The sequence below is a fragment of the Marinoscillum sp. genome (assembly GCF_040222955.1).
Taxonomy (GTDB): Bacteria; Bacteroidota; Bacteroidia; order Cytophagales; family Cyclobacteriaceae; genus Marinoscillum.
This window is the reverse complement of sequence record NZ_JAVKCA010000017.1, coordinates 1-214360: the sequence shown is the minus strand read 5'-3', so window position 1 is coordinate 214360 and position 214360 is coordinate 1. Positions and strand designations below refer to the sequence as shown.

Annotated in this window: 197 protein-coding genes and 3 tRNA genes; 113 read left to right on the top strand and 87 right to left on the bottom strand. The window is 46.0% G+C overall.

The features are described from left to right. Positions 1-180: 180 nt before the first annotated feature. On the bottom strand, positions 181-1326 hold the full coding sequence (xerA, locus tag RIH33_RS15385) for a site-specific tyrosine recombinase/integron integrase (RefSeq protein ID WP_406652529.1): 1146 nt from the start codon (positions 1324-1326) through the stop codon (positions 181-183). Positions 1327-1420: 94 nt separating this feature from the next. Here xerA and RIH33_RS15380 point away from each other — a divergent pair, with 94 nt between their 5' ends. Further along, the gene (locus RIH33_RS15380) at positions 1421-1834 is read left to right on the top strand and encodes a hypothetical protein (RefSeq protein WP_406652528.1); all 414 of its coding nucleotides are present in this window, start codon (positions 1421-1423) and stop codon (positions 1832-1834) included. Positions 1835-1939: 105 nt separating this feature from the next. Here the strand turns inward: RIH33_RS15380 and glmS are convergent, their stop codons facing one another. The 3 genes from glmS to RIH33_RS15365 are packed head-to-tail and all read right to left on the bottom strand — an operon-like array spanning position 1940 to position 5925. Continuing rightward, a complete protein-coding gene (glmS, locus tag RIH33_RS15375; protein WP_406652527.1) occupies positions 1940-3778 on the bottom strand; it encodes a glutamine--fructose-6-phosphate transaminase (isomerizing) in 1839 nt (612 codons plus the stop codon). A gap of 7 nt (positions 3779-3785) precedes the next feature. Then, positions 3786-5123, bottom strand: coding sequence for a hypothetical protein (locus tag RIH33_RS15370; RefSeq protein ID WP_406658471.1), 1338 nt, complete (start codon positions 5121-5123; stop codon positions 3786-3788). Continuing rightward, positions 5116-5925 (bottom strand): glycogen/starch synthase, encoded by an 810-nt coding sequence (locus RIH33_RS15365; protein ID WP_406652524.1) that lies wholly within the window; start codon positions 5923-5925, stop codon positions 5116-5118. Before RIH33_RS15365 ends, RIH33_RS15370 begins: the two co-directional genes overlap by 8 nt. A gap of 108 nt (positions 5926-6033) precedes the next feature. Here RIH33_RS15365 and panC point away from each other — a divergent pair, with 108 nt between their 5' ends. The 7 genes from panC (at position 6034) to RIH33_RS15330 (ending at position 11732) form a co-directional block, all read left to right on the top strand. Continuing rightward, on the top strand, positions 6034-6882 hold the full coding sequence (gene panC / locus RIH33_RS15360; protein WP_406652522.1) for a pantoate--beta-alanine ligase: 849 nt from the start codon (positions 6034-6036) through the stop codon (positions 6880-6882). Between the two features lie 7 nt (positions 6883-6889). Continuing rightward, a complete protein-coding gene (gene panD / locus RIH33_RS15355) occupies positions 6890-7240 on the top strand; it encodes an aspartate 1-decarboxylase (RefSeq protein WP_406652520.1) in 351 nt (116 codons plus the stop codon). Between the two features lie 11 nt (positions 7241-7251). After that, the gene (locus RIH33_RS15350) at positions 7252-8256 is read left to right on the top strand and encodes a lysylphosphatidylglycerol synthase transmembrane domain-containing protein (RefSeq protein WP_406652518.1); all 1005 of its coding nucleotides are present in this window, start codon (positions 7252-7254) and stop codon (positions 8254-8256) included. Continuing rightward, positions 8219-8707, top strand: coding sequence for a D-glycero-beta-D-manno-heptose 1-phosphate adenylyltransferase (gene rfaE2 / locus RIH33_RS15345; protein ID WP_406652517.1), 489 nt, complete (start codon positions 8219-8221; stop codon positions 8705-8707). Before RIH33_RS15350 ends, rfaE2 begins: the two co-directional genes overlap by 38 nt. Positions 8708-8713: 6 nt before the next feature. Next, positions 8714-9409 carry a zinc metallopeptidase gene (locus RIH33_RS15340; protein ID WP_406652516.1) on the top strand — a complete coding sequence of 232 codons (696 nt, stop codon included), beginning with the start codon at positions 8714-8716 and terminating at the stop codon, positions 9407-9409. A 142-nt stretch (positions 9410-9551) separates the two neighbouring features. Next, positions 9552-10691: an acyl-CoA dehydrogenase gene (locus tag RIH33_RS15335; protein ID WP_406652515.1), complete on the top strand. Its 1140-nt coding sequence runs from the start codon at positions 9552-9554 to the stop codon at positions 10689-10691. Positions 10692-10817: 126 nt separating this feature from the next. Then, complete coding sequence (locus tag RIH33_RS15330; RefSeq protein WP_406652514.1) at positions 10818-11732, top strand: helix-turn-helix domain-containing protein; 915 nt, start codon at positions 10818-10820, stop codon at positions 11730-11732. On the opposite strand, the gene RIH33_RS15325 is transcribed toward RIH33_RS15330, so the two are convergent. From RIH33_RS15325 to RIH33_RS15310, 4 genes are all read right to left on the bottom strand, one after another. Then, complete coding sequence (locus RIH33_RS15325) at positions 11722-12117, bottom strand: hypothetical protein (protein WP_406652513.1); 396 nt, start codon at positions 12115-12117, stop codon at positions 11722-11724. The two genes, RIH33_RS15330 and RIH33_RS15325, sit on opposite strands and share 11 nt — an antisense overlap. Then, positions 12107-12460, bottom strand: a complete 354-nt coding sequence (locus RIH33_RS15320; RefSeq protein WP_406652512.1) for a phage holin family protein — start codon at positions 12458-12460, stop codon at positions 12107-12109. Before RIH33_RS15320 ends, RIH33_RS15325 begins: the two co-directional genes overlap by 11 nt. A 68-nt stretch (positions 12461-12528) precedes the next feature. Next, the gene (locus RIH33_RS15315) at positions 12529-13677 is read right to left on the bottom strand and encodes a Na/Pi symporter (RefSeq protein ID WP_406652511.1); all 1149 of its coding nucleotides are present in this window, start codon (positions 13675-13677) and stop codon (positions 12529-12531) included. Positions 13678-13720: 43 nt separating this feature from the next. Beyond that, entirely contained in the window at positions 13721-15445 is a 1725-nt protein-coding gene (locus RIH33_RS15310) for a Na/Pi cotransporter family protein (protein WP_406652510.1), read from the bottom strand. A gap of 190 nt (positions 15446-15635) precedes the next feature. On the opposite strand from RIH33_RS15310, the gene RIH33_RS15305 reads away from it, so the two are divergent. Beyond that, positions 15636-16760 carry a porin gene (locus RIH33_RS15305; protein WP_406652508.1) on the top strand — a complete coding sequence of 375 codons (1125 nt, stop codon included), beginning with the start codon at positions 15636-15638 and terminating at the stop codon, positions 16758-16760. Positions 16761-16770: 10 nt separating this feature from the next. Here the strand turns inward: RIH33_RS15305 and RIH33_RS15300 are convergent, their stop codons facing one another. From RIH33_RS15300 to RIH33_RS15245, 12 genes are all read right to left on the bottom strand, one after another. Continuing rightward, entirely contained in the window at positions 16771-17964 is a 1194-nt protein-coding gene (locus RIH33_RS15300; RefSeq protein ID WP_406652506.1) for a M20 family metallopeptidase, read from the bottom strand. Then, positions 17957-18460: an SPOR domain-containing protein gene (locus tag RIH33_RS15295; protein ID WP_406652504.1), complete on the bottom strand. Its 504-nt coding sequence runs from the start codon at positions 18458-18460 to the stop codon at positions 17957-17959. Before RIH33_RS15295 ends, RIH33_RS15300 begins: the two co-directional genes overlap by 8 nt. Further along, positions 18439-21789 (bottom strand): preprotein translocase subunit SecA, encoded by a 3351-nt coding sequence (gene secA, locus RIH33_RS15290; protein ID WP_406652502.1) that lies wholly within the window; start codon positions 21787-21789, stop codon positions 18439-18441. The genes RIH33_RS15295 and secA overlap by 22 nt, the downstream gene beginning before the upstream one ends. A gap of 45 nt (positions 21790-21834) precedes the next feature. Further along, positions 21835-22611, bottom strand: a complete 777-nt coding sequence (gene dapF, locus RIH33_RS15285; protein WP_406652501.1) for a diaminopimelate epimerase — start codon at positions 22609-22611, stop codon at positions 21835-21837. 166 nt (positions 22612-22777) lie between these two features. Continuing rightward, a complete protein-coding gene (gene rplS, locus RIH33_RS15280; RefSeq protein WP_159583186.1) occupies positions 22778-23131 on the bottom strand; it encodes a 50S ribosomal protein L19 in 354 nt (117 codons plus the stop codon). A gap of 111 nt (positions 23132-23242) precedes the next feature. Further along, the gene (locus tag RIH33_RS15275; protein ID WP_406652500.1) at positions 23243-23860 is read right to left on the bottom strand and encodes a response regulator; all 618 of its coding nucleotides are present in this window, start codon (positions 23858-23860) and stop codon (positions 23243-23245) included. Further along, on the bottom strand, positions 23857-24654 hold the full coding sequence (locus tag RIH33_RS15270) for a sensor histidine kinase (RefSeq protein ID WP_406652499.1): 798 nt from the start codon (positions 24652-24654) through the stop codon (positions 23857-23859). The genes RIH33_RS15275 and RIH33_RS15270 overlap by 4 nt, the downstream gene beginning before the upstream one ends. A gap of 614 nt (positions 24655-25268) precedes the next feature. Beyond that, complete coding sequence (locus RIH33_RS15265) at positions 25269-25904, bottom strand: hypothetical protein (RefSeq protein WP_406652498.1); 636 nt, start codon at positions 25902-25904, stop codon at positions 25269-25271. Between the two features lie 217 nt (positions 25905-26121). Beyond that, entirely contained in the window at positions 26122-26655 is a 534-nt protein-coding gene (locus RIH33_RS15260; protein WP_406652496.1) for a hypothetical protein, read from the bottom strand. Positions 26656-26787: 132 nt separating this feature from the next. Next, the gene (gene trmD / locus RIH33_RS15255) at positions 26788-27462 is read right to left on the bottom strand and encodes a tRNA (guanosine(37)-N1)-methyltransferase TrmD (RefSeq protein ID WP_406652495.1); all 675 of its coding nucleotides are present in this window, start codon (positions 27460-27462) and stop codon (positions 26788-26790) included. Continuing rightward, positions 27459-27989 carry a ribosome maturation factor RimM gene (rimM, locus tag RIH33_RS15250; RefSeq protein WP_406652493.1) on the bottom strand — a complete coding sequence of 177 codons (531 nt, stop codon included), beginning with the start codon at positions 27987-27989 and terminating at the stop codon, positions 27459-27461. The genes trmD and rimM overlap by 4 nt, the downstream gene beginning before the upstream one ends. 9 nt (positions 27990-27998) lie before the next feature. Further along, positions 27999-28706 carry a 30S ribosomal protein S16 gene (locus tag RIH33_RS15245; protein WP_406652492.1) on the bottom strand — a complete coding sequence of 236 codons (708 nt, stop codon included), beginning with the start codon at positions 28704-28706 and terminating at the stop codon, positions 27999-28001. Positions 28707-28907: 201 nt separating this feature from the next. On the opposite strand from RIH33_RS15245, the gene RIH33_RS15240 reads away from it, so the two are divergent. From RIH33_RS15240 to RIH33_RS15220, 5 genes are all read left to right on the top strand, one after another. Then, positions 28908-31622, top strand: a complete 2715-nt coding sequence (locus RIH33_RS15240; protein WP_406652491.1) for a 2-oxoglutarate dehydrogenase E1 component — start codon at positions 28908-28910, stop codon at positions 31620-31622. Between the two features lie 10 nt (positions 31623-31632). Next, positions 31633-33192: a 2-oxoglutarate dehydrogenase complex dihydrolipoyllysine-residue succinyltransferase gene (odhB, locus tag RIH33_RS15235; RefSeq protein ID WP_406652490.1), complete on the top strand. Its 1560-nt coding sequence runs from the start codon at positions 31633-31635 to the stop codon at positions 33190-33192. A gap of 107 nt (positions 33193-33299) precedes the next feature. Then, positions 33300-34697, top strand: a complete 1398-nt coding sequence (gene lpdA, locus RIH33_RS15230; protein WP_406652489.1) for a dihydrolipoyl dehydrogenase — start codon at positions 33300-33302, stop codon at positions 34695-34697. A gap of 180 nt (positions 34698-34877) precedes the next feature. Then, positions 34878-36626: an ATP-binding protein gene (locus RIH33_RS15225; protein ID WP_406652488.1), complete on the top strand. Its 1749-nt coding sequence runs from the start codon at positions 34878-34880 to the stop codon at positions 36624-36626. Between the two features lie 6 nt (positions 36627-36632). Continuing rightward, a complete protein-coding gene (locus RIH33_RS15220; protein ID WP_406652487.1) occupies positions 36633-38363 on the top strand; it encodes an OmpL47-type beta-barrel domain-containing protein in 1731 nt (576 codons plus the stop codon). A 38-nt stretch (positions 38364-38401) separates the two neighbouring features. Here RIH33_RS15220 and RIH33_RS15215 read toward each other — a convergent pair whose 3' ends face one another. From RIH33_RS15215 to RIH33_RS15195, 5 genes are all read right to left on the bottom strand, one after another. Continuing rightward, positions 38402-38620 (bottom strand): hypothetical protein, encoded by a 219-nt coding sequence (locus tag RIH33_RS15215; RefSeq protein WP_406652485.1) that lies wholly within the window; start codon positions 38618-38620, stop codon positions 38402-38404. A 78-nt stretch (positions 38621-38698) separates the two neighbouring features. Beyond that, positions 38699-39076 (bottom strand): VOC family protein, encoded by a 378-nt coding sequence (locus RIH33_RS15210; RefSeq protein ID WP_406652484.1) that lies wholly within the window; start codon positions 39074-39076, stop codon positions 38699-38701. A gap of 27 nt (positions 39077-39103) precedes the next feature. Continuing rightward, positions 39104-39745, bottom strand: coding sequence for a GyrI-like domain-containing protein (locus RIH33_RS15205; RefSeq protein WP_406652482.1), 642 nt, complete (start codon positions 39743-39745; stop codon positions 39104-39106). 5 nt (positions 39746-39750) lie between these two features. Further along, positions 39751-40050, bottom strand: coding sequence for a hypothetical protein (locus RIH33_RS15200; protein WP_406652480.1), 300 nt, complete (start codon positions 40048-40050; stop codon positions 39751-39753). A gap of 67 nt (positions 40051-40117) precedes the next feature. After that, complete coding sequence (locus RIH33_RS15195) at positions 40118-41083, bottom strand: helix-turn-helix transcriptional regulator (protein WP_406652479.1); 966 nt, start codon at positions 41081-41083, stop codon at positions 40118-40120. A 184-nt stretch (positions 41084-41267) separates the two neighbouring features. Here RIH33_RS15195 and carB point away from each other — a divergent pair, with 184 nt between their 5' ends. From carB to RIH33_RS15170, 5 genes are all read left to right on the top strand, one after another. Next, a complete protein-coding gene (carB, locus tag RIH33_RS15190; RefSeq protein ID WP_406652477.1) occupies positions 41268-44081 on the top strand; it encodes a carbamoyl-phosphate synthase large subunit in 2814 nt (937 codons plus the stop codon). Between the two features lie 14 nt (positions 44082-44095). Continuing rightward, positions 44096-44353, top strand: coding sequence for a DUF4834 family protein (locus RIH33_RS15185; RefSeq protein WP_406652476.1), 258 nt, complete (start codon positions 44096-44098; stop codon positions 44351-44353). 112 nt (positions 44354-44465) lie between these two features. Continuing rightward, a complete protein-coding gene (gene accD / locus RIH33_RS15180; protein WP_406652474.1) occupies positions 44466-45305 on the top strand; it encodes an acetyl-CoA carboxylase, carboxyltransferase subunit beta in 840 nt (279 codons plus the stop codon). 129 nt (positions 45306-45434) lie between these two features. Continuing rightward, complete coding sequence (gene nqrF / locus RIH33_RS15175; RefSeq protein WP_406652473.1) at positions 45435-46733, top strand: NADH:ubiquinone reductase (Na(+)-transporting) subunit F; 1299 nt, start codon at positions 45435-45437, stop codon at positions 46731-46733. A 128-nt stretch (positions 46734-46861) separates the two neighbouring features. After that, positions 46862-48028, top strand: coding sequence for a formimidoylglutamase (locus tag RIH33_RS15170; RefSeq protein ID WP_406652471.1), 1167 nt, complete (start codon positions 46862-46864; stop codon positions 48026-48028). Here the strand turns inward: RIH33_RS15170 and RIH33_RS15165 are convergent. Together RIH33_RS15165 and RIH33_RS15160 are read right to left on the bottom strand one after the other, a co-directional pair. After that, positions 48025-48222 carry a PspC domain-containing protein gene (locus tag RIH33_RS15165; protein WP_159583230.1) on the bottom strand — a complete coding sequence of 66 codons (198 nt, stop codon included), beginning with the start codon at positions 48220-48222 and terminating at the stop codon, positions 48025-48027. The two genes, RIH33_RS15170 and RIH33_RS15165, sit on opposite strands and share 4 nt — an antisense overlap. Before the next feature lies 1 nt (position 48223). Beyond that, positions 48224-48505, bottom strand: coding sequence for a hypothetical protein (locus RIH33_RS15160; RefSeq protein WP_406652469.1), 282 nt, complete (start codon positions 48503-48505; stop codon positions 48224-48226). A 305-nt stretch (positions 48506-48810) separates the two neighbouring features. On the opposite strand from RIH33_RS15160, the gene RIH33_RS15155 reads away from it, so the two are divergent. The 23 genes from RIH33_RS15155 (at position 48811) to RIH33_RS15045 (ending at position 80899) form a co-directional block, all read left to right on the top strand. Further along, complete coding sequence (locus RIH33_RS15155) at positions 48811-49257, top strand: hypothetical protein (protein ID WP_406652468.1); 447 nt, start codon at positions 48811-48813, stop codon at positions 49255-49257. Between the two features lie 195 nt (positions 49258-49452). Further along, a complete protein-coding gene (locus tag RIH33_RS15150) occupies positions 49453-50586 on the top strand; it encodes an amidohydrolase family protein (protein WP_406652466.1) in 1134 nt (377 codons plus the stop codon). A gap of 154 nt (positions 50587-50740) precedes the next feature. After that, complete coding sequence (locus tag RIH33_RS15145; RefSeq protein WP_406652465.1) at positions 50741-52495, top strand: ATP-binding protein; 1755 nt, start codon at positions 50741-50743, stop codon at positions 52493-52495. A gap of 179 nt (positions 52496-52674) precedes the next feature. Next, entirely contained in the window at positions 52675-53268 is a 594-nt protein-coding gene (locus tag RIH33_RS15140; RefSeq protein ID WP_406652463.1) for an RNA polymerase sigma factor, read from the top strand. Between the two features lie 153 nt (positions 53269-53421). Next, entirely contained in the window at positions 53422-54477 is a 1056-nt protein-coding gene (locus RIH33_RS15135) for a FecR family protein (protein ID WP_406652462.1), read from the top strand. A 123-nt stretch (positions 54478-54600) separates the two neighbouring features. After that, complete coding sequence (locus tag RIH33_RS15130; protein ID WP_406652460.1) at positions 54601-57984, top strand: SusC/RagA family TonB-linked outer membrane protein; 3384 nt, start codon at positions 54601-54603, stop codon at positions 57982-57984. A gap of 12 nt (positions 57985-57996) precedes the next feature. After that, positions 57997-59526 carry a RagB/SusD family nutrient uptake outer membrane protein gene (locus RIH33_RS15125; RefSeq protein WP_406652458.1) on the top strand — a complete coding sequence of 510 codons (1530 nt, stop codon included), beginning with the start codon at positions 57997-57999 and terminating at the stop codon, positions 59524-59526. Between the two features lie 62 nt (positions 59527-59588). Continuing rightward, on the top strand, positions 59589-60665 hold the full coding sequence (locus RIH33_RS15120; RefSeq protein WP_406652456.1) for a family 43 glycosylhydrolase: 1077 nt from the start codon (positions 59589-59591) through the stop codon (positions 60663-60665). Positions 60666-60691: 26 nt separating this feature from the next. Continuing rightward, on the top strand, positions 60692-62485 hold the full coding sequence (locus RIH33_RS15115) for a T9SS type A sorting domain-containing protein (RefSeq protein WP_406652454.1): 1794 nt from the start codon (positions 60692-60694) through the stop codon (positions 62483-62485). A gap of 47 nt (positions 62486-62532) precedes the next feature. Beyond that, positions 62533-63720, top strand: coding sequence for a sialidase family protein (locus RIH33_RS15110; RefSeq protein WP_406652452.1), 1188 nt, complete (start codon positions 62533-62535; stop codon positions 63718-63720). A 130-nt stretch (positions 63721-63850) separates the two neighbouring features. Next, on the top strand, positions 63851-65491 hold the full coding sequence (locus RIH33_RS15105; protein WP_406652450.1) for an AbfB domain-containing protein: 1641 nt from the start codon (positions 63851-63853) through the stop codon (positions 65489-65491). An 83-nt stretch (positions 65492-65574) separates the two neighbouring features. Further along, positions 65575-67383 (top strand): glycoside hydrolase family 2 protein, encoded by a 1809-nt coding sequence (locus tag RIH33_RS15100; protein ID WP_406652448.1) that lies wholly within the window; start codon positions 65575-65577, stop codon positions 67381-67383. A 6-nt stretch (positions 67384-67389) separates the two neighbouring features. Continuing rightward, complete coding sequence (locus RIH33_RS15095; protein ID WP_406652446.1) at positions 67390-68517, top strand: glycoside hydrolase family 43 protein; 1128 nt, start codon at positions 67390-67392, stop codon at positions 68515-68517. A gap of 263 nt (positions 68518-68780) precedes the next feature. Then, entirely contained in the window at positions 68781-70277 is a 1497-nt protein-coding gene (locus tag RIH33_RS15090; RefSeq protein ID WP_406652445.1) for an N-6 DNA methylase, read from the top strand. 5 nt (positions 70278-70282) lie between these two features. Continuing rightward, on the top strand, positions 70283-70657 hold the full coding sequence (locus RIH33_RS15085; protein WP_406652444.1) for a GxxExxY protein: 375 nt from the start codon (positions 70283-70285) through the stop codon (positions 70655-70657). A gap of 71 nt (positions 70658-70728) precedes the next feature. Then, complete coding sequence (locus RIH33_RS15080; protein ID WP_406652442.1) at positions 70729-72183, top strand: N-6 DNA methylase; 1455 nt, start codon at positions 70729-70731, stop codon at positions 72181-72183. Continuing rightward, positions 72180-73373, top strand: coding sequence for a restriction endonuclease subunit S (locus tag RIH33_RS15075; protein ID WP_406652440.1), 1194 nt, complete (start codon positions 72180-72182; stop codon positions 73371-73373). Before RIH33_RS15080 ends, RIH33_RS15075 begins: the two co-directional genes overlap by 4 nt. A 4-nt stretch (positions 73374-73377) precedes the next feature. Then, positions 73378-75168 carry an AAA family ATPase gene (locus tag RIH33_RS15070; RefSeq protein ID WP_406652439.1) on the top strand — a complete coding sequence of 597 codons (1791 nt, stop codon included), beginning with the start codon at positions 73378-73380 and terminating at the stop codon, positions 75166-75168. Then, positions 75165-76076: a hypothetical protein gene (locus RIH33_RS15065; RefSeq protein WP_406652437.1), complete on the top strand. Its 912-nt coding sequence runs from the start codon at positions 75165-75167 to the stop codon at positions 76074-76076. The genes RIH33_RS15070 and RIH33_RS15065 overlap by 4 nt, the downstream gene beginning before the upstream one ends. Positions 76077-76155: 79 nt before the next feature. Further along, positions 76156-76668, top strand: a complete 513-nt coding sequence (locus RIH33_RS15060; RefSeq protein WP_406652436.1) for a hypothetical protein — start codon at positions 76156-76158, stop codon at positions 76666-76668. Continuing rightward, positions 76662-77357 carry a nucleotidyl transferase AbiEii/AbiGii toxin family protein gene (locus RIH33_RS15055; RefSeq protein WP_406652434.1) on the top strand — a complete coding sequence of 232 codons (696 nt, stop codon included), beginning with the start codon at positions 76662-76664 and terminating at the stop codon, positions 77355-77357. The genes RIH33_RS15060 and RIH33_RS15055 overlap by 7 nt, the downstream gene beginning before the upstream one ends. After that, positions 77347-80313: a type I restriction endonuclease subunit R gene (locus RIH33_RS15050; protein WP_406652432.1), complete on the top strand. Its 2967-nt coding sequence runs from the start codon at positions 77347-77349 to the stop codon at positions 80311-80313. Before RIH33_RS15055 ends, RIH33_RS15050 begins: the two co-directional genes overlap by 11 nt. Positions 80314-80449: 136 nt before the next feature. Then, a complete protein-coding gene (locus RIH33_RS15045; RefSeq protein WP_406652430.1) occupies positions 80450-80899 on the top strand; it encodes a hypothetical protein in 450 nt (149 codons plus the stop codon). A 704-nt stretch (positions 80900-81603) separates the two neighbouring features. Here RIH33_RS15045 and RIH33_RS15040 read toward each other — a convergent pair. Together RIH33_RS15040 and RIH33_RS15035 are read right to left on the bottom strand one after the other, a co-directional pair. Next, positions 81604-81677, bottom strand: a tRNA-Arg gene (locus tag RIH33_RS15040). 52 nt (positions 81678-81729) lie between these two features. Then, positions 81730-82002 (bottom strand): GIY-YIG nuclease family protein, encoded by a 273-nt coding sequence (locus tag RIH33_RS15035; RefSeq protein WP_406652429.1) that lies wholly within the window; start codon positions 82000-82002, stop codon positions 81730-81732. Positions 82003-82308: 306 nt separating this feature from the next. Here RIH33_RS15035 and RIH33_RS15030 point away from each other — a divergent pair, with 306 nt between their 5' ends. Beyond that, the gene (locus RIH33_RS15030; protein WP_406652427.1) at positions 82309-83001 is read left to right on the top strand and encodes an outer membrane beta-barrel protein; all 693 of its coding nucleotides are present in this window, start codon (positions 82309-82311) and stop codon (positions 82999-83001) included. Here the strand turns inward: RIH33_RS15030 and RIH33_RS15025 are convergent. Both RIH33_RS15025 and rpoN read right to left on the bottom strand, forming a co-directional pair. Then, entirely contained in the window at positions 82998-83603 is a 606-nt protein-coding gene (locus RIH33_RS15025; protein WP_406652425.1) for a hypothetical protein, read from the bottom strand. The two genes, RIH33_RS15030 and RIH33_RS15025, sit on opposite strands and share 4 nt — an antisense overlap. Positions 83604-83618: 15 nt before the next feature. Further along, a complete protein-coding gene (rpoN, locus tag RIH33_RS15020; protein WP_406652424.1) occupies positions 83619-85052 on the bottom strand; it encodes an RNA polymerase factor sigma-54 in 1434 nt (477 codons plus the stop codon). A 111-nt stretch (positions 85053-85163) separates the two neighbouring features. Between rpoN and asnS the strand changes: the two genes are divergently transcribed. Further along, on the top strand, positions 85164-86612 hold the full coding sequence (gene asnS / locus RIH33_RS15015) for an asparagine--tRNA ligase (RefSeq protein WP_406652422.1): 1449 nt from the start codon (positions 85164-85166) through the stop codon (positions 86610-86612). Here the strand turns inward: asnS and RIH33_RS15010 are convergent. Next, positions 86609-87301, bottom strand: a complete 693-nt coding sequence (locus RIH33_RS15010) for a LytR/AlgR family response regulator transcription factor (RefSeq protein ID WP_406652421.1) — start codon at positions 87299-87301, stop codon at positions 86609-86611. The two genes, asnS and RIH33_RS15010, sit on opposite strands and share 4 nt — an antisense overlap. Beyond that, positions 87298-88350: a sensor histidine kinase gene (locus RIH33_RS15005; RefSeq protein WP_406652419.1), complete on the bottom strand. Its 1053-nt coding sequence runs from the start codon at positions 88348-88350 to the stop codon at positions 87298-87300. The genes RIH33_RS15010 and RIH33_RS15005 overlap by 4 nt, the downstream gene beginning before the upstream one ends. A 237-nt stretch (positions 88351-88587) precedes the next feature. Between RIH33_RS15005 and RIH33_RS15000 the strand changes: the two genes are divergently transcribed. The 6 genes from RIH33_RS15000 to RIH33_RS14975 are packed head-to-tail and all read left to right on the top strand — an operon-like array spanning position 88588 to position 95915. Next, a complete protein-coding gene (locus RIH33_RS15000; protein WP_406652417.1) occupies positions 88588-88950 on the top strand; it encodes a hypothetical protein in 363 nt (120 codons plus the stop codon). Then, complete coding sequence (locus tag RIH33_RS14995) at positions 88947-91721, top strand: outer membrane beta-barrel protein (RefSeq protein WP_406652415.1); 2775 nt, start codon at positions 88947-88949, stop codon at positions 91719-91721. Before RIH33_RS15000 ends, RIH33_RS14995 begins: the two co-directional genes overlap by 4 nt. Before the next feature lie 3 nt (positions 91722-91724). Then, a complete protein-coding gene (locus RIH33_RS14990) occupies positions 91725-92384 on the top strand; it encodes a hypothetical protein (protein WP_406652413.1) in 660 nt (219 codons plus the stop codon). After that, the gene (locus tag RIH33_RS14985) at positions 92381-93682 is read left to right on the top strand and encodes a DUF4270 family protein (protein WP_406652411.1); all 1302 of its coding nucleotides are present in this window, start codon (positions 92381-92383) and stop codon (positions 93680-93682) included. Before RIH33_RS14990 ends, RIH33_RS14985 begins: the two co-directional genes overlap by 4 nt. Positions 93683-93685: 3 nt before the next feature. Beyond that, entirely contained in the window at positions 93686-94693 is a 1008-nt protein-coding gene (locus RIH33_RS14980) for a Kelch repeat-containing protein (RefSeq protein ID WP_406652410.1), read from the top strand. Further along, positions 94686-95915 carry a hypothetical protein gene (locus RIH33_RS14975; RefSeq protein WP_406652408.1) on the top strand — a complete coding sequence of 410 codons (1230 nt, stop codon included), beginning with the start codon at positions 94686-94688 and terminating at the stop codon, positions 95913-95915. Before RIH33_RS14980 ends, RIH33_RS14975 begins: the two co-directional genes overlap by 8 nt. Position 95916: 1 nt before the next feature. Here the strand turns inward: RIH33_RS14975 and RIH33_RS14970 are convergent, their stop codons facing one another. After that, on the bottom strand, positions 95917-96684 hold the full coding sequence (locus RIH33_RS14970) for a M23 family metallopeptidase (protein WP_406652406.1): 768 nt from the start codon (positions 96682-96684) through the stop codon (positions 95917-95919). 44 nt (positions 96685-96728) lie between these two features. After that, positions 96729-97589, bottom strand: a complete 861-nt coding sequence (locus tag RIH33_RS14965) for a sterol desaturase family protein (RefSeq protein ID WP_406652404.1) — start codon at positions 97587-97589, stop codon at positions 96729-96731. Between the two features lie 537 nt (positions 97590-98126). Here RIH33_RS14965 and RIH33_RS14960 point away from each other — a divergent pair. The 3 genes from RIH33_RS14960 (at position 98127) to RIH33_RS14950 (ending at position 99355) form a co-directional block, all read left to right on the top strand. Beyond that, positions 98127-98372, top strand: coding sequence for a hypothetical protein (locus RIH33_RS14960; RefSeq protein ID WP_406652403.1), 246 nt, complete (start codon positions 98127-98129; stop codon positions 98370-98372). 18 nt (positions 98373-98390) lie between these two features. After that, a complete protein-coding gene (locus tag RIH33_RS14955; RefSeq protein ID WP_406652401.1) occupies positions 98391-98771 on the top strand; it encodes a VOC family protein in 381 nt (126 codons plus the stop codon). 92 nt (positions 98772-98863) lie between these two features. Then, positions 98864-99355, top strand: a complete 492-nt coding sequence (locus RIH33_RS14950; RefSeq protein ID WP_406652399.1) for an FISUMP domain-containing protein — start codon at positions 98864-98866, stop codon at positions 99353-99355. A gap of 56 nt (positions 99356-99411) precedes the next feature. Here the strand turns inward: RIH33_RS14950 and RIH33_RS14945 are convergent. Continuing rightward, positions 99412-99483: transfer RNA gene (locus RIH33_RS14945), tRNA-Arg, on the bottom strand. Positions 99484-99640: 157 nt separating this feature from the next. Here RIH33_RS14945 and RIH33_RS14940 point away from each other — a divergent pair. From RIH33_RS14940 to RIH33_RS14930, 3 genes are all read left to right on the top strand, one after another. Continuing rightward, positions 99641-100009: an arsenate reductase family protein gene (locus tag RIH33_RS14940; protein ID WP_406652397.1), complete on the top strand. Its 369-nt coding sequence runs from the start codon at positions 99641-99643 to the stop codon at positions 100007-100009. Positions 100010-100078: 69 nt separating this feature from the next. Continuing rightward, entirely contained in the window at positions 100079-100876 is a 798-nt protein-coding gene (locus RIH33_RS14935) for a hypothetical protein (RefSeq protein ID WP_406652395.1), read from the top strand. Beyond that, a complete protein-coding gene (locus RIH33_RS14930; RefSeq protein WP_406652394.1) occupies positions 100866-101387 on the top strand; it encodes a DUF350 domain-containing protein in 522 nt (173 codons plus the stop codon). The genes RIH33_RS14935 and RIH33_RS14930 overlap by 11 nt, the downstream gene beginning before the upstream one ends. Here RIH33_RS14930 and RIH33_RS14925 read toward each other — a convergent pair. The 3 genes from RIH33_RS14925 to hflX all read right to left on the bottom strand — a co-directional run bounded on the left by RIH33_RS14925 (position 101384) and on the right by hflX (position 104898). Further along, positions 101384-101938 carry a gluconate 2-dehydrogenase subunit 3 family protein gene (locus RIH33_RS14925; RefSeq protein ID WP_406652392.1) on the bottom strand — a complete coding sequence of 185 codons (555 nt, stop codon included), beginning with the start codon at positions 101936-101938 and terminating at the stop codon, positions 101384-101386. The two genes, RIH33_RS14930 and RIH33_RS14925, sit on opposite strands and share 4 nt — an antisense overlap. A 2-nt stretch (positions 101939-101940) precedes the next feature. Beyond that, positions 101941-103659, bottom strand: a complete 1719-nt coding sequence (locus RIH33_RS14920; protein ID WP_406652390.1) for a GMC oxidoreductase — start codon at positions 103657-103659, stop codon at positions 101941-101943. A 99-nt stretch (positions 103660-103758) separates the two neighbouring features. After that, positions 103759-104898 (bottom strand): GTPase HflX, encoded by a 1140-nt coding sequence (gene hflX / locus RIH33_RS14915; RefSeq protein WP_406652388.1) that lies wholly within the window; start codon positions 104896-104898, stop codon positions 103759-103761. A gap of 89 nt (positions 104899-104987) precedes the next feature. Here hflX and RIH33_RS14910 point away from each other — a divergent pair, with 89 nt between their 5' ends. From RIH33_RS14910 to RIH33_RS14865, 10 genes are all read left to right on the top strand, one after another. After that, positions 104988-106100 (top strand): glycosyltransferase family 4 protein, encoded by a 1113-nt coding sequence (locus tag RIH33_RS14910; RefSeq protein WP_406652387.1) that lies wholly within the window; start codon positions 104988-104990, stop codon positions 106098-106100. Positions 106101-106251: 151 nt separating this feature from the next. Next, a complete protein-coding gene (locus RIH33_RS14905) occupies positions 106252-106959 on the top strand; it encodes a polysaccharide biosynthesis/export family protein (RefSeq protein WP_406652386.1) in 708 nt (235 codons plus the stop codon). Next, positions 106956-109298: a GumC family protein gene (locus RIH33_RS14900; RefSeq protein ID WP_406652384.1), complete on the top strand. Its 2343-nt coding sequence runs from the start codon at positions 106956-106958 to the stop codon at positions 109296-109298. The genes RIH33_RS14905 and RIH33_RS14900 overlap by 4 nt, the downstream gene beginning before the upstream one ends. A gap of 33 nt (positions 109299-109331) precedes the next feature. Beyond that, a complete protein-coding gene (locus RIH33_RS14895) occupies positions 109332-110045 on the top strand; it encodes a tyrosine-protein phosphatase (RefSeq protein WP_406652383.1) in 714 nt (237 codons plus the stop codon). Between the two features lie 100 nt (positions 110046-110145). Further along, the gene (locus RIH33_RS14890; RefSeq protein WP_406652381.1) at positions 110146-111546 is read left to right on the top strand and encodes a tetratricopeptide repeat protein; all 1401 of its coding nucleotides are present in this window, start codon (positions 110146-110148) and stop codon (positions 111544-111546) included. Between the two features lie 74 nt (positions 111547-111620). Further along, complete coding sequence (locus tag RIH33_RS14885; RefSeq protein ID WP_406652380.1) at positions 111621-112388, top strand: phosphosulfolactate synthase; 768 nt, start codon at positions 111621-111623, stop codon at positions 112386-112388. Between the two features lie 36 nt (positions 112389-112424). Further along, complete coding sequence (locus RIH33_RS14880) at positions 112425-113303, top strand: DUF368 domain-containing protein (protein ID WP_406652378.1); 879 nt, start codon at positions 112425-112427, stop codon at positions 113301-113303. 2 nt (positions 113304-113305) lie between these two features. Then, entirely contained in the window at positions 113306-114052 is a 747-nt protein-coding gene (locus tag RIH33_RS14875) for a shikimate dehydrogenase family protein (protein WP_406652377.1), read from the top strand. Between the two features lie 6 nt (positions 114053-114058). Further along, the gene (uvrB, locus tag RIH33_RS14870; RefSeq protein WP_406652376.1) at positions 114059-116080 is read left to right on the top strand and encodes an excinuclease ABC subunit UvrB; all 2022 of its coding nucleotides are present in this window, start codon (positions 114059-114061) and stop codon (positions 116078-116080) included. A gap of 75 nt (positions 116081-116155) precedes the next feature. Then, entirely contained in the window at positions 116156-117217 is a 1062-nt protein-coding gene (locus RIH33_RS14865; protein WP_406652375.1) for a VOC family protein, read from the top strand. 6 nt (positions 117218-117223) lie between these two features. Here the strand turns inward: RIH33_RS14865 and RIH33_RS14860 are convergent, their stop codons facing one another. Beyond that, complete coding sequence (locus RIH33_RS14860; protein ID WP_406652374.1) at positions 117224-118771, bottom strand: hypothetical protein; 1548 nt, start codon at positions 118769-118771, stop codon at positions 117224-117226. A gap of 201 nt (positions 118772-118972) precedes the next feature. Here RIH33_RS14860 and RIH33_RS14855 point away from each other — a divergent pair, with 201 nt between their 5' ends. The 4 genes from RIH33_RS14855 to RIH33_RS14840 all read left to right on the top strand — a co-directional run bounded on the left by RIH33_RS14855 (position 118973) and on the right by RIH33_RS14840 (position 124961). Beyond that, positions 118973-120493 carry a 2-isopropylmalate synthase gene (locus RIH33_RS14855; RefSeq protein ID WP_159583346.1) on the top strand — a complete coding sequence of 507 codons (1521 nt, stop codon included), beginning with the start codon at positions 118973-118975 and terminating at the stop codon, positions 120491-120493. Positions 120494-120903: 410 nt separating this feature from the next. Continuing rightward, entirely contained in the window at positions 120904-123525 is a 2622-nt protein-coding gene (locus tag RIH33_RS14850) for a fibronectin type III domain-containing protein (protein ID WP_406652372.1), read from the top strand. A 117-nt stretch (positions 123526-123642) separates the two neighbouring features. Continuing rightward, on the top strand, positions 123643-124311 hold the full coding sequence (locus RIH33_RS14845; protein ID WP_406652371.1) for a DUF2461 domain-containing protein: 669 nt from the start codon (positions 123643-123645) through the stop codon (positions 124309-124311). Between the two features lie 65 nt (positions 124312-124376). Continuing rightward, on the top strand, positions 124377-124961 hold the full coding sequence (locus RIH33_RS14840) for a hypothetical protein (protein ID WP_406652369.1): 585 nt from the start codon (positions 124377-124379) through the stop codon (positions 124959-124961). Here the strand turns inward: RIH33_RS14840 and RIH33_RS14835 are convergent, their stop codons facing one another. Beyond that, entirely contained in the window at positions 124962-125834 is an 873-nt protein-coding gene (locus RIH33_RS14835) for a DMT family transporter (protein WP_406652367.1), read from the bottom strand. 109 nt (positions 125835-125943) lie between these two features. Here RIH33_RS14835 and RIH33_RS14830 point away from each other — a divergent pair, with 109 nt between their 5' ends. The 3 genes from RIH33_RS14830 to RIH33_RS14820 all read left to right on the top strand — a co-directional run bounded on the left by RIH33_RS14830 (position 125944) and on the right by RIH33_RS14820 (position 128983). After that, complete coding sequence (locus RIH33_RS14830; RefSeq protein WP_406652366.1) at positions 125944-126624, top strand: response regulator transcription factor; 681 nt, start codon at positions 125944-125946, stop codon at positions 126622-126624. After that, positions 126611-128011 (top strand): ATP-binding protein, encoded by a 1401-nt coding sequence (locus RIH33_RS14825; protein WP_406652365.1) that lies wholly within the window; start codon positions 126611-126613, stop codon positions 128009-128011. Before RIH33_RS14830 ends, RIH33_RS14825 begins: the two co-directional genes overlap by 14 nt. A 78-nt stretch (positions 128012-128089) precedes the next feature. After that, complete coding sequence (locus RIH33_RS14820) at positions 128090-128983, top strand: hypothetical protein (protein WP_406652364.1); 894 nt, start codon at positions 128090-128092, stop codon at positions 128981-128983. Positions 128984-129065: 82 nt separating this feature from the next. On the opposite strand, the gene RIH33_RS14815 is transcribed toward RIH33_RS14820, so the two are convergent. From RIH33_RS14815 to rpsT, 11 genes are all read right to left on the bottom strand, one after another. Beyond that, positions 129066-129212 carry a lmo0937 family membrane protein gene (locus RIH33_RS14815; RefSeq protein WP_406652363.1) on the bottom strand — a complete coding sequence of 49 codons (147 nt, stop codon included), beginning with the start codon at positions 129210-129212 and terminating at the stop codon, positions 129066-129068. Positions 129213-129359: 147 nt separating this feature from the next. Further along, positions 129360-131717, bottom strand: coding sequence for a GH116 family glycosyl hydrolase (locus RIH33_RS14810; protein WP_406652362.1), 2358 nt, complete (start codon positions 131715-131717; stop codon positions 129360-129362). A 50-nt stretch (positions 131718-131767) separates the two neighbouring features. Next, complete coding sequence (locus RIH33_RS14805; RefSeq protein ID WP_406652360.1) at positions 131768-132331, bottom strand: hypothetical protein; 564 nt, start codon at positions 132329-132331, stop codon at positions 131768-131770. A gap of 129 nt (positions 132332-132460) precedes the next feature. Then, on the bottom strand, positions 132461-133213 hold the full coding sequence (locus tag RIH33_RS14800) for an MBL fold metallo-hydrolase (protein WP_406652359.1): 753 nt from the start codon (positions 133211-133213) through the stop codon (positions 132461-132463). 144 nt (positions 133214-133357) lie between these two features. Further along, positions 133358-134917: a ribonuclease Y gene (gene rny, locus RIH33_RS14795; RefSeq protein WP_406652357.1), complete on the bottom strand. Its 1560-nt coding sequence runs from the start codon at positions 134915-134917 to the stop codon at positions 133358-133360. Positions 134918-134999: 82 nt separating this feature from the next. Further along, the gene (locus RIH33_RS14790) at positions 135000-135284 is read right to left on the bottom strand and encodes a cell division protein ZapA (protein WP_159583376.1); all 285 of its coding nucleotides are present in this window, start codon (positions 135282-135284) and stop codon (positions 135000-135002) included. 7 nt (positions 135285-135291) lie between these two features. Beyond that, entirely contained in the window at positions 135292-135591 is a 300-nt protein-coding gene (locus RIH33_RS14785) for a hypothetical protein (RefSeq protein ID WP_406652356.1), read from the bottom strand. After that, positions 135592-137997 carry a phenylalanine--tRNA ligase subunit beta gene (gene pheT, locus RIH33_RS14780; RefSeq protein ID WP_406652355.1) on the bottom strand — a complete coding sequence of 802 codons (2406 nt, stop codon included), beginning with the start codon at positions 137995-137997 and terminating at the stop codon, positions 135592-135594. A 135-nt stretch (positions 137998-138132) separates the two neighbouring features. Continuing rightward, positions 138133-138741 (bottom strand): DUF1684 domain-containing protein, encoded by a 609-nt coding sequence (locus RIH33_RS14775; RefSeq protein ID WP_406652353.1) that lies wholly within the window; start codon positions 138739-138741, stop codon positions 138133-138135. Between the two features lie 12 nt (positions 138742-138753). Beyond that, on the bottom strand, positions 138754-139458 hold the full coding sequence (radC, locus tag RIH33_RS14770; protein ID WP_406652352.1) for a DNA repair protein RadC: 705 nt from the start codon (positions 139456-139458) through the stop codon (positions 138754-138756). Between the two features lie 93 nt (positions 139459-139551). Next, positions 139552-139803: a 30S ribosomal protein S20 gene (rpsT, locus tag RIH33_RS14765; RefSeq protein ID WP_406652350.1), complete on the bottom strand. Its 252-nt coding sequence runs from the start codon at positions 139801-139803 to the stop codon at positions 139552-139554. A 126-nt stretch (positions 139804-139929) separates the two neighbouring features. Between rpsT and RIH33_RS14760 the strand changes: the two genes are divergently transcribed. Both RIH33_RS14760 and RIH33_RS14755 read left to right on the top strand, forming a co-directional pair. Further along, entirely contained in the window at positions 139930-140892 is a 963-nt protein-coding gene (locus RIH33_RS14760) for a zinc dependent phospholipase C family protein (RefSeq protein ID WP_406652349.1), read from the top strand. A gap of 118 nt (positions 140893-141010) precedes the next feature. Beyond that, positions 141011-141493 (top strand): hypothetical protein, encoded by a 483-nt coding sequence (locus RIH33_RS14755; RefSeq protein ID WP_406652347.1) that lies wholly within the window; start codon positions 141011-141013, stop codon positions 141491-141493. An 81-nt stretch (positions 141494-141574) separates the two neighbouring features. On the opposite strand, the gene tsf is transcribed toward RIH33_RS14755, so the two are convergent. The 8 genes from tsf to RIH33_RS14715 form a co-directional block, all read right to left on the bottom strand. Further along, positions 141575-142405 carry a translation elongation factor Ts gene (gene tsf / locus RIH33_RS14750; RefSeq protein WP_406652346.1) on the bottom strand — a complete coding sequence of 277 codons (831 nt, stop codon included), beginning with the start codon at positions 142403-142405 and terminating at the stop codon, positions 141575-141577. A 108-nt stretch (positions 142406-142513) separates the two neighbouring features. After that, complete coding sequence (gene rpsB, locus RIH33_RS14745) at positions 142514-143269, bottom strand: 30S ribosomal protein S2 (RefSeq protein WP_159583394.1); 756 nt, start codon at positions 143267-143269, stop codon at positions 142514-142516. 9 nt (positions 143270-143278) lie between these two features. Continuing rightward, entirely contained in the window at positions 143279-143665 is a 387-nt protein-coding gene (rpsI, locus tag RIH33_RS14740; RefSeq protein WP_159583396.1) for a 30S ribosomal protein S9, read from the bottom strand. Between the two features lie 8 nt (positions 143666-143673). Continuing rightward, the gene (gene rplM, locus RIH33_RS14735; protein WP_406652345.1) at positions 143674-144117 is read right to left on the bottom strand and encodes a 50S ribosomal protein L13; all 444 of its coding nucleotides are present in this window, start codon (positions 144115-144117) and stop codon (positions 143674-143676) included. Positions 144118-144217: 100 nt separating this feature from the next. Continuing rightward, positions 144218-144940, bottom strand: coding sequence for an RluA family pseudouridine synthase (locus RIH33_RS14730; RefSeq protein ID WP_406652531.1), 723 nt, complete (start codon positions 144938-144940; stop codon positions 144218-144220). A gap of 4 nt (positions 144941-144944) precedes the next feature. Next, complete coding sequence (locus RIH33_RS14725; RefSeq protein ID WP_406652344.1) at positions 144945-146033, bottom strand: sensor histidine kinase; 1089 nt, start codon at positions 146031-146033, stop codon at positions 144945-144947. A gap of 21 nt (positions 146034-146054) precedes the next feature. Beyond that, positions 146055-146741 (bottom strand): response regulator transcription factor, encoded by a 687-nt coding sequence (locus RIH33_RS14720; RefSeq protein WP_406652343.1) that lies wholly within the window; start codon positions 146739-146741, stop codon positions 146055-146057. Between the two features lie 169 nt (positions 146742-146910). Beyond that, on the bottom strand, positions 146911-147930 hold the full coding sequence (locus RIH33_RS14715) for an aminopeptidase (RefSeq protein WP_406652341.1): 1020 nt from the start codon (positions 147928-147930) through the stop codon (positions 146911-146913). A 107-nt stretch (positions 147931-148037) separates the two neighbouring features. On the opposite strand from RIH33_RS14715, the gene recA reads away from it, so the two are divergent. Then, the gene (gene recA / locus RIH33_RS14710) at positions 148038-149063 is read left to right on the top strand and encodes a recombinase RecA (RefSeq protein ID WP_406652340.1); all 1026 of its coding nucleotides are present in this window, start codon (positions 148038-148040) and stop codon (positions 149061-149063) included. 49 nt (positions 149064-149112) lie between these two features. Here the strand turns inward: recA and RIH33_RS14705 are convergent, their stop codons facing one another. Next, entirely contained in the window at positions 149113-150366 is a 1254-nt protein-coding gene (locus RIH33_RS14705) for an ABC transporter permease (RefSeq protein ID WP_406652338.1), read from the bottom strand. 121 nt (positions 150367-150487) lie between these two features. Between RIH33_RS14705 and queA the strand changes: the two genes are divergently transcribed. Together queA and RIH33_RS14695 are read left to right on the top strand one after the other, a co-directional pair. After that, positions 150488-151534: a tRNA preQ1(34) S-adenosylmethionine ribosyltransferase-isomerase QueA gene (gene queA, locus RIH33_RS14700; RefSeq protein ID WP_159583410.1), complete on the top strand. Its 1047-nt coding sequence runs from the start codon at positions 150488-150490 to the stop codon at positions 151532-151534. Positions 151535-151536: 2 nt separating this feature from the next. Continuing rightward, positions 151537-152208, top strand: a complete 672-nt coding sequence (locus RIH33_RS14695) for a 2-C-methyl-D-erythritol 4-phosphate cytidylyltransferase (protein WP_406652336.1) — start codon at positions 151537-151539, stop codon at positions 152206-152208. Positions 152209-152267: 59 nt separating this feature from the next. Here RIH33_RS14695 and RIH33_RS14690 read toward each other — a convergent pair whose 3' ends face one another. Then, positions 152268-152489, bottom strand: a complete 222-nt coding sequence (locus tag RIH33_RS14690; RefSeq protein WP_159583414.1) for a DUF2795 domain-containing protein — start codon at positions 152487-152489, stop codon at positions 152268-152270. A gap of 132 nt (positions 152490-152621) precedes the next feature. Then, positions 152622-153836 (bottom strand): DUF349 domain-containing protein, encoded by a 1215-nt coding sequence (locus RIH33_RS14685; protein WP_406652334.1) that lies wholly within the window; start codon positions 153834-153836, stop codon positions 152622-152624. Between the two features lie 78 nt (positions 153837-153914). Here RIH33_RS14685 and ettA point away from each other — a divergent pair, with 78 nt between their 5' ends. Then, on the top strand, positions 153915-155594 hold the full coding sequence (ettA, locus tag RIH33_RS14680) for an energy-dependent translational throttle protein EttA (RefSeq protein ID WP_406652333.1): 1680 nt from the start codon (positions 153915-153917) through the stop codon (positions 155592-155594). Next, on the top strand, positions 155595-155750 hold the full coding sequence (locus RIH33_RS14675; protein ID WP_406652332.1) for a zinc ribbon domain-containing protein: 156 nt from the start codon (positions 155595-155597) through the stop codon (positions 155748-155750). It begins immediately after the preceding gene. Here the strand turns inward: RIH33_RS14675 and RIH33_RS14670 are convergent. Further along, positions 155707-156381, bottom strand: a complete 675-nt coding sequence (locus tag RIH33_RS14670; protein WP_406652331.1) for an HAD family hydrolase — start codon at positions 156379-156381, stop codon at positions 155707-155709. The genes RIH33_RS14675 and RIH33_RS14670 overlap by 44 nt on opposite strands. A gap of 51 nt (positions 156382-156432) precedes the next feature. Here RIH33_RS14670 and RIH33_RS14665 point away from each other — a divergent pair, with 51 nt between their 5' ends. Continuing rightward, a complete protein-coding gene (locus RIH33_RS14665) occupies positions 156433-157326 on the top strand; it encodes a DUF72 domain-containing protein (protein WP_406652329.1) in 894 nt (297 codons plus the stop codon). Here RIH33_RS14665 and RIH33_RS14660 read toward each other — a convergent pair. The 8 genes from RIH33_RS14660 to aroB form a co-directional block, all read right to left on the bottom strand. Beyond that, on the bottom strand, positions 157318-158682 hold the full coding sequence (locus tag RIH33_RS14660; protein WP_406652328.1) for a M28 family peptidase: 1365 nt from the start codon (positions 158680-158682) through the stop codon (positions 157318-157320). The two genes, RIH33_RS14665 and RIH33_RS14660, sit on opposite strands and share 9 nt — an antisense overlap. A 40-nt stretch (positions 158683-158722) precedes the next feature. Further along, positions 158723-159352 carry a hypothetical protein gene (locus RIH33_RS14655; protein WP_406652327.1) on the bottom strand — a complete coding sequence of 210 codons (630 nt, stop codon included), beginning with the start codon at positions 159350-159352 and terminating at the stop codon, positions 158723-158725. Between the two features lie 68 nt (positions 159353-159420). After that, positions 159421-160389 (bottom strand): arsenosugar biosynthesis arsenite methyltransferase ArsM, encoded by a 969-nt coding sequence (gene arsM, locus RIH33_RS14650; protein WP_406652325.1) that lies wholly within the window; start codon positions 160387-160389, stop codon positions 159421-159423. 33 nt (positions 160390-160422) lie between these two features. After that, positions 160423-161469 carry an arsenosugar biosynthesis radical SAM (seleno)protein ArsS gene (gene arsS / locus RIH33_RS14645; RefSeq protein WP_406652323.1) on the bottom strand — a complete coding sequence of 349 codons (1047 nt, stop codon included), beginning with the start codon at positions 161467-161469 and terminating at the stop codon, positions 160423-160425. Between the two features lie 43 nt (positions 161470-161512). After that, the gene (locus RIH33_RS14640; protein WP_406652322.1) at positions 161513-161848 is read right to left on the bottom strand and encodes an arsenosugar biosynthesis-associated peroxidase-like protein; all 336 of its coding nucleotides are present in this window, start codon (positions 161846-161848) and stop codon (positions 161513-161515) included. Between the two features lie 67 nt (positions 161849-161915). Further along, positions 161916-162572: a DUF2064 domain-containing protein gene (locus RIH33_RS14635; RefSeq protein ID WP_406652321.1), complete on the bottom strand. Its 657-nt coding sequence runs from the start codon at positions 162570-162572 to the stop codon at positions 161916-161918. A 96-nt stretch (positions 162573-162668) separates the two neighbouring features. Next, positions 162669-163889: a 3-phosphoshikimate 1-carboxyvinyltransferase gene (locus tag RIH33_RS14630; protein WP_406652319.1), complete on the bottom strand. Its 1221-nt coding sequence runs from the start codon at positions 163887-163889 to the stop codon at positions 162669-162671. Positions 163890-164118: 229 nt separating this feature from the next. Then, complete coding sequence (aroB, locus tag RIH33_RS14625; RefSeq protein ID WP_406652317.1) at positions 164119-165153, bottom strand: 3-dehydroquinate synthase; 1035 nt, start codon at positions 165151-165153, stop codon at positions 164119-164121. An 86-nt stretch (positions 165154-165239) separates the two neighbouring features. On the opposite strand from aroB, the gene RIH33_RS14620 reads away from it, so the two are divergent. After that, entirely contained in the window at positions 165240-166424 is a 1185-nt protein-coding gene (locus RIH33_RS14620) for a proline dehydrogenase family protein (RefSeq protein ID WP_406652316.1), read from the top strand. A 3-nt stretch (positions 166425-166427) separates the two neighbouring features. Next, positions 166428-168158 (top strand): lysine--tRNA ligase, encoded by a 1731-nt coding sequence (lysS, locus tag RIH33_RS14615; protein WP_406652314.1) that lies wholly within the window; start codon positions 166428-166430, stop codon positions 168156-168158. Positions 168159-168215: 57 nt separating this feature from the next. Here lysS and RIH33_RS14610 read toward each other — a convergent pair whose 3' ends face one another. From RIH33_RS14610 to RIH33_RS14590, 5 genes are all read right to left on the bottom strand, one after another. Then, positions 168216-168674, bottom strand: a complete 459-nt coding sequence (locus RIH33_RS14610; RefSeq protein ID WP_406652312.1) for a GNAT family N-acetyltransferase — start codon at positions 168672-168674, stop codon at positions 168216-168218. 2 nt (positions 168675-168676) lie between these two features. After that, on the bottom strand, positions 168677-169009 hold the full coding sequence (locus RIH33_RS14605) for a TfoX/Sxy family protein (protein WP_406652310.1): 333 nt from the start codon (positions 169007-169009) through the stop codon (positions 168677-168679). Positions 169010-169026: 17 nt separating this feature from the next. Then, entirely contained in the window at positions 169027-169848 is an 822-nt protein-coding gene (murI, locus tag RIH33_RS14600) for a glutamate racemase (RefSeq protein ID WP_406652309.1), read from the bottom strand. Between the two features lie 13 nt (positions 169849-169861). Further along, the gene (locus tag RIH33_RS14595) at positions 169862-170401 is read right to left on the bottom strand and encodes a hypothetical protein (RefSeq protein ID WP_406652307.1); all 540 of its coding nucleotides are present in this window, start codon (positions 170399-170401) and stop codon (positions 169862-169864) included. An 85-nt stretch (positions 170402-170486) separates the two neighbouring features. Next, a complete protein-coding gene (locus RIH33_RS14590; RefSeq protein WP_406652306.1) occupies positions 170487-171038 on the bottom strand; it encodes a hypothetical protein in 552 nt (183 codons plus the stop codon). A 210-nt stretch (positions 171039-171248) separates the two neighbouring features. Here RIH33_RS14590 and RIH33_RS14585 point away from each other — a divergent pair, with 210 nt between their 5' ends. Further along, positions 171249-172190, top strand: a complete 942-nt coding sequence (locus RIH33_RS14585) for a LysR substrate-binding domain-containing protein (RefSeq protein WP_406652304.1) — start codon at positions 171249-171251, stop codon at positions 172188-172190. Positions 172191-172298: 108 nt separating this feature from the next. Beyond that, entirely contained in the window at positions 172299-172751 is a 453-nt protein-coding gene (locus RIH33_RS14580) for a hypothetical protein (RefSeq protein ID WP_406652303.1), read from the top strand. Positions 172752-172776: 25 nt separating this feature from the next. Here RIH33_RS14580 and RIH33_RS14575 read toward each other — a convergent pair whose 3' ends face one another. The 3 genes from RIH33_RS14575 to RIH33_RS14565 all read right to left on the bottom strand — a co-directional run bounded on the left by RIH33_RS14575 (position 172777) and on the right by RIH33_RS14565 (position 176724). After that, positions 172777-173487, bottom strand: coding sequence for a YebC/PmpR family DNA-binding transcriptional regulator (locus RIH33_RS14575; protein ID WP_406652301.1), 711 nt, complete (start codon positions 173485-173487; stop codon positions 172777-172779). Between the two features lie 108 nt (positions 173488-173595). Next, entirely contained in the window at positions 173596-173961 is a 366-nt protein-coding gene (locus tag RIH33_RS14570; protein WP_406652300.1) for a LytR/AlgR family response regulator transcription factor, read from the bottom strand. A 72-nt stretch (positions 173962-174033) separates the two neighbouring features. Beyond that, complete coding sequence (locus RIH33_RS14565; RefSeq protein ID WP_406658522.1) at positions 174034-176724, bottom strand: putative LPS assembly protein LptD; 2691 nt, start codon at positions 176722-176724, stop codon at positions 174034-174036. Positions 176725-176899: 175 nt separating this feature from the next. On the opposite strand from RIH33_RS14565, the gene RIH33_RS14560 reads away from it, so the two are divergent. The 4 genes from RIH33_RS14560 (at position 176900) to RIH33_RS14545 (ending at position 181239) form a co-directional block, all read left to right on the top strand. Then, positions 176900-177682 (top strand): N-acetylmuramoyl-L-alanine amidase, encoded by a 783-nt coding sequence (locus RIH33_RS14560; protein ID WP_406652296.1) that lies wholly within the window; start codon positions 176900-176902, stop codon positions 177680-177682. Between the two features lie 17 nt (positions 177683-177699). Further along, positions 177700-178632: an MlaD family protein gene (locus tag RIH33_RS14555; RefSeq protein WP_406652295.1), complete on the top strand. Its 933-nt coding sequence runs from the start codon at positions 177700-177702 to the stop codon at positions 178630-178632. 50 nt (positions 178633-178682) lie between these two features. After that, positions 178683-180311, top strand: coding sequence for an acyl-CoA carboxylase subunit beta (locus tag RIH33_RS14550; RefSeq protein WP_406652294.1), 1629 nt, complete (start codon positions 178683-178685; stop codon positions 180309-180311). Between the two features lie 73 nt (positions 180312-180384). After that, positions 180385-181239 carry a transglutaminase-like domain-containing protein gene (locus tag RIH33_RS14545; protein WP_406652292.1) on the top strand — a complete coding sequence of 285 codons (855 nt, stop codon included), beginning with the start codon at positions 180385-180387 and terminating at the stop codon, positions 181237-181239. An 8-nt stretch (positions 181240-181247) separates the two neighbouring features. Here RIH33_RS14545 and RIH33_RS14540 read toward each other — a convergent pair whose 3' ends face one another. Beyond that, positions 181248-181853 carry a 4'-phosphopantetheinyl transferase family protein gene (locus tag RIH33_RS14540; RefSeq protein ID WP_406652291.1) on the bottom strand — a complete coding sequence of 202 codons (606 nt, stop codon included), beginning with the start codon at positions 181851-181853 and terminating at the stop codon, positions 181248-181250. A 47-nt stretch (positions 181854-181900) separates the two neighbouring features. Here RIH33_RS14540 and RIH33_RS14535 point away from each other — a divergent pair, with 47 nt between their 5' ends. The 3 genes from RIH33_RS14535 to folB are packed head-to-tail and all read left to right on the top strand — an operon-like array spanning position 181901 to position 183947. Further along, positions 181901-182812: a WD40 repeat domain-containing protein gene (locus RIH33_RS14535; protein ID WP_406652290.1), complete on the top strand. Its 912-nt coding sequence runs from the start codon at positions 181901-181903 to the stop codon at positions 182810-182812. An 11-nt stretch (positions 182813-182823) separates the two neighbouring features. Then, on the top strand, positions 182824-183594 hold the full coding sequence (locus RIH33_RS14530; protein ID WP_406652289.1) for a DivIVA domain-containing protein: 771 nt from the start codon (positions 182824-182826) through the stop codon (positions 183592-183594). 2 nt (positions 183595-183596) lie between these two features. Next, entirely contained in the window at positions 183597-183947 is a 351-nt protein-coding gene (folB, locus tag RIH33_RS14525) for a dihydroneopterin aldolase (protein WP_406652288.1), read from the top strand. A 2-nt stretch (positions 183948-183949) separates the two neighbouring features. Here folB and RIH33_RS14520 read toward each other — a convergent pair whose 3' ends face one another. Further along, positions 183950-184246, bottom strand: a complete 297-nt coding sequence (locus RIH33_RS14520) for a HesB/IscA family protein (protein ID WP_406652287.1) — start codon at positions 184244-184246, stop codon at positions 183950-183952. 55 nt (positions 184247-184301) lie between these two features. Here RIH33_RS14520 and RIH33_RS14515 point away from each other — a divergent pair, with 55 nt between their 5' ends. The 15 genes from RIH33_RS14515 (at position 184302) to RIH33_RS14445 (ending at position 203634) form a co-directional block, all read left to right on the top strand. Then, positions 184302-184823, top strand: coding sequence for a hypothetical protein (locus RIH33_RS14515; RefSeq protein ID WP_406652285.1), 522 nt, complete (start codon positions 184302-184304; stop codon positions 184821-184823). 7 nt (positions 184824-184830) lie between these two features. Next, positions 184831-185220, top strand: a complete 390-nt coding sequence (locus RIH33_RS14510) for a YkvA family protein (protein ID WP_406652283.1) — start codon at positions 184831-184833, stop codon at positions 185218-185220. Positions 185221-185245: 25 nt separating this feature from the next. After that, on the top strand, positions 185246-185926 hold the full coding sequence (locus RIH33_RS14505; protein ID WP_406652282.1) for an oxidoreductase: 681 nt from the start codon (positions 185246-185248) through the stop codon (positions 185924-185926). Further along, a complete protein-coding gene (gene dtd, locus RIH33_RS14500; protein ID WP_406652281.1) occupies positions 185923-186372 on the top strand; it encodes a D-aminoacyl-tRNA deacylase in 450 nt (149 codons plus the stop codon). The genes RIH33_RS14505 and dtd overlap by 4 nt, the downstream gene beginning before the upstream one ends. Positions 186373-186446: 74 nt before the next feature. Then, complete coding sequence (gene lepA, locus RIH33_RS14495) at positions 186447-188237, top strand: translation elongation factor 4 (protein WP_406652280.1); 1791 nt, start codon at positions 186447-186449, stop codon at positions 188235-188237. A gap of 16 nt (positions 188238-188253) precedes the next feature. Then, positions 188254-189126, top strand: coding sequence for a bifunctional 5,10-methylenetetrahydrofolate dehydrogenase/5,10-methenyltetrahydrofolate cyclohydrolase (locus tag RIH33_RS14490; RefSeq protein WP_406652278.1), 873 nt, complete (start codon positions 188254-188256; stop codon positions 189124-189126). Next, positions 189107-189730, top strand: a complete 624-nt coding sequence (locus tag RIH33_RS14485; RefSeq protein ID WP_406652277.1) for a 7-carboxy-7-deazaguanine synthase QueE — start codon at positions 189107-189109, stop codon at positions 189728-189730. Before RIH33_RS14490 ends, RIH33_RS14485 begins: the two co-directional genes overlap by 20 nt. After that, entirely contained in the window at positions 189730-191613 is a 1884-nt protein-coding gene (locus tag RIH33_RS14480; RefSeq protein WP_406652276.1) for an OmpA family protein, read from the top strand. Before RIH33_RS14485 ends, RIH33_RS14480 begins: the two co-directional genes overlap by 1 nt. Positions 191614-191877: 264 nt before the next feature. Then, positions 191878-195051 (top strand): SusC/RagA family TonB-linked outer membrane protein, encoded by a 3174-nt coding sequence (locus RIH33_RS14475; protein WP_406658521.1) that lies wholly within the window; start codon positions 191878-191880, stop codon positions 195049-195051. Positions 195052-195054: 3 nt separating this feature from the next. Next, positions 195055-196482, top strand: a complete 1428-nt coding sequence (locus tag RIH33_RS14470; protein ID WP_406652273.1) for a SusD/RagB family nutrient-binding outer membrane lipoprotein — start codon at positions 195055-195057, stop codon at positions 196480-196482. A gap of 32 nt (positions 196483-196514) precedes the next feature. Next, positions 196515-197348, top strand: coding sequence for a hypothetical protein (locus RIH33_RS14465; RefSeq protein ID WP_406652272.1), 834 nt, complete (start codon positions 196515-196517; stop codon positions 197346-197348). 26 nt (positions 197349-197374) lie between these two features. Beyond that, on the top strand, positions 197375-198316 hold the full coding sequence (locus RIH33_RS14460; protein ID WP_406652271.1) for a hypothetical protein: 942 nt from the start codon (positions 197375-197377) through the stop codon (positions 198314-198316). Positions 198317-198469: 153 nt separating this feature from the next. Next, positions 198470-199192: a hypothetical protein gene (locus RIH33_RS14455; RefSeq protein WP_406652270.1), complete on the top strand. Its 723-nt coding sequence runs from the start codon at positions 198470-198472 to the stop codon at positions 199190-199192. A 67-nt stretch (positions 199193-199259) separates the two neighbouring features. Then, positions 199260-199694 (top strand): hypothetical protein, encoded by a 435-nt coding sequence (locus RIH33_RS14450; RefSeq protein ID WP_406652269.1) that lies wholly within the window; start codon positions 199260-199262, stop codon positions 199692-199694. Next, positions 199678-203634 (top strand): T9SS type A sorting domain-containing protein, encoded by a 3957-nt coding sequence (locus tag RIH33_RS14445; protein ID WP_406652267.1) that lies wholly within the window; start codon positions 199678-199680, stop codon positions 203632-203634. Before RIH33_RS14450 ends, RIH33_RS14445 begins: the two co-directional genes overlap by 17 nt. Before the next feature lie 47 nt (positions 203635-203681). Here the strand turns inward: RIH33_RS14445 and rfaD are convergent, their stop codons facing one another. After that, positions 203682-204647: an ADP-glyceromanno-heptose 6-epimerase gene (gene rfaD / locus RIH33_RS14440; RefSeq protein ID WP_406652265.1), complete on the bottom strand. Its 966-nt coding sequence runs from the start codon at positions 204645-204647 to the stop codon at positions 203682-203684. Positions 204648-204740: 93 nt separating this feature from the next. Between rfaD and RIH33_RS14435 the strand changes: the two genes are divergently transcribed. Both RIH33_RS14435 and lpxB read left to right on the top strand, forming a co-directional pair. Continuing rightward, positions 204741-205169, top strand: a complete 429-nt coding sequence (locus RIH33_RS14435) for a 6-pyruvoyl trahydropterin synthase family protein (RefSeq protein WP_406652264.1) — start codon at positions 204741-204743, stop codon at positions 205167-205169. Continuing rightward, positions 205166-206269: a lipid-A-disaccharide synthase gene (gene lpxB, locus RIH33_RS14430; RefSeq protein WP_406652262.1), complete on the top strand. Its 1104-nt coding sequence runs from the start codon at positions 205166-205168 to the stop codon at positions 206267-206269. The genes RIH33_RS14435 and lpxB overlap by 4 nt, the downstream gene beginning before the upstream one ends. On the opposite strand, the gene clpX is transcribed toward lpxB, so the two are convergent. The 4 genes from clpX to RIH33_RS14410 all read right to left on the bottom strand — a co-directional run bounded on the left by clpX (position 206255) and on the right by RIH33_RS14410 (position 209726). Further along, positions 206255-207484 (bottom strand): ATP-dependent Clp protease ATP-binding subunit ClpX, encoded by a 1230-nt coding sequence (gene clpX / locus RIH33_RS14425; protein ID WP_406652261.1) that lies wholly within the window; start codon positions 207482-207484, stop codon positions 206255-206257. The genes lpxB and clpX overlap by 15 nt on opposite strands. Continuing rightward, positions 207484-208161 (bottom strand): ClpP family protease, encoded by a 678-nt coding sequence (locus RIH33_RS14420; protein ID WP_406652260.1) that lies wholly within the window; start codon positions 208159-208161, stop codon positions 207484-207486. Before RIH33_RS14420 ends, clpX begins: the two co-directional genes overlap by 1 nt. An 89-nt stretch (positions 208162-208250) precedes the next feature. Further along, complete coding sequence (gene tig / locus RIH33_RS14415; protein WP_406652258.1) at positions 208251-209570, bottom strand: trigger factor; 1320 nt, start codon at positions 209568-209570, stop codon at positions 208251-208253. Positions 209571-209641: 71 nt separating this feature from the next. After that, positions 209642-209726: transfer RNA gene (locus RIH33_RS14410), tRNA-Leu, on the bottom strand. 69 nt (positions 209727-209795) lie between these two features. Here RIH33_RS14410 and RIH33_RS14405 point away from each other — a divergent pair. Genes RIH33_RS14405 through RIH33_RS14390 form a run of 4 tightly spaced genes read left to right on the top strand, consistent with a single transcriptional unit; the run spans position 209796 to position 214120 of the window. Beyond that, positions 209796-211997, top strand: a complete 2202-nt coding sequence (locus tag RIH33_RS14405) for a RelA/SpoT family protein (RefSeq protein ID WP_406652256.1) — start codon at positions 209796-209798, stop codon at positions 211995-211997. Between the two features lie 47 nt (positions 211998-212044). Next, positions 212045-212506, top strand: a complete 462-nt coding sequence (locus RIH33_RS14400) for a Fur family transcriptional regulator (RefSeq protein WP_406652254.1) — start codon at positions 212045-212047, stop codon at positions 212504-212506. After that, positions 212503-212841 carry an STAS domain-containing protein gene (locus tag RIH33_RS14395; protein WP_406652253.1) on the top strand — a complete coding sequence of 113 codons (339 nt, stop codon included), beginning with the start codon at positions 212503-212505 and terminating at the stop codon, positions 212839-212841. Before RIH33_RS14400 ends, RIH33_RS14395 begins: the two co-directional genes overlap by 4 nt. Positions 212842-212845: 4 nt before the next feature. Beyond that, a complete protein-coding gene (locus RIH33_RS14390) occupies positions 212846-214120 on the top strand; it encodes an adenylosuccinate synthase (protein WP_406652252.1) in 1275 nt (424 codons plus the stop codon). The last annotated feature ends 240 nt before the right edge of the window (positions 214121-214360 follow it).

The window sequence follows — 214360 nt, the reverse complement described above, 5'->3', positions numbered from 1 at the left end:
TTGATAAATTTCGCCAGATTCAAGCATGTTCAGATACCAGTCGTAGAATTTTGAGACTTGTTCCTTGGGTTCGGGGGCGTTCAGGGATAAAAGTAAGATCAGGAGTTTCATTCTGCGTTCCGTATAGTGGCATCTAACGCCGGGTAACAACACCTGTGTGGTTGTTACTCGCCTTGTATATTAATCCAAATCTAATGGATTTTGAATCCTGGACAAACCATTAACGGCTATGTGGGTGTATACTTCTGTCGTGCGCGTGGAGCTGTGACCAAGCAAGGCCTGAATATACCTCAGATCAGTACCAGCTTCCAATAGATGGGTGGCAAACGAATGCCTGAGCATATGCGGAGTGACGCGCTGGCTGATTTTGGCCCTTTTGGCCGCCCTAGCTATGATTTTCACCACACTGGTCGCACTGTACTGTCCTCCATCAGGGCCTTCAAATAGGTAGGTCACCGGCTTCCAGATTCGGTAATATTGCCTGAGATCCTCCAGCAGTCGCTTGCTGAGCAGTGACACCCGGTCTTTCTTACCTTTTCCCTGGCTCACCCTGATCGTCATCCGCTCACTGTCTATGTCGCTGATTTTGAGATTGAGCAGCTCAGCTCTGCGTAAGCCACTGGAGTAGAGCAAAGCGATGATGCATCGGTGCTTGATGTTGGGACACAGGGCAATCATTCGGAGGACACTTTCTTTGCTGATTACCTTCGGGAGAGACTCTTTTTTGAATGGCCGTTCCACACGGTAAAAGCGGTTCGGCATCTCCAGTACCACCTCATAGTAAAATTTGATGGCATTGATCGATTGGTTGATATAAGAATCCGATTTTCCCTCCAGGACAAGGGATTGGAGGTAGTTGATGATTTCCTGCTCACCCAACTCCAGCAGATTTTCTACAGTTCGGTAGTGGTTAATAAACCTCTCAAACATGCCGATGTAAACACGGGCGGTGTTCAAGCTATATTTTCTGATCTCCAGCTTTTGGTAAAATGCCTCCGGACACTGCCGAAAACCAGCTTTGATTGGCCTTTTGCGATACTCATCCACACTCAGCAGGCTGTTCCCGGCAAAAACAGGCCGGTTGGTGAAAAAGTGCTGAACGTTGATCCAGGCCACACCTTTAAATTTCTCAAAGATGTCTTGAAGGTTTTTTGGCGTGTTTTTAATCAGAATAAGCCCGTATTGCTCACTCCAGCGTGGATGATCAAGTGTTTTGATCAGCGCGTCAAGCACCTTGTCAGGGTAAAACTTAATCCCGATCATTCGCTGCGAATCAATCAAAATATGCTTAAGCGTGATGTGTCTTTCTCTGGATGTAGGCTTCATGGCCTTAAACCACGCTAAAAGACAAAACTTAAGTTGGTTTATAAGCGAATAGTTACGTTAATAAACGTATATTAATACGGATAAATTTTTAGAGATGGACCATCAAAAATGTCAGACCTGTGATAAGCCATTGGCAGGCCGCATCGATAAACGCTTCTGCGACAGTCAGTGCCGGGCCAATTTTCACAATAGACACAAGCGCAAGACAGAGCGGGTCATAGCCGCAGTGAACAGGCAGATCAGAAAAAACCGAAGCATCCTTTTTAAATTATGTCCCGACGGGAAGGCCACCGTACGAAAAGAGCGACTGGTGGATCTGGGCTTTTCCTTTCAGTATTTTTCATCGGTCTACCAGGAGGGTTCACTCACCTATTACTTCTCTTATGAGTATGGCTTTGCGCCAATCCTCCAGCAATCACGCACAGAAAAAGTACCGGTCCAAAAGGTGCTGATCATCCAGTATCAGGAACACATGAAAGGGAAATTTGATCCCTGGAAAATGACTTAAATAGTAGCAAAGTGTCACAGGAGAATTTGAACCCCAGACAAAGAGTCAACGACTAGCAAGCGCAGACTTCTCCAACTGTGGCAATCACTTTTTTTGCAAAAAGCACTACTCCACTGTCACACTCTTGGCCAGGTTTCTGGGTTGGTCCACGTTGCTGCCGCGCATCACAGCGATGTGATAGGACAAAAGCTGAAGCGGGATCACAGACACCAGCGGCATCAGGGCTTCGTGCGTGGCGGGCACTTCTATGGTGAAGTCCGCCATCTTGGGGATCAGCACATCCCCTTCTGTCACTATGGCAATTACCTTTCCCTTCCTTGATTTCACCTCCTGAATATTGGACACGATTTTGTCATAAGAGCTGTCTCTGGTGGCAATGAATACCACCGGCATGTTCTCATCAATTAGGGCAATAGGGCCGTGCTTCATTTCGGCTGCAGGATAACCTTCCGCATGGATGTAGGAGATTTCCTTGAGCTTCAGGGCGCCTTCCAGTGCCACAGGGAAATTGTACCCCCGGCCCAGATACAGGAAGTTGTGCACGTCTTTGAAAAGTGCAGAGATCTCTTTGATTTTGTCATCGCTTTTCAGCGCTTTTGACACCTTTTTGGGGATGCTTTCCAGTTCCACCAGGAGCTCGCGAAACTTCACGTCCGAGATGGTGCCCTTCTGCTGTGCCACACTCAGCGCGATCATGGTTAAGACCGTGAGCTGTGCGGTGAAAGCCTTGGTAGAGGCCACACCTATTTCCGGTCCGGCATGCAGGTAGGCCCCTTCGTGGGTAGCTCTGGAAATAGAGGACCCCACAGTATTTACGACCCCAAATACAATGGCCCCTTTTGACTTGGCCAGCTCAATGGCCGCCAGGGTATCAGCCGTTTCGCCCGACTGGGAAATGGCGATCACTATGTCACCTTCTCTGATTACGGGATTTCGATACCGAAACTCTGAAGCGTATTCCACCTCTATCGGGATGCGGCAAATGTCCTCAAAAAGATACTCGGCTACCAGCCCGGCATGCCATGAAGTACCACAGGCGATGATGACTATGCGCTGCGCATTCGTCAGCGCACTGCTGTAGTTTCTGATGCCTCCAAGCATCAACCTGCCCTCCGCGGCGTTGATTCTGCCACGCATACAGTCAGCGATGGATCTGGGTTGCTCAAAGATTTCTTTGAGCATGAAGTGCTCATATCCACCTTTCTCTATGGCCTCCAGCTTGAGGTCCAGGGTGTGGATGTAGGGCTTCTGTGGGATGTCTTTGGTGTTGACAATCTCAAAACCCTCTCTGGTAATAATGGCAATTTCTTCATCATTGAGGTAAACCACCTCGTTGGTAAATTCTATAATGGGCGTGGCATCCGAGGCCACATAGTATTCACCTTTGCCCAGGCCGATCACCAATGGGCTGCCTTTTCGGGCAGCAATGAGCTTACCCGGATCGTCCTGAGACATAATCACGATGGCATAGGCACCTACCACTTTGGTCAGGGCCACACGTACAGCCTCTTCCAGGCTTACACCCAGTGTTTTTTGAATATCCTCGATGAAGGTGATAAATACCTCCGTATCAGTGTCACTCTCAAAAGTATACCCCTCTTCCTGAAGTTCTGTTTTCAGGGCACCATAATTCTCAATGATCCCATTGTGTATGATGGCTAACCGGCGGTTGCTGGAGAAGTGGGGATGCGCATTCCGGTCGCTGGGTTCACCATGAGTGGCCCATCTGGTGTGTCCTATGCCCACGGTACTGTCAAAGGTGTGCCCGTTGGTCAGGTTTTCCAGCTGCTGTACCTTGCCCTGTTTCTTATAGATCGTGAGGTTTCCATCCTCCAGCAATGCCACTCCGGCACTGTCATACCCCCTGTATTCTAATCTCTTCAGTCCATTGATCAGTATGGGGAAAGCCGGTTTGTTTCCAAGGTAAGCAACGATTCCGCACATGGATAATCTAGTCTTTTAGTGTGGTGTAGAAAATGGTCAGTTTCATGCCCGATTTATTGAATGAGGTCTGACCCAGGCTGATGGTTTCAGGGCTGGTGATGACCAGGTGCTCAGTTAAGAACTTGTCGCTCAGGACATAGTCATCGGCCAGTATCTGAGTGAACAGGGTCACGTTGGCGGCATATTGGGAGTCATCCTTATTGTATGCCATCGTCAGGATGTTTGTGGAGTTGGATGAGGTATAGTCAGCTTCCGTCAGGATGGCATTGTTAAAGCCATCGCCCCGGCTCACACCCGAGCCATTGATCTTGCCATTGCTTTTGATGAAGTAGTTTCTGATGAAAGGCACAGTCTCTATATAGGAGAATTCATCATGCGGAACCACCTCCATGGAAATGGTGGCTCTGTTGATGATAAAGTTCTCATGACTCTTCACAAAATCCGTGTAGGGACTCAGGTCAAGTTTGGTATAGAGGCCACTCACCATGTCCAGATGCGTTCTGCCGGTGATGACGTTGCTCTCTTCATATTCAGCCACAATATCACTGAACTTACCCGAGCTCCGGTCTCTGTCTATCTGCGAATAGTGTGCGTCTGAGAAGTCAAAGGAAAACTGATAGATCTTACCTGAGGCACTTTTCATGTTCACATAAATCCTCGTAGTATCGTCTCTCAGGTCAAATGCAAACAGGCCTTTGTTACCTGCCCCAGGGATCAGCGCCAAAGGAGGGTAGTGATACATCCCCAAAAGCAGCGAATCCTGATTGACACCTCCCAGGGTGGCTTTTTCAAGACGCTTATATAAAAACTGTCCAAAAGCGTCAGAGAGCGGAATCTGAATAATAGAATCCGTCAGGGGGTTAAAGTCAAACGTGTAATCTGCAATGGCGTTAGGTTTGTGATCCAGTTTACGGTCGGCCAGGTACACCGGCTGGTTGTAGAGGGTGTCATTCACCTCATGAATGATGACCTGCTCCCCTGCAAGTCCACGCTGTGCCCGCTGTCCGGCCACTTTTAAGGAGAGCACGGTGGAGCTATACTCCAAAGAATCTCCACCTGGCAGAACACCCCCAAAGATGTTGTATTGGTTGTAAGAAACCACTGTGGCCTTGCCGGCAATAGAGTCTTCAAACTGCCCAAAAATACTGTGGGTAAACTGATCGGTGCGAAGACTGTCTATGTAAATGGTAGAGGCAGGCAGGACAAATTCCATTTTTTGAGTGACAATAGGGTTGTCCTCAGATTCTAACTCCAATCCCAGCCTACTGGGGTCATCACAGGCAAAAAAAAACGGGACCAGCGCAATGGCCAGTCCCGATGTAATCCCGTATGTTAGTTTATCCAACAAGTTCATTGTATAAGTTAAAGTAAGAATCTTCGAAATTTTCATCCTTCTCAATGGTATCAATTCTTTTGTCCGCCAGTTCGTTCATCAACTTCTTGAAACTTTCAGTAGTTTCCTGATTCGCTATGTTCACAGCATCTGCATACTCCACACCCATTTTCACAAAACCTTCATAATCGGCAGTTTTGAGTGGTCCGAGCATACTGTCATCTATGTCGATCATCTTCACCTTCTCCAGAAGATCAGCCCCAAATTTATGGCTGAAATTGTTATCATATATGGTAAAGACAGTTTTTGATTCTTTAAAAATCGGATCGTTTTTGTAGGTCGTTTTTACGTACAGTGGGATCAAACTTGTCATCCAGTCGTTACAGTGGATAATGTCCGGTGACCAGCCCAGTTTTTTCACCGTCTCTAAAACGCCTTTACAGAAAAATATTGCGCGCTCATCATTGTCTTCATAGAAATTATCTTCTTTATCGAAGAAGACTGACTTTCTGTGAAAGTAATCTTCATTATCAATGAAGTAAACCTGTAACTTGGCATTTGGAATGGAGGCTACCTTGATGATCAAAGGCTTTTCTTCGTCCCCAACAGAGATGTTGATGCCGGAGAGCCTTACCACTTCATGAAGCCTGTTTTTCCGCTCATTGATTAATCCGAATCTTGGAACTAAAATCCTGATCTCCATACCCCTTTCCTGCATAGCCTGCGGAAGTCTTCTGACAAAATCAGCAACTTCTGTAGTTTTCAGGAAAGGATTAATTTCACTTGCCACATAAAGGATTCTTAAATTCGACATACGATGTGCTATTTTATTGAGGATTATCTAAAATGACCTCAAAATTACCATAAATTTGCCATATTATCAACGTTTTCAATAAGTTAGGCAACATTAATTCTTGGTTTGATGGAGGTCATTAAGCACCCCAATGACATTTTTAGATACACGGAAGATTTAAAATCCAACGGTAAAAAAATTGGTTTGGTTCCCACGATGGGAGCCCTCCATCAGGGGCATTTTTCACTGGTCAGGCAGGCCAGAGCCGCCAATGATTTATTGGTAGTCAGCATATTTGTGAACCCCCTTCAATTTAACAATACTCAGGACCTCACCAATTATCCAAGAACCCTGGAGGACGACCTGGGGCAGTTGGAAAAGCTGGGGGTTGACCTGGTTTACACACCGGATGTGGAGCACATGTATCCCACTTCCCCGGAGGTGCAGGTGGATTTTGGCAGAATGGCCAATGTCATGGAAGGAGCTTTTCGCCCGGGGCATTTTTCGGGCGTAGGGGTGGTCGTGTCCAAGCTCTTCCATCATACCAATGCGCACCGTGCCTACTTTGGGCTGAAGGACTTGCAGCAGTATTTACTGATCAGGAGAATGGTGGCAGACCTGTCTTTTCCGGTGGAGGTCATTGGACTTCCCATCGTTCGGGAGCCATCGGGTCTGGCCATGTCTTCCCGAAATAAACGTCTGACATCCGGGGGGCTGGAAATAGCCAGTAAGCTCCACCAGGGGCTGGCGATGGGAAAGGCCCTTTGGGAGGAAGGAAAATCCCCAAATGAAACTAAAACGGCCATAATTGATTTCTATAAGGGACAAACGGGATTGGAAGCCGAATATGTGGAGTTGGTAGATCCTGATGACCTTTCGGTGATCACTGAAAACCATTCTCAGCCGGTGGCGTTATGTGTTGCTGGCTACGTAGAGGGCATAAGATTAATTGATAACCTATATTTGCGGCAAGATTGAAGCTGAGATGACAATAGAAGTATTAAAATCCAAGATACACAGGGTGAAAATCACCCAGGCTGAGCTCCATTATGTAGGCTCTATCACCATAGATGAGGACCTGATGGATGCCGCCGATCTGGTGGAAAACGAGAAAGTCCAAATCGTCAACATCAACAATGGAGAGCGCCTGGAGACTTATGTAATCAAAGGAGAACGCGGTAGCGGGCAGATTTGTCTGAATGGCCCGGCGGCCCGCAAAGCTCAGGTGGGAGACATTGTCATCATCATTTCTTATTGCTCTGTAGAAAAGGAAAAAGCCAAAGCACACACACCAGTCATCATTTTCCCTGACGAAAAAAACAGACTCACTAGCTGAAAAGCGCTTTGATGATTAAAAAAGCCACTTCCGTCTTAAAATATACATTTTCATTGGGGTTGGCGCTGGCACTGCTTTACCTGGCGTTCAGAAATGTGGATTTCTCCGAGTTCATCGAGAAATCCAGGCAGGTCAATTACACCTGGGTCATCGTCTCTATTCTACTCTCTCTGGTGGCTTATTATGCCAGGGCCTACAGGTGGAATATTCTCCTTAAGCCACTGGGGTACCCAAATCTGAACGTTCACAAAACAAATCTGGCCGTGCTGGTGGGGTACCTTGCCAATCTGGCTTTTCCGAGGCTGGGTGAAGTGACCCGCTGCGGAATGATGAAGCGGAGCGATGATGTACCCGTGTCCACCTCTTTGGGAACAGTCATTACCGAGCGGATCATTGACCTGTTCACCCTCATTGCTTTGATTTTGCTGGCACTGGTGCTGGAGTACGATCGGCTGATCGAGTTTCTTACGAACATTTTTTCGGGGCTCCAGGATGTAGAAGGACTGATGTGGAAGGCGGGGATGCTGATAGTGATCGGCGGTGCCGCGGTGTTGATACTGGGCTATGTCCTGTATGTAAAAAATGACAAGATTCGTTCATTCATCAAGGACCTGATCCGGGGCATCCTTTCTCTGAAAGATGTAAAAAACCGATGGGGTTTTGTACTATCTACTATCGTGCTTTGGGTCACGTATTACTTCATGTCCTACATCATCGTGTTTTCCATTCCGGAAACTGCCCACCTCTCCTGGGTGGCCGGGATCATGCTTTTGGTGACTGGAGGCATCGCCCTGGCAGTGCCGGTGCAGGGTGGTATAGGCACCTATCATGCCTTCATCAGTGCCATGCTGGTGCTGTATTCTGTGGAAAAGACTACGGGTGTTTTTCTGGCTACCCTACTGCATACCTCGCAGATCGTAGCGATCGCTATCTTTGGGGGTATAGCCCTCCTGGCATCGGTTTTTATCAAAAAGAACAATGAACCCGACCGCACAGAAGATCGTCCGCAGAAGTGAGCTCCCTGTCATGGTGGCGCAGTGGCGACGTGATGGGCAGCAGATAGTCTTTACCAACGGGTGTTTTGACCTGCTGCACCTGGGGCATATCGATGGTCTGGAGAAAGCCCGCCGCTTAGGTGACCGGCTGATTGTAGGCCTGAATTCGGATGCCTCCGTGCAAAGACTCAAGGGAGAAGACCGGCCATTGAATAATGAAAATATTCGGTCCAGAATGTTGGCGGCATTGGAATTTGTAGATGTGGTGGTGATCTTTGACGAAGATACTCCAGCGTCTCTGATTGCGGAGGTCCTGCCGGACGTTCTGGTGAAGGGCAGTGACTATCAGACAGGCAACATCGCAGGGTCAGATATCGTATTGAGAACAGGAGGTAGAGTGGAGCTGATCGAATTAACGAAAGGCTTTTCTACCACGAGCATAATTGAACAAATAAAGCGTTTAAACGAATAGAAGAAGATGTTATTTATTATCATTATCGGATTTATGATTGCCAGCCTGGTGGTAAGTACCCGGCTGAAGAATAAGTTTAAGAAATATTCCAAAATCCCACTGTCCACAGGCCTCACAGGTCGCGAAATTGCCGAGCTGATGCTGGCTGATCATGGGATCCACGATGTGAAGGTGATGTCTGTACAGGGACAGCTCACGGATCATTATAACCCGGCGAATAAAACCGTGAACCTCAGCCCGGATGTTTACAATGGCAGATCCGCAGCGGCAGCAGCCGTGGCTTCTCACGAGTGCGGACACGCCGTACAGCACGCCACAGCTTATAGCTTCCTGGAGTTTAGGTCGGCGATGGTACCCATTCAAAATATCAGTGGGCAGATCATCAATGTGGTCTTCATGATGATGTTCTTTGGTGCCTTCCTTTTGCCATCCATCATTCCATTCAATCTGGCCATTCTGGTGATCATAGCCTGTTACGGGGTGTTCACCCTTTTTGCCTTCATCACCCTGCCAGTGGAATTTGATGCCAGCAAACGAGCGCTGGCCTGGATTCAGGATCGGAACATCGTGAACACTGGCGAGCACAAAATGGCGAAAGATGCGCTGGACACCGCTGCAAAAACCTACGTGATCGCGGCACTTTCTGCACTGGCCACTTTGCTCTACTGGGTAATGATCTACTTAGGTGGCAGTAGGGATTAACTGAAAACAGAATAAAATTTGCAAAAAAGCCTCATTTCCAGAGGCTTTTTTTGATTCCAAATGTTATGCATGCATAACAAAATTCCTTATTTTTGCTTCACCTAAAAACAACTTTAACCTCTAAGACTTAAAACAACATACCATGAATTTTAACCTAACTGAAGAGCAGCAGGCAGTTCGGGCAGCGGCCAGAGATTTTGCAGAGAAGGAACTTTTGCCAGGAGTAATAGAACGGGACAATGCGCAGGAATTTCCGGCTGAGCAGATCAAGATGATGGGGGAGCTGGGATTTATGGGAATGATGGTGGACCCGAAATATGGCGGTGGCGGCATGGATACGGTATCCTACGTGCTGGCCATGGAGGAAATCTCGAAGGTAGATGCTTCTGCATCCGTGGTGATGTCGGTGAATAACAGCCTGGTGTGTTGGGGGCTGGAGCATTTTGGATCTGAAGAGCAAAAGCAAAAGTATCTGCCCAAATTGGCTACAGGAGAGCAGATCGGAGCGTTTTGTCTGTCGGAGCCGGAGGCCGGATCAGATGCCACCTCACAGCGTACAACTGCCGAAGATAAGGGTGACCACTACCTGTTGAATGGAACAAAAAACTGGATTACCAATGGCAACTCGGCTTCTGTGTACCTGGTCATGGCCCAAACGCACCCCGAAAAACGACATAAAGGAATCAACTGCCTGATTGTGGAGCGGGATTGGGAAGGATTCGTAGTAGGCAAGAAGGAAGATAAGCTGGGCATCCGGGGCTCTGATACGCACTCTCTCATGTTTACGGATGTGAAGGTGCCTAAGGAGAATAGGATCGGTGAAGACGGCTTTGGCTTTACTCTGGCCATGAAATCACTCAATGGAGGTCGGATTGGGATAGCTTCTCAGGCCCTGGGCATAGCAGCGGGCTCTCTGGAGCGATCCATAGCCTATGCAAAGGAGCGTAAGGCGTTTGGGAAGGAAATCGCCCAGCATCAGGCCATCCAGTTTAAAATAGCCGATATGGCCACCAAAGTAGAGGCGGCGCGTCTGCTCTGTCTGAAGGCTGCCATGCTGAAGGACAGAAAAGAAGATTATTCACAGGCCAGTGCCATGGCCAAGCTGTATGCCTCCCAGGTAGCCATGGAGAATGCCGTGGAAGCGGTGCAAATACATGGTGGATATGGCTTTGTGAAGGAGTATCATGTGGAGCGTTTCATGCGGGATGCCAAAATCACACAGATATATGAAGGCACCTCAGAAATTCAAAAAATTGTCATTTCCAGAAACGTATTGAAATAATATAATTTGATTCCCGGTGGTTCCTCACCGGGAATTTGGCTTATTCCAATTTTTAATATTAGATTTATACAATTATTTGAGATAATAATCGTCTATTATCCGCATTTAATTATATTATAAAGATTGGTGGAAGACTACAATAAGATTATAGAATCACTGGGGGTTCGCTTTATTAAAGCTAAGAATATTAATATTTTGAAGCCAGTGACCATTGAGAACAACTATGACATAGAGAACTCATTGGTATTGGTAAACACTGGTCACCTCAGGTTCGGGAAGGAAAAAGAGGTTTGTGGAGAGGGCGAAGTGTTTTTTGTGCCGGGTGGCCGGCAGGTGACCGTATCTTATGGCATCAACAACCCGATTAGCCTTTCAAAGGACGATTTTCTGAACAATAAGGAGCTTTATTTCCAAAGCTATATAGAAAAAGCCCAGGCGCCTGATAGTTATAGCTATGTGTCGTTTGAGGCCAAAGCATTCGATTCGGTGAACTTCTTTGCCTCGCTGGATATACCCCCTTTCAAAATTGTGGACTCTGGAAAGATCAGGTCGCTCATCAAAGGGATCAACGCGGAGGTAACTTCCAGTTCTCCGGGCAAGGGCCGGATCGTGAAGGTGATGACTGAACAGTTGGTGGTGGAGCTGATCCGATACATCCTGAAGCAGGGGCTCTTTGTGGAGCAGTTTGCCACCAATAGCACGTACTTCAAAGACCCCAGGCTCATCGATATTTTCACCTTCATCAAAGAAAACCTTGGCGAGGACCTTTCTAATAAGGTACTGGCCAATGTGGCCAATGTTTCTGAGGATTATGTGGGTCAGTACTTCAAAATGCTAACAGGCATCAACCCACAGGACTACATAGAGTACCAGCGCATGGAAGAGGCCGTCAACCTGCTCCGCACTTCCAAAATGAGCATCCGGGAGATCGGCAAGGAAGTGGGTTATAAGGACACTGCGTATTTTTGCCGCCGCTTCAAAATGATGTTTGGCATACCGGCGGGCAAGATGAGAAGAAGAGAATCGTTGATTAACGTGTAGTCTTTTTCTTTCCCACACTCTCTGTTCCCATTTTTTTGGAAAGGATCAGGGCCAGCTGAGTGCCCACAAACTGAATGGCAGCCAATGTGGCCTTTTCGAGCAGAAGTTTTTTCACACTAAAGCCTTCCTTCACCTTGATTTGCTGAGCTTTTTCGGCCGTTTTTTTGGGCGGCTGAGCCGGAGGCTTCTCTTCTTTGGTCAGGGCCTTAAACAAGGTGTAGCCGGCAAGGACCACTCCGCCAGAGATCAGTGAGATGATCACCACCTTTTTCACCTGGGACTCAAAATTTTCAGAAGCTTCTTCCAATTCATCCTTTACCCGTGATTCCCGGGCTTCCAGTGATGATTTCTTCTTCATCCAGATTCCGGATCTTTTATTCTTCATTTTGCTCGGCGATGGTTTCACTTAGGTTAACAAACAGGGCTTCCAGCCATTTTTGGATATTATTGGACCTGAGCAGGAAGAAGATGATCAATAGCATGATGAAGTAAAAGCCAGCTACGATGAGGTAGCCCAGGTGCGGACTGTCCAGTATCATATTGAGGTAGGCACTGAGGGCCATGGAAAGAAAAATCAGCAGGAATAATCCGATGATGGCGATGGTGAGAAAGGCCACAAAATGCGCCAGTAGCTTGGCCACCTGAGCGATGATTTCCAACTTGAGCTTTTCTCCCTTGAGCCGGATGTACTCAGACAACTTATCCACCAGCTTATTGATTACAGACATGTCTTAGGTGCTTTTGTATGCGTTTGACAATATATATAATATCGCTCTACCCCTAAATGTTTAAAGAACTATTTATTTGAGGTGAGCTCTATGGAGGGCTGCTTGTGTTCGTAGGAAGCCATATTTCCGCTTTTGCTAAAATAAATGAGCGTGAACGGAAGCAGGAAGAAAACGACCAGAATGTACGCGAACGCGGTGACTTTATATTTGAGCGAAATGGCTCCCAGTTTGTCTGACAGGTAGAGCGGAATCCGTCCGAAGAACGGGATGGTCAGAAAAATCAATACCCCGATGCTGTTGAACAGAAAATGGGCGATCGCCAGGCTAATGGCCGCTTCACTTTTGAACAGCGCCGCCAGCAATGCCGTAATGGTGGTGCCCAGGTTGGCTCCCATGATGAACTGAAAGGCTCGCTTGAGTTTTACCTTGCCTGTGGCGGCTAGTGGCACAATGAGCGAAGTGGTAAGTGAGCTGCTCTGAATGACGGAGGTGAGCAGAAATCCCCACCCAAACGATTTGAATGTATTCTGAAAGGCAATAGACTCAAACCTACTCTGAGCATTGCCAATAAGCTTATCGTAAAGGATGTTTGAAATTTTCTTCACGATGTAAAACAGTAAAACCACCGATGCAATCAAAAGCACAAACGGACCAAACCAATTGATAAGCTGGTTTCCTCCAATATCAAGCCAGTGGTAAATGGATAACTGATTCGGTAAGGTATCCACCGCCTTGGGAGTGTGTACCACGGTAGCGATGCTTGTGCTGAGTCTGCTCAAAAGCCCATAACGGAGCTCTAAAGGGAAGAGTAGAATACAAGTGAGCACATTAAAGATGTCATGTACCGTACCTGCTGAGACGGCCTTTCTAAACTCGCCAGTCTTGGTCATATAGCTCATGGACACGATGGTGCTCGTAAGGGTGGTCCCTATGTTTGCCCCCATTACCACCGGTATGGCATTTTCCAGAGACACAGAGCCCGCTGCCACTGCCGCCACTGCCATGGAGGTGGTGGTGGAGCTGCTTTGCAGGATAGCCGTACCCAGCAGGCCTATAAACAGACCAATGGCAGGGTTGGCAAAGGCCATATCGAAGATCTGCGAAAATCCGTTTCCGATCGACTGGAAGCTAAGCCCCAGCAGGTGAATGGAAACAAAAAATCCGAAAACGGCCAGAAGTATACTGGCGATCCCTTTAATGGATTGGGAGGTCTTCATGTCCTGAGGACGATATGGTGTGTTTTTAGTAAGATTGTAGAACTTAGTTAACAACTTCTTCCTGTCGTTTTAAACTTCGTTCAGACTCTCCCGTAATGGCCTCAGATACATTGATTACATGGTCACCTACTTTCTCCATCGACTGGAAGAGGTCCTTGTAGAGCGCACCTACCTGGATGTCATACTTTTTACTTTCCATTTGATGGATATGCTCTTTTCTGAGCTTATTTCTGAAATCATCAATGGCCTGTTCCAGCTCAAGGGCCTTATCAAGAGTGACGTGTGAGTAGTTGCTGTTGAGGTTAGTGACCATATTATGGATCGCGTCATCTACCAGGGTAAACATTTCAAACAGATTAGCTTTTTGCTTTTTGGTAAAACCAACCTTGTCATTCTGCTTGTTTTCAAAATCTTTGGACATCTGGAAGAATACATCTCCGATCCTTTCCATGTCATTGATGATGCTCAGCAGACTCACTACTCTGGTGGAGGTGGCAGAACTCAGGCTTCCGTCAGACACCCGAGAGAGGTATTTTGAAATCTCTTCTTCCAACTGGTCAGTGATTTCTTCAAATTTTCTCATCTTTTTGATGAGCTTTTTCTGTTTCTTCTCTTTAGGCTCAGAGAGTAAATCCTTAGCGGTATTAGACATTTTCACAATGACCTTACCGAAAGCGACAGTCTCCTTTTGTGCTTCTTCCAGAGAAAGCTCTGCCGTATTGAGCAGTCCCGTACCGATGTATTCCAGCCTGAATTCATCTGCATCCTCTCCTTTTGGCTTAACCACACGGGTACAGATGGCCGCAATGCTTTTGACAAATCCCAATAGGAAAATGGTGTTTAAAACGTTGAAACAGGTATGGAAAAGTGAGAGAGCGATAGGTACGGATTCCGGGTTAGTTTCAGGAGAAAGACCTGTCTGGAATACCATATAGCTGGAAATCAGGCTTAAAAATGGACCCATTACCAGAATGATCCAGGTAACACCAAAGACGTTAAATATAAAGTGTGCGAATGCCGCGCGCTTGGCATGCACATTTCCTACAATGGCAGCAAGGTTGGCGGTAATTGTGGTCCCGATGTTTTCACCTAACACCATGGCCGCTGCAAGCTCCAAAGGAATCCATCCATTGTTGGCCATTACCAGGGTGAGGGCCATGGCGGCACTGGAGGACTGAACGATGACGGTAAGAAGTGTGCCAATTCCTACAAATAGAATGACAGAAAGAAACCCGAGATCAGAATACTGGCTGAGAAAAGCCAGGATTTCGGGGTTTGATTTCAAATCAGGAACGGCATCTTTGAGATAGGCGAGGCCCAGGAAAAGTAGCGAAAAGCCAATGAAAACCTCTCCCCAGGATTTGATACGGTCTTTGCTGAAAAATAACATTGGAAAGGCCAACCCTATAATCACGAGAGCATAAGCCGAGATCTTCACCTTAAAACCAACAATGGAAATCAACCAGGCAGTAACCGTGGTTCCTATATTGGCACCCATGATCACCCCGATAGACTCTACCAGGGATAGCAAACCCGCATTCACAAAGCTGACTACCAGCACCGTGGTGGCTGAGGAAGACTGAACCAGTCCGGTTATGAGAAAACCAGTGAGTACGCCTTTGAAACGATTGGACGTCATTGAGTTCAAAATCTGACGCATTTTGGAGCCAGCCACTCGCTGGATGGCCTCACTCATGATCTTCATGCCGTAGATGAAAAAGGCAAGGGAACCTAAGAGGTTCAGTCCATCCATTAATCCAAATTCCATAATTGTTCTGTTTGGGGTAAAAAACAGTGCAAAAATACAACTCTTATGTTAAGCAAATATTAACTTATCGGGATGTTCTTGGTAAGTTTGGCTTAACAATTTTTTAATAGTATCGATAATTTTTGACCTTATTTATAAAGTGGAGAGTAGTATTCGAGGGTGTTTTACAATTGTACTTTTTTCTGTTTGCTTGTTTTATTCGGGGTATGGCCTGGCTCAGATCCCCATTGATGCCAGTTGGGGTAAGGGTATCAGGGTAGAGGCTAAAGACTCTTCCTTTTCGTTAAAGCTTGGGTTAAGGTTTCAGACGCTCTATGAAGGAGAAAAGTATCTGGAAAGTGGCAAGTGGAATGAACAGCTGCTGATACGCCGGTACAGGTTGAAGTTTGATGGCTATGCCTTCCGGCCCAATATCAAATACAAAATGGAGTTGGGGATTTCCAACCGTGATTCTCGCTCAGGGAGTATGGAAGAGATCGGACACACTGCGAATATTATCCTCGATGCAGTGGTGAAGTGGGAGTTTACGCCGGGTGTTGAACTATGGGTGGGCCAAACCAAGCTTCCCGGAAACAGGGAACGTGTCGTGTCTTCTCAGAATATGCAGTTTGTGGATAGGAGCCTGGTCAATTCCAGATTTAATCTTGACCGGGACATTGGCTTGCAATTGCGGGCTGTCCAGGGTTCCGGAGTGGTATTCAGAGAGTCGCTTGCCATCTCCCTTGGGGAGGGCAGGGGTGTAGTGGTGGACAATCCCGACAATGGTCGCCAGTATACCACGCGCCTGGAGGTTTTACCCATGGGGTTATTTAAGTCAAAAGGTGATTACATGGGAGCGGATACCGAAAGACAACCGAGTCCGAAATTGGCGGTTGGAGTGACTTATGACTACAATCAACATACACCAAGATCACGGGGCAATCTTGGTTCTTTTTTGACGGATTCAGATGATAATTTTATCTATTCTGACCTGTCTACCTGGCTTGTAGATGCGGTATTCAAATATCAGGGCTTGTCATGGAATGCAGAATATGCTCACCGCTCTGCATCGGATGAGGTAGCCGGGTTCGGTTACGGAAAGGGCTTTGTGACTGCTTTAGGGTATGTGTTCAAGTCAAACTATGAGATTGCCGGGAGATACACCACAGTTGAGCCATTGGGTGTCAATTCTTCCATCAGCGAGGCTCAGGAATATACCTTAGGCTTTTCTAAATACATCGTGGGACATTCCCTGAAGGTACAAAGTGACATTTCCTACATGGATACTACCGATGATTATCTACGCTTCAGGGTTCAGATGGAATTAGCACTGTAACCTCCCTGACTCAGGCATTGAGCTCAGCAATGGTCAGCCAGGCAAACAGCCCCATTCCTATTTTGAGGGAGGACTCATCAATGTCAAAAGTGGGGGTGTGCACTCCCGAGGTAATCCCTTTGGCTTCATTGCGGGTACCCAACCGGTAAAAGCAGGCATCTACGTGATGGGAATAAAAAGCAAAGTCTTCTCCAGCCAGCCAAAGGTCAATTTCTTCCACATTCTCCTCGCCTAAATAGGCTTTGGCGGCTTCCATATTTGACTGAGTGTATTCGGGGTGATTCTTAAGATGAGGGTAGCCTTTCATCACCTCAAAGTCACATTTTGCGCCCATGGCTTCTGCAATGCCTTCAGCCATTTTTTTCATGCGCACATGTGCGTCAGCTCTCCATTCTTCATCGTAAGTACGGAAAGTACCCTGCACTTTTACTTCGTTTGGGATCACATTCGTTGCGCCCAGTGCTTCCACTCGCCCGAAGGAGAGTACACTCGGTGTTTTTGGACTGCAGTTTCTGCTAATGATCTGCTGGAGTGCCACGATGATGTGGCTGGTGATGAGGACCGGATCTACGGTATTTTCCGGCATGGCGGCATGTCCGCCTTTTCCGGTCACCGTGAAGTAGATTTCATCCGCACTGGCCATGTACATGCCTTTTCTGAAACCCACTTTGCCGGCAGGAATGAGCGGCATTACATGCTGCCCCAGAATCCTGTCAGGCTTTGGGTTTTCGAGAATCCCTTCTTTGATCAGCACTGAGGCCCCACCGGGTAGTTTTTCTTCTCCCGGCTGAAAAATCACCTTGACGGTACCACTGTAGTGGTCTTTGAGTTCCTTCAGGATTCGCACAGCGCCGAGTAAGGAGGAAGTGTGTACATCATGTCCGCAGGCATGCATGACGCCTTCATGCTTTGATTTGTACGGCACTTCATTGGCCTCAATGATGGGCAGAGCATCTATATCCGCTCTCATGGCCACTACTTTTCCATTGTCTTCACGGCCTTTGAGCATGAAGGTGATGCCGGTTTCAGCTTTGCGCTCAAAATCGGTAATGCCCATTTTTCTTAATTCCGCTTCTATAAAGTCGGCAGTCTCAAACTCCTGAAAGGACAGCTCCGGATGGCTGTGAAGGTGATGCCTGATGGCCTGAATGTCTGAAAAGTACGCTTCGGAAAGGGATTTGATTTTGGCAATGGTCTCAGTCATAGTCTACACGGATTCTTTCTGGGATGAGCAAGGCAAGGGGAAATTCAACTTTCAGTCTTTCAAATACTTCATGAGCCTCCAGTCTGTTGATGTACTGACCGGCCTTCACCTTGTAACTGGGCTGGTAGTACTGTATTTGCGGATCCAGTTGCGGATCGATGGACATGGCTCTGTTCATGGCCTCTGTGGCTGCCTCCCGGTCATTCCCGGTATATATCTGGATGGTGTATCCATCTACATAGCGCTGTGCCCGATTGTTGCTGATGATGAGCTGATTCACGCTGTCCAGCTCCGTTTTCAAATGTCCGCTGGGCAGGGTGGTGCTGGCCATAGGCGCTTCCGCTTCGGGTTCTTCGGCTATTTCCTCAACGAACGAAGGCCGCAGAAAGGCCAGATCTTCCTTATAAACCTCCTCTGACGATGTGGGGACAGTGGATGTTTTACACCCGATAAGGCCTATGAGCAACAGACCGATTACGACTCGATGAGTATGCATTTGTTGTTTTTTAAATCCTCTTCTACTGTTTTGTATTTCACATCCTTTTTCACTGATCCATCCCCGTATTGTACTGTGACCCGGTCATTTCTTCCCGCGATTTTCACGGATTTGGCCGGCTCCACTTTCTCAGCAGGTGGTCGGTTGGCCTGCCCTCTGTTGAGCAGCGAACCACTTTCTTCTTTGGACTCCTTGTAGTTGCGGGCAGCTCGCTGATCCCTGGCTTCCTGCACCTGGTTCGGATCCTGAATCGGAATCTGCGCTTTCATCAGGAAGGACGTACATTCCTCATTTACTTTGCCCAGGAAAGATTTGAAAAGCTCAAAGCCTTCAAACTTGTAAATGATTAAAGGATCTTTCTGCTCGTAGACGGCATTCTGCACCGACTGCTTCAGGTCGTCCATTTCCCTCAGGTGTTCCTTCCAGGTCTGATCTATGATGGCCAGCGTAATCATTTTCTCCATGGCACGGATCATTTCCACTCCCTCAGTTTCCACGGATTTTTCCAGATGGGCAGTGACACCTATCTGCTTTTTCCCATCGGTGAAAGGCACCAAAATGTTCTGTACGGTGGCTCCTTTTTCCTTGTGAATCTGCTTGAGAAGTGGGAAAGCTCTGGAAGCCGTAAACGCATTTTTGTTTTTATAGTGCGCTTTGGCCGCATCGTACAGCTTGTCCGTAAGCTCGTTCTCCATGGATTTGGAGAGCTCCTCCTGGGTAATGTGGAAATCCAGCCCCAATACACTAATGGCATTGAGCTTCAATCCATCCAGGTTGTTGTCGGCTTTGGCATTGAGGGCAATGTCCTCGCAAGTGTCAAAGAGCATGTTGTTGATGTCCAGCTCCAATCGCTCACCGTAGAGGGCATTTTTTCTACGCTTGTAGATAACCTCCCGCTGAGAGTTCATCACATCATCATACTCCAGCAACCTCTTACGGGTGGCGAAGTTGTTTTCTTCCACCTTTTTTTGCGCCCGCTCAATGGATTTGGTAATCATACTGTGCTGAATTACCTCGCCCTCCTGCAGGCCTAACCGGTCCATGATTTTGGCTACTCTATCGCTCATAAACAAGCGCATGAGGTTGTCTTCCAGACTGACGTAGAACTGTGAGGATCCCGGATCCCCCTGTCTGCCAGCCCTACCACGCAACTGCCTGTCTACCCGGCGAGACTCGTGCCTTTCTGTACCGATAATGGCCAATCCTCCTGCGGCTTTGGCCTCCGGAGTAAGTTTAATGTCTGTACCTCTACCGGCCATGTTGGTGGCGATGGTCACTGTGCCGGGTTTGCCTGCCTCTGCCACAATGTCTGCCTCACGGGCGTGTTGCTTGGCGTTCAGTACCTGGTGATCAATGTTTTTGATCTTAAGCATCCGGCTGAGTACTTCGGAGATTTCCACGGAGGTGGTACCTACCAGAATTGGTCGTCCCATTCCTCTGAGCTCCACAATCTCATCTACTACGGCGTTGAATTTCTCACGGATCGACTTATAAACCTTGTCATTCCTGTCATCCCTGACGATCGGCCTGTTGGTAGGGATCACAATCACATCCAGTTTGTAGATGTCCCAAAGCTCACCTGCTTCTGTTTCTGCTGTTCCGGTCATCCCGGCCAGCTTGTGGTACATCCTGAAGTAATTTTGCAGGGTAATGGTGGCGTAGGTCTGGGTAGCGTCTTCCACTTTCACATTTTCCTTGGCCTCTATGGCCATGTGAAGCCCGTCAGAATACCGTCGACCATCCATTACACGGCCGGTCTGCTCATCCACGATCTTCACTTTGCCATCTACCACGATGTATTCGGTGTCCTTTTCGTACAGGCAGTAAGCCCGCAGGAGCTGGTTGATACTATGAATGCGCTGCGCTTTGATGCTGTAGTCCTGGATGACCACCTCTTTACGTTTCAATTTTTCACTTTCATCCAGCACGGTATCATTTTCCAGCTTGGCTACTTCATCCCCAATGTCCGGTAGAATAAAGAAATTAGGGTCTTCACCTGATCCTGTGATCAGATCGATCCCATTTTCTGTGAGGTCTATGCTGTTGTGCTTCTCATCAATGGTGAAATAAAGCGGCTCATCGGCCTCAGGCATCATTTTCTGATTGTCCTGAAGGTAAAAGTTTTCTGTTTTCTGAAGGATGGCCCTGATTCCGGTTTCACTCAGGAACTTAATCAATGGCTTGTACTTGGGCAACCCTCTGTAAGCCCTGAAAAGTGGCAATCCGCCTTCTGATTCTTTACCCTCTTTGATGAGTTTTTTGGCCTGATTGAAATACTCAGAGACCAGTTTCTTCTGAGCTTCTACCAGCTTGTTGATCCTTGGCTTCAGTTCATAAAACTCGTGCTCATCTCCTTTGGGGATAGGGCCGGAAATGATCAGAGGTGTTCTGGCTTCATCAATCAAGACAGAATCCACCTCATCCACCATCGCGAAATGATGTTTACCCTGAACCAGCTCCTCGGGGCTGCGGGCCATGTTGTCGCGGAGGTAGTCAAAGCCAAATTCGTTATTCGTACCGTAGATGATATCTGCCTGGTAAGCCTGTCTCCTTTCGGGGGAGTTGGGCTGATGTCTGTCGATACAGTCGATTTTCAGTCCGTGAAACTGGAAAAGCGGGGCATTCCACTCCGCATCCCGTTTGGCCAGGTAGTCATTGACCGTCACCACATGTACACCACGTCCTGCCAGGGCGTTGAGGTAGGCCGGTAGGGTGGCTACAAGGGTCTTTCCCTCACCGGTGGCCATTTCAGCTACCTTGCCCTGATGCAATACAATCCCACCGATCAGCTGCACATTGTAGTGAATCATGTTCCACTCCACATCAGTGCCGGCCGCTTTCCATTTATTGACCCAGGTGGCTTTGTCACCCTCTATTTTGATATGCTCCTTCTTAGCGGCCAGCTCTTTGTCCATCATGGTGGCGGTTACCACCAGCTGCTTGTTTTCGGTCAGCCTGCGAGCAGTCTCCTTCACCACAGCAAAAGCCTGTGGGAGGATTTCCAAAAGGATGTCTTCTAATTCTTCATCTCTTTTGGATTCCAGGTTGTCGATGCGCTCAAATATTTGTTCCTTTTCCAGGATGTCCATCTGAGTGTCGGACTCTACCTGGTCGTGCAGTGACTTCAGTTCGTCATCCACGTGCTTTAATTTCTCCGCAATGATCGCCTTCAGTTCGGCCGTCCGGCCTCTGAGGGCGTCATCTGAAATATCTTTGAGTTGCTCGAATTCCTTGTTGATCTTCTCAACATATGGAGTCACGGCCTTTACGTCCTTATCTGCTTTGGTTCCAAAAACCTTCGTTAATCCCTTAGTGACTAAATCTAACATGTATGTATATTCTTAATATTGGGTCTAAAGTTAAGCGGAATTGAATCAAATAGGCACTTCCACGATGCCTTCAAATACTTTTTTGGCTGGCCCGGCAAGATAAATATCCTGAAAGGATTTGGCTTCTGTTTTTGTAAATGAAACGGTCAGGCTTCCGCCTTTTGTTTCAACTTTCACCGGACTTTCATAATCTATCAAACCAGCTACCAGGGCACAGGCTGTAACGCCGGTACCACAGGAAAGGGTTTCATCTTCCACACCTCGTTCGTAGGTACGTACTTTGATGCCTTCGGGTGTGGTTTCCACAAAATTCACATTGGTGCCGGCAGGCTGATAGGGCTTGCTGTAACGGATTTCCCGGCCTGGTTGTACAATATCCATTTGGTCAAGTTCTTTGACTAACCGGATGTGATGTGGAGACCCGGTATTGATGAACCAGTCCTCACCCTGTGATTGGGCCTGCCCTACATCATGCAGGTGAAAATGAACGGTGTCTCCCACTATGAATGCGTCATGCACACCATCAGTGGTTTCAAAGACGGTCTCGTTACCTATGATGCCGAGGGTTTTGGCAAAGGCTATGGCACATCTGCTGCCATTGCCGCATAGGCTTTTGCTGCCATCCGGGTTGAAGTAGATCATCCGGAAATCGTGTTCGGGATGGTTTTGGATGAGAATGACCCCATCAGCACCCACACCCATCCTTCTGTCGCAAAGGAAAGAGATCAGTGCGGTGTTATCTGCCGGGAAAGTTTCGTTGCGATCGTCGATCATCACGAAATCGTTGCCTGTGCCTTGGTATTTATGAAATGAAATCTTCATAGTCAGGAATGATAGACAAAAACCATACGCTTCACCTGATAGCGGGGCAAATTAAATCAATATTCTGCCAAATCGTCAGTGGTGCAGAGTAGAAAACCGAGCGGTGTAAAAACAAAAAGCCAACTTTACGAGTAAAGTTGGCTTCATGAATATTTTGAATGAGAAATTAAAGTTTCTCCTTAATTCTTGCAGCTTTTCCTTTTCTGCCTCTCAGGTAGAACAAACGAGCTCTTCTTACTTTTCCTTTTCTTACCAACTCGATTTTGTCAATATTGGGAGAAAGGATCGGGAAGATTCTTTCTACACCGATACCGCTTGAAATTTTTCTTACGGTGAAAGTTTCACCTGTAGACCCTACATTTCTGATCTGAAGTACGGTACCCTGAAACTGCTGGATACGCTCCTTATTACCTTCCTTGATCTTGTAGTGTACGTTTACTGTATCTCCAGCACTAAAAGCAGGATGATTTGCTTTAGCTGCTTTATTTTCTTCTTCTACGAATTTAATTAAATCGCTCATGTCTTTACGCTATCGAGTGTTTCTCAAAAAGGAGTGCAAATATAGATAAATAATTGATAATTGGTAAAGGGGATTGAATAATTTATTGGTACCCAATCCGTATAAGACATTTTAAATCAGTTGATTGCTCAGACAGTACTGTACCGCCTGGGAGCTGTTGCTCACATTGAGTTTTTTCAGGATGTTTTTGCGGTGGGTTTTCACCGTATGATCGGAGATAAAGAGCTTTTCAGCAATTTCTGAGCTGGTAAGCCCCTGAGACATCAGCCGGATGACATCAATTTCCCTTTCACTAAGCTTGTATTGCGTCACTTCTTCTTCCTGAGAGTTGAAAGTGCCGATGCGGTCGTAATACTGTCTGCCACCCATGACCCGCAGCACTGCGTCGATGAGCTCCTTTCCGGTATTGTTTTTAAGGAGACACCCGTCAATGCCTATTTTTACTATTTCCTCCACAAAGGAGCGCTGGGCATACATGGTGAGGATGATGATTTTCACTTTAGGAAATTCCTTTTTCAAATGACGGGCGCAGGTGATGCCATCCATTACCGGCATGTTGATGTCCAGGATGACAATGTCTACGGCATTGGTTTTCATAAACCGGAGGACTTCTTCACCGTTTTGCACACATCCGATTACCGAGATTTCTTCATCGGCGCTTAGCACCTCTTTCAGGCCTTCCATGACTATGGCGTGATCATCTGCCAGCAGTGTTTTGATGTTTCTCATAATGGTATGTCTATGATGGTGGTGGTTCCTTTGTTCTTTTTACTGTCGATGGTCATGTGACCACCTATTCGCTCCACGCGTGATTCCAGGTTTCTCAGTCCCATGCCTTTTTGTGGCTGGCTCTTGTCCAGGTCAAAACCTACACCATTATCCTGAAAAATCAAATTGAGGTTATCCTCAATCTGGTTGAGGTCGATATTAATTTTGGTGGCCTGGGCATGTTTCAGGGTGTTGTTGATCAGCTCCTGCATGATCCGATAGACGTTTTTGCTCACTTCTCCATTCAGCGTGTTGCCGATCTGGATGTGGCTGGCCACTGTGATGGTTTGGGATTCGTTGAGGGCATCTACCAGCTCCTGGGCCGCCTTGGCTAGTCCAAAATGCTTGAGCACACCAGAATCCAGGCTGTGGGAGATCTTGCGGGTAGACTCGTTGGCGATTTGTGCCACTTCACTGATTTTTTGAGCCAGCTTTCTTTGGGATTCAGGGTCTGTTTTTTTCTGGAGCGTATCAGCAAACATATTGAGCGTAACGAGAATACTCCCGAGGTTGTCGTGCAGTTCCTCGGCGATGTGTTTATAGGCTTTCTCCTGGCCGGCCAGCATGGCATAGGCGGAGCGGAGTTCCTGTTTTTTCAGGAGGTCTTCGATTTTTTGATATTCCAGCTTCCGCTTGATCAGCTTCCGCTGATAGAGGTAAATAAAGATGGCAATGGCTGCTGTGAGGAGTAGCATGCCGCTGGTGCCCAATACCAATACCATTTCTGTATCTAGACTGCCGCTCTGACTTTCCATAAACCGATTGCGAATAAGATGTTTTTGAGAATGTTAGCGATGTTGTGAAAGGCCCAAATACCAGCTCCACTACCATCTTGGTGATGTAAATAGCTGAACATGGACCATGAAAAAAGCGCACCAGAGAAATAGCATACAATTGCCGTGTTGTACCAGAATTCTGGAGACTTGTCTATGAAAAAGTATTGTTGCTGTTGGAATAAATAATAGTATCCAATAATACCGTAGATAATAAAGAAAATACACTCGAGGCTTATTGTTAATGAATTGATTTGGCGTATCCCCAAGATATAGAGTTCAAATAAATAATACAGAGCAAATAGAATTCCTAGGATAATTGTATACTTCTGTCTGCCGAGGAATTCAAAATAGAATACACATAGAAACAGAAGTTGTGCGATTATGAAGAAGTGAATAATCCAGTAATTATTTCTGAAATACAATGCCCATATATAGGATAGGATGTCACAACAAAAAGATAATAAAGAAATAGCCAGGATTGGTCTCCCTGTTCTGGCTATTCTTTTGTAATTAATTAGGCCTATACTTATTGGAAATAGTGTTGATAGTAAGGCTGTTATTTGTAAGATTTTCTCCATACCTATATACATCCCTTAGGGACAAGATTGAGGGCAGGGGAAGGTTGCGTTATACCCGCTGCCACCTTCTTCAAAAGGGGTATTTTCAATCTCTTCTCTGAGTTGTTCGAAAAACTCTTCGTCCGTCATGAGGGCTTTATTTCCATTGAAGAATTTACTCCTGAATGTGACATAGTCATCGTCAATTGTGTCGATATTCAGAGTGTCACGAGTAGGGTAGAAGAACACGTCGGGCATGAAGCCGGAAGGCAGGAGTTTGGCACCATGGTACAATCTTAGACCATCTATCTTCAGGCTATCTACACTTTGTGTGTCGTTATATTGTCGGATACTGTCAACATAATTGTATAAAGTGCCAAAGTCAAAGTAGTAACCATACATTGCTTCGCTCCAATTAACTGAACCAGCTCCGGCTTGTATACTTATTCTATCTGCCCAAATCTTGAATAGACGAAGCTGTATTGTTGCATCACCCTGAGTAATTCGATGTTTTTTTGGGCCTCGAATGTAGCTTTTTATCTCTGACTGTCTGGCCACATCAGGTGTGGCTCTTGTAGGGATTACACCTCGGTTTGATTGAATTCCTGCCTCGGCTATGTCAATAGTACGTGATGGATTTTCATCCGCACTGGGTTTTTTATCGCAACCCATTGAGAATATCAAGAGCGAGCAGAGTATGATTCCTGTAATTTTAAAATTTGTCATTTTCTTAAAGTTTTAAGGTTAGGATTTGGTTTTACTGAAAATACGGAGATTCTTTCAGTATATCAAAAGTGGTGGGTAATGGGGGGATTGTAAATACCTATAAAGAGGTAAAAGGGGGAGGAGCAGGGTGTAATAAAAAAAGCCCGAGGGAATCGGGCTTTTTTTATGGACATACATCAGGGCATGGGTTTGAATTATTTAAGATAGGCGGCTCTCCTTCATTGTTACGGGCTTGTGCAGTTGGCGAAACATGCACATCTGTCATGTCCCTCATATCCTTTTGCACGGGTATCAGAAAGACATCCTTGTAGGTGGTTGGTAGCCCGTCTATTTCCTTTGTAGTTAAGGCATTGTAGATTCTAATTCCCGTTAGCTGGTTTTCCGCAGCGCGATTCAGGTTCTCTGCATCTATTCGTGCAATCAGTTCCTTAAACTTATTCAGTCCAAATACATAGCCATAAACCCCCTCTATTTCTTTCCCCTCAGCAAGATATTCCGCTCGAAGGTCAAGGTAGGCAGAGAGCTTTTCATTCGCACGGGCATGCGTGATGAATTCTCCCTGATCTGGATGCGCGTCTCCGGGTCCATATTCAACTTCGCCGGATGGGAACATAGATGCTTCGTCGTGTACGGTTTCAGAGCATTGAAAGCCTAATGATGCAATCAAGGCCAGTGTGAGCATTTTCAGATGTTTCATTTCATTAAGATTTTGGTTAGAAAAAATGACAATGACTGAAAATACGAATAGGGGGGGGGGTAGGTGCAAGAATTATTTATTTTATTTCACAGCGGTTCGAGAAACGGCAACTGAGTAATCGCTTCGAGTAACTCACTCCAATAAATCCGGTCGGCGCTCCTGGGTGCGTTTCACCGCTTCGTCGTGGCGCCATTGCTCTATTTTGGCCTCATGGCCGGAGGTGAGTATTTCGGGTACTTTCCAGCCTTTATAGTCTGCCGGGCGGGTATAGACTGGCGGGGCCAGTAGGTTATCCTGAAAGGAATCTGTGAGCGCTGAGGACTCATCATTGAGTACGCCGGGCACCAGGCGGATCAGCGAATCTGCCAATACCATAGCGGCCAGCTCGCCACCGGAGAGCACATAGTCGCCAATGCTGATTTCTTTGGTCACAAAGTGATCGCGCACCCTCTGATCCACGCCTTTGTAGTGTCCACAGAGGAGGATCATGTTTTCGTGCAGAGAGAGCTGGTTCGCCATGCCCTGATTGAGGGTTTGGCCATCAGGAGTAAGGTAGATCACCTCATCGTAGGTGTTTTTGGACTGAAGTCCCGAGATGCATTTGTCGATGGGCTCTATCATCAGTACCATACCGGCTCCTCCACCAAAGGCATAATCATCTACATGGCTGTGCTTGTCAGTGGTGTAGTCACGCAGGTTATGAATAACGATTTCTACCAGGCCTTTTTGCTGCGCCCGCTTGACGATGCTTTGGTTAATAGGCCCGTCGAACAGTTCGGGCAGGCACGTGATGATGTCCAGTCTCATGGTTTCTGATCCAGGTATACATCCAAAAGTCCATCGGGGAGGGTCGTCAGAATTTTTCCCGCCGCAATATCCACTGTATGAACAATGGCTTCTTCCAGGGGAATCAGAATTTCAATACCCTGATGATCCACGGCCAGCAGGTTGTTATTGGGCATTTGATAGACCTGAGTCACCAGACCCAAAAGCTGGTCTCCGTCAAATACCTGCAGGCCGGGTAGCTCGTGGTAATAATATTTGCCTTTTGGGAGCTTGGGGAGTCTGTTGAGTGGGAGGTACAGGTCTCTGCCGACCAGCTCACCGGCATCTTCTATGGACTCTATTTCCTCAAAAGCCACAATGGCCCGGTCTCCCTGGAGATGAAATGACTCCATAAAAAAAGGAACCAGTTTTCCATTGATGTCAATGAAAACTGATTCCAGTTCCTGATATTCCTGTGGATTATCTACATCGAGAAAGAGCACTACCTCTCCTCTCAATCCATGAGTTTTGGTCACATTACCTAACTGGTAGCACTCCTCAAAACCCATTTTACCAGATTAATCCTCTTTTTTCTCTTCGTCAGCTTCCGGAGCTGCTTCTTCCTTAGCTTCAGCTTTAGGCTCCTCTGCTTTAGGCTCTTCAGCTTTAGGTGCTTCTTCAGCTGGAGTTTCCTCCACTGCCGGAGCTTCTTCCGCTGCCGGAGTTTCTGCTGCTGATGCTACTGCTTCGTTACCTTCTTCTTCCAAAGCTTTTTCAGCTTCGTCAGCACCAGCTTCAGCGATTTCCGCTACAAGCGTGTCATCAGCTACTTTTTTCTTAGCAGCAATGGCTTCTGCTCTGGCGTCAGATACTTTCTTCTCAGCTGCAAGACGTGCCTTGGCCTCAGAGGCCTTAGAGGCAGAAAGTTTTTCAACTTTACCCTGAATCTTAGCTTCTTTCTCAGCAAGCCAGATCTCAAATTTCTTGTCTGCGTCTTCCTGAGTGATTGCTCCTTTCAATACGCCAATCTGAAGGTGTTTTTTCATCATGATCCCTCGGTAAGAAAGCATCGCTTTTACAGTATCTGTAGGTTGCGCGCCTTTCATCACCCAGTCAAAGGCTTTCTCATCATTCAATGAGATAGATGCTGGATCAGTATTAGGGTTGTACGTCCCTATCTTCTCAATAAATTTACCATCTCGTGGTGCTCTTGAGTCTGCCACTACTACATCGTACATGGCTTGTTTTTTGCGTCCTCGACGCGATAGTCTGATTTTTACAGGCATAATTTGTTTTGTTTATGGAACTCGTCCATTCAAAGTTTGAATAAAAAGGACCGCAAAGATAGCTGTAAATTTCTGTTTATAAAAGGGTGAGTTTAAAGTACCTGAAAATCAGTCAATATTCGTGTAAGCGGGTTAGCGGTTTTAATCTTAAACATACAGTCCATATATTTGTTCCACTAAAAAATAAACAACGCCCATAGAATGGACAAATACTCATACATCTCCAATGCCGATGTGGGCTACATCGACGAACTCTACAAGTCATATAAGGAGAACCCTGAAAACGTGGACCAATCCTGGCAGAAGTTTTTTGAAGGATTCGAGTTTTCACAGCAAAGATATGGTGATGGTGGCCCCTCTGAGGAGATCATTGCCGGATCGAAGGAAATAAAGGTTCGAAACTTCATTTATGCCCACCGCTCCCGGGCGCACCTGAAATCCGATACCAATCCTGTTCGTCAGCGGCGTACACATAACGTGCGACTGGAGTTGTCAAATTTTGACCTTTCTGAGGCAGACCTGAATGAAACCTTTGAGGTGGGTTCTGAGATAGGGTTGCCCAATGCCACTTTGAAGGACATTCGTGATAGACTGGCTAAAGTCTATCTGGGCCATATTGGTTATGAATACAATCACCTGAGAAATTCGGATATTTTCGATTGGATGAAGACCAAGGTGGAGACTGAGGGTGTAGATGTCAATCCAAGCGACGAAGAGAAGACGCGTATTCTTTCAAAACTCAATGAGGCTGTAGTATTCGAAAACTTCCTGCACACCAAATTTCTGGGGCAGAAGCGTTTTTCACTCGAAGGAGGGGAGAATACCATTCCGGCATTGGATAAGATCATCAGGAAATCTTCTGAACTGGGTGCAGAAGAGGTAGTGATAGGCATGGCGCACCGGGGCAGGCTCAACGTACTGGCCAACATCATGGGCAAAACCTACGAAGAGATTTTTGCGGAATTTGAAGGGAGCACAGATCCTGACCTGACCATGGGCGACGGTGATGTAAAGTACCACCTCGGATATTCCAGCTACCTTCAGGCCAATGGCAAAAAGATTTATGTGAAACTAGCACCAAACCCATCGCATCTTGAGGCAGTAGATCCTGTAGTGCTGGGTTACTCCAGGGCTCAGATCGACGATGAGTACCGTGGCGACATGAAAAAAGTAGTTCCGGTGCTTATTCATGGGGATGCTGCCATTGCCGGGCAAGGCCTCGTCTATGAGTGCATCCAGATGTCCTTGCTGGACGGTTACAGATCCGGGGGTACCATTCACTTTGTGATCAACAATCAGGTGGGTTTCACCACAGACTATGATGATGCCCGCTCCAGTATCTATTGTACAGACCTGGCTAAAATCGTAGATGCACCGGTCATTCACGTCAATGGCGATGATCCTGAGGCCGTCAACTTTGCGGCCAACCTGGCTGTGGAGTATCGCCAGAAGTTCAATAAAGATTTTTTCATAGACCTGCTGTGCTACCGAAGACACGGGCATAACGAGAGTGATGAACCAAAATTCACTCAGCCCAAACTCTATAATCTGATTGCGAAACACCCCAACCCACGGGAAGTGTATGTGAAGCAATTGATCGAAAGAAAAGACATCAGCCCTGACCGTGCCGAAACCCTGGATAAGGAGTTTAAGCAACAACTACAGGACAGACTGGATGAGGTGAAGCAAAAGCCACTTCCTTATAAGCCTCAGAAAATAGAGGAGGAGTGGCACTTCCTGAGGAGGTCTAAACCAGAGGACTTTGATAAGTCCCCCGAGACCGGGATCAGTGAGGACGTACTGAAAAAGGTATCAAAAGCCCTTACCACCATTCCGAAAGGGTTCAAACCCCTTCGTCAGATTGATAAGCTGTTAAAGGAGCGCAAGAGTCACTTCTTTGACGAAAAGATGCTGAACTGGGCCGATGCAGAGTTGTTGGCCTACGGATCTTTACTGGCAGAGGGCAATATTGTACGGATGTCAGGTCAGGATGTGAAGCGCGGTACGTTCTCACACAGACATTCTTATCTGTTTGATTCTAATACCAATGAGCCTTACTGTAACCTGGATCACATACAGGAGAAGCAGGAGCCCTTCAGGATATTCAATTCGCTTCTTTCGGAGTATGCAGTATTGGGATTTGAGTATGGCTATGCCATGGCCACACCCAATGCCCTGGTGATCTGGGAGGCGCAGTTTGGTGATTTTTGCAATGGTGCCCAGGTGATGATCGATCAGTTTATCACCAGTGCCGAGACCAAGTGGCAGCGGATGAACGGGTTGGTAATGCTTTTGCCGCATGGCTACGAAGGCCAGGGGCCGGAGCACTCCAGTGCACGGATGGAACGATTCCTGCAGATGACCGCTCAGGAAAATATGATTGTTGCTGATGTGACTACCCCTGCAAATTTGTTTCACCTGGTACGGCGACAGCTTACCTGGGAGTTTAGAAAGCCTTGTATTGTATTCTCACCAAAATCACTTCTGAGACACCCTAAAGTAGTTTCTCCGTTAGAGGAGTTTACCAAAGGAAACTTCCAGGAAGTAATCGGTGATGACTATGTGACCAACAAAAGCGTGAAGAAGGTGCTCCTGTGCACAGGTAAGGTCTATTTTGACTTGCAGGAGGAGCAGCAAAAGAAGAAGGTGAAAGACATAGCCATCGTGAGGTTGGAGCAGCTGTATCCGTTTCCAAAGAAACAGCTGGAGGCCGTATTGAAGAAATACAATAACCCGCAACTGGTGTGGGTACAGGAGGAGCCTGAAAATATGGGTGCCTGGGGATTTATGTTGAGAATATCCGGGTTGAGTCTGAAGCTGGTGGCGCGTAAGCCGATGGCTTCACCCGCTACAGGATACTCCAAGGTTCACAAAAGTGAACAGGCAGAAATAGTGAATAAAGCATTTGAAATATAATAAGACAATTATGAGCCTTGAAATGAAAGTACCGGCAGTAGGTGAATCAATCACGGAAGTCACGGTAGCACAATGGACTAAAAAGGACGGAGATATTGTGGAGATGGATGAGGTGATTTGTGAGCTGGAATCAGACAAAGCCACCTTTGAAGTCACCGCAGAAGCGGCTGGGCAGCTGAGTATCAAAGCTCAGGAGGGAGACACTTTGGATATAGGTGCGGTACTCTGTACCATAGATGAGTCCAAGGCTGCGGCCGGGGACGAAGCACCCAAAGCAAGTACACCTGCATCATCAGGACCTGAGAAAGAAGGTAAGGCTACCGGAGAGGTTGTGGAAATGCACGTTCCGGCAGTGGGAGAGTCCATTAACGAGGTGACCATTTCGTCCTGGACCAAAAAGAGCGGAGATACAGTAGAGCTGGATGAGGTGATTGCCGAGATCGAGTCTGACAAGGCTACTTTTGAGTTGACAGCTGAAGCCAATGGGAAACTGGAAATCATAGCGGAGGAGGGCACAACCCTGGAAATAGGCGCCCTGATCTGTAAGATTGAAGTCACAGACGGAGGCGGAAGCAGCGCCAGTGCACCGTCATCGGCCCCTGCTTCGGGCAGTTCTGCCAGCTCCTCATCTGAGTCTAAGGAGACCTATGCCACCGGGCATGCTTCGCCCGCAGCAGCTAAAATCCTACAGGAAAAAGGGATCTCTGCAGCCGCGGTGACAGGCAGTGGAAAAGATGGTCGCATCACCAAAGAAGATGCGATGAACGCTGAGAAGTCAGCGCCAAGGCAGGAAACAATCAAAGACAAGGCACCTGCGAAACCTGAGTCTAAGCCTGCATTTGAAGCGCCGGAGATAAAATCTGGAGTGAGTCGCGGACAGAATCGTCAGAAAATGACCTCTCTCCGAAAAACAGTGTCCAGAAGACTGGTTTCGGTAAAGAATGAGACCGCCATGCTCACTACATTCAATGAAGTGAATATGGGGCCGATCATGGAACTCAGAAAAAAATACAAGGAGTCTTTCAAAGAGAAATATGAGGTGGGTTTGGGCTTCATGTCCTTTTTCACCAAAGCGTGTACAATGGCCCTTCAGGATTGGCCGGCAGTGAATGCCATGATAGATGGTGAGGAGATCGTCTACAGTGACTACTGTGATGTATCCATTGCCGTATCCGCACCCAAGGGATTGGTGGTGCCGGTGATTCGAAACGCAGAGTCACTCAGCTTCGATCAGATTGAAAAAGAAGTGGTGCGACTGGCTACCAAGGCGCGTGACGGTAAGTTGAGTATTGACGAAATGCAGGGCGGTACCTTTACGATTACCAATGGCGGTATTTTCGGGTCCATGCTTTCTACACCCATTATCAATGCCCCCCAGTCAGCTATTTTGGGGATGCACAACATTGTGGAGCGTCCGGTAGTAGAAAACGGTGCTGTGGTGGTAAGACCTATTATGTATGTGGCCCTATCTTATGACCACAGAATCATTGATGGTCGCGAATCGGTGAGCTTCCTGGTACGTGTGAAACAGCTGCTGGAAGATCCTACCAGACTTTTGTTGGGAGTTTAAGCTTTTTGCCAATTTGATCTAAAAATGAATCAATGCAGCTAGCGGATATACCATGACAAATGGTTGGAACATTCAGCAGCCTGCAGGATACTCAAATATTAAATACTATGCAATACGATGTAACGGTAATCGGATCAGGACCAGGAGGATATGTAGCGGCCATCAGAGCTGCACAGCTCGGGTTCAAAACAGCCATTATTGAAAAGTACCCTACCCTGGGTGGGACTTGCCTGAATGTGGGATGTATCCCGTCCAAGGCATTGCTGGACTCTTCAGAGCATTTTCATAATGCCGAAACTACCTTCAAAGAGCATGGTATTGATATCAACAAGCCTAAGGTGAATCTAAAGCAGATGATTGCCCGCAAGGCTGACGTGGTAAAACAAAATGTGGAAGGGATATCCTACCTGATGAACAAGAATAAAATCGATGTTTATCAGGGCGTAGGCTCTTTTAAAGATAAGCACACCATTCTGGTGAAGTCCGAAAAAGAGGAGCAGGAAATCACCTCTGATAAAATTATTATTGCCACAGGTTCCAAACCATCCTCTCTTCCCTTTATCAAGCTGGATAAGCAAAGAGTGATTACCAGCACGGAGGCATTGGAGCTTAAGGAAGTTCCCAGGCACATGATCATTATTGGCGGAGGGGTGATCGGCATGGAGTTGGGTTCCGTGTATGCGCGTTTAGGTGCGAAAATCTCGGTGGTGGAGTTTTTGGATAACCTCATCCCGTCTATGGATGGCACGATGGGCAAAGAGTTGCAGAAGTCATTGAAGAAGCTTGGGTTTGATATTTACCTGAGCCATAAAGTGACTGCTGTAGCGGCCAAAGGCAAAGAAGTGACCATTACAGCAGAAAACCAGAAAGGCGAGAACCTGGAACTCAAAGGCGATTATTGTTTGGTATCCATAGGCAGAAGACCTTATACTGATGGTTTGGGTCTGGAGAATGCCGGAGTGAAGATGACCGACCGGGGACAGATAGAAGTGGACGATCACCTGAAGACCAATGTGGACAATATCTGGGCCATTGGAGATGTGGTGAAAGGCACCATGCTGGCGCACAAAGCCGAAGAGGAAGGCGTATTTGTAGCAGAACAAATGGCTGGTCAGAAGCCACACATCAATTATCATCTGATTCCCGGAGTAGTGTACACGTGGCCTGAGGTGGCAAGTGTAGGATATACTGAAGAGCAACTGAAGGATCAGGGAAGAAAATACAAAACCGGAAAATTTCCATACAAAGCCCTGGGCCGTGCGCGAGCTTCCATGGACCTGGATGGGCTGGTGAAGGTATTGGCAGATAAGGAGACCGATGAGATCCTCGGGATTCACATCATTGGTGCCCGTGCAGCCGATATGATTGCTGCTGGAGTTACGGCCATGGAGTTCAGAGCCTCAGCTGAGGATGTGGCCAGAATGTCCCACGCGCACCCGACTTATATGGAAGCCGTGAAGGAAGCCTGCCTAGCGGCCACTGATAACCGCCCAATTCATGTTTAAGATAAGCATATCCTAAAGGGTTTTTAGTTATATTAGGGTGAAGGTACGAGGAGTTGCGCTCAATGCTAAGTGTGTTTGAGTGCCACTCTTCGAGTGAAAACCAATGGTTATTGGTTGAAAGATGGCCTCTGTCGAAAAGGATACAAGTATCAAAATCCTTTTTACTATTTTCGATACCCTATGCTGAGAGTATTACTTGCATTTTTCTTTATCCTGACTTTTGGGTCGGGTTATGCTCAGGAATACCCCCTGTCGAAAAGTGATTCAGGCATAGTATACAAGAATTTGGAGAAGTACGAAAGACTCATCGCCAAAGATGACTTTCGGGGAGCCTCAGGCGCGCTGAATGACGTGGCGTTTGTCTACTGGAATAACAACCACTATGCTGAAGCAGCTACATATTATGAGAAGTCTCTTGTTCTCAATGAGCGCGTTTCCAATGAAAATGGCATAGCCATGATCAACAATAACCTGGGAATGCTCTATGCGGATATTGGTCGCTACGAAGAGTCGCTGGCGGCTTTTACCAAAACACTAGCAGCCAGAAGGGCTTCCAAAGAGCCGGCAGGAGTCATCTCTGCTCTTGTGAACATCTCCGTTGTCCTGAACAACCTTCACCAATACTCAGAATCCATCGTCCATCTTTCTGAGGCCATCGATATTGCCAGGGAGCTGTATGATAAGCACCAGATGAGAAGTGTATATGGGATGCTCTCAGAAACCTACGAGAAAATGGGCGAGGTAGAGAAGTCCCTGCAGTACTTTGAACTGTACAAATCCTTTCATGAAGACATACAGCGAGCCGAAATCAAAGGGATGAACCGTGAACTGGCAGAAGAGCGACTGGAAAAACAGGTGCTTGAAGCTGACAAGGCCAAGAAGGAAATAGAGTTGCTGAAACAGCAGTTGGAAATCTACGAGAAAGAAGCCCAGATCCAGGCAAAGGACTCCATTAATCAAAGCCTCTACTCCAATCTGAGCAGAAAGGAAGTGGAGATTGAGCTTCTGGAAAGGGACAAGGAACTTACCGCGATGGCTGCCGCCGCCAGAGAAGCTGAGAACAAAAAACTTCAGAATCAGAAAGCTTACCTTAGGAATTCACTGATCATCACCATATTGGCCGTAGTGGTTATCGGCATACTGATTTTGATCAATATTTTCCGATCCAGAAAGTACAATAAGGAGCTGCTACTCAAAAATCAGTCGATAGAAGTGCAGCGGCGGGAGTTGGAAATCGCCAATGAAACCAAGGATCGGATTTTTTCCATCATTTCACATGACCTCAGGAGCCCGATTGGATCTCTGGAGGGCTTTTTCTTTTATGTCATTGATGACTTTGAGATGTCAGATGACCTCAGAAAAGCACTCAACAGTGTTCAGAATCAACTCACCAACAGTGCAAGTTTGGTGGATAATCTGCTCAATTGGTCACGCTCTCAGATCAAGAAAGAGGAACCACATATAGAAGATGTGGAAGTAGCCAAACTGGTCGAAGAAACGTTCAGGTTGCTGCGTCACCAGGCCTCAACGAAACAAATTGAATTGATCTCAAATCTGTCCCCCACAGACCGGCTAAAGTCCGACACCCAAATGGTCAATATTGTAGTGAGAAACCTGGTTCAAAATGCCATCAAATTCACCCCGAAAGGAGGTACCGTGGTAGTCGATTTTGAAACGGACCAAAAGGGTGATTGCCTCAAGATTTTTGACAATGGCATCGGGATGGACGAACAGAAAATTGCTTCTCTTTTTAATATTTCTACGAACCACAGTACACTTGGTACCGAACATGAAATGGGCTCAGGTTTGGGACTTATCCTTTGTAAAGAACTTATAGAAAAAGTTGGGGGCCTTATTGAAGTCTCCAGCCAACCCGGAAATGGAACCGAATTTTCCTTAAGATTTACCAAAACCGAATACCAAACCTAGCTTTAAATGAGATTCTTTATTTATTCAATTGTTTTCCTGACGGGAGTAGTATGTCTTGCTCAAAACCGTCCCACACATTTCACCGACTCTACTGGCGCGCTGTATTGGCGTAAGTCCACTCCGGTTTACCTGTTCGTGTCAGACGCCCCGGAAGGCGGAGACAAAGAGCGATTGAAGAGTAAGGTGACTGCCCAGTATTCAGACCCTTTTTACCTGGATACAGAAGGGGTTAACTATATCAGATCCCGAAATGCCGTGGATCCGGAAACCAAACGTGTGATTCCGGATACGGAGGTGATGTTTGAAATTTATGCGGATGGGATTGCACCAGTCACTTCTGTTTCCTACGAAAATGTGAATAAATTTCAGGGAGACCTGCTGTACTACAAAGCGGGAATCACCGTGGCGCTCGAGGCAAAAGATCAGTTATCTGGAGTCAGAAAACTTCAATATGCAATTAATGACGCCAAGTATACCCCTTATCAGAAACCGTTGACTTTTAATGATCCGGGGATTTATAAAGTCGAGTACTATAGTGAGGATGAGGTGGGCAATGTGGAAGACAAGAAAAGCATCAGCTTCGTGGTGGATCCCACACCACCATACTCTGACCTGACCATCAATGGCATTACCGAGGATCAGGTGATCTCTACCGGATCAAAGCTTTATATTCTGGCGTTGGACTCTATTTCAGGGGTCTCTACGGTTTATTATAAGTTTGATGATCAGGCCGTCAGAAAGTACAACGGGTTGCAACTACCTACCGCGCAGTTGGAAGAAGGAGAACATACCATTACCTATTATGCCGAGGACAAGGTTCACAATGTAGAAGAGAGCAAGAGCTTCACTTTTTTCCTTGATAAATCTGCGCCGCTTATGGTGGCTGATGTATTGGGAGACCGGTTTATCGTACTGGATGAGGTCTATTTTTCTGGCAGAACCAAGCTGAAGTTAACCGCCGTGGATAACAAAGTCGGGGTGAAAGAAGTGATGTATTCGGTGGACAATGAGGAGTTTAAGAGGTACGAAAAGCCGTTTTATCTCCCGAGTGTTTCCGGAGTTCACCTGATCAAATATTATTCAGTAGATAATCTCGATAATTCTACTGCGGACAGTAAAAACAGTCGCTACATCGGCCAGGGTGGGTTTGAAGAGTTCAAACACAACGTCAACAAATTTTATGTCGATTTGACCGGGCCTGTAATCAGCCACAGCATTGGCAATTACACGTTTACCAGAAGTGATACACTTTTCATAGGACCATATTCTAAAATCAAACTGACTGGTACTGATCCGGAATCAGGGTTCAAAAGCATTGCATATAGCTTGGGAGATGACGTGGGAGAAGAAGAGTACACAGGACCTTTTACGCTGAACCGAGAGGGATTCAACACCCTTAACTATTATGGGTATGACAATGTAAACAACCGAAACATTGCCAAGTTTAACTTTTACCTGGATGCTCTGGCGCCCGACATCTTTATTCAATTTAACACAGGTAACACCGACAGCAGAGAAGGGAAGCTGGTCTATCCGATCACTTCCGGTATATTCCTGTCTGCCACGGATAAGACGTCAGGGGTGAATTCTGTGACCTATAGTCTGGATGATGCACCTTTCAAACCATATGCAGGATTGATCTCAGGTTTGAAGAAAGGCAAGCATTCGCTGGTGGTAAAAGCCAAGGATTTCCTTAACAATGAGGCCGTCAAAGAGGTGACTTTCCACATTAAATAAAACAAAACACCCGGCGAGCTAACTCGCCGGGTGTTTTATTATTTCATCGATTTATAAGTCCGGAGGACTCCCACTACCCCTACCAGAATGCCCAGTCCCAGACATGCATAGTACCATGGTTCGGACATGGTGTATGACCCTGATATGGCATTCCCAACCACATTCCCAAGGTCCCTGGGTGAATGCGTTTGCGCCCAGTAGATCATAAATAATCCCACCGCGATGAATAATAGTCCTCTAATCATTCCGCTTTTCATGAATTTATAGTTTGGTTTCACCAGACAACTTAATCAAAAATCTGCCATTTAAAAATGGTGGTGAATCCGCACCAGTACCTATGCTGTTTTTTGCTTGAAAAAAGGATTGTATATCAGACCTATCACATTCATCCATGGATCTTTGACCAGGGCCACCTTGATTCCTTCCCCCACGTCGTTGGGAGTTTCCAGTTCCTTGGCGCCGTGGCTCACCATCTTGTCATAGGCATCCGTGATGTCCTCCACGGCCCAATAGGTCAGTACATTTTCAGTCCTGATGCCCTCTACCTTTTCGGGAAGGAGCCCGAGCTCATATCCTCCTATGTCAAATCCGACATAGAAAGGTTGGTCGAAATAAGGAGAGACGCCAAAAGCACGTTCATACCAGCTTTTGGCTGTTGTGAGATCATCTACTTTGTAGATCGTCGTTCTCAGTCCTTGTGAGTTTATGCTCATTTTTCACAGTGTTTTTTTGATAGGATTTTAATTAAGTCCGGTGTTTTTCACCCGATAGCGCAAAATGGTTTTGAGCTTTTCCGGCGCCACCCGCTTAGGATCAGTGAGGTATATTTCTTTGTGGTAAGAAGTTATTTCCATTCGATTGGCTTTCACAAAATCCAGGAGTTGACGGATGGAAGGCTCTTCATCCTCCCAGGAACCTCGGTGCAGTATCTGTACGCAAAGCCCTTCTTGGGAAGATTCAAATTTCACATCCTCAAGGGCTTTCATATGTGCTTTTTTGGTTTTGGCCAGGTGAACAGCTCTGAAAAAGTGATCGGATGCTACCATGTCTGGCATTCTGATGGAAACCTTCCAGTGCCACTTCGACCTGGGAGCCTGTGCGAAGAGGTGTTGTTGTTCCAGTCCGCCAGCGATCCACCAGTTGCACTCCATTTTCGGAACGACAAAGTCATTGTCTTCTGCTTTATTTAAAAATTTGATTCCATAGGCCACCGCGTATATAGCTTCTATAGCCTGAATAAACCGGGGGTCTTCCGGAGCAGACTGACCCGAAATGGTCAGGTAATAGTAAGCTCCCAGATGAACCAGCGCAGGAGTGGCTTTTGCTTTGTAATAGAGTGGATCTGCTTTTGTGAGATCCAGTTTGCTTTCTAGTGTTTCCATGGTTTTCAGTTGGATTGGAAGGGTTGGAAATGGGCGAAAAACTTGGTTTCCTTAAAAAAGTGTCCGAACTCGGCAGCTCTCGGGTGCTTTTCGAAGTTCTGCTGAGCCGCCTGTGCCTGGGCTGTGGTTTCCCAAACGATGGTATCCATGTAGGTAAGGGGCTCATTCAGCATCTGATCGGTCTCTATAGACAGCACTCCCGTATATCCGGCCAGAATTTCCCGAACAAACGCGAGCGCGTCTGATGGTTTTATTTCAGCATTGAGGGTGTAGACCACCACTTCTTTGATTTTTTGATTAGTCATTTGCTTTGATTTTTTGGTTTGTGAAACAAAGAAATGACCCGGAGTGACAACCCTATGTCACTTGATTTTAGGAGGTGAAATATTTTTGGTGGTGTGTAACTAAATTCTGCGAATAGCTGGCCACCAGTCCCTGCAGCTTGGGGGGAGAAACGACCGTGACTTCTTCTATAAACATCAGAAGCCACCGTGCAAGGTATTCGTAATGGGGAGTGATAAATTTCATTTCCACCACATCTCCTTCCGTTCGTTCCTCCACAAAGCCGTAGTGATACTTTTGATCCTGAATGAATCGGGTGACTTTTTTGGAAAACCGAATGGTGGCTTCATTGGCATCTGTTCCTCCAATCATCCTCTGTAAGAATTCCATATAATTGGGATGGTCCTCGGGTTGGTAGCTTTCAGGTAATATCCTGAGCTTTTGAATTCTGTCTGTTCGGAAGTCCCGAAGATCTTTTCTCAGGTGGCAATAGCCGATCAGGTGCCACCGCGAGGAATAATACACCAGGCCCAGAGGAGCCACCTTTCTGTCGGTAAGCTGATCTTTATAATTGGAGTGATAAGATATTTGAATGATTTTTCGGGCAGCCAGGGCCATCTGGATCTCAGCTATATGAGAGTCCGGAAATCCAAAATTGGTAACTGTGGGTGAGGCGATCACGGAAATACTTTTCTCCAGGGTATCTAAAAACTCCCGGTCGTGACACTTGAGAACAGCCTTGATCTTGTACATCGCCTCCTGAAAATTTTTGGCAATCTGACTATCGGCATTTTGTTCGATGAGTTTTGCGCCTAAAAGAAGGGCCGCAGCTTCTTCCTTATTGAATACCACTGGCGGCAGGTGATAGCCATCTACGATGAAATATCCTTCTCCCGCATCTCCGCCTATCGGCACCCCCGCCTCCATGAGCGATTTGAGATCTCTGAAGATGGTTCGGCGGCTTACCTCAAAGCGCTCTTCAAAATCTTCCATCGGAATGCGTGGTTTTCCCTGGAGTTGAATAAGGATGGCGGTCAGTCTGTCAATACGATTCATCTGGAAAAATGCAATTGGCAATAATACATACTTGAAATTGAAGAGGTGGCCTTTTTTGCTTTGGGAATTTGTAAATATGAAAATTAATCGGCCACTTTATCAAATTTAATTTTAATCGGTTTTCCCGTGGAGGTTCCCTGACTTAAATTTGCCCCAATTTGTACCTATGTAACCTCCATTACTTATGCCAAAAGACTCCAGTATTAAGTCAGTACTCATCATCGGAAGCGGTCCCATCATCATTGGTCAGGCCTGCGAGTTTGATTATTCAGGCTCTCAAGCTGCCAAATCGCTGAGAGAAGAAGGTATTGAGGTCACCCTTATCAATAGCAACCCGGCCACCATCATGACAGACCCGGTTACTGCTGATAACGTGTATCTCCTCCCACTGACCAAAAAATCCATTAAGGAGGTTCTGGAAAAACATGACATTGATGCCGTACTCCCTACGCAAGGGGGGCAGACAGCACTCAACCTCGCCATCGAATGTGATAAATCCGGGATTTGGGAAAAATACGGTGTGAAAATGATTGGGGTGGACATCAATGCCATCGAGACCACAGAGGACAGGGAGAAATTCCGTCTGAAGATGGCAGAAATCGGTGTACATACCTGTAAAGGTGAAACAGCCACCTCCTTTTTGAAGGGAAAAGAAATTGCCCAGGAAATCGGGTTTCCTTTGGTCATCAGACCGTCCTATACCCTTGGTGGGTTTGGTGGCGGCTTTGTAGACAAGCCGGAAGACTTTGACAAAGCCCTCAATGCAGGTCTGCAAGCCTCACCTATACACGAGGTGCTTGTGGAGCAAAGTATCATGGGCTGGAAAGAATATGAGCTTGAGCTGCTCCGTGACAACATCGGCAACATCATCATCATCTGTAGCATAGAAAACTTTGACCCGATGGGTGTCCATACCGGAGATTCCATCACGGTGGCGCCAGCCATGACATTACCCGATACGGTGTATCAGCAGATGCGAGACTTGTCCAAGCGGATGATGAATGCCATTGGGCAGTTTGCCGGCGGATGTAACGTTCAGTTCTCTGTACATCCCGAGACAGATGAGATCGTAGGGATAGAGATTAACCCAAGGGTTTCCAGATCATCGGCCCTGGCGTCAAAGGCTACCGGGTATCCCATCGCCAAGATTGCTGCCAAGCTGGCCATCGGGTATAACCTGGATGAATTGAAAAATCAAATCACTAAAACCACATCGGCGTTTTTTGAGCCGGCACTGGATTATGTGATTGTGAAAATACCGCGTTGGAATTTTGATAAATTCCCTGGATCGGATAGAAAGCTGGGCTTACAGATGAAGTCTGTGGGTGAGGCCATGGGTATCGGGAGAAATTTCCAGGAAGCACTGCAGAAGGCCTGCCAGTCACTGGAGATCAAGCGGAATGGCTTGGGTGCTGACGGTCGCGAACTGAAGGACCAGCAGGAAATCCTGTACAGCCTTGAGAATCCGAGTTGGAATCGTCTTTTCCATATTTATGATGCTTTCAAGTTGGGGATACCCTTCAAGACCATCCAGAAGCTCACCAAAATAGACCCCTGGTTTTTGCATCAGATAGAGGAGCTGATCTATCTGGAAAACAAGATCAGTGCGTTCACCCTTGATAGCTTGCCAAGACATCTTCTGAAGGAAGCCAAAGAGAAAGGCTACGCTGACCGTCAGATAGCACACTTGCTCAAATGTCTGGAGAGTGAGGTTTACCAAAAAAGAAACGATGAGGGCATCAAGCGGGTATACAAACTGGTAGACACGTGTGCTGCAGAGTTTGAAGCACAAACCCCATATTACTACTCGTCCTTTGATCAGGAGAACGAGTCCATCTCCAGTGATCGGAAGAAAATAGTCGTGCTTGGTTCCGGACCAAACAGAATAGGCCAGGGGATAGAGTTTGATTACTCCTGTGTGCACGGGGTACTCGCTGCCAAAGAGTGTGGCTATGAGACCATCATGATTAACTGTAACCCGGAGACCGTTTCTACGGATTTTGATGTCGCAGATAAGCTTTACTTTGAGCCGGTCTTTTGGGAGCATATTTATGACATCATCCTTCATGAAAAGCCCGAGGGCGTGATCGTTCAGTTGGGTGGACAAACCGCATTGAAGCTGGCCGAGAAGTTGAGCAGATACGGAATCAAGGTCATTGGGACGAGCTACGAAGCACTGGACCTGGCCGAAGACCGGGGACGTTTCTCAGATTTGCTGAAAGAGCAGGGCATTCCTTACCCGCAATATGGCACCATAGAAGATGCTGAGGAGGCTATTGAGCTTTCCAAGGAGATTGGTTTTCCGTTGCTGGTAAGGCCCAGCTATGTACTCGGTGGCCAGAGCATGAAGATCGTGATCAACGAGCAGGAGATGGAAGAGCATGTGGTGAATCTGCTGAAGGAAAAAACCGATGGCAAGATTTTACTGGATCACTTTCTGGAAGGGGCCATTGAAGCGGAAGCCGATGCCATTTGTGATGGCACAGATGTGTACATCATTGGGATCATGCAGCACATAGAGCCTGCAGGAATCCACTCGGGAGATTCGTATGCGGTACTGCCACCTTACAACCTGGGGGATTTTGTGATTCGCCAGATCGAAGAATATACCATTAAAATCGCCAAGGCACTGCAGACTGTTGGACTTATCAACATCCAGTTTGCCATTAAGGATGATAAGGTCTACATCATAGAGGCCAATCCAAGAGCCTCCCGTACGGTGCCTTTCATCTGCAAGGCCTACAGAGAACCTTATGTAAACTACGCCACCAAGGTGATGCTGGGAGCCAAGAAAGTGAAGGACTTTGATTTCAAACCATACAAGCATGGGTATGCCATCAAGGAGCCGGTATTCTCTTTCCATAAGTTTCCCAATGTAAATAAGGAGCTGGGGCCTGAAATGAAGTCTACCGGTGAGGCGATCTACTTCATCGATGATTTGATGGATGATTACTTCCTTGAAATTTACGCTGAACGAAACCTCTACCTCAGTAGATAAGTTAATAGAGTACTATGTTAAAATTCTTATTGATAATAGCCCTCATCTCTTATTTGATTTATCGAGTGGGAGGGTTTCTTTTCAGAATACTCTTTTTGAGCGCTCAGCAGCAGCGCCAGCAATACCAAAGCACAGGACCAAGTAACCAGCAGCATGCCAGAAAGCGTGCTGCTGGAAGTAATCTGGATATAGACTATGTACCTGGCGAGCGGAAGAATGAGAAAAAGGATTTCAGAGGTGGCGATTATGTTGATTATGAAGAAGTTAAGTGAGATCTGACTTTTTTGTAAAGGATCAATGCTACCGTGTGATTTAGAAAAGCGAATGACTTCCTCTCAAATTACCCAACATCACTTAGTTTTGCAGTTCACTTAAAATCGGCATATGGCTTGGTTTAAAAGACAAGACAAAGGAATCAACACTCCTACGGAGAAAAAGAAAGAGGCCCCTGACGGACTCTGGTACAAAACCCCAAGTGGCAATATCATTCACATGCGTGAGCTTAAAAACAATGCTTATGTGTGCCCTGATGATGATTATCATGTGCGGATTGGCTCCAAAGAGTACTTCGAAATTTTGTTTGATGACAATCAATTCACAGAACTGGATGCGGGTCTGACCTCCGGCGATCCACTGAAATTTACAGATACCAAAAAGTATCCGGAACGTATTGCGGCAACGCAAAAAAAGACTGAGCTGAAGGATGCAGTGCGGACGGCCCATGGCAAAATGAACGGTCGTGAAATCACCATTTGTTGTATGGATTTTGCCTTTATTGGCGGGTCTATGGGCTCTGTGGTGGGAGAGAAAATTGCGAGAGGAATTAATCATTCTCTAAAGAAGAAAATTCCCTTTCTGATGATTTCCAAGTCGGGTGGAGCCAGAATGATGGAGGCTGGTTTTTCACTCATGCAGATGGCCAAGACTTCTGCAAGGCTGGCGTTGCTTTCAGAAGCCAAAATACCCTACATCTCCCTGCTCACCGACCCTACCACTGGCGGGGTAACGGCATCATATGCCATGCTGGGAGATTTTAATATCGCCGAGCCTGGTGCGCTTATTGGCTTTGCAGGCCCACGGGTGATCCGTGAGACCATCGGCAAGGATTTACCGAAAGGCTTCCAAAGTGCTGAATTTGTAAGAGATCATGGGTTTTTGGACTTTATCGTGGATCGGCGCCAGCTCAAAAGCAAGCTGACTTCCCTGCTTAAAATAATCTATTGATCAGATGAACATTTGGTCAAACATACTGTTACCAAACCGAGAACTAAATAGACTTATTCTGCCTTTATTCAGAATGGTTTATCACTTATATTTGCTTCAATTTAAGTTCAATCAAAAGGCTTCAGCCCTATGTCATCAGTCATAATTACGTCAATTATTGCCTTTACTGCAGTAATTCTCCTGTTAGTATTTATCCTACTCTTTGCTCAGTCCAAGCTGGTGCAATCTGGCCCGGTTAACATCATCATCAATGGTGATGAAGCCAACCCGATCACCACTTCAGCGGGATCCACGCTGCTGTCTACACTTTCTGGTCAGAAGATATTCTTACCATCTGCATGCGGTGGTGGAGGTACCTGTGCCATGTGTAAGTGCAAAGTGGAAGAAGGAGGCGGAGATGTACTTCCAACAGAGGTAGGGCACCTGAGCCGCACAGAACAGAAAGAAAATGTTCGACTTTCATGTCAGGTGAAAGTGAAACAGGACATGAGAATAGAGATACCTGAAGAGATCTTCGGTATCAAAAAATGGGAAGCAACTGTAGTGAGAAACTATAACGTGGCCTCATTTATTAAAGAATTTGTAGTGGAGATCCCCGAGGATATGGACTATCAGGCGGGTGGATACATCCAGATAGAGGTACCTGAGTGTGAGGTGGACTTTAAAGACATGGACATTCAGGCCCACCCAGAGGAGCACGATCAGCTGGACAAATTCCAGCTGGAGTGGGACAAGTTTGGTCTTTGGGACCTGAAAATGAAAAATACTGAGACGATCGAGCGTGCCTATTCCATGGCTTCTTATCCTGCTGAGGGGAGAGAAATCATGCTGAATGTGAGGATCGCCACGCCTCCGTTTGACAGGGCTGCCAATGGCTGGATGAAAGTGAATCCGGGAATTGCGTCTTCCTATATTTTCTCAAGGAAAAAAGGAGACAAAGTGACGATATCAGGTCCTTATGGTGAGTTCTTCATCAATCCATCAGACGCAGAAATGTTGTATGTGGGTGGTGGTGCCGGCATGGCTCCTATGCGCTCTCACCTGTATCACCTCTTCAAAACACTGAAGACCGGGAGAAAAGTGACCTACTGGTATGGAGGTAGATCTAAAAGAGAATTGTTTTACCTGGATCACTTCTTCCAACTGGAGAAAGACTTCCCTAATTTCAACTTTTTCCTTGTGCTCTCAGAGCCATTGCCTGAGGACAACTGGAAAGTGAAAAAAGATATTCATGATAAAGAGGGTGATGGTTTCTTAGGGTTCGTTCACCAGGCGGTGATCGATCAGTACCTGAGCAAACATGACCAGCCAGAGGAAATTGAATTGTATTTCTGTGGACCTCCATTGATGAACGCGGCAGTTCAGAAAATGGGAGAAGACTATGGTATTCCTGATGAGAACATCAGATTTGATGATTTCGGAGGGTAATCCGATCAAGAAAATAGAAGGGAAAGTGAGAGCTTTCCCTTTTTTTATGCCTGATCCTTCGCGCCACATTTTACCACATTGAGCCTCGGATTTTTTAGTAGATTTGTTGCAAACCTAGCCCTCATTCAATGGACCTGAAACTGTTTTTTGATCCTATTTCCAGGGAAATAGACCTCTCCAAGCTACCCACTTCGGCACTGGCCCACTCTATTTACATCAACCAGGAAAGGATGCCCGATACAGATGACAAAGACATAGCCATCATTGGGTTACAGGAGTCAAGGGGAGCAGAGGAAGCGAATCAGGAAGGGATTGCCCGTTCGGCCAATGAAATCCGTAAGAGTCTGTATCAGCTCAAGAAAGGCTCAGGTCACTTCAAGATTGTGGATCTGGGAAATTTCAGAAATGGCCCCGAGCTGGAAGACACCTACCAGCGTCTGCAGGAAGTATGTGCCCACCTGATGGAGCAAAATATACTTCCGCTAATCATAGGAGGGAGTCACAACCTTGACATTGGTCAGTACATGGCTTATGAGAATCAGGACAAAATCATCACCCTGCTCAATATCGACAATAAGCTGGATCTGAGTGATCCCAAGACCGGCATTCCTAACCAGACACATGTGCACCGCATCTTCAAGCACGATCCGAATTTCTTATTCAACTATTACCAGTTAGGGCATCAGTCTTACCTGGTGGAAGAAAAAGAAACCGAACTTCTGGAGAAGCTCTACTTTGAGGTGGTGCGACTGGGAATGGTGAAGGAAAACATCAAAGAACTTGAACCCATCGTGAGGGATGCGGACATGGTGAGTTTTGATATTTCGGCCATCCAGGCACACTACTGCCCGGGAGCCACAGATGCCAAAGTCTACGGACTTACCGGCGAGGAGGCCTGTCAGATCTGCTGGTATGCCGGGCTGAATGATAAGCTAAGCTCTATTGGGTTCTATGAATACGACGTGGCCAGGGATACCGACGACCGAAAGACCGCATTTGTATTGGCCACCATGATCTGGTATTTCATTGAGGGCTTCTATAACCGCAAAGGCGATAAAAATTTCAGATCTAATGATTACCTGGTGTATGAGGTAGCCCTGGGTGGAGAGCCTTCTACCATTCGGTTTTATAAAAGCAAGATTTCTGAAAAATGGTGGATGGAGGTACCTCACCCTGAAGAGACCTCTGGTTTTCTACGAAGCAGAATGGTACCCTGCAGCTACTCGGATTACCAGATGGCCCAGAGCGGCGAAGTGCCCCACAGGTGGATCACCACCTATTCTAAGATGATCTAATACTGCTCAGGCACCACTATCCAGAGGATAATGTATACCAGAATCCCAGGAAAGCCTACGCTCAACGCAGACAATACCAGGTATCCTATTCTTACCAGTGTAGGATCCAGATCAAAGTATTCGGCGATTCCCCCACACACGCCGGCAAGCATAGAGTCTTTTTTGGATCGATAGAGTCTTTTGGTCATTTCCATTTTATTTGTTGTTTAAATATGGGAGATTTCTGGTGAAAATGTGCAGTAATCTGGTTCCAGAATTAAATTTTGCGCTGGATGCAGTGCCGCCGGTTTGCTGCGGTTCTGCCTCAGTGGCATCTACTTCAGCCACTTGCTCCTGGTGCTCCGGTTCAGGCATGTTGATATTGTCTGCTGTGAAAATGGGACTGTTCATTGTCATGATCAATGCAATGATCACTCCCAGTATGATAAGGAGTGTTTTGGCTTGCCCGCTTTTGATATTTGTATTTTTTCGTAACATGACATTGTCCTATTGGCAATGGTTGTGCCAAAAAATGTAAGTGACTGTAAATAAGTCACTTGTGATGATTTGCCGACAGATGGTTATCCCTATACTGTACGCCATCGGACAAAATGGAAAATGAATGTGTTCGGTATCAGTCACCCGGTGGTTGGCTTGAAAATTTTTCATTTGGAGAGACTGATTCTAAATATGAGAAAACTTCCGGGGATTTAAATTCTGTAAACAGCTGGTATACAATGTTTTGTGTTTTCGGATCGATTATTTCTTAAGTGTGATCATTGTTGAATTTAAAAACGAAAAACATGAAACCTACTAAGCCCATTACGAATACATTTTTAAAGCTTTTTGGAGTGTTGGTTATGACCGTACTGGTTGTGGCTTGTTCCGGCAAGAAGGAAAAGGAAACCCCTGAGGATGCCATGACGGAACTAAAGGATTCTTTTGAGCAGGAGAAAAAGGACCTGAAGTACGAGTTGGAGGAGATCAAGCTGGACGTGGAAAAAGAGTTGGATAAACTCGATGATAAGATTGCCGAGGCTACTGATCAGAATAAAACCGTGCTGGAAAGAATGAAGGCTGACCTAAATGATAAGGCCGATGACCTTGACCGTGCCATTGACAAGGTGGAGAACTCCACCAAACAGGCATGGAATGACACCAGGGAATTTGCCGTGGAGACCTCCGAGGATGTGAAGAGTTCACTCAAGGACTTTGGCGAAAAGATTAAAGAAAAGTTTAGTGACTCCTAAAATTTAGGAACTAATAGTTGATAGTGAAAGCCATTCCGAATTTCGGAATGGCTTTTTTTGTTAATGGCCTTAGGGAGATATTTGGAGGAGAAATGAAGTGCTTCGAACTTTCTTTTACACATCTAATATTGGATAATGTAAATCTTTACCCAAAAGGAGTACGTTACCTTATATTGTTTCTTTATTTTCAGCTTTATGAATAAAATATTTACGCTGGCTTTTGCCCTTGTTTTTAGTCAAACCGCATTTGGTCAGGAGTCTGACCCGGAACTTCCGGTGATGGATTTCGAGCTCTATGACCCCATTTCCACCCTTGTAGTGCCGGAGCATCCCGTTACCCGGGCCAGGTTCCCGTTTATAGATGTGCACAGTCACCAGTGGAACCTCACAAAAGACAGGATCGCCAAGATTGTTGGGGAAATGGACACGCTGAACATGGGGATCATGGTCAACCTGAGTGGCAGGGGGTATGATCGGCAGGCTGGAGATATTGGCAGTCAGGAGTACCTGGAAGGTATGACCAGTCGCATTGCCGGGGAGGCTCCCGGTAGAATTGTCGTTTTCACCAATGTTTCTTTCAGGGAAATAGGCAACCCGGGATGGTCAGAAGAGGCCGTACGTCAGTTGGAGGAGGATGTGAAAAATGGGGCGAAAGGGCTGAAAATATATAAGAGTCTTGGGATGGGAATCAACGATGTGAATGGAAACAGGGTGGCTATAGATGATCCCAGGATCGACCCTGTATGGGCCAAATGTGGTGAGCTGGGGATTCCGGTGATCATCCATGCTGCAGATCCCAAGCCTTTTTGGGATGAACATGACGAAAAGAACGAGCGCTGGCTCGAGCTGAAACTGCGGCCAGGCAGGAAGCGGAGCGCCACCGATCCGGCTTCATGGGAGCAGATCATTGCTGAGCAGCACCGTATTTTCCAGAAGCATCCGGGTACCACATTCATCAATGCACACATGGGTTGGATGGCCAACGATCTTCAGGCGCTGGGCGCTCACCTGGATCAGTATCCCAATGTAAATGTAGGTATCGGGGCAGTAATTGCAGAGCTGGGTAGACAGCCGCGAGCAGCCAAGGCATTTTTTGAACAATATTCAGATCGGATTCTCTTTGCTAAGGACGCTTATAATCCGGAGGAGTACTACACCTATTTTCGGGTACTGGAAACTGCCGACGAGTATTTTCCATACTATAAAAAGTACCATGCTTTCTGGCGTATGTATGGGTTAGATTTGTCTGATGAGGTATTGAAAAAAGTATATTACAAAAATGCCTTAAGAATCATTCCGGGCCTGGATGCTTCCCTTTTTCCGGAATAACCGTGTGCTCTGGAGTGATCTTCGGATTTGATTTTCGGCATGAAATACTCATCCAAAGTTGGATTATATCGATATGAATCACCGACTCATCTAAAACCTTAACCCTTGATGAGGTCAATTTCCTACATTTATTAGTTCGAAGAGGCACGGAAATTTGACACTCAAAAAATTCATACCATCATTAGGTACCAGCGCACCCATAGAGGTCAAACTCTTTGATGTCATTCTGGTATTGACCACCATGGTGTTGTATTTCTGGCTCGTTTTCTGGTCCGTTTTCAGCTATTTTTCCAGGTACGAAAGTGACTTCTTACTACTATATACGGCAGGATCCCTGATTTTTACCGGATTCTATTTTGTCCGTAGAAATTGGCCATTCTATAAATGGATGACTGTGCTCTATTACCTGCTGGTCTATCTGTTGCTGGGTATTGCATGGCTCCCATCAGGCGGAGTGACAGGCTCCATTCACAATATGTTTGTGCTGATCTTTTTATCAGGATTGCTCATCCTTAGGCCGAAGCAATTCAAAATGTTCATCGGCATTTCTATGACAATTGCCGTGGGGTATACCTGTTTTGAGATTTTAAACCCTGATTCCGCAAAACCATTTCTGGACCACACCGAGCGTATGATCGACCTGGCTGTGTCCAACGTTTTGATGCTCACCATTCTTTCATTCACCTTATTTTTTTATAAAAAGGAATATGAAAGGGATCGGGAAAGGCTCAAATCGTCAAATATTTTACTGAGCAGAGAAAAGCTGCGGGCTGAGTCTGCGGATAGGATTAAGACCACCTTTCTGACCAATATTAGTCATGAAATCAGAACGCCACTCAATGGGGTATTGGGTAACCTTGATCTCCTGAAGAGAACGGATCTTTCTCCGGAACAGGCCCTTTTACTCAAAGACATGAGCCATTGCAGTGATATTTTGCATGGGCTCATTTCAGACTTACTGGACATGACCATGATAGAGGAAGAAGGAATGGTGCTGCAGGAAGACAGAATAGACCTGCATATGGTGGTGTCTAATGTGATTCAGTTTTTCATTCCAAAAGTGGCAATGAAGAAGGAAAAGGTTTCGATTAATTATCATGCTGATAAGCGTATCCCCAGGTATCTGAAAGGCGACCTGACCCGGGTACGTCAGGTGTTGATCAACCTGGTCAACAATGCCGTGAAATTTACCGATGAGGGAGAGGTAAATATCCGCTCGATGCTCTTGTCCAAGACCTCCCGGCAAGCGGAAATTAAAATAAGTATCTCAGATACAGGCATGGGCATCCCCGAGGGTCAGAGAGCAAATATTTTCGATAAATTTCACAGGAATGACACCAATACTACGCTGGAAGGGATAGGTCTGGGCTTGAGTGTTTGTAAGAAAGTGGTGGAGGCTATTGGGGGAGAGATTGGATTGGAGAAGCAGGCCGGTATGGGATCAAGTTTTTATTTTATCCTTCCATTCAAGATCGAAGGATCCAAATGGGTGAATCAGGAGGAGCCCGAGCTGGATACCTGCAGATACTCCAACCTGAACGTGCTGGTGGCTGAAGATCAGCAAGTCAACCAGTTAGTTACCAGGAAAATGCTGGGCACCCTGGGAATTAGCAATGTGGAGATTGCAGAAAATGGGAAAATGGTGGTGGAGATGGCAGCCTCCAAAGCCTATGACTTTATACTCATGGACATACGCATGCCCATGATGAGCGGAATAGAAGCCACCCGCGAAATTCTTAAATCGGCAACCGCTAAACCACCCGTGATTGTGGCGGTAACGGCCAATGTGACCAAACACGAAATGAAGGACTGCTTTGAAGCTGGAATGAGGGACTTCATTAGCAAACCCTTTAGCCTGGAGGTATTGCGATCTTCTTTTGAGAAGTTTCTGAGCAAGGACAAGGCCTGATTTTTAGGTCAGGTCAAACTACAAAGCCATATTGAGCGAATGTTTTGTTGAATGAAAGATCCCTTTCAACTCCATCCTCCCGTTTCCTTCAAAGTTGAAAATTTCGAAAATATCTTTAACTTAATTTTTTGATGTGTAAAATCTGATGGTTATTTACCATCTGAATTACCATAGAATTAATGAAGTCTAGAGAACTCTATATTGCTTATAGTGTGCGAAGGGATCAGGACCTCTGGCAGGATCTGTGCACAGGCGATAGGAATGCTCTGGATTATATCTATTACTCTCAGGTACCAGCTCTTTTGGCCTATGGGCGCCACTTAACACCCGATTCCACCCTGGTCGATGATTGCGTTCAGGACCTTTTCGTAGATCTTTGGATTAAGAGAGACCGGCTTGGTGCAGTACGTACCATTCGATTTTATCTGATGAAGGCGCTCAAGCACAGAATAGTGAGGGAACTCCAAAACCAAAAGAAGCGCAGGAGTCTGACTGAATCGGAGGGTGCTTTTGAAGACCTGATAGATCCCAATCCCTTTTTCCCGACTGGGCAATATCAACCAACCTCCGCCGTAATGGAGTGTTTAAACAAGCTATCCCCGCTCCAAAAGGAGATCGTGTATCTAAAATATTTCAACGGACTCACCTTTGATGAGATTGGCGACATCCTGGAGCTGGACAAAAAACAGCTCTATAACGCCCTTTCCAAGGCCATGCACAATCTCAGAGGGATGCTGAAACTGGCGGTATTTATAGCCTTGCTTGTTTATTGAAAATAATTCAATTATTTACCTTAAACTTTGCATTTATTGTTTTAACGATCTCATATCATTGAATTTATTGTAAATATTTAAAAATACCTTCTTTTACAGGGAGTAATCTGAGCAGGGTCTGTATCTCTAGGGTATAAAAGCAGAAATACCTACGTGAAGACCTGGAAGAAAAAATACGATGATTATAACCTGGAGGACTTGCTCCTGGATGAGTCCTTCATTTCCTGGATTCAGGGCGGGAAGGTAGCGTCGAATCCCTGGAATGCCCGTCTGGTAGAGAGCCAGAGGCTCAATGAGGAGGCCGGCAAGGCGGAAGAAATTATCCAACAACTTCAATTTCGAGAGTTCCAGGAGGATAATAAGCGAATAGAAAACCTCAAGGATAGAATCGACATCAGAATAAGAGCTTCAGACGTCAGAGATGAGTTCGGTACTTATCAGGAGAAGCCCACTTCATCCAATTGGTATCGGTCTTTGGCGGCGGCGTGTCTGGCTTTACTCTTTGTAGGGGCCCTGGGGTACTACCTGGCCAATGAGTACCCACCGGCAGAGCAAAGTGTATCACAGGAAGTAGAAGTGAGAAATACCCGCAATGGCCAGAAGCTCATGGTTCACCTCAATGATGGTTCCAAGGTGAAGCTTAACTCAGGAAGTAGTATCAAATATCAGAAGTACTTCAGCGATACCAGCAGAGTGATTGAACTAAAGGGAGAAGCATTCTTTGAAGTGGCTAAAGATTCATTAAGGCCATTCAGGGTAGTCGCGGGTGGCACGGTCACTCAGGCCCTCGGTACATCTTTCAATATCTATTCGGTGGAAGGTGATCCTACTAAGGTGTCACTCGTCACCGGAAAGGTCTCGGTCACCTCCATCGGTAGTCAGGAGCAGGTATTGCTCAAACCGGGCCAGATGGTGAAGGCATTGGCCGGCACCCTCGGAAATATAGTGCGGTATGAGTACGGTGAGATAGCTTGGAAAGATGATGTGCTTTTTTTCCTCAGATGCGATCAGGCTGAAGTGTTTGACAAGCTGGAAAAGTGGTATGGAGTCAACTTTCGAATAGAAGGAGAGCTGAATGAAGGATGGAACTATTCGGGGAGTTTTGATGGCCAGACTTTACATGCGGTACTGACAAGCATAGGTTATGCAGAGGATTTTACCTTTCAGATAAAGAATAAAGAAGTTGTGATCAAACCCAGCATATTATGAGATGAATAACGACTAAAAAAAAGAAGGCTTTCGGAAGCCGAAAACCTTCAGATGTGATTACCCATTGGCGTGACGTAATCACAAAATAGTTTAACAATTGGACATTATTAAACATGTAAATATATGAAAATATTTATACAGCAATCCCTGTATTTAATGAACTGGATGCTTAGAATTTTTATGATACAGGCGGTTTTTGCCACCGTGCTGTTTGCCAATAATGGAAATGCTCAGTATAAGAGTGTCAAGGACATCTATGTGAACCTCACCTTCAATGAAGCGGAATTGATTGAGAGTTTTTCCACTGTAGAGCAGTTGACAGACTTGACTTTCTCTTATGACCACCGCGTGTTGGACAAAAACCAGAAACGCCTGACCTATGCCAGCAAGGGAGCTACTGTAGAGGAGTTTTTGCTCTTTCTATCCAAGGAATACGGGCTCACTTTTCGCCAGGTCAATAATGTAATTAGTACACAGAAAAAGAAGGCGCCCTTTACCCGGGATGAGGTGGAGGTGATCATAGGTGAGGTTACCATCAAAGGAAGAGTGACCGATGAGAATGGAGAAGGACTTCCCGGAGCCACCATCACCATTAAAGGGTCCTCACAGGGTACCATTACGGACATAGAGGGAAACTTTACCCTTTCGGTTGAGGAAACTGCACAGGTTTTGGTCATTTCTTTTGTGGGTTATGTCACTCAGGAGGTAAGTATCGCCGGAGCCACTGAGGTGAATGTTTCGCTGGTGCCCGATTTTCAGGGTCTGCAGGAAGTGGTGGTCATTGGTTATCAAACCGTCCAAAAGAAAGACCTCACAGGATCCACTGCCATTATCAGCCCGGAATCTTCTGCGAGAGTCACCGCCAACTCACTGGCCGAATCCATTCAGGGCCTGGCGCCGGGTATCACCGTGAGAAACGGAGGCGCACCGGGTCAGTCCTCAGTTATTGAAATCAGGGGAGTGGGTAGTTTTGCAGACATTAATCCACTTTATGTCATAGATGGAATGTTGGCAGATGCCAACCCCACCATCAACACCAACGACATTGAATCCATTCAGATTTTAAAGGATGCCTCTGCGGCAGCCATCTATGGTTCCAGAGCGGCCAATGGTGTGATCATCATTACCACCAAGCAAGGCAAGGAAGGTCCCATGAAGGTGAGCTTTTCCGGCAAAAAGGGGGTGCAACAATTACCCAACCGGTGGGACGTAATGAACAGTACCGAATTTGCAGCCATGCAAACGGCACAATATGAGAACTCCGGTTTAACACCACCTGCACTCGTAGGTGCAGACTTTGACCCTACTGTGGATACCGACTGGCAGGATGAAATCATCCGAATGGGGACGTTGCAGGACTACAACCTGAGTCTCTCTGGCGGGTCTGGTAGTGGTACTTATATGATTTCCGGAAGTTTCTTTGAAAACGAAGGGGTCCTGAAAGGAAGGGATTTCGAAAGGTACAGTTTCAGGGTAAACAGTACCAGCAAAATCGGCCGGGTGACCTTCGGGGAGAACATCCTATTGTCCCATTCTATTAACAATACGCCCGATGCGGGAAACCCGTTTTACGATATGCCACAACTGCTACCGGTGATCCCGGTGCAAGGTGAAGATTACGTTTCAGAAGGTAACCCTGGAGGATGGGGAATAGGCTCCGTGAATGCACCTTCCTATGCCTGGAACCCGGTGGCCATTTTGGATTTGAGTCAGCGAAATAACCAATATTCCAAGCTGGTGGGAAATGCCTACATCAATGTGAAAATTGCCGACTGGATCAGTTACAAATTCAACGCCGGACTGGAGGCCAGCTTTGATTACTCCAAATACCTGAGAAAAGATGGAGTGTGGTCGTTTAATGCGGCTGTGTACCCCAGTTCTGTAGCGGACACCCGGTCTACCTGGTTCAGCAAACTCTTCGAACACACACTCAACATCAACAAAGAGATTGGGAAGCACTCGCTGAATGCGGTGGTTGGTATCTCACAGCAGTCTTCTCAGCGCGAAGAGACCTTCGCCCAGCGAAGTGAGTTACAGCAGTTCAACGGCCAGTACCTCAACACCATCAACTCGGCTACCGGAGATCCTACGGCGAGTGGTTCCAGAACCCTGGACAACTTCATTTTGGGCTATATGGGTAGGGTTAATTATGTGTATGATGACCGGTACTTACTGACCCTAACTGGCAGAATTGATAAAAACTCGCGTTTTGCCGAAGATTATCGCACCGGGGTGTTCCCATCCATAGCTGCCGGATGGAGGATCAGTGAAGAAAGTTTTTTCAATGTGCCGTTGATTTCCAACCTGAAGCTGACTGCCTCTTATGGCCGACTGGGAGTGATCCCGGGTCAGGTGGGCTCATGGGATTACCTGGGCAATCTCAATAGTAACCCCAGGGCTATTTTTGGGCCGGATCAGGCGGCCAACGTAGGGGCTTACCAGGCCCGAATTGCCAATACACAGCTGAAGTGGGAAACCAGAATTTCGCAAAATGTGGGCATTGAGACAGGCTTATTGGATGATCGCATTCTGTTCACAGCTGAGTGGTACAATTCCCTTTCACAGGATGCTATTTTGCAGATTCCATTGCCTCAGTACCTGGGTAACCTGGGAGGAAATCCTTTCGTCAATGCGGGCTCCATTCGGAACCGGGGCCTGGAAGTGAGCGCAGCCTATCGCAAGCGTGAAGGTGCTTTCAAATGGGACGCTTCAGTCAACTTTACCACCATCAAAAACAAAGTGGAAGACGTGGGAAATCAGGGCGAAGGGATTGACTATATCCCAACTGGCCTGACCAGATCCAAGATTGGAAGGCCAATCTCGGAGTGGTATCTGCTGAAGACTGCCGGAATCTTCCAGAGTGCGCAGGAAGTACTGGATCACACCACGGAGGATGGTACGGTCATCCAGCCGGCTGCCCAGCCCGGAGACATTCGCTTTGTGGATGTAAATGGCGATGGACAAATCACAGAAGACGACCGGGACTATAGTGGAAAATCACCATGGCCGACACTTCAGGCCGGTGGTCAGTTTAATGCTTCTTATCAAAACTTCACCCTAAATCTCCAGCTTGTTGGCGTATTTGGCAACACCATTTACAATGGGGTAAGACAGGTGCTGGATGGCTATCAGAACACCAACTTCAGGAGTGACATCCAACCATGGACAGAAGAAAATCCCAACACCAGCGATCCGAGAATTGGGGTGGCCACCGACGATGTGGCGCTTTCGCAAAATGCTTCCAACAGTACCCGGTGGCTGGAGGATGGCTCTTATCTGCGAATCAGAAATCTTGAGTTGGGGTACAATTTCTCCGATAATTTATTCGGAGAGACGGGCATTCAAAATGCAAGGCTCTATCTGAGCGGGCAGAACCTCCTCACATTCACCAAGTATTCGGGGTTGGATCCTGACGTGGTGGGCAATGGAATTCTTGAGCGCGGCTTTGATGCGGGCAACTGGCCATCGAGCAGGGTTTATTCTTTAGGACTTCAATTTCAATTTTAAACCAGCACGATCATGAAAAAATTATTCATTTATATAGCAATCATAGGAGGGGGATGTTTCGGCTGTGAAGATAAGTTGGACATTGAAAACCCCAATGAACCCAATGTGGGACTGTTTTGGGAAACAGGCGAAGATGCCGAAAAGGGCGTGAATGCGATCTACAGTACTTTGCATAAAGGATCGATATCCCGATGGATGCCTATGCTGTACTCCACCCGGGCAGACATTGGCGAAAGCCGAAGCCCCTGGACTGACCTGGCCAATGCACTGGATAAGTTCATTCAGCCGGATTACAATTTCGACCCGGTATCAGGAGTATTTGCAGACAATTATGTAGGTATTTTCCGTGCCAATCAGGTGCTGGACAATGTTCCGGGTATCGACATGGAGGAGAGTGAGAAGGACGTCCTGTTGGGGCAGGCTTATTTTCTCAGGGCCCTGTTTTACTATCACCTGGGTACCCTTTATGGAAATGTACCGGTATTGCTGAAAACGTCAGAGCCGCAAGACTACCCACCTAACAGTACTCAAGCGGAAGTGTTTGAACAAATTATTGCTGACCTGGAACTCGCGGTGCCAATGTTGCCTGCCAGATATGCAGATGCATCGGATCTGGGTCGTGTGACCAAGGGTGCTGCTTACGCATTACTGGCCAAAGCACATATGCAGCTTGGTCAATACAATGAAGCACTACCGGCTTTGCAATGGCTTGTGGATGGTGAAGGTAGAGATATCTATGACCTGGTAGCCAATTACCGGGATAACTTTTTGATTACCACCGAAAACAACGTGGAATCTGTTTTTGAATGGCAATTTGCTGAGAACCCCAATGAGTTTACAGACAATGACATCCAGACACCAAACCATAACTACGGTACTTCTTTGGCTCAGTTTACCGCTCCGGTGGGTATCGGTTGGTCCGATGCAGAAGCACGCCGATGGATCATCTATGAATTTGATGAACTCACCGTTTCTGGTAACAGAGATCCCCGGGTGGCTGCGAGTTTTCTGTTTGATTCCACAGACATCAATGGGCCTGACGCCACGATGATCTATGGGCAGTCATTCAGTAGCCGGTATGGCACCAGTGCTGATAGCAAGCGTGTTTGGGTGCGAAAATTCCTGAACGACCACTGGAAAAACCAGGAGGGATACCGGTCTCCCAATAACTACCGATACATCAGGTACTCCGATGTACTGCTTATGTACGCAGAGTGTCTGAATGCCACCGGGAGCACTGCTGCAGCATATCCGCATGTGGACAGGGTGCGTCAGCGGGTGGGACTTCAGTCCCTTTCTGTGGCCAGCCCCGGGCTTAACCAGGCTGCGTTTTTGGAGCAGTTGAAACATGAGCGTTTGCTGGAGCTGGCTGGCGAAGGTCACCGATGGAATGACCTGGCCCGATGGGGCGATTTGGGCCCCGGGCTGGCGGTAAATGATCCTGCCTTTGCCAACTTCGAAGTAGGTAAACATGAGTTGTTGCCTATCCCACAGTTGGACATAGACGCTAACCCCAATTTGGAGCAAAATCCGAAATGGTAAAATAATGCCCCGGGCACTATCGCCCGGGCGTATTTCTTTTTCAAAACGAAACCAATGATATCATGCAAATGCTGAGAGCCATTTTGGTTCATCTTGTAGGAATCCTGTTGCTCGGGCTTACAGCCTGTGCCGAAGAGGGATCACCCAAAATTGATAAGGATCCGCCTAAGGAAGAGCCCACAGTGGATTCCCTGTTTCTCAATCCCATTCATACCAGTGGACCCGATCCATGGGTTTTCCAGAAAGATGACCATTACTACCTCACATTTACGACCGGGATCAATGTAACCCTCTACAAAACAGATGTGATGTCTGACCTGTCTGGTGCTTCTCAACGGGTGGTATGGACCCCCCCTGCAAGTGGGCCAAATTCGCGTAACATCTGGGCACCGGAGATCCACTTTGTTCGAGATAAATGGTATATCTACTATGCTGCCGATGATGGCAACAATGATAACCACCGCATGTTTGTCCTTGAGAATGCCAATGCCGACCCTACCGTTGGTCAATGGGTGGATAAGGGGGAACTGAAGCTCCCCGACAATCGCTGGGCCATTGATGGGACTATTTTTGAGCATGAAAGCCAGCTCTACTACCTCTGGTCAGGTTGGTCGGGTGCCACCAATGGGCGGCAGGACCTCTATATCTGCAAGATGACTGATCCCTATACGGCTACAGGTGAGCGGGTGCTATTGACCAAGCCCGAGCTTTCGTGGGAGACCAATGGTACCGACCCCACAGTAGTGGAAGGTCCGCAGGTTTTGAAAAAGGACAACAAACTCTTCATGGTGTACTCTGCAGGAGGCTGCTGGACCGATGGCTATGCTTTGGGAATGCTGACTGCTGCTACGGATGCCGACCTGATGAAGCCTGATTCCTGGGTCAAGTCGCCGAATCCTGTATTTAGTCAGAATCCATCAGGCAATGCCTTTGGGCCGGGTCACAATGGATTTTTTAAATCGGTAGATGGCACAGAGGATTGGATTATCTACCACGCCAACCCTTTCGAGGGTCAGGGCTGTGGAGGAGCAAGATCCATCCGTATTCAGCCTTTTACCTGGGACGAGCAAGGCCTTCCTGATTTTGGAGTGCCTCACCCCCTTTACCAGAAGCTTACCAGGCCTTCTGGCGAGTACTAGTCAATTACTAAATAAACCTAAAAGCAATGAAAGCTAAGTTGATAATAGTGATAACATTAATGATCATGGGCACGGGCCTGAGGGCTCAGGATGCCATTCATGATCTGGATTTCGATGTGCAGAAGTCCAGCATTTCGGCAGTCGATATTGATGCCGATGGAGATCGGGATATTCTAATCATCGGAGAAAACCCAGACGGAAAATTTGCGCAGTTGTTTCGCAACAATGGAGAGATGAGTTTTGAGAAAGTAGCCTCACCTTTTGCTCCTTCGGCGATTACTTCGGTGACTTTTGGAGACGTGAATGGAGATGGTCAGTTGGATGCTGTTCAGTCCGGATTTGCGGATTCGGTCATTGTGAACCTCTATTCTACTAATGAAGAAGGCGAGCTTGCGCTGGATGATTACTATAGCAGCCTGGCGCATATTGCACCTTCTTCCGGTATTGCAGATCTCAACAATGATGGTCATGCGGATATTTTGGTTTTTGGAAACCACAACATTGAAGACCAACGACCGAAAATCTACTTTGGAGACGGATCCGGAGGGTTTTCTTCAGAGTCGCCGTTTGACACCTACAAATTTATAGACCCCAAGGTGAGCACGGTAGATGTGGATACTGATGGTGATCTGGACCTCTGGGTGATGGCTGGCTATGAAGAGGGCATCGATGCCCGCTTTGCGCGCCTCTTTATCAATGATGGGGGCACTTTCACGGAATCAGACCCTGGCATCGTTGCGAAAGGGCCGGGTTCCTCTGATTGGGGAGATTATGATGGTGACGGTGACCTGGACCTGCTGATTGGCGGGTGGGGCTATGTCAATTCCGGAGAGGACAACGACATGATCTATCGTCTCTATAAAAATACAGGGGGTACTTTCACAGAGGCGGCCGTTTTCCAACCCTTTGGGGCGTTCAGTCCGTCTGATGCCTCCCGGTTTGCCGATTGGGACAACGACGGTGACCTGGATGTAATCCTGACCGGATGGAATCCGGATGAAGGGGGACAGCGAACTGCTTTTTTTATTAACACTTCAGGGACATTTGCGGCAGCTGACTACAACGCCACCCTCCCGGGTATTTCAGAGAGTGCCGTGGCTATTTCGGACCTGGATGACGATGGAGACCTGGACCTGATCATCAACGGCTACTCAGGAAATAACTGGAACGGAGAGGGCTCCGCCTACAATAGGAATGTGGCCCTGGTGATAGAAAACACTACGGCCGGTACCAATGCCGCTCCGGCACCACCAGCTAATTTACTGGCCAAGGCCAACGGAAAAGCCGTGACCTTTAGCTGGGATGAAGCTACAGACGATTCCACACCCGCTGCTTCTCTGAGTTACAACCTGTTTTTGGTGGATTCTGAAGGAAACTATTTCTACTACCCACTGGCAGATACCACCTCCGGTAAACTCACTGTGCAGGAAAAAGGCAACATGCAGCTGAATAAAAGCTGGACAGTAAAAGGCCTCCCTTATGGGGAATACAGATGGGGAGTTCAGGCCATCGATCACAGTTTTGTCGGGTCGGCTTTCGCCAAAGACAACTTCAGTCATTTGGAAGGAGGGCCTTTGTCTGCTGCATTGAAGACTGATGCACTCATATATCCAAACCCCAATCATGGTCAGATACAGGTCCGGGTAAATGATCAAATTCGGCAGCTCAATGTTTTAACGCTGGATGGGAAACTGGTCAGAGCTGTTGATGTGACAGAGCGCACTCAAAACATCAGGCTGCCCATGACCGCAGGGATTTACATCGTGCGGGCATTGCATGCCGACGGACATTATACTTCGGAAAAAGTGATTGTCCAATAGTACTCCGAAGGGAAAGACGGATGAAGTATCAAAACAGCCTGAAAGCTATGTCCTTACTTTGGTTATTGTTGGTGATCTGGTCTTGTGTACCGGATGAAAACCCCACTGTGAAGCCTCCCGAGGAAGAAGAGGAGGATACCACCACCTGGGTCATCGAATACTCAAAGCCGGGAGCACCCATTTCGCACATTAGCTGGGGAGAGCCGGTGAAAGTCTCCCATGAAGTGTTCGGGGCAGAATACCCGCGAATGTTGCAGTTGGGCGACGATACTTTGTTTTTGGCTTACCATGGGGGCGATGAACAAAACGCCTGGGACAACATCTATCTGAGAAAAAGTTTTGACCGGGGAGCTACCTGGACCAGCGAGGAGGTACTGATGGCTGACAATAACCCCAATTACTGGGGCTTTGCCAATCCGGAATTTCTGGAACTCAGGAGCGGGCGGATTTTAATGGCTTTTACCGGGCGTGGCAGGCCAGATGATAACCAGCATGACAATATCCAGTTCATGTACAGCGATGATCGGGGCACCACATGGAGTGCCCCGAGAATTGTGGCCACTGGCCGATCATGGGAGCCGGCCATGGTGCAGCACCCCAATGGGGAGGTGCTCCTTTTCTACTCCAGTGAAGCCCGATGGTGGCAGGTGGTGCCGGCAGATCAGACTCAGCAGGAGATCCTCATGGTCACTTCAAAAAATGAAGGCGGCTCATGGAGCCTGCCCAGGTCTGTGGCCTACACCTCCGGAATGCGCGATGGCATGCCAGTGCCTCTGGTGCTGAAAGATGCCAGGGGAATTGCTTTTGCCATTGAGTCCGTGAATAACAGGGATTCTCCATGGATACTTCGCTCTTCGTTATCCGCACGCTTCCAAAGTCCTGAAGACATCAGCAAAAGACTGGCGGCACCCAAAACCCTCGTGAATTTCGGGGGCGGCCCTTATTTGGTGCAGCTGCCCACCGGGGAGACCATTCTTTCATGCCATGATACCGGCGGTACGGACATAGGCCCTGACTGGAAGCGGAACACCATGTATGTGCTGATAGGTGATGCTGAGGCTGGAAACTTTTCAAATGTGTCCCACCCTTTCCCGGACCTTCCTGCGGATGAGGGCGCGTTTTTCAATGCGCTGCATGTGCTAGATGAACAAACAATCATCGCATTGGGCAGCAGGTATTTTCCTGATGGGCATACGGAGGTTCATTGGGTGACCGGCGAGGTGGTGAGAAAGTAGAAGATACTAAGGCAGGATTTTGCTTAAAACGTGGAATCCACGGGCGGCCCAAGGGGCCGCCCATTATTACGGCTAATTGTTGTTTCTGTGTTATGCGCCAGAAAGATTTTTTCATTTCAAAACGAACGCTATGAAACTTAAGAAATTACAAATCAGGATCATCCTTATGGTGATGGTCGTCATGGGTGCTTTCGGCGCTGACTTATATGCTCAAACCACCAGGTTTGAGTCGCATAACTTCCCGGGCAATTATATACGCCATGCTTACAGCCGTGGACGAATAGATGCCAATGTGAATCCGTTTCAGGATTCCGAATTCAGAATCGTACCGGGGCTGGCCAATGGGTCTGCCATTTCACTGGAGTCTGTGAATTTTCCCGGGAGCTTTTTACGACATAAAAATGGCGAGATCTGGCTGGAGCCGAATGATGGTTCGGGTATTTTTCACCAGGATGCTACCTGGTGGATGCGAAGCGGACTGGCTGGTGGCGGCGTGTCAATTGAGTCTTACAACTTTGGGGGCAATTACATCCGCCATCGAAATGGCCTTTTATACAGCGAAAACCCAGGCGGATTGCCTGCTGATGCCACTTTTCATGAGCGTCCGGTTGGGGGTGGTGCCATGGTAGATGCCTTTGAGGGTGCCGATCCTGAGATCACCAACTTCGATGGCAACTATCGCATCTACGTCACCAATCAGGGGGGAGTGATCAGATGCATGAGACCCTATGACAATAACAACCTCAAGGGAAGCTGGTATGCTACCACCGCTTTCACCATGCCTCCACACCTGGTGAATGGCTGGGCGCCAGCGGTGGTGAAAGTGGGTAGTGAATACCGGATGTATTTCAATGCCCGAGATACCAGAGGTCCGGATGACAACAACATCTACGTGGCCTTTTCCAATAACCCCAATTCCGGGTTTTCCAATGAAGTGGAGGTAGTACATGATGGTGCGGGTGGCTGTACGGATGTGATCGACGCGGGCATTGACGGCAACATCATCTACTATGGTGGCTCTGTGGGAGGTGGTGCATTCATGGCGGACCTTACCAACAATGGACGCAGTTCTGCCAATCACCGGATGGTGAACGGACTTACCAATTATTCTGAAGCGCCTTTTGTAGGGTATGTCACCGGTGTAGGTAAAGTGATGCTTTATGCCAGAGGATTCTACTACAATGATTCCTATGGTACCAACTGGGCCACTGGCGATGGACAAAACTGGACGTATCAGGGGCAAGTGAATTTTCCCAATGCCGACCAATATTTGTTCAGATTAGGTCATGCCTCTACTGTGGACGATTACATCGCCGTGAATAGCAATAGGGCCGGGACACCCGTACGAAGGATTGCCATCGGGCGCCTCACTTTGCAGGGGGGATATCTGGAAGGCAATCGTGTAAGTGATAACCCGGACACAGATACGGACGGGATGGTACTCACAGTAGTCCTCGAAGACGTCACGGATGTGAATGTGGTGGCAGACTTTGGCGAAGTGAAACCCAGTGATTTTAAAATATATCCCAATCCGGTGCAAGGCAATGAATTTTACATTGCATTCAATGCACTTGAAGCAGCCACTTCTGCGCAGATCAGTATTTATGATCTGAGCGGAGCCCTTGTGCGGCAGGTGAACAGGGAGAATGTTGAGACGGGAGTTAATTCCTATCAACTGGATCGGTCAGGTCTTGGTGCAGGGCAGTATGTGCTGCGTGTGACCGACGACCGTGGACAACTACTCGGCGGGGATACATTTATGGTGAAATAATAACATAGAAACTGACGAATCCCTTGCTCCACAGGTAGCAAAGGGATTCGCTTATTACCTTAGAATATAGAATGAATAAGATCATGATGAGAAACATACTGACATTAATCCTGGCCCTGGGCCTCTGTGGTGCAAGTGCACAGTGGAAGCCGGCGGGCGACAAAATCAAGACCAAATGGGCCAGCGAGGTGAATCCCGACAATGTGTTGCCCGAGTATCCACGTCCGATCATGAGCAGGACCGACTGGAAAAACCTGAACGGATTGTGGGATTTTGCCATAGTCAAACGCAATGCCGGGGAACCTCAGGCCTACAGTGAGCAAATCCTGGTGCCTTTTGCGGTGGAGTCCAGTCTGTCCGGGGTACAGAAAATGGTGGGTGCGGAAAATGTGGTTTGGTACAATCGCACCTTCGAGGTGCCATCAGCCTGGAAGGATAAAAACATTTTGCTCCATTTTGGTGCGGTGGACTGGCGCGCGGAGGTGTTCGTCAACGACATTAAAATAGGAATGCATGAAGGTGGTTATACGCCGTTTTCATTTGACATCACTCCCTATCTGAAAGATGGTGTGCAAAAGCTGACCGTCAAAGTATGGGATCCTACGGATGACGGCCCTCAGCCAAGAGGGAAGCAGGTGAACAAGCCCGGAGGCATCTGGTACACCCCGGTGACAGGCATCTGGCAGACGGTCTGGTTGGAGCCGGTGAATGCTACGTCTATTCTGGATATTCGAACCAATCCCAACATTGATGACAATACCCTTAGCGTGAAAGTGGCTACCCGGGGGAGTTCTTATGGAGACCTGATAGAGATAAAAGTACTGGATGGTGCTAATGTGATCAACACTGTGAAAGTTGCTGCGGGACAGGAGGCGGTGATTGCCGTGCCGTCACCTAAGCTTTGGTCTCCCGAGTCACCATTTCTTTATGATATGGAGGTAGCCCTCCTCAGCGATGGAGTGGTGAAGGATGAGGTGAAGAGCTATTTCGCCATGCGAAAGATCTCCACCCAGCGAGATGCAAAAGGGATCGTCAGACTTCAACTCAACAACAAAGATTACTTCCAGTTTGGCCCCCTGGATCAGGGCTGGTGGCCCGATGGTCTGTACACTGCGCCCACTGAGGAGGCCCTCATTTACGACATTCAAAAGACCAAGGATTTTGGTTTCAATATGATCCGAAAACATGTGAAAGTAGAGCCAGCCAGGTGGTATACCCACTGCGACAGGATGGGCATGCTGGTGTGGCAAGATATGCCCAATGGCGACGATCAGCCCATCTGGCAAAACCGTCAGTACTTTACCGGCACGGAATTACAACGTACCGCAGCGTCTGAAGCCATTTACCGCAAGGAATGGAAGGAGATTATGGATTACCTTTATTCTTATCCAAGCATTGTCTGCTGGGTGCCTTTCAATGAAGGCTGGGGTCAGTTCAAAACCCGGGAAATCGTGGAGTGGAATATGGCCTATGATCCCTCCAGACTGGTGAATCCGGCAAGTGGGGGCAATCATTTTCAGGTAGGTTCTATGCTGGACCTGCATAATTATCCGGGACCGGAAATGTACCTGTACGATGCACAGCGACCTACAGTCCTGGGTGAGTATGGCGGGATTGGGTTGCCGCTGAAAGATCACCTTTGGGAACCCGACAGAAACTGGGGCTACGTACAGTTTAAAACCTCCAAAGAGGTAACGGATAAATATGTGGAGTACGCACGGCAGCTGGCCGACATGGCAAAATCCGGATTTTCTGCCGCCATTTATACCCAGACGACCGACGTGGAAGTGGAGGTAAACGGCCTGATGACCTATGACCGGAAGGTGATCAAGCTGGACGAAAAAGAAGTAAGAAAAGCCAATCAGGCGGTTATCAATGCCATTCAGAAATAAAAGCAAATGAACTATTCACACAATTTGACCATTGCGGCGGTTCTGGCCTTTGGCCTGAGCTGCTCCACACCTCCCAAACAAGAGGCCACTACCAAAACCTACAGCAACCCCATCAATGTGGAGTTTGGGGACCCCTACATACTGGACAATGGGGACGGCACCTACTACATGTATGGCACCGGGGGTGGCGCAAAGGATGGCTTTGCCACGTACTCCTCCACAGATCTGGTAGATTGGAAATTTGAAGGGCAGGTGTACACCGGAAATACGGACAGTTCGTGGAATGAGAAGTGGTTTTGGGCACCGGAGGTTTACAAACGCAGCGATAAGTATTACATCTTTTTCAGTGCGCAGTGGAAGGAAAACCCCACCAATGAGGAGGAAAACTTCATGATTGGCGTGGCGGTGGCGGACAGTCCCACAGGACCTTTTGTGGACATGTACGATCGCCCTGTTTTCAACACCGGTTATCCGATCATCGATGCGAATGTTTTTGTGGACGATGACGGGAAAAACTACCTGTACTATTCCCGTGCCTGCTACAAGCATCCGGTGGAGAGTGAGGTGGCCGACTGGGCCCGGGAGAAGGGCTGGTACGAAGAGATTGAGGAGAGCTGGGTCTATGGTGTGGAGCTGAAGCCGGATTTCAGTGGGGTGATCGGGGAGCCGGTACTCTTGCTGCGTCCCCCCGTAAAGATGGATGATCAGCAGGCCGAGTGGGAGAGCCGATCGGTCACCGCACAGGAGATTAATCGCCGTTGGACGGAGGGGTCTTTTACTTTCAAAAAGAACGGTACTTACTACATCATGTACTCGGCCAACTACTATGCGGGGAAAAACTATGCCGTGGGCTATGCCACCGGGGAGGGGCCACTTGGGCCTTTTCAAAAAGCCGCTAACAATCCCGTGCTGCAAAAGAATGTGGAGCAGGGGGGTGATGTGACGGGCACCGGGCACAACATGGTGTTGTTTTCGCCCGACAGCTCCAAAATGTATTGCGTCTATCACGGGCGCACCACGGCCAGCGGGGACAACAGGGTGCTGTTCATAGACGAGCTGCGCATAGAAGAAAATGGTCAGCTGGTGGTAGATGGACCTTCCACCACACCCAAGCCCTATCCGGTATTGCGGTAGGGAGCGCCCCGTTTTTACCATCAGTCAAAAGATCAAAAGCATCAGGGAAAGCCTTGATGCTTTTTTTGTGGGGGAGCTTGGTGTTTTGATGGGCGAGTACAGGCTGATACTCGGGCAGCTATCGCATATCGCGATAATTCTACTGATAGCTGCCGTGAGAGCGAGGAAGCCGTGTGAAAAATGCCAAAATAATTGACCTGGGCGGTGGTGATCTGAAATAAAAGAGGCACTTGAAAGTTTTTCATTCTTATCTTTAAAATCCAATGACTAAAACAAGGCTTACACTTTCCCAACTCGAACAATATTTGTCTAAAGCAGCCTGGATACTCAAAGGCCCGGTAGATGCTTCGGACTTTAAGGTTTACATCTTTCCACTCTTGTTTTTCAAAAGGATCTCTGATGTATATGATGAAGAATTTCGTGTGGCCTTGGAGGAATCCGATGGAGACAATGAATATGCGTCATTGCCGGAATTCCACCGGTTTGTTATTCCTGAAAGCTGTCATTGGAATGACGTCAGAGAAACTACCTCCAATGTGGGCTTGGCTATCGAAAAAGCTTTGCGGGGAATAGAACAAGCCAATCAGGAATTTCTCTATGGCATATTCGGAGATGCCCAATGGAGCAACAAGAATAAACTCTCGGATCGGTTGCTTATTGATCTGATCGAGCATTTTTCGCAATACGAGCTCTCTAATAGCAATGTAGATTCAGATTTGCTTGGAAACGCCTACGAATACCTGATCAAGCACTTTGCAGATCTTACCAACAAGAAAGCGGGCGAATTCTATACACCGCGATCAGTGGTTCATTTACTGGGATTGATACTCGACCCACACGAAGGAGAAACCATCTATGATCCTGCGTGCGGTACCGGTGGAATGCTGCTGGAATGCATTGACCACCTTAAGCACAATGACGAAGATTTCCGTACGCTAAAGCTATATGGGCAGGAAAAGAATCTAACCTCCAGTTCGATTGCCCGGATGAATATGTTTCTTCATGGGATTGAAGACTTCCAGATTCATAGGGGAGACACTTTGCGCCATCCAGCCTTCTTTGAAGCCGATGGTTTGAAGACCTTTGATTGTGTGATCGCCAATCCTCCATTTTCATTGAAAGAATGGGGCGCTGAGAATTGGGCAAACGATCCTTACGGAAGGAACATTGCCGGAGTGCCTCCGGCTGGCAATGGCGACATGGCCTGGGTGCAGCACATGATCAAGTCTATGAATAGCACGGGACGAATGACGGTAGTACTGCCGCATGGTGCTTTATTTAGAAAAGGGGCAGAAGGGCGAATAAGGCAAGCGCTCATTAAGCAAGACATGCTGGAAGCGGTCATTGGTTTGGGTCCTAATATCTTCTACGGAACTCAACTGGCGGCTTGTGTGATGGTGTTCAAGCAAAACAAGAATTCTGATAAGAAAGGCAAAGTCCTTTTTATCGATGCTTCCGATCAGGTACGCGTGGGTAGAGCTCAAAACTATCTGGAACCAGAGCATGTCAACCAGATATTCGATTGGTTCAAATCGTATGCGGATGTGGAGAACTATGTGAAAGTGGCCGATCTCAAAGACCTTGAGGAGAACGACTTCAATCTCAATATTCCATTGTATGTAGAGAAAGTTATTGAAGACAACCTGCTGAGTGTGGAAGAAGCACTTGCGGATTTGAAAACTGCTTGGGAAGCAAGTCAACAGGCAGAGGTGAAGTTTAAGAAGATACTAATGAAGTTCACCACAGATAGCGCAGATTAGCACAGATGGAATCTTTGAATGAATTGTCCTATAAGATTATTGGCTGTGTATATAAAGTTCATACGGAATTGGGGCCCGGCCTTTTGGAATCAACCTATGAAGTTTGTTTAGAACATGAATTACTAAAAACAGGCTTGAATATCGAACGACAAAAAGCGCTTCCAGTGGTTTATAACGAGATAAAACTGGATGCCGGTTATCGTATTGATCTCTTGGTGAACGGACAAATCATTCTGGAAATCAAATCGGTGGATGAAATTGCTCCGATTCATAAGGCACAGTTAATGACGTATTTGAAATTATCTGGATTAAAGTTGGGGCTGTTGCTCAACTTCAATGTGCAGGATATGAAAAAGGGAATAAATAGACTAATAATGTAAAAACGGTCACCACGGATCACTCAGATTAAATCTGTGGTTATCTGTGTGAATCTGTGGTTAATAAATAAGATATGACCCAACAACAACTCGAAAAATACCTTTGGGGGGCGGCTACCCAGCTACGTGGCACCATCGACGCGGGTGACTACAAGCAGTACATCTTTCCGCTGTTGTTCTTCAAGCGTATCTGTGATGTGTATGACGAAGAGTTTGAAAATGCCCTGAAAGAAAGCGATGGCGACATGGAATATGCCGCCTTTGCTGAGCATCACCACTTCCTGGTGCCGGATGGTGCCCATTGGAAGGACGTTCGCGAAACCACTACCAATGTAGGTATAGCCCTGCAGGAAGCCATGCGGGCAATCGAAAAGGCCAATCCCGATACGCTCTACGGGATCTTTGGGGATGCCAGCTGGACCAACAAAGACCGGCTGAGTGACGAGACCCTCACCAACCTCATAGAGCATTACTCCCAGCACAAGCTGAGCCTGAGCAATGTGGCAGACGATAAACTGGGCAATGCCTACGAATACCTGATCAAGGAATTTGCCGACGATAGCGGACATACTGCTGCGGAGTTTTACACCAACCGCACGGTGGTGAAGCTGATGACTCTGATTATGGACCCGCAACCGGGCGAAAGTGTCTATGACCCTACTTGTGGTTCAGGTGGTTTGTTGCTTAACTGTGCCCTGCACCTGAAGGAAGAAGGCAAGGAATACCGCACCCTGAAACTTTACGGGCAGGAGATTAACCTGCTTACCTCGGCCATTGCCCGCATGAACATGTTTATGCACGGCATAGAGGAGTTTAGCATTGTGCGGGGCGATACCCTGGCCCACCCGGCCTTTTTGCACAGTGATGAATTGAAAACTTTCAACGTCATCCTGGCCAATCCCCCTTACAGCATTAAAGCCTGGGACCAGAAAAGCTTTGCCAATGACCCGTATGGACGAAACCTTTGGGGTGTGCCGCCGCAAGGCTGTGCAGATTATGCTTTTCAGCAGCATATTCAGAAGAGTTTGAATCCTATGAATGGAAGATCTTGCGTTTTATGGCCTTACGGAGTTTTATTTAGAGATTCCGAGAAGGGGATGCGCAAAAAAATGATTGAACAGGATTTGGTGGAATGTGTGATTGCACTTGGCAAGAATCTATTCTACAATTCAATAATGGAATCATGTCTCCTGATTACAAACAACAATAAACCAACAGGCCATAAAGGAAAAGTGTTATTTATTGATGCAAGAGAAGAATTAAAACGAGAAAAAACCATCAGTTACTTATTGCCTGAACATATCTCCAAAATTCACAGCACTTACTTGAGTTTCGAGCCTAGAGAAGGGTTCTCTTATGTTGCTGATATCGATGAGGTAATAGAAAAGGAGGCTAGTCTGAACATACCTCTGTATGTAACCGGAGCAGGTGATACTTCAATTTTAGAGCCTTCCATTGCTTATAATCAATGGACAAAGTCTAGTGAAGAGTTGAAAAAATCTATGGATAATCTGTTCAAAATATTATGAGTGAAGTAGCTGAAATCAATATTACAGAAGCCATAGAGAATAAAATTGACAGATCTAAATGGGTCAAGTGGAAATTCTCTGACTTGGTGGAAAATATTGTTGAAAAAGTTGTACCCAAAAATTCTGGTTTAGAGCATTATATCGGACTTGAACATTTGGACACTGAATCGCTTAAAATTCGAAGATTCGGAGAAACATCAACTCTCATTGGAGATAAACTGAAAATTTACAAAGGCGATTTAATTTTCGCCAAGCGTAATGCTTATTTGAAGCGTGTTGCAATTGCCGATTTTGATGCTGTTGCTTCTGCTCACTCGATGGTTTTAAGGCCAAAGCCTAAAAACGTTAATCCAGATTTCTTACCATTTTTCATGATGTCTGAAATGTTTTGGAAACGTGCAATTGAAATTTCAGTAGGTTCCTTGTCTCCAACCATTAATTGGAAGGCACTTGCCAAACAAGAATTCCTCCTTCCCCCCAAAGACCAGCAAGCCCAGCTGGCCGAACTACTCTGGGCCATGGATGAGGTGATTGAAGGACAACTCAAACATGAAATTACGGCGCAGACACTTTTAAATAGCTGCATCTTCTCCTTCTTCAAAACGCAACTGAAGTACTCTGTTAAACTATCAGATATCGCGTCTATTAAGTATGGAATCACACTGAATTCTAAAAGAAAAGAACTTCCTAAACAGGTGGATTATTTGAGGGTGGCGAATGTGGGGAGAGGCTATATTGATTTCACAGATATCAAAAGAATGGGTTGTACAGAACAAGAATTATTGCAGTTCAAGCTGAAAGAAGATGACGTTTTAATCGTTGAAGGGCATGCCAATATTGAAGAAATTGGCCGTGCTGCCATATTCAGGGCAAATGGAATGGAACTCTTACATCAGAACCATTTAATCAAAGTTACAGGGTGTAAAGACATACTACCTGAGGTTTTGGAAGCATATATCAATAGTGCATTTGGTAGGACTTATTTCAAGAGGTATGCAAAGAGCACAAGTGGTCTTAATACGATTAATTCCACAGTCGTAAAGGAATGTAAAGTCCCAAAAATGTCCATGGGAATTCAAGAAAAATTCTTGAAAGAGAAATCTCTAATACATTCTTCCTTGAAGGACTGCCAAAACGTTCTAAGGAATTCCCAATCCCTTCAAAAGAGTTTAATCAATCAGATTTTTTAGGGGGATGGAAATACAGAAAATACATGAGCAAGTTTTCCAAGCACTCTTAAGGGAGCATGAGAAAAATCCTGATCATTTTTTCTTTACTCTTCGAAGGAATAACAATAGTCAAAGGCTAGAGAAGGGCTATTGGTTTCATGGGAATGATGGGTATCTATCAGTATCCTTCTGGTCTGGAATGGATTGGAAAAATAAGACACCCAACATCTACCTCAATATTAATCATGAAGGAGGATGCCATTTGTTTTTTTCAGCTAAGGATAATAAGAACAAGCGAGAGTTCGCGCTGATGAAAGTTTTTCCTCTCCTGGAGGAAATTGTTAATTCTAAAATTATTGATGGCACGCTCGAAATAAGGGGAGATGTGATATCACTGGCATTCAGTAGGAATTACTATTATATAGATGTACTTGATAAAGTACTTGTACATATAAAACCTCAAATTGATAAAGTGGTAAAACAGAAGCAGGATGATCATGAGGCTTATTATCAATCGATGAAAGAGTACAATGAGCGAGACGATATTCAAGGCACTCAGGAGATTGAAGATAGGGGTGAGGGATATAAGCCAATTGATTTCATATGGCCTTCAGAGTTTAGAGACGACTTAGACCGTGTTCTAAAATACAGAGATAGATTTCTTAAAAAAGAACCGACAGAAATAGTCAATGTTGTAGCTCAGATTAAAATAAACGATATTGGAGATATCAGACAGCAAGTTGTTATTGATATTCCGGAGGGCTGTAATTGGGTGTTTTTGACTGGAGAAAATGGTTGCGGTAAGACAACAATTCTAAAGGCTATCACTGCAGCCTTTTTTCATGGTGAACTGTTGTTTCCGAGTTTCATTAAGTCTGGAAAAGTGGATGTTCAGTTACTTAACCGCAACCAAAGTTTAAGCTCGATACCTTTTGCAGCATATGGGCCAACTCGCCTAATTTCAACTAATGATGACCATGAGAATTATCCTTCTGATATTAGGTCAGAACATTGGTACAGCCTTTTCTATTCAGATGGGATTTTAAAGGGATTGAAAGAATTACACCATGTGTACTCAGATAATTTAGACGGGCTCCAAAACGCTGTAGATTATCTTAACGAGATGCTTACTTATAGTGAGAAGGATGCTGGTCAAACGGACGCAGGAAGCACTAAAGGAGAGCTGATTCCTCAACTTGAGTACGTTGATTTTAGCGACTTTATATTGGACAAAAGGGTTAGATTTTTTGAAAAGGATAATAACAATATTGGGTATGGACAGGCACGATCATTCAATGAATTAGCTTCTGGTGTAAAAAGTCTGGTCGCATTAATTTCTGATTTGATCATTAGATTTCTGGATAAGAATCGAGATGAAGCAGATTTAACCAATTTTAAAGGGGTTGTACTAATAGACGAAATAGACATTCACTTTCATCCTTCAATGCAAAAGCAAATTGTCGAAATTTTGTCTCAGTGGTTTCCGAAAGTTCAGTTTATTGTTACAACACATAGTCCGGTTTCACTTTTGGGTGCTCCCAAAAACTCAGTGATCTATAATGTAACAAGGACTGCAAAAAAGGGTGTGTTAACTAGGAGAATAAGAGGAATTGACCTAAAGAATTTATTACCCAATGCATTGCTAACATCACCAGTGTTTGGTATGGATACATTGATTCCAGTATCAAACGAAAATGAAGATAAAGTAGTGGTTGACGATCATTTTGATGATAAAAAGCTCTTTAAAGCGGTTGATAAAAAGATTGATGAACTTTTTAATAAAGGAAAATTGAGTGACTCAAAGTATTTCAAATGAGATCAGTAAAGAAGTCATACCAGAGAATCCCTGATTCACTAAGAAGCACTGGGTGTCATCAAAGCCTTGTTAATGTATGTAATGGAGGTACTCCTGATAAAGACTCTATTTCCTCCGATTTTTATAGAAGTGCGGACGTTATCAATAAATTGTCAAGAATCTATTTAAACAAATGTGCCTACTGCGAAACCGTAGATCCTGATTTTGAGGTTGAGCATTATCGACCAAAAAAACAAGTCGCTGTTGTAGATAGAAATGAACAAGAACATTTAGGGTATTATTGGTTATCATATGAATGGTCCAATCTGATCCCAGCCTGTCATGATTGCAATAAAACGGGTGTTAAAGGCAATCGATTCCCAATTAGAGGAAACAGAGTCAATTCACCATCGCTGAATAATGGAGTTGTTGATCATAATGCCAATCATTTTCTAAGTGCTCAATTATGGGATGAAATACCACTTTTAATTCACCCAGAAGAACCTTCCTTTGATCCGAATTACTACTTTAAGTTCAATAATAAAGGTGAAATGGTTGCAAGACCAAGACCTGGAACATTGAATTTCCAACGAGCAAATACAACCATTGAGATTGTTGCCCTGAATAGAGAAAAGTTGAAGATTATCCAAAGAAAAAAGGCTATTCAGGATATTGCGTATCAGCTCAAAGGTATTCTACTTGAGTTTGTTCATTCATTCGAAAGTGATCATGATAGAGCCTACAAGAGATTAAAAAAACAATATTTCAATATTTTAAATCAAATCAAGAAAAAGGCAAGTCCTTCCAATGAATTCTCATTTTTCTGGGATTATTTGTTGAAGCACATGGATGTCGTTTTTCAGGTAGCCATGAAACCTAAATATCGGAAGGTATTTATCGTTTTGACTAATGAATTCAAACGCCTGTAGTAAATAGTAAATTCTTAATTCGCGATTCGCGAATTAAGAATTTAAATCCTACCTTTACTGGATAGCAAAACACCCACCAATGAAAAAGCACAGCGGCATGCGTCCACAGGATATTGTCATCCTACTCAAAATCGCCATCAAAGGTGAGCAGTCCTGGACCATGAAAGAGCTTTCGCATGAGTTGGAGATCAGCGCCAGTGAGGTCAGTGAAAGCCTGAATCGTTCGTCTATTGCAGGGTTGCTGTACCAGAATAAGAAGCAGGTCATGCGTCAGGCTTTGATGGACTTTTTGCAATACGGTCTGCGCTACGTGTATCCTCAGCAGCCGGGAGCACTCGTCAGAGGAGTACCCACTGCCCATGCTGCACCACCGCTCAGTGAGGAGATCATGAGTGATGCACCTTATGTCTGGCCGCATCATGAAGGGAATGTAAGAGGTCAGGCGATAGAGCCTCTTTATCCAAGTGTGCCAGCGGCCTGCCTCAAGGATCCGGCTTTTTATGAAGTAATGGCCTTGTGTGACGCGCTCAGAGTGGGCAGAGCTCGTGAGCGAAATATCGCAGTAGAAGCACTCAAAAAGCGGATATGCTAAAGAACACGCAAATCAACCGGGCAGTCACGAAGAAGATCGCCACTGCTTTAGGAGAGCTTAATGATCAGGTGGTGTATGTAGGAGGTGCAGTAGTCAGTTTGTACATAGATGATCCATCTGCAGATGATGTTCGTCCTACAAAAGACCTGGACTTGACCATGGAGATTGCCAGTCTGGGAGCGCTGGAAGCCCTGCGAGAGGAGTTGATCAGTCGTGGATTCACACAAACTGCGGAGGATTCAGTGGTCTGCCGCTTCCGATATGAAGATGTGCTTGTCGATGTGATGGCCACCATACCCGTTGGTTGGGCACCTGGCAACCGCTGGTTTGAGCTTGGTTTTGGCCAAGCCTTCTCATACGTTCTGGAAGGGTTGTTGATCAAAATTTTACCATTACCCTATTTCTTGGCTACCAAGTTTGACGCCTTCCGTGATCGCGGTATGAAGGACTTATATGCCAGTCATGATTTTGAGGACATTGTTTATTTACTCAATCATACTTCTGATATCCGTGAAAAGATCCTCAATTCAGATGAAACGGTAAGAAACTATCTAAAGGAATCCTTTTTATTGATTTTGGAAAGTAAATTGTTGCAAGAAGCTATTATTGGCAACCTATACCATGAGCAACAAGACGAGCGATTTGGTATGATCATGACCACATTAAAGGATACCGTCGATGGGATTTAACGAACTCAATAGCGTTGAACATTACATCATTCATCAGCTGAGTGGTACCAACCTCAATAGCAATGCGGCAGAGGAACCCAAGGTATCCTACAGTAATAGTTGGCAATATCGTTCTGCCTCCGAGCTAGGCAGAGGCATCAATGAGGTACTGGTGGAGTCGGAGTTGCGCAAGGCTTTGATCAACCTGAATCCCGAAATCGCCGAACGAAATGAATTGGCGGATGAAGTCATTTATAAACTTCGGGCCATACTACTTACAGTGAATCAGGTAGGTCTCGTTCGTGCCAATGAGGAGTTTTTCAAGTGGATGACGGGCGAGAAAACCATGCCCTTTGGGGAGAACAACCGGCACGTGCCCGTGCGACTGATTGATTTTGATCACAAGGCCAATAATACCTACATTATCACTAACCAATACCGGGTTCATCACCGGGAGACTAAGATCCCTGACATCATTCTCTTGATCAATGGGTTGCCCGTAGTAGTCGGGGAAGTGAAAACACCTATTCGCCCATCGATCAGTTGGCTGGATGGTGCGCACGAGGTGCACGACATCTATGAGAATGCTGTTCCACAATTATTCGTACCCAATGTGCTCTCTTTTGCCTCTGAGGGCAAGCAGCTTTATTATGGCGGTGTGTGCACACCTCTGGATTTTTGGGCGCCCTGGCGGATAGAGGGAGAAGAAGATGAGTTGGCCAGGCGTCTTGGGCTTGGAGAGATCGGAAAGGAGTTATCTGATTTATTGAATCCCGGCAGGTTATTGGACATCCTACAAAACTTTACCCTCTTCACCACGGACAGTAAAAAAAGAAGGATTAAAATCATTTGCCGGTTTCAGCAGTACGAGGGTGCCAATAAGCTGGTGGAGCGAGTCAGGGAGGGGAGAATCAAAAAAGGACTCATCTGGCATTTTCAAGGCTCGGGTAAATCATTGTTGATGGTGTTTGCGGCGCAAAAGTTGCGCAAGCTTGCCGATCTAAGGAGCCCCACGGTGTTGATACTGGTAGATCGTACAGATTTGGATACGCAGATCAGTGGCACATTCAATGCAGCAGATGTGGCCAATGTAATCACTACAGAGAGTATCAGTGAGTTGAAAGATCTTTTGCAGAAAGACACCAGGAAGATCATCATTACCATGATCCACAAGTTTCGGGATGCACCTCCCAACCTGAACGACCGGGAGAACATCATCGTGATGGTGGATGAAGCGCACCGTACGCAGGAAGGTGACTTGGGGCGCCAGATGCGTGCCGCATTGCCTAATGCCTTTCTATTTGGCCTTACGGGAACCCCCGTCAATAAAGCAGACAAAAATACATTCTGGGCTTTCGGGTCAGAGGAAGATCAGGGCGGCTACATGTCGCGATATACCTTCCATGACTCTCTTAGGGATGATGCCACCAAACCGCTACATTTTGAGCCCAGGCTGGTTGATGTTCATGTGGACACCGAAAACATCGACAAGCTATTTGCAGCATTCAAGGAATCCTCAGCTTTGTCTGATGAAGAGGCGGATGCGCTGAACAAACATTCTGCCCGGATGGCAGCATTTCTCAAAAGTCCGGAGCGGGTAGCTAAGATCGTGGAGGACATTGCACAGCATTTCCGAGAGAAAGTGGAGCCTCATGGATTTAAGGCCATGATCGTGACCCCAGATCGGTATGCCTGTGTGCAGTATAAAGAGGAACTGGATAAATACTTTGATCCTGCAGCAAGCAGGGTGGTGATTTCTACATCTGCCAACGATGATTTTGACTTCAAGCAGAAATGGGGTGTGGACAAAGGAAAGCAGGAAAAGATCGTGGAGGAGTTTGAGGATGAGCATTCATCATTGAAATTTATCATCGTCACTGCTAAGCTCCTCACGGGATTTGACGCACCCATTCTCCAAACTATGTACCTGGACAAATCCATCAAGGATCATACCCTGCTTCAAGCCATATGCAGAACCAACCGACTGTATAAGGGCAAACATTTTGGGCGCATTGTAGATTATTTCGGTGTTTTTGATGATGCCGCTAAGGCGCTGCAATTTGATGAAAAAAGTGTACTAAGACTGATCACCAACTTATCTGAACTCAGAGAAAAATTACCTGAGGCGATAGCGAAAGCATTAAATCATTTTGGAGGGGTGGATCGAACCCTTCAGGGGTTCGAGGGACTGGAAGCTGCTCAAAATGCCATTGGCACGAATGAAAAGAAGGATGCCTTTGCCAGGGACTATAAGTACCTGTCCAGGTTGTGGGAGTCACTTTCACCCGACCCTGTGCTTGATCAATTTCAGGTTGATTACAAATGGTTGTCGCAAGTATTTGAATCGGTGCGTCCGGCATCAGATCACACGGGCAAGCTTTTATGGTTTACACTTGGTGCCCAAACCACGAAGTTGATCCATGAGAATGTGCATGTGGGTGAGGTTCATCATCTGGATGAGTTCGTGTTGGATGCCGATACCATTGAAAACATTTTCAACAATCCTGACCCCAAAAATGCCGTAAAGCTGGAGAGAATTTTGGTCAAACGATTCAAGAAGCATGCAGGCAATCCGAAGTTCAAAAAATTGAGTGAACGTCTTGAAGCCCTCAGAGATAAAGCAGAACAGGGATTGATTACGTCCATTGAGTTTGTAAAGGAACTCTGCAAATTGGCCAGAGAAACGGTCCAGGCAGAAAAGGATCTGGAATTACTGGTAGAAGAGAAAACACCAGAAGCAGCATTGACAGAATTGTTTATGGAACTAAAAACCGATCAGACTCCAGCGGTGGTGGAGCGGATCGTCAAAGACATTGATGAAATAGTGAAGCAGGTGCGTTTCCCGGGCTGGCAAAACTCATCCGCGGGAGAGCGGGAGGTTCAAAAGTCCCTCAGGAAGGCATTGTTGAAATATCAGCTTCATAAGGACCAAGTGCTCTTTGATAGGGCCTATGAGTATATTAAGGAGTATTATTGAAATAGGATGATCAATGGATTCAATAGAATCTTCAACAACCATAATTGCTAATATAGTCACGATAATGGGTGTTATCGGCTTAGCGGCCATTTGGATTTCTCATCGCTTAAGTGTTAAGCAATTTCAATTTACGGTCATGCTTAGTTGCATTGATCGCTTTCAGAATCTTTATCCTGTTCAGAGGGATAGTCAGGAGGGGGATTTTGAACAGAGGCTTATAAAATACCTGGATTTGACCAATGAGGAGTTTTTTTACTTTCAAAATGGATTCATTCCGAAAGTGGTGATGGTAGAATGGATGGATTCAATTATTGAATGTTTGCCTATTTATCACATCGATAATCAGGAACCTTTAAATTATGATTTACTTGATTTCCGTGAGATCCACGATCGCAAGCTGCTTCAAAAATTTCCCAGATTAGAGATAGCTATGAAGGTGAATGGAAATTATGATTTTAGCGTCATAGCGGATAGGGCCACCTCAGATTCGAGAAGGCAAAGAAGGGAGCTGATCTCTGAAATCCTGGGTAATCTTAATGTAAAGGTGAAGAAGTCTCACTTTGATAAGGCCTTGTTGATCGTATAAAAAGGCTGTGACAAATCGTTTGGGTTTAATTTTATGAGGATTACTTTCAGTGATCCTGTAATCGTTCCGAATTCCGATAGCAAAGCCCTAAATCAAAGATTTAGTCTTTTGTGTTTTTCTTCCTTTTCAGAATGAATTCTGAACGTCTAAAAACACAAAAGCCCTTTCATATACATGAAAGGGCTTTGCTCTCTTAGTGACCTCCGCAGCCTGCCTGCCGGCAAGGCAGGGATTTTAAACGTGGACGGCTAGTTGCGGACGGCTAGTCGCGCCCGGCCAGGGCTGCAACCCGTTGCAGGTTTGATTGGAGAGATATAAAACAGAAAAGGCCCGGGATTATTTCCCGAGCCTTTCTTAGTGACCTCCGCAGGATTACTTTCAGTGATCCTGTAATCGTTCCGAATTCCGATAGCAAAGCCCTAAATCAAAGATTTAGTCTTTTGTGTTTTTCTTCCTTTTCAGAATGAATTTTGAACGTCCAAAAACACAAAAGCCCTTTCATGTGCATGAAAGGGCTTTGCTCTCTTAGTGACCTCCGCAGGATTACTTTTCAGTGATCCTGTAATCGTTCCGAATTCCGATAGCAAAACCATTGAATCTGCGATTCAAATGGTTTTTGTATTTCAAAGGCTCCCTTGAATAAATTCAAATCGCCTTTAAAACACAAAAACCTGCCGCATGCGCGACAGGTTTTGCTCTCTTAGTGACCTCCGCAGGATTCAAACCTGCAACCTCCTGAGCCGTAATCAGGTGCTCTATTCAGTTGAGCTAGGAAGCCATATTTCAATTGCCGTAATCAGGTGCTCCCTGCCTGCCGGCAAGGCAGGTATTCAGTTCAGTTCGCCATTAGGCGAGGTAAACTGGGAAGCTATTTTCGTTTTAAGCCATTCCCTTCCGGAACCGCTTTTGAGATATTTCTCTCTATTTCTTGCTTCTGCTCTTGTATCGTACTCTTCCAGATAAACTAGTTTCCAAGGTTTGAAAGCCCTCGTTGATTTCGTTTTACCAGAATTATGCTCCGACAATCTTCTTTCCAAGTCAGAAGTCATTCCCGTATAGTGACGGGCATGCTCAATGCTTTTTAGAATGTAAACATAAAACATTTCATCATTTCAATTGCCGTAATCAGGTGCTCCCTGCCTGCCGGCAAGGCAGGTATTCTCCCGATAGCTATCGGGGGAGCTAGGAAGCCATTTTCGATTTTAACACTTTTTATAACAATGATCTCCATGAAATCATTCCTCTAAAAGTATCTTCGTCCGATCATTAACACAAAACCCCGCAGGAGATTCATGCTTTTTTCTGTCCGAATCAAATCGAGCACAAAGTTAATAATTTGTGGTATAAATCATCGTTAATCCTGTAGGTTTTAAAATAGATTCTATCTTTGCGCGAAATTAAAAATGAATATGAAGCGAATTTGCGGAGTTGCCTTTCTACTGACACTTACTTTCACAGCGTTTTCACAGGACAATTCACGACCAAAGCAGCCTGATCTTCCCGGCGATCTGATGCTGGATTACGGGTTCAACTTCTGGACACAAAAACCAGATGCGCTGCCCACCCGCATGTGGAGCTCTAATTCATTTGGTATCTACTACAGCTCCCGCGTGCGGTTCAATGATTACATCTCTTTTCACCCGAGTGTAGGTTTTACATTCGAGAAATATGGCTTTGATGACAACCAGACCTGGCTGAGAGGTACGGATGGCACCATTTCACTAGACTCAATCAGTGGTGTCTCTTTGACCAAAAACAAACTGGTGACCAACTATTTTGAAATTCCAGTTGAATTCAGGATTCACCCTCTGGGTACCGTAAACGGCGAAGGTTGGTTCATCGGACTAGGAGCCACTGGTGGCATGCGTGTAGGATCCGCTCACACCAAGATCAAATACAGCGAGGGGGACAATTCTATCAAGGAAAAGCTCTACGACGATTTCAATGTGAATCGCTTCAGATATGGTCTACAGGCCCGATTTGGTTTCAAAACCTTCCATGTCTACTACAAGACTTACCTGAATAATGTATTCAGCAGTTCACCTGACGACACCAAGAACCCACAGGCCTACACCATTGGGGTGACCTTCAGTGGTTTCTAACCAAAGAAGAAAAGCGCTACAAAACAGAATACAAAGCCAAAAATAGCTCCGGTCCAGCTTTCACCCGGTGTATGTCGGTTGAGATACAGCCGGGAGGTGGTGGTAAGACCAGCGATCAGAAAGAGCCCGGCCAATGGCAGGATGATGTCCGTAGAGAGGTATTTTATACTGAAAGCGGAGAACAATCCGGCTACCCCCCAGACCGCTGCGGAGTGCACGCTAATCTTGAACTTAAGGCTAATCAGAAAAATCGCAAAGATCATGGCCGTCACGGCGATCATAATGACGAGCAGGGTGATTGGCAGCCTCATTTTGGTGTAAAACATGTAAGTAGTGACCCCATAAAATGCCCCGATCGACAGGAAGGGGAGTGACCGCTCTTCCAGTTTGGTGATTTCCAGGTTCGATACCCGTTTGGTGAGTTTGAGGAAAAGAATACTCATGGCCGGAATCACACTGGTGGTCATGAAAATAGCACCGATGAAATACGGTACAGACTGCAGTGGTATGGGGCTGTATATTTCGGGTACAACCAGGTAGAAAAGCACACTACAGTATGTGGCCATAAGTAGCGGGTGAAAGAGCGCAGAGATGATTTTCATAAAATAGCCCGTCACCTAGAGTTGTTTTCTCAGTCTGGCCACAGGAATATTCAACTGCTCGCGGTACTTCGCTACCGTTCGTCTGGCGATGTTGTAACCTTCGGCACGGAGCATTTTTTCGAGTTTATCATCAGAGAGCGGCTTGGCTTTGTCCTCACCTTCTATGATCCCCTTCAGCTTGTGCTTGACCTCTCGGCTGCTCACATCCTCACCAGAATCCGTGGCGATGCCCTCAGAGAAGAAATATTTCAATGGATAAATTCCAAATTCGGTTTGGATGGCTTTGCTGTTGGCCACGCGAGACACGGTGGAGATGTCCATGTTGATGGTGTCTGCAATGTCTTTCAGGATCATGGGTCTCAGCTTCGCTTCATCACCTTCCAGAAAATACTCGTACTGAAAGTCGATAATGGCCTGCATGGTGTTCAGTAGGGTATTTTGCCGTTGCTTGATTGCATCGATAAACCACTTGGCTGAATCCAGTTTCTGTTTGATGAAAGTGACGGTTTCTTTGAGTTTTTTGTCGCGTTTGTCACTTTTGTCATAGGCATGCAGCATATCAGAGTATGACCGGCTGATCTGCAGCTGTGGGGCATTACGCGAGTTGAGGGTAAGCTCCAGCTTGCCATTGTTATTGGTGAGCATGAAGTCAGGAATGAGGTATTGTGTTTTCACCAGGTCTTCGCCACTTCCGCCCGGTTTGGGGTTGAGCTTGGTGATCATGGCAATGGCATCTTTCAGCGCGTCTTCACTTTCGATGCCCAGTTTTTTGGCAATCTTGTCGTAATGTTTTTTCGAAAACTCATTGAAGCATTTGTCTACAATCAGTCGGGCGATTTCCAGGTACTCCAGGTCTTCATCTTTGCGTTCCAGTTGTAGCAGGAGGCACTCCTGAAGATTTCGTGCTCCTACTCCCGGCGGGTCAAAGTTTTGAATTTTGTACAGGATACTCTCCAGCTCCTCTACATCGGTTTCTATGTTTTGGGCGAATGCCAGGTCATTGACGATGGCCTCCAGCTCTCGGCGGATGTAGCCGTCTGCATCTATGCTCCCTACGAGCTGCTCACCGATCACGTGCTGACGCTCGTCCAGGCGGAGGTAACCAAACTGGGTCATGAGCTGCTCATGGAGGGTACTGCCCACAGAGATGGGCATCTCCTTATCATCCTCATCCGGATTGCGACCGTCCCCTTGCATTTTGTAACCTGAAAAGTCATCATGCAGGTACTCTTCTATGGTTGGTTCAGAGTTGTCAAACTCGTCCGGTGCATCGTCCGCATAATCATCTTCCTTTTCGGGCAAGCCTTCTTCCAGTGCAGGATTGATCTCCAGCTCTTCCTCTATGCGGGTATCCAGCTCTGCTGTGGGCACCTGCAGGAGCTTTATAAACTGTATCTGCTGTGGCGACAGTTTTTGGGATAATGATTGGGTAAGGTTGAGTTTTTGCATTGTTCAGTTTAGCTCAAAACCAAAATTATTCATAATTAAAGGATTCTTTGATTAAAACGGTAAATTATCGTTTTTTTGCCCTGTTTTTAACAGACTTAAGTTATTGATCCCGTGAGAGAAAAACGTACGAAAATTCAGGAAGTTTTGGCCAGAGAGCCAATAGGTGAGGAATTGACCCTGATGGGTTGGGTAAGGACCAAACGAGCCAGCAAAAATGTGGCGTTTATCGCACTGAATGACGGCTCCACGATCAATAACATTCAGGTGGTGGCAGATGTGGAGAAATTTGGTGAGGAGCTCCTGAAAAAGGTAACAACCGGAGCCAGCATTGCGGCCACAGGTAAGCTGGTGGCTTCTCAGGGAGCAGGTCAGTCGTGTGAGCTGATTGCGGAGAGCATCGAGGTGTTTGGAGAAGCTGATCCGGAAAAGTACCCGCTGCAACCCAAAAAACACAGCCTGGAGTTTCTGCGCGAGATCGCGCATTTGCGTCTGCGTACCAATACTTTCAGCGCGATCATGCGGGTGCGACATGCCATGGCTTTTGCGGTGCACAAATTTTTCAACGACAAAGGATTTTTCTACATCAATACCCCCATCATCACGTCATCGGATGCAGAGGGTGCGGGTGAGGCCTTTAAGGTGACCAACTTTGAGCTGGACGCCATCCCCAGAAATGCGGAAGGCGAAGTAGATTTTAAGCAGGACTTTTTTGAAAAAGAGGCCAACCTCACGGTTTCCGGTCAGCTGGAAGGCGAGCTGGCTGCCATGGCCCTGGCGGAGGTTTATACCTTTGGGCCTACCTTCCGGGCGGAGAATTCCAACACCACCAGGCACCTGGCGGAGTTTTGGATGATTGAACCCGAAATGGCATTTTATGACCTGAAGGACAACATGGACCTGGCTGAGGAGATGCTGAAGTACCTGGTGCAGCATGCCCTGGACAACTGCGCTGACGACCTGGCCTTTCTGGAGAAAAGAGCTGAGGAGGAGGATAAAAACAAACCTCAGGCTGAGCGCGCGGAGATGACCCTCACAGAGCGGTTGAAGTTTGTGTTGGAGAACGATTTTGAGCGGGTGAGCTATACAGAGGCCATAGAGATCCTGAAGCGATCAAAGCCTAACCAGAAGAAGAAGTTTCAGTACCTCATAGAAGAGTGGGGTGCAGACCTGCAGTCTGAGCATGAGCGCTTTCTGGTGGAGAAGCATTTCAAGAAACCGGTGATCCTCTACAACTACCCACGGGACATCAAGGCTTTCTACATGCGCCAAAATGACGATGGGAAGACCGTAGGTGCCATGGACATCCTTTTTCCCGGCATTGGGGAAATCATCGGTGGGTCACAGCGTGAGGAGCGGATGGACAAGCTCACTGAAAGAATGGAGGCCATGAATATTCCTGTGGAGGAAATGTCGTGGTACCTGGATACCCGACGATTCGGATCGGTACCACACAGTGGCTATGGACTGGGCTTTGAGCGCATGATTCTGTTTGTCACGGGCATGGGCAATATCCGGGATGTGATTCCCTTTCCTCGTACTCCGGGCAACTGCGAATTTTAAAAAAGTTTATTCAGTACTTCATCCCGATAGCTGGCACCTATCGGGATTTTTTTTGCGCCGATGGTGAGGTCATGACCGGAGTGGCTGTCTACCCGGTGGCTGTTCACAATGAAAGATTTGTGCACCCTGATGAAAGTTTCCTGCGGAAGCTCCGTTTCCAGTTTCCGAAGCGACTCCAGTACAATAATTTTTTTATCAGTGAGCACAAAGGTGACGTACTCCCTCAGGCCTTCTATATAAAGTATATCTGTAAGCGCAATCCTGTGGGTCTGACCATCAGACTTGATGAGAAAATGCTCCGATGAAATACCTGCAGAGGTTTCTGATGAAATTTGTTTTTTCTGAATGACTTTGTTGACAGCCCGTAGAAACCGATCGAAAGCAATGGGTTTCATCAGGTAGTCGGTCACTTCCAGCTCATAGCCTTCCAGTGCATATTCAGAATAGGCGGTGGTAAGTATGATGTCGGGCTTGTACCTCAGGGTTCGTATAAACTCCAACCCGGTTAATCCCGGCATTTGTATATCCAGAAAGAGGATGTCAATTTTTTTAGTGGAGATGGTAGAAATGGCCTCCACGGGATTTTTGAACTCACCAAGGATGTTGAGTCCGGGTATTTTTTCCACATAAGTGCGGATAAGCGCCCGGGCTGGCTGTTCGTCATCTATGATGAGGCAGTTGATGTTCATTTGCAATCGATCTGTAGGTTCACATGAAATACATTGTGCTCGATCTCCTTACGAAATTGATGCCTTCCCGGATATCCCATGGCCAGTCTTTTGGTCACATTTTCTATCCCTATGCCTGAGGTTTTGTCTTTGGTGTGTTCCAGCGTAGGGATGGAGTTTCGGATGTCGAAAATCACCTTATTATGCTTAGTAGAGATGGTTATGTGGATGAATCCCTTCGGATCATTCTCGATGTTGCTATGCTTAAATGCATTTTCCACAAAAGGGATAAGCAACATAGGCTCGATGATGAGGTTGTTATCAGCTTCCTCATGGTGAAAGGAGACGTCAATCGGTTCTCCTATTTTGAGATTTTGAAAGTCGATGAAGTTTTGGATGTACCCTATCTCTTTTTCAAGTTGCACCGGGCTGGTGTTATGGTAGACCACATGGCGCAACATCTCCGATAGCTTGAGGATCAGCTGGGGGGCTTTTTCAGACCTGGTGAGAGAAAGCGAGTAGATATTATTTAGCGCATTGAAGAGAAAGTGCGGATTAATCTGAGACTTCAGAAAGCGCATTTCTGATTCCAGGTTTTCATTGATGAGTGTGGCCTCGCGCTGCTTTCTCTTTCGGTTTTCGTCCGATAGCCAGATGATGGTAGAGAAGAAGAGCATGGGAAGGCAGTTGATGATGGTGAAAATCATCAGACGGCTCATGGCACGGTCGGGCATGGACGGTCTGTTGCGCAATGGTGTGCCTTCTCTCATGCCGGGGGGCATTCTCATCTCCGGTCGTGGGGAGAGGTCATTGGTGAATAAAAAGAGGAGATAGGCGGCTCCCAGGATGAAGAGGACTGATAGTGAATACTTGATGAACTGATTGGATTCAAAAAATCTGGGCAGAAGGAGGTATAGGTTGATGTAGAAGAGTGCCATACCAATACTGATGAGCCTCGCCGTTTGAATCAGTGCATTGGGGTTGTCAAACATGTTTGAGTGCCAATAGAAAACTATGAGCGAAAATGCCAGCCAGGAAATGATGTGGATACTTACTTCTTTGCGTCTCATCTGGGGTAAAATTAAAGTATAGCGTAATAGTACCCTTTTCACCTGTCTTTTCGGGAGGATTTCTACCAACTGCCTGGTGTATTCAATCAACGAAGGGTTTTGTTCAACAAACCTAGTCTCTGGCTGCATTTTGGTCGTTTTGGGTTTGTTGATTGAGATTTTGCTCTGGTTGGTTGAAATCTTTTGAGCAGGATTTTTCCCTCGCCTACTTTCGATGCACATTAAAACTGGCACAACATGAATGCATTAAAAGTAACAATGTTTCTGGCACTTATTTACCTGGGTTACCAAAGTGAAGCTCAGCGGGGGTCATTTGATCCTGTGGCTAGGGTGTCTGAGGAGAAACAAAATGTCCTGGAAAATATGGAAGACCTGACAGAAGACCAGCAGGTGGTAATCGATAAAATCTATGAAGACCACGCATTAAAAGTACAGGAACTAACCGCTTCGACTGATGGGCCTTCGCCTGAGATGAGGGAAAAGATGATGAAGATCCGGAAAGAGAAAAATGAGCTAATGAAAGATCTGCTCTCTGAAGCGCAGTACCAGAAATATGAGCAACTCATTGCCGAAAACGGGAGAGGTCCCCGTGGTAAGTGAAGCAGCTTCTATTCATATTTTTCTGCGTTGTGACCGTGGTGGTCACCGGGCAGGATCTTAAAGTAACTGGGAGGGTTTTGAGTGAAGGGGATGGTGAACCCGTGATGGCCGCTACTGCGGCCATTGCAAGTCTTAAGGATTCCACGGTTCAGTACTTCGGGCTGACAGATGTGGATGGCTATTTTCAGTTGTCGGGGATCACACCCGCTTTTTACAAGTTGGAGATCAGAAGTGTGGGCTTTCAGGTGTACCAAAAAATCATCAGGATTCAGGGTTCTCTGGAGCTGGGTACGGTAGAGCTGGCCTATGACACCCAGGTGCTGGATGCTGTGGAGGTGAAAGGGCAGACAGTGGGTGTGATCATTAGGGGAGATACCACTCAGTACTTATCCAGTGCCTACAAGACCAATCCTGACGCCAATGCCGAAGACCTGATCAGAAAAATGCCGGGCATGATTGTGGACTCAGATGGCGTACAGGCCGAAGGGGAATCCGTCAAGAGCATATTGGTGGATGGAAAAGTGTTTTTTGGCGATGATCCGTCCATAGCCCTGAAGACGATTCCCGCACAGGTGATCGATCGGATAGAGGTTTTTGATCAACTAAGCGAACAATCAAAGTTCACCGGTTTCAATGATGGCAACACGACCAAAACCATCAATATCATCACCAAGAGTGAGTTTCAGAACGGTCAATTTGGGAAGGCGTACATCGGAGCAGGGCAGGATGAAAAATACAGCGGCGGGGGAAACATCAATTTTTTTAATGACGATCAACGAATAACACTGGTGGGCCTCAGCAATAACATCAATGTTCAGAATTTTTCGTCCGAAGACCTGGTCGGGGTGTCGAGTGGAGATACGAGGGGAAGACCAGGTGGAGGACGTCCTCCGGGACGAGGTGTGGGTTCCGGGAGCAGTTCGTCTGATTTTCTCACCGGTCAGCAAAGCGGAATTTCTCAGACGGAGTCTTTTGGGGTCAACTTTACCGATGACATTGGCGATCAGCTGAAACTGAACACCAGCTATTTTTATAACAGCAGTGATAATTCCAATGATCAGCTCACCCACGAGGAGTATTTTTTGAGCAGCGCGGAGGATCAGCAGTACACGGAGACATATAATGCTGATAGTGAGAATGACAACCATCGGCTTAATCTCCGGATGGACTATACGCTCAATGATAAGACCTCTGTATTATTTACACCACGGATCAGTTTTCAGCAAAACCTGGCTGATACCGACTTGCAGGGGGTGTTTGATGCGGCAGATGGCAGCAGACTGAGCACCACGCAGACCCAAAGCACCACTGAGAGTGGAGCTTATAATTTATCCAATGACCTTTTGATCAGGCACCGGATGAATACCCCCGGCCGAACCATTTCTCTGGGGTTAAGGTCAAGTGCCAATCATGTGCAGAAGGAAACCCTGCTCAACGCCCTCACCAGCTATACCAGCAATGATGGAATAAGTGACACAACCAACCAGCGGACAGACACAGAAGTGAATACGACTACATATTCAGCAAACCTGAGGTTCACAGAGCGGATAGGAGAGGCATCTATGCTCGAACTGGGCTATGCGGCAGGCGTCACTTTCAACGATTCCAACAAAGAAACTTTCAGTCTTGATGAAGAACAAAACGCTCAACTGGACACCACTCTGTCCAGTGTGTTTGGTAGTGAGTATCAAACACACCAGTTGAGTGCCGGGTACATGTATCGCAAATCTTCGATGATGCTCAGGGCTGGTCTGGCTTATGAATATGCGCTGCTCTCGGGAGAAAGCACTTTTCCTACGAGTGAAGACCTGGGCAGGAGCTTTCAAAATGTCCTACCCTCCGTCATGTTGAGGTATGAATTTGATGACAGTAAGAACCTTAGGCTGTTTTACCGAACCAACACTCAGGAACCCTCGGTCACAGACCTGCAGGATGTAGTGGACAACAGTAACCCGCTATCACTTGAGTCTGGTAATTCCAACTTGAGACAGAGCTATTCGCACACACTCATGTCCAGGTATGGGGCTGCCAACAGTCAGCGGGGGACGAGCTTTTTCGCCATGTTTTCTACCACGCAGACGAATCATTACATCACCAGTTCTACTTTCACAGCCACACAGGATACCACCCTGGAGAATGGGATTCGGTTGTTGTCCGGAGGCCAGTTTACCCGTCCTGTGAATATGAATGGGTACCTGAGCAGCAGGGTATTTATGACCTACGGACTGCCGCTGAGTTTTTTGTCGTCAGGGCTCAATTTCAATACCACGATCAGTCACACAATCACCCCCGGACAGGTGAACGGTCAGGATAATAAATCCAGGTCCACGGGGTTGGGACAGGGCCTGGTGCTTTCCAGCAACATCAGTGAAAAGGTAGACTTTACCCTGTCATATGATGGGAGCTATTACATGGTCAATAATACATTTCAGCCACAGCTAAACAATAATTATTACTATCAGGTGACTTCAGCCAGGGTCAACCTGATTCTTCCTGCGCAGATTGTCTTCAGGACGGATTTTAGTCATCAGCTTTATGCCGGTCTCTCAGACGCCTACAATCAGCAATACGCCCTGTGGAATGCTTCCATCGGGAAGAAGATATTTCCCGAAAACCGGGGCGAAATTGGTCTGAGTGTATTCGACTTGCTGGGTCAAAACACGAGTATTTCCCGAGAGGTGACAGAAACTTATGTTCAGGATACCCAGACAGAGGTTTTGGGCACTTACTTCATGGTCAATTTCTCTTATAATTTCCGAAATGCCAACTAGCAGATGAAGTCAGCGGTGATCATGTTGATTTTGGGCACAGTGGCCTGTACCCCGACCGGGAGGGTTTCTTACACCGATGATCCGATGATCATGGATGGCAAGGCGGATGACTGGGCAGAGGGGTTTGACCGAACCGAATTTGGTGAGTTGGTTTTTGCGCTCGCCATGGATCAGTATTTCGCCTATGTGCTGGTAGAGGGGACGGGAGAGAAGACCAGGCGCATGATGTTTGATTCGGGGCTTACCCTCTGGCTCAACCCTGACGGGAGAAAGACCAAAAGTATTGGGATTCGCTACCCGGTGATCGATCGGGTTAAGCCTGATCTGTCGCCAGTTCACACCCGGTATTTTCGAGTGCCGAAACCGGGCCTGGATGATTTCGGCCTGAAGGGAGTCATTTCCAATCAAATGTTGGTCGTGCAGAAATCCCGTCTTCAGCTGGACCTGGATGTAGTGGTTGGGTTGGACAGTTTGAGTCAGCACCTGGTTTATGAATTTAAAATACCATTGAAATTTCTTGAGATGAAAAGTAAAAAAGGACTGGAGCGCCTGGCCGTAGGGTTTGAGGTGGAGGACAGGGGTCACGGAATAGGCCCAATGCTCGTCCCCGGCTATCGGCGGACAGATAAAATTGATTTTTGGCACATAGCGACGATCGAATGATCAAAAGGAGTAAAAACAGACTATCAGGAGTGTTGATGTTGGCCCTCCTGTGGGGGTGTTCGGAGACATCACTGATTGGAGATGAGTTTTTTGGAGAAGAAAATTTCCAGGTTTCCTACGTGGATTCCGTCGGTCTTCAGATGTATACCGTGAAGTTTGACTCCCTACCCACCAGTGGCACCGGCCGTCTGATGGTAGGAAGAGGATCTTATGACTATGTGGGCGACGTTACCGCAGAAACCTACTTTTTGCTCTTGCCTGCCAGTGATTACTCCATTTATGATTTGGAGGATCAGGAGCTGTTCGATTCGGTTACCCTCATCCTCTCTCCGGATGGTTACACTTATGGGCTGGATGAGGATGTCTATCGATCGATGGTGGTGGAGAGGCTAAGCGCTGACCTGGCTTACCGCAGTGATGGACAGCTCTATAATGTCTCAGAGCAGAAGGCTACAGTGGGAGACCTGTTCGAGTTGGGTAGGAAGCAGGTCAGACTTTCACTGGGCCGATTGGAGGAAATTGAAATCACGTTGAACACGGATTTTGGGGAAACTCTTTTTGAAAAAATCCGGGAAAAGGATGAAATCTACTACTCCGATTCTGAATTTCAGCAGTACCTCAATGGTTTTCGTGTGCGATTTGACAGCACAGAGCTGGCACCCTTTCTGGGGTTTGAAACCGATGGGATCAGGATGAGGCTTTATTATTCAAATCCCCATGAGCTACCGATCACGCAGAAATATTTTGAGTTTTCCATAGATGGAGCGCCTCACTATACGCGGATTGGGCAGACTAACGTTGATCCGGCTTTTGCAGACCTGAAGACCCTGGAAGATGAGGTGTCATCTAATGAGACGGGGCACGTGGGGACGGTGGTAGGAGGCCTTGGGTATGCCATCCGGGTGGATTTTCCCGGAATCAGAAACCTCCTGCTCGAAGGTGATGATTATCTCATTGCTTCTGCAGAGCTGCGCCTGTATCCTACCGGTAAAAATTCAGAAGATCAGCCTTTCCCGGAGCGCTTAAAGGCCTTTTATGTGAACGATTATAATGTGACGGTTACAGAAGACCTCACCTATGCCATCCTGCATAATGACGATGAGTTTGGCAGAGACACTTATTACACTTTGGACGTGAGCACACTGGTGGAGAATCTGCTGGAACCGCTCGTGATCAACCAATATGCGATTTTGATTACCATGGACGATGATTATCTCAATACGTCCATCAATTCATTGGTTCTTGGAGATGCATCCCTTCAAAGCGAATTAATCATATATACCATTTCAACTAAATAAAGCATGCGAACTAAATTATTAGGTTTCTTATCGGCCATTCTTTTACTCTCCATCACCAGCTGTGATGAAAGTACCGATACCACTGATTATGGCAACTGGGTGAAGCAGTCAGATTTTGAAGGGGTTACCAGGTCCGGAGCCATTAGCTTTTCCATCGGGAATTATGCCTATGTGGGACTAGGCTCGGATGGAGATGATTACCTCACAGATTTTTGGCGGTTTGACCCATCCAAAAACTTCTGGCAGAAGATGGCTTCTTTCCCGGGTGTGGGACGGTTGTCCACAGTGTCTTTCAGCCTAGACGGCAAAGGCTACATGGGCACCGGCTACAATGACGACCTGGACGAAGAAGAGCTGGATGACTTTTGGGCATATGACCCGGACACAGATACCTGGACACAAAAAGCTGATTTCCCGGGAAGCAAGCGCTATGCTGCGGTGGGATTTGCGCTGGCAGGCAATGGTTACATTGGCACAGGATACGACGGAAACTACCTGAAGGATTTCTGGAGATATGATCCCTCCAGCGACTCGTGGACCCAGGCTGTAAGCTTATACGGATCCAAAAGAGAAAGTGCGACGGCCTTTGTCATGAATGACCAGGCCTATGTAGCTACTGGCCGAAATAACGGAGTATATCTTTATGATTTCTGGAGGTTTGACCCTACTGATGAGAGCTGGACTGACCTTACACTTTATGATGAAGATGATACTTATGAGATCTATTTGAGTGCCATTAGCCGGTACAACGGGGTCTCCTTTTCGGTAGATGGCCTGGGTTATCTGGCCACGGGTATTTCAGACTCATACACGTCGAGTGTCTTTAGTTATGACCCTGAGGCCAATGAATGGGAGGATGACATCACAGCTTTCGAGGGGTCTTCCAGATCCAATGCGGTGGCATTCGTGGTGTCTAATAAAGCCTACATCGCCACTGGAAGAAACAGCAGTCAGCGTTTTGATGACATATGGTCATTTGATCCTTTGGCAGAATATGACGAATATGACTAATAAGGGCAGCTTTTTGGTGCTGCTTTTTTTTGCCTTAATGCTTCAGGTAAGGGCGCAGTCCACCACCGGTTCGGCATATAATATTTTTGGTGTTGGTACGCTCGTTGGCGAAGGAATTGGCGGATACCGCAGCATGGGCAATACCGGGATAGGTTCCAGGTCCACTTCCTATGTCAACCTGGAGAACCCTGCGGCACTCAATGCCATCTCAGGACCTACTCAGATATTTGACATAGACCTGTCGCTGAAAAATCTGCACCAATCTGCCGGGGAAGAGTCTTTTTCCACCATGCTGGGCGGACTGGAAGGGATGAATCTCTGGCTCAGAACAGGCAAAAGGTCCGCCATCACCCTGGGCGCTTCCGCTTTCAGTGATGGGCGGTATGATGTGACGGACTCCTATGTATTGTCCTCACTAATTAATAGCTATAGCGTTCGCTATCAGGGAACAGGAGGGATTACCAGGTTTTATTTGGGTGCGAGTCAGCAGGTTACCAAAAGACTTAACCTGGGGGTGAAGGGTAGCTTCTTGCTGGGCAACTTGTCTTCGTTGCAGACGGTTTCGGGCAATAGCCTTGTGAATGGCCTGGAAGTAGAACAAAACAGCGCTGTTCGAAAATTCATTGCAGAATTTGGAGGCCAGTACATCATACCCGTGGCGGAGGGTCAGCGGCTGACCATCGGTGCCACCTATCGGCCGGCATACCGGATGACGTTTGAAACTGAAAGTAAGGTGATCAGAGCGACCTTCGATAGCCTTACCACGGTGGGACAGGAGCAACTGACCTTACCGGAAAAATGGGGTTTGGGAATGGAGTATCAGTTGGGCTCATGGCGGATTTCCGCTGAATCCCAACTGGAAAAATGGGGTGTGAATGAGAGTGCCGAGAACTTTGATTACCGCGATCAGCTTTCCTTTGCGCTGGGTGCAGAATTCGTCAACAATCCCGCTTCAGTGTCCTATTTCAACAGGATCTCCTGGCGTGCAGGTTATGAGTGGAAGACTAACTACACCGTAGTGCGAAATACCAATTACACCAATGCCGCCATTTCCGTAGGTCTCAGCATGCCTGTCAACAGAGGCTTTGGCCTGCTCAATCTGGGCTATCAGTATAGTGGGATGGGTACCCAGTCCAATCAGTTGGTCTATGAGCAGACCCACACCTTCACACTCAATGTGAGTATGCGGGATGTGTGGTTCAGAAAGAAGGTTTACGACTAATTCACAGTTCCTGAGTGTAGGACTGCATGGATCGGGGGATGCCAATGGTGTTTTTGTCCAGATGGTATTCCACTTTCACGGATTGCTGGCCGGAGAAGCGCATCACGTACACTTCCAGGTGCAGGTGTGGTCCACTGGCCCAGCCAGTGGAGCCACTCAGCCCTATCGGCTGTCCGGCTTTTACTTCCTGCCCGATGGAGACCATAGCGCCTCGCTTTTTCAGGTGCGAGTAGTCCGCAATGCTGCCATCCTCATGTCGTACCAGTATGAAATTGTTAAACTGCGTGCATTCTTCTTTAGGGCACCCTTTGGAGTTGTTGTCTACGGCCTGCATCACCACTCCGTCCCGTATGGCACAGACGCTGGTGCCCTCGTCCATGTTAAAATCTACGGCGTATTGATTCATATGAGTGGGACGCTCGTTATACCCCTGTCCCACCAGGTAAGATTCCCCTTTTCGGAAAGGGAGTCGATAGACATGGTCGTCGTTGTGCACGGCAGTGACATCCCCCTGGATATAAGTGTATTTGTAGTTGTAAGAATAAGACGTGCCTTTTTCCGGGGTGAGTGAAAAGGCGTATTTGGTTTCGCCGGGAGCCACCAGCAGAACCATGGGCAGCGATTCTGAAGACTCCATGCCTTTGATGGTTCCTTCTATTTTCACACTTTGAGGCACTTCAGTGATGTTTTTGGCAAAAATCCGGATGGACTTATCCGGGAGCTGTTCATGAAATACGGTCACACCCTTTTCCTGCATGGATAGACCCATTCCAGGAAAAATAAGAAGTAAAAGAAGGTATTTGATCAAGTTGGCTATGCTTTTTGCTCTTTCAGGTTCGGGTCAGAAAACTTCCCCGAAGGCGTACGGTAAGCCTGAAAGGGAATGCCCAGTAAGTTGCCCAGGTGGTCATTTTCTTCGGGCTTCATATGGGTATCTATGCCATACTTCAGACTCCTCGTATCTTCAACGCTCGCAAAGGTGCCAAAGATGCGATCCCAGAAAGAAAAAATGTTTCCGTAGTTGGTATCGGTAAGGGGTTGGGTGAAATGGTGGTGTACTTTGTGCATGTTTGGGGTCACAAATACAAAGGAAAGCAGTTTATCTATCCGTGCCGGCATGTTGATATTGGCATGGGTGATGTGCGCAAACAAAACCGAGAGCGACTGATAGAGCATCACGATGCCCATGGGAGCGCCCACCACCATTACGGCCAGGATGGTAAATGTGATGCGAAAAACCGTTTCCCCGGGGTGGTGCCTCAGGCCCGTAGTGACATCCACGGTGGTGTCGCTGTGGTGTACCAAATGAAATTTCCACATCCATTTCACCTTATGTTCGGTCCAGTGAATGAAATAAGCACCAATCAGATCCAGGAGTAAAACACCTACAATTACCTGTAGCCAAAGGGGCATTTCCACCAGGTATAAGAGGCCGATCTGATGGGTGGTGACATAGTCAGAGGCCATGAGCAAAACCCCCGCCAGGCCAAAACCAATGACGGCTGTAGTGAAGGTAAAAAAAAGATTTAAACCGGCATGTCTTACTTTTTTGTATTGAAAAGAGAAAAGTGGCAATACACCTTCCAAAACCCAAAATATCACGATACCACCGATGAGAATCAGTGAGCGAAACCAGGTCGGTACATTTTCAAAAAAAGCGATCAGATCTTCCATTTCTTATAGGTAATTTTTGGTCGTACTCGTTACGACAATCTCAATATTTTCAATCGTTGCCCAAAATATTCTTCGATTGGTCCTCTGGTTGCTTCTTATCGGATCCATTGTGCGACTCCAGAGAATGCGGTATTTGTTTTTACGATTCTTTTTCTTTTAAATTTAGATTTTGATAATTATAAAAGGAAGAAACCACCCTTCTTTTAATTATTCAAAATTTCTAATGACATTAATTGATATATTTTGAATACTCATTTCATAGAGCAGATAACCATTTTATAATTCCTTTTTGGAAAGCCCTGGTACATGATGCCGGGGCTTTTTTGTTTGATTCAACTCCCAATCAGCGGTTTACGTATTCCATTTTGGGTGCACGGAGGCAAGAGTTATATAATCTCCCGAGATGTCGCAATTCACCCACTGGATTGTCGGATATGTACATGAACGAGCCAAACTGCCCTGGCTAGCTTTGGGTAAAGCTCGGTGAGCTTGGGTAAAGGGTTCTCCGAACTGTTTTTTTAATAAAAAAATGACACGGTGATTGAGATTTTCAAAACGGATGTGATGAGCACAGAAGATGCCTCTTTCCTGATTAGGCAGCTAAATCATCAAATGGGGTATACGGCCAATTTTGACCTTCAGGATTGCGATCACATATTAAGGGTGGTTAGTTCGGAGGGAGAGGTTGAACCTAAAACGGTTATTCGGATGTTGGAAAAGCAGGGATTTCGCGCAGAGATACTTCCGGATGTGGTGGAGCACCCTATCGAACGAATGAGATAAACCTTTAACAAAACCGACATGAAATATTTAGATACTTTCAGCAGCTTTTCCGTGAATGATTTAGGCAAGGCCAGAAAATTTTATGAGGAGATCCTGGGCCTGGATGTCCGGGACAATCCCATGGGCCTGTTGGAACTTCACATTTCTGAGAATAAAACGGTAATGGTTTACCCAAAGCCGGATCATCAGCCGGCTTCTTTCACGGTGTTCAATTTTGTGGTGGCGGATATCGAACAGGCTGTGGATGACCTGATAAGGCAGGGTGTCACCTTTGAACAATACAAGGGGGCAATAGACACGGATGCTAAAGGCATCAGTAGAAGTGAGCATGGACCCGCAATAGCCTGGTTCAAAGATCCGTCCGGGAACATTCTATCCGTGATTCAGGGCCAAGGTTGATAGCAATATTTGTTGAAAAAATTGGATTGAGACCCTTGTTGCTTTAGTTTTGGAACTCGCCTTTATGATCGACTCCATTATACCCTTAACCAATGAAATGGATTGCGATTACCCTTTTACTGTTGGTCTTTAGCCAATATGCCCTTGCACAAAGTAGCCTTCGCGACGTACGTGACAATGGCCGGTATTCAACAGTCTCGGTGGATTCTAAAACATGGATGGCCGAAAACCTTCGATTTAACAAAAACCACAGTCATTTTTACTACCTCAGTGGGAGAGAGGTGTATTATGCCGGCAGTGCCATTGCCAGTGATACCCTTTGCCCCAAAGGCTGGCGTGTCCCTACCCTGGATGAATGGCAGGCCCTGGGAAACAGTGCAAATCTCATCCGGCCCAAACCTGTTGGTTTTTTGGAATCAGGTCGTTTTTTGGGCTTTGGGAAGCAAACGGTTTACTGGACCTCAACCCTCGATGACTCCCTGAACATGCCGCTGGCAGTAGAATTAAACGCTGAAAACGGAGAAGTTAGCATCAGGCCTGCCTCCGGGTCGTTGAGGACGGCGTGCAGGTGTGTGAAAGAGTGATTTAACTTTACTTATCATAAAAAAAGCCTCCTAAACTCAATCAGGGGGCTTTTCTGTGGTCTCACCAGGAATCGAACCTGGATCTAAAGTTTAGGAAACTTCTATTCTATCCGTTGAACTATGAGACCTTAAAATTTCGGGTAGCAAAAGTAGGAAATTATTGATCTAATTCAATTCATCTGAAGGGTATTTTAAAGCCTTTGAACGCCCTTTTAAGCGGTTTCTGTTCCTCCTTCCATCAAACAATACCGGGTTTGCGTGGTTGAGGGGGTAAAAGAGAGGAAAATGGAAATAGCCGAAAATGAACTGCTTTTCATCTATGACTCCAATGATCTTCAGGATAGGGAAGCCCTCGCCTACGCGCAAAGTCTGAAAAATTATCAGGTGAAAACCCTCGACGTAAGAGCGCATACCTTTACCGAGTGGCAGCTGCAGGAGATTTTGGAGCGACTGGAAGTGGAGCCTGAGGATTTAATCAACCGACGATCAGCGGTTTACCTGAAGGAGTATGTGGGCGTGGAGTTGGACAGGGAGGATACCCTGAAAGCCATCCGAAAACATACGGATTTGATCAAAACGCCAGTGGTGATCTATCACGACAGTGCGAGACTGATTGGTTCCTCCTATGAATTGATCAAAAAAGACATGAGTTAAGAGACATCTCCAGGCACAAATTTGGATGCCCATCGTTTGAAAAATAAAGATGTTTTGCATCTTTAGCGCATGAGAAAATTTTTGAGGGTGGTTGGCTATTTCATTGCCATTTTTTTCATCCTGAATATTCTGATTCAAACCATCAAGAAGACCGACGCAGGGGAAAGATGTTCTGATGGGTTTGATATAATCAATACCGGAAACGATCGTTTGCATACCCGCGGTTGGAATTTCGTAGATCAATCCAGAAGTTTTTGTGGAGCCTATCATTCGAGAGGAGCCGTCAGTGACCGGTTGGCTAAAAAACGATTGGCGATGAACCTTCGCGGGGATAACTATCTGGAATTTTGGTCGGAGGTTTATTCCAACCTGGTGACTGACAGTAAGCCGGACATCAGTTTTTTGGTAGATTCATTGGCTACCATTGCAGATCGCAATGACCTCACCAGGCTTGAGCTGGCGGAGTTGATTGTGAGTTTCGTTCAGGACATTCCCTATAGTTTCGTGGTGCCGGAAGATTGTAAGGAAATCCAAACGGATGGGCGGCCCTGTATGGGAAGCGTGGCATTGGGAATTTTATCACCTTATGAGTTTATACATTCCCTTTATGGAGACTGTGACACCCGGGCTGTCCTCATCTATACCATGCTCGAAGAATTGGATTTTGATCCGATGATTGTGGTAAGTAATGAATATGCCCATGCAATGCTTGCGCTGAAAGCCCCCGCTACCGGTGATTACCTGCTGCACCAGGGGGAAAAATACTACTTTTGGGAAACTACCGCTAAGGGGTGGCCGCTGGGGATGCTGCCTCCCAATACAAGCAATGTAAACTACTGGAAAACTGCACTCGCTCATGAACTATAGCATCGCCATACTTGGACTGATTGAAATTTTTTCTGCCATTACCATTGGTGTGTTTATTCTGGTCCTCACCTTCAAGCTCTTGCAGTGGGTAGGTCGAAAATATTACGGCATTGAGGCTTTCAATGTGGCCTACAGCATTTTTATGGCGTCTATTATCTTGTCGGTAGGCATCATGGTGAGTGGGATTATCCAACCGCTGATGTCTTCTTTCAGGCTGCTGGACAAGCAAAGTGAGAGCTTCATCCTGGCATTGAAGTATATCGGTATTGGGGGGATTTATATTGCCATTGCTTACACGGCAGCTATTTCCATTGGGCTGCTCAGTACCTTTTTGTATAGTAAGCTCACACCCATCGATGAGTTTAAGGAGATTAGGGAAAATAACATTGGGGTAGCCCTGGTTATTGGTAGTATACTGATCACGCTTACACTTTTCACCAGAGATGGAGTGATGATGCTCATAGAAGCGATAGTGCCTTACCCGGCTTTGCCTCCGATGGGCAGCTTTTAGTAATAGTTTTTCCCCACCTCACTATAAGGGATGTCTCCATCGTAAGTTCCTGTGGCGTGGACATACATCAGTTCCTGACTGGCACCGATTTCTGAGGTATAGTAGCCATAAATAGTCATACTCTTGAGCAGCGAGAAAAAAGAGCCACCTTTCGCTGTTTGGCTTTCTGATTCCAATTGCTGGAGTAGTTTGATCTGATCCTCCTGTGATAGTTTCAGAAAGGTCTGACCAAACTGTTTTTGACTCAGAATGTCGATGGTCTCCAGGCCGGAAACAAAGCCTTCTTTTTCAGGAGCATCACTGACCATGCTAAGTACCCGGTCAATGTACTGGTTGACACCAGCGGCTTTTGCTCCTGGGGTGTCTGTAGTGGGGATAATCAGTTCAACCAATTCCTGAAGCAGCGCATCTTCCTCAGCAGAAAAGGTCAGGGCTTTGTACGAGAGTTGCTTTTTCGATTCACAACTACCAAGTGCCGCAATGAGCGATGCGGAGAGGCTGATGCCAGCGGCACTCAGTGACATATTGATCAATGCTTTTCGTCTGTCCATGGCTATAGATTTCCGGATTTTAATTGTTTCACAGCAAAATCAGCAGCCCGCGCTGTGAGTGCCATGTAGGTAATGGACGGATTTTGACATGGCGAAGAGGTCATGCATGCTCCGTCAGTCACAAAAAGATTGGGTACCTCATGTGCCTGATTATTGCCATTGAGGAAAGAGGTCTCAGGGTCCCTTCCCATTCGGGCAGTGCCCATTTCGTGTATGCCAAATCCTGGCACGGCCCCGGCTGCATTGTCTTCAGCCGTGATGTTGGTACACCCTACATTTTCGAGCATCTCTGCCATGGAGTCCAGGCAATCCTGCCGCATTCTTTTTTCATTGTCCTTGATTTCCGCATTGAAAACCATCTTCGGGATGCCAAACTCATCTGTTTCGGTGGGGTGAAGGCGGGCATGATTGTCGTAGTAAGGCAGGGTTTCACCAAATCCCCACATCCCTACCCTCCATTCTCCGGCTTCTTTTACTTTGTTTTTGAAATCCACACCAAAACCCTCCATACCAAAGGCTTGTGACCACCCTTCACGATAGGCTGATCCTTCAAAGCCGTAGCCTCTTGAGAAACCGGGCATATCTGAGTCTCCACCAATGTTTCTATACCGTGGGATATAGAAGCCGATGGGGCGGTTGCCACGGGTGGTCCTGTCCAGAAAGCCGGGGACGGTAGCGTTGACATCCATGCCCAGGTGGTGATCCATCAGGTAATGTCCCAGCACGCCGCTGGTATTGCCAATGCCGTCTGGAAATTCTTCCGATTTAGAATTGAGCAGGATCTGGGTGGAAGCCATAGCCGAGGCACACACAAAGACCACTTTGGCCTTAAACTCTATCGTTTCTTTCGTCTCACTGTCAACGATCCGCACCCCTGATGCTTTGCGGGTTTCAGGGTCATAAATGATGCTGTGAACCACACTGAAGGGGCGGATGGTAAGGTTGCCAGTGGCCGCTGCGGCAGGCAAAGTAGAAGACAGGGAGCTGAAATAAGATCCCGTGCTACAGCCGCGCCAGCATGGGCCACAGTAGTGACAGGGTGCCCGCTCGCCAATGGGCTCTGTCAAGACAGCTGCTCTGGCGATGGTGAGGTATCTTTCTGGGTAAAGCTCACGGATGCGCTTTCGCAGATGTTTTTCTACCACATTGAGCTCCATGGGCTTTTGGAAGTTGCCATCGGGGAGATGATCAAGGCCCAGTTTTTCACCGGAAATCCCTGCGAATTGCTCCACATAGTCATACCACTGAGCAATGTCCTTATATCGGATGGGCCAGTCCACGCCCACACCCTCTTTCAGGTTGGCTTCAAAATCCAGATCAGAAATGCGGAAAGTATACCGCCCCCAGGTAATGGACTTACCACCCACCTGATAGCCCCGGGCCCATACAAAAGGTTTTTCTTCTACATAGGGGCTCTCTGAGTCCTTTGAAAAGAAATGCAGGGCGGTTTTATCCAGGTAGCCGATCCTTACCGCCTGTGAGTATTCCTTTTTTTCTTCTTTGGTGAGCTGCCCCCTCAGGTCAAATTCCCAGGGAGCTTTATGTTCTGTGATATAGTCTTTCCGATGTTCTACCGGGCGGCCCCTTTCGAGCACCAGGGTTTTCAGTCCTTTTTCGGTAAGCTCTTTGGCGGCCCAGCCGCCGGAGACACCAGAGCCAATAACGATGGCATCATAGGTGGCCGCCTGTTCTCCAATCTGAAAAGTAGTGTTAATGGGCATGTTGCTGAGGTTTCAGATACCCATTTTAAACATAATTTGTCAGAATCTGAAATGCTCAGAGGCCCCAACAGTTTGAAAATACCGCCATCCGCCCTAAAATCAGAAAGTTTCCGGTTCCAGGTAATTGGGGTAAATCTTGATGTGCTCTTTCTTTACCTCTTTGGCCAGGAGCTCCCGCAGCTCAGTCAGGTGATATTTTGTTTTGGCAGAGACAAACATCGATTGGTCATTGGCTCCATTCTCATTCAAATGAAGCTCTGCAATGTCCTCCACCTTATCTACTTTATTGTAGATTTTAATGGTTTTGATATCGGCTGCACCAATCTCCTCCAGGGTTTTTTCCACCACCTGGATATGGTCTTCGTATGCCGGATTAGACACATCGATGACATGGAGCAGGAAGTCGGCCTCCTTTACCTCTTCCAGGGTAGACTTAAACGACTCAATCAGGTTGTGGGGTAGTTTGCGAATGAACCCTACGGTATCAGACAGTAAAAAGGGAATCTGATTAATCACCACCTTGCGCACGGTGGAGTCCACCGTAGCGAATAGTTCGTCCTTGGCGTACACCTGCTCCTTGCTGATGAGGTTCATCAGGGAGGATTTTCCCGCGTTGGTATAACCCACCAGCGCCACACGCACGATTCCATCCCGCGATTTTCTCCTTGTGGCAGCCTGAGTCTCTATTTTGTCCAACTTCTTTCGCAGGACATTGATCTGATTTCGGATGTTTCTTCTATCCGTTTCTATCTCTTTTTCTCCGGCTCCACCTCGTGTGCCGGTGCCCCCTCTCTGGCGTTCCAGGTGAGTCCACATGCGGGTAAGGCGTGGCAACAGGTACTGATATCGGGCCAATTCTACCTGGGTCTTTGCCTGGGTTGTTTGGGCTCTTTTTAGGAAAATATCAAGAATGAGCAAGCTTCGGTCATAAATCTTTACTTTTAACTCTTTCTCAAGATTCCGCAATTGTGAAGGCGTGAGGTCATCATCAAAGATGACATTGCCAATATTCTTTGCCTTGACAAACTCCTTGATTTCCTCCAGTTTTCCTTTGCCCACAAAAGTCTTGGTGTCCGGGCGCTCCAGTTTTTGAGCGTAGGTTTTTTCTACTTTGATGTCCAGCGTTTGTACCAGAAATTCCAGCTCTTCAAGAAACTCAAGTGTCTTATCGTCAGCCTGAAATTTCGGGGTGACAGCTACCAGTACGCCGTATTCTTGTTCTTTTTTAGTTTCTATCATAAAAATTCCCTGATATTGTGCTTCACTACATATATTGTTATCAGGAAGTTCAAAATTAACTAAAATCAGGAGGCTGCTCAGTATCATCCATGAAAATTGCGATTATCATTAACACCAGCTGGAATATTTATAATTTTCGCAGGGGTCTTGTGAGGTACTTTCTTGACCGTGGTGACGAGGTGATAACCATAGCTCCTGAGGATGCCTACTCGGCAAAGCTTGAGGAGATTGGGTGCAGGTTTATCCACATGCCCATGTCTGCCAGTGGAATGAACCCGGTCACTGATTTTGTCCTGCTCCTGAAATTAAGGAACCTGTTGAAGGCGGAAAGGCCTGATGTGGTACTGACGTACACCATCAAACCCAATATCTACGGGTCATTGGCGGCCGGATGGCTCCGGATACCGTGTATTTGCAATGTGAGCGGATTGGGAACCACCTTCCTATGGAAAGGCTGGGTAAAGAAAATGGCCACGACGCTTTATTCATTTGCTTTTCGGTTCAATCGCTGGGTGTTTTTCCAGAATGCTGATGATCGGGATGAGTTTGGCCGGTTTGTGAAAATTGACATGAGCAAAACAAGTCTTCTTCCGGGCTCGGGAGTGGATATTGATTATTTCAAGCCAGGGCCGGCACCAGAGCATTCTGTTCCTGTTTTTTTAATGATCAGCCGACTTTTGGTGGAGAAAGGCATTTACGATTTTATTGAGGCCATCAGGATTGTGAAAAAGAAGGGGAGGAAGGCCCGGTTTCGGTTGATCGGTGGGCTGGATGAGGAGCATTCCCGGACAGTCTCCAAAAGGGAGTTGGAGGCGTGGATAGGTGACGGGCTGATCACCTATCAGGAACATGTTGAAGATGTGAGGTCGGACATTGCACGGGCCGATGTGGTGGTCTTGCCCTCTTACAGGGAGGGTACACCGCGTACCCTGCTGGAAGCCGGTGCCATGGGTAAGCCATTGATAGCCACCGATGTGCCCGGGTGCAATCATGTGCTCATCGATGGATATAATGGATTTCTCTGCAAGGTCAGAAACCCCAAGGACCTGGCTGCTAAGATGGGATTGTTTCTTGCGCTCAGTGAAGAGGAGCGATTGCAGATGGCGCAAAATGCCCGTCAGAGCATTGTGGAGCGGTTTGATGAGCGACTTGTGATCGCTAGGTATGGGGATAAGATAGATGAATTGGTATCGGGCTTATAATAGACAGTATCACGGCTATTTTTAGGTTTTGGCTTATCTTCGCCATCAAACTCAGTTGTTCTATATGATTTCTAAGATATCCACGATGCGGTGGCTTTTCCTTGGGTGTGTGGTTTTTTTAAGTAGTTGTAAGGTTTACAAGCAGGATCTTATGTTTCGGCTTGATGACAATTTTACCGAGGAGGATTTATCTATGCCCGTGAAGAAGGCTGAGGAGAACTATCGGATTCAGGTGAATGATTATATCGAGTTAAACTTATTTACGAACGACGGGGAGCGAATTGTTGATCCCAACCCTGAGGTATCCGGATTAGGAGGTAACAATCAGAATCGCTTGAACAACCGTCAACAATTTGAGTACCTGGTTCAGATAGATGGAGTGGCGAAGTTGCCGGTAATAGATCGGGTGAAACTGGAGGGACTTACTGTCAACGAAGCGGAGATAGTGCTGCAAAGTGCTTATGATGAGTTTTATAAGGACTGTTTTGTAAAGCTGACTGTGAACAACAGGCGAGTGGTGCTGCTTGGCGCAAATGGAGGTCAGGTAATTTTGCTTGAAAATGAGAATGTAACATTGGCCGAAATACTGGCCCTGTATGGAGGCCTGAGCATGGGAGCGAAGGCAGGGAATATTAAAGTGATCCGTGGTGATCTCTCCAATCCTCTGGTTTACCAGATCGATTTGACCACAGTTGATGGCATGAAATCCACCATCATCAAGGTGGAGCCGGGAGACATTATTTATGTCGAACCGTGGAGAAGGGCCTGGCAGGTGGGTATACGGGATATTTCTCCTGTGCTCAGCATCACCTCCAGTGTGATTGCATTCTTTCTACTTATTCAGAACATCACCAGGTGAAAGATTTCGATCAAATAGAGAACACCCAGTCGGGAGATGAATTGTTCAATTCCTTTGACCTTGAGAAATTTTTGTTCATTCTCAGAAAAAGTTTGTTGTGGATCATCCTCTTTGTGGGTAGTTCTGTTTCCCTGGCATATGTTTATTTGAGGTATACCAAACCGGTTTTCCAGTCAACCTCCTTGTTGAAGCTGGATTTTGAGAGCGAAGCCACTTCTCTTGGGCTCACATCAGGGTTTAAGGGCTCCATGGGAACAGGCCTTTCAGGAGAGATTGAAATTTTAAGATCAAAACTCTTCTTTGACAAGGTGGTGGATGTAATAGATATGGATGTCTCCTATTACTATTATGGCCGATACCTGGTAGATGAACGCTATCGCAATAGCCCTTTTGTGGTTTCGTACAAAATAAAAAATTCATTCTTTTACAACAGGCCTTTTGATGTGGACATTAAGTCCCCTGATACTTTTGAATTGATCTACATGGACAAGGGGAATGAGGTCAGTCAGACATATTCATATGGGGAGGATATCATTACCGACGGATTCAATTTTGTCATTCACAAGACTGACTATTTCAATTACCCGGAAGTGGGTGGCAAGTATTATTTTACTGTAAATAGTGAAGATGCACTGATTGGATACTTGCAAAGAAACATCAGTGTGAGCCCGGAGAATATTAACGCCCGGACCATTCGGATTTCTTTGGAGGACTTCAATCGCAATAAGGCGCGTGATCTGCTTACAGCTGTAGATACCTTGTATCTGGATTATTCGCGTCAGGCAAAGAATATTACCCTGGAGCAGAAGATAAAGTTTCTGGATTCACAAATTATGCTTACTGAGGACACCCTCGAAACATACGATTCATATTTCGAAAATTTTATCATTGAGAATCGAACCCTTAATCTGGTAGGAGATATCCAAAGGGTGATTCAGAGCCTTATTAATTTGGATTCTGCGCAGAGTCAGTTGGAGGATCAGCTCTTAGAGGCGATTGAGTTTGATGAGAATTTTGAGGGCTATGATTCCCTGCTCGCCGGATCCGACCTGCCGGTACCGGCATCCCTGAACAACTTTCTTACCAGATACAGGGAATTGTTAAATGAGCGTAAGGAGAAACTGAGGTATTACAACGAAAACACACACATCATCAAGGGAATCGATGATCAAATCGAGTCCTTTCAAAATACGTTGGAGGAATTTATCCCCAGGCACATTGCCTTTCTGAAAGAAAAGGAAAGGAGACTGGGAGGCAAAAGTGATTACCTGGAAAAAATCTTCGCCGAACTACCGTCCATGAGGACGAGCTTTGATAGAAACAAGCGATTTTATAACCTGCATGAAGGCTACCTGATGTCACTTTGGCGGACGAAGATGGACCTTGAGATTACAAGGGCTGGCACCGTTACTGATTTTGTGATTCTATCTCCCGCCTCGCTCCCCGGAGCTCCCATTAAACCCCAGCCTACGATCATTTACAGTATTTCATTGGCTGCAGGGTTCCTGATTTCTTTTGTTTTTCTTCTGATCAGGTACCTGCTCCATAATAGCATTTCCAGTTACCGCGAGCTCGAAAAATTGGTGAGTGTGCCCATACTTGGGTCTGTTCCGGAATTTACCACGCACAAATTGCCACTGACCAAGCTGGTGATTATGCCTAGCTCCAAGTCGGCCATTAGCGAGGCCCTGAGAACCATCCGTACCAATATGGAATTTCTGAATGGGAATAAAGTGACGAAGACCATTACCATCACTTCCACAATTTCTGGTGAGGGGAAGACCTTCGTTGCTGTGAACCTCGGTGCCGTGATGGCTTTCTCCAAACAACGTGTGTGCGTGGTGGACATGGATATGCGCAAGCCAAAAGTGCACCTGGCTTTTGGTGATGAGGCCCATTTTAAGGGAATGAGCACCCTGCTAATTGGTAAAAATTCTCTTGACGAGTGTATTACGAGTACGTCCATTCAGAATTTGGATTACATCCCTGCAGGCCCTAATCCACCTAATCCATCGGAACTAATCCTTAATGACGAGTATGACAACATCCTGGCTGAGCTTGAAAAACGATATGATCTGGTGATATTAGACACTCCACCGGTAGGCCTGGTGACAGATGCGGTACTCAGTATGAAAAAATCTGATCTCCAGCTTTATGTGGTGAGGTCTGACTATTCCAAGCGGTCATTTGTCAAATCCATCGAGAACCTCAAAAAGATCAACCGCTTTACCAACCTGACGGTAATCTTTAATTCAGTGAAGGCTGGTGGAAAGGGTTACGGTTATGGCTATGGTTATGGCTATGGTTACGGCTATGGCTACTACGAAGAATCTAAATAATAGCCTTACCTTTGTGGCCAGTTCGGGGTATATATGTTTGGATGGTTTTCTAAGAAAGTAGGGATTGATATCCGGGTTGATGTTCACAGTCACCTGTTGCCAAATCTTGACGATGGTGTGCGTGATTTTGATGAATCGCTCGATATTATTCGTGAATTTTCCAGACTGGGCTTCAAAAAACTTATCACCACCCCCCATATCTATTCAGATCACTATCCAAATACCCATGAGACTATTCTGAATGCCCTGAGTGAATTGAAACAGCACCTCAGCCGGGAAAAGATGAGTATTGAGGTGGAAGCTGCCGCGGAGTACTATATCGATGCTCATTTGATTGATCTGTTAGACAGAAAAGAGCCGATCCTAAGTTTTGGAACCGCAGGGTATGTGTTGGTAGAAACCGGATTTCATACCAAGCCCATCATTTTCGATGAGGTGATATTCAAACTCAAGTCCCTTAATTACGTACCTGTCCTGGCACACCCGGAGCGCTACTTGTATTTGGAGGATGATCTCTCCTGGCTAAGGCAGATTCGTGAGAAAGGTGTCAGGTTGCAGGTCTCCATACCATCGCTGAATGGATTTTACGGTTCAAATCCTAAAAAGATGGCCATGAAATTACTCAAGGAGGCAATGGTGGACTTTTTCGGGTCAGATATACATCGGAAAGGCCAAATGGAGGGTTTTGAGAGGTCATTGGAGATTAAAGTTTCTCCGCAAAATGTGCTGAACAATGAACTTATTTGATTGTTTGGTTGTGGATAACTTTTCGATCTGTGTTGATAAACCGCACTGAATTTTAAAGTATATTGTTTTAACTACATGTAAGCACTTTTAACTTTTTTATATGCAAGAAGAGTATAAGCGCAAGGAAGAGAGAGAGTTGGTGAGAAAGTTTGAAGCGTTCCTTAAAAATAAGGAGCCATTTTACTTCGACGAAGAGACCTTTCTTCAGGTCATCTCCTATTATCAGAATCATGAGAAATACAATCAGGCATTGCGGGCTTGTGAGGTGGCCTTGGAGCATTACCCGTATTCTGTGGATATGCTGATGGAGCTGGCGGATGTTCTGGTGAAACTGGACCGACAGGATGATGCGATAGAAAAGCTGGAAGAGGCCCTTAATTATCACCCGAATGATCCTGAGTTGCTCATGCAAAAAGGGACCATTCATTCCCTGCTATCGGAGTATCAGGATGCAGTGGAGTGTTATCAGAAAACACTGGATTTCGCAGAAGACAAGGATGAGGTGTATTATAGCATCGGTTTGGCTTTTCAGGGGATGGGCAATTATGAAGCTGCTGCCGAGAATTACAAGCAAGCTATTGAGTTTAATATGCTGAATGAAAATGCCTTGTATGAACTCGCCTATTGCCTGGACGTGTCTGGCGAGCTCGAAAGTAGCCTTGATTATTACCACAAATTTATCGATCAGGATCCGTACTCTGAATACGCCTGGTATAACCTGGGGATTGTCTATAATAAACTCGAGCAGTTTGAGAAATCCATTGATGCCTACGAATATGCAGTGGCCATTGACGATGACTTCAGCAGTGCCCACTTCAACATGGGTAATGCCTATATGAGCCTGGAGCAGTACGACAAAGCCCTTAATGCCTATACCAAAACGATGGACATTGAGGGGCCAACTTCAGAAACATATTGTCACATAGGCGCGGCATACGAGAAAATGGAGCAGCTGGAATTGGCTGTAAAAAATTATCAAAAAGCCACTAAACTCGATCACCTTTATCATGAGGCCTGGTATGGGCTGGGTATTTGTCTGGGGCTTCAGGAAAAGTGGTACGAGGCCATTCACTTCCTGAATAAGGCACTCAAGCTTGATGTGGAAAATGGCATTTACTGGAAGGCCGTGGCTGACGCTGAGGCAAAAATGGGTAATGTCATTTCTGCACTGGAGGCTTATGCCGAGGCCAGCGAGATGGATCCTGAAAATCCACAGGTATGGTTGGACTGGTCTAATGTTTATTACGAGCAGGGGGACTTCCAGCTCGCTCAGGATACTGTGGAAGAGGGACTCGCTGAATGTCCGGATGATGCAGATTTGTTTTACAGGAGCGTAGTATACCTCATAGAGGGAGGGAAGTACAAGATGGCCATCAACCGCCTCGAAACAGCACTTATTCTCGACTTTGAGGGCCACTTACAATTGTTTGATTATTTCCCCAACTTGCACACTCAGAAAGCACTATACAAGATCATCGAACAATACCGAAAAAACAATTAGTAGATCGGTAGGTCATTTTGAGCAGAATTTCTGATTTTTGTGCCTTCAAAAAATCCCCTGTCAAAACATCTTTTATGAATTATCATTTAAATCAAATACCCCACCGTACGAGCAAGCCACGTAACACTGGTTATACAATGATTATGGATAAAGGCCTCAGTATCAGAGAGGTGGAGGATATGATTGACATATCCGGGGATTTTATCGATATCGTGAAGCTGGGCTGGGCGACTTCTTACGTCACCAAAAATTTAAAGGAGAAGCTGGCTGTTTATAAGTCTGCAGGGCTTCCGGTTTACCTCGGGGGAACACTTTTTGAAGCTTTTATTGTCAGAAATCAGTTTTCAGACTACCAGAAAGTGCTGGATCAGTTTGGGTTGGAGTATGCTGAGGTGTCTGATGGCTCCATTGAGATGAATCACGACGAGAAGTGTGGCTATATCAGTACACTGGCAAAGCAGGTGACTGTGCTGAGTGAAGTAGGATCGAAGGACGCAGCAAAAATCATCCCACCTTATAAGTGGATAGAGCAGATGCAGACCGAACTGGATGCTGGTGCCTGGAAAGTGATTGGAGAGGCCAGGGAGAGCGGAAATGTGGGACTGTTCAGAGATTCAGGCGAAGTGAGGCAAGGTTTGGTAGAGGAGATTCTTACCAAAATACCCGAAGACAAGATATTATGGGAAGCCCCTCAAAAGGCCCAGCAGGTGTGGTTTATCAAGTTGATCGGAACGAATGTAAACCTCGGAAATATTGCTCCCAATGAGGTGATTCCATTGGAAACCATCCGGCTTGGACTGAGGGGTGATACATTCGATTATTTTCTCGATAGTCTTAAATAAGAAATTTAGCCACCCTCAGGTGGCTTTTTTGATGGTATGAAAAGAATAGTTTTACTCCTGAAAGGCATGGCCATGGGTGGTGCCGATGTGATTCCCGGGGTGTCCGGGGGTACGATTGCACTGATCACAGGGATCTATGAAGAATTAATCCACTCCATCAAATCTGTGGATGCTGTGGCATTGAAGCTAATACTGAAACTTGACCTTAGGGGTTTGTGGGAGCGCATTAATGGAGCTTTTTTGCTCAATGTGTTTGCCGGAGTGCTGATTAGTATTTTTTCATTGGCCAAACTCATTACCTATTTACTGGAAGTGTATCCCATCCCTGTCTGGTCTTTCTTTTTCGGACTCATCCTTATTTCCGCGTACTTTGTGATGCCCCGCACGCGTGGCTGGGTTGTTTACCTTTCAATGTTTGTGGGAGTCATTTTGGCTTACCTGATTACCTCACTTACCCCTGGTAATACGCCTGAAGAACTTTGGTTTATTTTCATTTCCGGTGCCATTGCTATCTGCGCCATGATTCTGCCTGGAATTTCCGGCTCATTCATTCTTCTCCTGTTAGGGAAGTACGAGTTCGTATTGGGCGCTGTAAAAAATCTTGACCTGGCCATTATAGCGGTATTTGCTGCTGGCTGTGCGGTTGGGATTATTGCCTTCTCCAAGGTTATTCATTGGCTTCTGCTTCATCACAAGGGAGTCACGTTGGCTCTTCTCGCAGGATTCATGCTGGGATCGCTGAACAAAATATGGCCCTGGAAGGATGAATCCGGAGATGTTTTCGTGAATTTGAGCCCGAATGACTTTACAACGATCACAGGTCAGCCAAATCAACTATATTTAGCTATTATATTCTTTTCCCTTGGCATCATCATCGTTGGTGGTTTGGAGTGGATAGGAAAAAAAATAGCTTAAAAATGAAAAGATATGGTTTGATTGGGTTTCCGCTTGGTCACTCTTTTTCCCGTGGGTATTTTCAGGAAAAATTCGCCCGACTCGGGCTTACTGAAAGTCACAAATACGACCTCTTTGAGATAGAATACCTGAAGGATTTTCCCGCGCTGTGGGAGCGATATCCGGATCTGGTGGGAGTTAATGTCACCGTTCCTCACAAGGAGAATATACGCCGGTTTCTGGATCGGCTGGATAGCAGTGCCCATAAGGTGGAGGCTGTGAACGTGGTGAAGAAAGAGGGAAATAAACTGGTGGGCTACAACAGTGATTTTTTCGGATTCAAACAATCCATGGTCAACTATTTTCAAGGAAATATTACCTGCGAAAAGGCGTTGATTTTGGGTGGTGGCGGTGCTTCTAAAGCTGTGGAAGCGACTTTTTTGGACCTGGGCATTAAATACATGGTGGTCTCCAGGGACAAGCATAAGGGAGACCTTGTTTATCAGGATCTCAAGGATGATCCCTCCTACGTCTCAAAGGTGGATATGATTGTTAATACCACCCCACTGGGTATGCACCCCAATTTGGAATCTAAACCGGACATACCTTATGATGTCATACGTGCCGAACAATACTTGTATGATCTCGTTTATAACCCGGAAGAAACGGCATTTATGAAAGAAGGAAGAAGCAGAGGAGCGCGTACTAAAAACGGATTGGAAATGCTGTATGTACAGGCCGACCGTGCCTGGGAAATTTGGAATTCCTAAACCTCCATGGATTTTAAAATCAGTTCAGAATACGTGCCTACCGGCGACCAGCCCAAGGCAATCGCTCACCTTACTGAAGGGATTAATAACGGAGAAGGTGCTCAGACTCTTTTGGGAGTGACGGGTTCAGGAAAGACCTTCACTGTGGCCAATGTCATTGAGCAGGTACAGAAACCTACCCTGGTGCTTTGCCATAACAAAACCCTGGCAGCGCAGCTGTATGGTGAGTTCAAAAGTTTCTTTCCGGAAAACTCCGTAGAATATTTTATTTCCTATTACGACTACTACCAGCCGGAGGCATTTTTGCCCACCACGAATCTGTACATTGAGAAAGACCTCTCTATTAACGAGGAAATTGAAAAACTCAGACTAAGTGCAACGTCTGCGCTCCTTTCGGGTCGTAGGGACGTCATTGTGGTAGCCTCTGTTTCCTGTATCTATGGTATTGGTAATCCCGAGGAGTTTGGTAAAAATGTAATTAAGGTTCAGGAAGGGGACACCATTCCCAGAAATCAATTTTTGTTTCAGCTGGTGGATATTCTGTACAGCCGTACAGAAGTGGAATTCAAAAGGGGCACCTTTCGCGTAAAGGGGGATACGGTAGATGTCTTCATCGCCTATGCTGATTTTGCCTATAGATTTATTTTTTGGGGTGATGACGTAGAATCTATTCAGCGGATTGATCCTCATACGGGCGAAAAGCTGTCAGAAGAGCGCATTGTGAGCATATTTCCGGCCAACCTTTTTGTAACTGGCAAGGATTTGCTTCAGGTGGCCATTCGGGAAATTCAGGACGACATGATGGCTCAGGTTCAGTTTTTCGAAGAGGAGCGTCGTTTTTTGGAAGCCAAGCGCCTGAAAGAGCGAACCGAGTTTGATCTGGAAATGATCCGTGAGATCGGATACTGCTCGGGCGTTGAAAATTACTCGAGGTACTTTGACCGCCGTACAGCTGGCGCACGACCTTTCTGTCTGTTGGACTACTTCCCGGATGACTACCTGATGATCGTGGACGAGAGCCATGTTACAATCCCTCAGATACGCGGGATGTGGGGAGGAGATCGAAGCAGGAAAGTGAATCTGGTTGACTATGGTTTCAGACTACCGTCTGCTTTGGACAACCGGCCGCTTACTTTCAATGAGTTTGAGAGCATGCTGAATCAGGTGGTGTTTGTGAGTGCGACACCCAGTGAATATGAGCTGATCAAGTCAGAAGGGATTATCGTGGAGCAGCTCATCAGGCCCACAGGTCTGTTGGATCCTATTATTGAGGTGAGGCCCAGTGTGAACCAGATCGATGATCTGCTGGAGGAGATATGGCTACGGGTGGAACGAAAGGAGCGGGTGCTGGTGACCACACTCACCAAGCGAATGGCAGAAGAGTTGACCAAGTACATGAGCAATGCAGGAGTGAAGACACGATACATTCACTCAGAGGTGGATACCCTGGATCGGGTGGAGATATTGCGTGAGCTGCGTTTGGGGGTTTTTGATGTGCTGGTGGGTGTCAACTTACTCAGAGAGGGTCTCGACCTACCCGAAGTTTCGCTGGTTACCATCATAGATGCAGACAAAGAAGGCTTTTTGAGAAATGAACGCTCCCTGGTTCAAACCATCGGCCGTGCCGCCAGAAATGAGAATGGAATGGTGATTATGTACGCAGATAAGATCACAGATTCCATGCAGCGATCGATCGACGAGACCAACAGGCGCCGTAGTATCCAGCAAGCCTACAACGAGGAGCATGGCATAGTACCTAAAACTATTATCAAGAACCGGGAGGCTATCTTGGGACAAACCTCTGCGGCAGATAAGAAAAAGGGAGCCAAGAAATACTATACCGGAGATGAGGTGGAGCTGACTGTGGCAGCAGACCCTGTAGTTGCTTACATGAATAAGGATCAGTTAAAAAAGCTGGCTTCCGATACGCGTAAACAAATGGAGAAAGCCGCCAAAGATCTTGATTTTATGGAAGCTGCCAGGCTGAGGGATGAGATGCTGGAGATCGAGAAAATGTTAAAGAAGTGATCTCCGTCATGAGTGTATTTCACTCATGAAACCAACAAATTCTGTTAATTTAGCCACCTGAATGATTAAATAGACATGTACAAGCGCATCAATGGTATTCAACACATCGGGGTAGGTGTTTCGGACTCTGAAGTTTCACAAAAATGGTATCGAAAATTTATAGGAATGGACATTCCTATTTTTGACGGTGTGGCTCCTGCTCCATTGATGGACGTATACACCAAGAACGAGACCATTACCAAGCGTGCCACGATGATCCTAAACCTTCAGGGTGGTTGTGCCATGGAGGTGGTCAATCCTACTTCTTTTACTCCACGTCCTCCCGATTTTGAGACTCAGCTGGGTGACATTGGGATCTATATCAATCAGGTAAAAGCTCTGGATGTGGAAGCTGCATATGCTCATTTTGAGAAACATGGAGCCAACCTGCGCTCTGGAATAGTGGACATGCCAGATGGAGCGAAGACCTTTTATGCAGAGGATCCCAATGGCTTGTTATTTCAGATCATTCCGGGGCACAACTTCTATACCAGGGGACACCACATCACAGGTGGGCCAAATGGATGTGTGATTGGTGTTTCGAACATTGATAACTCACTGAAGTTGTATGCCGATGTATTGGGATATGATAAGGTGGTCTATGATGAAACCGGGGTTTTCGAAGATTTCAAATCACTGCCCGGGGGCGAAAAATCCTTCCGAAGAATTCGCCTGACACAGTCCAATCCTCCAGGTGGGGGCTTTGCCAAAGTGTCTGCTGACACTTACATAGAATTGATTCAGGCGATGGATTATCAGCCTAAGAAAATTTACAAAGGCCGAATTTGGGGAGATGTTGGTTTTGTACACGTGGGATTAGACGTTCGTGGTATGAAAGCGTTGGGCGAAGAGTTGGCCACTAAGGGCTTTGGATTTACCTGTGATACTCAGGATACCCTTGATATGGGGGGAACCACCCGCGTTCACTGCACCTACATTGACGATCCGGATGGTGTGCTGATAGAGATGATCGAGGTGTACAAAATTCCCATCATTGAAAAACTGGGCGTATTCCTGAATGTAGAAAAACGAGATCCATTGAAACCGTTGCCAGATTTTATGCTGAAAGCGCTGAAATTTAGCAGAATTAAGGACTGATCCTCATTAATCGACCTGCTGTCCCATTGCCTTCTCACGGATGATTTCGCCTACAGGGCGATTTTCAATTTTACTTTCCAGCCAGGAGATGATATCGAAGTAGACAAAGGCTCGTTTGTCGTATTTGCTTTGAGCCAAATTCATTAGCTGATTTCTCAGTTCGACAAAACCCTGTATCAGTTCCTTTTGAGTGGTCTCCCGGCTCAGGCTTTTTAGGAAAGCCAGAATATATTCCTGAAAGGAGTGTAGATCGTGTTTTTTGAGTAAAAAGCGATAGGTGGATCGAATGTAGTAGTCAATTACGTCACGGTTTCCGAGCTCGTAGTGGGTGATGAGGTTGACTATTCGGGCAAAAGAATGCACATCTTGCCGAATGTCTTCATCTTCTGAGTTGATGATTCGATTGAGCCATTTAAGTGCCTTTCGGTAGTTGGCATTGCCAAAATAGAGACAGGCTATTTTGTAGAAAAGCACCAACTCAGAGTGTTTGTCGAGCATCCCGATGTACCCCTCCAGCCTCTTTTCTATTCGCTGAAGCAGGTTGACCCCACGCTGAAAATCACCTACCATGAAGTAGCCGTTGAACTGATGGGCGTAGCTGTACTTAAAGAGTCTTATTTGCAGGTTTTCATTGAGTTTCACCAGACGATGGCTGGCCAGATCCCTGAGCTTTCGGTGAGTTTCCTGAAATTCTTCATGTTTTTGCAATCTTGCCTGGGCATTGAGAAGGTGATTGAGCCCTTTTAAGTACATCTCAAAATAATAGGCAGAGGTAGGGGGGTAATCGAACAGGTTGACCCATTTCTTGGCGTACTCAAACACCTCGTGAAAATCCTGGATAAAGCTGTAGTAGCTTAGCTGAATGTCATACCAGAGGAGTCGCTCACGAAAGGAAAACTTCGACTGATTCCATTCTGGAATTTGTGAGGAAAAGATGCTGCTGATCCTGTCATGGTCTTCCTTGTTTCTGATGTATCCGGTTTTAAGATAGATCGCGCTTAGCTCCACAGAGAGGTTTGTGAGTAAGTTGACCCGCGTTATTTTTTCATTAATATCATTGGACTCAGCCACCACCTGACTTACCCGTTTTTGATTGCCTTTGCCAATCGAGTAGGGGAGCAGGTTTTTCTCCCACTTGAGCACCTCCAGCTGGAGCTCCAGGTTGTCACTTTTCTTGATCACCTTCTTGGCCTTCTGCAGGAGCTGCATACTCTGCTGGTACAGGCTCCTGTCAAAAAGAATCTGGATGTAATCGATCTGTTCACGGATGTTAATGTCCTCATTGGAGGAGGCGGTATATTCCTTCAGGCTCTGGAGGATTTTTTTATAAAGATGGGCCTTCAGGTTGCTGAACTGGCGGGGGTTAATCCATTCATTCTGCCGAATGATGAGGTCCTCGTCAAAGGCTTCCATTTTGTCCAGGGCATCGAATAACATCAGGTATTTCGCATCCTCCTGATTCTGACCTTTGTTGCGCACCTTGAAGTAGCGCTTTTCATTTTTGCGCATGGATCGGATAAGGGTGAACAAGTGATCTGATCGCTCTTTAGGCATAGTAATTAAAAATACGTTTTGGATGCAATTTAAGCCTATTTGATCTGAATTGATATAATAGAAATCGTAATTAAAAAATTATTTGATTTTTGGCTTCACCAGTTCCCCTATACTTTCGAGGAATTAAATCAATGTGTGAATGCACGGCCAGCGGAAGGATCGTTTCCTCAAAACATCTGAGGCCATTTTAAAGAAGATATCATGAGTGATAAAGTATATGTGTTTGATACTACCCTGAGAGATGGCGAGCAGGTCCCTGGTTGTCAGTTATCCACCCCTGAGAAAATTGAAGTAGCAAAGGAGCTGGAGATTTTGGGTGTAGACATCATAGAGGCTGGCTTTCCGATTTCTAGCCCCATGGATTTCAACTCGGTCATCGAGATTTCCAAGGCGGTTTCAGATCCGATTATTTGCGCACTTACGCGTTCTGTAGAGAAAGACATAGACTTTGCGGCTGATGCCTTGAAATATGCTAAGCGCAAAAGAATACACACGGGAATTGGCTCATCAGACTACCACATCAAATACAAATTTAAGAGCGATAGAGAGAAGATCCTGGAGCGCGCTGTGGCGGCTACCAAGTATGCCAAAAAGTATGTAGAGGATGTTGAGTTTTACTGCGAGGATGCCGGGCGTACAGATAATGAATACCTGGCGAGGATGGTAGAAGCGGTGATCAAAGCCGGAGCTACTGTAGTGAACATTCCTGATACCACTGGCTATTGCCTGCCGGAAGAGTATGGAGCCAAGATTAAATTTTTGAAGGAAAATGTTAAGGGGATTGACAATGCAATTATCTCCTGTCATTGTCACAATGACCTTGGGCTGGCTACTGCCAATACCATGGCAGGTGTACTGAATGGCGCACGACAGGTAGAAGTCACCATCAATGGAATTGGAGAGAGAGCAGGTAACACTTCTTTGGAAGAAGTGGCCATGATTCTGAAAACACATAAGGATGTGGACCTCCATACCAACATTGACAGCAAGCACATCTATGCATTGAGCCTGTTGGTAAGCAAAATGATGAGAATGCCGGTGCAGCCGAATAAGGCCATTGTGGGTAGAAACGCCTTTGCACATTCTTCAGGTATTCACCAGGATGGCGTCATTAAGCATCGGGAAAATTATGAAATCTTAGACCCTGAGGATGTGGGCATCCCGCAATCATCCATTATTCTCACCGCGAGAAGTGGCAAGGCCGCACTGAAATATCATCTGGACAGATTGGGCTATTCGCTCGAAGAGGCTCGTGTGGAAGAAGTTTACGATGACTTCTTGAAAATGGCTGATGCCAAAAAGGATGTGACTGATGATGACCTGATCATTTTGATAGAAGGCTCACTTCCGGAAGGTGGTATCAAGTTGAAAAACGTCCAGATTATATGTGGGGAGTCAGTTTTTCCTTCGGCCACAGTAGAGTTGGAGGTCAACAAAGAAATTATTCATGCATCTGCCACAGGTACCGGATCAATAGATGCGGCATTCAGAGCAGTAGATGAAATATTAGGTGAAGTGTTTGATATGGATGAGTTTTTGGTGCAATCCATGGGCAATAGAAATGATGATGGCAAGGTTCACCTGCGTGTGAAGTACCAGGATCAGCATTATATGGGATTCGGTGTTCATAAGGACATCATCATAGCCTCAGTCAAAGCCTATGTTGATGCCATTAATAAGATCACCTCAGTAAAGAGTAAAGTACTCAAAGCAACCGCGTAAACTAGTAGAATCTAAATATTCCAGTCCTCGTTTGGCCCTTCGCATAACTGTGAAGGGCTTTTTTTGTTATTGGTCGATATGCTCACCAGGCTTTGGTAGGTCGATAAAAGGCTGGATTAAATGGGATATTTACACTTTTTCAAAAATTATCAACGTTCCAAAGGAAATTTTATATTCCCCCACCTAAAATGTAAGGATATATTGCAAGCGATATAAAAATTGCCAGAAACAGGGAGATAGTTTTGGTATTATGAAAGTAAATTCTGTTTCTTTGGCGCGTTTGAAGGTGACCAATCTGTGACAGACGAATCTCTTTCGGCACCCACCCAACCAGCATAGTAAGTTGACACGGCGACTGATTTTCGCAAATCAGAAACTGTGAGTTTTTCACATTTAAAACCTAATTCATTATGCGAAAACTATTACTTACAGTGGGTACAGTCCTGCTTATGGCGTTTACAGTAAATGCCCAGAATCAGAGGTTATGTGCCTCAGATGAAGTTTTTGATCGGCAAAATGCCAATCCGAAGACCTTCGAGCTTCGAAAAAATGTCGAAGAGCATACCAGAAACTTCCTGGCCAAGGGAGCTAAAGCCAATCAGCGAACCGGAATTTTGAATATCCCGGTGATCGTGCATGTTATTTACAACACCTCACAGCAGAACATCTCTGATGCTCAGATCCAGTCTCAGATTGATGTGCTTACTGAGGATTTCAGGAAAATGAATGCTGATGTGAGTCTTACTCCTTCAGAGTTTGCACCATTGGCATCGGACATCGAAATAGAATTTTCTTTGGCACAGATCACCAGAAAGTCAAGTTCTAAGACTTCCTGGGGAACCAATGATGCCATGAAATCATCTGCTCAGGGCGGAGTGGATGTAGTGAGTCCGGATGAATACCTGAACGTTTGGGTGTGTAATATCGGTGGAGGAATCCTCGGTTACGCACAGTTTCCAGGCGGTCCAAGCTCTACAGATGGAGTGGTAATTTCACCACAGTATTTCGGAAGCATCGACCGACAGGGTGCCGGGGAGAATTTTTACCTCAGCTCTCCTTTTGATCTGGGAAGAACAGCGACTCACGAGGTGGGGCATTACCTGAACCTGAGACATATCTGGGGAGATGGCAACTGTAACGCGGATGACTTTGTGGCAGATACACCTACAGCAGGTGGGGCCAACTACGGTTGCCCAAGCTACCCATCCAAGTCATGTAATAACAATGGCGGATATACCAGCGATATGTTCATGAACTATATGGACTATGTGGACGATGCCTGCATGTACATGTTTTCTGCCGGACAGAAAGCTCGAATGGATGCTATTTTTGAACCTGGAGGAGCCAGAGAAACGCTGGGAACATCTTCTGGTGGATGTACATTAGCTGCGCCATCAGGTTTGTCTTCGTCCAACATTGGGGACAATAGTTTCACACTGTCATGGAGCAGCGTGTCTGGTGCTACCGGATATGACGTGAGCGTGGACGGCACCGTGACCAGCACATCCGGTACTTCTACTACCATCACAGGGCTCACCCCCGGAACTACCTACACCACTAAGGTAAGATCTAAGTGTGCCAGCGGAAGCGGAGCCTACTCTGCTAATTTGATGGTAACTACCACAGGTAGCAATTGCAACACCGGACCGGTAACACTTTCACTTACATTGGATAACTATCCCGCTGAAACAAGCTGGACACTGAGCAAAGATGGCTCCACAGTGGCTTCAGGAAGTGGATACAGCACAAGTGGACAAACCATCACAGAAGTATTCGACTTTGGTAGTGGCAGCTATTCATTTACCATCAATGATTCCTATGGAGATGGTATCTGCTGCTCCTATGGAAGCGGCTCTTATTCACTGACAGATGCCAATAGCACGGTGATTGCTTCAGGAGGAAACTTCTCAAGTTCTGAAAATACCAGCTACTGTGTAGAGGGCGGTGGACCTACACCTGATACTGAGGCACCAACTGCCCCGGGGTCTCTATCAGCTTCTAATGAAACTCAAACCTCAGTGGACTTGAGCTGGAGTGCCTCATCGGACAATGTAGGTGTGACTGGTTATGATGTATTTGTAGATGGCAGTTTGGATGGCAGCACTGCTGGTACTTCCTACTCCGTTACCGGATTATCATCTGCCACTACGTATTCACTTTCTGTAAAAGCTAAAGATGCTGCAGGCAATGAGTCTTCTGCAAGCACGGTTTCTGCAACTACCCTATCTGCGGGCGGTGGTGGATCTGACGTGTTGTTGACAAGTTATTTCGAGTCAGGATGGGATGGCTGGTCTGATGGTGGTAGTGATGTGGCCAGATACTCAGGATCCAGATCTTACGAAGGATCATATAGTATCCAGCTAAGAGATAATTCGGGTACAGCTTCTGCTATGACTTCCGGATCACTCAATGTAAGCGCATATGACCAGCTTTCTATAGAGTTTTATTTCTATGCCAATAGCATGGAGAATGGTGAGGATTTCTGGGTGCGGTATTACAATGGCAGTTCCTGGAGCACAGTGGCTAGCTATGCACGTGGCACCAACTTTGACAATAACACTTTTTACGTTGCTACTGTGACATTGGATGCTTCTAACTATACTTTCCCGAGTAATGCACAGATAAGATTCCAGTGTGACGCCAGTGGCAACAATGATCAGATCTATATTGATGGAGTGACTGTAACAGGGATCAGTAGTGGTGCCAAGGCTGCCGGTAATTCCATAGCAGCATTGGATATGGAGCGAAGAGTGGTTGATATGGACAATGGCGTGGACATTGATGGCTTCAATATGTATCCAAATCCTACTATCGACCGAATAGCTCTGATGGTGGATGTGGATGAAAATGCCCAGGTACAAATGGTCATCCATGATGTTCAGGGCAGAGTGGTTCTCAAAAAAGCGTGGAGCGGATTAGAAGGCGTGACGAAGCTTGATGTGGACGTAAGCTCGTTGGAGAAGGGACTCTATTTTGTCAGAGTGAACGATGGCAATGGATTAAATGAAGTCCAGAAACTGATTAAGAGATAATACTTCTTTCAATACTATAGCAGAAAGCCGACTCAATCGTTTGAGTCGGCTTTCTTTTTTATGGACTGATGGTTTTTTGGATATCTTCGGGGGAGCAAAGAATAAAAACAAATCAAAATGCCCATATCCAAAGCCAACTTCAGGTTTCTTAATGAGTTGAGGCTCCACAATAACAGGGAGTGGTTTGCTGACCATAAGCACGAGTATGACACTTTCCATGAGGAAGTAAAGGCTCTGGCAAGGGAGGTTGAAGTACTCATGAATGAGCACGATTTATTAGCCGGAGGTCGGGTGTATAGGATTTACAGGGATGTGCGTTTCTCCAAAGATAAGACGCCCTATAAGGATTATTGGGCCGGGAGTTTTCGGAGGGCCACGGCACTTCTGAGGGGAGGATATTATTTTGAGATTGCTCCGGGAAGATCCTTTGTGGCCGGCGGTTTCTTCGGCCCGAATGCGGCCGACTTGCTACACATCCGAAAGCAAATCAGTCAGGACCCAGAACCATTGTGGGAGGTGCTCAATCAGGAAGACTTCAAACAGTATTTCGGTGGATTGAAAGGAGCTTCAGTTAAGACCTCACCCAAAGGGTTTTCTATTGATGATCCGGCCATTGCGCTCATTCGGCAGAAGCAGTTTGTGGTGGAGCATTATTTCACCGATGCTGAGGTATTGTCCACTGATTTCTCCCAGATCTTAAACGATTCATTCAGAGCTATGAGGCCCTATCTGAATTATATGAGTGAAATTCTCACGACTGATTTGAATGGGGAATCCATTGTGTGATCGCCTACCGCTGAGTAAATATCCAGGGTGGGCCCCATAGCCAATCGTTTTTTACTAAAAAGCATATGAAATACATTTTCACCTTTCTATCCTCAGTTCTTTTCCTGATCGCGGTTTCTGCTCAGGAGGTTGAGACTTCTTACGCAAACATTCCTGATTATCCGGCTGAGTTTACGGCGGAGACAGTAGCTGCCCGGATGGTGGATGGATTGGGTTTTCGATACTATTGGGCCACTGACGGCCTCAGGGCAGAGGATCTTTCTTTTCGTCCGAATGAAGAGGCCAGATCCACTCGTGAAACGCTGGAGCATATTTTTGGGCTCACACTGATTCTGGTTAATTCTACCCGGATGATTGCTCACAGTCCGGAAGATGTTACCACGCTTTCATTTGAAGAACTGCGGACCCGGACTTTGGAAAATATCGCTGAGGCTAGCCAAAACCTGAAAGGGGAGAAAGCAAACCTCGAGGACTTTCCGGTGATTTTTCAGAGAGGTGAGGAGCAAACAATTTTCCCCTTTTGGAATCAGATCAATGGTCCCATTGCCGACGCCCTCTGGCATGTGGGGCAAGTGGTATCGTTCAGGCGAACCTCAGGCAATCCGCTGAACCCGAATGTACGGGTGTTCACTGGTACGGTGGGTGAATAGTCACCTTCGATTTTGAAAAATGGATTTCAAACTCTCAGCCACTACGGTCAGAAAGATCAGTGATCCTCCAATATAAGTACGGCCGGCGGGAATTTCATGCAGGACAAGATAACCCAAAAATGTACCTAACAGAGGCGTGAGTGCGCTGATGACACTTACGGTACTCACGGTGAAGTGCTTGAAGCTCAGGACAAGCAGGGTATGACCTGCGGCTGTAGTGAATAACCCGAGGATGAGTAAGGCCTCCCAGTTAATGGAAACCTGTGCCGGCTCAAATTCAAAAAGGAATAGCCCTGGCCAAATGAGCAGTGTGATAAACAGGAGCTGGTAAAACATCAGGGTAATACCGGATTGCTCGGCCACACGTTTTTTCATCAATATGTTTCGTATAGAGTAAGTAAGAGCCGAAAAGATCCCGATGGCTATACCTAACGTGTAGTCATTTTCAAAACTTAACTCTGGTGCCAGCAATGCCACACCCACGAAGGCCAGCATCCCAAATGCCAGGCTGCTTTTTTGAAATCTGGTTTTTAGAATAAGCGGCTCCAGAAATGCAGTGATCACAGGATAGGTAAAAAGTGAAAGCATACCTACGGCTACCGTCGAGAGTTTTAACGAATAGAAATACGATATCCAGTGAGCAGCCAGGAGCAGGGCGCTACCAAAAAGGAGCCAAAAGTTTTTGCGGTTGCCTATGCGCAGGTCAAATTTTCCTGCTTTCAAAACGATAAACAGCGCTACCGCTCCTATTATACATCGCATCCAGATGGTGACAGGTGGGGGAAGTTCAATATACCTGCCCAGAGTACCGGAGCTGGACATGATAAAAATAGCCAGACCGAGCTGGAGAAAGTGAGCGAGTTGATGATTCATGCGCGCCAAAGGTAATTGATTATCGCTTTTAGCTGTTGTAAGCGTGTGTTTTCGGGTATTTAATTGACCGGATCAACCAATCTGTTCTATTTCCGTTCTCAGCATCAGCATGATGCAGATACTGATCATTGAAGACGAAGTGAAGGTCGCCAACCACCTGAAAATGGGACTGGAGGAGCAGGGTTTTGCTGCGGACATAGCCTATGATGGAAATGTGGGGCTGAGGCTTTTCGGCCAAAAAGAATTTGACATGGTACTGGTGGATGCGATTCTCCCCGGGAAGAACGGATTTGACATTTGTCGGGAGATCCGGACGCAAAATGCTACGGTGAAAATCATCATGCTCACGGCCTTGGGCACCACAGATGACAAAGTGGAGGGGCTGGAATCTGGTGCGGATGATTACATGGTGAAACCGTTTGATTTCAGAGAGCTTCTGGCAAGGATACGTGCCATTTTGAAGCGGAATCTACCCTATACTGGAAAGGAGCGTATAAAAATCGGAGACCTTTTGCTGGATATGGAGCGGAAGACCGCCATCAGGGCGGGCGTGAATATAGACCTTACGGCAAAGGAGTACGCGCTGCTCGAGTTTCTCATGAGAAATAAGGGGAAGGTGCTCTCCAGAATGGAGATCACTGAGAAAGTGTGGGACCTGGACTTTGATCCAGGCACCAATGTGGTGGATGTTTATGTGAACATTTTGCGCAAGAAGATTGACAAACAATTTGAAACCAAACTGATCCATACCCGGGTAGGCATGGGCTATTTTCTGGATGACCTCTCTTAGGCTTAAATTCCGCTCCCCGGCCATCAATATCAAGGACACACTCGTACTGAGGTTTGTGTTGATTTTCGGCTTGCTTTGGGTGCTGGCTTCATTGTCAATTTATTATTCATCAGCCCAGTTTCGACACGATGAGTTTTACCAGCGCCTGCATACCAGAGCGAGTACAGCTGCCAAACTGCTCATAGAAGTAGAGGAGGTAGACGCCTCGCTCCTCCGGAAGATAGAAGATGCCAATCCGATCAAGCTTCCAGGGGAGCGCATCACGATCTACGACTATAACAATGCGGAGATTTTTAGCACAGACACTCAGGATTCCATACGCATGGATGAGGAACGGTTCAACGACATTCGCATTGAAGGGGAATACCGCTGGAGGCAGGGAGAGGTGGAAGTGCTGGGACTGCTGTACACAGATCAGTATGAGCGGTTTGTGGTGGTGGCTGCTGGCCAGGATGTGTACGGTTTCAGAAAATTGGATAACCTTCGGAATATCCTGCTTACGGTATTTTTTATTTCCCTTGTCGTCATTGCCATGGCCGCCAGGGTGTACGCCGGAAATGCCCTGCGCCCCATCTCTGAAGTAGTGGCGGAGGTCAATCAGATTGGAATCAGCAACCTCAGTAGGCGAGTTTCCGAAGGCAATGGAAAGGATGAAATTGCCACTTTGGGGATCACCTTCAACCGAATGCTTGATCGGCTACAAAGTGCCTTTGAGAGCCAGAAAAGTTTCATTACCAATGCCTCTCATGAATTGAGGACACCCATGACCAGCGTGCTATCACAAGTAGATGTGGCCTTGCTCAAAGACAGGGAGGCGGAGCATTACAAGGGCACTTTACAGTCGGTGCGGGACGACATCCAGGAACTTTCTGCACTGGCTGGTAAGTTGCTGCTGCTGGCTCGTGTAGATGCATTCAGAGAGACCTTTGAGCCCATCAGAGTGGATTCTATACTGTGGCAGGCCATCAGTGAGATCTCCAGACACTTTCAGAACAATATCCTTGTGGATTTTTCTTCCGACATAGATGATGAGCAGTTTTTCACCATCATGGGGAACGAGCAGCTGATAAGGAGTGTCCTCCAAAACTTGCTTGAAAATGCCTGTAAATATTCTCAGGGTAAAGATGTACGGGTGTTGGTGGCACTTGGTGCAGTTGGATTATGTCTGAGGGTTGAGGACAGGGGGGTGGGAATCGCACCTGAGGATCTTCCGGAGATCGGTCAGCCCTTTTATAGGGGAAAAAACACATCAGGATTTTCCGGAAGTGGAATAGGCCTGAACCTGTCCAAAAAGATCGTGGAGTTGCACCAGGGCACATTTTCCCTGGAGTCACGCATCGGCGAGGGAACGCAGGTGAGCATTTCTTTCGAGTACATTGGATTTTAATCCTTTTTTAATCTCCTCCTTAGGAGGGCTTAATCCCTGCCTCGTTTTCTCTCCTAAACCAAGAAAAATATTAAACCCATGATTACAAAATCTAAAGAGAGCGTTACTGCAGTGATAGTGACCCTCTTGTTCGTCCTTGCATGTAGTGTTGCTGTTTATTTTTTCTCTCTAAAAAACCTTGCTGAAGATGAACTGACATCTGAGAAAGTAAAAACGGAGAAGATGCTTTCTGAAAAGCTTGCGCTTTCGAAAGAAATAGAGAAGTTGAAAGGTGAGATTGTTGGATACAAAGGGAAAAGTGCGGATTTAGATAAAAAATTATCAACCCTGGAGACTCAGTTACAGCAGAAGGAGAGTGAGCTGAGAAATCACACGCGAAAAGGTGAATCCGCTACCGCCGACTATAAAAAGCAGCTGGCGGACCTTCAGGCTATCAGAAACAAACTAAATGAGGAAATAGCCAGACAAAGTGAGCAACTGGTGGCCTTGCAGAAGGAAAACGGGAACCTCAAGAGTACCATCGCGATGATGGAGGAAACTCATGAGGATCTGGTGACCAGAAACACAGTGTTGTCCCAACTTATTTCCGAGAATTATGGTGTGGAAGCTCACAAGAAGCGAAACAAACTCACCGTGAACTCAAAAAGGACTAAGGAAATATTGCTGGGCTTTGATGTGCCCACGGAGATGACCGAAAAGCTTTCGTTCAAGATTACCTCACCAGATGGTAACACAGTAGCCAGCAACAATTCAAAGACCATTACCTATTCAGTTAAAGAGGATTTTGAATTCAGTGATTCAGAAGTGATGGCCAGTATCAATGATACTTTCAGCAGCATTTCAGACAAAAGCAATAAGAAGCGTGTGGTACTCACATACAAACCCGAGCAGAAACTGGCCGGTGGCGTATACATGATCGATATCTTCTCTGACAGCACCTTTGTAGGCAGCAGCCAGATCAGGTTGAAATAGTAATAAGAAGTTTGAGTTAAGGTTAGGTGAAAGGTTGAGGGGCCGTCAGTTGGTTGACGGCCCTTTTTTATGTCATTTGCTGTCATGCACGCTTGATCACTCCCAAAATGAGTGAAATTAACGCGATGATCAGCAGCGTGTGAATCAGACCGCCCAGACTGTATACAAAGAACCCGAGTAACCATCCGATCACCAGGATGACTGCAATTAGATATAGCAAAGATCTCATAATTGATGTTGTTTGTTTGTATTATGAGCTTACAAAAGCCTTTCCAGAATCGATAGGTGGTATCTATTTGGTCTGAGGAGGGTTTTGGTATGGAGTGATCATTTCAAAATGAGGGGATCTTTCTCAATATGGGGCACGCATGTGGTTTTACAGATTGCCAAAAGTGATTTCATTTCTGAGTCCTGTCAACTCAAGAACGGTGGAAGAAAGCTGAGATGGCTGCCCGTTGATGGATGGTGACTTTTTCAGCTCAGGTGACGACAGAATGATCTTCCAATCCGATTGAGTTTGGGTGATGACAAATCCGGATTTTGATTTTTCGAAGGAGATCAGGTTGTTTCCCACTTTTATGTTTTCCAGCTTCACATCATCCCACCCAGATGGGAAATTGGGTTCAAAGGTGACCAATTTTTTGTCTGCCTCAGGTTTCACGCCAAAATAATAGGACACTATCGGCGTGGCAACAGCGTAGATGTTCCAGGCCTGCACGATCATGCCATAGTCCGGGCTTACCTCATACATAGAACCCGGCAGTGCATAGCCAAACCCATTGGCTAATTTTTTCAGGTACTCCAATGAAGCATCAGCATGGCCATACCGGGCTTCGCTGATGGCTTGCACACCGGTAGGGAGGGTCATCACGGCGCCTACATAGCTAAACGATTTCCACTTGGAGGCCTTACCCTGGCTTTCGTCCCTGTCTATGCCGGTCACGTACATCCCAAAGGGATTGGTGTATTTTCTGGCAGTTTCCAGAGCCAACTCCGCCTTATCGGCATCCGCGATACCGAGCTCCATGGGCGTGTTTACCACCCAGTTGTGATGCACTACCTGGCTTTGCACCCGATTGTCCCTGAGTCTGCCCACCTGCACTTTGAGTTTTTTCAGTTCCTCCGCGGCCCAGGGCTTTTGGATGGTGTCTGCCCGCACAATGGCAGCGTCTATGAGCTGGAGGGTTTCCACCCGGGTGGCCCGAAAGTCGGCAAACGAGCCGGCGGAGGGTACCCACCATTCTTCGTTGATCTTTCTGGACAGATACTCCGCTTGCTGCTGATAGGACTCGCTCGCGGAACTATCACCCAGGGTATGGGCCATTTTAGAGGCTGCTGCGTAAGCGGCCTGGGTGTACACCACCACATCGATCATTTCGGAGTGCAAACCATGGATTTCCATCATACCAGCACCATCCGGGTATCCGTTGCCGTCTTTATCTTCCTGCTCCAACCACTCCAGCCCCTTTTGCACCGTGGGGTAGGTCTTTCGGAGCATGTCCGTATCTCCGGTCCACTGATAGTATTGCCACAGTAAATGGATAAAATAGGGTGTCGTGTTGAGGTTTCCCGGATTGAAAACTACCCCGTTGGTGGAAGCTTCATGCATGATTCTCCCATTGTCGTTGACCTTTTCAGAGAGCTGTAGGATGAGCTCAATGGTGGCTTTGACTTCTTCATGAGCGCCGGTGGCCAGCAGTCCCTGGAGGGCATAGGTATTGTCCGTGCCAAACCACCAGGGGTAGTCGGGGATGCCGGCAGAAAGCCCGCGACCTTGACCAGCTACATCCCTCATAAGCCAATCGGTATTGTATTTGGTCCAGGTGTACATCTCCTGGATTTCCTGATCAGGAATGGCGAGTTTGGCAGTATTGGCAATGGCTTCGTACCGGGCTATTTTTTGTTTAAGAAGGGTGTTAGCCTGTTGAATTTCCTCGTAGGTTTCCAGCGCCTGCTCCTGTGAGCTATATGACCCTGCTATGAAATACCGCACCACCTTTTGCTCACGTGGTTGGAGTGCGATTTCACTTTGAATCAGTAGATCAATTCCGTTGCCCTTGCGGCTATCGCTACACTGAGATGCTGGCTGCTGCCAGGCAGAAATGGGTTGATCGGTCCCAAAGACTGTGTGCCAGGAGTTGAGCGAGTCCCGGGCAGACCAGGTGCCAGTGAGCTGGTCAAAATCAGCCAAATCCTTTCCATCTTCCTGATTGATCCTTTCTGAGAGCCATACCGGTCTCAGGTCTACCATGCCAGTGAAATCTACTTTTAGATTCAATGCTTCATCTCCAGTGTTTTCCAGAATGTATTCAATGATCATTCCTTCCTTTTGGTCGGGTACGAACTGGGTACGTGTGACAGTTATGGACTCAGCCGGGTAAAACTTATGCTGATTGGCCATCGGAAAATTGATGAATTCCTCAGCGTTGTTGAGGCAGTGGTAAACCGTCCCGGTACTGATCCCCAGCACGAACCCATCCATTAGTTTGATGGGATGATCCCAAATACCTCCCATTTCCCCTGTGACGTGCCAGCCCAGATCTGGAAAACTCCCATCCTGATGGCCCACAGCGTAAAGCCGATCACCTGCGGTAACGTAAGGGGTATTCAAATACTCCGTTTTTCCTACTTTGGCCGGGAGGTTAGACAGCAATGTGTCAAATGACTCTGAAGGAGACTGTGGGGTGCAACCGGCGAGAACAAGAATCAAGGGGATTAAGAAAATAGGCTTCATTCATTTCATTTTTTGGAAAATGAAGATAGCAGATTTCCTGCAAAAGTGATTCAAGGGCTTGGATTGGTCGCTTCAAAAGTCTGATTATAATAGCTGAAAGCCCGGTAGACACCCTCTTTCTGATCCAGATCCAGTTGGTTATTTTTGATGAATTGCTCCATCCACCGGGAGTCTCCACCGAAGGCCGCAATCAGGTCTTTTTTTCTTTCGAGCGGGATGAGCTCCTTCTTTTTTCCCACCGTGAAAAACGGCGGGTAGGTGCTTTTGGAATAGTCATCTTTGACAATCCCGGGCTTAAAGAGAAGGGTGATTTTGCCATCAGAGAGCACCTCAAAAAGGTGAGCTTCTCCATCCAACTCGTAACCTTTGTAATGGGTTTCTTTGCCTTCGGTTCCGGTATACCTCACCTCTTTGATTTGCTGGGCACTGAATATCTGGGTTTTTTCATCGCTTCGGCAGAGCACCTGATTGGATGCGGGGTTGATGTCAATGATTCCCTCGTACTTGCCCTCAGAGGTTCTAATCACACCTGAGGTGGCGGCGTTGGCATTGAAGGTTTGGGCCATTGAGGCCAGGTGAGCACTACAAAGGAATAGCACTAAAGTGTATTTCATAACTAGATGGTTGGGAGGTCAAAGGAAGTCTTGACTTCTCACACATCAAAGGATGTTACCGCAACTTCACCGAAGCATAAAGCGGTCATAATCTGAAGTGCTCGTTGTTATGAAATAATTGCATTTTCCTTATTCGGAGTACCAATTTCGGAGCCTGACATCTATCTGGTCGCTTCCTTTGTTCACCAGCTGCTTGAATCCTTCTATGTCATTGAGACCTCCCTGGCCACGGTAATGAAACGGATAGACCACAGCTGGCCTGAACTCCAGTACAGCACTCGCAGCCTGATCTATGTCCATTGTATAGGGGAGGTTCATACAAACGAAAGCCACATCAATATCCTTTAGTGCCCTCATTTCGGTAATGTCTTCTGTGTCTCCCGAGATGTAAATGTTTTTACCACCCAGATGAAGGACATATCCATTTCCTCTGCCCCTGGTGTGACGGGAGTCTTCACTTTCCGGCAGGTTATACATAGGCACTGCCATGATGAGTATGTCATTAACTTTCCTACTTTCACCATTCTTCATTACAATGACTTTGGAGGTAATTTCTTCGGGTAGCTGATCCGCCACGGCCTGTGGTACCACAAAGGTGGCGCTCTCAGTATCGATCGCCAGGAGGGTTTCAGGGTTGAGGTGATCTCCGTGAATATCTGTAATGAGAATCATGGAGGGCGCTGGTAAGTTCTGAAACCTCGATGCCCCGCCGTAAGGGTCTGAGTAGATCACTTCACCGTTCCATTCCAGCATCAGTGTGCCGTGCAGGATGGGCTGTATTTTTATGCTGGTGTGATTGGCAGGGATATAATCTGGCGCAGGTGGTTGTGTATTTCCAGCCATTGAAGCCAGTAGGAGGAGGACAGGGAGTAACGCTTTCATGATTTAGGTTTTGTTCAGCATAACGATTTTATCCCTATCAATTAGGAATTTCATATGGCGGTGAGTTTAGTTGGAAAGGACTGAAAATAGAAAAAGTCCCGAACTAATCCGGGACTTTTTTTAATTATTTTAAAAAGCGGTTTACTACTTGGCGAATGCCACAGCCCGGGTTTCCCGAATCACGGTCACCTTGATCTGACCTGGGTACTGCATGTCTTTTTCTATCTTCTGCGAAATATTAAAGGACAATTCTCCTGCACGCTGATCAGTCACATTTTCTGCATCCACCAGTACACGGAGCTCACGGCCTGCCTGAATGGCGTAGCATTTGTTTACACCCTCAAAGCTCAGCGCAACTTCCTCCAGTTCTTTTAAGCGCTTGAGATACTGTTCCATGATTTCACGACGGGCGCCAGGTCTACTGCCAGAGATGGCATCACAGGCCTGCACAATGGGCGAGATCATAGTGGTCATTTCTATTTCATCGTGGTGCGCCCCGATGGCATTGCAGATGTCCGGAGATTCTTTGTATTTCTGTGCGAGCTCCATACCTATAATGGCGTGAGGCTTTTCTGGTTCGTCTGGCCATACCTTGCCAATGTCATGCAAAAGTCCGGCACGTTTGGCCTGCTTGGGGTTGATCCCCAGCTCAGAGGCAAGCGTAGCACAAAGGTTAGCCACCTCTCGGGAGTGCTGCAGCAGGTTTTGTCCGTAAGATGAGCGGAACCTCATTCTGCCCACCAGCTTGATCAGCTCAGGGTGCAGCCCGTGAATGCCCAGGTCAATGACCGTGCGCTCACCGATCTCCACTATCTCCTCGTCAATGTTTTTGGTAGTCTTACTCACAATCTCTTCAATTCGCGCAGGGTGGATTCTGCCATCCTGCACCAGTCTGTGAAGCGACAGCCTGGCAATTTCTCTTCTTACAGGATCGAAACCTGAGATAATGATGGCTTCCGGCGTATCGTCTACGATAATCTCCACTCCGGTGGCAGCTTCCAGTGCCCGGATGTTTCTACCCTCTCTACCAATAATTTTTCCTTTGATGTCGTCACTTTCAATGTTGAAGACAGAAACACAGTTTTCGATGGCGTGCTCTGTGGCTGTGCGCTGAATCGTCTGAAGGACTATCTTTTTGGCTTCTTTGGTGGCCGACATATTGGCTTCCTCCATGATCTCTTTGATGTGGGCCGAAGCGTCCGTGCGGGCCTCATCCTTGAGGGTCTGGATCAGCTGGGCTTTGGCTTCTTCTGCGGTGAGGTTAGATACTTTCTCCAGGATCGAAACCTGCTGATTTTTTAGCTTCTCGTATTCGTCTTTTCGCTTTCTTACGATCTCCAGCTGAGCCTGCAGATTTTCTTTGGCAGATTCCAATTCTGCTTCCACACGTTTGTTTTGTTCCATCTGCTTAGAGATGGAAGACTCCCGCTGCTTCAGCTTGTTTTCGTTGGTGATGAGAAGGTTCTTTTTACGGTTGGCCTCTTCTTCAAATTCGGTTTTGAGTTTAAGGAATTTTTCCTTGGCCTCCAGTACTTTATCCTTTTTAATGCTTTCGGCATTTACCTCGGCTTCTTTCAGGATCAGTTTTTTCTGGTCTTCAGCACTTTTTAGCTTCTTGGTGATAGACCGTTTGAGTATGACCCGGTCTATGACAAACCCCAGGAGTATTCCCCCCAGAGCAATCAAAATGTATAATATATCCATCGATCAATTTAAGTATGTATTTCACATACATGGCCTGTCGGGGAGGGCCGGGAATGGGGTGTGGACTGTATTATGGAGGGGTTTAAATAGCGTTTGCTATCAATTGGCTAATGTTTCGTAATTGGTCAAGTGCTACTTCGTCCGTAGATTCTATAGTCTCTTCGTTTTTCATTTTGTCTACCAGGCAATCAAATGCCACCATGGCGAGCAGGTCTTGGTTGTCTTCTATACCAAACTGATTGCGATAAGATTTTATTTTTTCATTTAACATCTTACCGGCCCGTCTGATACGTTCCTCATCCTCGGCCTTTACCCTCATGGGGTACTCCCGGTTTCCTATTTTTAGCTTTATTGATAATTCTGCCATCAGGTATTTAAGCTTCACCCAAATGAGCAATGCATTTATCTATCTCCTTAATATAGTCGTCAAGCACATCCTTCACCTCGTTCGCATCGCTATCGCCGACTACCATGCTTTCTACAATTTTACTAATTTTCATTTGATTTTGAAAGTTTGCAAGATTGGCTTCTTGTTGTGAAGCCTGAGCTTTCAACTGTCGGTTCTCATTGCTTACTTTTTGGAGCTCTACTTTAAGCTGTGTGTGTTCACTAAGTAAAAGTTTAACCTTTCGTTCCAGATTGTTGATTTCAGTTCTTAGTGTTTCGTTGCCCATTTACTTTCTGATAATTGCTCCTACTTCATTTTCAAATGTGCTGATCAGGCCATTCATGACCTTATCAATACCCTTATCTGTGAGTGTTTTAGTTTTGTCCTGAATAAAGAAACTCAATGCGTATGATTTTTTACCTGCTTCCAGTTTGTCCCCTTCATACACACTAAAGACATTAATTCGATTTAGCAATTTTTTCTCAGACTTGAAAGCTAAATCCCGAATCTCATTGTAAGATACCTTTTTATCCAGTACCAATGAAAGATCTCTGCGTACCTCAGGGTATTTTGAAATTTCTTCAAATGAAGTTTCCACCTTAGCCGCTTTCACCAGATCCTTCCACAAAAACTCAGCGTAGAATACTTCCTGCTTAATGTCGTAGTAACGGGTAACCTTGGTTTTTAGCATCCCTAATTTTCCGATCACTTTATTATTCAGCTTTACCTCCAGTCCATACTCCAGGGCCGGGTCTTCCGTAGGTTCGGTAGTGTATCCGATGACTTTCAAGTGTCTTAAGGATGAGAAAACGACTTTAGAGAGGTCGTGAAATCCGATTTTCCGGGCACTTTCTAACCAACTTTCCTCGTGAGAGTCGCCACTCATATAAAAAGCCAGCAGCTGATCTTCTTTGTACTTTTCGTTTTTCCGGGAGTAAGTTTTCCCAAATTCGAAAAGATTCAGGTTTTTCGTTTTCCTGTTGATGTTGTGTCTGACGGACTCAAGGGCGGTATAAAGGAGCGAGGTTTTCATGTACCCCAGGTCTTCGCTTGATTTATTCAGAATCTCTACCGGCTCACCACCAAGGCCCAGGTCTTTATAGTATTTTGGGTTGGTGAGCGAGTTGGTTTGTATTTCCGAAAAGCCCTTTCCGGCCAGATAGGTAGAAAGATCTTCCTGAAGCTTGTAAGGTTCTTTTTCGCTGAATGAAGATAAGTATCCCGCGGACAGGGTTTCTTCCAGTGGAATGTTATTGAACCCATAAATCCTGAGGACTTCTTCTACCAGGTCTGCTTCGCGGGTCACCTCACTCCTGTAAGGGGGCACGATGGCCGTGAAAGTGGTTTCATCTACAGCTTCGGTCTGGATGTCCAGCAGATTAAGAATTTCGATGATCTGATCATTGGGCAACGTGATGCCAATGAGCCGATGAAAATTTTGAAAGGTGGTAGGAATCCTAACCGGTAGTATAGGGTTTGGGTAAAGGTCTACCACTTCTGATGCCAGGTGTCCCCCAGCGAGCTCCAGAATGAGCTCTGAGGCCATTTGCAGCGCCGGGATGGTCATCTCCGGATCGGAGCCCCTTTCGAACCGGAAGGAAGCATCTGTAGATAGCCCGTGTCTCATGGCCGTACCTCGCACCCAATCTGCCGAGAAGTGAGCACTTTCCAGGAAAATACTGGTGGTGTTGTCTTTCACACCAGAACGGGTTCCCCCAAACACTCCGGCAATGCACATACCCGATTGATCATTGCAGATCATGAGATCTTTCTCATTTAGCTCACGCTCCACCTCATCCAGCGTGGTGAATTTGGTACCTGATGGTAAAGTTTTTACGGTGATTTTATTGCCAGCAATTTCGTCTGCGTCAAAGGCATGCATGGGCTGACCCAGGCTCATCATCACATAGTTGGTGATGTCCACCACATTGTTGATAGGAGATAAGCCAACAGCTTTTAGTCTCCACTGCAGCCAGTCAGGTGAAGGTCCTATTTTGATGCCCCGAATGGTGAGGCCTGAGTACCTCGGACAAGCCTCATAATTCTCCACTTTCACCTCAATGGGCCGATCGATTTCAGTTTTTAGATTTCTGGACTGAAGTGAGTCCATCGGCCGTTTGAAAAATGCTTTGAGGTCCCGGGCGGCACCCAGGTGAGAGGTAGCGTCTCCACGATTAGGTGTAAGACCGATTTCAAAAACATAGTCAGACCCCGATTCGAAAATTTCGATTAGTGGGGTGCCGTTCGGTTTTTCAGTTTCCAGTATCAATAGGCCATCATGACTTGTGCCCAGACCGATTTCATCCTCGGCGCAGAGCATGCCCTCTGAGACTTCTCCTCTGATTTTGGCCTTTTTGATTTTGAACGGCTCACCACTTGTAGGATAGATGGTTGTGCCTACAGTTGCCACGATTACTTTGAGGCCTTGTTTGACATTAGGAGCACCACAGACGATGGGCAGGAGTGCTCCGGTGCCCACATCCACTTTGGTGAGCTGAAGTTTGTCTGCATCAGGGTGAGGCCGACATTCAACAACTTCTCCGATAACCAGCCCTTCAAATCCACCCGGGATTTTCTCCACATGTTCTACGCCTTCCACTTCCAGCCCGGTTTGGGTGAGGGCAGAGCTGATTTCTTCTGGTGATTCTGAAAGTGTTATGTAGTCCTTGAGCCAATTGTAGGAAATCTTCATCCTGATGTAAGTGTATTTTTTAAATCTGTTTTAACCGGGTTATCCGAGGGGATTACACCATCTTTTATAGTGAACAGGATCCCTCTGATATGTAACCGGCAAAAATAGGAAAGTGAAGTCTAATGCCCTATCAAATCAATGGTTATAATCTTTTTCGCCAGCTTCTATGCGAAGGGGCAGTACATTCTCTGCAGGGGGTAGTGGGCAGGAGTAGTCACTGACATAGGCGCAGTAAGGATTATAGGCCAGGTTAAAATCAATCTCTATGTTATCCGATTTGCCGATCTGTAGATCCAGGTAGCGGCCGCCGCCATAGGTGCCTTCTCCACTGGTCTCATCTGCAAAGGCTGTAAAGTAGGTGTTGGGGAGGGCTCCAAAGCCGGCGGGCTTGAGAATGAGCAGCTTAAGGGACTGGCCGCGGAGTTTGAAAGTAGCGTAAGCAAATTTGGAATAGGGCGCTGAGGAACCATCACTGCTTTGTATCATCACTCTGGTGGGTGACTGGAGTCTTTCCAGGTTGGCGCGTACTTTAAATGAGGGATCGATGGTGTAAAAATTGAGTGGTTCGTATTTGAGATCAAATTGCTTGAAAGGGGATTGATCTGAAGATTTCAGAAAGCGTACTCGCTCCGCGCGCGTATCGGCCACTTTGCTGATATAAGCCTCATCTGAATTCCCTGAGAGTGAATAAAAGATGATCACAACAGCTGCTACCGGGACCAGGATAAAAAGGAGTTTTTTCATGTTGATAAAGCACTAAGGCATTATAGATTCATCCGAAAAGCTAAAATAGGTGTGATCTGTGAAAATGAGGTGATCGTATACAGGAATGTCCAGGAGCTGACCGGCTGATTTCACTTTGCGGGTGAGTATTTTATCTGCTTCGCTGGGTTGGACATTGCCGGAAGGATGATTGTGTATGAGAATGAGGCCACTGGCCATGACATCCAATGCTTTTTTGAAAATAACTTTGGGGTCTACCGCAGTGCCTGAGACTCCACCGACACTGATTTGTTCTTTCCCAATGACCGAATTGTTTCGTCGGAGCAGGATGATCCAAAATTCCTCATGAGGCAGATCCGTAAGCTCGGGCTTCATATATTCATAGGCCTCATTGGAAGAGGTGATTCGGAGGGTCTTGCGGGGTTCAGATTCCTTTCTTCTTCGGCCAAGCTCCAGCGCGCTCACAATGGTGATGGCCTTAGCTTCTCCAATGCCCCTGAATCGGATGAGATCGGTGACAGAGAGTTTGGCGAGAGCATGAAGGTCGTTATGAACCGAACTGAGGATTTGCTTGGCGAGATCTACAGCGCTGAGCGTTTTGGTACCCGAGCCAAGCAGAATGCCGATGAGCTCAGCTTCAGATAGACTTGCTTTTCCTTTGAGGAGTAGCTTTTCCCGTGGGCGGTCTTCTTCGGCCCACTGATGGATAGCCAGATAAGTATGATCGGATTTTTCCATTACCTGCCAGTATTTTACAGCACTGAAGATAATAAAAAACCCTATTCGCCATGCGAACAGGGTGTGAATATCCTGAAGAGGACGAACTAAGTCTTAAAGCGCGTTAACTCTTTTAGTTAAGCTTGACTTAAGGTTAGCCGCCTTGTTGTTATGAATGATGTTATTCTTAGCAAGTTTATCTACCATGCCCAGCACTTCACCCAAAAGCTTCTGAGCTTCGGTTTTGTCTGTAGCGTCTCTCAACCTTTTGATGAAGGTTCTTGTAGTTTTATGCTGATAACGATTTCTGAGTCTCTTTGCCTCGTTTGATCGTATTCTCTTTAATGCGGATTTATGATTTGCCATAAGCTTTTTATTCTCCTATCCTTGTTTAAGGGATGCAAAGATAGAGCAATTGGTAAAAAAAACAAATACATTTCATAATGTTCGCCTTAAAAAACCCACGAAAAAAATGACTAATTTCATTTTGCGATGAAAGGAGCACACAAACTTTATCTTATAGTGGTACTGGGGGCGATAGTCTCCAGTAGTTGGGGGTTTTTCTCCCATCAGAAAATCAATCGGGTGGCGGTGTTTACGCTACCCATAGAAATGATGGGCTTTTATAAGTATCACATACAATACCTCACTGAGAAGGCGATTAATCCGGACAAGCGCAGATACATCATGAAGGAGGAAGCTGCCAGACACTATATAGACCTGGATGTATATGGCGACAGTGCCTTGTATAAAATGCCACGTTACTGGAATGATGCCGTGGCAATGTATACTGAAGACACGCTGCAGGCCTATGGGATTGTCCCCTGGCACATCAATCTCGTGAAATACCAGCTGACACAGGCATTTCTCAATAGAGATGCGGATAGGATTTTGAGATATTCGGTGGACCTGGGACATTATATCGGAGACGCCCATGTGCCTTTGCATACCACTGAGAACTACAATGGGCAGCTTACCGGCCAGCTGGGTATTCACGGGTTCTGGGAATCGCGGCTGCCGGAGGTGTTCTTTGAACGTTATGATTTGTTTACAGGGAAAGCAGAGTACATCAAAAACACCCAACTGGAGGCCTGGAAGGCAGTGGAAAGTTCACACCTGGCTTTGGATTCGGTACTGAGGTTCGAAAAGCTCCTGACCCTCAGGTATCCGGAGGACAAGAAATACAGCTATGAAGAGCGAGGCGCAACCACCGTCAGGGTTTATTCCTATGAGTTTTCACGTGACTATAATGAAATGCTCAATGGAATGGTGGAGCGTCAAATGAAGCGGGCCATCAAAATGGTGGGGGACTTTTGGTTTACCGCCTGGGTAGATGGAGGGCAGCCTGATCTTGATCTGCTGATCAATGTACCTATGGGAGAGGAGGAAATTGCACCCGCCAGAGAGCAGATCAAGCTGCGCAATCACGAGAGTGGAGAAGAGATAGGTTCGTAGACGCTTCAAATCCGGTACTTATCTGATGATTAGCCAAATGCATCGAAGACTTCTTGGTGTTATTGCGATATTTTGAGTATTTTAACATTACATTAAAATACTTCTAAATAATTGTATTATGAGAAGAGGTGGTTTTATCAAATTTGCAATAGGTGTTTTTTTCTTCGTTATCATTTCATTCACAAATACTCACGCACAACTGGTCAATGAGTCGGATATTTCCTTTGATATCCTGAAGTGGCACTTCCACTACTATCCAAAAAGTGAAACCAAACAGTGGATCAATCTGGGAGAGGATACCTACACGGTATCATTTGTTTTTGAGTCTTTGGATGTATCTGTAGTTTATGATTCCCGGGGCAAACGAATAGAGGAACGTGTGGATGTAACCAATAATATACCAGTCTCTCTGGTTTATCATCTTGATGATCACTATGAAAAGTACAAGGTGACCAGGTTTGAGAAGGTGACCAAGTTTAAGCAGGACAATTCCGTGGGCTACGAAATGAAAATAAAGAGTAAAGAGAAGGGGGATGAGCAGTTATATTTTGATCAGAACATGGTGCCCATAGATTTTAACCTCATTAGCAAGGCAGACTAAAGATGAATAGGCTCAACCAGAAATAAAAAAGCCTCATGATCGAAATCATGAGGCTTTTTTGTAGCAATCGGGTTATAATGATTACCCGATAGAGATTCTTTTGAATTCTGATACGGTCAGACCTTTGCTCACACCATTCAGGTAAGAAGCGATGGTAAGAGAGTTGTCTTTCACGAAAGACTGGCTCAGAAGTGTGTTTTCTTTGAAGAATTTCTGAAGCTTACCTTCAGCAATTTTTTCGATGATGGCCTCAGGCTTACCTTCTTGTCTGGCTTGCTCTTTGCCGATTTCGATTTCCTGCTCGATGACTTTAGGATCTACTCCGTCTTTGTCAACAGCCACAGGGTTCATAGCAGCAATTTGCATAGCCACATCTTTACCAGCTTCCTCTACGTCAGCGCCGTTTACATTTTTCAATACGACCACTACGGCAAGTTTACCATTGGAGTGGATGTAAGGTACTACAGCTTCACCAGTGAGGGTTTCGTAGAATTTAACATCTATTTTTTCTCCGATTTTACCAGTAGCTTCAATGATTTTATCACCGAGAGTGATATTGCCTGCGCTCAAGGCCAACAGGGCTTCCACGTCTGCGGGAGCATTTTCAAATGCCAGGTCAGCAGCCAGATTAGCCAGGGCTACAAAGTCGTCATTTTTAGCCACAAAGTCAGTTTCGCAAGTGAGTGCAAGCACCACACCTTTGGTGTTGTCTTCGTTGGTTCTGGTCACCACTATACCTTCAGTGGTCTCTCTGTCTGCTCTGTTAGCAGATACTTTCTGACCTTTTTTTCTGAGTAGCTCTATCGCTTTTTCAAAATCACCATCTGCTTCTACGAGTGCCTTTTTGCAATCCATCATGCCGGCACCAGTCATTTGTCTTAGTTTGTTTACGTCTTGCGCAGTAATAGCCATTCTTGTCTTCTTTTAATTTTTAGCAATGCTTATTAACAAAAATTGAACACCGTCCGAAAGGAATCGGAGCAATGTTCAATTTTTGAAATGATTATTTCATGAGGAAGCTTATGCCTCTTCGTCTACTTTCTTCTTAGCTTCTTCCTCTTCCTGTAGTTTTTGATCTTCCTTGTCCTTCTTACGCTCAGCCAAACCTTCTTCCAGAGACTGAGTGATGTAGTTAGTGATCAGGTTAATTGACTTCCAGGCATCGTCATTACCCGGGATCGGGAAATCTACCTGCGTGGGGTCAGAGTTTGTATCTACCAAAGCAAATACAGGAATGTTAAGCTTCTGAGCTTCCGCTACAGCAATGTGCTCTCTTTTGATGTCGATCACGAAAAGTGCAGCGGGAAGTCTGTTAAGGTCTGCTATACCACCTAGTACTCTTTCCAGTTTTTCTTTTTCGCGGCTGATCATCAATCGCTCTCTCTTCGCAAGGTTGAGGTAAGACTCGTCTTTCATCAACTTGTCGATACCAGCCATTTTCTTCAATGACTTTCTGATTGTTGCGAAGTTGGTCAACATACCACCCAACCATCTTTCGGTTACGTAAGGCATGCCCAATTTCTGAGCGGCAGTTTCTACCACCTCTTTAGCCTGCTTTTTGGTAGCAACAAACATTACCTTGCGGCCTGATCTTACGACTGACTGTAAGGCGTGTGCTGCCTGATCCATGCAGGTCAGGGTTTTATTGAGATCTATGATGTGGATGCCATTCTTCTCCATGAAGATGTAAGGCGCCATTTGTGGATTCCACTTACGTGTAAGGTGACCAAAATGAACACCAGCATCCAATAAGTCTTTGTATTCTAGCTTTTGCATAATGATATCTTAACGTTTACTGAATTGGAATCTTCTTCTTGCTTTCCTTCTACCGTATTTCTTACGCTCTACCATTCGAGGGTCACGAGTCATAAAACCTTCTTTTTTCAAAGCTGGTTTGTTTTCTTCGTCTAGCTCTACCAGTGCTCTGGAGATAGCAAGTCTTACCGCTTCAGCCTGACCTTTTGGTCCGCCTCCATCAACATTCACGTTGATATCATAGTTGCCGTCGAGTTGCAGCGTCACTAGAGGCTGCTTTACGATGGTCTGTAAAATTTCAGAGGGAAAGTAGGTGGCGATATCCTTGTTGTTCACAGTGATAGCACCTTTACCGCTCTGTAGGTAGATTCTAGCTACAGAGGTCTTCCTTCTTCCAATGGTGTTAGTGATTTCCATCTAGGTTTTTAAAGTTTTACTTCTTTTGGTTGTTGTGCTGCATGAGGGTGATCCGCACCTGCATACACGTATAAATTTTTAAAGAGCTTACTTCCAAGTCTGTTTTTAGGAAGCATGCCTTTAACAGCTCTTTCTACTAAAAGGGTTGAAGATTTAGCCTTCACTTCAAGGGGAGTTTCAAAACGCTGCCCACCAGGAAATCCTGTGTGACGAACGTACTGTTTGTCATTCCACTTTTTACCTGTCAGTCTTACTTTGTCTGCATTGATCACGATGACATTGTCACCACAATCCACGTGCGGAGTGTAACTGGCTTTGTTCTTTCCTCTAATGATTTTAGCTACTTCGCTGGACACTCTACCCAACACTTTTGAATCTGCGTCTACGATGACCCAATTCTTTTCTACTGTAGCACTGTTTAACGATACCGTTTTATAGCTTAAAGTATCCAATTTTTTATTCGTTTAAATGAACTTAATGGTTCTCCCCTGGAAAAGGGACACAAAAATAGAAGTTTAATTCTTGAAAAACAAAAGATGGTAATGAATTAAATCACAGGTATTTACGCAGCTGCTTGATTAAAACGCCAAAATCCTTCGGGTAAGGCGCTTCTACCTCGATTGTTCGTTCTTCATTAGTGTCAAAATCATAAAAGGCAATGTTGTGTGCATGAAGGGCTACGCGAGGTAAAATGGGCTTTTCCTCGTCGGTATGGCGGGAAAGGTTGAAATTTTTCTTGATGTTGGAGAGGTAAATATAGTCTCCACCGTACACAGGATCGCAGCTGATCGGTGCTTTGTGAAAAGCCAGGTGTACACGGATCTGGTGGAGGCGACCGGATACCGGAAAACATTTTACCAACGTATGATATTTGAAGGTTTCGAGCGTACTGATGAGGGTGAGCGAGGGTTTTCCTTCTCTGAAATCTACCCGAGACTTGCTGTTGGTGGAGTAAATGGGCTGGTCTGCGGAAACATTGTCAAACTCATGAATGCCTCCTACCACGGCATGATAGACCTTCTTCACCTGGCGCCTTTCCAGCATGATGGCAAAATGCCGGTAGGCTTCCTGATGCTTGGCAATGACCAGTGCTCCGGAGGTTTCTTTATCCAGTCGATGGCAGACCTGAGCATCGGCATGGTGCTCTTTAGCCAGTTTTAATATGTCAACAGGATCGTTTCTGTCATCCAGTGTGGAGATATACGGAGGTTTGTTGATGACCAGGTAATGGTCATTTTCAAAAATAATCAGGTCATTGAGTGTGATCCCTTTCAGGTATTTATGCATAGTCTTCTTCGTCCTCTTCGTCTTCCTCCACAAATCTATGCGCAACTGGCTTACCTTTTTTCAATTTAAAACTAAAAGTAGATCCTTTTTTCACTTCACTCTTCACCTCCACGGTGGATCCATGGCCTTCCATGATGTGCTTGACAATGGCCAGTCCGAGTCCCGTTCCGCCTTTTTCTTTTGAACGGCTCTTTTCTACCCGATAGAATCGCTCAAATATTCTTTTGAGGTCTTCCTGAGGAATTCCCCTGCCATTGTCTACCACGGAGGTAATGACATAATTATCTTTTTCAAGGAACCTGATTCTGACTGTGCCTTTTTTCTTGGTGTACTTGATGGCGTTCGACATGAGGTTGATGAGTACCTGATAGATTCGCCGGTAGTCACCTTTCACAAAATGTTTGGCCGAGGGGTCCTCTATCTGTATGTCTATTTTTTGTTTTTCAGCTTTATCTTCCAGTTGGTCCAGTACTTCGCGGGTAAGGGCCACTATGTCAAAATTCTCCACGTGCATTTTGATCTCTCCGGTTTCCATCTGAGAGATGGTGAGCAGGTCCTGCACCAGGATGTCCAGTCCATCCAGGCTTTTGGCGGCTTTCTTGAGAAATTTCCCCCGAACCTTTTTGTCTTCCACGGCGCCATCCAGCAGGGTATGCACAAACCCCTGAGCGGCGAAAATGGGGGTTTTCAGTTCATGAGAAACGTCTGCAATGAATTCCCGGCGAAACACTTCCATGCGTTTGAGCTCCAGTATTTCCTGCTGCTTTTTCTCCGCATAGCTGAAAATATCTTTGTTGATTCTTTTCAGAGGATTGAGCGAAAGCGTCTTGGTGGGTTTGGTGATGTTTGACAACTCCTGATCCTGGAAGTTCTCCAGTGCCTCATTGATGTCGTTGATGTGTCTGAAGAAGAGAAACTCCAGCACCAGTCTGATGAGAATGTAAGAAGCACAAAAGGTGATACCAAAGCCAATAACCAGCGCAGTGGTGAGCACAGAGGGGACCAGAGCCAGGAAGGCCGTCGCAATCATGGAGATCACGAAACCAAGCATGAGGGCCAGTCCACGGGAGTTGATAATCATCGATGTACTGAGTCAGTTCTATTAATTGGTGTCAAACTTGTAGCCTACTCCTTTGACAGTGGAGATGTAGCCGTCACCTATTTTTTCTCGCACTTTCCGAATGTGCACATCCACTGTTCGGGCCAATACATACACATCTGTGCCCCAGATGTTCTGCAGGAGTTCATCTCTGCTAAAGACCTTGCCCGGATTCTGAGCGAGAAAGTACAGGAGTTCAAATTCTTTTTTGGGAAGGCTTACCTTTTCTTCCCCTACAAAAACCGTGTAGCTGGTTCGGTCTACGATCAGGTTGTCGATAGAAATCTGATTGGATTCTTTTTTCTTTTTCGATTCCCTTCTGAAAAGGGCATTGATTCTGCTGACCAAAGCGCGAGGCTTGATAGGCTTGGTAATGTAGTCATCGGCACCCATGTCAAAAGCAGCCACTTCGCTATACTCCTCCGATCGGGCCGTAAGGAAAATCACAAAGGCATTGGCCAGCTCCGGGATTTCTCTAATCTGACGACAGGTTTCCACTCCGTCTTGCTTCGGCATCATAATGTCCAGGATGATGAGATCTGGAACAAATGATTTGGCAATATCCACACCTTTGATCCCGTCCAGAGCTATTTTGACATCATAGCCCTCTTTTATAAGGTTATATTTTAATAATTCAAGAATGTCCGCTTCATCATCTACGACCAAAATTTTTTGGGCATGCTTAGCCATGAGTTTATGGTTTGAGTTAAAGAAATCTTAACAGTTTATTGATAAAAAATTAACTCGTCTTAGCCGCATCATCAGGAAGTGGTGAATACCAGCAAAGACATTCGATATTATTCAAAATTAAAGACAAATCGGTTTTATGAGTAATAAGGTAACAATTTGTTAATTAAAGTCACTTTCCATACTTTTTTTTCAGGTCGGTGAGCATCAGTTTGATGTTGTCGTCATACTGATGAAATATGGTTTGGATGGAATCTTCCTGATCATGATAGCGCCGGTGGGCCATGAAGTAGGCATTGTTTGGCAATACCTCATCAAAGATCTTTTGGTACCGGGCATTATAGAATGCGCCGTTTTTTAGGTGGTCGGCAATGCCCTGAATGCAGTTGCTCTTCAGTGAATCTTTGAGTGGGGTACTGAGCGTATCATTAAACGTACCATATAGGCTATCGAGCGTCGTGGCTCCCTTCAGGATGATTCTGGTTAGGGTTTTTGAATCTGCCTGGGACTGGAGGTACTCCAGGTGCTGAGCCGAACTGTCCCCAAAGTGGGAGATGAGGAAGTGCTCAGCACCTTTCTCTCCAATAAAAGAGGCCAGATTTTCATTGAATTCCACTTCGTTTTTCACAAACAGGGTAGCATGCGTGAGCTCATGTATAATCACCTCGGCCAGTGCGCCATCATTTCTCTCCAGCATGTTGGAGAGTAGCGGATCTTTGAGAATGCCCAGTGTGGACCAGCCACCCACGGTTCTGATGCGCACATCCAGTCCTTTTTCTTTCAGTGATTCAGCCTCTTTTTTGGCTTTTTCTAAATCAAAGAAACCTTTGTAGGGCATTTCGCCCAGGAAAGGGTACTGCCAGGTGTAGGCCTTGAGCGCATAGGGTTCACTTGCTGAAACATTCCAAAGGAGTGTCTTGCCCTTCTGGTCATATAGCTCAGTATAGTTGTCTGACTTGTTCAGGCCCAGACTGTCTACCGCAAAACCACGAACGGCCATGGTGAGTTTGAGCTTCTGTTTCAGAGAATCAGGAAAGTCGGGGTCCTGGAGGAAATCTTCAATGGGTCTGGATTCGGTAATGACTTTAAGTTGTCCTTTGGCCTGAAAATAACCATAGGCAAGCCAGTTCCAATAGTATAAGCATAATGCTATTAATATAAGCAAAATACCCCACGATATTTTTTTGAGCATTTAAATACTAATTATTTTAGTTTTTAAGAAGGAATTTCAATCAAACGCGGTATTTTTGTTAAGTTGTAATTACTTCGCATTATAAATAAACTTCACTAAGAATAAGCATGTCTGATAATACGGAAAAACTCAAAGCCCTTCAACTGACGATAGATAAGTTAGAGAAGGCTTATGGCAAAGGTACCATCATGAAATTGTCCGACAATAAGGTACTGGATGTCCCTACCATTTCTACAGGATCATTGGGGCTGGACATGGCACTGGGTGTAGGGGGTATCCCAAAAGGCAGGGTGATAGAAATATACGGACCTGAGTCTTCAGGTAAGACTACTCTGGCGATGCACTGTATTGCAGAAGCTCAAAAGAAGGGTGGACTTGCGGCCATTATCGATGCGGAGCATGCTTTTGATAAAACCTATGCTGAAAAGCTGGGTATTGATACCGAAAACCTTTTGATTTCACAGCCAGACAATGGTGAGCAGGCACTGGAAATCGCCGAGCACCTGATTCGGTCAGGCGCCATTGACATCATAGTGATAGACTCTGTGGCGGCTCTTGTTCCCCGCAGTGAGCTGGAAGGTGAAATGGGAGACAGTAAAATGGGTCTTCAGGCCAGGCTGATGTCTCAGGCATTGAGAAAACTAACCGGCGCTATTAATAAAACAGGCTGTGCCTGTATTTTCATTAACCAGCTGCGTGAGAAAATTGGTGTGATGTTCGGAAACCCCGAGACTACCACAGGGGGTAATGCCTTGAAGTTTTACGCTTCTGTTCGCCTGGATATCAGAAGAATTGGTCAGATCAAAGAGAGTGCTGACAATGTGCTGGGTAACCGCACCAGGGTGAAGGTGGTGAAAAACAAAGTAGCGCCTCCGTTCAAGGTGGTGGAGTTTGATATCATGTATGGCAAGGGGATCAGCAAGTCCGGCGAATTGATCGACATTGGTGTGGAACTGGATGTGATCAAAAAGGCGGGCTCGTGGTTTTCCTACAATGACAACAAGCTTGGTCAGGGGCGTGATGCGGTGAAGCTTCTGATTGAAGACAACCCGGAACTGATGGAAGACATAGAGCTTAAAATAAAGGAAAAGATCCAGGGGACCATCATCAAGGAACCAGCTGATGCTGAATGATGACTCGCTGAAAGAAAACAGAATCCCGCCTCGGCGGGATTTTTTTTGTTTACTGAGAGCGGATGGCAATCACCGGGTCAAGCCTGGCAGCCATGGCCGCAGGAATGATGCCAGAGGCCATGCCGATAATGGCTGACACACCAAGCCCGAGTACGATATTCGAAAGGCTCAGTACCAGCTCCAGAGAGCCCAGGCTTACAAATGAGAGAAGCCAGACCAGCAGTATGCCTATCCCGCCACCAATCACACTCAGGAAGACCGATTCGAAAAGGAACTGGAAAAGGATAAAATAATTTTTGGCGCCGAGTGATTTCTGAATGCCTATGATGTGGGTGCGCTCTCGTACAGACACAAACATGATGTTGGCAATCCCAAAGCCACCTACCAGGATGGAAAAACCGCCAATGACCCAACCTGCCAGACCAATCACATCAAACGTGGATCCTATGAAATTGGCAATGGCCTCAGGTCTGTTCAATGCGAAAGTATCCTCTTCTTTGGGCTTCAGTGATCGCTTTTTGCGCATAAGCCCACGCAGCTCAGCTTCCAGTTCCACTAGTCCGATGTCCTTATCCAGTCCTTTGACCGTAATGTGAGATTCTACCCCGGATCGTTGCCCTGAATAATAGATTTTCAGAAATGATTTGTAGGGCATGTAAACATTCTCATCATTGGACGGAGCACCCAGAAAGCCATCACCCTCTTCCTTGATCACCCCAATCACGTGATACTTGAGTCCCTTTATTTTGATGGATTTTCCTACCGGGTTCTGATCTGGGAAAAGCTCCGTAGCGGATCTATACCCTATGATGACCACATTTCTTCCAGCTTCAGCTTCCTGTGGCGTAAAATACCTGCCTTTTTCAATGGGGATTTCATAGACATCCTTGTGGCCATGCACCACGCCCAGCAGGTCCAGGTCCACACTGCTGCTGCTTTCATATTTGGCGGTTACTCCGCCTCTAACGGTGAAAATTGACAGACCCTGGGCATTTTTTACATTGTCTTTCAGAAACTTGTATTCGTCATAGGTTGGGTATGGCCGCTGCATGTATTTCCACCATGGATAAGGTCCGCCCCCAAAGCCATACGGCCATTTCTCTACATTGATGTTGTTGGTGCCCAGAAAATTCAGACTGTCCTTGATGCTGCGCTCCAAAGAATCTACCAAAGTGAACACAGCAATGATGGCAAAAATACCAATGGTTACCCCCAACAGGGAGAGGGTGGTGCGCAGGATATTCATCCTCAATGCATTCCAGGCAAAACGAAAACTTTCAAGTATGAGTCTGATGATGAGCACGGTGCTTTATTATGGGTTTCAGATACAAGGTTATATCGATTTTATGCTAAATAAACAAAACTATTTGCTAATTTTGCGCACTTATTTAATTCACGACTTTTGGTCAATCCAAGCTTTCAATATGAAATTATCAGCGTTCAAATTTGATCTACCTTCTAGCCATATTGCCCTTCACCCTACTGAAAATCGCGACGAGTCCCGATTGATGGTGATACACAGGGATACTGGTGAAATCGAGCATAAGACGTTTAAAGATATAGTAGATTATTTTGACGAAGGGGATATGGTAGTGATCAATGACACTAAAGTATTCCCAGCCAGGTTATACGGCAATAAGGAAAAGACGGGTGCTAAAATTGAAGTTTTTCTCCTTAGAGAGCTCAATAAGGAAATGAAACTGTGGGATGTTCTTGTAGATCCTGCGAGAAAGATCCGTGTAGGAAACAAGCTTTATTTTGGAGAAGGAGAGTTGGTGGCGGAGGTCATTGACAATACAACCTCCAGAGGGCGTACTATCCGGTTTCTGTTCGATGGTGAAGAGGACGAATTTTACAGGATGATCGATCGCTTGGGCGAAACCCCACTTCCGAAAAGTATAAAAAGGTCTACCGTGCCTGAGGATCGGGAGCGTTTCCAGACCATTTATGCTAAAAACGTGGGAGCTGTAGCGGCACCCACTGCCGGCCTCCATTTCACACAGCAGGTGCTTAAGCGTTTGGAAATTAAAGGTGTAGATATTAATCCGGTAACGTTACATGTGGGTCTTGGTACTTTCCGTCCTGTGGATGTGGAAGACCTTACCAAGCATAAAATGGATTCAGAAAATTATTTCGTTCCTGAGCCTACTGCCGAGCGCGTAAACCGTGCCCTGGATGAGAAAAAACGTGTACTGGCGATTGGCACCACAGTAATGCGTACGCTGGAGTCTTCGGTATCTGCCAATGGCAGGTTGAAGGCCAATGAGGGTTGGACTGATAAGTTTATCTTCCCACAGTACGAGTTCAAGATTTGTAATGCATTGGTTACCAACTTTCACTTGCCGGAATCCACACTGCTGATGATGGCTGCGGCATTTGGTGGGTATGACCTCATCATGGAAGCCTACAAAGTAGCTATGAAGGAAAAGTATCGTTTCTTCACCTATGGTGATGCGATGTTGATCCTCTAAGAATGCAAAAGAGCGTAATCATAGTAGCTGGTGGTAGTGGCACGCGCATGCAGCAGTCACTACCCAAGCAGTTTATAGAAATTCTAGAAAAGCCTATAGTGGTTCATACCATTGAGGCTTTTTTAGCTTATGATCGGTCCATTTTCGTGGTACTGGTACTTCCCACACATTATTTCGATACCTGGAAGGCCCTCGCTGACCGGTTTTTCCCCACAGTTAATATCCACGTGGTAGCTGGTGGGGCTACAAGGTTTCAAAGCGTCAAATCAGGACTCAGTGTGATTGACCGGGGGCTGGTGGCTATACATGATGCGGTTCGGCCGCTTATCTCCCCTCAGGTGATTGCAGAATCATTTCTTTCCGCAGAGGAAAAGGGCTCGGGTGTGGTGATGGTGCCTTTGAAGGATTCTATCAGACGTAAAGCAGAAGGTAAAACCCTGGCTGAGAATCGGGCAGATTTCTTTGCGGTGCAGACCCCACAGACGTTTCAGGTCGCTCAGATCAAGAAGGCTTTTGAGCAAAACGAACTGGACACCTTTACGGATGATGCCTCAGTCTATGAAAGTGCCGGAATGCCGGTCTCACCGGTCGTAGGGGAGTATACCAACCTCAAAATTACTACCCCGGAGGACTTGATTATTGCAGAGGCAATGATGAACCAGCGAAAAAAATAGAAAAGCCTCCCGATTTGCTATCGCAAGGCTTTCAACGTTGTTAGATGGATCCTTAACCTTTAGTACTCATCCTCATTAAAGAAGAAGTCTTCTTTGGTGGGATAGTCAGGCCAAATCTCCTCAATGTTTTCATAAGGTTGTCCATCGTCTTCAAGTTCCTGAAGGTTCTCTACAACCTCTAGCGGAGCTCCTGATCGAATAGAAAAATCTATCAATTCGTCCTTGCTGGCTGGCCACGGTGCGTCTTCAAGATATGAAGCTAATTCTAATGTCCAATACATATTCTTATGCCTTTAAAAATTTCGTGCAAAAATAGGTTTTCTATCGTAAAAACAAATTTTAATTTAAGTTTCTACCTGATCAATCCCTTAATGCGTAAACTAATTTTTTTGTTTCATTTATCAAAAAAACTTTTAATCCTCCCTTTTAAGCAACTGGAGTAAGGTTTCTTTTACTTGAATTTTTCCTTTTTGTTGCGATAGTTTCTTTTCTATCAGGTCCATTGTCCCGCCAAAAGAGGAGGAAAAGTTGGCAGAATTCTCCTGATACTTGTCCAGATCAGCTTTATCACGGTTGATCAATTCCTCCAAAATGCCAATTCTTATCTGGCGTTTTTTAGCCTTTTCAAGCTCTTTAAAGTTTTTGAAGCGCTTGTGGGCCAGTTTGTCGATGAAGTCACGTTCCAGTAAAAGCTGGATGGTCTGGAAGGCATTTCTCCTTAGATTTTTCCCTTCAGGATCATTGGGGCGATAAGACTTTAGTTGGGTTTTAAGTTCCTCCAATTGTTTGAATCCATAGGGCTGCTCTCCATTGGTGAAGCGCTGAAGGGTTTTGTTTAACTCGTTGATGTCAAAGCCCTGTGACTGCCCGGGCCTTGGGCCGGGTTTTAATTTATTGTTAAACGCCCGAAGCAAAGGAGAATAATCTTCTTTCTGAATATTGCCAATTTCCCGCCATTCATCTTTCAGCGTCTGAATGAAGTCGAACCGCTCTTTTCCGTGCAGGTTTTCCAGCTGGTCAGCTTTGGCAATTACATGTTGATAATCGCGCTTGCGTTTCTCTCCCAGCCTTTTTTTGTCTTCGTAAAATTCTTTTTTCTTATCAAAAAACTGATCAATAAGGCCCCAGAAAGTAGTATCCAATTCTTCCTGAAGTTCTTCTTTTGGGTTTCCGGTCTTGATCCACCGGGCTTTGATGTCATGTATTTCCTGGGTGGCTTCCTTCCAGTTTATTTTTTCTACAGAGACCCGGAGTTCTTCTATCAGGGCTTGTTTGATTTGGGTGTTGCGTGCCCTGTTTTTCTCGATGGTTTCCTCCAGATAGGCTTCCTGTGCAGTGAGCCGGTTCAAAAGTGACTGGTAATCTCCCAAACCATCATGCGTACCCAGCAGCTCCTTGAGGTGGATAAGCTTCATGAGGAATGAGCCTTTATTTTCAGAAGTTTCAATCTCTTTTTCCAGGGCGGTGATCTTAGCATCCAGCTCAGTGAAGCGCTCTTCAAAATACTTTACCGAAGTTTCCTCATCTTCCCTCACCTCACCGATTTCACGATCAGGGTAAGCACCCCAGGCACTGAGAATGATTTTATTTTCTAATATTTTCCCGAAAGGTATTTCCTTTGCACTCACGACTTAAAACTGTTATACTGTAATCTAATCTGGACAGATAAAAACAGTAACTTCAACTTCTTTTCAAATTAAGCAAAAATGTCAGACGAAAAAATAATCTTTTCAATGGCGGGGGTAAACAAGATCTACCCTCCAAAGAAACAGGTACTGAAAAATATCTATCTATCCTTTTTCTACGGTGCGAAGATAGGAGTGTTGGGATTAAATGGATCAGGAAAATCTTCCTTATTGCGGATCATCGCCGGAGTGGATCAGGATTATCAGGGTGAAGTGGTGTTTTCGCCCGGATTTAGTGTAGGGCTACTCGAGCAGGAGCCCAAACTTGATCAGGACAAAACGGTGAAGGAAGTGATCAGCGAGGCAGTCACAGAGATCACTGAGCTTTTAAAGGCCTATGACGAGATCAACCTGAAATTTGGTGATCCGGAAATACTGGAGAATCCGGATAAGATGAATAAGCTGATAGAGAAACAAGGTGAGGTGCAGGACAAGCTGGATCAGATGGGTGCCTGGGAGCTGGACAGCAAGCTCGAGCGGGCGATGGACGCGCTTCGCACCCCGCCTGAGGATGCGATCATTAAGAACCTGTCGGGAGGAGAGAAGCGACGTGTAGCGCTTTGCCGTCTACTCCTTCAGGAGCCGGATGTCTTACTGCTGGATGAGCCTACCAACCACCTGGATGCCGAGTCGGTGCATTGGCTGGAGCAACACCTGCAGCAGTATAAAGGTACGGTGATTGCAGTGACTCACGACAGGTACTTCCTGGACAATGTGGCTGGCTGGATTTTGGAACTCGACAGGGGAGAGGGCATTCCATGGAAAGGAAACTACAGCAGCTGGCTGGATCAGAAGCAAAAGCGCCTGGCTCAGGAGGAAAAATCAGAGTCTAAGCGGCAAAAAACACTTGAACGCGAACTGGAGTGGGTACGCATGACCCCCAAAGGTCGACAAGCCAAGGCTAAAGCCAGGCTGTCTGCTTATGACAAACTTTTGGGGGAAGAGGGCGCTCAGAAGGAGTCGCAGCTCGAATTGTACATTCCACCGGGCCCCCGGTTGGGTGCTAAAGTGATTGAAGCCAATGGCGTGTCCAAGTCATACGGAGATAAGCTATTGTTCGATAACCTGACCTTTAGCCTGCCACAAGGTGGTATTGTTGGCGTAGTTGGTCCCAATGGAGCGGGTAAGACCACCCTTTTCAACCTGATCACGGGCAGAGAGAAGCCCGATGCGGGAACATTTGAGGTAGGAACGACAGTGAAAATGGCTTATGTGGATCAGGAGCACAATGATCTTAAACCCGATGATACTGTGTTTCAGGCCATCTCTGGTGGCAATGAGATCATACACCTTGGAGAAAAGGAAATGAATGCACGGGCCTACGTGAGCCGATTTAATTTTTCAGGATCGGATCAAACGAAAAAGGTAGGCGTATTGTCTGGAGGAGAGCGCAACAGGGCACACCTGGCCATCACACTGAAGCAGGGTGCCAATCTTATATTATTGGATGAACCTACCAATGACCTGGACGTAAATACCTTGCGGGCACTGGAAGAGGCACTGGAAAACTTCGCCGGATGTGCGGTAGTTATCTCCCACGACAGGTGGTTTTTGGATAGAATTTGTACCCATATTCTGGCGTATGAAGGCGATTCCCAGGTTTACTGGTTCGAAGGGAACTTTACGGACTATGAAGAAAACAGGAAGAAAAGACTGGGAGATCAGGCGCCAAAAAGGATCAAGTACAGAAAGCTCAAATAAATGAAAAAGAAAGAATGCCCTTCCTGCGCCATGGAGGTGCCCTCAAAAAGCAAGGAATGTCCCATTTGCGGGTATGAATTTACTGACTTCAGCCCTACCTATAAGTGGGTCGCTATCCTGCTGATTGTGATGATGCTTCTGTATTTGGTGTTCTGAGGTCGGGAAAGGCATCTATCATGGCAGAAAGTGTGGGAAAGGTATAATGGGCCAGACCCTCGCCTGGAGGGGTATTTCTCCTGTCGATCAGGATGGTTGTCAGACCCAGCTGATTTCCAGCTTCTATTTCGGAGCTTGGATTGTCCCCTATGACCAGTATTTCTTTTTTTTGGATTTGATACTTTTCAATTAACCGATCAAATGCATCCCTCTTTCCCTTCCCACCCAGCAGTGGGTCATCTATCATGATCTCTCTGAAATGAGAGGAGATGTTGAGTGCCCGGATCTTCTTTTTCTGGAATTGGGTGAAGCCCGAGGTGATCAGAAATTTTTCACAGGGGAGATTCCTGACTAAGTTGTAGTCGGGATAGGGTTTAATGAGCCCGGTTAGGTTGGCGACTTCCAGGGCACTAAGTGCGCCGGAAATCATCTCTTCGGTGAAGTGATATTGCTGGAAAACCAGGTGGATAGGGGAGTTCCACATGGCCTGCTCGGCATTGTTCAGGTCTGCATCTGTCAAATGTTTATTGGACGCTCTGATGGCTTGAAAAAATGGTCGGCTTATGTGGTCAGGAATGGATCGGGTCGGAAAAATGGTGTCGTCCAGGTCGAGGAAAAGCGCCGAAATCATGTGAATTATTTTTGATACCCGCTAAATTTAGAAAAACAAACCCTGACGACCATGAAATTCGGAAGCGTAGACAACCCCGATCTTGTAGACTTTACCTTGCCTGCTGACGACCCCGGTACTGAGCGTGTGCTGACCAGTAAGGGAGGCGCCGGATTGTCGGAGATCTATGTAGGCTGTGCCAAATGGAACAAAGGGGATTTGAAGAAATTTTATCCGAAAGGGATTAAAGATGAGTTGGCATATTATGCGCAGCAATTTAACTCGGTGGAGCTCAACGCGACTTTCTATAATAATTACGGACCGGAGCAGATCGAAAAGTGGAATGAAAAAGTACCCGATGGGTTTAAGTTTTTCCCAAAGGTATCTCGCTACATCAGCCACATTAAGCGGCTGAACGCCGTAGGCGTATATGTCAATGATTTCTGCCAGAATATTTCCACTTTTGGGCCTCATCTGGGAATGGCCTTTTTGCAGGTGCACGATAATTTTTCGCCTAAAAATAAAGATCGGATCAGTGAGTTTATGGATGTATGGTCCTGGGACATTCCGCTGGCCGTGGAGCTCAGGAATACGGACTGGTTCAATGATGAAGAAGCCAGTGAATGGATCTATGATCTTTTTGAGAAATATGAAGTATCCAATATCGTCACAGACACGGCCGGAAGAAGAGACCTCCTGCACATGCGCCTCACCTCACCGGTGGCCTTCGTGCGCTATGTAGGCGCCAATCATGAGAGTGACTATCAGCGGCTGGATGACTGGATAGCCCGAATCAAAACCTGGAAAGAACAGGGCCTGGAGAAACTGTACTTTTTTGTTCATCAAAACCTGGAAAAGGCCTCTCCATTCCTGTCAGCTTATTTTCTTGAGCAATTCAATAAAGAATTTGGCACCAGTCTGCAGCTCCCTGAACTGGGAGAGCAGCCACAGGGTAATCTATTTTAATCCTTCCTGATCGATGAGATAAATCATGGCTGTCATAGTACCAGCTCCGAGTTCAAGCTCACGCTTATCCACCACTTCAAATACATCAGCTTCAGTGTGATGATAGTTGAAGTATTTCTGAGGATTGGGTTCCATTTCCATCAAAAACACCCCCTGGTCTTCTAACGGGCTAATGTCAGCACCGCTTCCCACCTTATCGAAATTCCATACAAAATAAGGCTCAAAGTATGGCTTCCAGCTTTTGATCTTGGCTCTAGAGGCTTCATCTCCCATGGAGGAAAAGCCCATGGGGCCAAAGGCTCCCGAATCAGACTCCAGCCCTGCCAGGTGTTTTTCTCCTTTTTCTTTGGCTACTCGGGCATATTCCTTTCCGCCCCGCAGTCCATTCTCTTCGTTCATAAACATCACTACGCGGATGGTTCTTTTCGGCTGAATGCCTAACCTCAGGAAGGTGCGACCTACTTCTATAGACATCATGCATCCTCCGCCATCGTCATGCGCTCCTTCTCCTACATCCCAGGAGTCCAGATGGCCACCCACCACGATGATTTCCTCCGGGTATTCCGTGCCTTTGATTTCACCAATGACGTTGTAGGAGAGTACGTCTTCCTGCATTTGGCAGTGCGTTTCTACATACATTTTTAAGTTTTTCTGATCCTTTAGTAATTCGCTAAGCAAGTCGGCATCATTGGTGCTGATGGCTACAGCGGGGATTTGAGGCATGAGCGGTTTATATACCAGGCTGCCGGTGTGGGGAATGTCATCCTTCCGGTTGGTCATAGAACGCACGATCACGGCCCGGGCACCAAACTTCCCGGCTTCTGAGGCACCATAAGCACGCTGTACTACTGCGCTCCCATAGGCCTTGAAAGGGTCTATTAATGTCGGGTCCATCGCTCCATTGCAAAAGACGATCTTGCCTTCTACGGCTTTGCCCAGCTCATTGACTTCTTCTATGCTGCTCACTTCGATTACCTCAGCCAAAACCCCCTCGGGGCCGGTGCCCACAGAATTTCCCAGTGCTACTGTCTTCAGCTCACGAGTGCCCACTTTGACCGAGTTGGTGATTCTGGTGATTTCGGTATTGCCTCTTACCCATTTTGGAACCATCACAGGCTGCAGATAGACCGTGTCAAAGCCATAATCGATCATCAACTGACGGGTAAATTCTACCGCCGCCGCAGCTTGAGGAGAGCCTGTTAGCCTTGGTCCAATTTCTTTGCAGAGCGACCTCAGGTTCTCATATACGGGGCTTTCAGAAAGCTGATGATCGTATATTTTTTTGATCATAGCCGTGTGATCCTGACCAAAAACACATAGCGGTAGGAAAAGAATAAGGAACAGTGCTTTTTTCATGAAGCGAATATAAAATGATTAGGATAAAAGGGATTGGTCCCTACAAGATTCTGTCTCTTTGCAATGCATCCATGAGTGTGCGAACAAAAGGGCTGAGCTGGGGTATCCCCGGGGTAGCAGCGTCATACTTGTACTGATAAGTCCAGATGAGGTTATTGTTCACATCCTCAGCGGTGAGGTCATAGGCATGGGCTTCGTATATGAAGGTGCTCGACTGTGTGTAATAGTCCGGCTGATAGATTTCCTTATAGGTACTGATGTAGGTGGCACCGAAGCGGCTTCTGTCTGCCGGAATGATATACGTAGGCCCCGACACGAAAATAGCCCTGGTAGTTACATCTACTATCGCCAGTGAAATGACGGCATCCACTCCCTTGGAGAGTAGATGTTTGCGAATGCTTTTGACATCCAGATCTTTCATCCACTCCGGTGGGATGATGGTCATCCCCGGGATGGATTGATAACTATTCTTTCTGAGCTGGCCCACCATCGCTACTTCGAAATCGCTCGCATCCTGAAGGTCTCTGGTAAGCCCAAATACGGCTATGTTATCAAATTTTTTAAAGTCATGGTCGGGAGCCACCCAATTGTAATAAGAAACCGAAGGTATACAGGCCGATAAGAGAAGTGAAAGCAGTGTAAAAAGCGATATGGATTTCAGTAGATACAAGCCTTCAGTGGATGATCGATAGTAAAAATAAAAAAAAGCGGAGGTTAATCCGCTTCATTGTTGATCTTTTAACAACATCCCCCGCCATCATAATGATAGGTGCTTTCAGAGAGGTAAATGTCTTCCCGTTGCAGGGCTGCCAGGTTTTTGGCAGTTTTGTCACATACCGCCAGAGGCTGGTTGGGGGTCATCACATGACCGTTGTGGTCATCAAAGTACTCCTGATCTCCGAAATAGATAGCTGTTTTTCCGGTAAAAACACATGGTCCATCAGCAGGCATAGGATCTTTGATGGCACAGACTTCAACACTTTCAATAAAAATGGTTTCCGCGGTATCATAATTTTTGGAATCAAGAATTCTGTAGGGGCGTTTAGCTCGAATCTCAATCGTTCCAAAGCCAGCGTCGGTAATTAGCTTGATATAATCATTGAGCGGTAGTGCCCCACTCAGGCAGAGCCCTCTCAGCCTGGGATCATTTTTGAGCGTATCGGGCATGGACGACTCGCTGACAGGATCAGAAAGAACCAATCGGCCGTGAGGTTTTAGTACCCGATACATTTCCTCCAGTGCTTTTTTCAAGTCCTCTTCATGAAAGATATTAAAGAGACAGTTTTGAGCGGCCACATCTATAGAGGCATCCTCCACCGGTAGGTTAAGCGCGTCACCTTTGCGCAAATCCACGAAGTTTTCCTGAAACCAGGGGTTCTCCCGCTCGGCTATTTTGAAATTTTTTCTACTGGCTTCCAGCATTTCATCCACCACGTCCACACCAATAACACCCCCTCTTTGGCGGCTGAAGTATGCGAATTGCAAAAGTTCCATGCCTCCGCCTACACCGACGTAGAGAATTCTCGGATCGTTGATGAGGTCGCGGGGGTGTACTGTGCTTCCGCATCCGTAGTTCATCTGCTGCATGATCTTGGGAATTTCCAGTCCTGGGAATGCCCAAATGGGTGTGGTAGTGCAGCATAGTCCCACATCCGGGGTGATGGCCGCCTGCTTGTAAATGTCCTTGGTTACTTCTAAGTATGCCATGATGAGTCAAAATTGTTTTTTAGTCCCTCAGTATTATGTGGTGGCTCCCCCACAGCTGGACCCTGCTCCGGCAGTGCAGCCAAAGCAATGCTGGCTGATGCGGATGGTCCGCTCATTGGTGGCCGTCAAATCAAAGTTGGAAATATGAACAGGGGCGTCTTCCAGCTTCAGGTCCAGCATCTGATTAAAGTCACAGTCGTAGAGGTACCCATCCCAGCTGATGCTGAGTGTATTTCTGCACATCACTCCACCTGCTGCTGCCGGATTAAAAGCATTGACCAGCTCGTGCATGTAGTCTTCATAATTTTCAGAAGTGATCAGGTAGTCCAGAAAACGGCTGATGGGTAAGTTGGTGATCGCATAGAGTTCATTGAACTGTACGTTGTACCCCTCCAAAAGCTTTTGCTTGAATTGCTGCTCAAGTTCGGCCTGGTCTCCAGGTAGAAAAGCACCTGAAGGATTGTAAACCAGATCCAGTTTGAGGTCGGAGTCCGACATGCCATAACCCACCTCATTGAGCATTTGCAGGGCTTTGATAGATTTCTCAAAAACCCCTTCTCCACGCTGCGCATCTGTGCGCCTGGCGGCAAAGTATGGCAGGGAGGAGACTACGTTCACTTGGTGTTTTTTGAAAAAATCCGGAAGGTCGTGGTATTTTGGATTGGCCAGAATGATGGTCAGGTTGCATCGTACAATCACTGATTTTCCCATTTCGGTTATCTGCTCTACAAACCACCGGAACTCAGGGTTCATCTCAGGGGCACCACCTGTTAGGTCCACGGTTTTTACGTCCGTGCCTCCGATGGCATCCAGAATTTGCATCATCGTGTCACGAGTCATAATTTCCTGCCGGTCAGGCCCGGCATCTACATGACAGTGCTTGCACACCTGATTGCACATCTTCCCCACATTCACCTGAAAGATATCTATACCGGTAGATTTCAAAGGGAATAGCCCGATGGTTTCCAGCTTCTCCTGAAAGCTCGGTATGCCTATCCCCTCATGGTCATCCAGGATGCTGATCTGGCGATTGGTATCAGCCAGATTGTGGTTTTGTCGCTTGAGTGTTGCTAAATTCATTTTTCAGTAGATTTTAGGGTTTGAAGCAAAATGAGCGGTCCACTCACATCATTTTGTCCTTCACCTGATTCATCATTTGGACACCATGTACCAGCGAGGCTCCACCACGTATGGCGGCAGCCACATGAATGGCCTCCATCATTTGCTCTTCGTCAACTCCTTTTTTAAGCCCGTCGGATGTATAAGCATCTATACAATAGGGGCATTGGATGGCATGGGCTACTGCCAGCGCGATGAGTGATTTTTCCCTGGCGGTCAAGGATCCCGGGGCGAAAACGCTTCCGTAGTAATCGAAGAATTTGTCTCCTAATTCCTGCTGGAATTCAGTGATCTTGCCAAATTTCCCAAGGTCTTCACGGTTATAATAAGTCTCTTTCATCTGTCAAATAGAGGATTGTGAGCCCATTGGCTCGGTTTTAATTAAATAGGAAGAAATAATGAAGGAACTAGAGAGAAGGGGGCGCTCGTAAAGGAAGATTTGCCACCATGAGGCGGGTTTGGAAAAAAGCAAGGCCCGATGCCTGCAGGAAGAAGTGACCCAACAAATGCAACAATGGCTGGAGGATTGATCGCCGGATTTTGGTTTTGAATACCTGAGTGAAATCCTCCGAACGGTTAATGTCTGAAAGCTGCTCCAGATGGGCCACGTTTTCCGAAACGGAAGAAAGGACCTCATAAAATCGGTTGGTATGCCAGGGTAGTCTCATCAGCCATTCCTTACGGAAGATCTTTCTGGATATTCCGATGAGATAAGCACCGCCATGGCTATCGGGACCAATGACCAGGTCTCTGGAGCGAAGTAGCTCATTGGCAAGGGTCAGGTCAGTAGATTTTAATTGGGGGCAGTCATTGCCTACCACGATGACGTTCTCAAAGCCCTGGTCAAATGCTTCTTTAACCGCCTGGAAAAAACGTAATTCGATTGGACCCTGAGCGATCCCGGGATCCTCTATTTCCAAAGCAGTAAGGCCCGTGTTGGAGATGAGTTTCCTGGTTCGGTTCTGGAAATACCGCACCACCCTGGGAGTAGAATGAAGCGATTTGGATCGGATTTCATCTATTTCCCTGCGGGTAAAGAGCAATATGGCCGTTTTGTTTTTCATCTGCCGAAACAAGATAACCATTGTGAGCATCAAAAAGTTGTTTGATCTACTTACGCAGGCTCAATTGTCGGCGGATTTTCAAATGCGGTAAAAAACTCAGATTTGTTCGATCACTACTCCTACACTCTGAAAGTCTTTCCAGAAATCCGGGTAGGATTTCTGCACCACAGAGGGGTCATCAATGGTGATGTCACTGGTGGCACAATAGGGCGCAAAAGCCATGGCCATGCGGTGGTCATCATACGTGTCGATCACCTCTACAGCGGTCGGCAGAGTTCCCGGGATCATCGTCCATGAACTCCCGTTCTCGATGAGGTTTGCGCCTAGTTTGCGGAGCTCATTTTGCATGGCCGCTATTCTGTCTGTTTCTTTGATTCGCAGGCTTTCCAGTCCGGTCATCTTCAACGTTACGCCTTTCGCTGCGGCAGTTACCATCACTGTCTGTGCCAGGTCAGGGCAGGTTTTGAAATTGATGTCGATTTCCCGTGCTACCTCATTGGTTTGAACAAGCGTGGCTCCCTGATCATCGTAGGTGGTTGTGATGCCCAGCTTTTTCATAATAGTGGCGATCTCCTGATCTCCCTGCAGGCTTTCCGCGCGGAGGCCCAGGAGTTTTAGGGTTGAATCTTTTCCAAGTGCAGCCAATGAGTACCAATAGCTCGCACCAGACCAGTCACTCTCTATGGTGTATGCTCCTGATGAATAAGCCTGGGGGGCTATTTTGATTTCGTTGCCTTCCCAAAGCGATTGCACACCAAACCGCCGCATCAGGTCGAGTGTCATTTCTATGTAGGGTCTGCTGAATACTTCAGTGGTGAGTCTTAAAGTAAGTCCATCGGGTAGACTTGGCCCGATCATCAGTAGCGCACTGATAAATTGGCTACTGATATTACCCGGAATTTCTATCAGGCTGGCTTGCTGGTCTTTTATGCCGATTATTTTCAATGGTGGATAGCCATCCTGCCCCAGGTATTCTATTTCGGCTCCCAGTTTCCTGAGGGCTTCTACCAAAACACCAATGGGCCGCTGGCACATTCTGGGAGTACCCGTGATGGTCTGCCCGGATCCTTTTACAGCCAAAAATGCTGTGCAAAACCTCATGGTGGTTCCAGCATCCAGTACGTCCCATACTTCACCGGATTCCTTCAAGAGCCGCTGCATGGTCTGGGTGTCTCTTGCGGCCGACAGGTTGTGTAGCTGAAGCTGATTTCCACTCAATGCGTTAATAAGAAGCGCCCGGTTGCTTTCACTCTTAGAAGAGGTCAATTGCACGGCTCCTTTGAGGGGTTGATCGAATTTTTTAACGAGATATTTCAAGCAGAATATATATTTAAAGTAAGGTATAACCGCGTTACAACTGTTTCCGTTATACGATTGTCTTAATGATTAATTATGTCTATATCAAAAACCATAGGAACCCTTATCGCTACCGTTCTGGTTGGATCTTTGACGCTTTTAATTACTACACCAAAGAAAGTAATGAAAAACAAAGCAAGAACCGCCAAAACTAGTACGCAAAACGGGATTGAGGAAAAGGAAAATCTATTTATTTGAGGTTTTGATAATATTGGAACGCTTCATCGATCCATTTCAGGTCAATTAACTCATCAAAAGAGCACTTACCCACCCCATCCAGCAATGAGAAACTAATTTCATTGCCCACATTTTTTTTGTCCTGTAACATCAGCGGCATGATCTCATGGATTGGCGGCAGCTCAAATTTCCCAAATACGGAAATAAGATAGGCAGACATTTCATCCAGATCGGAAGCGCTTAGTTTTTCTAGTTTTTTGGCTAAAAAACCTTCCAGAATCATCCCGATGGAGATGGCTTCTCCATGTAGCAGTGACTGTCTGGAGTTGAGATACCACGTTTCAATGCCATGGCCCAATGTGTGACCGAAATTCAGGATTTTTCTCAGTCCGGCCTCTCGCGGATCTTGTTCGACCACCTCACTTTTGATTTCCACAGACCTTTTGATTACCTCAGTCCAGTTGAGATCAGGAAAATTGGATTGGCGAATGCGCTCGAAATATGATTGATCATAGATGAGCCCATGCTTGATCACCTCTGCAAAACCAGACCTGAGCTCACGCTCGGGCAGGGTTTTTAGAAATAGGTCCGAGATGACTACCGCATCCGGGTCATTGAACACCCCGATGTGATTTTTGAACCCCCGAAAATCGATCCCCAGTTTCCCGCCAATATTGGCATCAACAGCAGCCAGCAGGGTGGTAGGAATGTTGATGAACCGAACGCCACGCTTGTAGGTGGATGCGGCAAAACCGCCCATATCGCCAATTACTCCACCGCCCACATTGACCAGCACAGATTTTCTGCTAAAGCCACAGGTGGTCAGTGCCGCCCAGATGAGTTCACAGCTATTAAGGTTTTTGAAGAGCTCGCCACTATGGATTTCAATGATTTCTGCATCGTCACCTACTTGCAGAAGTGGGAGGCAGTGCTCCCGGGTATTTTCATCCACCAGATAGGCGATCCTGTCTGGTTTGAAGGTTTCCAGAAGTGAACGAAGCTTCTCGGCAGGGTCTTCGGTGAGCGTGATGTAGCCTGGTATTTTCAAAGTGCTTGATTATAAAGAGTAACAGTTGTAATGAAGGTGAAAAAATGATTGAGGGCTTACTATCTTTGCCGTCAGTTTTCAAAAGTATGTCAGAAAATTCAAAAATCAACTTCGAAGATACGGCAACTGCATTTGCGCACAAGAGTACGGCGAGGCTTTGGAAGTCTCATTTTGTGTTCTCTACCATGAATTATCCGTGGGTAGTGAAGTTGGGTACCTCTGTCACCAGTGCCGCCCTCAAAATGCGTTTGCCTGTTAAGGGACTGATCAGGAACACCCTGTTTGATCAGTTTTGCGGAGGAGAATCGATAGAAGGCAGCGAACCCCGAATGATTCTGCTGGCCCAGTCCAATGTAAAGACCATTCTGGATTACTCTGTGGAGGGTGAAGCCTCCGAGGATGGCTACGATGAGGCGGTAGAGGAGGCGTTGCGTGTTTCTGAATACGCCAAACAACATGTAAGCATACCCTTCTGTGTGCTGAAAATGACTGGAATTGCCTCTACCAGGTTGATGGAAAAGAAGCAAAAGGGTGAACAACTGACCCCTCAGGAGGCTAAGCGCTTCGATAGGGTGCTGGAACGAATAGACACCATTGTGGGCAGAGCCGTTCAGAATGACATGAAATTCATGATTGATGCCGAGGAGTCCTGGATACAGGACGTGATCGATCGCATCACTTATGACCTCATGCTAAAATACAATAAGGAAAAGCCTTACGTGTATAATACCTATCAGCTATACAGGCATGAAGCGCTGGCCAACATGAAGGCCGGTTTTGAAGAGGTGACAAAGGGGGGCTGTTACTTTGCAGCCAAGCTGGTGCGGGGAGCCTACATGGAAAAGGAGCGTGATAGGGCTGAAGAGAAGGGTTACCCGGATCCGATTCAAACCAACAAGAAGGAAACGGATCACGATTATAACATGGCACTACAGTTTGCCATAGAGCACATCGACAAGTTTGCGCTTTGTGCGGGTACACACAACGAGGATTCCTGCCAGCTGCTGGTAAACCTCATGGACACTCACAACATAAAGAAATCTGATGACCGGGTGTATTTTGCCCAGCTGCTGGGGATGAGTGACAATATTTCATTCAAGCTGGCCAGTTTGGGATACAATGTAGCCAAATATGTGCCCTATGGCCCGGTAGAAAAGGTGCTCCCCTATTTATTTAGAAGAGCTGATGAGAACACCTCCATCGCTGGTCAGAGTGGCAGGGAGTATAGCCTGATCAGAAAGGAATTGAAAAGAAGACGAAGTAAATCATAAAAAATGCTAAGCGAACAAGAAATCCAGCGAAGAAACGAGCGAGAGGCTTTGATGAAAATGGGGATAGACCCCTATCCGGCGGACCTTTTTGAGGTGAACGTGAGCACCAAGGATATTCATGAAAACTACGAGCGCAATAAGACGGACTATAAGAACATCTCCATTGCCGGAAGACTGATGAGTCGCCGGATCATGGGATCAGCTTCATTCGCAGAAATACAGGATAGCTCTGGCAGGATACAGATTTACCTTCGTCGTGATGACATCTGTCCGGATGAAGATAAAAGTCTTTACAATGACGTATTCAAAAAACGCCTGGACATTGGAGACATCATCGGTATTACCGGCTATGTTTTTACCACCCAGGTGGGGGAGATTTCTATCCATGTGACCAGTTTGAAGATTCTGAGCAAATCTCTGCGACCATTGCCTATCGTGAAAGAGGTGGAGGATGAGGAAGGAAATAAGAAAACCTATGATGCTTTCAAGGATCCCGAGCAGCGCTACAGACAGCGTTATCTCGATTTGATTGTGAACCCACACATTAAGGAGACCTTTAAGAAGCGAACCCAGTTGGTGAATACCATCAGGGATTTTCTGAATGACAAGGGATACCTGGAGGTAGAAACGCCTATCCTTCAGCCGATACATGGAGGTGCTGCGGCTCGCCCTTTCGAGACACATCACAATACGCTGGACATGAAACTGTACCTGCGCATCGCCAATGAGCTCTACCTCAAGCGACTGATCGTGGGTGGCTTTGATGGAGTTTATGAATTTGCCAAAGATTTCAGAAATGAAGGCATGTCGCGTTTTCATAATCCGGAGTTTACGCAGGTGGAGCTCTATGTGGCCTACAAAGACTACAACTGGATGATGGACCTGATGGAGGCCTTGGTAGAGCAGATCGCTATCAATCTGCATGGAGACACCAAAGTACAGGTAGGTTCGCATGAAATTAACTTTCAGCGCCCCTGGAAGCGCTTTACTATGTTTGAGGCCATCGAACACTTTACGGGCATTGACATCTCTGCCATGGAGGAGGCTGAGTTGAGAGAGACCGCTAAAAAGCTACATGTGGCAGTGGATGACAGCATGGGTAAGGGCAAGCTCATTGATGAGATTTTTGGGGAGAAGTGTGAAGGTCAGTTGATCCAGCCTACCTTCATCACGGACTACCCGGAGGAGATGTCTCCGCTTACCAAAAAGCACCGATCCAAGCCTGGTCTTGTAGAAAGATTTGAGGCCATCTGTAATGGCAAAGAGATTATGAACGCTTACTCAGAGCTCAATGACCCTATCGATCAGCGCAAGCGATTTGAGGATCAGATGGAGCTGGCTAAGCGTGGTGATGATGAAGCGATGGCTCTGGATGAGGACTTTCTCAGAGCACTGGAGTTTGGGATGCCTCCTACAGCGGGTGTAGGCCTTGGTATTGATCGTCTGACCATGATCATGACCAACTCCAATTCCATTCAGGATGTGCTTTTCTTCCCACAGATGAAAGCAGAGAAAAAAGCCAAAATCGTAACGGATGCTGAACTAATGGCGCTGGGAATCAGGGAGGATCTTTTGCCGATTATCAGAAAACTTGCGCTCAATACGATTGAGCAGATCAAGCATAGCGATGTAAACAAACTGCACAATGACGTATGTGGAACGCGTAAAAAGCTAAAGCTGAATGACGTCCAGAATCCTACAAAGGAGGAAGTACAGAGCTGGATAGAAGGCTAGCGGATCGTTCAGGACAATGAATAAGAGGCCGCTCAATGCATTGAGCGGCCTCTTTTGTTACAATTTTCTTCTCATGGCCACCTGATCGATGGCCTGGTTGCCGTTTTCTATAATGGGTTGACTATAGTATTTGAGGAAGTGACCCTTGGATACAAAATAGTGCTCAAATTTCATCTTCTCATAATACTTGATGGTATCTGCGCTGGTATCTGCGGTTTTTACAATCAGGTAATCATAGCCCTCCATTTTTGAGATGCGCATCACATATTTGATGATTTCTTTGCCAATGCCCTGACCCTGGTATTTATCAATAATCGAGATGTTCTTAAGCTCCATTTCCTGAGGGTTGTTGGGCATGAGCACAAACACACCTACCAACTCATCGTTTAACTTGGCCAGATAGCACTCTCCTGAGTACAAGTACTTTTCGATCATCTCTATGGAGGGATCTGCCTTGAACAGCAAATCCATGGGTGCCTTTTCAGTATGTCCTAGTTTACCAATCTCCAAATTCATTCTTATCCAATCTTACTTTTAGCGTGCTCTATTCCGAGATTTATCCACCTCATTAATTGTTCTTCAGTCTCAAACCCACCTGCACTCACATAAACGAACTCCTTCATGGGACTTTTGGTGAAATCCATGGGCCGGACGTGCGCTTCAGCCAGTACTTGCTCCATTTTATCCGAAACCACCCTTACGGCCAGGTCGTCTTTCACTACTCCTACGGTCATTTTGCCCTCATACAGAAAAGAGAGCCCACCGAACATTTTCTTTTCAGTATACTGAAAGGAGCGAATCAAATCCATAGCCATACGGATTCTCTGAGCCGTTTCTTCGTTGAAAGCCATGTGCGAGGTTTTGTCTCTTAAAGATGCACAAATTCACTTAAAATCGACTGTCCAAAAAAGCTCTTTGCTTTTTTATTGAAGTTTTCAGTTTCATCAGTGGTTAAAAATCGAAGTTGATGGTTTTTCAGACAAAGATCTGAAATTTCCGGGTGGCGATCCAGATAATCTACGAGACTTGGCGCCACAATTTCGCCCTGATTCAGCACGGTGATACCTTCAGGAAGCCGGGCACTTATTTTTTGGATCAGCAAGGGGTAATGGGTGCAGGCGAGAAGGAGCGTGTCTATTTTTTCTGATTGACTGAAGAGCTCCCGGAGGTACTTTTCCACAAAGTAGTCTGCCCCGTCTGAGTCTTGTTCACCGTTTTCCACCAGGGGCACCCACATCGGGCAGGCTTGTTGAAATACCTTAAGGTCAGGTGATTGCTTTTTGATTTCCAGTAGGTAGGATTCGGAATTTACCGTCCCTGTGGTGCCAAGTACCCCTACATGCCCGGTCTGGCTGTATTGGCTGATTACCTCGGCTGTTGGCCTGATCACCCCCAGCACTCGTTTGTCTGGAGCCAGGCCGGGGAGATCTCGCTGCTGTATGGTTCTTAAGGCTTTCGCCGAAGCGGTATTGCAGGCGAGAATGATAAGAGGGCAATCTTCATTCAATAAGTATTTGACGCTTTCCAGCGTGTATTCATAGATGGTTTTAAAGGATCGGTTGCCGTACGGAGTACGGGCATTGTCACCGAGATACAAAAAGTCATGATCGGGCAGAACTTTTACGATCTCCCGAAGTACAGTAAGTCCGCCATATCCCGAATCAAATATGCCAATAGGTCCTTGCTCCATGCCGCTAAGCTAGTTACTCAAACGGCAACTCATCAACTATTTTCTGCAATTTGGCACGGCTGTATAGGCCTGAGGTGGCATATATGATTTTACCATCCTTATCAAGCAGATAGAAATAGGGCAAGTCTTTATCCGTGATGTTCAGGGCATCTCTATATTCTTTCAGTGTACCCTGATAGAACAGGACATTCGGATGCAGCCGCGGATCCACATCTTTTTCCACTTTTTTCATCACCTGTTGATAGGCGGGCCGTTTGGCTCCGGTGAGCATGGGTACAAAATAGACGTTCACGTCATAACTGAAAGCAAACAGACCCTCCTCCGGTTTTTTGATCAGCTGGTCATATACCGGAGTAAACCATGAGTTGAGGGATTTTTCTGATTTTTTGGAAAAGGCAAGGCCAATCAAGGTGTGTTTTCCTCTTACGTCCTCAGGTAAATTCACCTCGCCGTGTATGAGGTTTTCACCCGCCAGACCTGGGAATAGGGTTCCCTTTTGTGCAAAGAGTAATGATGGTGAGCAAATGATCAGAGCAAGAATAAGTTTTTTCATGGGTCTATGGTTTCCTTATAGTAACTCCCATGAAGTTAATATATTTCATTCATCCAAAGTGGGATGAAAAGCCACCCCACTCAAATTAATTGTAATTCAGTTTTCTGAGTCTTTCGTGGGCCAGTAAACTAAAGTTTTCACAGGAAGGAATATACTGACCGATCTGTTCGGCAGTGGCCAGGCTTACATATTTCACGTGCTGTTCGCGGTATTTTTCAGTAAGGAGCATGTCACATTCCATTAGCTCCTTTAGGATAGGGTTGTTGCTCTCGAGCTGTTGAATTTCATTCAGGCGTATTCTGTATCGTTCGTGATGTTTCGGGTGCTTGATCAGGTGAAACAGTGTGTCAAAATAGAGCTCAAAGGCTTCCTTCCTGTTGTTAGCCCTGATAAACTTTCCCTTTAGGTGTTGATCAAAAGAGTGTCGCTTCAAGGTAGACCAACTGCGAATGATCAGATCCAGGTGATCTTCTTCTGCCATGAAAAATACGTCTGTCCGATAAATGGAGGAAATGATCAGGGAGTGACTTAGCGTGAGCGACTCTATCAATGACCGAAAGCTCTGCGCATCATGATCCTTAAACCAGAAAGAAGGAGCGCAACTTCCTTGAATGCTGAGGTATTGAATTTCTTTCATTTTTGGACGGATAATTTGATGAAAATAACTAGGAGGCCGGCTACCATCCCTATGAATTTATGAAAAAAGTAATTAATGTGCCATTTCTATCCTGATTTTCTCACACCTGATCGGATGCCCCGGTGACTCACTGCAGTCTTCTTTTCGAACTTTTAGAAAAAAGATACATTGGGAGTACTTATTAAAATTCTGCTTGCATAATTTTAAGTTATGACTCTAAATCAACTAGACTATGCCCTGACGCTGTGGCGAATTGGCAGTTTTAGCAAGGCCTCGGAGCGGTTGGGAATCACACAGCCGGCGCTGAGTGCTCAGATCAAAAAACTCGAGGAGGAAATCGGGATAAAGCTTTTTAACAGAAACACTACACCCATAGAGATCACCAGAGATGGCTTGAGATTTCTCGAACGTTCGCAGCAGATTTTGACCGATGCACGCCGATTGATCAATTTCTCCCAGGAGCTGAGTCAGCAATATAATGATGTGATCAGGGTGGGAGTAATCCCCACGCTCGCGCCGTTTCTGATTCCGCTTTTTTCTGACGACCTGCAGAAGGATTATCCGGAATTCAGGTTGGATATCCACGAGCTTACCACGGAGAGCGTAGTGGCTGGTGTCAGGGATGGAAGCCTGGATGTTGGTCTTATTTCTACACCCATCAGCGTTGCGGGGATCGTTTTTGAGCCGTTATTTTATGAGAAGTTCTTTCTTTATATGTCTTTTCAGCCTGAGACCAGGACCCATTTCGATTTGCAGGACATTAGCTATGATGAGCTTTGGCTTTTGAACGAGGGCAACTGCTTTCGCGACCAGATCAATAATTTTTGTGACCTTAACAAAATCAGGCAGCACAAACACTTCATCTACCGCAGCAACTCCATCGATGCACTGATCAGGATAGTAGACACCAAAGGAGGCATGACCATACTGCCCGAGCTGAGTATGTTGAGCCTGGATGAAGAACAGGAGGAGCGTGTGATCCCGATTGGCGGCAAACCAAAGGCTCGGGAGATCAGCCTTATTATGACCAAACATTACGATAAGCAGCGATTTATTGATAAGTTGGGAGAATACATCAGGAAGAACATTCCACGGCATATGCTCTCATCACAGGACTATGAAATTGTGGATCCGCAAATCAATATTGGCTGATATGGGACTTACCATCCATCAAATTGCCGCAGATCTTGGCGGGCTTTTGGTAACCTTTTTGTGCTGAATGAGTAAACTAAATGGTCAAAACTCTAATTAAAAGTCGCCATGTTCAGCCTGTTTAGCAAAAAGAAAAAATTTAAAGCCTCCTGTGATCTGAGTGGCAGTCCACTCGAAAGGGAGTCTGCTTACCTGGTATCCACGGCACAGATCATCTCCTCCAGAAAATTCTGGGATAACATTATGACTGAGCCCGATACCATGACTTACACCGAAGCGTATTTCAAAAGCGGCGATCAGACTGCTACCAATATCAGAGGAATGATATTTAAGAAGTATGCAGATAAAGATCGTGCATGGGTCATTTCGGACTCACATCTCCATCTTTTCGACATTGATGAGTCTGCTGCCAAGACAGTGGCCAATGAATGGTGGGACTCCGAAGGAAAAGAGGTTCCACAAGAATTGGAAAACTCTCTGGCTGGTCTTGATGAGAGTTCCTTTGAAGAGATCAAATCTTACGCCGTGAAAGAGGCAGGAAGAAGGTTGGTTCAGGTATGACAGGGGTCATACCTGATCTGATGTCTTAGGCAATGTTGGTATAGACGGCCTGCACATCATCGTCATCCTCTATTTTATCCAGCATTTTTTCTATTTCTTCCATTTGCTCATCAGTAAACTCTACCGGGCTGGTGGGAATTCTCTGCAGGCTGGATTTTTTCAGTTCTATGTTCTGATCTTCCAGGGCTTTGGACAGCGAGCCAAAGTTGGTGTAGTCCGCATACAGGTAGACCATTTCCTGATTCGTTTCTATTTCCTCAAGGCCAGCATCTATTAGCTCCAGTTCCAATTCTTCCAGCTCCAGCCCCTCAGGTTTTTCAAATTCGAATACCGCCTTGCGGCTAAACATAAACTCCAGAGAACCATTCGGGACTATGCCGCCGCCTGCCTTGTTGAAATAAGACTTTACGTTGGCTACAGTGCGTGTGGTATTATCCGTGGCGCATTCCACAAATACGAGCACACCATGTGGGCCCTTTCCTTCATAGGTCACTTCGGTATAATCCGCAGCGTCATTGCCCAATGCTCTTTTGATGGCATTTTCGATGTTATCCTTGGGCATGTTTTGTGACTTGGCATTCTGGATGGCCGTACGCAGCTTGGAGTTCGTTTCCAACTCGGGCCCTCCCTCTTTCACGGCTACAGTGATGGCTTTGGCCAGCTTAGGAAATATTTTGGACATCTTGTCCCAACGTGCCTCTTTGGCTGCTCTTCGGTATTCAAATGCTCTTCCCATGGATTTTTATCTTTTGGAAGGCAAAAATACATAGATGAACAATATCTAAAAAAGTTTTCTCAACGTGTGATCAACAATATTCAGAGGTGCCGGATTTTTGGGAGCAGTTCATGCAATACTGGCCAACGCTTCCTGTAGTTTGATCAGGTCGATGGGTTTTTGCACAAATGCAGCGTAAGGGATTTCGCTGTAATGGGCGGCCATAAAATCCTCGGAATGTGCCGAGACAATGATGATTTTTGGTCGATGTTCAAGCAAGTCGATGAACTCGGGCCCTTCCAGCCCTGAAATGTTGATGTCCAGAAATATAAAGTCAGGTTTTTGTTTCTCTATCTGGATGGTGGCATTGACCGTGTCTGTGTACATGCCTAGTACTTGAATTCCCACGGTCTTTTTCAGGTAAAAGGACAAAAGGTCCTGGTGGTGTATTTCATCTTCTACGATGATACAGGTGCGCATGGTCTGGTTGGACATTTTAACAAAGGCTGGTTTGGGTCACAAATGAACACATAATCATTCTCATTTGGAAATGGCAAGGCCTGCTGATTACTGACCAAAGAAATCCTGGAAGCTTCGTCTTTTTTCGATTTTCAAATCCTGCAGGAGTGCTGATTTGGGGCGGATAATCAGACTAAACGATTGGTACCGTCCAAATGGTACCCAGGAGAAGTTGAGGGTCCAGCAATGGAGGTCACGTGCCACTCCTATGTTGGTTTGAGTGAAATCCTTGTTTTTGACGTCATAGCCGGAGTTGAAAGTGATCTGGGTTTTGTCAGTGAGCCCCAGCGTACCACTAAACTGTACGCCATGACTGGAAATGAGGGCGTCATCCAGTCCGTTTTTAGTTCGGCTCAGGTTATAGGCCACACGAAGCGACCAGGGTACATTGAAGTCCACATAAGCCTCCGGGTTTTGCTTGATATACTCTTTTTCATCCTCCGTACCAAACGGGCTTTGGTCTATGGCTGCACCATCGTTTTCAAAGGCACTGCGATTATTGGGGTTGCTATTTGGATTGTCATTAGTCTCCTTGGAACCTTTGGGCTTCAGCGAGAAGCTGACCTGCGAGCTGAGGGTTCTCAATGTACCAATTCCTTCGCCGTTGTTCCAGGCGTAGCGGTCTATTTTTTGCCCGGAGGAGGTTCCGTTTTCAATGTAGAGGTAGGGGTCGTAAGCGCCACTCAGGGTGAGGTTCACCTTTTGGTTGAAAAAGCTGGTTCGGGCGTTCCAGTTAATGTTGCTCAGCCGAAAGGAGTCTGCAGCGAAATTGTAGCCACTGTTGACGGAGAGGTTTTCGAATATTTTTACTTTTTTGAATTCATTGACAGAGTCTTTTTTGGCTCGCACTTTCATTTCCAGGTTGTTGGTGAGGCCGAAGCTGACTGTGCGACTTTCATTGCCCGATGGGCTTCCGTAAGCGAAGTTCTGGTATTTGGACAACCGCTTCGTATTACCCAGTGTATCCATTTGTACAGTTTCGTATACACCATATTTTTCATCTCCAAAGTCCGGATTGTAGCTGAAAGATAGGCTGGGCGTCATGACATGTCGGATGGCTTCTATACCAGCAATACCTTTCACATAGTACATCCCGTACATCCGGGTATTGATGGAAGCGCCTGAACTCCAGCTACCTGCTCTGGAAAACCCCTCCACAGTATCTACCCGCACACCATTTTGCTCAGGTACATAGGTATATTCCAATTCTCGGGTATACCATACTTCCTGATAGTTGAAGCTGGGGCTTACGGTGAAGTATTTTAGGAGGTTGAAAGAAGTAGAAACCGGTATGGTGTGTTTCCCACCGATTTTAGACCGGTCATAAATATCTCCCAGATTCTCCACATTCAGTTCGATGGGTTCCTCGTCTTCTGTGACATTGCCATTGATAGGGGTAAAACCCAATGAAGTAGGTGACACAGGAGCATTACTGATTTCATTTTTGGCCACGAAATTATGGCTAAAGCTTATTTTGGCGATGGGAGAATTGGAGGATTTAGCCAGGTTTTTGAAAGGGTACATCCTGTTCATATTGAGCGCAAAATCCGGCAAGCTCATATTGTAGATACCTGACTGAATATTTTGACGCTGCCTGAAGGTGGAGGACATATTGAAGGGTATGCGCTGAAACTTCTGGCTATAGCTCAGACTCGACTGAAACTCGGAGCTGATACTCTGCTGAGGATTGTAAATGGCTACGTTGTTGTTGGTATTGAACCCTCTTGTACCACCGTTGACAGATGCGCTAAAGCTGGAATTTCCTCTGGTCTCCGGCCGGTGGCTCCACCGCACCCAAAAATCATTGGTCACACTGGGCACAGTTTCTGTTTCCGTCACATTTTTGTTGTAGGCGAAGTTCATGGACCCATTGAATTTGTACCGTACCTTATAATTGGTGGTGGCATCAAGGGCATATCCACCTTTTGAGTACACGTCGCCAGTAAGTTTCAGGTCAAAGTATTCACTAAAGCCAAAATAGTAGCCACCACCTCTCAGAAAAAAACCTCTTCGGGTTTCTTCACCATATGAGGGGAAAACAATGCCTGAAGCTTTCTGGCGGGGTTGCGGAAACATCCCGAAGGGAAACCACAATGGGGTAGGGACTTCCCTGAATTTAAGATTGAAGGGGCCGGACAGCACTTTGTTTCCCGGGATTACTTTGATTTTTTCTGACTTGATAAAAAAGTGGGGGTCTGACAGGTTGCAGGTGGTGTACTTGGCTCCTTTGATGAAGAGTTCGTTCTCCTCATTTTTTTTCACATCTTCTCCGTGCATGATGGCCCCGTCCTGTTCCGTGATTACACCTTTGATAATGGCCCGCTTGGTTTTGAAGTTATAAAGAATGTCATCCGTTTCGTAAACACTGCCTCCCTGCGAGAAAACGGGCTTCCCGCGCTTTCTGCCCAGCGTATCCAGGGTATATCGCGACTTGATATTTCGCTCATTCCAGTCTATGGTGGTCTGGTCAGATTCCAAGGTGATGCTCCCATAGTCTATGTGGGTATTGCCATAGAGAAACAGTCGCCTGTCCTCAATCTCAAAGATCATAGAATCTCTGGCAGTATAGTTGATAGTGGTTTCAATATCATTTTTTTTGGAAGCTTTTCCGGAGGGAGCAACCAAAGAATCTGGCGGTGTGATGAGGGAGTCTGAGGGGATCAGTGCCAGGCGGGAACTATCGTTGGCCTGAATGAAATCTGAACCTGTAAATTTGAGCTCGGGATTGGAACCAATCACAGCTCTATCAGCTGACTCAGAGGAGGTAGAATCAACTTGCGCCTGTAATCGAATAACAATCGATATAAAAATAGTTACTAGCGCAATTCTCCTCAAGCCCTCGGATTTTATTAACTGGTTAAAAATTTACAATTTTGCGTAAAATTATGGGAATTTAAGATATAACCGAGTAGGCATGAGAAATATTGTAATTCCATTTGGCATTTCCATACTGCTGGTGCTGGGCTCCTTTAATACCGTAGGTATTACCAAGTACAAAGTAAGGAAGATTGTGATAGATCCCGGACATGGAGGGAAAGATCCGGGTACACATGGTAGCATTTCGAAAGAAAAGGACATTGCGCTTAAAATTGCGCTGGAAGTAGGGCGTGTTATTAATGATAATCTCCCGGATGTGGAGGTGATTTTTACCCGTACAGATGATAGTTTCCCAAAACTACATGAGCGGTCCAATCTGGCCAATAAAAAGGATGTGGACCTCTTCATTTCCATTCACGCCAACTGGGTGTCCAACCCAAGTATTTATGGCACTGAGACCTACGTAATGGGTGTCCAGAATACCGCTGGGAATTTCGAGGTAGCCAAGCGTGAGAACTCTGTAATCCTGCTGGAGGACAACTACGAGACAAAATATGATGGATTCAACCCTGAGTCACCAGACTCGTATATTCTTTTTTCACTGACTCAGTCAGCCTTTCAGGAGCGGAGCCTTAGGCTGGCCGGCCTGATAGAAGATCAGTTTAAGACCAGGGTCGGCAGGAAAAGCCGGGGAGTAAAACAATCCAGTCTATGGGTGCTTTGGAATACCGCGATGCCTAGTGTTTTGGTGGAGGTAGGGTATCTTAGTAATGAAAAAGAAGAGAAGGAGCTTAATGATCCACTCAATCAGGTTTACATTGCATCCGGTATTTACAGAGCCTTCCGTGATTATAAAATGGAACTAGAGTCCATGAACTAATAAACTAATGCCTTAGCATGTCAAAAGAATTTAAAGTAGGTCTCATAGCGCTTGTCACAGGTGTGCTTTTATATTATGGTTTCAATTTTCTAAAAGGGATAGATTTCTTCTCGCCCACGCATAAATACTATGCGGTCTACGATAATGTGGATGGACTCAATAAGTCCAACCCCGTCATTATCAATGGACTTACAGTGGGGCGGGTCAGTCGAATCAGACTACTGCAAAATCAGGGCAACCTTATTTTGGTGGAGTTGGATATTGACGAAACCATCACCCTGGGAGATTCCACTGTGGCATCCTTGATGAATACCGATTTTCTTGGGAGTAAAGGCATCGTGCTCACTGTGGGACCGCTGGATAACCCTATAGAACCCGGAGATACCCTCACTTCTTATGTAGACAAAGGGCTTAATGAAATCCTGGCCAGTGCGGAGCCTGTAGCCAGCAACCTGAACACCACTATCACCAGAGTGAACGAAATCCTTATTGGGCTGAAGGGAAGCGGAGAAAAAATCAATGCTACGATAGAGGAGGTACGCAAGACCACAGTGAGTGTGAATGAGATTATCTCCGAGAACCAGGCGGAACTGGCACTGATCATGACCCGAACAGCGGTACTTATTCAGACTTTGAATAGTAAGCTGGATAAGATAGACCCGATTCTGGTGAAAACGGGCGGTGTATTGGACTCATTGAGTAACCTTGAAATTAACCAGACGCTGGCTTCTATTCGTGGGGCAGTGGATAACCTGAATGTGACCATTAATGAACTCAAAAGCGAGGATGGCACACTCGGAAAGCTGATCAGTGATGATTCATTGTATAACAACATTAACCGGACCATGACCGATCTGGACAAATTAATCCTTCATATGGATCAGTACCCCAAGCACTTCTTTTCACCTCTGGGCAAGAGTCATAAGAAAGTGATGGAAGACATGAAATAGGGGGTTTGATCACCCCTTTTTAATTATCCCTAACACCCCAATTCATCTTTATGGATATTAAATTCAACAAAAACGAAGATTTAAATAAACAGCTGGTTTCTGAACTACACCGAAGACTCAAAAAAGTACATTTTGGTGGGGGCGAAGGGAAAATAGAGAAGCTGCATCAGAAAGGAAAATTATCAGCCCGGGAGCGTATTGACCTTTTGGTGGATTCCATGGATACTTTCCTCGAAGTGGGCGCTTTCACAGCCGATGGGATGTATGAAGAATGGGGTGGTTGCCCATCCGCTGGAGTGGTCACTGGACTGGGGGTAGTCTCTGGCAGGCAGTGTGTGATTGTGGCCAATGATGCCACCGTGAAAGCCGGAGCGTGGTTTCCCATGACTGCCAAAAAGAACCTGAGGGCTCAGGAAATAGCCATAGAGAACAGGCTTCCAATCATCTATCTGGTAGACAGTGCCGGCGTGTTTTTGCCTATGCAGGATGAGATATTCCCCGATAAGGAGCATTTTGGCAGACAGTTTAGAAATAATGCACGAATGTCTTCTGAAGGGATCATCCAGGTAGCGGCTATCATGGGTAGCTGTGTGGCTGGAGGGGCTTATCTCCCGATCATGTCGGATGAGGCAATGATCGTAGACAAAACCGGATCGATCTTTCTGGCAGGGAGCTACCTCGTAAAAGCTGCTGTTGGCGAGGATGTGGACAATGAAACACTGGGAGGGGCCACCACCCACTGCGAGATATCCGGTGTTACAGACAACAAATACCCTGGTGATAAAGAGTGCCTCCAGGCCATTCGGAATATTTTTGATCGGATTGGGCATTTCGAAAAGGCTGGTTTTAACCGTGCGGAGCCTAAGCCACCCAAAGAAGACCCCAAAGAAATTTATGGCCTATTTCCGAATGACCGGAACACTCCCTATGATATGCTGGAGATCATCAAGCGACTGGTGGATGATTCGGAATTCGAACAGTACAAGGAACTCTACGGCAAGACCATACTCTGTGGGTACGGTCGCATAGATGGCTGGAGTGTGGGTATTGTGGCCAATCAGCGTACAGTGGTCAAGACCAAGAAGGGTGAGATGCAAATGGGTGGAGTAATCTACAGTGACTCTGCCGATAAAGCCGCACGGTTTATCATGAACTGTAACCAGCGAAAAATTCCGTTGGTATTTCTGCATGATGTAAATGGATTCATGGTGGGCAGCAGATCTGAGCACGGGGGTATCATCAAGGATGGAGCGAAGATGGTGAATGCCGTATCTAACTCCGTGGTGCCAAAGTTTAGCATCATTCTGGGTTCGTCTTATGGCGCCGGAAATTATGCCATGTGTGGCAAAGCCTTTGATCCACGACTCATATATGCCTGGCCAAATGCCCAGATAGCCGTGATGAGTGGTAAATCAGCTGCCAAAACCTTACTGCAAATAAAAGTTTCAGCGATGAAGGCCAAAGGAAAGGTGATTTCCGACGAAGATCAGCAGACCATGCTGGATGAGATCACGGATTCTTATGAAGCCAAGCTAAGTCCTTATTATGCTGCATCTCAGCTTTGGGTGGATGGCATCATTGACCCGCTGGAAACTCGCCGGGTGATTTCCACTGGAATTGCCGCGGCGGATCACGCCAAAATAGAAAAACCCATGAACGTGGGGGTTATTCAAACTTAAGGTGTGGAAATTGCCTGTTTCATGTAGTAAGAATTATTAATTTCGTCTTTTATAATCCTATTTTTAGAAACAATTGATCAAGGAAAGCGAACTTAAAGCACTGGTAACTTTACTGGAGGATGACGATGAGGAGATCATCTCCCATGTAGAGAAAAAGCTAATGGAAATTGGCACGGGTGTGATACCCTTGTTGGAACAGGAGTGGGAAACCAACTTTAATCCGCTTATTCAACGCCGCATAGAAGACCTGATCCATACTTTACAGTTTGAGCTTTTTCAGGAGCGCCTGGAGGATTGGAAGGCGAACAGAGAAGATGATTTACTGGAAGGATTGTGGCTGGTCGCTACCTATCAGTACCCCGATCTGGACCTGGAGGAACTTCGTCAGCAGGTGCATCAGCTTTATGTAGAAGTTTGGCGGGAATTCAGAGAGGACCTCAACCCTTTTGATCAGGTAAGGGTGATGAACAGCGTTTTGTTCAATCGATTTAAATTCAGGGCGAATACCAAGAACTTCCATTCGCCCGCCAATAGCATGGTGAACGCAGTGCTGGAATCGAAGAAAGGAAATCCAATATCGCTCTGCGCAGTATATCTGCTCATAGCACGCAAGCTGGATTTACCTATCTACGGAGTGAATCTCCCCAACCTTTTTATTCTTACTTATCGCAGCCAGCATTCTGATTTTTACATCAATGTATTCAACAAAGGCCTGATCTTCTCTAAAGAGGATATTGACAACTACCTGGATCACCTGGACATCCCTCCTCAGGAGATTTTCTACGATCCCTGCCCCAATATCGATATCGTGCTGAGGTGCCTGCGGAACCTCATCGTCTCATTTGAGAAACTGGGCGATTACCACAAGAGTGATGAAATCAAAACAGTTTTGACTAAACTGGATGACAAGAACATCGGATTTGCTTAGGTGATTTTTTAAAGACTATAGGCCAGGAAATAATCCCGCACAGCTTCATAGTGGATTCTGTAATGCAGCTCAATCTGATCCTTTTGGATGATCCCGTTCATCACGCTGTCCGTCTCAAACTCAATGAAGGTTTCATCCCTCATGCTCAGCTTTTTGCGACCGTAGATTTTATAAAGCACTTCTTTGCCACACCAGATGGCACATAGTTTTTGGAGGTTATCTCTGTATGCAATCTCTCGCTCGTTGACGAACTTATCCTGAATTTTGACCAGCTTGTTGCGGGCACGCTCCAGATCTATCCCGCAAGGATTGTGTAGGTGAATCATGGCTGCAGCCATGGGAAATGAATGCGAAATGGAAATTTCAGCAGAAGAACCGATCAGAAAGGGCTTGCCGGATTCATTGGGTGTGAGGCCCCGGTACTTTAGGGCAAACTGAGCACATAGGTTTTGGATGAGAATCCTCCCGACTATCCATTCAGCCAGTCTTGTTGGGTTCAGCCCTTTCGGTACGTCTTCTTTAATCAATCCCAAAAGAACCTGATTGGTTTCTTGTATGTTCCACACTGCGTAGGCAGAATATGGGCTGATTGGTTTAGATAATAACAATGGCATAGTCTATTCTGATCACCTATGGTTAATTTTACCTCAATTTATTGATTATGAGTTCAATTCAAGTAAAAAAGCAGCATACTTTAACGGGGCACAAGGATAGCCTGTACACCTTGTGTGCTTATACCGATTCTGCTTTTTTCTCTGCTGGTGGGGATGGTATGGTGGTTTTGTGGGACCTGAAATCTCCGGATACCGGGAAGATGATCGTGAAGGTGCCGGCCAGCGTTTACGGCATATCATACAATAAGGAGAGAGATGTTTTGGTGGTCGGGCAGAACTTCAGCGGAATACATCTGGTGGATGTGAATACAAAAAAGGAGATTGGATCTTTGGCGCTTACTTCCAAAGCCATTTTTGATATACAAACCACGTCGGAGGCTATTTTTGTAGCGACAGGCGAAGGTGAGGTGTTTAAAATTGACTGGAACCTGCAAATTATGGCTTCAGAGAAGCTCAGTGTGGAGAGCGCCAGGAGCATAGCGGTATCTGAGGAAAGAAAGGAGATGGCAGTAGGATTTAGCGACCACCACATCAGAATTTTTGATACGGAATCTTTAAACCTGAAAAAGGAGTTTAAAGCGCATGAGATTTCCGTGTTTTCGGTTCGTTATCACCCCCAGTTGCCTGTACTGATGAGTGCAAGCAGGGATGCGCGGTTCAAACTGTGGGATTTAGACAATGACTATCAGATGGTGGAGGAGGTCGTCGGCCACATGTATGCCATCAATCACATAGAGTTTGGCGGATCAGGAAAGTACTTTGTGACCTGTAGCATGGATAAGTCTATCAAGGTGTGGGATGCGACCGAATTCAAACTGCTCAAGGTGATAGACAAAGCTCGGCATGCCGGGCATGCTACCTCCGTGAATAAGCTCCTTTGGATGAATTATCGCAATTGGTTAGTATCTTGTAGCGACGATCGCACGATTTCGGTTTGGGAAGTTCTTTCAGAACATTAATTTAGTAGCATATGAAAATCACGCCGATAGAGATAAGGCAGAAAAACTTCGAAAAGAAGCTTCGTGGGTACGACAAAGATGAAGTCAGTGCCTTTTTGCTTTCTCTTTCGAATGAATGGGAGCGGGTTTTGGATGACAACAAAGAACTCAAAATCAAGCTTGATCAGGCCGAGAAGGAAGTAAGAAAGTTGCGCGAGGTGGAGAGCTCGCTTTTCAAGACATTGAAAACTGCAGAAGACACAGGTGCCAACCTGATAGATCAGGCCAATAAGGCCTCGGAACTTCACCTCAAGGAGACCCAGATGAACGCTGAGGCCATGATGAGTGAAGCCAAGGCTAAGGCTAAAAATCTGATAGAGAAGTCTGAAATGGAAGCCCGACAGATGATAGAGGAGATGCAGGACGCCATCAAGGACCTGGAGCAGAACTATCGGGCGTTGGAGAATCACCGTGACAACATCATGGCGGAGTTGAAGAATTTTGCGGAAGATATCCATGACAGGATCAATAGGACGACCAAGCAACAGGCGCCTTTCAAGATGGAGGACCATACCAAGAAAGTAAAAGCGTTGGTCCGCGAATCTGAAGCCTGGATCAACAAAGAGAAACTGGAGGTGAAACCGGTAAAAATGACACCCCTGAAGCAGCCGGACCTCAACAACACGCGATCTCACCGCCCTGCACCCAAGCCTGCATCAGCACCTCCCGCGGCGAAGAAGCCTACAGAACCTGTAAAGACCCAATCAGGGGGAGGTTCATTTTTTGATGATCTGGAGGAGTAAGGATGGGATGGGTTTCACTGGAAGGCATGGAGTTTTATGCGCGCCACGGCTACTACGAGGAGGAGCGCAAAATTGGCAATAAATACAGTGTAGACGTGCAACTGGAAGTGGACTTTGCGGAAGCCGCCAGTGAAGATAAGTTGGAGGGCACAGTCAACTATGAGAAAGTCTATGAAGTAGTGGCCGAGGTGATGAGTATAGATGCCATGCTGCTGGAGCACCTGGCCGGTAAAATGATCAGAAAACTGAAAGACGCTTTTCCGAAAGTAATCAAAGTGCAGGTAAAGGTGAGTAAATACAATCCCCCGATTAAGGGCTTATGCCATAGGGCTATGGTAACCCTGGAAGGGTGATCTTACACGGGTGAAGGGGTGATAAACACAAATCCGCGGGCATCTGCACCGTCATAAAAATCCACTTCTTTCCCAAGTAAAAACATCATTTCGCGCTTTTGAATGAACACTGGAATCCCGTCAATGTCATAAGCCTGATCATTCTCCTTCTTTTTATCAAAACCGAGCACGAATGTCACCCCGCAACCGCCGCCTTTCACCCCCACTCTCAGGCCGTAGCCTTCGGGAATATTTTTGTTGGCCATGATATGCTTGATTTCTTTTTGTGCTTTCGGGGTTATGTGTACGGGCTCATTCATTTCGCCAAAGAAAATACTTATTTTTGATCTTTACTTAAGCGCTAACACTTAGAAAATGGAGATGGTTTACGACCTGTTGAAAATTACAATACCTGGATTACTCATTTTGTATACTGCTTATCTGATTGTGAGGTCATTTATGAACAAACAACTGGATGAATTACACCTGAGTCTCAGGCACAAAAATCAGGAGGTGGTCTTGCCCATCCGGCTGCAGGCCTATGAGCGAATCTGCCTCTTACTGGAGCGGATTTCACCTAATCACATCATTCCTCGTCTGAATGAAAAGGACTTGAGTGCTAAACAACTTCAGGGGGCGCTGGTTAGCGAGATTAGGAGTGAGTTTAGTCACAACCTTTCTCAGCAGGTCTATATTTCCGAGGAAGCCTGGATTTATGTCACGGGTGCCATTGAGCAGTTGATTTCCCTCATCAATGAGTCTGCCAACGAGCTGGAAGACTCGGCCACCAGTCTAGATTTGGCAAAAATGGTGTTTGAGAAAAATATGCGCAACCAGCAGGACACCATCAGGGGCGCACTCTCGTTTATTAAAAATGAAATAAAAGAACTTTTCTGAAATAAGTATGGGCACTACGAAGCTGGATAGGATTTACAATAAAGCCAAAGAGACAGTCACTCAAAATGAGAAGGTAAAGTCTCTGCTCACTGAAGTGAAAGCAAAAATGGATAAGATCAACTCTGACTCAGAGGAGCGATCCACATTCATTTATCAGATACAGGTACTGGTGAGGATGATCCGGGCCCATTTCAATGGCAAGTATTCCGCTTTTTCCACCTCCACTATCCTGACTCTTGTATTTGGCCTCATTTATTTTATTACACCTATTGACCTAATTCCTGATTTTATTCCGGCATTGGGGTTGACAGACGATATTTCACTGATCTATTTTATTTTCAGAAACCTGGCTGAAGATATAGGGAGATTCAGGTCTTGGGAAGAAACAACTGGCTGATTTTTCACCATAAACGAACCGAGTAATGTCTACACACACCGCACTAATCGTAGGAGCTACTGGACTGGTAGGAAAGCACTTGCTGGATCATATGCTCACCAAAACTTACTACAGTAAAATTAAGGTCCTATCCCGCCGGCCGCTTGAAATAGACGATCCCAGGGTAGAGGTTATTGTTCTTCCTGATTTTTCAGAGATGAATTCTATTAGCGCTCAGCTTGCAGTCGAGGACTACTATTGCCTGCTGGGTACCACCATCAAGTTGGCCGGATCCAAGGAAAACTTTAAGAAGGTGGATTTAGAGTATCCATTGATGCTGGCAGAGATCGCACAGAAAGCCCCGGAGTTCAGACAGTATCTGGTGGTAACAGCTGCGGGATCAAATGCGGATTCCCCACTGTTTTACAATGAGGTAAAGGGGCAACTGGAGGAAGGACTCAAACAACTCCACCTGAAGGGGTTGAAGATCTTCAGGCCATCACTGTTGCTGGGAGAGCGTGATCACTTTAGGCTGGCAGAGGAAATTGCAAAGGGTATTTCCAAAATATTCTCTTTCTTCATGGTAGGGCTGAAGCGCGGCCTGTGGTCTATCAATGCCTCAGATGTGGCCAAAGCCATGCACATTGTGGCTTCAGAAGGAAAGGAAGGAATCAGGGTATACAGTTCCAATGACATGTTCAAAATTGTAAATACACAGGGACTTTGATTGCCGTTATTCAGCGGGTTTCAGAGGCGTCGGTTACCATTTCAGACATAGAGGCCTCCCGGATAGGCGTTGGGCTGCTGATTTTGCTGGGGATTGAGGGGGCCGACACCACAGAGGATATTGACTGGCTCACCAGAAAGGTGGCCAACCTGAGAATCTTTTCTGATGAAGAAGGGAAAATGAATCTTAGTCTTTTGGATATTGGTGGAGAAGTTTTGGTCGTGAGTCAGTTCACCCTACATGCACTGACGAAAAAGGGAAACCGACCTTCATACATCCGGGCAGCCTCGCCCGAAATTGCCATTCCGCTCTACGAAGCTTTTGTGAAAAAAATGAGAGTGCTTGGCCCACCGGTGCTTACTGGTGAGTTTGGTGCAGATATGCAGGTGAGCCTCGTCAATGACGGCCCGGTAACCATTATTATTGACACCAAAAACAAACAATAGCCCCCGAGAATCCTTTTGCATTAGCATTACTATTGACTCATCTTTATACTACCTTTGCAGACTTTTAATTGGATATGAAGCACATTAGGAATTTCTGCATCATTGCGCACATCGATCATGGTAAAAGCACCCTGGCCGATCGACTCATACAGTCCACTGAGACTGTCTCTGCAAGAGACATGCAAGCGCAGTTACTCGATGACATGGACCTGGAGCGCGAGCGAGGGATCACCATCAAGAGCCACGCAATACAGATGTATTTTCCGTATGAAGGCAATCAATACACCCTCAATCTTATAGACACACCTGGTCACGTGGATTTTTCTTATGAAGTTTCCCGGTCTATTGCAGCCTGTGAGGGTGCCCTGCTGGTGGTAGATGCTGCCCAGGGCATAGAGGCTCAGACCATTTCAAACCTTTACCTGGCCCTTGAAAATGACCTGGAGGTGATTCCAGTGCTTAACAAAATAGATCTCCCGGGTGCCATGGTGGAGGAAGTTTCCGATCAGATTATTGATTTGATTGGTTGTAACAGAGAGGATATCATCCATGCCAGCGCCAAAGAAGGCATAGGAATACAAGAAATATTACATGCCATAGTGGAGCGGATTCCGGCCCCTACCGGCGATACTGAAGAGCCACTACAGGCCATGATTTTTGATTCGGTTTTCAATACATATCGTGGGATAGAAGTTTTCTTCAGAGTTTTCAACGGTACCCTGAATAAAGGGGATCATGTGAAGTTTGTCAATACAGGCAAAACCTATGAAGCTGATGAAATAGGTGTACTCCGACTTACCCACGAAGCAAAGAACTCCATTTCAGCTGGTAATGTGGGCTACCTCATCTCAGGCATTAAAGTGGCCAAAGAAGTGAAAGTAGGAGATACCATCACACATGTGAGTCGTCCTACCCAGCGTACGGTGAAGGGGTTTGAAGATGTGAAGCCAATGGTTTTTGCTGGGATTTACCCGGTGGATACCACGGAATTTGAGGAGCTAAGAGCCTCTATGGAAAAGCTCCAGCTGAATGATGCCTCTCTGGTTTGGGAGCCCGAGACTTCCATGGCCCTTGGGTTTGGATTCAGGTGTGGTTTCCTGGGGATGCTGCATATGGAGATTGTGCAGGAGCGTCTGGAACGAGAATTTGACATGACCGTGATCACCACGGTACCTTCTGTGCAATTTCACGCGGTTATGCCAGATGGCGCTGTATTGAAAGTCAATGCACCCTCAGAACTACCTGAGCCCAACTATGTTTCTCATGTGGAGGAGCCTTATATACGTGCACAGATCATTACCAAGTCAGAATTTATCGGGCCGGTCATCGGGTTATGTATGGACAAGCGCGGCGAGATCAAAAATCAGGTCTACCTGACAAGTGATAGAGTAGAATTGACTTTTGAGCTACCATTGGCAGAGATCGTTTTCGACTTTTTTGACAGACTAAAGACCATTTCTCGAGGCTATGCCTCGCTCGATTATGAGCTGATAGGATACAGACAGTCCAATATGGTGAAGCTGGATATCATGCTGAATGGGGAGAAAGTGGATGCCCTCTCTGCGATTGTTCATAGAGATAAAGCCTACGAATGGGGAAAGAGACTTTGTGAAAAGCTGAAGGAGTTGATCCCTCGTCAGATGTTTGAAATTGCAGTGCAGGCTTCGATCGGCACTAAGATTATTGCCAGGGAATCTGTGAAAGCAATGAGAAAGAACGTATTGGCCAAGTGTTACGGAGGTGATATTTCGCGTAAGCGTAAACTCCTGGAAAAGCAGAAAAAGGGGAAGAAACGTATGCGACAGGTGGGGAACGTAGAGATTCCTCAGGAGGCTTTCATGGCAGTCCTTAAACTAGATAGCTAATCAAAATAGAATCATAATGCCTACATTATTAGACGGCAAGAAAGTTGCCGGTGACATCAAGAACGAGATTTCGGCCCGGGTACAGGATTTGAAATCAAAGGGAAAGCGAGTTCCCAATCTGGCCATTATTATTGTAGGCGATGATGGTGCCAGCCATACCTATGTGAATGGTAAAATAGCGGCATGCAAGTCTGTGGGGTTTGATTTTACCCTCATGCATTTTGCCAGCACCATCTCTGAGGATAAATTGATAAAGCATGTGGAAAACCTCAATGCCGATGAAGACATTGATGGTTTTATAGTGCAGATACCACTTCCGGAGCATATCTCCGTGGAGCGTGTCACCGAAAGTGTAAAGCCCGAGAAAGATGTAGATGGATTCACCAATCAGAACTTTGGGAGCATTGTTTCCAAACACCAGCTCATCATGCCCGCAACACCTTTTGGGGTGGTGGAATTGCTCAGGAGGTATAACATAGAAACCGAAGGCAAACATTGTGTCATTGTGGGAGCCAGCCGATTGGTGGGAGCTCCTCTGGGTATGATGATGACCGAAGATGGAAAGGCCACGGTAACCCTTTGTCACAAATACACTAAAGACCTGTCCAGCCATACCAAACTGGCGGATATCCTCATCGTGGGGGTGGGTAAACCCGGTCTGGTCACAGCAGACATGGTGAAAGAAGGAGCCGTGGTGGTGGATGTAGGGACTACCCGGATAGAAGATAAGTCGAGAAAGACAGGCTTTAGGTTGGCTGGTGATGTAGAGTTCGACACGGTATCCGAGAAATGTTCATTCATTACACCCGTACCAGGAGGCGTGGGGCCCATGACCATTGCTTCTTTACTTTTGAATACCATGAAAGCTTATGAGGACCAGCACGGATAAGGTGGTGACCGACCTTCCCTTGATGGAGTGCTTCCTCACCATACAAGGTGAGGGCTATCATACGGGCAGCGCGGCTTATTTTATCCGCCTTGGCGGATGTGATGTCGGATGTGTTTGGTGTGATGTGAAAGAATCATGGGACGCAGATGCTCACCCAAAAGTTTCCTTGGCTCAGATGGCTGATGATGCCAAAGCTGCCGGTTCTGAGATCGTGGTGATAACGGGAGGGGAACCACTCATGTATGATCTGGATGATTTTACTAATCTGCTACATGATGCAGGATTGAAAACTCACATCGAGACCTCCGGAGCTCATCCATTATCGGGAGATTGGGATTGGCTTTGTTTTTCCCCGAAGAAATTTATGGCCCCTTTGCCCGAGTTTTATGAGAAATCAGATGAATTGAAAGTCATCGTCTATAACAAATCCGATTTTGCCTGGGCTGAAGGCCATGCAGAAAAGTGCAACCCAAACACCAGGCTTTTTCTACAGCCTGAATGGTCAAAGAAGGATGTCATGATGCCGCTTATCGTGGATTATGTAAAGAAAAACCCTAAATGGAGGATATCTTTACAGACACATAAGTATCTGGACATCCCATAATGACCCCAAGACTCCTTTTTGCTGTTTGTTGTTTACTTCTTATAACCGTCGGTTTTAGTCAGCCTTACAATAAGCGTGCAGTCAAACTCACAGAGAAAGCGGAGGAGGCGGCCAAATCCAGAGATTTCAGTGAGGCCAAGGTCCTACTAAAGAAAGCCATTGCGGTGGATCCGCTTTATGACAAGGCCTATCGGCGGCTAGCCACTATTTATAGTGTCTACCTGCAACCAGACTCAGCAGCCCTATATTACAACCTGCTCACTGAAATACTACCGGCAGATCAAATAGATGATAGGCTATGGGATCGTATTGCCGGATTAAACTTCGAAGTTGGTAACTACACTAAAGCACAGGAGGCCATTGCCCACGTATCTGATCCGAATCCTTTACTGGCTGAAAGCATCGCCTTCGCCGTGAAGTCAGTGCAGGAAGCCGGGCCTCTGGAGATTGAGGAGCTACCCCCTGCAATCAATGCCTATCGGTTGCAGTATTTTCCGGTGCTTACAGTGGATGAACGCACCATTATCTACACCAAGAGAGATGCCGATAATCCGTCCGCTGATGAGGACCTGGTCGTGAGTGTCAGGATCAATGATGAATGGATACCCTCTCAGTCTATCTCTCGGGAGATCAATTCTCCTTTTAATGAGGGAGCCTGCACCATTTCTGCTGACGGAAGCACATTGATCTTCACTTCTTGTGAAGGAAGATCCTCCTTTGGCAGTTGTGACCTTTATGTGACTTATAGACAAGGGAATAAATGGACAAAGCCGGAAAACCTGGGTGCTGCGATTAATTCCAGGTATTGGGATTCTCAACCGTCACTTAGTGCCGATGGGCGAGTGCTCTATTTTGCATCAAACAGACCCGGGGGAGTTGGCAAACGTGACATTTGGAGTTCCCGACTCTCAGAAACCGGCTGGAGTGAGCCTGTTAACCTCGGAAAACCCGTCAATACAGCTTATGACGAGACCACTCCTTTTATACATGTTAACAATGATTTGCTTTTTTTCTCTACACAGGGCTACCCTGGGTTGGGAGGATTTGATCTCTTCTTTTCTGAAAAAGCAAATGGGCAATGGTCGCTCCCGACTAATCTGGGTTACCCGATCAATACCGTAAATGATGAACTCTCCTTGTTTATTAATGCTTCGGGGACGTTTGGTTATTATGCCATCGAGAAGACCGAGTCAGGTGTGACCAGCTCTACTAACATTGTGAAATTCAAAGTACCCTTTGATTCTCTGGTGAAAAAGAAAGCGAGCTATGTGACAGGCCGGGTTCAGGATGCGATCACGGGGGTGCCATTAGGTGCCCGGATGAGAATGTCCAACTTGAATGACACCACAGACACTTATTGGGTTAATTCTGACTCCATTTCAGGACGATACTTTCTGGTATTGTCAGAAGGCAAGGAATATGGCGTCTTTATCAGGAAGAAGGACTATTTGTTTGAAGACTTGAGGTTTGAAGCCCAAAGTTCTACCGCTTTAAGGCCAGATACCCTGGATATCTTACTACATCCAATCGAAGCAGGGGTCTCTCTTACTCTGGAAAATATCTATTTTGAGTTTAATGAACACCTATTAAATCCCAAATCCCGGTCGGAACTCAATGAAATCGTGGAGTACCTAAAACTTAACAAAGGTTTAACCTTCGAGATTCAGGGGCATACAGATGGGGTAGGTAGTGAGGCCTACAACCTGTCATTATCTGAAAAGCGAGCTCGTACAGTGTATGATTATCTGCAGTCTAAAGGTGTGAATGAGTCCAGAATGTTTTCTAAGGGTTACGGGAGTAGCCAGCCGATTGCCGACAACAGTACCCAAAATGGTCGGGATTTAAATCGACGGATCACTTTTAGAGTGATTTCGAATAGGTGATTTTTGAGAGGTTACATTTTTTAACATTTTTTTTATTTTTTTTCTCAGAATTTAAATTATGAAAATAATCCAATTAGAGATGATTATTTCGCCTTATTGAAATCTATAGTAGAATTGTAATTTTTTATAGTGTAAAAAGGCCTTTTCGCAATAAATAGAGGGGTTTTCTCCTAATCACTTTAGTTTTTCCCTTTTTGCTGATTACGATCAAATTGTTATAAATTTAGTAGTTGAAACATAATGTACAATTTAAAACAGTATAATATGAAGAGGATTCTACTACTCAGTTTCATGTTGACTTTCGTCTTTGCGTTCAGCGCATTGGCGCAAAGGACAGTATCTGGAACCGTTACCTCCGCAGAGGATGGTAGCGGCATTCCAGGTGTAAACGTTGTGCTGAAAGGAACAACGACAGGTACTACCAGTGATTTAGATGGTAACTACCGTTTGAGCGTTCCAGAAGAGGGCGGAACGTTAGTGTTTTCATTTGTAGGTCTTGAGCCAAAAGAAGTTGAAATTGGCGCTAGATCTGTTATCGATGTAGGGATGAGCTCTGATGTTCAGCAATTGACTGAAGTCGTTGTAACGGCTTTGGGTATTGAGCGTCAGGAGAAGTCACTTACATATGCAGTTCAGGATGTAAAAGGTGATGGCCTTACCCAGGCGAGAGAAACCAACATCGTTAACTCCCTATCAGGGCAGGTAGCTGGTGTGCAGGTGACTAGTTCTAGTGGTACTCCGGGAGCTTCTTCTCGAGTGGTACTTCGTGGAGCCTCTACTATCAGTGGTAGCAACCAGCCTCTATTCGTAGTGGATGGTGTGCCGATTGACAACTCTAACTTTGGTACTGCCGGTAATGGTGGTGGTTATGATTTGCCAAACGGTGCTGCTTCGCTTAACCCTGATGACGTAGAGTCTATCTCTGTGCTGAAAGGCCCGGTAGCGGCTGCACTTTATGGTAACAGAGGTGCCAATGGTGTAATCCTCGTGACTACTAAAACAGGAAAAGGCAAGAAAGGTCTAGGCGTTTCTGTCAACTCTTCTACCATGTTCCAGACTCCTCTAAGATTGCAGGACTTCCAGAACTCTTACGGTCAGGGAGCCAGCAATACTTACTTTGAGTTTGTTAACGGACAAAGTGGATATGGTGACGGTGTTGATGAAAGCTGGGGTGCTCCTTTGGATGTAGGATTAGAATTCGTTCAGTGGAGTGATTATAAGGATGATGGAACCACATCAAGCCCAAGCCCCTGGAAGTCCTATCCAAATAACATTAAGGATTTTTACGAAACTGGTGTTCAGTTGAGTAATAACGTGGCAATTGCTGGAAGTGATGGAGACAATGCTTTCAGACTTTCGGCTACTAATATGAATCAGACAGGTATGGTGCCTAATACTGATTTTAACAGATGGAACATCAACTCTTCTGCCAGCTTGAGATTGCTGGAAGGACTTGAGGCTTCTTTCTCTGCTAACTATATCAAGGAGCACGCAGATAACCTTGCTTCTATTGGTTATACCAATGATAACCCGGTTCAGCAGATGATCTGGTCTGGTAGAAACGTGGATCTTCCAGCGTTGAAGGATTACAAAAATCTACCATTGTCACCAGAAGGAACAGCAGCAGCAGGTACTCCTTTGAACTGGAATACAGTATTCCAGAATAACCCGTACTGGGGACAGGATGTCAACTTGCAGGGTTACGACAAAGATCGTTTGATCGGTAACGTTAAGCTTGCTTATCAGTTCAATGACTGGTTGAGTGCTTATGTAAGAACTGGTATTGATAACTGGGATATGAGAAATAGCAACATTAAGGCTATTGGTACTAACTCAGCATCAGATGGTTTCTACTCAGATCAGGTGAGAAGATTCACAGAGATCAACCATTTCTACATGGTTACAGCTAACAAAACATTCGGAGATTTCGGTGTGGCTGTGAGCGTAGGTGGTAACAATATGATTCAGGAATATACAAGACATTATGTTGGTGTTCCTGCATTGGAGCTTCCAGGATTGTATAACGTTTCTAACTTGAAGTCAGGTAGTACTCCTACTTTGATTAATACGTTTGAAGCAGAGAAAATCAATAGTTTGTTGGGTACAGCTCAGCTTTCGTTTAGAGACTTTGTGTTCTTGGATATTTCTGGTAGAAATGACTGGTGGTCAGTACTTCCAAAGGCTGATAACTCATACTTCTATCCATCGGCTTCATTGAGCTTTGTTCTGACTGACATGTTGGATATTTATTCCAATGCACTTCCTTATTTGAAAGTACGTGCTGGTTGGTCTAAAGTGGGTAGTTCAGGAGGACTTGACCCATACGAACTACAGCAGCTTTATAGCTTCCGAACAACTCCTTATGGATCTGTTTCGTTGGCATACAATCCTGCAACATTGAACAACCCAAACATCAAACCTGAAACAACTACAGGAATTGAGATTGGTTTGGCTGCTAAGTTTTTCGATGGAAGAATTTCCTTGGATGCAACGTACTACGACCAGACTTCTGAAGATTTGATCGTTGAGGTTGAGGTTTCTCCAACCAGTGGTTATCAGGCAGCATTTGATAACATTGGTTTGATTGAGAATAAGGGTATTGAGCTCCAGTTGGGTGCTACTATTGTAGATACCAAAGATTTCTCAGCTGGCTTGAACCTAAACTTTGCTACTTACAATAACGACGTTATTACTGTTAATAACATTGACGGTGATGAAGGTGCTATTGTATTAGGAGGTCAGTGGAATGTGGATTTGCAGGCTAGAGAGGGACATCCATATGGTGTGCTTTTTGGCCCTGGGTACCTTAAAGATGAGGATGGTAACATCGTTCACGTAAATGGTAGACCACAAATCGATCCTACATACCGAGTATTGGGAGACATTCAGCCAGATTGGACTGGCGGTATTGCAGTGAACTTGCGTTACAAAGGTCTTTCTTTGAGCAGTTTGTTTGATGCCAAATGGGGTGGTGATATTTATACTATGACTACTACCTGGGGTAGATACGCAGGTGTTCTTGCGGAAACTTTGAAAGGAAGAGAAGAAGGTATAGTAGGTAAAGGTGTGATGCAATCAGGTACTGACACAGATGGTAACCCTATCTATGTGCCAAATAACATTGTAGTAACTGCTGAAACATACAATAAAGCAGCATTTAGCAACGGTGTTGCTGAAGGATCTGTTTTTGATGCTTCTTATATCAAATTGAGACAAGTGACCTTGAACTGGAAACTTCCAAGTCAGTGGTTTACCAATGTTCCTTTCAAAGATGTAAACGTTGCATTAGTAGGAAGAAACCTTGCTTTGTTGTACTCTAAAGTGCCACACATAGATCCAGAAAGTGGATTTAGCAACTCTGATGCACAGCAGGGCCAGGAATTTGGTCAGTTGCCATCAGCAAGAAGCATGGGTTTCAATATCAACTTTAAACTTTAATCGATGATGAAGTCTATAAAATATTTATTTACGGGAATTTTCTTCGTCCTTTTTGCAACGAGTTGTGATAAGGGATTCGAGGAATTGAATCAGGATCCTAACAATCCTACCACTGTTCCTTCTGATCTTCTGACAGCAGATATCATTAGGAATGCTGCCAACAACTTGCATAGCACGTTTGTAGGTGGGGATATGGGTTCAACTTGGGCTCAGCTTTGGACTAAAGTTCAGTACAACGACGAAGAGCGATACGTTCCAAGACAGTCGGTAATTGAGTCGACTTGGGATAACATCTACGAAACAGTGATATCTGATGCTAGATCCATGGAGATTTTGGCAACAGGAGAAGGTAATGATATTTCTAAGGGAGTAGCACTGACGCTGCAAGCTTGGGGGTATTCTTTACTTACTGATTTGTATGGAGATATACCTAATACAGAAGCCATCCGTGCTACTGAGGGTATCTTCGCTCCTGCATATGACGAACAATCTGTGGTTTACGATAGCATCCTGGCGAAGCTCGATAGAGCGAATGCACTGATCGCTGGAGGTAACGGGTCACTGAATTCAGCAACCGATTTAATGTATGGTGGAGATGTAGCCAAGTGGAGAAAGTTCGCTAATTCATTGAAAATCAGATGTCTAATGAGGATTTCTGGTGTTCGTGATGTGTCTGCAGATTTGCAGGCTACAGTAGCGCGCCCAATATTTACTTCAAATGCAGACAATGCGGCAATCGCTTATCTGGCGGCTCAGCCGAATGCTCACCCATTCTATGAGACCATTGATTATGGTAGCAGATTAGAGTGGAAAGTTTCTGAGCTTTTAGTGCAGACCCTTGAAGGATTTAGTGATCCTCGTCTGGAAGTGATGGCTGCTGAGAATGCAGATGGAAACTACAGAGGTAAGCCAAACGGAATTCAGGATGTACCTAGTGAAGAGTTCAATTATGAGAACGTTTCTGGTATTGGTGAGTTCTATTTGAACCCTGAGTTGCCAGGTATGTTTATGTCATATGCTGAACTGCAATTCTTGCTAGCTGAGGCTGCAGCTTCTAACTACATAAGCGGAGATCCTGCTACTTTCTACAATGCGGGTATCAGAGCTTCTATGGAAGAGAATGGTATCACTTCTGGTGTGGATGCTTACTTGTCCCAGTCAGGTGTGTCATACAGCGCGGCTGCTTCAGCTGAGTTGATTGGAACACAAAAGTGGATATCCCTCTTTGCTCAGGGAGTAGAAGCATGGACAGAATGGAGAAGAACAGGTCAGCCTGCGTTGTCTCCAGCTATTGATGCTGTACTATCTCAAATTCCTACAAGGTACTCTTACCCTGCTTCTGAGCAGACTACCAATAAAGCTAGCTATGATGCAGCGGTGGCAAGTCAAGGTGCAGATGTATTGACTACCAAAGTTTGGTGGGATAATTAATAATTGTCAATTAACATTAAATTGAAATTATCATGAAAAAAATAAATATATACATAGCCATCCTAACCCTTGGTCTTTTTGCAATCTCATGTAATGAGTCTGAAGATTTGGTTACTGCGGATGCTAAAGAGGCTGCCCTTACCACAATTGGAGGTTCTGGCGGCGCTTTGTTAGGAAACCCTACAGAAACTGGTGAGGTAGTTTTCGTGACAGCAATGTTGGATTATGCTGTTACTGTCTCTTCGCCAAATGCTTCTGATGTACAGTCAATGACTGTTTATAAGTCATATGGAACTGAGATAGTGGAAATCACTACCGCCTCTACCTATCCAATAGAAGTGAGTTATGCTTCTATAGGTGACTTTATGGAGGGCTTCAGTGCCACAGCTACTGATCTGGCTATCGGTGATGTTATCGGGTTTTATACCGAGATGACAATGACTGACGGACGTGTTTTGGCTCAGGCGGCAAACAGAGTGAGCCTTACAGTTCAGTGTTTGTCTGACCTGGCAGGATCATACTCCATGACTGGTCAGAGAGATGATGGAGCTTCTTATTCATTTCCTGTAGTAATCACAGAACTTGGACCTGGAAGCTATGTTTCTAGCAGAAGTGGATCTTGGGCTAAAGGAGTTTTGGCTACCCCAACAGGTGAGGCACCTATGTTGTTCAATGACGTATGTGGTCAGCTTTATATTCCTATGCAAACATTGGGAGATTTCTATAGCAATGGTGTATGGGGTGAAGGCGATGGTGCTGAAGTTACAGGATCTGTTGACGCGAATACTGGTGTGATTACTTACTCCTATACGATTGAGTTTGGCTCTGGTAACCGAGTGTATACGGAAGTTCTGACTCCTAATTGATCTTGAATCTTTAAATGAAATTAACTATGAATAAGATATATAGATTATTACTGATTTTAGTAGTGGTGAGTTTCGGCTTCACATCTTGTGATGATGAGGACTTTACCGGACACTCTTCACTGGTACCGACTAGTCCGACTATTTCGGTTTCGGCACCAAGCTCGATCACTATTGATGAGCAGGACACGACTTTTGCGTGGACTGTGACGATGAGTGAAGCGCAGATAGTGGATGTGGCTATTTATGTGACAGTTGCAGAGGGAACTACTGCTTCTGAGCATGACGATTTTGATATCGATAATAGCAATGGAAGAGTGTACATTCCTGCTGGGTCAACTACAGGAACGGCTTATGTTACGCTTTATGCTGATGATGATACCAGAGAGGAGACCGAGATGGTCATGATCCAAATTGGTGACTCACGTACAGCTAATGCTAGCATTACTCCAACAACAGTGGCTATTACGGTCAACAACTCGCCTGATTTTGCTCCCTTAGAAACAGTTACGCTAACTGCGGTTTGGGACAACGATGACGAAACTGCTGTTGGTGAGTCATTCTGTAGTTCTTTTGATGTGGATGTGTTGTTTCTAGTAGAGGATTTTTCTGCTTATCATCCGGATTTTTCTATGGCAACAGGTTCATGTCCTGAGGAAGGTGAGTTGGACTGGGCTGATGGACATTATTGGGTAACAACGAACCTGTATGGTAGTGTGGACCTTGGTGAGTTTGCTGTTGATATACCTGTATCACTTCAGCTTACCAGATACAACAATGATGGTTCTGTAGCTTCTCAGACTACCGTTTTGGTAGATGATCAGCTGCATTCTGATGATGATGGTTCTTCACTTTATTTGGTTGGGTACATTACCGTGACCGATGGAGAGTATGAACTGTTTGATGCAGATGATACTTCATACGGAGATGTAGCTGTTCAAAAAATGGATCTTCCTGCGGGAGTGAAGTAGTAGATTTGATGCTACTCAAATAATTATTTGAAATGAACAAAAGCCGTCTCGTTCCGAGATGGCTTTTGTTTTATTTAATATACTCATACAGTGACTTTAGTTAAGGTTGTTAGCGCTAGAATGTTGTTATACAACTAAAAACTAACTTGTTCTATGAAAAGATATTTACTTACCCTGATCACATTTATTTGCCTTACAACCCTGGTTAGAGCTCAAGCCACCCTTGGAGGGAATGATGCTAGTGGCCTTGACATGAATACTGAAATCGGCGGAATGGTTTCCGTTGTTGATTTCACCAATTACGATCCTGTTGGAAATGTCTATTTGTTTGAGGATTGGAAGTCAGGAAAACTTACACTCAAAAATGGTGTTCAAACAGGCAATCTAATTCTGAGAGTGAATCTGCTGAACAATAATGTGGATGTCAAGGACAAGAATAGAGTGAGGACCTTCAGCATTGAGAAGATTCAATACGTTGACATAGCCGTGTTAAGTGATAGTGCGATAAGATACATTAACCCAAATGAATATAGATATGTCGATCAGACACCGATAATAGGCTTGTTGAGAGGTGTTTCTTCAGGGGAGAATTGGAGCCTTGTGGAGCGAAATTTTATTAAAATCTATGAGGCCAACTATGTTAAGGCATTGGATGCTGGGTCCAAACAGGATAGATATGAATCAGCTAAAGAATACTATTTCCTTAGAGACGGGATTGTTTACCCTACCATCGGAAATAGAAAAAAGTTTGTGAGCAGTTTGGGTCTTTCTGAGAGTGAAGAAGAGGCCCTTGTTAGTTTTGTCAAATCAGAAGGGCTTTCAACCAAGAATGTTGCGCATTTAAACTTGATTTTAAAATTTTTAAATGAAGGTTAACGCTTGTTGAAGGGTTTGTTTATTGCCTTCTTTCAGTAAAATGTTTAATTTGTTATTGAATGGAATTATGAAGAATGGGACGTTCATTATATTGGTTCTTATTGGCCTTTCAGTGTTGCTGTGGAATTGTAGCTCCAGATATCCAGACAAATCAGTAGATAATGATTTATTGGCTATCGCACAGGAATCCTTAAATGCAAGTGATTTCGATACCCAATATAATTCAGATAGTTCATTCGTTCTGCTTTCCACGTTTGAGGAAAAGGGGTATTCACCTTCCACCACATTTGTGGTTGTACGCTTAACAAAGAAGCCGGAAGCGATTTACAACTCAGGTTTTCGGGGAGATTACCTTAAATGGTCTGGAGTTTCCACAATTCTCATCAAAGAGAAGGCCGGATTAGCTACTCCTGAGAACAATGGTCTAGTGACTTTTGAGATTGATGTATTGACCGGTGATAAAAAACAAAAAAATAATCCAAACGATGAAGATAAAAAATAGAAGTTCAATTTCCGCAGTAGCAGCATTGCTGGTGTTGCTGTGCACGGTGTATTGGATGAATCAAGGGGGTCAAAAGATGTCCCATGATGATACAGTCGTGAACGAGGAGGTTTCCGGATTTGAGAGGAAACATTTAATGCTTCCCGAAGAGAGATTTAAAATACGTCAACAACTTACTTTTAGAGAAGGGGGCGTTAATTATAAGCCAGGGTACCTTCAGAAGGAGTTGGTTAAGTCACTTTCTCTTGCTAATTCCTCAAAAAGCAGATCGGTTCCTGTGAATATCATAGAGCGTGGACCATCAAACGTTCCGGGTCGAGCTCGCGGTTTGATTGTCCTGCCTCAGGATGAGACGCATTTAACATGGCTTGTAGGATCATCCGGAGGGGGTGTATGGAAAACCACAGATGGTGGCGCTTCATGGACTGATAAGTCTCCTAACTTCCCTACTTTGGCAGTCACTAGCCTGGCATACTGTGAGAGCCAGCCGAATGTGATTTATGCCGGGACAGGAGAGTATATAGCATCTGCATACACCAATATCAATGGAGATGGAATCTTTAAATCACTGGATGCCGGCGAAACCTGGACACATCTTGCATCCACAGCCGGAAATGCGTTATGGCAGTCGGTTACCCGGGTAATAGTAGATCCAAACAATCCAGATATTGTGTTGGCAAGTACTGCACCCAATTTTTGGGGATCATACACCTCAAACATTATGAAGTCTACGGATGGTGGTTTGTCCTGGAATTCTGTTTTTAATGCACAGAATGGGGCTATTGAGCAGATTGTAGCCTCTCCAAATGATTTCAATATACAATACGCCGGCCAGAGTGGAGTAGGAGTTTTAGGTTCATCAGATGCTGGGGATACCTGGTCATTAATTTCGAACGGAATGAGCCCTAGCTCCAGAGTAGAATTGGCGGTTTCTCCAGTAGATCCAACCAGATTGTACGCTTCTGTGGTAGGAGGATTGGATGCTTCACAGGAAGCGGATATTTATTATTCAAACGACTCTGGTAATAACTGGACCTTGATTACGGATCCAGCTAACACTGTTGACGTGTTAGGAGGACAAGGCTGGTATGATAACACCGTCCTGGCCCACCCATTCAACCTTAACGAGTTTTATGTAGGAGGAATTGGTATTTATAAATACACAGTGGATGTTGCCGCAGGGGTTGGAGAAAGTGATCCCACTTTTTTGGGTACTGAGACCGGAGGTACTGAAGCTTTCATGGCACGGGTCAATTTTAACGCAGAACTCGATGGAGGAACTCTGGCGCTTGGTTCAGCCCCGTCTGATGAATTTACTTCTGTAGAAGTGAGGTTTGGCCCGGGGAAGTCGCAGAAGGCACACAGGTTTTTGGTGCCAAGTGGTAGAGGTTCGGGTGTTGGTGATGCTGAATATACCTATCAGGATTATGTAGATGTCCCATTTGAAGTTTGGGATGTGGATGCCTCACCGGAAAGACAATTAATGGTGGCCTTTCGGGATCAACAACGTGATGGTATTTTTAATTTGATTCATAACAATACCGATGGTGGCGAAAATGATGCGAGTAACAGCCACTCAAGAGAATATTTGTATATCAATTCAAGGACATATTCAGAAACTCCTTCTGATGCCATAGCTCAGACAGGCGGGCATGTGGATAATGATTTGTTTTTCATTTGGCCGTATTTGGTTGAGGGTGCCACCTGGGATCCTGATAACCTTCCTGAGTCAGCCTTCAGAATCAACTGGGGAACGGTAGTAAGTGGCCAATATGATGTGGTGAGCGCCGCAGACCCATATGGCAGAGTTGACGGGAAGAATAGCAATGTTCACCCGGATCACCACAACCTGGTGGCTGTTATACATGATGCAGAAGCCAAGGAGTGGCAGATCGTTAATGTCAATGATGGAGCTTCATATGCTTCCAATGTCTCAGCTAATCCGGGTGTGTCGCTGAATTCCTGGCATTTTGCTGGAAGCATGATGAACACGACTCAGTTTTACGGAGCGGATAAGGCACCTGGTGTTGATCGCTATGTGGCAGGAGCGCAGGATAACGGAAGCTGGTTTAGCCCGGAAGGTGAGGATGCATCAAAGACCACCGAATATGTAGAAGCGTGGGGTGGAGATGGATTTGATGCCGTCTGGCACCCAACTGATATCAATAAGTTGATTGTGACTAGCCAAAACCTTGGTATAGGCAGGTCTATTGATGGTGGAAATACGTTTTTGAATGCCACTGTTGGCTTGGGAGGTGATCCTGCATTGCCCTTCATTGGCCAATTTAGCAACGCACCTCAGCGACCAGACGTGGTGTTTACGCTCGCCGGAAGTGGAGTTTATAAGTCGGTGGACTTTGCCGGGTCGTGGCAATTGATCGATATGACTGCTCATAGTGATTGGGCAACCTCTTCCTTAATGAGTATCGAAATATCTGATGCAACTCCCGATGTGATGTGGGCAGGAGCCTCTATCAGCAACAATGGTTCGTTATTTCTATCCACGGACAAGGGAGAATCCTTTTCTCCTGTGCCTGATAATGGTTTAAATACAGGCTTGATAACGGGGATCGCTACGAGCTATCATGATTATAAGACAGTCTATGTCCTGTTCTCTTATGCTGATTCGCCTAAAGTAGTGCGATCAACTGATCTTGGTGAAACCTGGGAGGACATTTCTGGTTTTTCTGGGGGGAGCACAAGTACAGGGTTTCCGGATGTTGCAGTTTATGATTTGCAGGTTATGCCGCACGATCCTAATACCATATGGGTTGGGTCAGAGATTGGAATTATAGAATCTACCGATAATGGAGCATCCTGGCACCTGCTTGACAGCAATATGCCTCGGGCATCTGTTTGGGAGATTGACCTGAAAGAAGATCAGTTGGTGATAGCTTCTCATTCAAGAGGGATCTGGTCTTATACACTACCAGAGGTTCCGGTTATAACCTATTATCCTGCGATATCTGATGTTTCTGTTGGACTGTCAAATGACATTGGGGTTTCGGTGAATTTCATATCCGAATTTGATTCAGCTCAGCTTTATATTAATGGAGCGTATGCCTCATCAGTGGTTAGCCCTGATCTTGGAGAAAATCTTTTCACAGCTCCTATCTCAGAAACTGACCTGGAGATTTCCGTAAAAGCCTTTAAAGGAACAGCTCCGTATACTACGGATGTATTTGAGTTTTCTACTTATGTTTTTGCCACTACTCAGTCGTCTTATGTGGATAGGTTTGATACAAATGAGGACAATTTCAGAGGCTCAATGGAGATAAAGAAGGTGACAGGATTCCCATCTCAGGCCATTCACTCTGCACATAGCTATGAAGCCAATGCTAATAATGTGTTTAATCTTTTGATTCCTATTGAAGTTAAGAGTTCGGATGCTACTTTCAGCTACAAAGACGTGGCTATCGTGGAACCGGGTGCTGATTTCGTGACATTGGAAGGGTCCCTTGATGGTATTTCATGGAAGACCATTGCAAAGTATGATGCTAGTGCAAATGACAAGTGGGAAGCTGCATTTGAATCTAAGCTTACCGGAAGAGAGGATTACTTTGTGGATCATGAATACAATCTTTTGGATCACTTCAGCGCTGGAGACGAGGTGGTATTTAGATTTCGTTTGCAGTCTGATGCACAGGTCAATTCCTGGGGCTGGGCAATTGATGATATAGCTATTCAAGGAGAAATTCTTGCTGCTGATCATGTAATATCCTCCCTTACGGTATTCCCTAATCCAACCACAGACTTCCTGACGATTCAATCACAGAAACCATTGGCCAAAGTGGAACTGTTTGGACTTGATGGAGCTGTGAAAGTCGTTTCCTTTAAGGACAATCAATTGGATATGAGAGGATTGAAGACAGGAATATATCTCATGCGGGTTGTTTCTGGCGACGGATTGGTTCAGACAATCAGAGTGAGTAAAGACTGAAATGAGTTTTTATTGAGGTAGCCGTATGATGTGCGGTTGCCCTTGTTTTAATAATAAGCCATATCGAGTAGGTAGTTCCTGACATAGTCATCGACGCCTGCTTCTAGAGTTGTAAAGTCCATTGGGTAACCAATGGACTTTATTTTTTGATTATCTGCCTGGGTGAAGTACTGGTACTGCTCCCGAATGTCTTCAGGAGTATCGATGTATTCAACTTTTGGTTCCAGCCCGAGCGACTTGAAAACCGACTGAGCCAGTGAATTGAATGTGCGCGCCTGACCTGTGCCAATATTGTAAATCCCACTATTTTTCCGATGATGCATTAGCCAGTACATCACCTCTACGGCATCCTTTACATAGAGGAAATCCCTTTTTTGCTCACCGTCTTGAAAACCCGGATTGTGGGATTTAAAGAGTTTCAGTGTATTGAACTCAATTATTTTTTGGAAGGAGTGATAGACCACAGAAGCCATGCGCTCTTTGTGGTATTCATTGGGTCCATACACATTGAAGAATTTCAAACCCGCCCAAAAAAATGGCATTGTCTCCTGTGAAATAGCCCATACATCAAAGTCATGCTTTGACTGACCATAGGCATTAAGTGGTATCAGGCTCTTTAGGGTAGTTTCGTTATCTGAAAAACCATGGCTTCCGTCACCATACGTCGCAGCACTACTCGCGTAGATCAAGGGAATTTGCTCATCCACACAGCGTTTCCAGATGGCTTTCGAGAAGTCAGTATTCAGTTTTTTGAGAGTGTCTGTGTTCTCTTCTGTGGTATCAGTATGAGCGCCAAGATGAAAGATAAACTCCACTGCTTCCGCATTTTCATCCAGCCAGGGAAGAAAGGCTTCCCGATCTATAGTCGCACGGAGGTTCTTCCCTAAGAGGTTCTGATTTTTGAACTCATCCTGAAAGATATCTACCGCTATGATATTGTTAAAATTGCTTTGATTGAGTCTGCCGATCATGCAGCTACCTATAAATCCCGCTGCGCCTGTTACTACGATCATATAAAGTTGTTTTTTCAAATTTAATCATCCGTGTCATAAGCCTTTAGTAAGGGCACTAAACTTTCTATCTTTGTGGGCAGATTTTCAGCGGTTATGATTTACGTAAGTAGGAAAGAACATTTTAATGCGGCGCACAAGCTATATAATCCCAATTGGACAAGGGAGAAAAATGTGGAGGTGTTTGGCCCCTGTGCCAATGACAACTGGCATGGGCACAATTTTGAACTAATCGTAACAGTAAGAGGGCTGCCTGATCCTGAGACGGGTTTTGTGGTAGACCTGAAGAAATTGAGTACGCTCGTGCGTACCGACATTACAGATAAAGTGGATCATAAGAATCTGAATCTGGATGTTGATTTTATGCTGGGTAAACTTGCCAGCTGTGAAAACCTGGTCATAGAATTTTGGAAAATTCTGGCACCTAAGGTTGAATTACTAGGGAGTGACTGCACGCTTCATAGTTTGAAATTATACGAAACACCACGCAATTACGTAGAGTACTTTGGCGAAACCAAAGGATGAAATACTTTCTTGTAGCCGGGGAGCGATCTGGTGATTTGCATGGAGCAAACCTGATCCTGGAAATCATCAAACAAGATCCGGAGGCAGAGATTGTTGGATGGGGTGGTGATCAGATGGAATCAGCGGGTGCCAAAATCCTGAAACACTATCGCGACTTGACAGTGATGGGTTTTTGGGAAGTTTTCAAGAGTATCTGGATACTACGTCGCCTGTTGAAAAGATGTCAGCAAGACATTTATACCTTTTCTCCTCAAGTGCTCATTTTAATTGATTTTGGAGGATTCAATTTACGCGTTGCAGCCTTTGCCAGGCATTCCAAGATCAAAACCTGCTATTATATTGCTCCAAAGCTCTGGGCATGGAGACCACAGCGGATCAGCGGAATCAGGAAAAATGTAGACCGCATGCTGGTGATTCTCCCCTTTGAAAGGGACTTTTATAAAACTCTCCGGTACAATGTGACTTATGTGGGTAATCCTGTCATGGAGGCGCTCAATAATTATGCATGGAATGACACTTTACTTCATGTATTGAAACGGCATAAGTCCATTACATTTCTACCCGGGAGTCGAGCGCAGGAGATCAAACAGGCCATCCCTGTGATTCAAAAAATCTCCACTGTTTTTGATGACTATCAGATTTTGGTCTCTGGAGTTAATAATGTCGACAAGTCAATATATGAACCGCTAAGAATTGTTGGCAATATCTCGATAGTTTTCGATAGGGCCTATGAACTGATACAGTCTGCTGAAGCTGTGGTGGTAACATCTGGAACAGCCACATTGGAGACCGCACTCATTGGTAAACCTCAGGTGGTGGTATACAAAACCAGCTGGCTTACTTATCTGATCGCCAGGAAAATGATCCGGGTACCACACATTTCTTTGGTCAATTTGATCTCAGGTAAGGAAGTAGTGAGGGAACTTATCCAAGGCGAGTACAATGCCGTCAATGTGGCTTCCGAACTGGAAACCTTACTTTCGGATGTGGCATCCAAAAAAAGAATCTCCGAAGGTTATTCGGAGATTCGTGGTATTTTGGGTGAAGCAAAAGCTTCAGAAAAAGCAGCCAAACACATTATTGACCTAGGCCGCTCTTAATTTATTGAATTTCGATTTTTCAAATTTCTCCTCAGCATAGTCTTTAGTGACTTCCATTTCTTTCACATCCTTGCTGGAAGGGATCTCAAACATGGCATCAGTAATGATTGCTTCGCAGATGGATCTCAATCCACGTGCACCCAGTTTAAACTCCACGGCCTTGTCCACAATGTAGTCAAGCGCCTCGGGAGTCATGGTAAGCTTTACGTCTTCCATGTCAAACAGCTTTTCATACTGCTTGATCAGAGCGTTCTTAGGCTCCGTAAGGATTTTTTTCAAGGCTACACCATCCAGCGGATCCAGGTGTGTTAGTACAGGCAATCGGCCGATTAACTCCGGAATAAGCCCAAAGCTTTTCAGGTCCAATGCAGTAATGTATTTAAGCAGATTGTCCTTGTCCACCGACTCTGTGCTGAAATCATCTGCATTGGCAAAACCAATAGGTCTGGTATTCAGCCTGTTCGCAATGTGTCTTTCAATGCCGTCAAAGGCTCCACCGCAGATGAAGAGGATGTTTTCAGTATTTACCGTGATCATCTTTTGGTCAGGATGCTTCCTCCCGCCCTGCGGGGGCACATTGACAGAGGTGCCTTCCAGAAGCTTTAGCAGCGCCTGCTGGACTCCTTCGCCACTTACATCCCGTGTAATGGATGGGTTGTCAGATTTTCTGGCAATTTTATCCAGTTCGTCTATGTAAACGATACCACGTTCGGCAGCCTCTACTTCGTAATTGGCCGCTTGTAGCAGTCTGGTGAGTATGCTTTCTACATCTTCACCTACATACCCAGCTTCGGTGAGTACAGTAGCATCTGCTATGCAAAACGGCACCTGTAGCACTTTGGCCAGCGTACGGGCCAGGTAGGTTTTACCTGTTCCGGTTTGACCTACCATCACAATGTTCGATTTTTCAATCACCACATCATCTTTGCTATCTGCCTGCATCAGGCGTTTATAGTGATTATAAACTGCCACTGAGATGTACTTTTTCGCTTCATCCTGACCTATTACAAACTCATCAAGATGTCTCTTCATGTCTGTAGGTTTGATCAGGTTGAATTTTGGGCTTTCCGCCGAGCTTTTTGTTTTCAGCTCTTCATTGAGGATTTGCTGAGCCTGGGAAATACATTTATCACAAATGTGAGCATGTATACCCGATATCATCAGGTCTACATCCTTCTTATTCCTTCCGCAAAAGCTACAAGTTACTTGCGCCATTATTTCTTTGGGTTTCTTTCTAATACTTCGTCAATCAGGCCGTATTCTTTAGCCTCAGATGCACGCATCCAGTAATCACGATCAGAATCTCTTTCTATGTCTTCATAAGACCTGCCTGAATGACTGGCGATGATCGTATAAAGATCCTTTCGGAGTTCCTGCATTTGTTTTAAGGTGATCTCCATGTCTCTAGACTGACCCTGCATTCCGCCACTTGGTTGGTGTATCATGATTCTTGAGTGCGGCAAAGCAGATCTTTTACCTTTGGCACCCCCGGTCATCAACACCGCACCCATAGAGGCGGCCATCCCGGTGCATATCGTAGCCACATCAGGACTTACATATTGCATAGTGTCATACATCCCCAATCCTGCATATACTGACCCTCCAGGACTATTGATGTACAGCAGTATGTCTTTTTTAGAGTCTACAGACTCCAGGAAGAGTAGCTGTGCAGTAATGATATTGGCAATATTCTCCTCCACCTGCATGCCCAGGAATATGATCCTGTCCATAATGAGTCTGGAGAAAACATCAATTTCTCTGAAATTGGTTGGTCGCTCTTCAATGACAGCCCGGGTCATGTTTTCCACGCGATCCGTATAAGCGTCAAAGGTTAAACCATTTATTCCTTGGCCTTTTACGGCAAATTTTCTGAATTCTTCTTTATTGATCATGTTTCAATTTAGCTTAACTAGGCAAAAATAAAAAAGTCCTTAGCACTAAGGACTTTTATTTAAACTTGTTTTGGGATCACTTAGTTTCCTTAAAGTTTTCTGAATTCATCCATCGTCACTTTCTTGTCCTTGATGGTGATATTCTCCTTAAGGTAACCGAACACCTTGTTATTTTGTACCTGGTTGTAAATCTTCATGTAATTATCTCCATTTTCTGCCTGTAGATAATTCTGAGCAAACATTTCCAGCTTGTCTTCCATTTGCCCGATCAGGCCTGCTTGTCCGAATTGCTGCCTGATTAGGTTTTTAGCTTCTTCGATCACTTCATCGTTCTCCACTTTGAAATCCTGATCCTTCACAATTTTATTTCTGATCAAAGACCACTTAAGCTCTTTGGCGTAGGTAGCATACTCGTCCTGGAGGATTTCTGGAGTGATTTGATCATTGGTTTTGAGTAACCAGTTTTTCAAAAACTCATCAGGCAAGTTGATTTTAGCTTTTTCGATGAGCGTTTCTTTCAACTGATAGTCGAAATATTGCTCCTCTTCATTCTCAAAACTTTTACCAACAGACTCCTTTACTTTCTCTTTGAATTCCTTCTCATCCTTTACCGTACCTTCACCAAAAGTCTTGTCAAAGAGCTCCTGATTCACTTCTGCAGGTACCTGTCGGTTAATTCCTTTAACAGTGAAAGTCATTTTACCTTTCAGGAGGTCAAAGGCATCGTGAGAAATATCCAGCTGATGATGCAGTTTGTGGCTGTCCGTGTAGAGTTTCTTTGGATCAAGCTCCACAGAATCTTCTGCTTTCAGACCAGTCAATTTCTTGACAGACGCCTTTTCCACGTCATTCAGATCGATGCTTATCTCCTTATTGATGCTTCCATCCGCACTTTTGATAGGCCCGTAGAGGGTGTCTTTTGCTTCAGAAACCTCAGCGGTGATCAACTCTCCAAATTGTTTCTGTAAGTTCTCAATGGTTTCGCCTATCACTTTATCGTCTATCTTGATAGAGTGCTTGTCCACCTTCAGTTTGTCATTGATGGCTAGCTCGAATTCCTCTGCAAACCCTACATGGTAGGCAAACTCGAAATCCTCCTGATTATCCAGGTCGATTGATTCAAAATCATCTTTTGGCATGGGCTCACCAAGAAATTGTAAATCACTCTCTCTTAGGTAAGTATTCAGCTTCTCAGAAAGCAATTGATTCAGCTCGTCTAACAGGATGGACTTGCCATACATCTTCTGAATCATCCCCAAAGGCACTTTGCCAGGACGGAATCCTTTGATGTTGGCCTTCTTGCTATATTCTTTGATCTTTTGCGCTACACCAGGTTGGTAATCATCGGCCTTTAAATTAACTTTAATTACCGCTTCAGTTTTGTTGATTTTATCCAGTGAGATGTCCAATGTGGTAAGTATTAATGTTTATAAATTAAAAACCCTCTTTCACGAAACTATTCGGAAAGAGGGTTGTTTTTTGGTGCGGATGGAGGGACTCGAACCCCCATGCCTCGCGGCGCTAGATCCTAAGTCTAGTGCGTCTACCAATTTCGCCACATCCGCTTTTTTTGGAGTGCAAAGATATATAAAAGTTTAATTTCGCAAAACCCTAAAAATAATTTTTATTCGTTGATGATTGAAGTTGATTTAGAAGAAGAGAAAAGGGAGATCATTCGGAGGTATCGCAAGCTGCTGCGACATGCCAAACCGATACTGAAGTCAGGGGATGCCAGGATCATCAAGAAGGCCTTCTACATGTCTATGGAGGCCCATAAGGACATGCGCCGCAAGTCTGGGGAACCATATATATTTCATCCCCTGGAGGTCGCACAGATCTGCGTCAGCGAAATAGGACTGGGTACCACTTCGATTGTTTCAGCCTTACTACATGATGTTGTGGAGGATACGGAGGTGGAGCTGGCCGATATCGAGCGAGGATATGGGAAGAAGGTAGCCAGCATCATAGATGGTCTCACCAAAATTGCCGGTGTATTTGATCAGGGGAGCTCCCAGCAGGCTGAGAACTTCCGGAAAATGCTCCTGACCTTGTCAGACGATGTGCGGGTGATCCTCATCAAACTGGCCGATAGGCTCCATAATATGCGTACCCTCGGGAGCATGCCCAGGGATAAGCAGCTTAAAATAGCCAACGAAACCATTTACCTCTATGCGCCACTTGCGCATCGTCTGGGACTATATGCCATTAAGTCTGAATTGGAAGATCTATACCTCAGGTATACTGATGGGGATGCCTACAGACACATCGCATCCAAGATCAATGCCACTAAGGATGCCCGAAGTAAGTTTATCCGGAATTTTATCAAGCCGATCAAGGATGAACTTAATGGTCAAAGTTTCCAATATGAGATAAAGGGGCGGCCCAAGTCCATTCACAGCATTCATAATAAGATGAAAAAGCAGAACGTGCCTTTCGAGGAAGTCTATGATCTGTTTGCAGTAAGAATTATCGTGGACACAGAGCTGGAGAATGAAAAGGCAGCCTGCTGGCAGGCGTATTCCATCGTTACAGATTACTACCAGCCCAATCCGGATCGTTTGCGAGACTGGATAAGTATACCTAAATCCAACGGCTATGAATCACTTCACACCACAGTGATGAGTGGTAGGGGACAATGGGTGGAAGTGCAGATACGAACTCGCCGGATGGATGAAATTGCCGAAAAAGGGTATGCTGCGCATTGGAAATATAAGGAAAGCAAAAATGGAGATGCTGATAAGGGGCTCGAACTTTGGATTGGAAAAGTCCGCGAAATCCTTGAACAAAATGATGCTTCGGCCATAGAGTTTGTGGATGACTTCCGATCCAACCTTTTTCAGGAAGAAGTATTTGCGTTTACCCCGAAGGGTGATCTGGTCACCATGCCTAATGGGTCTACGGCTCTGGACTTTGCCTTTGATATACACACCGAAGTAGGGGCCCATTGCCTCGGAGCCAAAGTAAACCAGAAACTGGTCCCGCTTAATTATGTATTAAAAAATGGCGATCAGGTAGAGATTTTAACTTCGAAAAAGCAAAAACCCAATGAGGACTGGCTAAAGTACGTGGTTACCTCCAAGGCCAAATCCAAAATCAAAGATTCACTCAAGGAAGAGAAAAAGCAATTTGTAGTAGAGGGGAAGGAGGTTGTCAAGCGCAAGCTCAAGCAGCTCAAAATCGGTTTCACTCAGGAGGCCCTCATGCAGCTCACAGACCATTTTGATGTAAAAACCCCCACAGACCTATTTTACCTGATAGGGAAAGGAAAGATCGATCATAGCCTGATCAAAAAATTCAACGAGAAGAAAGAGGAAGAGCACAAATACCGGAGGGTTACTGACCCCAAGGGGATGCAGTCTCAGATCAAGAAAGTCAGAGAAAAGGACTTTGACCTACTCTTAATCGGAGAGGACATGGATGTGGTAGACTATAAGTTTGCCAAATGCTGCAACCCCATCCCGGGTGATGATGTGTTTGGTTTCGTCACGGTCAATGATGGAATCAAAATTCACCGGACCACTTGTCCCAATGCTGCTGAATTGCTCTCCAATTATGGATATAGGGTAGTCAAGGCTAAATGGACGTCTAGTCAGGATAATTCGTTCCTTGCCGGTCTGAGAATTATAGGCACGGATCGGATGGGTTTAATTAACGACGTGTCGAGTATTATATCCGGTGAGTTGAAAGTGAATATGAGATCAATCACTATCAATACCGAAGGCGGCATATTTGAAGGGGAGATTCAGCTATATGTGAGTGACACCAAACACGTAGATCAACTCATAGGAAAATTGGAGGTAGTACCTGGTGTTGTTTCTGTTACCCGGGACAACTGATTAATTTTGAACTTCTAACTTGTATATTTGCACCAAATTGAAGTCAAGTGATCGTATTTGAGGAGGTTAAGAATATTTTTACTAAGTATTTAGAAGAAAAGGGCCTGAGGAAAACCCCTGAACGATACGCCATACTTGAGGAAATCTATTCCAGAAACGGGCATTTTGATGTAGAGTCACTCTACATTAGTATGAAGAATAAAAATTACAGGGTGAGCAGAGCTACTGTATATAATACGCTTGATTTGCTGGTGGAATGTGAGTTGGTTACCAAACATCAATTTGGAAAGAACCTGGCGCAATATGAAAAGGCCTATGGATACCGTCAGCATGATCATCTTATTTGTACTGATTGTAATAAGGTGATGGAGTTTTGTGATCCGCGCATCCAAAACATTCAAAATACCGTTGGTGAACTTCTGCAGTTTGATGTAATGCACCATTCTTTGATTTTGCATGCCAACTGTAAAAGAGAAAATTGCGAGAATAAACCGAATATCAAACAATGAATTATAAACACACAACCGCCAGCGATCAACTTAGACTAGTTTTTAATGGCGATTTAATAGGAGAGAATAATGGCCCTGAGCTAGTAGAACTCGTGAACGATTCTCTGGCCAAAGGCATGAAGTATTGTCTTATTGATATTTCGGATGTCCGCTACATCAATAGTAGTGGTATCGGAGTTTTAATAACTTTGCTCACAAAATTCAGAAACAAAGGGGGTGAGTTGTTTTTAATTAAACCCTCAGAACACGTCCAGAAGCTACTTATCATCACCAAGCTTCAGGCAATTTTTAACATAGTAGATACAGAGCAGGAAGCGCTCAGCAAAATCAAATAGTTTAATGGCATCAGTTGATATTTTATTAGGCCTTCAGTGGGGAGACGAGGGTAAGGGAAAAGTTGTGGATTATTTGGCACCAAAATACGATGTGGTGGCCAGGTTTCAGGGAGGTCCCAATGCTGGTCACACCCTCGAATTTGATGGGCATAAGCACGTGTTGCATCAGATACCTTCAGGTATATTCCATGAGGGCATCCTCAATGTCATTGGCAATGGTGTGGTCCTTGATCCCATTACTTTCAAAAGAGAAATTGAGGAGCTTGCTCCCTTCAACCTGGATTTGAAACGGCATCTGGTGATATCTAATAAGACCCAGATGATTATTCCTACCCACAGAATGCTGGATAAGGCTTATGAAATAGCCAAAGGAGATAAGAAAATTGGCTCAACCCTTCGTGGCATTGGCCCAACCTATCAGGACAAAGCCGCAAGGAAAGGATTGAGAATTGGAGATATCAATGAACCTGATTTTGATGAGCGCTATAAGCAGCTCCGAGATTTCCATCTGGAGATCCTCGAGCGTTATAATTTCGAGGCATTATTAGAAGAAGAGGAAAAGCAGTTTTTTGAGGCTGTTGAGCTGGTACGGGAATTTGACATCCTCAGCACGGAATACCTGATTAATCAGGCTTTGGTAGACGGCCAGAGCGTGCTGGCTGAAGGGGCACAGGGCTCCTTACTGGATATTGATTTCGGAAGCTATCCTTTCGTTACCAGTAGCAATACCATAGCGGCCGGAGCCTGCACGGGACTCGGCGTGGCGCCAGGCAGGATTGGTGAAGTGTATGGCATTTTCAAAGCCTATTGTACCAGGGTGGGTAGTGGACCTTTCCCTACCGAGCTTCATGGAGATGCCGGTGAGGCACTAAGGAAGCTTGGCAATGAATTTGGCGCGACCACTGGTAGACCCAGGCGGTGTGGCTGGTTAGACTTACCAGCACTTAAGTACACATGTATGCTCAATGGAGTGACTCAGCTTTTCATGATGAAAGCTGACGTTCTTTCAGATATGGATGAAATCAAGGTTTGTCATAGCTACAAGCTCGGCGATCAAATCACAGAGGAGCTCCCTCTTTATCTGGATAGTCAAAATGAAGGCCTGCTCTATGAGTCTTTTAAAGGGTGGAAAGACAACAATATTTCTGCATTTGAAAATTTACCTCAGTCCTTGGAGAAGTATGTCAAATACATTGAAAATCAGACGAAAACGCCCATTAGTTTGATCTCTTTGGGACCAGACAGGACCCAAACGTTGTTGAAAGAAAAAATATCTTAACTATTTATTCCTAATCCCTTTCTGACTTCATGAGTTTTACTATCTTTGCCGTCCATTCAGCGGGGATGGGGATTGAGTTGAGGGAATGTGGTGTGAAGGGGCTTAGAAATAAAAAAATATTTTTCTCTCAAATGGGTTTGATATTAAAAAATAAGTTCTAATTTTGCATCCGCTTTCAGGGTCAGAGAAACAGAAAAGAGGAGAAAGGAATAGGCGCTGAATAGTTAAAACGGTCATTTA

What these genes read in the sequence shown, in the direction of transcription:
- RIH33_RS14405 (WP_406652256.1), top strand. Translation starts at nt 209,796, where the DNA reads ATGATTGAAGTTGATTTAGAAGAAGAGAAAAGGGAGATCATTCGGAGG.
- RIH33_RS14665 (WP_406652329.1), top strand. Translation starts at nt 156,433, where the DNA reads ATGAAATTCGGAAGCGTAGACAACCCCGATCTTGTAGACTTTACCTTG.
- RIH33_RS14575 (WP_406652301.1), bottom strand. Translation starts at nt 173,487, where the DNA reads ATGGGAAGAGCATTTGAATACCGAAGAGCAGCCAAAGAGGCACGTTGG.
- accD (WP_406652474.1), top strand. Translation starts at nt 44,466, where the DNA reads ATGGCTTGGTTTAAAAGACAAGACAAAGGAATCAACACTCCTACGGAG.
- lpxB (WP_406652262.1), top strand. Translation starts at nt 205,166, where the DNA reads ATGAAATACTTTCTTGTAGCCGGGGAGCGATCTGGTGATTTGCATGGA.
- RIH33_RS15320 (WP_406652512.1), bottom strand. Translation starts at nt 12,460, where the DNA reads ATGTCTGTAATCAATAAGCTGGTGGATAAGTTGTCTGAGTACATCCGG.
- RIH33_RS15045 (WP_406652430.1), top strand. Translation starts at nt 80,450, where the DNA reads ATGCTTAGTTGCATTGATCGCTTTCAGAATCTTTATCCTGTTCAGAGG.
- recA (WP_406652340.1), top strand. Translation starts at nt 148,038, where the DNA reads ATGTCTGATAATACGGAAAAACTCAAAGCCCTTCAACTGACGATAGAT.
- lpdA (WP_406652489.1), top strand. Translation starts at nt 33,300, where the DNA reads ATGCAATACGATGTAACGGTAATCGGATCAGGACCAGGAGGATATGTA.
- RIH33_RS14570 (WP_406652300.1), bottom strand. Translation starts at nt 173,961, where the DNA reads ATGTCCAACCAGACCATGCGCACCTGTATCATCGTAGAAGATGAAATA.
- RIH33_RS14550 (WP_406652294.1), top strand. Translation starts at nt 178,683, where the DNA reads ATGGATATTAAATTCAACAAAAACGAAGATTTAAATAAACAGCTGGTT.
- RIH33_RS14790 (WP_159583376.1), bottom strand. Translation starts at nt 135,284, where the DNA reads ATGGCAGAATTATCAATAAAGCTAAAAATAGGAAACCGGGAGTACCCC.
- RIH33_RS14505 (WP_406652282.1), top strand. Translation starts at nt 185,246, where the DNA reads ATGTCTACACACACCGCACTAATCGTAGGAGCTACTGGACTGGTAGGA.
- RIH33_RS14640 (WP_406652322.1), bottom strand. Translation starts at nt 161,848, where the DNA reads ATGAAAGAGACTTATTATAACCGTGAAGACCTTGGGAAATTTGGCAAG.
- RIH33_RS14840 (WP_406652369.1), top strand. Translation starts at nt 124,377, where the DNA reads ATGAAATACATTTTCACCTTTCTATCCTCAGTTCTTTTCCTGATCGCG.
- RIH33_RS15295 (WP_406652504.1), bottom strand. Translation starts at nt 18,460, where the DNA reads ATGCATACTCATCGAGTCGTAATCGGTCTGTTGCTCATAGGCCTTATC.
- rpsB (WP_159583394.1), bottom strand. Translation starts at nt 143,269, where the DNA reads ATGCAAAAGCTAGAATACAAAGACTTATTGGATGCTGGTGTTCATTTT.
- glmS (WP_406652527.1), bottom strand. Translation starts at nt 3,778, where the DNA reads ATGTGCGGAATCGTTGCTTACCTTGGAAACAAACCGGCTTTCCCCATA.
- RIH33_RS14540 (WP_406652291.1), bottom strand. Translation starts at nt 181,853, where the DNA reads ATGCCATTGTTATTATCTAAACCAATCAGCCCATATTCTGCCTACGCA.
- RIH33_RS15380 (WP_406652528.1), top strand. Translation starts at nt 1,421, where the DNA reads ATGGACCATCAAAAATGTCAGACCTGTGATAAGCCATTGGCAGGCCGC.
- trmD (WP_406652495.1), bottom strand. Translation starts at nt 27,462, where the DNA reads ATGAGACTGGACATCATCACGTGCCTGCCCGAACTGTTCGACGGGCCT.
- RIH33_RS14890 (WP_406652381.1), top strand. Translation starts at nt 110,146, where the DNA reads ATGCAAGAAGAGTATAAGCGCAAGGAAGAGAGAGAGTTGGTGAGAAAG.
- RIH33_RS14985 (WP_406652411.1), top strand. Translation starts at nt 92,381, where the DNA reads ATGATCAAAAGGAGTAAAAACAGACTATCAGGAGTGTTGATGTTGGCC.
- RIH33_RS15365 (WP_406652524.1), bottom strand. Translation starts at nt 5,925, where the DNA reads ATGTCGAATTTAAGAATCCTTTATGTGGCAAGTGAAATTAATCCTTTC.
- RIH33_RS14720 (WP_406652343.1), bottom strand. Translation starts at nt 146,741, where the DNA reads ATGGCTAAGCATGCCCAAAAAATTTTGGTCGTAGATGATGAAGCGGAC.
- RIH33_RS14395 (WP_406652253.1), top strand. Translation starts at nt 212,503, where the DNA reads ATGAATTATAAACACACAACCGCCAGCGATCAACTTAGACTAGTTTTT.
- RIH33_RS14930 (WP_406652394.1), top strand. Translation starts at nt 100,866, where the DNA reads ATGAACTATAGCATCGCCATACTTGGACTGATTGAAATTTTTTCTGCC.
- RIH33_RS15275 (WP_406652500.1), bottom strand. Translation starts at nt 23,860, where the DNA reads ATGAGAAACATCAAAACACTGCTGGCAGATGATCACGCCATAGTCATG.
- panD (WP_406652520.1), top strand. Translation starts at nt 6,890, where the DNA reads ATGACAATAGAAGTATTAAAATCCAAGATACACAGGGTGAAAATCACC.
- RIH33_RS14620 (WP_406652316.1), top strand. Translation starts at nt 165,240, where the DNA reads ATGTCAGAAAATTCAAAAATCAACTTCGAAGATACGGCAACTGCATTT.
- rpsT (WP_406652350.1), bottom strand. Translation starts at nt 139,803, where the DNA reads ATGGCAAATCATAAATCCGCATTAAAGAGAATACGATCAAACGAGGCA.
- RIH33_RS15165 (WP_159583230.1), bottom strand. Translation starts at nt 48,222, where the DNA reads ATGGAAATGACCAAAAGACTCTATCGATCCAAAAAAGACTCTATGCTT.
- RIH33_RS15110 (WP_406652452.1), top strand. Translation starts at nt 62,533, where the DNA reads ATGTCCTTACTTTGGTTATTGTTGGTGATCTGGTCTTGTGTACCGGAT.
- RIH33_RS14970 (WP_406652406.1), bottom strand. Translation starts at nt 96,684, where the DNA reads ATGGGTCTATCCATGCAGGAAAAGGGTGTGACCGTATTTCATGAACAG.
- RIH33_RS14595 (WP_406652307.1), bottom strand. Translation starts at nt 170,401, where the DNA reads ATGAAAAAACTTATTCTTGCTCTGATCATTTGCTCACCATCATTACTC.
- RIH33_RS14660 (WP_406652328.1), bottom strand. Translation starts at nt 158,682, where the DNA reads ATGAAAAAAGCACTGTTCCTTATTCTTTTCCTACCGCTATGTGTTTTT.
- lysS (WP_406652314.1), top strand. Translation starts at nt 166,428, where the DNA reads ATGCTAAGCGAACAAGAAATCCAGCGAAGAAACGAGCGAGAGGCTTTG.
- RIH33_RS15240 (WP_406652491.1), top strand. Translation starts at nt 28,908, where the DNA reads ATGGACAAATACTCATACATCTCCAATGCCGATGTGGGCTACATCGAC.
- rfaE2 (WP_406652517.1), top strand. Translation starts at nt 8,219, where the DNA reads ATGAACCCGACCGCACAGAAGATCGTCCGCAGAAGTGAGCTCCCTGTC.
- RIH33_RS15050 (WP_406652432.1), top strand. Translation starts at nt 77,347, where the DNA reads ATGGGATTTAACGAACTCAATAGCGTTGAACATTACATCATTCATCAG.
- RIH33_RS14875 (WP_406652377.1), top strand. Translation starts at nt 113,306, where the DNA reads ATGAAAAGATATGGTTTGATTGGGTTTCCGCTTGGTCACTCTTTTTCC.
- RIH33_RS14920 (WP_406652390.1), bottom strand. Translation starts at nt 103,659, where the DNA reads ATGCCCATTAACACTACTTTTCAGATTGGAGAACAGGCGGCCACCTAT.
- RIH33_RS15265 (WP_406652498.1), bottom strand. Translation starts at nt 25,904, where the DNA reads ATGGGTTGCGATAAAAAACCCAGTGCGGATGAAAATCCATCACGTACT.
- RIH33_RS15340 (WP_406652516.1), top strand. Translation starts at nt 8,714, where the DNA reads ATGTTATTTATTATCATTATCGGATTTATGATTGCCAGCCTGGTGGTA.
- RIH33_RS15010 (WP_406652421.1), bottom strand. Translation starts at nt 87,301, where the DNA reads ATGAACATCAACTGCCTCATCATAGATGACGAACAGCCAGCCCGGGCG.
- RIH33_RS15115 (WP_406652454.1), top strand. Translation starts at nt 60,692, where the DNA reads ATGAAAGCTAAGTTGATAATAGTGATAACATTAATGATCATGGGCACG.
- clpX (WP_406652261.1), bottom strand. Translation starts at nt 207,484, where the DNA reads ATGGCGCAAGTAACTTGTAGCTTTTGCGGAAGGAATAAGAAGGATGTA.
- RIH33_RS14965 (WP_406652404.1), bottom strand. Translation starts at nt 97,589, where the DNA reads ATGGAAGATCTGATCGCTTTTTTTGAAAATGTACCGACCTGGTTTCGC.
- RIH33_RS14535 (WP_406652290.1), top strand. Translation starts at nt 181,901, where the DNA reads ATGAGTTCAATTCAAGTAAAAAAGCAGCATACTTTAACGGGGCACAAG.
- RIH33_RS15030 (WP_406652427.1), top strand. Translation starts at nt 82,309, where the DNA reads ATGAAGCGAATTTGCGGAGTTGCCTTTCTACTGACACTTACTTTCACA.
- RIH33_RS14435 (WP_406652264.1), top strand. Translation starts at nt 204,741, where the DNA reads ATGATTTACGTAAGTAGGAAAGAACATTTTAATGCGGCGCACAAGCTA.
- RIH33_RS15335 (WP_406652515.1), top strand. Translation starts at nt 9,552, where the DNA reads ATGAATTTTAACCTAACTGAAGAGCAGCAGGCAGTTCGGGCAGCGGCC.
- RIH33_RS14715 (WP_406652341.1), bottom strand. Translation starts at nt 147,930, where the DNA reads ATGCTCAAAAAAATATCGTGGGGTATTTTGCTTATATTAATAGCATTA.
- RIH33_RS14590 (WP_406652306.1), bottom strand. Translation starts at nt 171,038, where the DNA reads ATGAAAGAAATTCAATACCTCAGCATTCAAGGAAGTTGCGCTCCTTCT.
- RIH33_RS14530 (WP_406652289.1), top strand. Translation starts at nt 182,824, where the DNA reads ATGAAAATCACGCCGATAGAGATAAGGCAGAAAAACTTCGAAAAGAAG.
- RIH33_RS14555 (WP_406652295.1), top strand. Translation starts at nt 177,700, where the DNA reads ATGTCAAAAGAATTTAAAGTAGGTCTCATAGCGCTTGTCACAGGTGTG.
- RIH33_RS15225 (WP_406652488.1), top strand. Translation starts at nt 34,878, where the DNA reads ATGCTGAGAGTATTACTTGCATTTTTCTTTATCCTGACTTTTGGGTCG.
- RIH33_RS14725 (WP_406652344.1), bottom strand. Translation starts at nt 146,033, where the DNA reads ATGATTATCAACTCCCGTGGACTGGCCCTCATGCTTGGTTTCGTGATC.
- RIH33_RS14755 (WP_406652347.1), top strand. Translation starts at nt 141,011, where the DNA reads ATGAGAAGAGGTGGTTTTATCAAATTTGCAATAGGTGTTTTTTTCTTC.
- rpsI (WP_159583396.1), bottom strand. Translation starts at nt 143,665, where the DNA reads ATGGAAATCACTAACACCATTGGAAGAAGGAAGACCTCTGTAGCTAGA.
- rfaD (WP_406652265.1), bottom strand. Translation starts at nt 204,647, where the DNA reads ATGATCGTAGTAACAGGCGCAGCGGGATTTATAGGTAGCTGCATGATC.
- RIH33_RS14905 (WP_406652386.1), top strand. Translation starts at nt 106,252, where the DNA reads ATGTTTCGGCTTGATGACAATTTTACCGAGGAGGATTTATCTATGCCC.
- RIH33_RS15085 (WP_406652444.1), top strand. Translation starts at nt 70,283, where the DNA reads ATGGAATCTTTGAATGAATTGTCCTATAAGATTATTGGCTGTGTATAT.
- RIH33_RS14820 (WP_406652364.1), top strand. Translation starts at nt 128,090, where the DNA reads ATGATTACAAAATCTAAAGAGAGCGTTACTGCAGTGATAGTGACCCTC.
- pheT (WP_406652355.1), bottom strand. Translation starts at nt 137,997, where the DNA reads ATGAAGATTTCCTACAATTGGCTCAAGGACTACATAACACTTTCAGAA.
- RIH33_RS14880 (WP_406652378.1), top strand. Translation starts at nt 112,425, where the DNA reads ATGAAAAGAATAGTTTTACTCCTGAAAGGCATGGCCATGGGTGGTGCC.
- RIH33_RS15300 (WP_406652506.1), bottom strand. Translation starts at nt 17,964, where the DNA reads ATGACTGAGACCATTGCCAAAATCAAATCCCTTTCCGAAGCGTACTTT.
- RIH33_RS15100 (WP_406652448.1), top strand. Translation starts at nt 65,575, where the DNA reads ATGATGAGAAACATACTGACATTAATCCTGGCCCTGGGCCTCTGTGGT.
- RIH33_RS14605 (WP_406652310.1), bottom strand. Translation starts at nt 169,009, where the DNA reads ATGGCTTTCAACGAAGAAACGGCTCAGAGAATCCGTATGGCTATGGAT.
- RIH33_RS14465 (WP_406652272.1), top strand. Translation starts at nt 196,515, where the DNA reads ATGAAAAAAATAAATATATACATAGCCATCCTAACCCTTGGTCTTTTT.
- RIH33_RS15080 (WP_406652442.1), top strand. Translation starts at nt 70,729, where the DNA reads ATGACCCAACAACAACTCGAAAAATACCTTTGGGGGGCGGCTACCCAG.
- RIH33_RS15160 (WP_406652469.1), bottom strand. Translation starts at nt 48,505, where the DNA reads ATGTTACGAAAAAATACAAATATCAAAAGCGGGCAAGCCAAAACACTC.
- RIH33_RS14455 (WP_406652270.1), top strand. Translation starts at nt 198,470, where the DNA reads ATGAAAAGATATTTACTTACCCTGATCACATTTATTTGCCTTACAACC.
- RIH33_RS14610 (WP_406652312.1), bottom strand. Translation starts at nt 168,674, where the DNA reads ATGAATTTGGAGATTGGTAAACTAGGACATACTGAAAAGGCACCCATG.
- RIH33_RS15150 (WP_406652466.1), top strand. Translation starts at nt 49,453, where the DNA reads ATGAATAAAATATTTACGCTGGCTTTTGCCCTTGTTTTTAGTCAAACC.
- RIH33_RS15035 (WP_406652429.1), bottom strand. Translation starts at nt 82,002, where the DNA reads ATGTTTTATGTTTACATTCTAAAAAGCATTGAGCATGCCCGTCACTAT.
- RIH33_RS14470 (WP_406652273.1), top strand. Translation starts at nt 195,055, where the DNA reads ATGATGAAGTCTATAAAATATTTATTTACGGGAATTTTCTTCGTCCTT.
- RIH33_RS14475 (WP_406658521.1), top strand. Translation starts at nt 191,878, where the DNA reads ATGAAGAGGATTCTACTACTCAGTTTCATGTTGACTTTCGTCTTTGCG.
- rny (WP_406652357.1), bottom strand. Translation starts at nt 134,917, where the DNA reads ATGGATATATTATACATTTTGATTGCTCTGGGGGGAATACTCCTGGGG.
- RIH33_RS14955 (WP_406652401.1), top strand. Translation starts at nt 98,391, where the DNA reads ATGAAATATTTAGATACTTTCAGCAGCTTTTCCGTGAATGATTTAGGC.
- RIH33_RS14830 (WP_406652366.1), top strand. Translation starts at nt 125,944, where the DNA reads ATGATGCAGATACTGATCATTGAAGACGAAGTGAAGGTCGCCAACCAC.
- RIH33_RS14515 (WP_406652285.1), top strand. Translation starts at nt 184,302, where the DNA reads ATGGAGATGGTTTACGACCTGTTGAAAATTACAATACCTGGATTACTC.
- tsf (WP_406652346.1), bottom strand. Translation starts at nt 142,405, where the DNA reads ATGGCTATTACTGCGCAAGACGTAAACAAACTAAGACAAATGACTGGT.
- RIH33_RS15155 (WP_406652468.1), top strand. Translation starts at nt 48,811, where the DNA reads ATGAAACCTACTAAGCCCATTACGAATACATTTTTAAAGCTTTTTGGA.
- RIH33_RS15170 (WP_406652471.1), top strand. Translation starts at nt 46,862, where the DNA reads ATGGACCTGAAACTGTTTTTTGATCCTATTTCCAGGGAAATAGACCTC.
- RIH33_RS14940 (WP_406652397.1), top strand. Translation starts at nt 99,641, where the DNA reads ATGGAAATAGCCGAAAATGAACTGCTTTTCATCTATGACTCCAATGAT.
- arsM (WP_406652325.1), bottom strand. Translation starts at nt 160,389, where the DNA reads ATGGCATACTTAGAAGTAACCAAGGACATTTACAAGCAGGCGGCCATC.
- secA (WP_406652502.1), bottom strand. Translation starts at nt 21,789, where the DNA reads ATGTTAGATTTAGTCACTAAGGGATTAACGAAGGTTTTTGGAACCAAA.
- RIH33_RS15070 (WP_406652439.1), top strand. Translation starts at nt 73,378, where the DNA reads ATGGAAATACAGAAAATACATGAGCAAGTTTTCCAAGCACTCTTAAGG.
- dapF (WP_406652501.1), bottom strand. Translation starts at nt 22,611, where the DNA reads ATGAAGATTTCATTTCATAAATACCAAGGCACAGGCAACGATTTCGTG.
- RIH33_RS14785 (WP_406652356.1), bottom strand. Translation starts at nt 135,591, where the DNA reads ATGGGCAACGAAACACTAAGAACTGAAATCAACAATCTGGAACGAAAG.
- RIH33_RS15215 (WP_406652485.1), bottom strand. Translation starts at nt 38,620, where the DNA reads ATGAAAAGCGGAATGATTAGAGGACTATTATTCATCGCGGTGGGATTA.
- hflX (WP_406652388.1), bottom strand. Translation starts at nt 104,898, where the DNA reads ATGATAGAAACTAAAAAAGAACAAGAATACGGCGTACTGGTAGCTGTC.
- lepA (WP_406652280.1), top strand. Translation starts at nt 186,447, where the DNA reads ATGAAGCACATTAGGAATTTCTGCATCATTGCGCACATCGATCATGGT.
- RIH33_RS15090 (WP_406652445.1), top strand. Translation starts at nt 68,781, where the DNA reads ATGACTAAAACAAGGCTTACACTTTCCCAACTCGAACAATATTTGTCT.
- RIH33_RS14485 (WP_406652277.1), top strand. Translation starts at nt 189,107, where the DNA reads ATGAGGACCAGCACGGATAAGGTGGTGACCGACCTTCCCTTGATGGAG.
- xerA (WP_406652529.1), bottom strand. Translation starts at nt 1,326, where the DNA reads ATGAAGCCTACATCCAGAGAAAGACACATCACGCTTAAGCATATTTTG.
- ettA (WP_406652333.1), top strand. Translation starts at nt 153,915, where the DNA reads ATGTCAGACGAAAAAATAATCTTTTCAATGGCGGGGGTAAACAAGATC.
- RIH33_RS15205 (WP_406652482.1), bottom strand. Translation starts at nt 39,745, where the DNA reads ATGGAAACACTAGAAAGCAAACTGGATCTCACAAAAGCAGATCCACTC.
- murI (WP_406652309.1), bottom strand. Translation starts at nt 169,848, where the DNA reads ATGGAGCAAGGACCTATTGGCATATTTGATTCGGGATATGGCGGACTT.
- RIH33_RS15245 (WP_406652492.1), bottom strand. Translation starts at nt 28,706, where the DNA reads ATGCCTGTAAAAATCAGACTATCGCGTCGAGGACGCAAAAAACAAGCC.
- RIH33_RS14390 (WP_406652252.1), top strand. Translation starts at nt 212,846, where the DNA reads ATGGCATCAGTTGATATTTTATTAGGCCTTCAGTGGGGAGACGAGGGT.
- RIH33_RS15055 (WP_406652434.1), top strand. Translation starts at nt 76,662, where the DNA reads ATGCTAAAGAACACGCAAATCAACCGGGCAGTCACGAAGAAGATCGCC.
- RIH33_RS14520 (WP_406652287.1), bottom strand. Translation starts at nt 184,246, where the DNA reads ATGAATGAGCCCGTACACATAACCCCGAAAGCACAAAAAGAAATCAAG.
- RIH33_RS14935 (WP_406652395.1), top strand. Translation starts at nt 100,079, where the DNA reads ATGAGAAAATTTTTGAGGGTGGTTGGCTATTTCATTGCCATTTTTTTC.
- RIH33_RS14975 (WP_406652408.1), top strand. Translation starts at nt 94,686, where the DNA reads ATGACTAATAAGGGCAGCTTTTTGGTGCTGCTTTTTTTTGCCTTAATG.
- RIH33_RS15005 (WP_406652419.1), bottom strand. Translation starts at nt 88,350, where the DNA reads ATGAGACGCAAAGAAGTAAGTATCCACATCATTTCCTGGCTGGCATTT.
- RIH33_RS14885 (WP_406652380.1), top strand. Translation starts at nt 111,621, where the DNA reads ATGAATTATCATTTAAATCAAATACCCCACCGTACGAGCAAGCCACGT.
- RIH33_RS14865 (WP_406652375.1), top strand. Translation starts at nt 116,156, where the DNA reads ATGTACAAGCGCATCAATGGTATTCAACACATCGGGGTAGGTGTTTCG.
- RIH33_RS14445 (WP_406652267.1), top strand. Translation starts at nt 199,678, where the DNA reads ATGAAGATAAAAAATAGAAGTTCAATTTCCGCAGTAGCAGCATTGCTG.
- RIH33_RS15065 (WP_406652437.1), top strand. Translation starts at nt 75,165, where the DNA reads ATGAGATCAGTAAAGAAGTCATACCAGAGAATCCCTGATTCACTAAGA.
- arsS (WP_406652323.1), bottom strand. Translation starts at nt 161,469, where the DNA reads ATGAATTTAGCAACACTCAAGCGACAAAACCACAATCTGGCTGATACC.
- RIH33_RS14835 (WP_406652367.1), bottom strand. Translation starts at nt 125,834, where the DNA reads ATGAATCATCAACTCGCTCACTTTCTCCAGCTCGGTCTGGCTATTTTT.
- RIH33_RS14775 (WP_406652353.1), bottom strand. Translation starts at nt 138,741, where the DNA reads ATGAAAAAACTCCTTTTTATCCTGGTCCCGGTAGCAGCTGTTGTGATC.
- RIH33_RS14670 (WP_406652331.1), bottom strand. Translation starts at nt 156,381, where the DNA reads ATGATTTCGGCGCTTTTCCTCGACCTGGACGACACCATTTTTCCGACC.
- RIH33_RS15270 (WP_406652499.1), bottom strand. Translation starts at nt 24,654, where the DNA reads ATGGAAAGTCAGAGCGGCAGTCTAGATACAGAAATGGTATTGGTATTG.
- RIH33_RS15140 (WP_406652463.1), top strand. Translation starts at nt 52,675, where the DNA reads ATGAAGTCTAGAGAACTCTATATTGCTTATAGTGTGCGAAGGGATCAG.
- RIH33_RS14980 (WP_406652410.1), top strand. Translation starts at nt 93,686, where the DNA reads ATGCGAACTAAATTATTAGGTTTCTTATCGGCCATTCTTTTACTCTCC.
- RIH33_RS15220 (WP_406652487.1), top strand. Translation starts at nt 36,633, where the DNA reads ATGAGATTCTTTATTTATTCAATTGTTTTCCTGACGGGAGTAGTATGT.
- queA (WP_159583410.1), top strand. Translation starts at nt 150,488, where the DNA reads ATGAAATTATCAGCGTTCAAATTTGATCTACCTTCTAGCCATATTGCC.
- RIH33_RS15025 (WP_406652425.1), bottom strand. Translation starts at nt 83,603, where the DNA reads ATGAAAATCATCTCTGCGCTCTTTCACCCGCTACTTATGGCCACATAC.
- folB (WP_406652288.1), top strand. Translation starts at nt 183,597, where the DNA reads ATGGGATGGGTTTCACTGGAAGGCATGGAGTTTTATGCGCGCCACGGC.
- RIH33_RS14635 (WP_406652321.1), bottom strand. Translation starts at nt 162,572, where the DNA reads ATGAAAAACAAAACGGCCATATTGCTCTTTACCCGCAGGGAAATAGAT.
- RIH33_RS14560 (WP_406652296.1), top strand. Translation starts at nt 176,900, where the DNA reads ATGAGAAATATTGTAATTCCATTTGGCATTTCCATACTGCTGGTGCTG.
- RIH33_RS15105 (WP_406652450.1), top strand. Translation starts at nt 63,851, where the DNA reads ATGAAACTTAAGAAATTACAAATCAGGATCATCCTTATGGTGATGGTC.
- RIH33_RS14490 (WP_406652278.1), top strand. Translation starts at nt 188,254, where the DNA reads ATGCCTACATTATTAGACGGCAAGAAAGTTGCCGGTGACATCAAGAAC.
- RIH33_RS14585 (WP_406652304.1), top strand. Translation starts at nt 171,249, where the DNA reads ATGACTCTAAATCAACTAGACTATGCCCTGACGCTGTGGCGAATTGGC.
- RIH33_RS14510 (WP_406652283.1), top strand. Translation starts at nt 184,831, where the DNA reads ATGGGCACTACGAAGCTGGATAGGATTTACAATAAAGCCAAAGAGACA.
- RIH33_RS14760 (WP_406652349.1), top strand. Translation starts at nt 139,930, where the DNA reads ATGAAAGGAGCACACAAACTTTATCTTATAGTGGTACTGGGGGCGATA.
- panC (WP_406652522.1), top strand. Translation starts at nt 6,034, where the DNA reads ATGGAGGTCATTAAGCACCCCAATGACATTTTTAGATACACGGAAGAT.
- RIH33_RS15350 (WP_406652518.1), top strand. Translation starts at nt 7,252, where the DNA reads ATGATTAAAAAAGCCACTTCCGTCTTAAAATATACATTTTCATTGGGG.
- RIH33_RS14850 (WP_406652372.1), top strand. Translation starts at nt 120,904, where the DNA reads ATGCGAAAACTATTACTTACAGTGGGTACAGTCCTGCTTATGGCGTTT.
- RIH33_RS14690 (WP_159583414.1), bottom strand. Translation starts at nt 152,489, where the DNA reads ATGTATTGGACATTAGAATTAGCTTCATATCTTGAAGACGCACCGTGG.
- RIH33_RS14815 (WP_406652363.1), bottom strand. Translation starts at nt 129,212, where the DNA reads ATGAGATCTTTGCTATATCTAATTGCAGTCATCCTGGTGATCGGATGG.
- RIH33_RS14845 (WP_406652371.1), top strand. Translation starts at nt 123,643, where the DNA reads ATGCCCATATCCAAAGCCAACTTCAGGTTTCTTAATGAGTTGAGGCTC.
- RIH33_RS14480 (WP_406652276.1), top strand. Translation starts at nt 189,730, where the DNA reads ATGACCCCAAGACTCCTTTTTGCTGTTTGTTGTTTACTTCTTATAACC.
- RIH33_RS14450 (WP_406652269.1), top strand. Translation starts at nt 199,260, where the DNA reads ATGAAGAATGGGACGTTCATTATATTGGTTCTTATTGGCCTTTCAGTG.
- odhB (WP_406652490.1), top strand. Translation starts at nt 31,633, where the DNA reads ATGAGCCTTGAAATGAAAGTACCGGCAGTAGGTGAATCAATCACGGAA.
- RIH33_RS15325 (WP_406652513.1), bottom strand. Translation starts at nt 12,117, where the DNA reads ATGAAGAATAAAAGATCCGGAATCTGGATGAAGAAGAAATCATCACTG.
- RIH33_RS14805 (WP_406652360.1), bottom strand. Translation starts at nt 132,331, where the DNA reads ATGAAATACACTTTAGTGCTATTCCTTTGTAGTGCTCACCTGGCCTCA.
- RIH33_RS14825 (WP_406652365.1), top strand. Translation starts at nt 126,611, where the DNA reads ATGACCTCTCTTAGGCTTAAATTCCGCTCCCCGGCCATCAATATCAAG.
- RIH33_RS15210 (WP_406652484.1), bottom strand. Translation starts at nt 39,076, where the DNA reads ATGAGCATAAACTCACAAGGACTGAGAACGACGATCTACAAAGTAGAT.
- RIH33_RS15000 (WP_406652417.1), top strand. Translation starts at nt 88,588, where the DNA reads ATGAATGCATTAAAAGTAACAATGTTTCTGGCACTTATTTACCTGGGT.
- RIH33_RS15060 (WP_406652436.1), top strand. Translation starts at nt 76,156, where the DNA reads ATGAAAAAGCACAGCGGCATGCGTCCACAGGATATTGTCATCCTACTC.
- RIH33_RS14460 (WP_406652271.1), top strand. Translation starts at nt 197,375, where the DNA reads ATGAATAAGATATATAGATTATTACTGATTTTAGTAGTGGTGAGTTTC.
- RIH33_RS14810 (WP_406652362.1), bottom strand. Translation starts at nt 131,717, where the DNA reads ATGAAGCCTATTTTCTTAATCCCCTTGATTCTTGTTCTCGCCGGTTGC.
- RIH33_RS14925 (WP_406652392.1), bottom strand. Translation starts at nt 101,938, where the DNA reads ATGGACAGACGAAAAGCATTGATCAATATGTCACTGAGTGCCGCTGGC.
- carB (WP_406652477.1), top strand. Translation starts at nt 41,268, where the DNA reads ATGCCAAAAGACTCCAGTATTAAGTCAGTACTCATCATCGGAAGCGGT.
- RIH33_RS14910 (WP_406652387.1), top strand. Translation starts at nt 104,988, where the DNA reads ATGAAAATTGCGATTATCATTAACACCAGCTGGAATATTTATAATTTT.
- RIH33_RS15260 (WP_406652496.1), bottom strand. Translation starts at nt 26,655, where the DNA reads ATGAAACATCTGAAAATGCTCACACTGGCCTTGATTGCATCATTAGGC.
- RIH33_RS15195 (WP_406652479.1), bottom strand. Translation starts at nt 41,083, where the DNA reads ATGAATCGTATTGACAGACTGACCGCCATCCTTATTCAACTCCAGGGA.
- RIH33_RS14675 (WP_406652332.1), top strand. Translation starts at nt 155,595, where the DNA reads ATGAAAAAGAAAGAATGCCCTTCCTGCGCCATGGAGGTGCCCTCAAAA.
- RIH33_RS15130 (WP_406652460.1), top strand. Translation starts at nt 54,601, where the DNA reads ATGAAAATATTTATACAGCAATCCCTGTATTTAATGAACTGGATGCTT.
- RIH33_RS14580 (WP_406652303.1), top strand. Translation starts at nt 172,299, where the DNA reads ATGTTCAGCCTGTTTAGCAAAAAGAAAAAATTTAAAGCCTCCTGTGAT.
- RIH33_RS14950 (WP_406652399.1), top strand. Translation starts at nt 98,864, where the DNA reads ATGAAATGGATTGCGATTACCCTTTTACTGTTGGTCTTTAGCCAATAT.
- RIH33_RS14855 (WP_159583346.1), top strand. Translation starts at nt 118,973, where the DNA reads ATGAGTGATAAAGTATATGTGTTTGATACTACCCTGAGAGATGGCGAG.
- uvrB (WP_406652376.1), top strand. Translation starts at nt 114,059, where the DNA reads ATGGATTTTAAAATCAGTTCAGAATACGTGCCTACCGGCGACCAGCCC.
- RIH33_RS14990 (WP_406652413.1), top strand. Translation starts at nt 91,725, where the DNA reads ATGAAGTCAGCGGTGATCATGTTGATTTTGGGCACAGTGGCCTGTACC.
- RIH33_RS15125 (WP_406652458.1), top strand. Translation starts at nt 57,997, where the DNA reads ATGAAAAAATTATTCATTTATATAGCAATCATAGGAGGGGGATGTTTC.
- RIH33_RS14895 (WP_406652383.1), top strand. Translation starts at nt 109,332, where the DNA reads ATGTTTGGATGGTTTTCTAAGAAAGTAGGGATTGATATCCGGGTTGAT.
- RIH33_RS14800 (WP_406652359.1), bottom strand. Translation starts at nt 133,213, where the DNA reads ATGAAAGCGTTACTCCCTGTCCTCCTCCTACTGGCTTCAATGGCTGGA.
- RIH33_RS15315 (WP_406652511.1), bottom strand. Translation starts at nt 13,677, where the DNA reads ATGAAGACCTCCCAATCCATTAAAGGGATCGCCAGTATACTTCTGGCC.
- nqrF (WP_406652473.1), top strand. Translation starts at nt 45,435, where the DNA reads ATGTCATCAGTCATAATTACGTCAATTATTGCCTTTACTGCAGTAATT.
- RIH33_RS15120 (WP_406652456.1), top strand. Translation starts at nt 59,589, where the DNA reads ATGCAAATGCTGAGAGCCATTTTGGTTCATCTTGTAGGAATCCTGTTG.
- RIH33_RS15310 (WP_406652510.1), bottom strand. Translation starts at nt 15,445, where the DNA reads ATGGAATTTGGATTAATGGATGGACTGAACCTCTTAGGTTCCCTTGCC.
- RIH33_RS15095 (WP_406652446.1), top strand. Translation starts at nt 67,390, where the DNA reads ATGAACTATTCACACAATTTGACCATTGCGGCGGTTCTGGCCTTTGGC.
- RIH33_RS14695 (WP_406652336.1), top strand. Translation starts at nt 151,537, where the DNA reads ATGCAAAAGAGCGTAATCATAGTAGCTGGTGGTAGTGGCACGCGCATG.
- rpoN (WP_406652424.1), bottom strand. Translation starts at nt 85,052, where the DNA reads ATGCAAAAACTCAACCTTACCCAATCATTATCCCAAAAACTGTCGCCA.
- rplS (WP_159583186.1), bottom strand. Translation starts at nt 23,131, where the DNA reads ATGAGCGATTTAATTAAATTCGTAGAAGAAGAAAATAAAGCAGCTAAA.
- RIH33_RS15200 (WP_406652480.1), bottom strand. Translation starts at nt 40,050, where the DNA reads ATGACTAATCAAAAAATCAAAGAAGTGGTGGTCTACACCCTCAATGCT.
- radC (WP_406652352.1), bottom strand. Translation starts at nt 139,458, where the DNA reads ATGGAAAAATCCGATCATACTTATCTGGCTATCCATCAGTGGGCCGAA.
- RIH33_RS14420 (WP_406652260.1), bottom strand. Translation starts at nt 208,161, where the DNA reads ATGATCAATAAAGAAGAATTCAGAAAATTTGCCGTAAAAGGCCAAGGA.
- rimM (WP_406652493.1), bottom strand. Translation starts at nt 27,989, where the DNA reads ATGGGTTTTGAGGAGTGCTACCAGTTAGGTAATGTGACCAAAACTCAT.
- RIH33_RS15075 (WP_406652440.1), top strand. Translation starts at nt 72,180, where the DNA reads ATGAGTGAAGTAGCTGAAATCAATATTACAGAAGCCATAGAGAATAAA.
- RIH33_RS15185 (WP_406652476.1), top strand. Translation starts at nt 44,096, where the DNA reads ATGTTAAAATTCTTATTGATAATAGCCCTCATCTCTTATTTGATTTAT.
- RIH33_RS14860 (WP_406652374.1), bottom strand. Translation starts at nt 118,771, where the DNA reads ATGCCTAAAGAGCGATCAGATCACTTGTTCACCCTTATCCGATCCATG.